Below are 192,967 nucleotides of genomic sequence, written 5' to 3' on the forward strand. Positions count from 1 at the left end.
AGAAGTGGAGGCGTCAAGCACCCCCACGATATGCCGCCTTTCCGATTCCCGCCGTCACCAACTTTCAGCGATAGCTCGCGGTGTTCATGGGCTACCGGCTGCCGCCGTTCATCGCGCTGAACGAACCCGAGACCAGCCTGCATCCGTCGCTGCTGGCGCCACTGGCCCGGCTCATCGCCAAGGCATCACGCCGCGCCGACATCTGGATCGTCACCCATTCGGAACAGCTGATGGACGCACTGCGAAGCGAGAGTTCGGTCCCGCTTCGCCGGGTGATCAAGTCGAAAGGCGCCACGGCCATCGAAGGCCTGACCATTGGCGGTGAATATCGCGAGGAGGAGGACGACGAGGACGACGATTCTTGAACGTCGTAGATCGAGCCGTCGAGCTGCCGCCCCCTACTTCCGCAAGATCTTCACCAATTCCCCGTGCACGAACTCATTCCCGCACACGACATTGCCCGTCACCAGCGCATCGCCGGGGGTGTCGATGTCGGTGACCGTGCCGCCCGCTTCGCGCAGCATGATTATGCCGGCGGCGACGTCCCAGGATTGCAAATTGCGTTCCCAGTAGCCGTCGAGGCGGCCGGCGGCGACGAAGGCGAGGTCGAGGGAGGCGGCGCCGAAGCGGCGCAGGCCGGCGACGCGCTCCTGCATCGCGGTCATCTCGCGGCGGAATTCCTCATGGTCGCCGCGGCCGATATGGGGCAGACCGCAGGCCACCACGCATTCGTTGAGCTGGCGGCGGCCGGCCACGCGCAGGCGCTGGTCGTTGAGGAATGCGCCCTTGCCGCGCTCGGCAATGTAGAGCTCGTCATTGGCGGGGTTGTAGATCACGCCGGCGATGATCGTGCCCTCGCGCGACAGCCCGATCGAGATCGCGAATTGCGGGATGCCGTGCAGGAAGTTGGTGGTGCCGTCGAGCGGATCGACGATCCAGGTGTGGCTCTTGTCGGAGCCCTCGCGCGTGCCGCCTTCCTCGCCGATGAAGCCGTAGCCGGGCCGCGCCTTGGCGAGGTCCTGGTAGAGGATCTCCTCGGCGCGCTTGTCGGCCAGCGAGACGAAATTCGCCGGTCCCTTCAGCGAGACCTGGAGATGCTCGATCTCGCCGAGATCGCGCTTGAGGCTGCGGCCGGCGCGGCGCGCGGCCTTGACCATGACGTTGATAGTTGCGGAATACAGCATGAGCTTCCGGTCTTGATCGGGGGAAATGGCGCGAAATCGCGCCTGTTTGAGGGATGGGGTGCCCTGCGGGGGCCTCAACGTCAAGTCATTTGGCCCCGAGCCATTTCCTGGCGGCGGCCTCGGCCTTGGCCCGGTCCTCGGCCGGCAAATCGGACAATTGCTTGTCCAGCTCCGGATCGCCCTTGCCGGCGGTCTTGGCCACCAGATGCCATTTGAAGCCCTCGACCTTGTCCACGGCCGTGCCCATGCCGTTGATCAGCACCCAGGCCAGCCGGTTCTGCGCGATCGCGCTGCCCTGGCGGGACGCCTTGCGGAGCAGGGCGACGGCCGCAGGCTGGTTCTTCGGCGTGCCGGTGCCGTTGAACAGCGCAATGGCGTATTCGACCTCGGCATCGACATTGTCGGTCAGCGTGGCGACCTGGAGCAGACGCACCGCCCGTTCCAGGTCCTTCGGCACGCCAGTGCCTTCCTTGTAGAAGGTCGCGAGCGCGTATTGCGCCTCGGGCAGGCCGGCATCAGCCGCCTGGCGCAGCAGCTCGGCGGAGCGCTTGACGTCCTGCGGCAGGGTCTGTCCGTCGAGATAGAGCAGCGCGAGGTTATAGGCCGCCTTGGGCTCGCCGAGCTTGGCGGCGGACGCCATCAGCTTGACCGCCTCGTTCTTGTCGACCGGGCCGCCGCGGCCGGACATCCTGAGCATGGCGAGCGCGAACATCGCCTCGCGGTCGCCGGCATCAGACGCGCGCTTGTACCATTGCAGCGCCTTGGCGTAGTCGCGCCGGATGCCCATGGCGTTGGAATAGAGCTCACCCAGCATGGTCATCGCCTTGGCATCGCCGGTCTCGGCACGAGCGGTGGCGAGTTCGAAGGCGGTCTTGTATTGACCGCGCTGATAGGCGCCGAACACCAGATCGACGTTGGGATTGTCGGTCGGAGGCGCCGGGATCACGGTCGCAGCCGGAGCAGGCTTTGAGGACGCTGAAGGTTTGGGGGAGGCTGACGGTTTTGGTGCCGGCGCCGCTTCCTTCTTCTTGGTGATGGTGTGCGGCGTGGCCTTCGGCTTGTCCTTGCTTTTCTCGGCCGAAGGGTTCGGCGTTGCCACGGGCGGCGTGATCTGGAGCTGCGCGGCCGCGGGCACTGTGAGCAGCAGCGTGGCCAGGATGGTGATGCGCGGGAGCTTCATGACGGGCGCTAGCCGTGCTCCTGTTCTGCAAGCGCAGTCGCATGAGCCTTCTTGATCGCAGCGTCGGCCTCAATCAGCGCCGCCTTGGGTCCGCGCGGATCGGTCCAGATGAAGTCGCCCACCAGCACGAAATCGGCCCCGCTGGCGGCGAATTCGTGGGCCTCTTCCAGCGACATGGCAAAGCCGACGCAGGGCGGCTCGAACAGCTCGGCCCACCAGTCCAGCCGCTCGGCGATCGCTTGCGACGACGGCCGCTGGCCCTTTGCGTCGGGCTCGCCGAACAGAACGTAATCCGCTCCGATCTCGCCCGCATCCATGGAATGGTGCCGCGTCGTCAGCCCGCCGACCCCGGCGATGCGATCGGGCTTCAGCGATGGCAGCGCCTCTTTCAGCGCGGCGATGCCGGGCAGGTGCGCGCCGTCGGCACCGCCGCGTGCGACGAGCTCAGGATGGCCGTCGACGAGCAGCGCGGCGCTCGCTTTCTGGACCGGCGGCGCCAAAACCTTGATCCGCGAGATCATGGTGCGCTGATCGGTCACCTTCAGCCGCAACAGCACGGCCGCGACGTCGGCGGCGGCGAGCAGGCCGGGCAACTCGGCCAGAAGCGAAGCGGGATCATCGACGACGGGCGTCGCGAGATAAAGGCGCGGCGCCGGGCGCGGCGGAGGAGATTTGTTCGACAAGATCTAGGCTGCTTTCTGTTCCAGGCCGCTTTGCCATTCGCCCTTGGAGGCGAGGCCATTCATGCGCGCGCGATGACTGAATGCGTTTTGTCCGGCTGCGACGTTCTCGGCCTTGCCCGACCAGGCCTTCTGCGGCGCGGCCTGGAGGGCGCGACCGTAGGAGAAAGTCAGGCCCCAGGGCAGCGGGCCGAGCTTGTGCATAGCGTTGAGATGCGCCGTTGCCTCTTCATCCGACTGGCCGCCGGAGAGGAACGCGATGCCGGGCACCGCCGCGGGCACGCACGCCCTAAGCAGCCGTATCGTCTTCTCCGCGACCTCCTCGACGGAAGCCTGCTTGGCGGATTTCTTGCCGGAGATGGCCATGTTCGGCTTCAGCACCATGCCCTCGAGCGCGACGCGCTGCACGCGCAATTCCTGGAAGGTCTTGTTGAGCACACGGCTCGTCACCTCATAGCAGCGATCGATGTCGTGATCGCCGTCCATCAGCACTTCGGGCTCGACGATCGGCACGATCTGCGCGGCCTGGCACAGCGCTGCATAACGCGCCAGTGCGTGGGCGTTGACGCTGATCGCGGTCATCGAGGGAATACCGCTGCCGATGTCGATCACCGCGCGCCATTTGGCGAAGCGCGCGCCGCGCTCGTAATATTTCTTCAAGCGCTCGGCGAGCTTGTCGAGCCCGACGGTGACGAGCTCTCCCGGGCACATCGGCAGGGGTTGCGTGCCCTCGTCGACCTTGATGCCGGGAATGGCGCCGCTACTCTCGATCAGCTTGACCAGGGGCGTGCCATCCTTTGCGTTCTGCCAGATCGTCTCGTCATAGAGGATGACGCCGGAGATGTGCTGGTTCATCGCGTCCTTCGAGCGGAACAGCATCTCGCGATAGTCGCGGCGGTTCTCCTCGGTCGATTCCACGCCGATCGCGTCGAAACGCTTCTTGATGGTGCCGGAGGATTCGTCGGCGGCAAGGATGCCCTTGCCGGGCGCGACCAGAGCGGTCGCGATCCTGTTCAGCTCAGTCAGATTCATCGAGATGTCCTCCCAAAACGATTCTGCCCTTGCCGGTGAAAATAGACCGTTCTCGGGCAAATGCCGAGTTAACGTTCGTCGCAGGGTAAGGGGGGAGGGCTTGTTCACCTCGCCCCGCTTGCTGGGAGAGGTCGGATCGCCCTTGCGATCCGGGTGAGGGGGTACAGGTCCCGCAGTCATCTCATCTGCGGAGAGAGCCCCTCACCCCAACCCTCTCCCCGCGAAGGGCAGGGAGAGGGGGAGGATAGAGCAGCTTCACGCCACCTTCGGGGCGAGCTCGCCCTTGGCGTAGCGCTTGGCCATCTCGGCCGTGGTCAGCACCTTCTTGATCTTGGAGGCTTGGCCTGCGGTATTGAATTCCTGGAGCCGCTGCTTGCACAGCTTGGTCATCGCTTCCATTGCGGGCTTCAGGTACTTGCGCGGGTCGAACTCTTCCGGATTGTCCTTGAGCACTTTCCGGATCTGGCCGGTCATCGCCATGCGGTTGTCGGTGTCGATGTTGATCTTGCGCACGCCGTTCTTGATGCCGCGCTGGATCTCGGCCACCGGCACGCCCCAGGTCGGCTTCATCTTGCCGCCATAGGCGTTGATGATGTCCTGGAGGTCCTGCGGCACCGACGAGGAACCGTGCATGACGAGATGCATGTTCGGCAGCTTGCGGTGGATCTCCTCGATCACGTTCATGGCGAGGATGTCGCCGTCGGGCTTGCGGGTGAATTTGTAGGCGCCGTGCGACGTCCCCATCGCGATCGCGAGCGCGTCGACCTGGGTCTCCTGGACGAACTTCACGGCCTCGTCCGGATTGGTGAGGAGCTGGTCGTGGCTGAGCTTGCCCTCGGCGCCGTGGCCGTCTTCCTTGTCGCCCATGCCGGTCTCGAGCGAGCCGAGCACGCCGAGCTCGCCCTCGACCGAGATGCCGCCGAGATGGGCCATGTCGGTCACGGTCTTGGTGACGCCGACATTGTAGCCCCAATCGCCGGGGGTCTTGCCGTCAGCCTTGAGCGAGCCGTCCATCATGACCGAGGTGAAGCCGGTCTGGATCGCGGTCATGCAGGTCGCCGGCTCGTTGCCGTGGTCGAGATGCACGCAGACCGGAATGTGCGGATAGATCTCGGTCACCGCGTCCATCATGTGCTTGAGCATGATGTCGTTGGCGTAGGAGCGCGCACCGCGCGAGGCCTGGATGATGACGGGCGCGTCGACCTGGTTGGCCGCGTCCATAATCGCCAGCGCCTGCTCCATGTTGTTGATGTTGAAGGCCGGGACGCCGTAATCGTTCTCCGCCGCATGGTCGAGCAATTGACGCAACGTGATCCGAGCCATCTGTGTTTTTCTCCCGTTTGGGCCTGCAAGGCCACTGCTTGAAGGCGGCTGACGACTTGCCGACCGATTACTTGATGCGCAGAACTTCGACGCCGGGCAGGGGCTTGCCTTCCATCCATTCAAGAAATGCGCCACCGGCGGTCGAGACATAGGTGAACTGACCGGCCACATGGGCCTGGTTGAGGGCCGCCACGGTGTCGCCGCCGCCCGCGATCGAGACCAGCTTCTTGGCCTTGGTGCGCTCGGCGGCGTGCTTGGCGGCGGACATCGTGCCGCGGTCGAACGGCTGCATCTCGAACGCACCGAGCGGTCCGTTCCAGACCAGCGTCGCCGCATCGTCGATCGCGGCATGAACACGCGCGATCGACTGCGGACCGACGTCGAGGATCATGCCGTCGGCCGGAATCGCGTCCAGCCCATAGGCGTGCGACGGCGCGTTGGCCGCGAAATGATAGGCGACGGTGGCGTCGACCGGCAGGATGATGGCGCAGTTGGCGGCTTCCGCCTTTTCCATGATGCGCAGCGCGGTCGCGGCGAGATCCTTCTCGGCCAGCGACTTGCCGATGCCGACGCCCTGGGCGTGCAGGAAGGTGTTGGCCATGCCGCCGCCGATCACGAGCGCGTCGACCTTGGTCACGAGGTTTTCGAGCAGGTCGATCTTGGTCGAGACCTTGGCGCCGCCGATGATCGCGATGACGGGCTTGGTCGGTGAGCCCAGCGCCTTCTCCAGCGCGACCAGTTCGGCCTGCATGGTGCGGCCGGCATAGGCGGGCAGCTTGTGGCCGAGGCCTTCGGTCGAGGCGTGGGCGCGGTGCGCGGCCGAGAACGCGTCATTGACCCAGATGTCGCCGAGTTTTGCGAGCTCCGCGACAAAGGCCGGATCGTTCTTCTCTTCCTCTTTGTGGAAGCGGGTGTTTTCCAGACAGAGGATGTCACCGTCGTTCAGCGCCGCCACGGCCTTGGCCGCGGGCTCGCCGATGCAGTCGTCGGCAAACGCGACGGGCTTCTTCACGACCTTCGACAATGCCTCGGCAACAGGCTTGAGCGAGTCCTTGCCATCGCGTCCTTTCGGCCGGCCGAAATGCGCGAGCAGGATGACCTTGCCGCCCTTGTCCGAGATTTCGGTGATGGTCGGCGCGACGCGCTCGAGCCGGGTCGCGTCGCTAACGCGCCCGTTCTCCATGGGCACGTTGAGATCGACGCGCAGCAGGACACGTTTGCCCTTCACATCGACGTCGTCGAGGGTGCGGAATTTGTTGGTCACGAGGGATCCCCTGAACCACCTTGAGTAATGTTGGGCCAGTCCTCGATCTTCCGATTCGGATCGGGCTTGATCTTCGAGCCCGATCGCAAGAACAGGAACAACAGGCCGCCCATCAACGCCAAGAGGAGCGCGAGGGCGACGAGTTGCGAGGTCATGGCGTTCTCCGGCTGTGCCGTGACGCGTCTTGGTTAGATCACCTTCGACATCGCAACGGCGGTGTCCGCCATGCGATTCGAGAAGCCCCACTCGTTGTCGTACCAGGACATCACACGCACCAGCGTGCCGTTCTGCACCTTGGTCTGGTCCTCGTGGAACGTCGAGGAGTGCGGGTCGTGGTTGAAGTCGATCGAGACGTTCGGCGCGCTGGTGTAGCCGAGGATGCCCTTGAGCTGCTGCTCGGAGGCGCGCTTCATCGCCGCGTTGATTTCCTTGACCTCGGTGGCGCGCTTGGCGACGATCTTGAGGTCGACGACCGAGACGTTCGGGGTCGGCACGCGGATCGCGACGCCGTCGAGCTTGCCCTTCAGTTCGGGCAGGACCAGGCCGATCGCCTTGGCGGCGCCGGTCGAGGTCGGGATCATCGACATCGCAGCCGCGCGGCCGCGATAGAGATCCTTGTGCATGGTGTCGAGCGTCGGCTGGTCGCCGGTATAGGCGTGGATCGTGGTCATGAAGCCGGTCTCGATGCCGACGAGGTCGTTCAGCACCTTGGCGATCGGCGCAAGACAGTTGGTGGTGCAGGAGCCGTTGGAGACGACCAGATGTTCCCGGGTCAGCGTGTCGTGGTTGACGCCGTAGACGACGGTGGCGTCGGCGCCGTCGGCGGGCGCAGAAACCAGAACGCGCTTGGCGCCGGCGGTCAGATGCGCGGAGGCCTTGTCCTTCGAGGTGAAGATGCCGGTGCATTCCATCGCGATGTCGATGCCCAGATCCTTCCAGGGCAGCTTCGAGGGATCGCGCTCGGCGGTCACCTTGATCTTGTTGCCGCCGAGGCTGATCGTGTCGCCATCGACGGTCACGGTGCCGGGGAAACGGCCATGGACGCTGTCGAAGCGAAGCAGATGCGCGTTGGTCTCGACCGGGCCGAGGTCGTTGATGCCGACGACCTCGATGTCCTTGCGGCCGGACTCGGCGATGGCCCGCAGGATGTTGCGGCCGATGCGGCCAAAACCGTTGATTCCGACGCGGACTGCCATGTTTCGTCTCCTTCAATGACCGTTGTCATCCCGCACAACGCGCTAGCGCGCCTGCGAGGGTTTTTTTAGGGCGGACGCCCGGTTCGGCCGGGCGGGGCTTGATCATATGAGAGTTAGGTAGTCCTTTTTTTCGGCAATCTCAACTCTCAGGAAACGCGTTTCAGAACGGCGTTAACCGCGGCCTCGGCGGTAATGCCAAAGTGCTGGAATACCTTGTTGAGAGGGGCGCTGGCGCCGAAGGAGTGCATGCCGATAAATTCGCCATCCTGGCCGATCACGGCGTCCCAGCCCCAGCGCACGGCGGCCTCGATCGCGACCTTGACCGGGGCGTTGCCGATGATCTCGTCGCGGCGTTCCTTTGGTTGCGCTAGCAGGAGCTCGAGCGAGGGAACCGAGACCACCCGGGTCGGAATGCCGCGCTCGGCGAGCTGCTTCTGGGCGGCTACCGCCATCTCCACTTCGGAGCCCGAGGCGAACAGCGTCGCCTTGGCTTCGCCCTGGGCGGCTACCAGCTCGTAGGCACCGAACCGGCACGGGCTCTCGTTCGGCGCGGTGGTGCGCAGCTGTGGCAGGTTCTGCCGGGTCAGCGCCAGCACCGTCGGGCCGTCGATGCGGTTGAGCGCGAGCTCCCAGCACTCGGCAACCTCGATGGAATCGCACGGGCGGAACACGCGCATGTTGGGAATGGCGCGAAGTGCCGAGAGATGCTCGACCGGCTGGTGGGTCGGGCCGTCTTCGCCGAGGCCGATGGAATCATGGGTCATCACATAAACGACCCCGGTCCCCATCAACGCGGCGAGCCGCATCGCGGGCCGCGCATAATCCGTGAACACCAGGAATGTCGCGCCGTTCGGCGCAAAGCCGCCGTGCAGGAAGATGCCGTTCATCGCCGCGCACATGCCGTGCTCGCGGATGCCGTAATGGATGAAGCGGCCCTTCGGCGTCTTGGCCGAGAACGCAGTCGCCGACTTCGCCTTGTTGTTGTTGGAGCCGGTGAGGTCGGCCGAGCCCGCCAAAAATTCCATCGGCATCGCGCCGGCAATGACTTCGATCACGGCTTCGGAGGATTTGCGGGTCGCCGCATTCATCGGCTTTTCCAAGAGCTCCTTCTTGTAGCCCTTGAACGCCTTTGCCAGCGCTGCTGGCCGTTCGTGACGGAGCCGACGCTCGAATTCGGCGCGCTTGCGGCTGCCGAGTTCGCCGAGCCTTGCTTCCCATTCCTGTCGTGCCGCCGCGCCGCGGCTGCCGGCCGCGCGCCAGGCTTTCAGCACGTCGTCGGGCACCGAGAACGGCTCCAGCGAAATGCCGAGATTTTCCTTGGCGGCCTTGAGCTCGTCGGCGCCGAGCGCTTCGCCGTGCACTTTGTTGGTGCCGGCCTTGTGCGGGGCGCCGAAGCCGATGGTGGTGCGGCACGCAATCAGCGTCGGCTTGTTTGATTTCTGCGCGCGCGTGATCGCGGCCGATATCGCGGCCTGGTCGTGGCCGTCGATCTTTTCGGCGGCCCAGCCGCACGCCTTGAACCGCTTCACCTGGTCCACGGAGTCGGAGATCGAGGTCGGGCCGTCGATCGAGATGCCGTTGTCGTCGTAGAGCACGATCAGCTTGTTGAGCTTCCAGTGCCCGGCCATCGCGATCGCTTCCTGCGAAACGCCTTCCATCAAATCGCCGTCGGAAGCGATCACATAGGTGTGGTGATCGACGATCTTCTTGCCGAACTCGGCCGCGAGCATCTTCTCGGCGAGCGCCATGCCGACGGCGGTGGAAATGCCCTGGCCGAGTGGACCGGTGGTGGTCTCGATGCCCTTGGTGTGGCCGTGCTCGGGATGGCCGGGGGTCAGCGACCCCAACTGGCGAAAGTCCTTGAGCTGGTCGATCGTCATCTCGGGACTGCCGATCAGATACAGCAGCGAATAGATCAGCATCGAGCCGTGCCCGGCCGAGAGCACGAAGCGGTCCCGGTCCGGCCAGTCCAGCGCGGCGACGTCGAATTTCAGGAATTGCGTGAACAGCACGGTCGCCATGTCGGCGGCGCCCATCGGCAGGCCCGGATGACCCGATTTCGCCTTCTCGACGCCGTCCATGGCAAGGCCGCGGATCGCATTGGCCATACGGTTGTGATCGACCTGCGTCATGTCTGAAAATCCGTCTGAAATGAGGCGCTTGTGGCTGGATTTGCCGCGCCGGAAGGAGCCTTTCGGCCGCTGGGGTCGCGGCTGGGATAGCATCTCGGTTCCGGCAGGCCAAGGCAATCAAACGCCGGTTTGGCCGTAAAAGTTGCTTACGGCATGATCCGGAAAAGTGGAGGCCGGTTTTCCGGCCAGATCATGCCCGGCAGGGACTGATAGATCGGGATGAAGCCCATCCCGATCTATCAGTGCATAGTTTCGTGGCGGCGTTGCGCTCCGCTAGCTTGCCACGTAAATTTCTGCTTCTAACCGCTTGCCGAACCGAGTCTTTTGCCGGACGGCAAGCCCCCCGGGGATAGGCCACAGGTTCCGCCGCTGACTGCATGAACGATCGCGTATCCAACAGCTCTGCCATGACCGAGTCCTCGGCCGTCGAGATCGAGATCGCGACCCGCAGGCTCATGGCGGCGCTCGACTCGCTCGAAAGCGCGGTGGAGCGGCGGCGCGATGCCGATCGCGACGAGAACGAGCTCGCGGCGCGGATTCAGGCGCTGGGCGCGGACCGCTCGCGCCTTGCCGACGAACTCGACGGCGCGCTGGTGAAGGCGCGCAAGCTCGAGCGCTCCAGCCGCGAGATCTCCGATCGGCTGGATTCCGCGATCGTCACGATTCGCTCGGTGCTCGATACCGGAGAGGACGGATGAGCCACATCAACGTCACCATCAACGGCCGGCAATACCGCATGGCCTGCGAGGAAGGCCAGGAGGTGCGGCTGCTCAAGCTCGCCGAAAGCCTGGAGACGCGGATCCAGTCGCTGCGCGGAAAGTTCGGCGAGATCGGTGATGCCAGGCTCACCGTGATGGCGGCGCTGACCGTCTGCGACGAATTGGTCGACGCCGGCAACCGCATCCGGACCATGGAGCAGGAGCTGACCGAGCTACGGGATTTCCGCAACGCCGCTGTGGAGCGCGCTCGGCTGACCCAGACCGCGGTCGTGAACGCACTGAACTCTGCGGCCGAGCGCATCGAGAAGTCGACCCAGGTCCTGAACCGCACCGTCGGCAACGGGATCGCCATCGGCTGACCCTTCACCGGGCTGGCGATTCGTCAGCATCGTTGTTACATTGCCCGAGCGGGGCTGCGACGCGCGTCAGGAGCCATTATCCCCGGGGCCTTATCGATCCTTTAGGGAACTGTCCCTGGCCGGGCCCGTGGGCTCGGACATATGGTGCCCACCTACTTTCGTAGGGAACTCCGGGATCGAGTGCTTCAACGGCGTTCGCGGCTTCGCACTTTTGTTTGCTTGCTTTGTGCTTGTTGGAGCGATTGCGGCCGGTTCAACAGGTCATGCCCCGGCTTGACCGGGGCATCGAGTACGCCGCGGCTTTTGTGTGAATCACCACGGCCTCTGGAATACTGGATCACCCGCCCCAGTGCGCAAGGCGCACAAGGCGGGTGATGACGGCGGAGCAAGCGCGCATGACCAACACCAAAGCCGAACTCCGCGCCAAAGCCCTCGCGGCGCGCGATGCGCTGAGCGACAAGAAACGCACCGCCGCCGCCGCCAAGCTCGCCAAGCGCGGGCTGCCATTCTCGCTGCTGCCGGGCAGCATCGTCTCCGGCTATTCGCCGATCCGCAGCGAGATCGATCCGATGCCGCTGCTGAAGACGCTGGCCGAGCAGGGCGCCAGGCTCGCGCTGCCTTGCGTCACCGCGCGCGGCCAGTCGCTGATCTTCCGCATCTTCCATCCGAACGATCGCCTGATGCTCGGCCCGCTCGGCATTCCCGAGCCGTCGCCTGGGGCCGCTGAAGTCATTCCCGACATCATGCTGACGCCGCTCGCGGCCTTCGATCGTCTCGGCCATCGCATCGGCTATGGCGCGGGGCATTACGACCACACCTTCGCGCATCTGCGAAAAGCCAAGAATATCGTCGGCATCGGGCTCGCTTTTGCAGCGCAGGAGATCAAGGCGGTTCCGGCACTAGCCCACGACGTGGCGCTGGATTATGTGCTAACGGAATCCGACGTATTCGATTTCCGGAGTTCTGAAGTTGCGCATTCTGTTCGTGGGTGATGTCGTCGGCCGTGCCGGGCGCAATGCCATCGCCGAATATCTGCCCGGCATGGTCAAGGACTGGTCGCTCGATTTCGTCGTCGTCAACGGCGAGAATTCCGCCGGTGGCTTCGGCATCACGGAAGCCATCTATCAGGAGTTTCTCGACGCCGGCGCCGACGCGGTGACGCTCGGCAATCACTCCTGGGACCAGCGCGAAGCACTCGTGTTCATCGAGCGCGCCGAGCGCCTGGTGCGGCCGGCGAACTATCCGCGCGGCACGCCCGGCCGCGGCGCCGCATTGGTCGAGACCAAGAACGGCAAGCATGCGCTCGTCGTCAACGCGCTCGGCCGCGTCTTCATGACCCCGTTCGACGATCCCTTCGCAGCGCTGGAGCGCGAGCTCGGCGCCTGCCCGCTCGGCATTGCCGCGGACGCCATCGTCGTCGACTTCCATTGCGAGGCGACCAGCGAGAAGCAGGGCATCGGCTTCTTCTGCGACGGCCGCGCCAGCCTCGTCGTCGGCACCCACACCCATGTGCCGACCGCCGACCACCAGATCCTGTCAGGCGGCACCGCCTACATGACCGATGCCGGCATGACCGGCGACTACGATTCCATCATCGGCATGCAGAAGGAGGAGCCGCTGCGGAGGTTCACCTCCGGGATACCCTCAGGCCGCTTCGAGCCGGCGGCGGGCGCAGCGACGCTCAGCGGCGTCGCCGTGGAGACCGATGACGCGACAGGGCTCGCATTGCGGATTGCACCGGTGCGCGCGGGCGGCCGGCTGGAGCCGACGACGCCGAAATTCTGGTTGAGCTGAGTTTTCGCGTAGCTCGCCACACACTCAGTGTCGTCCTGGCGAAAGCCAGGACCCATTACCACCGGCCGCGGTAACGGGCAGGCTCGTGGTCGAGGGTGTCGCGCCAAACAGGCAGTTGGGGTAATGGGTCCTGGCTTTCGCCAGGACGACATTGCTTCTGATTTGCGTCGTCTGCGCTACTCCGCCGTCTGCTCCCGCAACTCCGCCACATCCTTCGCGGTCAGCTTCGACCCCTTCGCTCCGAACCGCGCCGTGACGTAATTCGCGACCGCCGCGATCTCGTCGTCGCTATAGGCGTTGCCGAACGCGGGCATCGACAGCGCGCCGTCGGGCGTGTGGCGCTTGGTGCCCGAGATCACGATCTGCGCGACGTTGGTGGCGGCGGGGTCGTTGACGGCCCAGGTGCCGGTCAGCGTCGCCATCGGCGAGACCGGGCTCTCGCCGCTCCAGCCGTGGCAGCTGGCGCAGGCGCTGGCGAACATCTTCTTGCCGCGTGCGTCCGCCGTGATGCCGTCCTTGTGCGAGGTGGGCGCAACGGGCGCGGTGGTTGCGGGCAGGTCGGGCGAGGGCTGCGGCGGCACGCTGCGCAGATACGCGACGATGCTGCTTATGTCCTCAGGCGCGAACTGGCTGAAACTGTGGTCGACCGCTTCACCCATCGGACCCGAGGCCGAGCCGTGGCCCGGCGCGTGGCCGAGCGAGAGATACGAGATAAGGTCCTCGTCACGCCAGCTGCCGAGGCCGGTGGCCTTGTCGGAGGAGATGTTGAAGGCGCGCCAGCCCGCCGTGATCGCGCCTGCAAATTTCTTGCGGTTGTCCAGCGCAAAGCCGAGATTGCGCGGCGTGTGGCATTCGCCGCAATGCGCCAACGCTTCAACAAGATACGCGCCGCGATTCCATTGCGGGCTCTTGGAGGTGTCGGGCGCAAAGCGCGTGTCGGGATTGAACACGGCCGACCAGACAATCATGGCCCAGCGCTGGTTGAACGGGAACGACAGCGTGTTCTCCGGCGGCTTCGCGCGCACCGCAGGCAGGCTGAACAGATAGGCCTTCACCGCCAGCACGTCCTCGTCGGTCATGTAAGTGTAGGACGTGTAGGGCATCGCCGGATAGAGCCGGGCGCCGTCATGGCGCTTGCCGCGCTGGACCGCGTTGAGAAAATCCTGGTCGCTGTAATTGCCGATGCCGGTGTCCTTGTCCGGCGTGATGTTGGTGGAATAGAGCGTGCCGAACGGCAGCTTGAAGCCGAGCCCGCCGGAATAGTCCTTCTCACCCGGCTTGGTGTGGCAGACCATGCAGTCGGCCGCCTTCGCGAGGTATTCGCCGCGTTCGACCAGGCTCGCCTTCTCCAGCCTGGCCGGCACGCCGGCCGGCTTGCCGGCGCGGTAATCCGCCAGCGCCACCTTGGGGCCGCCGGCGAAGTCGAGCGGGCCGGGCCCGCGGATGAACCAGACGCCTGAAACCACCGCGACGATGGCGATCACGACGATGCCGGTGAGGATACGCATCTTGCCGCTCATGCCTTTTTCCCCGCAGCCAGCAGTTTCCGATCGATCGGCAGGCGCCGCAGCGCGACGCCGGTTGCCGCGTAAATGGCGTTGCGCAGCGCCGGCGGGCCGGCATTGACGCCGGCCTCACCGATGCCGCCGGGCGCCTCGCCGCTCTTGACCACGATCACCTCGATCTTCGGCATCTCGTTGATGCGCATCATCCGGTAGTCGTGGAAATTCGATTGCTGCACGCGGCCCTTCTCGATGGTGATCTCGCCATAGAGCGCGGCGGTGAGGCCGAACACCAGGCCGCCCTCGATCTGCGCCTTCACCGTATCGGGGTTGACCGCGATGCCGGTGTCGACCACCGAGGTGATGCGGCGGAGCACGATCTCGCCGATATCGTCGATCTCCGCTTCGACCACGGTGGCGAGGAAGCTTGCGAACGACGGCTGGACGCAGACGCCGCGACCGACGCGCGGTGGCAGCGGTTGGCCCCAGCCGGATTTCTCGGCGGCGAGATTGAGCACCGCGAGCATGCGCGGATTCTTGGTCAGCATGGAGCGGCGGAATTCGACCGGGTCCTTGCCGGCCTTGCGCGCGAGCTCGTCCATCGCGCATTCGACCGCGAACACGTTGTTGTTCGGACCAACGCCGCGCCAGAATCCTGTCGGCACCCCCGGCGGTTCGGCGCGGACATATTCGACATGGAAGTTGGCGAAGTCGTAGGGCGCATCCACGGCGGCATCGACCGCGTCGATATCGATACCTTTCTGGAACGCCGGCGGCAGCCAGCGCGCCAGCACGGCGGAGCCGGCGACCTTGTACTTCCAGGCCGCAACCTTGCCGTCGACCAGCGTTGCCGTCACCTGGTCGCGATAGACCGGCCGGTAGACATCGTGCTGGATGTCCTCCTCACGCGTCCATATCACCTTGACGGGATAGTCGACCTGCTTTGCGATCTTCACGGCGGCGACCACCATGTCCGGCTCGAGCTTGCGGCCGAAGCCGCCGCCGAGCAGATGCTGGTTGACGATCACCTTGTCGACCGGGAGGCCCGCGGCCTTCGCCGCCTCCGACTGCACGCGCGTCATGATCTGCGTGCCGGTCCAGATCTCGCAGGCATCAGGCCTGACGTGGACGGTGGCGTTGATCGGCTCCATCGAGGCGTGTGCAAGGAACGGCAGTTCGAAGCTCGCCTCGAACCTGTCGCCGCTGGCGAGCCCCTTGGCGATGTCCCCGACCGATTTCGCGACCACGCCGTCCTTCGCGCTGGCGGCGCGCAGATGCTGCCAGATATCCTCCGTGCTGAGCTTCGCGTTCGGGCCCTCGTTCCACTCGATCTCGAGCGCATCGAGGCCCTTCTTCGCGGCCCACATGTGGTCGCCGATCACGGCGACCGTGTCCTCGAGCACCACGATCTTGCGCACGCCCGAAATTTTGACCGCCGCGCTGTCGTCGACCTTGCCGACCTTGCCGCCAAAGACCGGGCAATTGGCTATCGCGGCGATCTTCATGCCGGGCAGGATCGCGTCGATGCCGTACACGGCCTTGCCATTGACCTTGTCCGGCGTGTCGAGCCGCTTCAGCGGCTGGCCGATGATGACGAAATCCTTGGGGTCCTTGACCGAAACGTCCTTCGGCGGCGCCTGGCCCTGTGCGGCCAGTGCCAGTTCGCCATAGCCGAGCTTGCGGCCGCTTGCGGCGTGCACGACCTCGCCTTTCGACGCGGTGCAGCTTGCAGGCTCGACCTGCCATTGCACTGCTGCGGCCTGCACCAGCATCGCGCGCGCACTGGCGCCGGCTGCGCGCAACGGTTTCCACCAGGCGCGGATCGAGGTCGAGCCACCCGTGGCCTGCAGGCCGAAGGCGGGGTTGGCGTAGAGCTTGTCGTTGGGCGGCGCATGCAGCACGGCGACCTTTGCCCAATCGGCGTCCAGCTCTTCGGCCAGGATCATCGCAATCGAAGTATAGACCCCCTGGCCCATCTCGACTTGCGGCATCAGGAGCACGGTGCGGCCGGTCTCGTCGATGCGGATGAAGGCGTTGGGCGCGAACTTGCCGTCGGTCGTGTCCTTCGGCTGCTCCGGCTCGTTGACGGCGGCGCGCAGCGGCAGGTGGAAGGCGAGCAGGAAGCCGGTGGCGAGAACACCAGTCAGCAGCGCACGGCGGGAGACGTCAGGAAGAGTCTTGTCGGTGATCATGGCGGACCTCACGACTGACGGCCGGCGGCGGCCTGCTTGATGGCCTCGCGGATGCGCACATAGGTGCCGCAGCGACAGATGTTGCCAGCCATCGCGGCGTCGATGTCGGAATCGTCAGGGCTGGGCGTTGCTGCCAGCAACGCCGCGGCCGCCATGATCTGGCCGGACTGGCAATAGCCGCACTGGACCACTTCGGCATCGAGCCAGGCCTTCTGCACCTTCGCGCCCGTCGGCGTGCTGCCGACCTGCTCGATCGTGGTGATGGCGCGGTTCGCGACCGCGCCGACCGGCAAGACGCAGGAGCGCACCGCCTTGCCATCGACGTGCACGGTGCAGGCGCCGCACTGCGCGATGCCGCAGCCGAACTTGGTGCCGGTCATCCCGAGGACGTCGCGCAGGACCCACAGCAGCGGCATGTCAGGTGGCGCGTCGAACGATTTCGTTTCGCCGTTGATGGTGAGAACAGTTGCCATATGCATCCCCTTGCTCGCTCGATCGCTTGCGGCGATCTAGTCAGCGAATTTGCACGCACAATAATCATATCGATGCGAAACGATGAAGCATCGACATTTCCGGCAATGCATATTTGCGCGGCGAGCGCGTCAGGCCATGACGTTCACGAATTTGTGCGGCGATCGCTGCGGTGATTTTGGGCTAATTGATATGATAAGCGTCATTTTCTGACGCTTTTTCTTCACATGCGCCGATCATCGCCGCAGATGATCGTGCGAATGCGCAAAATCATGCGATGACGAAAGTCGTGCGATTGTGGAAGTCAGACGGCGACGCGATCAATTGCGGCGACTCATTGTTGTGCCCCCTCCCCTTGTGGGAGAGGGCAGCGACGCCGATAGACGCAGCCTCACTCGGGTGAGGGGTCTGTCTCCGCGTATGGGCGCCGTTTTGGATCAACCGACAAAGGGAAGCCTGATCGTGAACGAGGCACCGCCGCGCTCCCGATTACTCGCTGATATGACCCCGTTGTGCGCTTCGATAATGGTGCGCGCAATGGATAGGCCCATGCCCATGCCTTCCGCCTTGCTGGTGTAAAACGGCTCGAAGACCTGTTTCAATTTGTCTTCTGGAATGCCGGGGCCGCGATCTGACACGGATAGCTCGGCAAATTGATCCACGCGCGCAGTCCGGATGCTGATAGAGCGGCTTTCGTCAGACGTGTCCTTCATAGCCTCGACCCCGTTCAGCACAAGATTCGAAATGACTTGTTGAAGCTGAATGCGATCGCCGAGGATCGGTAGCGCGTCGGACGTGATCACGTTGGCCATTTCGAATTTTCGGCTAACGGTTAGCGCGGAAAGAAATCTGACCGTCTCTTGCACAACCTCATTGAGGTCCAGTTGCTTCAATTCGAACGGCGCCTTTTTCAGGAGGCTGCGCATCCTGCGAATGACCTCGGTGGCACGGCGGTCATCCTGTAAAATATCGTTCACGATCTCCCTGAGTTCAACAACATCGGAAAGTGCGGCGATATCGGGACGCTGCGATTGCAGGATCGCGGCTGCGGTTTCGGCGTTCGTCAGAATAGACCCGAGCGGCTGGTTGATCTCGTGAGCAATCGAGGCGGTCAGTTCGCCAGCGGTCGCGAAGCGATTGACGTGGGCCAGTTCAGTCATGCGCTGCCGCGACTGTACTTCGGCGAATTGACGCCGACGATGCTCAAATAACAAAAGCGCGATCAGTCCCGCTTGCGCGAGGACAAGCGCGATAGTGAACGTGATTTGCCACCAATATCGCTCCCACAAATTGGGCTCCCGGAAGTAAACCGTGCTGTCAGGCGGCAGTCTGCTTTGGGGAATTCCCCAGCGCTGCAGTTGTCGCCAGTCAAACATAGGCGCGGCCAGCGGGACAAAGGTCGGCTTGATGTCGGCGACATTTTCGCCGTTGAGGATGCGAAGCGCGACTTCCGCCGCCTGCTTGCTTTGTCTGGCGACGACCTGCATTGGCCCACCGACGATGCCCTCTCCAAAAAAACTTTCATCGTGAAAAAAGATGGGCGCATTGGCTACGCTGTAAAATCGGTTAAACGCAGTGTTGCCCTCATGCGCCACTCCCGCCGCATCGACATTCAATCCAATCCAGAAAATAGCACTGTGCGGCGGTAGGTTGGCCGCATCCTTGAGCATGTCTTCGAACGAGAGCTCGTTGTACCATCGAAAATGGACACGATCCGCGAACCGCGCGGTGGACTTGGCGACCTCGTTACGCCACCAGGTTTCGCTCGGCGAAGCACCGACTACGATGGCAATCGTAGTTGTTTGAGGTAGGACCTGCAGGATATTTTCAAAGAAAACACGATCGTCGTTCGTGATTGCCACGACGGCGTCGTACTTGGTCAATTTATCGAAGTCGACGCGGCGTCGCTCTACCAGAGTGTACAGCATCGGCGTAGTTGGAAAGAGGTCTTTGCGATGGGCCTGCACGAAATTGGCAGCAGGCGCACCGATCGCGACGATCAAGTCGGGCGGCTGGTCTAGATTGAGGGAACGAAGATACTCGACAAAGGGGGCGTCTGACTTGTCGCTGCTTCGCCGGGCATTCAGCAGCGATTGGTCTTGAAATTCAATGGATGCCCGTCGGCTCAGCTCGGCGCGAAGGGCTTCCGAATAATCAGTCCAAGGTCTGAACCTGAGGCCGAACGAATGCAGCATCAGAACACGTTTCGGCCCTGGATCAGCTGCCGGACTTTGGCCTGTCGTCGCGATCAACAATGCGATTGTCAACGCAGCGGTGAGGCTCCGCACGCGACAGGTTCGCCATGAGCGAGGCAGCCAGAAAAGCATCGCACCCCGAGCCCCGATCCAAGTGGAGTACCGTATCTGCTCGATCAGATTATCAACAAGTGGAGACAAGGGGAAACTACGGGGCGATTCTGACACAAACAGGTCCGCAAGAGTTCATAGCGAGGCGTCGCGCGGTCCCCGCGATAGGCCACGTGGCCCAGAGTACCTGCAGACCGAGGACGCTGGGGCGGCGCCATCGTCGGACGGTCACCGCCAGCGCTTGCTTGCGTGCACAGAGGGCCAAGCCGCGCTATCGCGCGTTGCCACGGATTAATAGGCGCAAATATAGTTTCCGTAAGCATCGTAGCAACTGCGGCGGTACGCAGCAGTGCCAACGGCAGCCGCGCCGACCGCTGCTGCTCCTACACCGTAGCCCCGATAGCCATAGCCGCGATAGCCGCCACGGTAGCCGTAGCCCCGGTAGCCTGCGCCGCGCACTGCGACAGCGCCGCCGCCCCGCGGTCCTCGAACTGCGACCGCACCGCCGCGGTAACCGCCGCCACCCCGATAGGCACCTCCGCCGCGCCGAGCCTCGGCATCATCGGGGATCAAGCAGGCGGTGAGCAAAACGAAAGCGGCAAGAGAAGCGAGAATATAGCGGAGCATGACGGAACCCTTCCATGAATTCACTAGGCCCCGCTCGCGAGATTGCGGCTCACTCCGCGCGCGAGCTTGATGTAGATCAATCGAACCCGCGCACTGCGACGCCTACGCTATGTCCAGCCGCACCTGAGGCGGCTTCCGTCACTTTCGGTGACGCAAGTGCGAAAAGGGAGGTCCGCCATGCATTCGAGAAAGCTTCTTTCGATCAAGTCAGCGACGGTCGCGGGCATCGCCGCCAGCGGCCTGCTTGGGCTTGCAACGCTGTCGCTTAGTCCAACCCCAGCCAAGGCGGTGATTTACTGCCAGTACGTAGAATATCCGGCGGGTTGCGTTGCCCGGGCAGGCGTCGTGCTCAGGCCGCGCCCGGTGGCGCGCGCCGCAGTCCGCCACAACGCCGGTGGCAATGCGAATGGTGGCGTCAATCGCGTTGGAGCCGGGCGGTAAAGGCCGGTTTCGCAAGCCAGCAAGAAGCCGTCATCGTTTCGTCCCGGTGGCGGCTTTTCTTGGTCTGGCAGGGATAGGCACTAGTACCGCCGGGGCGGCATTAGGGCATGAAACACACTTGGTACGTCACTTTTGAAGTGCCGCCGGACGGCACACTGTCAAGGCGGCGACATCCGCGTCTAACGAACACGTTTGAAAGCGAAGCGGCAGCTAAGGATTTTGCGCGAACCAAATTTAACGACGGACTGATCGTCACTGCAGGGACTATCATCCCTCACTTTCCGAGAGTGGCGATCCCATCGACCGAAATCCCAACGTGGCTTGAAGCACCGAACCAAGTTGATCCAGATCAATAAGGAGGCCACCGACGCTGGTGACATGCTCTGACGGGGCAGCAACCGGGAGCCTGAACATGAATGTACGTTCGGAGCCGAAACAGGTCTGTCGTCGCAACGCACTCACCTTCCTTGGATACGCAGGGGTGTTTGGGCTTGTGGCTTCGTCCTCAATTTTTGCGACCTCAGCGGCTGTTGCTCAAACCACCGCGCCAGCCGCCGCGCCTGCCACGCCGCCAGCAGACGCGCCTAAGTCGGGTACGGAACGCCGCCAGGAGCGGCGCAGCGGGCGAACAGAGCGGCGGCAGGAGCGCCGCGCCGGCCGCACGGAGCGGCGGCAAGCACGGCGTACAGGACGCGACGAGCGACGGGACGCTCGCGACGGCACCCCGGCCGCCACGACGACCAACGAGCAAAAGAAGTAGTCCGTTCATTGCCAAGCACAGCTACCGGGCCACCTCAGCGTAGGCCCGGAAAGCCGTACGGCGCGCGGCAGCGCCGTCCACGAAAGCGGGGCGGGGCTATCGAAATCGGCTTCTCTCGTAAGGGGAGAAGAGGAGGCGATGGAGGATTTCGGAATAATAGCATACTACGCCTGTTTTGCCCGACGGCGCAAGCGCTTCAGAGGCGCCTGAATCGACCGATCATCAGGCGCTTAAGCCATTGATTCCGCTCGCCCCGGCTACTGTGCATGGGGTTGTTTTCGAGGTTTTTGATTCAGGCGGCCATGCGTCGCCGCCGCAAGCGCGTTGCGACGACCGTCAGCTCTGCCGAAAGCCCATCCGGAAGGCGCCCCAGTGCTTGCCGCGGATCATGATCGGCGAGGACAGGTCCTTCATCAGCACGAACTGCCCGCCGCCCATGTCGCGGCGATAGGTCTGGAGCAGGAACGGCTTGGTGTTGGCCGCGACCTTCTGCACCGCGCGATCGGTGAACAGGCGGCGGTTGCGGCAATTGGCGTTATTCCAGACCGGGTCCTTGCCCTGCGGCAGGCGGTAGTTCGGGTTGTGGGTCGGCAGATAGCCGCCCTTGGCCCAGGCGACGCAGAACACGATGCGGGGATCGGACTTCTGAATCGGATCCTGGATCGCGGGCAGCACGCGGTCGGTGAAGTCGACATAGTCAGTGTTGTATTGTTTGGGATCGGTGCCGGGGATTTCCCGGTAGTTCTGGTCCATGAACTGGTCGAGCGTGATCTCGCCGCGGCCGATGGCGGCTTCGAACTCGTCGGAGATCCGCTTGGCGGTCTCGACGACGGCGCGGATCAGCGGCGCATCGGATGTCTCGACGCCGCTGTCGGCGATCAATGCGATCAGGCCTTCGGAGGTGTCGAGCAATTTGGTCACGCGCTGATCGGCGTTCTTGAGATCGCGCGAGGAGAGATCGACGCCCCTGGCGAGCTCGTTGAGCTCGCTGATGACGGTGTCGCAATGTCCGAGATTGGAAGTCGCCGCGCGCGTGACGCTGCCGATCTCCGCTTCCACCGAGGCGAAGCCCCGCTGGACCCGCGAGATGATGCCGGAGATCCGCTGGGCGCCTTCGCCGGCCGTCTTCGCGCGCTGCGAGGCATCGCTGCTCTCCCCGATCAGGCCTTCGATCTGGCCGTCGAGATCGCGCACGGTGTCGGAGATCTGGTGTGTGGCCTGGCGGGTGGCTTCCGCGAGGTTCTTGACCTCGCTTGCCACCACCGCGAAGCCGCGGCCGGCGTTACCGGCGCGCGCCGCCTCGATGGTGGCGTTGAGCGCGAGCAGGTTGGTCTGCTTCGCGATCGCCTCGATCGAGCCGGACACTTTTGCGACTTGCGCCAGCGCGGAGCCGACGGCGCTGAGCCGCGCCTCGATCCGCTCCACCGCTGCAACGAGTTCGGAGATGTGGCTCACCGCGGCATCGACTGCGCCGCGCGACTGCGCGATCTCGCCGACCGCCGCTGACGTGGTCGTTTGCACCGCCTGCGACGCATTGGCGATGTCGTGGTTGGCCGACACCATGGTCTCGGCGGTTTCCTGGAGGTGATGAAACCGTTCCGATTGGTTCGCGACGCGGCTGGCGACTTCCTGGACGTTGCCGGCGATGTCAGCGAGTTCCACGCCGAGGCCGCCGATGCGGTCGGCGAGCTGATCGATCAGCCGTTCGGCAAGCGTTCGGTTGGAGCCGGTGTCCAGTACTGCAAGTTGTACGACGGACATGTCTTGAGAGTCCTCCAGTCAGAGCCGTTCGCCGGCTCTCCGCGGCATTCCCATTCCAATTCCGGTCTTAAGAGGTGATTCGCGCGTTGGCGTCTTGCCTGAGCGCGCACTAGAGCTTGTAGGCCGTCCTGAATCCGCCCCAGTGCCGGCCCTGCACGCGGATCGGAACGTCGATCTCGCGCATCATCACCGTATTGCCGTTGCCCATGTCGCGCGCATAGCTCTGGACCAGATACGAGCGCAGGTTGCGCGCGGCGGCCAACCCCGCCGGATCGTTGAACATCCGCCGGTTGCGGCTGTTGGCCGTGTTCCAGGCGGCATCGCCCGGCCGCTGCGGATGCGAATAGATCCTGTTGTGCACCGGCAGGAAGCCGTTGCGATCGACCATGGCGCAGAACGCCAAGCGCGGGTCCTTTGCCAGAAAGGCCTCCTGGAACGCCGGCAGCGCGCGGTCGGCCCAGTCCAGATATTTGGTGCGGTACTGCTGCGGATTGGTTCCGGCGATTTCGGCATAGTCAGTGTCGAAGAGGTCGTCGATCTTCACCTCGCCGCGGGCAACCGCCTGCTCGAAGATCGCGGTCAGCGCGTTACCCGCCTCCATGGCACGGGTGACGAATTCCGTGTTCTCTTCGTGGATCGACCAGAGCCGGTCCTCGATCTTCTCGCGGAGCGCGGCATCGGGATTGACGAAGTGCGCGCGCGCGCCGGCCTTGGATTGCTCGACCACGCGCAGGCGGCAGGCGCCGACGCCTTCGAGGGTGCCTTCGATCATGGCTTGCGATGCCAGGCGACCCGAATCCGCGCCGCCGATCAGCACGCCGTCCATCGATATCTCGTAGACCGGCAGCACGCCGCGGGCGGTTTCGAGCTTGAGATGGCAGGGCAGCCGCTCGGTCTTGCGGCGGTCGTCGTGCTCGCTCTGGCGCAGCAGCACGGCACAGCGCGATTTCAGTTTCTGTGCGAAGGCGGTCACGGCCTTGCCGGCGCTCGCGACGTTCTCGCCGTGGCTCTCGGCCGCCTTGGTCGCGGCATCGATCTCGGCTGCACTTTCGCCGACCGAGATGATGAACTGCGACGCGCTTGTCGCGTTGCCGGAGACTTCGCTGGTCGTGGCGTTCTGTTCGGCGACCGCGCCGTTGACGGTCTCGAAGACCGGACGGATGGCCTCGATCGCCTGCGAGATGCGGTGCACCGCATCCGCGGAGCCGGCGGCGTCGCGCTGCAGCGCGTCGATCTTTTTGGTGATCTCCTCCGTCGCGCCCTGGGTCTGCACCGCGAGTGCCTTGACCTCGGTGGCGACGACCGCAAAGCCTCTTCCCGCAGCGCCCGCGCGCGCGGCCTCGATGGTCGAGTTGAGCGCGAGCAGCGTCGTCTGCCGCGCGATCTGTGCGATCAGGTTGACCACGTTGCCGATGGCGGCCGAGGATTCGCGCAAGCGATCGACGTTGGCGCGGGCTTCCTGCGCCGCGGCGCTGGCCTCGTCGGCGAGCTTGCCGGCCTCGCGAACCTGCGCCCCGATGCCCAGCGCCGACTGGGTGAACTTGTCGGCGGCATGGGCGAAGGTGGAGGCGTTCGATTGCGCGGCGTTAGTCCGGTCGGTGAGGGCGTCGGTGCGGTCACGAATGGCGGCAAGCGTCGTCGCAGTCGCCTCGGCGCCGCCGGCCACCGAATTGGCGGCGCGCTCGAGCTGGCGAATCATGGCGCCCAGCTCGAGTTCCAGCAGTTCCAGGATTTCCTTGGCCGAATCGCTTTCGACGGCCGCGTCAGGCTCGGAATGGGCCGCCGGCTGTGCAGCCTGCGGGGCAGCCGCAGTTGCAGCCATGTCCGGCAGACGCTTCCGAAATAGTCCGAACGCCATCAGGTCTCTCTTGTCGGGGGACGGTCAGACGCTATTTTCGCAGCCTGGAATGAAATCAGGGTTAACGATGCCTGACATCTAGGCACGGTCCCATACGGTGTTACCTTAAAGTCGTAGAGCCTCTTTCTTTCCAGGGGAGTGGCGGCCTATAAGGCCGCGCTTCCCACGCTCACCTTGGCGCACGATTCCCCTAGAGAAGATCACGCATGGCCGGACATTCCCAATTCAAGAACATCATGCACCGCAAGGGGCGGCAGGATGCCCAGAAGTCGAAACTGTTCGGCAAGCTGGCGCGGGAAATCACCGTCGCGGCCAAGCTGGGGACGCCCGACCCCAACATGAACCCGCGCCTGCGTGCGGCCATCACCGCGGCGCGCCAGGAGAACATGCCGAAGGACAATATCGAGCGCGCCGTCAAGAAGGCGCTCGGCAGCGACGGCGAGAATTATGACGAGATCCGCTACGAGGGTTACGGACCCGGCGGCGTTGCCGTCATCGTCGAGGCGCTGACCGACAACCGCAACCGCGCGGCTTCCGACATCCGCTCCTTCTTCACCAAATCCGGCGGCAATCTTGGCGAAACCGGCTCGGTGTCCTTCATGTTCGACCGCACCGGCATCGTCGAATACGACCGCAGCGTCGCCTCCGACGATGCGGTGCTGGATGCCGCGATCGAGGCCGGCGCCGACGACGTGATCTCGAGCGAAGGCGGCCACGAGATCTACGCCTCGACCGAAGGCTATCGCGACGTCGCCAAGGCGCTGGAAGCCAAGTTCGGCGAGCCGCGCAAGGCCGCGCTGATCTGGAAGCCGCAGAACACGGTCGCGGTGGACGACGAGACCGGCGAGAAGTTGTTGAAGCTGATGGACCTGCTCAACGAGCACGACGACGTCCAGCACGTCTACGCCAATTTCGAGGTCTCGGACGCGCTGCTGGCGAAGATGGGCGGGTAGGGGCCACTTCCCCTGTTACTTCCGTTCTGTTTCTGTTTCCCCCACGGCGGCCAGCCGCTATCACTGGCCCATGACGACGCTCCCGATTCGTGGCCCCGTTCGCATCATCGGCATCGACCCTGGCCTGCGCCGCACCGGCTGGGGCGTGATCGAGGCCGAGGGCAACCGCCTGATCTACATCGCCTGTGGCTCGGTGGAGCCGCCGGACGATTTGCCGCTGGCGAGCCGGCTGCTCGCGATCCATGAGGGGCTGGCCGCTGTCCTGTCCGGTCACAAGCCGATGGAAGCCGCGGTCGAACAGACTTTCGTCAACAAGGACGGCGTCGCGACGCTGAAGCTCGGCCAAGCCCGCGGCGTCGCCATGCTCGCGCCCGCGATGTTCGGCATCAGCGTTGCCGAATACGCGCCGAACCAGGTGAAGAAGACGGTGGTCGGCGCCGGCCACGCCGACAAGCAGCAGATCGCGATGATGCTCAAGATCTTGCTGCCCAAGGCCGATCCGCCGTCCGCCGACGCCGCCGACGCGCTCGCCATCGCCATCACCCATGCCCATCATCGCCAGAGCACCGCGCTCCGGCTGAAGGTGGCAGGCTTATGATCGGCAAGCTCAAGGGCCTGATCGATTCCTACGGCGAGGATTTCGTCATCCTCGACGTCGGCGGTGTCGGTTATCAGGTGCATTGCTCGACGCGCACGCTGCAGCATCTGCCCTCGCCGGGCGAGGCCGCCGTGCTGTCGATCGAGACCTATGTTCGCGAGGACCAGATCAAACTGTTCGGCTTCCGCAGCGACCAGGAGCGCGAATGGTTTCGCCTGCTCCAGACCGTGCAGGGCGTCGGCGCCAAGGTCGCGCTCGCAGTGCTCGGCACGCTGCAGCCGTCCGACCTCGCCAACGCCATCGCGTTGCGCGACAAGGCTGCGGTGGCGCGCACGCCCGGTGTCGGCCCCAAGGTCGCGGAGCGCATCGTCACCGAATTGAAGGACAAGGCACCGGCCTTCGCCAATGTCGACCCGGCGGTCGTGCACCTCGCCGGTGCCGTCGACGACCAGCGCGCGCCGCGACCCGTGGCGGACGCGATCTCCGCGCTGGTCAATCTCGGCTACGGCCAGCCGCAGGCGGCGGCGGCGATCGCATCGGCCTCGCGCAGCGCGGGCGAGAGCGCCGAGACCGCGCAGCTCATCCGGCTGGGCCTGAAGGAGCTGTCGAAGTGAGTGCGGCCCGCGCCAATCCCGTCGCCGTTCTTTTTCGTCGCCTTTCGCGCGTGGCCGGTATCGTCGTGATCTTCTCCGTTGTGGGGCCGCTGACGGTCGCCGCGCTGGTTTCGGTGATGGTGACGACGCTCGGTGCCGCGGTGCTGCAGATGTTTCTCGCGCTCCTCGAGCTGGAGGCACTGCGCACCCTGATTTCGATCGCGATCGTGCTGCTGGCCATCGCCACGATTCTCGCCTCGTTCCTTCCCGCAGTCGCAGCCGGCTTGATCTTCGCGCTGGCCGCGGTCTACGCCGACCTCAACATGATCTGGATGGCGTGGCTCGCCGCGGCCGTGGCCGCCGCCGGCTTCGTCGGGTTTGGCATGTTCGTTGTGCCCGCCGAAACCTCCGCAGTGATATTGCCAAGTGTTAGTTCCGCGCCTGAGGCGCTGAAGCTTTCCGCCATGCTCGCCATCGTTGCTGTCATCCCGGCCAGCCTGTGCTGGTGGCTCGCGAAACCGCTGCACCGTGTTATCCTGCCCGCATGAGCACGCCCCCCCGCATGGTCACCCCGGAGCGCCGCAGCGATGATGTCGGCGACACTGCGCTGCGCCCGCAATCGCTGTCGGACTTCGTCGGCCAGCAGCAGGCGCGCAAGAATCTGTCCATCTTCATCGAGGCGGCGCGCAAGCGCGGCGAGGCGCTGGATCACGTGCTGTTCGTCGGTCCGCCCGGCCTCGGCAAGACCACGCTGGCGCAGATCGTGGCCAAGGAGCTCGGCGTCGGCTTTCGCGCCACGTCAGGCCCGGTGATCGCCAAGGCCGGCGATCTCGCGGCACTCCTCACCAATCTCGAAGAGCGCGACGTGCTGTTCATCGACGAGATCCATCGCCTGAGCCCGGCGGTGGAAGAGGTGCTCTATCCCGCGATGGAGGACTTCCAGCTCGACCTCATCATCGGCGAAGGCCCGGCGGCGCGTTCGGTCAAGATCGAGCTGTCGAAATTCACCCTTGTCGGCGCCACCACGCGGGCCGGCCTTCTCACCAATCCGTTACGCGATCGTTTCGGCATTCCGATCCGGTTGAATTTCTACACGATCGAAGAGCTTGAGAGCATCGTCACCCGTGGCGCACGCGTGCTCAACGTCGGCATGAGCGCGGATGGCGCCAACGAGATCGCGCGACGCGCCCGTGGGACGCCGCGTATCGCCGGCCGGCTGTTGCGCCGCGTGCGCGATTTTGCTTCGGCGGCCGATGCCGACAGGATCGATCGCAAGATTGCCGATCACGCGCTGAGCGCGCTCGAGGTCGACGCCGCCGGCCTCGACGCGATGGACCGCCGCTACCTCACGACCATCGCGCAGAACTATGGCGGCGGCCCGGTCGGCGTCGAGACGATGGCCGCTGCATTGTCGGAGCCGCGCGATGCGATCGAAGACATCATCGAGCCCTATCTGATCCAATGCGGCTATCTGCAGCGGACCCCGCGCGGCCGCCTGCTCACCTCGCACGCCTTTCGCCATCTCGGCATCAGCGAGCCCTCGCGCGATGCGGCGGCACAGTTCGGCCTGTTCGGGACCGACGAGAGCGACGACTGATCTGCGCAAGTGCAGCCTGCTTGCGCCGTCATGAATTTCCGGTGATCTCGTGCAGAGGGTCTGCACAAACGCACCCCATTTCCGCTCCAATAGGGTCGGATCAAGAAGCTGCATCACGATCGGGCTGCCATGATCACGCGTCGTCATTTCTTCCGTTCCATTGGCGGCCTGTCCGCCCTCGGCGTCTCGACCGCGGCCTATGGCGTCGGAGTCGAGCCGATGCTGCGGCTTCGGGTCACCCGCTATCATCCAACCCCGCGGCAATGGCCGGCGGATTTCCCGCTGAAGATCGCCGTGATCGCCGACATCCATGCCTGCGATCCCTGGATGTCGCTGGAGCGGATCGAGGCCATCGTCGATCGCACCAATGCGCTGAACGCGGATATCATCGTGCTGCTCGGCGACTATGTCGCCGGCCTGCACCAGGTCACGCGCATCATTCCTGCGAGCGAATGGGCCAAGGTGCTGGCCGGCCTGAAAGCGCCGCTCGGCGTCCATGCCGTCATGGGCAATCATGATTATTGGGCGGACAGGACCGTGCAGCAGGCTGGCCACGGGCCGACGGTTGCGCATCGCGCGCTGGAGGCGGCCGGCATTCCTGTTTACGAGAACGACGTCGTGCGGCTCACCAAGGACGGCCGCTCGTTCTGGCTCGCCGGCCTCGGCGATCAGCTCGCCTTTCTGCCGGCGCGGCGCTTCCGGAGCACGGGACGCTTCGGCGCCGACGATCTCAACGTGACGCTCGCCAAGGTCACCGACGATGCGCCGATCATCCTGCTCGCGCATGAGCCCAATATCGCGCCGCGCGTGCCCGCCCGCGTCGCGCTGCAACTGTCCGGCCACACCCATGGCGGCCAGGTCCGCCTGCTCGGCTGGTCGCCAGCGGTTCCGCCGCAGCACGGCATCCGGCTCGCCTATGGCCATGTCCGGCTGAAATGCGACGTCATCATCTCCGGCGGCCTCGGTTGCAGCATCATGCCGGTCCGCGTCGGCGTGCCGCCGGAGATCGTCGAAGTGATGCTGGGGCGGGGGCCGGTGGTCGTCTAGCCACGCTTGCGCAGCCGGCCGTTTTTGCGCAAAACGGGCTGGCTACCGAAATGCGAAGAGGCTCGTGACGTGACAGCTCATCTCGACGGCGAGATCCGCGACGGCCGCCACCATATGCAGGTTCGCGTCTACTACGAGGACACGGATTTCCCTGACTTGCCATTGTCGTAGTATGCAAACGTGCTTATCTCTCGCTCCTTGCTGCGGTTTTCGGAAAAAAGGTTCTTTCCGCAAAGCGCGGAGCTGTTCAGGTAGGGCGTATATTCGTAGGGCATCCGCTTGCGAACCGGATGCACTACTATGCATTCAATCAAGTTGCGGAAGGCAATGCGAGTTTCGATCGCCTTCGGATTGATTTTGAGCGCGGTGATAAGCCTTCTAACCTCCGAGGAGTATCGGTCACTGAATTTCGGGCGATCGAAGCCAACTATATTTTCGCCGCCACCGCCGAGCAGCCGCAAGCGCTCTTCAACGCTTTCCCGCTCCAGGTCGCACTCATCGATCCGCTTGAGCAATTCGTCCGGCTTGCGGCGGCTATTTGCGATGGCATAAGAGAGGCGTTCGATCTCGGTAGTCAATACGCGGCGTCGACGCTCTAGCTTATTGTGTTCGCTACCATTGTTCCGATCGTTTTTGCGCTCCTCCTTCCAAGTACGCATCGCCTCTTCAATGGCTTTCGGCGAAAGCAATTTCACCTGGATTTTTTCGGAAGCATCCTCGAGCAGAACGTCCATATCAAAGCTACGGGTGTGCTCGCAGGTGCCCCGCTGATGCGCGCTCGCGCATGCCGCGCGCGGCGCACCGTTACGCGAGGATTGAGCGATTCGCATATGGCCATTGCAGACGCCACACCGGAGCACACCGGCAAGCGGGTGCTCATTGTTGCGCGGACTCACGGCGCGACGCCGCGGCTGGCCAGTCGGTCCGAACATAGACACCGCGCGCACCCTACGAACCTTCTGCGCTAGATCCCAGAGCCCTTGCGGAACGATCCGCAGCTCTGGCTTTTTGACGATAATGTGGCGTTCAGCTGGATTGCGGCGCTTCTGTTTCTTCTGCGTCTCTGGGTTAAGAATTGTCGAGCGAACGTTCCAATGTATCTCGCCGATGTAGAGTTCGTTGCCGATAATGCCGCGACCATGCCGACCGCCTGTGATGCACTGATGGTTCCAGGTGGTGCGACCCGCCTTGTTCTTGTGACGAGTTGCCCCTGGTGAGGGCACACCTTCGCGGGTGAGGTCAGCGGCGATAGTTCGGGTCGAGCGGCCCGCTGCATATTCTTTGAAGATGCGGAGCACAATCTTTGCTTCGTTCTCATCGATTACGCGCTCGCCGGGCGCGCCCGGCCTTGGCCGATAACCATAGGCGTATGAGCCCGGAATTCTTCCGTTCGCAACAGCGTTGTCATGGCCGCGCCGAACCTTTTCGGCGAGCTGCGGCTTGTAAATCGTGTTGTACAGACTTGCGATGCTAATGTCAGTGGCGGTCGCGTAGACTCCTTTCTGATCCATCAGCTCAACGCCGTTGAACTCGAAAACCTGCTTGAGACGCTGGATGGTTGCGGGATCGCGCGACAAGCGGTCGAAATGCTCAACGACGACTACGTCAAACTGCCGGCTTCGCACACCGCTGAGCAAGCGCTGATAGCCGTCCCGCGCACCTTCGGTAAGACCAGATTTTGCGGCATCCACAAACTCGCCGACGACATCGAGGTTGTTGCGCAATGCGACCTTGCGGCAGAGTAACAGCTGACCGTCAATCGAGCTCGCCTTTTGCATGTCGCTCGAATAGCGCGCGTATATTACGGCCGTTTTCTTCGATGACGGTGTCGTCATGCCGGTCCTCTATCGGCTGCCCCGAGCCATGATTTTCATCCCGTGCGATCTGACGGCCGATGGCGCGCGCCAACTCAAACCAGATTTCCTCATTGTCCGGATTATCCCAGCTCTGAGGATGGGAGGGGGCAAGCGGTCGAATGGTCGCTCGTTGTCTTCGGAAAGATCGGATGCGGGTAGGCATTTGCAAACTCGCGAGCGGAAGCTAGCGTAAATTTCCGCGCTGCGCTACGGCCAAGCCGCAGCGATTACTCGCAACGCGTCCCTCATGCTGGCTTCGGCAGCGTCGAATGAAAATGAAATTCGTCAAGTGCCGCAGCGTGCGTGAGGGCATTCCTGGCGATGAGGCGCGTAGTCCAGAGCAGAAATGCTAAGCAAAGCGGAGTAAAAATACTGGCGGCGGCGTAAGTTTGTTATCGGGTGCGGGTGCGGGTGCGGGTGCCCGGTGCGTAGGAGCCGTCCTCGGTTCCCCACATATTGTAGTGGCTGCCGCAGAGCCCCGGCGAACTGTAACGTTCAGCCCAGACGCGGTGGTCCGACCCCAAGGACCCTTCGATGATTGGGTCTTTTCTTATTCCGCTTGTTCGATCTTGCGTCGAGGCTCCAAGAGCCAGCAATCGCGTCTTCGTGAGCTCCGCAGTAGGGCGCGAAAAGCACTGTCAGAAATACTCGTGTTCCTCAGCATGCTGTAACTGGCGCTCGGGCAACCGGTTGGCCGGCAAGAGGGCCGGGCCGGTCAGCTGGCGGCCGGAAGGCTGACGCTCGAATCATCGCTCAAAGGCGCGATGATTTCTAGCGTCATGTAACGGGCGCGCTGGACGGCCCATTGTCGTTCTGTTCGAGCAGGACCACTCCAATGAGGCGAACCATGGCCTCCTCGTTGGGGAACATGCCGACCATATGTCCAAACCGGTTCACAGCCTTGCTGCACCACATCGAGAAAGACGCTCTGCTTCGGGCGTTTCGACGACAAAAGCCCGCAGGCCGGCGCGGAGGTCGATGGGATAAGGGAGGCAAAGTACGAAGAGGGGCTCACGGACCAATCCGCGATCTCTGCGCACGGGTCCACACTGTCCCTACCGGCTACAGCCGGTGCGGCGCGTCTACATCCCCAACCCGACGGGGGTAGGCGGCCTCTCGGTGTGCCGGCCGCTAGAGGACAAGATCGTCCAAAGCGCGGTGGCCGAGGTGTTGAGCGCCGCCTATGAGCTCGAATTCCTCGGGTTCTCCTACGGCTCCCGGCCGGGGCGGGATCCTCAGATGGAGCTTGATGCCCTCGATCCGGCTATCATGACATATCCAGTGTCTTCGATTCGGTCGACCACGAGTGGCTGCTGCGGATGGTGGCGCACAGGATTGCCGATCCTCGTATCCTGCAGCTCATCGAGATGCGGCTGCGAGCTGGCGTTCGTGAGAGCGGCGAGAAGCAAGACACACGCCGCAAAGGGCAGGATCAGTCCGCTCCTTTCCAACATCTTCCTGCATTACCTCCTCGATCGCTGGGTCGACCACTGGAGCGGTCGCCATGCAGCGCGGTCGCGTTGTGACCGTGCGCTTTGCGCACGACTTCGTCATCGGCTTCGAGAGCAAGGCAGATGCCCAGGAAATGCTCTTGGCCCTCAATGCGCGACTGGCCGGCGCTCCATGCGGACAAAACCCGTTGATCGAGTTTGGCGCGGTTCGCGGCCCTCCCGCGTCAGCCGCGCAGCGAGCGGTGGCCGAGACCTTCGCCTTCCTGGGATTCACTTACTTACGGGCGGACCCGAGATGGCCGGTTCATCGTGAAGCACAAGACCGAAGGGAAACGCCTGTGCTCTCGAGCAACATCACAAGTCTCGCGCGGCTCATGCGGGCGTCGCTCGTCGACAAACGTTGGTATAGGTTATGCAACCCGTTCTATATCCCCCGCTTACCTCTGTAGAGTTGAGCTGCCCGTCGGCTTGTCTGTAGTTTCAGCGTCGAAGCTGGACCGTCCGAAGGGTGGGGCGGCGCGAAATCCTAAGCTGAGTTGATAAGTGTGCTGCAAGGCATTGCTGCCATTGAGGCGTGGGACGAGGTTAAATGGAAATACGTCAGCCCACTTCCGCGTTGGAGGTCCATCAGCACATTGTGTGCTCCCTCCAGAAGCAAGACCCAGTGATCTTGGACATCGGCTGCTACGACGGAGCTGACTCTTTACATTGTCTGCGGCTTTGCCCAGAGGCTCAGCTCTACTGGTTCGAGCCGGCCCCCCGGGGCGGTTGCTAGCTTAAGAGAAACATGGGGCTATACCCTGAGAAGGTGCCCCTAGCCACAGTCGCCGCGTTGATGACTGTTGCTGTAGCCTGGCTTACTGGCGAATTTCCGTCAGTCTCTTGAATGCGAGCATCGCGATGGCATTTACCGAGCTCTTCATCAAACGTCCTATATTGTCTATCGTCGTCAGTCTCCTGATCCTGCTGACCGGCATTGGTGCGGCCACCGTTTTGCCAATCCGGCAGTATCCTAAGCTGACCAACACGGTCGTCAATATCACTACCTCTTATCCTGGCGCCTCCGCCGACATGATCCAGGGGTTCATCACCACGCCCCTTGAGCAAGCGCTCGCTTCGGCCGAAGGCGTTGATTACATTACGTCCTCCTCGGTGCTCGGTGCCTCGACGATCCAGGTCTATATCAAGCTCAATTTCGAGCCCAACGAGGCGCTCACTGAAGTGCTCTCCAAGGTCAACTCGGTCAAATATTTAATCCCAAAGGAATCGAACGATCCGGTCGTCACCAAATCTGCCGGTCAGACCACAGCTGTCATGTATATCGCCTTCTCCAGCGAAGAACTGACGGCCAGCGCGATCTCCGACTATCTCTCGCGCGTGGTGCAACCGATTATGTCAACTGTAGACGGCGTCGCAGCGGCAGACATCCTCGGCGGCCAGAGTTTTGCGATGCGGTTATGGCTCGATCCCGCGAGAATGGCGGGCCACGGCGTGTCGCCAGCTGATGTTTCTGCTGCAATCGCGGCCAACAACTTCCAGGCTGCGGCCGGCCAGACTAAGGGCTATTTCACTCTCTCCGACGTCACGGTCAACACTGATCTGCGGAGTGTTGATGAATTCAAGCGCATGATCGTCAAAGCCAATGACGGCGGCTTTGTGCGCATGGAGGACATCGCGACAGTCGAGCTTGCGGCGCAGAGCACAAACGCCAGCGTCGCGATGAACGGCGAACACGCTATCTTCGTCGCCGTGCAGGCGAGCCCAGAAGGTAATCCACTGAACATAGCGCGAGGCGTTCGGGCACTGCTTCCAGAAATGAAGCGCAGCCTGCCGCCATCGCTGAAGATGGAAGTGGCCTACGACTCCACCAAGTTCATCCAATCATCGATAGACGAGGTGGAGAAGACGCTCCTTGAGGCGGTCGCGATCGTGGTGTTGGTGATCTTCCTGTTCCTGGCCTCCTTGCGGTCTGTCATCATTCCGGTCGTCACCATTCCGCTGTCCATTATTGGCGTCTGCAGTATGATGCTGGCGCTGGGGTTCTCATTCAATCTGCTGACCCTCCTTGCGATGGTGCTTGCGATCGGTCTTGTGGTTGATGACGCAATTGTCGTGGTGGAGAACGTTCATCGCCATATGGAAGAAGGTGCGTCGCCCGCGCAGGCCGCTACGAACGGCGCGGGCGAGATCGTCGGCCCCGTCCTCTCCATGACGATTACGTTGGCCGCCGTGTACGCGCCCATCGGCTTTCTCGGCGGCCTCACCGGCGCGCTGTTCCGCGAATTCGCGTTTACACTGGCGGGTTCGGTGATCGTGTCGGGCGTGATCGCGTTGACGCTGTCGCCCATGATGTGCGCGGTCTTCCTGAAGAGCGCTGAAGAGGGGCGGTTTGCAAAGTTTGTGAATCGTGTGTTCAGCGCCATGACGCGCTGGTACGGCCGCAAGCTCGACCGCTCGCTCGACTATCGCCCGATTACCGGGCTGTTTGCGCTGACCATGCTGGGCCTCGTCGCCTTTCTGTATATGCACACTTCCAAGGAACTCGCACCCGAGGAGGATCAGGGCATCGTATTCGCACTGACAAAAGCGCCGAAATACGCCAATATTGATTACCTGGATTATTACGGCGCCAAGCTCGACAAGGCACTCCAGAAGTTTCCCGAGACGGATTTTCGCTTCGTGCTCAACGGCATCAGCGGTCCGCAGGGCGGCATGGCCGGGATGTTGCTTAAGCCTTGGGCCGAGCGCAAGCGCTCATCGATCGCGCTGAAATCGCTGGTCCAGGCCGAGCTGTCCAAACTGGAAGGCATCAACGCATTTGCCTTTAGCTTGCCGCCGCTTCCGGGCGGTTCGGGCGGCTTACCAGTGCAGATGGTGATCAAGTCGACGCTCGGTTTCCAGTACATCTACGAGCAGATGTCGGAGCTGAAGGATGCCGCGCGCAAGAGCGGTCTGTTCATAGTCAGCGACTCTGACCTTGAGTTCAACCAGCCGGGGGTGCGAATCAAGGTCGATCGATCCAAGGCGAGCGACCTTGGCATCACCATGCAGAACGTCGGTAGCGCGCTCGCGACCCTCCTTGGCGGAAACTACGTCAATCGCTTCAACCTGCAGGGCCGCTCCTACGAAGTGATCCCGCAGGTGCCGCGCGAGAAACGCCTGACGCCGGAATCACTTGGGAGCTATTATGTCAAGACAGCGGCGGGCTCGATGCTGCCGCTATCGACCGTGGTCTCCATCGAGACTGCGACCAATCCGAACGCACTCACCCACTACAACCAGCTCAACTCCGCGACCTTCCAAGCCGTACCGATGCCCGGCGTCACGATCGGTCAGGCTGTGGACTTCCTCGACGTCGAGGCAATGAAACTGCCCGCAGAGTTCAGTCACGACTTCCTCGGGGACGCCCGTCAATATGTGCAGGAGGGTAACAAACTAGTCATCACCTTTGCGTTTGCACTCATCGTCATTTTCTTGGTGCTTGCGGCGCAGTTCGAAAGTCTGCGCGATCCCCTCATCATTATGTTCAGCGTTCCCATGGCAATCGCCGGCGCCTTAATCCCGCTATTCTTTGGCTTGGCGACGATGAACATCTACACCCAAATCGGACTGTTGACATTGGCTGGGCTGATATCCAAGCACGGTATTCTGATGGTCCAGTTCGCCAATCAGCTGCAGCTCAAGGAGAGACTCGATTCCCGCTCGGCCATCGAGATGGCGGCGCGCGTCCGCCTCCGCCCAATCTTGATGACCACTGCGGCGATGGTCACGGGCCTCTTACCTTTGTTGACCGCAACGGGTGCTGGCGCCGCGAGCCGCTTCTCGATCGGGCTCGTGGTCGTCGCGGGCATGTCCATCGGCACGCTGTTCACGCTTTTCGTGCTGCCGGCGCTCTATGTCGCGATCGCGTCGGATCACCGCGCCGACGCGAGTTCCGATCACGTCCAGAACGCCGCCGAGCTCGCCTTCATCGGAGCATCCGATGCCCACCTGGCCAAGCGATGATCCTAACGATCAACTCGGGTTTGCTCGATCGCGCCGCTAGCGTAGCGGCGCTGCTCGCCGACCGCGGTAACTTGATCGCACTGGGTGCCTGCAGTTCATGGCGGCGGACAGGAAGGATGATCCGCGGCTGCTGCGCTTCGTCTCAATCTACTGCTTGCCCGAGGTGAAGGACTACATCGCGACCAAATACGGCCGCTTCATTGTGCAGATGTGGTGAGCGACGGATGCCTGGGAGGGTTTCACGGTCCCTTGCGCGTCCGGAGCTTCAAACCGGTGGTGCGAAGCTTGGGGGAATCATGTGTTCGGCGAAGAGCGCGTCGCGGATCCGTTTCTGCTCCGACAGGCGGATGCTGTTGTTACCTGACCGAGCAGGCCACCGCCACGTGAGTTGCCGGACATCACGGCAGCATAACTCGCAGGATTGACGTCGCCCGGGACAGGGACAGAATCCATGTTCCCCGAATGGGTGGCGTACCCATTTTTCAATTGGTTCTTGGTGGAGAATTATTCACTTCCTGACCGCGCTGCAATTGCTGTCTGAAAAGAGACCGCTGATTTGCTGCAGGCTTAGGATAGTTGCCAAGAAATTCAATCCCCGCCAATTTTGGGCGCGAAACGAGCCGGCCAAGACGCGATAGTCCGGCGATTACTCGAGCGCGGCCGCCATTTCGGCTAAGGTTTTGGGGATCGGAGGCTCCCGGGATGAACCCGCGGTCGGTGCGGGCCTGACTGCACTCTATCGGATGCGGCGGGGCGAGGCATCGGTTCCTGTGGACAGCTGTTCGCCCGGTTTACGTCCGCAGCTATTGGTTGGGTGGAAATAACCAGTCGGCCAAGGGATGCATCCGTGACCAGTCAGCGCGGACGCTCGAGTCCGGCACCTCGCCAGCTTCAATTGAGGCTTCGCCCGTCGAAGTGTCGAACGGGGGGTATTGGCGGCGATGTCTATGGCACGCTCGCGCACATGCGGGCTTGCGCGATCTTGCATCAACCCGTGCTCCTCGCATTGGCGGCTAGCGCCGACCTGCTGCAGCACCAAGTCGCCCAGCCGCAGCGTCCGGAATGGCGGGTCGTCTCGCCGGTACAATCAGCATCGAATTCGCTCCTGAGGACGAATCGCTCTGATCGTTCCGCGGTTAGCACAACGCGAGATTCCGAATCGTTTGGCCGGAAGCTTTTCGAATGCGGTCACGTGATGGGTGTCCTCATAGCCAAACCGGGCGCTCCGGTCGGATCCAAGGGCTCTTCTGTGAGCGCGGAAATCTGGCCGCGGGCGTGGCGGATGAAGAGCCGAATCGCAGATCGAGCAAGTCCGCTTCTGAGCCGAAGAACGACAGGCGCGCCGCATCGACACAGTCCCAAATCAGCGCTGAATTCAGCGATCGGGCCCGTCATATTCCGCCCAACTATCCGTCGTCTCGTACACCCTCACGCTCGAGAGTTGGGCGAGGCGCGGTTTCGCGTGCTCCCAGATCCAGATGGCGATATTTTCCGCCGTCGGATTTTCCAGTCCCGGGACGTCGTTCAGGCAATGGTGATCGAGCTTCTTTATAAGAAGGCCAAACGCTTCCTCCATGTTGAAGAAATCCATTACGAATCCGGTGTGCGGATCGACGGCCCCGTTCAGCACGACCTCGACGCGATAGGAATGACCATGCACCCGATGACAGCGATGTGTCTGCGGGACGTTTGGAAGTCGGTGCGCTGCCTCGAACTTAAATGCTTGGGATATCTTCATGTGATGCCGAGTGTTTGTGGGACTGCACGCTGAGCCGCCATTTCGGCTGAGCCAGGCAGTCCGAGATAGCCCGCCGCTCGACGGCGTCAGGGCGGTCTTTCGATCGAAGCAGAAATTGTTCAAGCCACGCTCATCGAACCGGTCAGGCAGGCTGCCGGTTGCGGCCACACGAATTTTCAGTTCGTGTCCGCGAGTGACGGCCAGCGCGGCGCGATTTACTGACGCAAATCCAGTCACCACGCTGGCCGGGGCCGGCAGCCTGCCGTTCGTCTCGATCGCGCTGAGGAACCCGATATCGTGTAAAGATTGCAGGACATCATCGAACCACCACAGTGGTTCTGAGCACGTTCATTGCTTGTGCCATGCAGATGATGGAGCGTCTACTACAAGATCCGGTAGATGCCAAAACCAACTTGAGGCTCTAGGGTCTGGCCGCGTTTCCCCGCCGATCATCATCCCGAGAAGTGAACGCAACCGGCACGATGCTCAACCAAAGGGCGGAACGGCACAATATGACTAGCAGAACCTGGGGGCTACCCTCGAACACCTCAGTCAGTATTCGCTACAACTGACGGGAGGCGTATGCCCAGGCAAAAATCAGCTTTGAAAACGTCAACCTATCCAGGCGATCACGGCGTGCCAGAGCAGATCCAGAGAGGATTGCGCTGAGTACGCCATCGTCGAATTTGGAAAAATTCACTCGTCCGTGAATGGACCGAATACAGAATTCGCCCTCGACAGCAAGCGTAATGTGATGCCAAAGAAAAAACAGCACGTCAATCTATCGGACCAGAATCTCTTGAGTCTTATCCTGCGGCTCGCCATTCCGTCTGTTGTTGGATTATCGATCCATGCGCTGCAGCAGGTCGTCAACGCGATCTTTGTTGGCGCCCTAGGCGCGCAGGCGATCGCAGCTGTTAGCATGACCTTGCCGATCGTGGTCCTGCTCGCCGCAGCCGGACAGGGGATCGGTGTTGGAGCAGCGTCGTTCATATCTCGTCATCTGGGCGCTCGTGAGTACCTAGAAGCGAGTCGAGGCGCAAGCACGGCACTCGCGCTCGCCGCTCCGATCGGTATCATAGTCACCCTCACTCTGCTTCCAAATCTGCCAGGGATATTTGCAACGCTCGGAGCAACCCCAACCATCATGCCCGTGGCGCTCGACTACGCGGGAACGGTTTTGTTGGGGTGCACCCCGATGCTACTAAATACCGTCAGCGGGTTCATTGTAAGAGCCGAAGGCTATACACGATTTAGCATGTGGGTGATGATGACCGCGTTTATCCTGAACGCTGTGCTTGATCCCGTCTTCATATTTTCACTTGACCTTGGCGTGCGAGGCGCAGCCCTCGCAACGCTGGTGTCTCAGATCTCTGCTGTCGGACTGTATATCGCGTATTTTACGAAGCTTGGCGGGACGGTTCTCGTCAGGATATCTCACATATCATTGCGAGCAGACCGCATCAGACAGCTCGCGTTGGTAGGCGCGCCGGCGACAATGACGAGTATCTTATCTGCTCTTGCCGTTATGCTCTTGTACGGAGCTGCTGCGCCGTTCGGCGACGATTCCATCGCCGCGGTTGGAATAGCTGTGCGTATCTTGATGGTCGGCGCACTGCCTATCACCGGGTTCTGTATTGGCGCTCAAGCTATCCTGGGTTTCGGTTGGGGCGCACGCGACTATGCTCATATATTGAGGGCTGCGAAGTTCATGCTCTTCGTGACGATCGCATTCTCGGTGCTGTATTCTGCGGCCGTTGTGATTTTTGCAAGGCCTTTAGTGAGCCTATTTAGCGATAACGAGTACGTCACCGAAATTGCCGTCTCGACCTGCATCGTGTTCCATCTCTTCTTTGGACTGTTTGGGGTGCAGAGTTTCGTGACGGCAATGCTTCAGTCATTTGGGAGAGCGCGCCTCAGTGCAATTGTGTCCTTGGCCAGGCAGGGGTATCTCTTCATACCGGCCGTACTGTTATTCCCGCTGGTAGCGGGTTTTAACGGACTGTTAGCCAGTCAAGCGCTCGCAGAGCTTGGCGCCGGAATAATCGCTCTCATCGTCATGTTCAACCAGTTCGGCGAGCTCAGACGAGCGCTCCGCCACGGTCCTCAAGAGCGATCGGGATAGCGGCTTGAGCTGAGAAAGGATATGATCGAGGCACAGATCATTGGGCGCTAGCCTCCTGGGAGGCTCGCCGTTAAAGCGTGATGGGACTAGCTTCGATAGCCTGAGTTTTTGAGGTAGTTGGCGCATTCTTCGGGTGTAAATGCATAAAGGAGTTCGCCGATGGCGGCGCAGACCGCATCGACGGTTCGTGCGGCTGCCTTGCGGAGCAGATGCTTGAGTTTGGCAAAGACTCGTTCGATGGGGTTCAGGTCGGGTGAGTATTTTGGCAGGAAGAAGAGCTTTGCTCCGGCGAAGCGGATGAGCTGGCGCACGGCTTTGCTTTTGTGGCTGCCGAGATTGTCCGGGACGACGATGTCGCCGGGCCGAAGGGTCGGCAGGAGAACCTTCTCCACATAGATCCGGAAGCTCACGCCATGATTGGTCCCTCGATGAACCATGGCGCATCGATCCGGTCATGGCGCAGGGCCGCCAGAAAGGTAATGGTTTTCCAACCCATCTGGCCCCGAGCAACGCTGCCGGTCTCATCGACCCGCTTCATCCAGCCGATCGCCGTGCTGATCGCCACTCCAAACTGCTTGGCGGCCCGATTGCGCGCCCTAACGGCCAAATTAAGGGCGTCAGCTCTTACGGCATTGATATCGGCGAAAGGCTGGAAGTCGAAGCGCCCCAAGGCAGTGGCAATGTGGTCGGCCGTGAAGCGGGGGTGATCTCAATCGAGAGCTGACTATCACACCAGTAACATGCGGTGTTTCCGAATTGGTGAATGGAAATGCGAACCCCCTTTGCGCTTTGCTACTCTATGGCAAGCAGCTAAATGCAATGGCGCCAATACAAAAGGTGATGCTAACTTTTGCTACAAACCAGGTAAACACTGGCACGGTCATCGACAAGGCCTACAGCCAGAGCATCTTGATTGACCTTACCTTATACTCAAACCGAATGTCGCATACGACATAAACAACGTCTAGGAGTGGGGAAACTTCAGCTGGGCCCAGTCGATACGACGGATGAGATTCTGACGCGCGCAGCTGCCTCTCGGCATCGGATGGATTTCGCGTGCCTCAGTGCCGTCTTGAATACGGCAGCGAACGAACGAAAAAATGTTGGGCCAGTGTTCGAACCTGCGGGACTCGATCACGCCTCGTGAATGTATCATCAGGTGAATCAGGCCGTAACCAGCTATCGGAGAACTTGCACATCTTGATCGGGCTACCGGCCGAACAGGATGTGAAGATTGGCGGAGGCCAGGACGGCCCCACGCGAATAGTTAGAATACGTTATCGACGATGTCTTACGTGTTTGCTGACTTTGCCGATCACTGCCCCTGGCACTACGGCCAGGCGCGTCCGTATAAGCACGACTTGAAGAGAGGCCGGAGCACTGACCTATGGACAAGCGGCCTCTCGATCGCGGCGCATCGTCTCATCCGCCGCATCGGGTTGGAGACAGGGCGATGGCGAGTTGGCTGTGGCATGACCTTCGTAGGTTGATCCTCTGGCGTTGTGCATCGACTCGCGGCATGCTCGTGAGCCCTTCGCGTACAAGGGCAAGTGCAGAATCGCGGCTCATGCGGCATTCTCGCGATAACGGGTGCTCTCGTGCAGCATCTGCAAAACCGCGCTACGGTTCAGAAGTCCGCGGTCGATCGCGATTTCGATGAAGGGCCGCATTTGCTCAGCGGCTGTAAGCACAAGTGTCGATACCTGTTCATAACCAAGGCGCGGTACGAACACGGTCGCAAGAGCCGAAGATTGCATCAAGTTGCTGAGCGACCGTTCCCGGTCTGCCCGGATCCCCGAGATGCATTGGTCGGCAAATATTCTGGCCGATCGCGTCAAAAGCTCGATCGAATCGAAGAGGCGCGAGGCGATGACTGGCTCGAAGTGATTGATTTCGAGTTGGCCGCTCAACGCTGAGAGAGATACTGCGGCGTCGTTGCCCACGATAGCGAACGCAACTTGCTGGATCATCATCGGCAGGACTGGATTGAGTTTACCTGGCATGATCGAAGAACCGGGCTGGAGAGCGGGCAACCGCAATTCGCCAAGCCCCGTATTTGGCCCAGAGGAAAGGATGATCAGGTCAGAGGCGATTTTCGCCATTACCTCTGCTGCGATGCGGATTTCCGACGACACGCGTGCGAAGGCGTCGGCGTTCTGCATGGCATCGAACATGTCGTCGCCTGGGCGTACCGCGTGGCCCAAGATCGCCGCAAGATGTCCATAAACGGCACGGCGATAGCCCGGCACTGCTCCGAGCCCGGTGCCAATCGCAGTGCCTCCGAGGGGAAGCACCATCAATTCCTGGCGCGCCACGGACAGCTTCAAGGAGAGCCGCTTGATCGCTGATGCGTAACCGCCGAACGCCTGACCGAGCGTCATCGGCTGGGCGGCCTGCATGCATGTGCGGCCGACGCGCAATACGTCAGCGAATACAATGGCCCGCTCCGAAAGAGCGGCCGCCACCTGGTCCAGCGCACCCACCAGATCGCCGGACTTTTCGTGCGCCGCCAACTTGAGCGCCGAGGGCAGCACATCGTTCGTCGACTGGCATAGGTTCACGTGATCATTTGGATGGATCACGTCGTACCGACCGGGCTTTTCACCGACAATTTGCAGGGCCCGGTTCGCCAGAACCTCGTTCATGTTCATGTTGATCGATGTACCGCCGGAGCCTTCGAGCAAATCGATGATAAACTGCCCATCGTGTTTACCAGCAATGACCTCGTCCGCAGCTGCGATTAGTGCTCCTGCTACTTTGGCGTCGAGGGCTCCGAGCTCACGGTTCGCCGCCGCGGCAGCGCGCTTGATGCGCGCTAGTGCCCGAAGAAGTGCCGGCTGATCACCGAGCTTCTGGAGTGAGATGTCGAAGTTCTCGCTTCCACGCAGGGAGGCCAAGCCGTACAGGGCGCGCAGCGGCAGCTCGCGCGTTCCTAGACTGTCTATTTCGGTGCGAGTCGCTGACATCTCTGATCCCGGGGTCGGACGCTACGCAAACAACTCTCTCCGAAGACGGGTGAGAGTTAAAGCTAAGATCGGAGATGTTATGAAGGCTAATAAGTATGATTAATTAGGGTTATACTGTTCGTCGAGAGTCCGGGTGGAGCCACCCGCAACGCACCGGCAGGCGGCGTCCTCGTGAGCGAGCGGATCCAACACGATGCTGCCGACGGAACGAGCCATCCAGGGAATTTGAGCCGCGATCTGGGGCAAGGTCCAGTTCCGCAGGAGCACACAAGTATCATCCGCTATTCGCGCAGCCAACGTGCCTAATCCGCCTTGCTTAGTCACCAACGCGATCGTGCGCGAGAGGCCGGTCGCCGGCAATGGCATGACTTCGAGCGCCGGTCGATGGACGGCAGCCTGCAATATGCACAGGGGTGTTGTAATCGCCACGCCTATGCCATTGGCGACCATCGAGAGCAGCGAGTCCGACGTGTCGAACGACATCGTCTGCGGATGCTCTATCCTTAGACGCCGGAGATGACGTTCAATTTGCGTTCCCATGTGCGAACGCGCGGTGTAGCGGATAAGTCGGTGCTCGAGGAGTAGGTCGTCCAGTGGACGATCGCGAAGAGTATCCGCCCAGGCAATCGGTGCTACCAGGAGGAATGGCTCGCGCAATAGGGGTAAGCGGGTAACTTCGTCAACGCCCTCCATTGGATCCGATGTGACAGCTGCATCGATCTCGTTGCGCATCAATGCCTCGGCGTGCGCGGGTACCAGCCCCGAATACGCGCTCACGCGAAGCGCGATTGAACCCGCCATGAGGCTGCGGACCAACAGTGCTCCCACTGTGGACGCGAACGTGTCGATCATCCCGAGCCGAAGGTCCTCGCGTTCGGGACGCGCTGCGGCGGCCCGCATTTCCTCGACAGCTCGTCCGACGCGCAGGGTTATCTCACGCATGTGGGTGAGCAGAGCTTGCCCCGCCTCCGTGGGCCCAAGGGGACGACGATCGCGACGGACGAGGGATGCGCCAATATGCGCCTCCGCGCGCTTCATCGCTTGTGAAACGGCCGATTGAGTGATGCCAAGTCTGAGGCCGGCCGCGCTCATGCTGCCCTCTTCGATGACGACGGCCGCGACTTCCAGTACACGCAAATCAGGCAAACTAAACATAGGAAGCCTACGCTAATGGATTTTTATCGGGTGTGCCACTAGTCCGTTTTCTCAGTTGCGGCGAGTCAATCTACTCGACAGGTTGGCGCACCGGAAACTCGCGCTTACTGCGCAAACAGCCGATTCCAAAGCCGCAGCGGTGGAACTGTTCGATGACACTTCATTTATCGACATTTCCAACCGCTCCAATTTCGGCGCAGAGTTCGATCCGGTGTGTCTGGAGAGTCCGCGCCAAATGACAACATTTCCGGGTGGCGGATCGGCGGCCCTGGCCAGGTCGCCACCCAATTGTGCAAGTTCGGTCAAGTAGAATGCGGGGTTCCAAGGCGACCTCGTCGAATGCCGACGTCCTTGATGAGTTCATCGGGCAATACGATCTCGGTGTCCGTGGAGGCGATCTTCGGTGATGCGTCCGGGCCGTACGATTGAGCATGATGAGCCAGAGGACGCGCCAGCTGAGAGGGCAGACGACCGCCATCAAACTAGCGAGCCGCTCTGCGGTCCGCAGTTTTGAGTCCTCCGCCCTGCAGCCCGATTTTAGGAGCTTCTGGAACAGCTCGATTTTCGTGCACGCACCTATTGGATCATGGACGTAGCCGCGCCTCTCTCTTGTCAACGATGAGTGCGCCGCCTTTGTCCACGAGGTCAGAAGTTGACGCGATGGCCGCCGCGCATGAGCTCCCTCTTGAGCCTTTTGGCCGACGCGGGCATCGATGTGTAGGTGCCTGCGAGTTCGCGGATATGGGTATCCGCAGACACGTCCGACCACCGGCCGATGATCCAATGCGACGGCTATCCCGAAAGGAGTGAAGCCACCTGCCACAATGCGCTCAAGAGCGTAAAGTTGATCTAGAGGCCGCGCCGATCTTGCGTCTCGTCTTCGGCACCATCATGCGAGTTCATTGACAGTAAGCCCAGTTCTAGACCATGGCTTTGAGATCCCAGTGGGTCTAAGGACGCAATTGATCGAAGTCGCTGGTTGGAGTGCCATTGTGATGCTGGTGAGCGCTCAATCAGGAAAGCACGCAAGTAGACGTCATCAGCTTGCTCTTCCGCGCAGGAAGGCGATGATGGCTCAGCTGCTCGGCAGCGCCTCGGAAGAGCCAGCAAAGAGCGCCTTCGGTTGAGCGCGATAGGACCGATCATCGAGAAGCGCGTCACACGCCAGCGTGAGGACGCTCACGGGATGAAGAAGGCGAGCTTGCCCGTCTGTCGGGTAGCGCCAATTATGATGCTAGAATGCCGGGTAATCTCAGGACAGAGACATTGTTGTGTGGAAAGAATGCAAAAGTGTTCCGCAGTGCGGTAGACCGCTCGACCGAATGCTCCTCGCAATGCCGCAACGGCGCAATCGCCCGAGATGTTCGCGTACATCGCCAGAAACCTCGATGCCGAGTTCCTCAACGAGTTCTCGGGCAAGGCCTGGCGTGGTGTTTCACCCCCTTCGACCGGTCCGCTTGGCTGCACGAACATTTTGGTCCAACGCTCGCGTACCAGCGGAAGGTTTCGTGCGACATTCGTGGTAGGGCACGCGGCGATCCGCGCGGTGCGCACGGCTGCGGCGTTATCCATCAAGCAACGCCCCCTTTTTTAGATCACCCTCTGGGGCTGCTTGCGGGAGAACTATCAGCAGAGGGATGATGACGACCATACCAGCTGCCAGCATCACTCCTGATGGGCCGGCTACAGTCAACATCTGGGCGCCAAGGACGGCTCCGAAGCCGATGGCCGAATTGATGACCGCCGAGTGCATCGCGGCAGCAGTCATCACTGTCGAACCGGCGGCGCGCAGGATCCAGGTCTGGAGTCCCGCGAACAGCGCCGCGACGGCAGCGCCCCAGATGACCAGCAAGACAAGGACCCGGCCTGTCCCCAAGTGGGGACCAAACCATCCAAGGCCAACGAGCGCCAGACACAGAGCAAGCAGCCCCGCAGTGATGATGGGCTTCATGAAGCGGTCGATGAGGACGCCCGCCAGGATGTTCCCCAGGAATCCTGCTCCGCCAAAGCCGAACAACAGCGCGCCGATCATGACTTGGGCAACGTTTGGAATCTCGCTGAGGAATGGTTCTATAAATGTGTACGCCCCGAAATGCGCCGCCGCCATGAATGTCGTTACGGCATAGATCCCCAACAGGTCATGCCTGCGGCAGACTGATCCAAGCTCTCTCCATCCCGCTGGCGTCCCGGCCTGCATTTTCGGAAGAACTGCCACCATCAGGGCTGAGGTGATCAGTCCGATGGCGCCAATTAATCTGAACGCTGCACGCCATCCGCTCACCTGACCGACGAAGTTCGCGAGCGGCACGCCAACAACGGTCGCCATCGAGATCCCGCCGAATACGATTGCCATCGCAACACCCATACTGCGGGACGGCGCAATCTTAGACGCAACCGCAGCCGCCATGGCCCAATAGAAACCGTGAACGACAGCGCCCACCGTGCGTGCCAGCAACAACCCTTCGAAAGTGTGAGACATCGTCGCCGCAAACGTTGTTGCGGAAAGGATAAGAGTCAAGGCGATGAGTAGCGGCTTGCGAGGAAACTTCTGAAGCAGAACGGGTGACAACAGACCGCTGGCAGCACCGATCCAGGCATAGAGGGCCACCGTGAGCCCGACCCCTGCCTGATCTCGTCCGAGGTCGCGAGCGATCTGAGACAACAGCCCGATAGGTGCTATCTCTGCCAAGACGATGTGAAACGAGGCGATGCCTAGCACGATGACAGCGAGCCAGATGCGGAGCGAAGATTCTGTGCCGTCACTCGTCATTATTAAACATCACTGTACGAAGGATCCGCCCGTTTGATTTGTCGATGATCAGCCGCTGCTTGTACGCATTTTTCATCCATCGACGTGGCGCCGCATGGCACGGGCGTCTCTCCGGATGTTAATCGACCTGCACCGGTGGTATCCGATCGTTACGGTTGCATGGGTCGTTCTCTCCATCAACTGCGAGAGTTGATAGTTGACACACGACAAACGGCACTCGGTGTCCTCGACTGGCGTCCTGAGTGGGACTGTCGTTCCGGCCGGCGTCGTGAAAGAGGGCCTGACCTTACTCGAAGAGCTGCGTCGCTCGCCACCAGGCGCTGCGCTTCGCCAACCCCGCCAAACGAACGGTGCAATAGCATCGTGATGCCTTTCGTGCGTTCGGACGGCCTGCAGATTGCCGAGCTGCCAACACCGAGGAGGAGGTCTCACTCACGATGTCCCGGCACTGCTTCGGCAGCTTTAGCAGGGCGCTCGCGGATCATGATCTCCGGGGAGCCGCGATTGCCTCGCCTGCGTACGCGCGCGCTGGGTGTCAATCGGCCCTTTAATTGCGGTTTGTTGTCAAACTTACATTTCTGAACTCGCCCACGGCACGGTGGTAGTGCTCGCGCCGTCGGAGCTGGTCCGGATTGCGGAGACGGCGCGGGCCGGCTGATACGTGCATTGGATCGCCGGGGCTGGTTGAGGTCTTCGCTGGGATCATGGTCCTTTCCAAGTCGCGCAGCGCCTCATGATGATGTCGGGGTCGGGCGCCTCAACGTTTGCAGCGGAGTGCGGACGAGCCGCCACCGCCTGATTAACCGAGGCCGCCACAGCACCGTCCCAGCGAGACATCGCCAGTCCGGCAGACCGGACCAGGAACTCTACAAGATCGGATCAGGCTTCCTTCCCCTGGCCCCAGTCGAACGATGTGCCGTAGACCCAGATACAGTGAAGAAGGATGGCGAGTTTGCGCGCGATGGCGACCTTTGCCTTTCGCATGCCAATCCGCTTAGCGAGCTTCATGCCCCAAGCCCTAAGAGAGGACCATTTCTTCGTTCGATGAAGCAGGACGATCGCCGCCTCGTACAGGTAGGTTGGGAGAAGACGGTCGCCCCATCGTGATATCTTGCCCAGTTTCGCCAGAGTGGTTGCGTCGAGGCGTAAGACCCAGATAGGCGCCGACGCTTGATGCCGATCGGAAGCGCGATGTTTCAAGGTGCCGTCGCATGCGCTGGTTCATTAGGAGGACGGATCGAGCTTTAGCACTGATGCTAGCAGCCGCTCCGGCTTTGAATCCTCAAGTGGGCTTCAACGCGCGATGCCAACGGGCCGTATGTTGGTCCGTGCGAAGCCCTAATGATGGACGGAAGCGTTCCGCGGTTACATAAATTAGACTACGAGGGGCGCGGATCGGTGGTGGACGCCCGAAATGTCCCGGCTCAGCAAAATCCCCTTGGAATTCCGATAGGTGAGTTCGGCATTGCCTTCGTGCATCTCAAAATTCGATTTTCAGTTCTAGCCGGTTCGCTGCGCCAAGAGGATTGCCAACCTCCACGACGAGAGGCTCTAGGGCGGAGAGCGATCCCATAATGGCGTGGCGACTCGACGAGCACTCAACCAAAGATGGCCCCGCCCAATTAAGGTAAATTCAATCCAGCCCTGCCCCGACACTTATTGATGTGAAGGTAAACGATCATCGCCGCTGCGTATCATTTCTCGGCGAGATCATCCAGCACTTGAAGGGCGACTACGCGGTTGCAGCTTCAGCGTACGCGCCAGGCGTGTGGCTGAGCAAAGAACGCGGCGACCGCATGCACAACCGCGGCCGCAGGTGCGGCGTCGTGCTCCCCGAGATCCCCGAAGGCTCCTGATGGAGGGCGTTGAGGAGCCTGCCCACAATCTACGAATTGCCTGCTTGTGAGCCCTCGAGGCTGGCGACCTTGACCGGATCCAACGTCCGGCGAAGGGAGCTCGCGCAGCAATAGCCTGATATCGTAGCCCTCTCGAACGCTCGAGAGTCCTTGCTTAGGTTTCCCATCCCTTCGTTGGTCCACACTGTTGAACTCGCGCCGCAGCACGGTATCGGGTTTGATCAGCGCCGGCGCCACCACCTCCGGTCCAGGATGATCGGCGAGGATGACCTTCCGACCAATAAGCCGCTCGCGAGCGCCTTCAAATCGCGCTATGACGAGCGGGCGGACTGACTGTTACCCGTCTACCAAACGGGACAAAGAGGCGATGCGCTAGCGAGCATCGCTAGCTACGTTCTTTTGTATTCGGACCCGCGAAACGTCGAAAATTGGCGAGAAATGAAACGACCCCAGTGCTTAAAGAGGCTGGGGTCGTTCCGAGGTAAGCGCCAGACTTGGGCGGGGGGCTGAGGCCAGACGCCTACGACATGAAATCAGACACGCAGATTTTCCGCACTGCTTTTACCGCGCCTCGGGTCGACTTTAAGCTCGTAAGAGACTGCCTGCCCTTCCCGCAGGTCAGAGAGGCCAGCGCGCTCCAGGGCGCTTATGTGTACAAAAACATCTTGGCCGCCCCCATCCGGCTGAATGAAGCCGAAACCCTTCGTCGCGTTAAACCATTTCACAACACCCCTCGCCACTCCCATCTCCCATTTGAGCAATACTGTAGAGTAGTTCTGGTCGGACCATTCGGGCGGCACCGATTCGCGCATTGACGCACAATCTCCGCTGCTTCGGCGTCAGCGTAGTTCGCTTGAGGAGTTCGAGTATGGTGAGCCTGGGCGATCATGCTTTCATGCCAGAGACCAGGCACAGCCGACGGGTTTGACCCAGGTCGCATCGTTCTGATCTTCCAGGCTGTTGCGTCACTTGGGTGACGAAGGTCACGTGGGTGGGTTCTCCTAGCAGGGAAGCCGCGAATTTCATCGGCCCAAATGGCTCATCGGCCACTATTTTGCGGACAAGCAGCGGCCTCGCAACTACCAAAAGGGGTAGCTGGACGAGCGTACCGCACCAAATTAGCATGCTCCCATGACTGTTCGGAGAACATGGAAGATGAACTGGAAGAAGGAACTGGAGGCGCTGGTTCAACAATCCGCGGCACTCAACAATCCGCGGCACTCGTAGAACGCGCACGGAGCGTAGCGCCTATTCCAAAGCTGGTAGCACCCATCGCGCCAATCGCAAAAGCTTCCCCGCCCGATTCTCCCCGGCGGTTGAGCTGGGACACCTCCGAGCGAGAGCACATCAGCAAACGAGTTGCGAATTTCAGAGCGCATCAAGAGCGCGTGCGCCGCGAGCGCGACGAATATTTTTCCCGCACGATGCAACGGACACGAGATCTCGCGAGAGGCCACGGCTCCGACGAACAGATGTAGGCGGTCGGACAGTCGCGCAACTTTGCTAACAATCCGCCAAATCGCGCCAGAAGAGTCGACTGCGGCCGACCACCGGCTGGGAACGGCGAGTAGCCGTGAGAGTCGTACGAGTCTCCAAAAGACGCCCGTCACAGCCCATCTGAGGATTGCCGCGCGCTGAGGATTGCCGCGTGGTGTCCTCACGCCATAGGTTGCCGTCGTACTGGATGCGCTGGGGGGCAACCACGCGATCTTCGTAGTGGCGCCGCCGACGCCCACACGAATCTGGCGCATGGATTTTGCACCGCCGAGGAAGGCGTGGGTGTTGACCCTGCCCCTCGGGCTTAATCCAGTTTGAAGTTCGTTCTGGCCGAAGACGAGGACCAGAGCATGCAGCACGTTCGAGATCGGAAGGCCCGATCTGCTGGCTCGGCGCGTGAGGCAGAGACACGAGATGTGCGCGTCGGGGAAGAGTTGAGATCAGACGCGCTTCACTGGAGATCGCGATAGGCATTTTGCTGCATGGGACCGTTGTTGTCGCGCAGTGTGAAAGCACGGAGTCGACATCGTTCGCGATGATCGAGACGCTGGGAGCGAAATGACGAATGATGATCGTCGTGCACGGCATGACTTGGCTCACGATGTGTCGCATCGAAACGGTGATGTTCGAGGGCTGGAGCGTCTGAAGCTGTGTCGAAAGCGCTCAATGATGCGCATGACGCCACCACAATCCGGACAGGCAGGAACTTCGGCCCAGGTTTGCGCTTCCGAATCCACAGGCGGCGGTTGGCTTTCGTTTGGGGTTGTCTCATGATCGAGAAGTTCGCGGCAAAGGGCGAGCTTGGCAGCGCGATTGGTTGGCCATGAAGCCGAAGTGGCGGATGCGATGGAAACCGTCGGGCAGCGTATGAAGCAGGAAGCGGCGAATGAACTCGTCGGGCTTGAGCTTCATGATCTTTGTCGCGCCGTCCTGGCGGTAATCCTTCCATGTGAAGGCAACATGATCGTTGTCGGGTGCGACGAGCCGGCTGTTGGCGATCGCGACGAGATGGGTATAGCGGCCGAGATAGGCCAGCACCTGTGCGGGTCCGCCGAAGGGCCGCTTGGCGTAAGCAACCCAGTTGACGCGCTGCATGGCTTTGATGCGACCAGCGAAAGCGTCGAGTTCGGCAAGAGGAGCAAGATCGCCGAAGAAGCGCAAGGCGCCGGCGTTGAAGGCCCCGATCAGGCGTTTGAGAAAAAGCCAGCGAAAGAGCCGGGACAGCGGTTTGACAGCAACGAAGAAGTTCGGTCGGCTGGCGATCCAGCGTGTTCCATCAGGTGACGGGCCGCCGCCCGGCACGACACAGTGAATGTGGGGATGATGCGTTAGCGCTTTTCCACAGGGTGTGCAGGACCGCGACGCCGCCGATCTCCGCGCCGAGCCGGCGCGGATTGGCAGCAAGCGTCGGTGATCGCCTCGGCGGCGGCCTTAAACAGGATGGCATAGACGACCGCCTTGTTTTGGAAAGCAATCGCGGCGATCGGTGCAGGAAGCGTAAAGACGACGTTGAAGTAGGGAACCGGCAGCAGGTCGGCTTCTCGCGCGGCACGGCACGCGGCTCGGGCTGGCCCCTGACACCTCGGACAATGCCGATTCCGGCAGGAATTATAGGCGATCCGCGTCATGCCGCAGTCATAGCGGGCCTCGACGTGGCCGCCGAGCGCGTCGGTTCGGCACCCAACAATGGCGCTCACCACCCGCCGCTCGACGCGACCGTGATGACCGGCATGGTCACGACGATAGGCGTCGCCATGCCGGCGCAAGGTATCGGCAATGTCGATGGCGGGTCGGTGCGGGCGGACGTCGGGGGGGTCATAAGCCGGATCCCGGAGCCGTTGTCATGCCGGTGGCGTCACCTCCAGTGATAGGCGGTCGAGCGGGCTCTGGGGCGGCCGGATCGTATGGGTGGCGACCTGCGTGTAGCGCGCCCTCGACGACGGATTATTGTGCCCGAGCAGAACCTGGATGATCCGGATGTCGATTCCGTTCTCCAGAAGATGTGTCGCGAAGCTGTGGCGTAGCGTGTGCAGCGTGACGCGCTTGGTCAGGCCCGCGGCCTTGACCGCCGAGCGGCAGGCGGCATGCAACACGGTCGGATCAATCGGGTGACCTTCGTCACGCCCAGGGAACAGATAAAGCCGCGGCCGGGCGAGCCGCCAGTAGGTGCGCAGGATGCCGAGCAGTCGGGACGACAGCATCACGTTGCGATCCTTCGCGCCTTTGCCGTGGCGCACCTGGATGACACCGCGGGTGCTGTCGATGTCCTCGATCCGCAGTCCCGCGACCTCGGAGGCCCTGGGGCCGGCCGCATAGGCGGTGGTGAGCGCGGCGCGGCTCTTCAGGCTCGACACCGCCTCGAGGAACTGCACCACTTCGTCGGCGCTGAGAACGACCGGCAGCTTGCGGGGCTCTCGCGCATAGGGAATGCGCTTCGGGATGAGCGCCTCGCCGAGCGTGACGCCGTAGAAAAACCGTAGCGCACAGACGATGATCTGGTTCAGCGCCGGCCATGAGATGTCGGTCGAGACCAGATGCACCTGGAAGGCCCGGACGTCTTCCAGCTCCAACCGCTCAGGCGATCGGCCGAAATAGCGGCTGAACTTCGAAACCGCGCTGATGTAGGATCGCTGCGTCGCCGGCGACAGATTGCGGACTGTCATATCCTCGATCATGCGGCGGCGAAGAGGGCTCAAATCGGCCATCTCAATACCCTGTCTGAGGGGGGCTCCAACACCCACATCCTCTCAGCCAGGAGGCGATCTACGCCACCTCGCCACGCACGCTGCGACAGCGGCTTCGTTCAATCCCAGATCGATTCGGTCTAACCCCATCCGGCTTTAGGCCGCACAATCCGCGAAACGTCCTAACCGCGCTTGCATCGATGTCGGCGCGCCGCAGCTTGGCCGTCACGCCATGACGGCTCCAGAACACGCGCACCAGCACACATCACACGAGCAGCGTAATAGCCTTGAAGAAGCCTCCCTCCTGATGTCCGTGTAGGGATGGGTGGCGTCGAGATCGAGGATGATCTGCAGGCCTCAACAATGCGAGAAATGCGCGCTACGCTCAGGAGAGGCCATTGCGGCACCCGCTGAGCTGTGCGTTATAAACAGAACGCTGCCATTGTAGCTCAGCGCTCAGTTGCAGGCAGCAAACCAATCAGCGCTTTAGCCTCGGACTTCAGCACTTCAACGGCAGATTTCCGAGCATCTGCATCAAAGCGAGTGCGAATGGCGGAGACTGAGAGCGCGCCCCGCAATTTGCCGTAGACATCGATTACGGGCACCGCTGCGGCCGCAACCTCAGGATCACGCTCGCCGATCGAGACGTAGAAGCCACGATCTCTGATCTTCTTTCCACCAGCTAATGCAAAATCGCGGTAAGCGGTAAGAACGCGGCCCGCAGCGCCGCGATCAATCGGCAATCGTTGTCCTTCTTCGAGGTGATGCCGGACGGAACGCGGAGAATTAACGCGATAAAGGCAAATGCGCTCGTCGCCCTCCGCGATGTAGAAGGATGCGGTCTCTCCGGTTGCTTCGACCAGACGATGGAGCGAGGGTCTGATCAGGTCACCGAGGTCCAGCCCACGCTGATAGAGCGCCCCAAGGCGCCATAGCTCCGGTCCGGGTCGAAATAGCCGGTCGGTCCCCCGCACCAGGAATCCGTCCGCTTCCAGGGATGCGGCAAGGCGAAGGACCGTGCTCTTGTAGAAGTCGGTCGCCTCGGCAATCTCGGTCAGCGTCATGGCTGCGCGCTCAGCGCCGAAGGCCTTGAGGATCGCCAGGGCGCGCCCGACCGCATCAACCCCTGTCTTTGCCATTGATACAGTCCTCATGTTCTGGCGTGCAGAACAGATATCCAGAATGGATAGAAAGTCCAGTATTCAATGCTCATCTGGGTTCTATATTGCAGAATGCAATTGACTCCGGATGTAGCGCCAGTTACCTGTTTTGAGGCTTAGAACAGGTTCTGCGGAGCGAAACAATGGAAGGGCAGCCGGCACTTGCCGTCGACCTGCGCGACGTGATGATTCGCTTCGGCGACTTCACCGCCGTGAAAAGCATGAACCTCCAGGTCGGCGAAACCGAATTCGTTGCAGTGGTCGGGCCGACCGGCTGCGGAAAATCGACCATTCTCAATACTGTCACCGGACTGCTGAAGCCGGCCGCCGGCGAGGTTTGCATTTTCGGCAAATCGCTTAGGGGCCTGAACGGTCAGTCCGGCTACATGCTGCAACAGGAAGGGCTGCTGCCCTGGAAAACCGCCCAGGACAATGTCGGCCTCGGGCTCGTGTTTCAGGGAAGCTCGATCTCAAAGGCGCGCGAGCAGGCGCGGCCCTGGCTCGCCAAGGTCGGCTTGAAAGGGTTCGAGGAGCGCTATCCGCATCAATTATCCGGAGGCCAGCGCAAGCGCGTTGCCATGGCCCAGACCCTGATCATGGAGCCGAAGATCGTCCTGATGGATGAGCCTTTCTCCGCGCTGGACGTTCACACGCGCCGCCTCATGCATCGCATCCTGCTCGAGCTATGGCAGGCGGACCGGCGCTCCCTCGTCTTTATCACCCATGATCTCGATGAGGCGATCACGCTGGCGGACCGCGTCGTTGTGATGTCTGCCGGTCCTGCCAGCCGCATGGTTGGCGATGTCAGGATCACGCTGTCCCGTCCACGCGACGTCTTGGCACTCCAGACCACGGATGAATTCGTCGCGCTCTATCGTGAAATCTGGTCGCTGCTCGGCGCCGAAGTGGAGAAAAGCTATGCGCAGGGGTAAGGGTAAGGTTGCTCTCACGCAGTTCGCCATCGTCCTCGGTGTGATCCTGATCTGGGAACTGGGTGTGAGGGTCGGGCTGATCGATCCTTTCTTCTTTCCGGCACCATCGACGCTTGTCGCAAGAATAGGCGAGTGGATGTCAACATCGGACTTCTGGACCGATGTTGGGACAACACTGCTGGAGACGGTCCTGTCTTTCCTGGCTGGGATCGGGATCGGCACCGCGCTTGGTATCTGGCTCGGCTTAAGCCCGTTTGCGGCCGAGGTGGTCCAGCCCTTTATCAAGATGTTCAACGCGATCCCCCGCATCTTGCTGGGACCCATCTTCGTCATCTGGTTCGGATTGGGGCTCACCTCCAAGGTCGCGCTCGGGGTAACGCTGGTCCTCTTTGTCGCATTCTTCAACACGTTTCAGGGGGTCCGCGAGGTCAATCCGGTCGTGCTCGCGAATGCCCGCCTGCTGCGTGCATCGAAGTCCTCGCTGCTGCGCCACGTCTACCTGCCGTCCGCCACCACGTGGATCCTGTCGAGTCTGCGGGTATCTGTCGGCATGGCCGTGATGGGAGCGGTGGTCGCCGAATATCTCGGTTCGTCCGCAGGATTGGGGCACCTGATTGCGCAGGCCGAGGGTGTCCTTGATGCCACCGGTGTCTTCGCAGGGATCATCGTCCTCTCCGCCTTCGTCATCGCGCTCGATGCCATCGTCGACCGGGTGGAAAAGCGGCTGCTGGTCTGGCGGCCGGCACCTGCCCACGAAGTTTGATCGTAGCGCTCCCATTCTCACGGAGGTTCCCATGCACGCTTTTCCGAGACTGATGGTGGTTATCGCGGCAGCCGTATTGCCGCTCATTTCAGCGCATGCCGCCGAGCCCGAGAAGACAAAATTGAAGATCGCAGTGGGATCACAGATCCTCAACTATATGCCTCTCGAGCTTGGTGTGAAGCTCGGTTCGTTTAAGGACCAGGGCCTTGAGGTGACCGTCGAAAACTTCCAGGCCGGTGGTTCGAAGGCTTTGCAGGCGCTGGTCGGCGGTTCGGTGGACGGGACAGTCGGCTTTTACGATCACACCATTCAGATGCATGCGCAGGGCAAACAGATTTCCTGCGTGTTCCTGCTCAATGACATTCCCGGCGTGTTGCTCGGTGTCCGCAGCGGCCTCGCTGACAAGGTCAAGTCCGGTGCCGACCTGAAGGGCCTCAAGCTCGGGATCACGGCGCCGGGGTCATCGACCGACACCATGGCGCGCTACTACATCAAGAAATCTGGGTTGGGTCCGCGCGACGTGAACATTATCGCGGTCGGCAGCGGGGCGCCCGGTATGGTGGCACTCGAGGCCAGGAATATCGACGCGCTCGTCTATTTCGACCCGATTGCGACCCTTCTCGCGCGCAAAAAGAGTGCGACGCCGCTGTTCGACGCGCGCACACTCGAAGGCTCAAAACAAGCCTTTGGCGGAATCTATCCGACCGCCTGTCTCTACCTGCAGCAGACTTTCATCGACAAAAATCCAGAAACGGTCCAGCGCCTCGTCAACGCCTTGCTCAAAACCCACCGCTGGATCAACACGGCGTCGACGGAGCAACTCGTCGACGCGATGCCTCCTGCATACAAGACCGACAATCGCGAGGTGAACATCGAGATCATGAACGCGTCGAAAGCGCTGTTCTCGCCAACAGGTCAGATGGACATCGAGGCGGCCAAGATCCCGCTGGCTGTCCTAGGCGACTTTGATCCGAAGATCGCAGCCGCAAAGATCGACCTGATCAAGACCTTCACGAATCGATTCGCGGAACGTGCTGCGCAGCAACTGAAATAAGTTGCGTACTAAGCGCTCGCTATCGGATCACCTACAAGAAGGCTCTTCAGATGTCTCTGCCGCTAACCGGTATCCGCGTTCTCGACCTGTCAAACGTGTTGGCGGGTCCGTTCTGCGGTTACCATCTTGCGCGCCTTGGCGCGGAGGTCATTAAGGTGGAAAATCCGAACGGCGGCGACCTGGCGCGGCGCCTCGGCGCGGATCCGCAAAGAGCGGAGCGCCTGCAGGGACTCTCGTTTGTCGCTGTGAACGCCGGCAAGCAATCGATTGCACTGGACCTGAAATCGGAAGCGGGCCGCGAGGTGTTCTTGCGACTGGTCAAGGAAGCCGACGTGGTGCTCGAAAACTTCCGCCCGAAGGTGATGGAACGCCTTGGCATCGGCTTTGATGTGCTTGTCAGGCTGAACCCGCGTCTGGTCTACTGCGCGATCTCCGGCTTTGGGCAGAGCGGACCGTGGTCCGCCCGTCCGGCCTATGACCAGATCGTCCAGGGTCTCTCCGGAGCCATGAGCGTCACCGGCGATATAGCCTCGGCTCCCCTGCGCACGGGCTTTCCGATCTCGGACACGATTGCGGGACTGACTGCTGCGTTTGCTATCGCCGCGGCTCTGGTCGACCAGCGGCATAGGCAACGGGGTCGGTTCATCGACGTGTCCCTGCTCGAGGCCACCATTGCGGCGATGGGATGGGTCGTCTCCAACCACCTGAACGCCGGGATCGAGCCGCAGCCCATCGGCAACGAGAACTTTACCGCGGCTCCCTCCGGCACGTTCCGCACCGCAACGGGCCCGCTGAACATTTCCGCCAACGAGCAGAAGCAGTACCAAGCCCTATGCGACCTGATCGATCGACCGGACCTGAAGACGGATCCACGCTTTGCTGGACGCGAGATGCGCAAGATGAACCGCGCTGCGCTGAGCGCGGAGTTGAACAAGGCGTTGAGTTGCAAGCCCGCTGAGGAATGGGAGGCCCAAATGAACTTGGCTGGTGTCCCTGCCGGCCGTGTGCTGACGGTCTCGCAAGTGTTGCAGCAGCCACAGGTCGTTGAGCGCGGATTCATCGAGACTTTGGCGCCAGAACAAGACGATGCGCAGCCGTTACGAATCACGCGGCCGGGGTTCCGGCTGGATGAGGAGTTTTCGGAGCCTTCACCACCTGCGACGCTCGGAGCAGACACTGAGCGATGGCTGCAGCGGCTCGGCTATTCGTATGCGGAGGTTGAGCAACTAGTCTCAAGCCGAGCCGTCGGGAGGCCAAAGCAAGGAGAGGCTGATTTCCTGCCCGTCCGCGCAGCCACGGACGGACCGATATCATGACATCCGACGGCTTGCGTCGGTTGGCAATCGGCAGGTTGAAAGGACGGAAGCGGAAATGAGCGAAGAAGAACTGAGACAGCAAGCGGCCAGTTGGTGGCGAACCTCCATTTGCGATATCGCGCCAGGTCGCATCGCCTATCGGGGTTATCCAATTGAAGATTTGATAGGCCGCGTTTCTTTTCCCGCCATGATTTGGCTGATGTTACGTGGCAATCTGCCGACGCCAGCACAGGAGCAGCTGCTGCAAGCTGCGCTGGTTGGATCCGTTGACCACGGTCCGCACGCGCCCTCCATTGCAATTGCCCAAATGGCGGTGAGCTGCGGCCTGCCCCTGAATGGCGCAATGGCCTCGGCAATCAACACGCTCGATGACGTGCATGGCGGAGCAGGGGAGCAGGCTATCGAACTCTACGACGATGTGCTGCGACGGCGCCAAGGGCGAGAGATCGAGCAGGCCGCTGGCGCTGCAATCGACCATTTCACCGCAACCCGCAGCAAATATCTGCCGGGCTTTGGCCATCGGTTTCATCCAGTCGACCCGCGCGCGGCCCCGCTATTGGCGCTGGTGGATGCCGCAGCTGACGAGGGCAGTGTCGGCGGCGATTATGCCAAGGCCGCTCGCGCGATCGAGCGGGTGATGCAACAGCGCAAGAGCAAGCTCATTCCGATGAACATCGATGGCGCGACCGCGGTCATTTACGGCGAACTGGGCTTCGCCTCTCCGCTCGCGCGGGGGGTCTTCTGCTTGTCGCGCGCGGTCGGAATCCTGGCTCACGCCTGGGAGCAAACTGGGCGCAACGATCGCAACAAGGGCCCGATGCCCAAGCAGTTCGGCTACAAATACGAGGGCCAGCCGCGTCGCAGGCTCGAAGGCGCATCATGAGCATCTCGAAAACCCGCCCAAGCTGATGGAGGTTAGCGTGTTCTCGTCGATGCCGGCGGAGTTTCGTCGCCCGGCTGTTTCTTCGGAATGGGCAGACGCGAACCGCGGGGCATACCCAGTAGATTGTTTCATCGAGGGACCGTCGTTCGACCAGTCCGGGAATCTCTATGTCGTCGACATCCCCTTCGGCTGCATTTTCGGATTTCACCGGAGGGCGTCTGGTCTTTGATCATCGAATACGACGGCTGGCCGAACGTCTGAAGGTTGCTCCGGACGGCCGGGTGCTCGTGTCCGACTATATCAACGGTCTCCTGGAGCTCGATCCACAGAGAGGGACCATCCGACCGTTGCTGGGCCACCGCAATTCCGAGTCCTTCAGAGGCTGCAACGACCTACATATCGCGACCAAAGGCGACATCTATTTCACCGATCAGGGCCTGACTGGATTGCACGATCGGACCGGCCGGGTATTTCGACTGTGCCCTGACGGCCGGATCATTGCTTGATTTCTAATGGCCCGGGCCCGAATGGCCTGGTGCTCAGTCCGGACGAGACCGTATTGTTCGTTGCAATGACGCGCGACAATAGCATCTGGCACGTACCGCTGATGCGTGATGGCGTGGGGAAAGTCGGACGATTCAGCTGGTTCTTCGCGACGAGCGGTCCTGACGGACTGACGGTCGATCAAAAAAGAGCGGCTCTTTGTCGCGCATGATTCCCTCGGCCCACGTTTTCGCATTGGCGCCAAACGGCGAAGCGGTCCGCTTGCATCCAGTCCTGCGCATGGGGGAGCTGCACGAATGTGGTATTGGACGCGGCACTCGGCACATTGCTCATTACGGAATCCTCTACCGGATCAGTGTGATGGCTGATCTCGCGCACCTTCCTCGAAATTCGCCAGCAGGAGTGGCAAGGTGGTGCGGAATCCTTTCACGCGCCGGTCCGCCCCACCAAGATGCAGGAAATGAGTCTGGTAGACGACTGGCTGGCCAGTTGCCGAGAGAATGTAATTGGTGACGAATGGATGGCGTTTGTGTGGGTGATCTCAAACCAGAGCCAGTAAATCGCACTGCATGGGAAGCGCAAACGAACGATTCGTAAGGCTGGGTCGCGCTTCGCCCGCGACGGGCCGCCGCCGACCTGTCGCCTTTTGGTCGGGCGGGTCGCGGTATCGCTTCCCACGATGCAGAATGATTGATCGCTGATATTTTCGAACGTTCTCGCCAAGAAGGCCGAAGAGGTAACCGCTCGCGGTGGGAGTCAGCACCGCATCAGCGTCAAAGGTTCTCGATCATGCTGGGCCGCGACGCACGCGTGAAGCGTTCGTTTTGAGAAGCAACAAGCCCAGGATTGACTGCGTGAAGGACTTTACCGATAGCACGCTAGCCCAGGAGCGCTTTAAGTGTGTGGCGCAGAGGTCGTACCACTGTCAGAGCCTCTTGCGCGCGCGCAATCCTCCAACCCGATATCCCCTCTCCTCGTAGAAGTGGCGTACCCGTTCTAGGGCCGGATAGCCATCCGGAGGCAACGCAACCTCAATCATCTGCCAGCCGCGTCGCTTCGCCTCCGAATCTACCGCCTCGAGCAGATGCCGACCGCAGTCAGAGCTGCGGAAGTCACGAGAAATCCATAGCTCCTGAAGCACGCCGTACGCTCCGGCTGCTCTCACGGCCTGTACGGCCGAGATGCTAGCTACCCCTACAATCTGCCCGGTGCCTTGTTCCTCGACGACAAAAATGAAGCCCTGTTCGGGATCCTGAATCAGGCGCAACGCCGCCTGCTTCGCGCCGTGAAGGCTGAACTCCGGTCCGAGGCCACCTAACTCGGAAAGTAGCTCTTCGACCGCTTTTGCGACCGCGTTCTCATCTCCTGGCACGCTCTTGCGCAAAACCGTGCCCGCGCTGGACGTGCCTTGCCCTTCAGCGCCAACACGAACACCTGACCGAGCCCTCTGGAGGAAATTCATGCTCAGGAGGATACAGAAAACGCAATTGAGAGCAACTATCTGGCTCGGTAGGAAGCAGCACGTCCACACTCGCTATAAGCAACAGAGCTGAGGTAATCGCAAGCCATTGCCGTTCTCAGAATCGACTCCGGTTTGAGCAGCTGCGAACTCATGATGGGCTGCCTTCGATTGGAAAACAATCACCAAACGGCACACGCCGGTCATGTCGATCAAACGTTCGTAAGAGTGATTGCCGATCGTCGCTCACGAACTACTCTATTCAATAAATCGTGCGCCACGATGATCGCAGCGCCATAGAGCGTCAGCTCGGTCCGTCCGAAGGAGAGATTCCCACCTCGCGTACGACATCGTACAAACTTGCGCGAAGCGCGACAGGTATCATACGCGTGCGCCCGATAAAATCGTCTGAGCAAGATCGCGAAAGATTTTGCACACTAATGCACTATCTTAAGCTTATCTCGAACAATCGAAAGATATCGGGAAGCACAGCTTGTTTGGACCTTCGCTCCTCGTTTAAGGCACCGTCACGGAACGGGAGTGGTTGCGATGGAACATGGGCAGGCCGAAATGGTCGGAGGGAAACCTGTAATCTTCGGGCAACGTAAGGTGCGACCGCGGGCATGCCTGGCCGTCGGCAAGCGGCATCTGCGCGCCTTTCTACGGGATGTGCTGGAGGATATGGGATTTGTTATCAGCGAATGCAGGACTGCTGACGAGTTGCCGCATGTACTCCGCACGGAGTTCCCTGATCTGATCCTGCTCGGCATTGGCTCGGACCGCATCGAGCCTGGACGATTGCTCGAGATACTGGTACGCGAAGAATTTGCAGGCCGAGTGCTGGCGTTCGGAGCGCGCGAGTCGATCATCATGGCGGCAGTGCAGCAGGTCGGCAGTGAATATGGACTTGCTATGCTGCCGCCGCTCAGGGCGCCGTTTGCAGCCGAGACGTTGCGCGATCGGATCGGCATACTCTTGCCAAAAGAGCCGGCGCCCCGTCCCGCGGTCCATGTCGGAGAAGCCTTACACGCTGGCTGGCTTGAGCTCTGGTATGAGCCGAAGTTTGACGCGTGTACCCTTAGCCGCCGCGGCGCCGAGGCGCATGTGCGAATGCGGCACCCGACCTGGGGCGTTGTTCCACCGGCCTATTTCATCCCGGAATCTCACGATCCGCATTTTAGGAACTTGTCGCAGTTCGTGATCGACCGCGCGATCAAGGATTGGCAGTATCTTCTGGAGCAGCAAACTTCGATCGATCTCTCCATCAATCTCCCGGCAGCATTCCTGATTGACCCGCAGGCGGTACGAGATCTCTGTGGGCGCATGCCGTCGCACGCCGCTTTCGGCGGTTTGACGATTGAAATCGAGAGCGTGGAAGCGATCGAGAACCTAGATCTCCTGGTCGAGGTTGCGCGTGAGGTTCGCTTTCACAACATTGGCCTTGCAATCGACAATGTCGGTGCCAATTGGCCGCAGCTGATGGGGGTGACAAAATTCCCGTTCATGAAATTGAAAGTGGATCGTCAGTTCGTCGGCGGCTGCGCGAATGGGCCCCTCAAGCGAACGGTGTGCCGCCATATCGTCGATCTAGCCAAAGAGTACAATGTGCGCACCGTCGCCGAAGGTGTGGAGAGCCAGGCTGACCTAATCGCTGTGGCCGAACTCGGCTTCGACCTTGCGCAGGGCCATCTGTTCGGAAAAGCCATGCCACTGAAGCAATTTGCACAGTCATCTTTCAACCCTGCTCCAGCTCGTCTAAAATAGTTGCGAGTGGCTGAGTGCGGCCAAGCGACGCTCAGGAGCACCGCCATGCCTACTCGGCACCAGGCATGAGGCTGAGTGCAATTCGGTCTGCAGGGCCAGTGTCGCTCGTCCCGCCGCCACTTCATTTCCCTCCAAAGCTTGTTATACCACATGCCCGTTTTGGCAAGCCTCCAGCGAGTCCTCCGCGCAGCTAGCGTTGCAGCCATGAGCGAGGCTTGCACAAACCTCCAGTCGGGGTGTGTGACCGGAGGTTTGCCGAGATCCGACGTAGACCTGCGTCCGTTGGCGGTTTTTTGTCGCCGCCGGTTGAGGAAGCGTCAGCCTCGCTTGCCCCCGCGCTGACGTGCCAAACAAACCGACGGACGCTTCCAGCGTCAAGTCGCGACTGACTCTCGCAAGAGGGGCCGAGGGCTCGTAGCCTGAAATTGAAGCGACCTGTTGCTATCGCAGATGCAACATGGTCTCAGACCCGGGACAGCCGAATTGGGCAAATTGCCCAACATTGAGCGCGTCTGCGTTTGGCACGGCATTTGAAAGGGATCGCCCATGGCATCGCTCGCCTAAGGAGTCGGAAGGCATGGCTTACAAGATCGTCGCTTCGCAATGCACCGTTTGTGGCGCATGTGAGTTCGAGTGTCCCAACGCGGCGATCAGTCTGAAGCGCGACATTTACGTTATCGATGCCAAAAAATGTACGGAGTGCGAGGGCCATTGCGACACGCCGCAATGCGCGGTGGTCTGTCCGGTCCCTGACACCTGTGTCCCGTCCAAGACAGGATAGGCAGCCCGCGACCAAAAGGCCTCATCGCTCGATTTCGCGAACGAAGTTGTAGATGTGGGACCTTGAGGAGACCACGACCGCATGGGGCGCATCGAGGTCGATTAACATCGTTATGAGCTTAAGACGCTGAGCGACTCCGAGGAACCCCTCACGGGCTCTGTCGGAGGACACCGTCGAAATTGTCACGAACAAGGACAAGGCCCTCGATGCTCAGTGGCCGCGTTAAGGCCTATCATCGCTGGCCGCGAGTCGAGGCGAGGCAGACCGGCGTCGAGCGGCCACGGACGTATCGAAGCCGGCGCAAAAGTCGCTCAGCACGTGAACACCTATTGCACCGAGAAGATCATCTTGGCCAACCTCACGGAGGCGAACGACCTCGTGCCTGGTCGCGGGCCGCCGAACACCAAGGAGCCGACCTGATCATCCGTGCGGTCCTGGAGCAATCCGGCTTTCGAAATGTCTAGGGAGCCTCGTGGGCTGTGACCAAACGGATGCCGGCCGAGGATGATCGCACCTTCCTGACGCGCTGGTTCGAAAAGCTGCTGACGGAAAAGGTCGCTTCCTCGCGATCACACAGATACCGAAAGCGGCCCGGGTTCGTTCCGGTCGTGGAGCTCAACCGTTACGCGAGCAAGGAGCGAATGCATTTCACAAGCGGAGCCTCCACAGATCCGGGCGTGTTCACCAGGCCGCGAGCAAGACCGTCGTGCCCGCCTAGTGCGCTCGTAATCGCTTGGGCAATATCGCAGCGAGAATCGGTAGGTTGACGCATCGATCCTCGTGCGCATAATTCAAGCCGTCGCGGTCTCCGGATTTCGTTTGATCTGGAGCTAAGAGGGAAGCCGGTGCAATGCCGGCGCTGCCCCCGCAACTGTAAGCGGCGAGCCGCTGTCCAACGAAGTCACTGAAGCCATGCGGCTTCGGGAAGGCCGGACAGCAGCGACGACCCGTGAGCCAGGAGACCTGCCTCGACAAGATATCGTCCACGGGCGGGGCGTCCCGGTGTGCGCCAAGCAGTTGTCGCTCACGCGATGTTCGCTGTCTGCGTCCGCCATGGCCTTTGCCCCAACATGGGGTCTAAGCTATGTCAATCCTTTCGCTTCCCGTTGCCACACTGGGGACGTCACGCATCGGCCCACGACGCGAACTCAAATTCGCGCTCGAGAGCTACTGGGCGGGAAAATCCAGCGAAGCCGAGCTCCTCGAGGCGGGGAGTGGACTTCGTGCCGCTAATTGGGCACGGCAGAAATCCCGCGGTGCGACCGTCATTCCTTCGAATGACTTCTCGCTCTACGACCATGTGCTCGATACCAGCCTAATGGTCGGCGCCATTCCCGACGTTTACGGCTGGAACGAAGGTCCTGTGTCGCTCAAAACCTACTTCACCATGGCGCGTGGCGCTCAAGACGGTGGTCACGCTCAGCATGGGCCCGGCGTAGCCGCACAGGAGATGACGAAGTGGTTCGATACGAACTACCACTACATGGTGCCGGAATTTCACCAGGATCAGATCTTTAAGTATGCCTCTCGGAAGCCGATCGAGGAATATGAGGAGGCAAGAAGCCTCGGCTATCAGACGCGGCCCGTCCTAGTGGGTCCAGTCACTTTCCTGAAGCTCGGCAAAAGCGTAAATCCCGCCTTCAATCCGCTGTCGCTGCTTGATCGACTCCTCCCCGTCTATGTCGATGTTCTCCGCGAACTAGCCTCGCGCGGCGCTGAATGGGTTCAGCTCGACGAGCCATGCCTAGTGATGGACGTCGACGAAGCATCTCGGGCCGCTGTCCGCCGGGCCTATGCTCATTTCGCTAAGGCCGTGCCGGCCCTTAAAATCATGCTGGCCACATACTTCGGGGGTGTCGGCGACAATCTTGAAACAGTATTGGCCTTGCCCGTTGCCGGGGTTCATGTCGACCTGGTTCGTGCACCTGACCAGTTGGACGCGATTGTCGCCAGAGCAGGTAGAGATCTCGTGGTCTCGCTCGGTGTCGTTGATGGTCGCAACGTATGGCGCTCTAATCTGCCGGCGCTACTCGACCAACTTGCTCCTATGGTCAAAAAACTGGGCAGGGACCGTGTTCAGATTGCCCCCTCCTGCTCGCTGCTTCATGTTCCGACCGACATTGAACTAGAGATCGATCTCGATCCCAATCTGAAGACGTGGTTGGCGTTCTCAGTGCAGAAGATCAAGGAACTTTCGATATTGGGCAAAGCGCTGGCTGGCTATGCTGCCGACGTGGCCGATGAACTCACGCTCTCAGAGGATGCATCCGTCACCCGCGAAACATCGCCGAAGATCCACAGTGCGAACGTCGCCGGACGAATGGCCGCGATCGATGATAGCATGCGTCGCCGTCGCAGTGCGTTCACCCAGCGCGCCGACGTCCAACGCGTCGCCTTCGCATTGCCGATGTTTCCAACCACAACCATCGGATCCTTCCCGCAAACGGCGGACGTCCGCAATGCGCGTGCAGCTCATGCGCGGGGAGCGCTGAATGACACGCAGTACGAGCAGCTTCTGAAAGCGGAGACAGCCCATACCGTGCATTGGCAGGAAGATATCGGCCTGGACGTGCTCGTACACGGTGAGTTCGAGCGCAATGACATGGTTCAGTACTTTGGCGAGCAGCTGTTGGGTTTCGCATTCACCAAGCACGGCTGGGTTCAGTCTTATGGCTCGCGGTGCGTTCGTCCTCCTATCCTGTTTGGAGATGTCTCCCGCCCGAAGCCCATGACCGTTAAATGGTGGCGACATGCGCAGTCTCTGACCAAAAAACCCGTCAAGGCTATGCTGACCGGACCGGTGACGATCCTGAACTGGTCGTTTGTCCGTGACGACATCCCGCGGAGCGAGACATGCCGACAGATCGCTCTCGCGATCCGAGACGAGGTCATCGACCTTGAGGCGGCTGGAGCGACCATGATCCAGATCGACGAGGCTGCGTTGCGGGAGGGATTGCCACTGCGCAAATCGCAGTGGAAGGACTATCTCGATTGGGCAGTGGACAGTTTCCGTGTTTGCTCCTCCGCTGTCGCTGACGGAACTCAGATCCATACGCACATGTGCTATTCCGAGTTTAACGAAATCATCGATGCGATCGCAGCAATGGATGCCGACGTCATTTCAATCGAGGCGTCGCGCTCCAAAATGGAATTGCTCGACGCTTTCAAGAGCTACAAATATCCTAATGAAATTGGGCCGGGCGTCTATGACATTCATTCACCGCGCATTCCCGCAGCAGCCGAGATCAAGCAGCTGATTGTGTTGGCTCGGCAGCGGGTTTCCGATCGGCAGCTCTGGATCAATCCCGACTGCGGACTGAAAACTCGAAGATGGGAGGAGGTGCGTCCCGCGCTCGTCAATATGGTGGCCGCCGCACGCGAGTTGCGGGCCGAGGCATGATCGTACTGAGCGTGTCGCCAACGTATCTGTGAATAAGATGCCGCGCTTTGGGAGCTCGCGATATCCTTGCGAGCTTCCAAAGTGTCCAGCGCCTACGAATGCCGGTTTGCCCCGGCGGAGGCGATCGCATACAGCGGCGACAAGCTCGAATCCGGCGGACGACCGCATGCCGGCCATACCGATTAGGTGACATATTCCAAGTCACTTACGCTCGACGCGAACCACGGCCCTATCGCTTCATTTATCCATCCCATGGATGCGTCCCATCACAACAATCTATTTTACCGCCCTTGCGGAATTTCATACCTAATTTGCGCCTTCGCGCGGTCTTCGGGAAGATTTGCTGGTATTCGGCGGTGCCAAAATACTGGCGCGTGACGGCAAACTGACGGTTGAGTTTCAGGGCTCGGCAGTCAAACCGCCTGCGCGATGGATCCCAGCTCCATCAAGGCGCTGCCCGTGCCAACCGGACAGCTGGCAAGTGGTGAGCAAGTCCTGAAGTTTACGACAGGAGCGGAAGGCAAGCGGCTCGCTAAGTTGTGCAGAGCGATATCCGCTTCTCCTTGTTTGACGGCGAATGCCCTCGTCGTAAGTCGATCGCCGGTAGTTCTCCCTACCGACGAAAGCTGGAACGATGCGGAAAGCAGCGTCGCTCCCGCGTGACTTTCGCCCGGCCTCGCATTGAGGCCGGGCGGCTTTTTATGTGCCTGCTTATCAGTGACAGCAGGGGATCATTCATTTTGGCGTCATTGCGGGACCCCGGGTTCTTGGAGCGCTTCTGTTGCTGTTCGGCAGGGAATGAGGCCGGTGCTGCTAAGGCTATCTGTCTATTGAAGGCTTTGGTGTCGTGTTGGTGCGCGTCGGCAATATCGGATATTCGATCTTAGGCAGCCGACCGGTCAGCGAATTCAGAAATGCGACAATGTCGTTTTCCTCCCTATCGCTAAGCTTGGCGCCGAGCTGGATGTCACTCATTAGGGCAACAGCTTGCTTCAGGCTCCAAACCTGGCCCGAATGGAAGTAAGGGGCTCGCAACGCGACGTTCCGCAATGGCGCCGCGCGGAAGACATATTCGTCGCCAGCCGCCCTGGTAACCGCGAATCGGCCCTTATCGGCGTCCGGAAGCACGCTTGCGTCCGGCTTTTTCATCACGCCGAACGGGAAGTAGGCCTGTCCACCGAGATTGATTCCATTGTGGCAAGAGGAACATCCCTTCGCCATAAACAGTGCCAACCCTGTCTTCTGCTGATCATCGAGAGCACGTGTATTGCCCTCCAGATACTGGTCGAACGGAGCCGCAGGTGTAATGAGAGTCGCTTCAAAAGCCTCGATCGCCTTCGCAAAATTTTCAAAGGTGACCGGTCTCGCTTCGTTCGGAAACGCGTTGTTGAACAGGACGACGTAGCTGGGCATTGAGTTCAAGATACCGAGCACATGATCCGGAGTCGCATTCATTTCGGCACTCGCCTGCACCGGGCCGGTGGCTTGCGCCTTGAGGTCCGCGGCGCGTCCGTCCCAGAATTGCGCCACATTGAACACTGCGTTGTAGACGGTTGGCGCCCGACGCAGGCCGACCTTCCAGCCGTGACCAACGGAGGTCGGACCGGCATCGACTCCGCCGGTGCCGAGATTGTGGCACGTATTGCAGCTAATGATCCCGCTCGCCGATAGCCGCGGATCGAAGAACAGCATCTTGCCAAGCTCGACCTTTCCATGCGTCACCGGATTGTTTTTTACCGCAGGAATGACCGAGGGGATCGGATGGAAGATCTGCTTGGCGTTTCTCATCAGATCATCGTCGGCGTTAGCTCCTGACGACATCAACAGCCCAATAGCGAAAATAGATGCTTCAGCGACAAGCCGAAGCTCCGGGATCGACATGTTCATACACCGCCTCATTAGTTCTGATTGTTAAACAAGGAAACAGTCGAAAGCGATGCCACGCGTTCCTCGACGGTCCGGCGCAGCATGCAGCGGATCCTCAAGCGAGGCTGCATCAAAATGTACGACTTTGAGGAGCCCGCCGCGGCGTTCACGCAAGGGCTTGAGGGACTCATGTGATTCGCGAGTTCGCTTTGAGCGTAGATCGAGGCCTCTGTTGGTCGATCAGACTAGCGGCTCAAGCGGCCTGATGGTCGGTCTGACAACAACAAGTGTGCCGCAAGCAGTAAGCTGTCCGGTGGCCGCATCGGTGCTCCATCGAGCGATTGGGTGGCCAATACGCTCCGCAAAGTTGATGTATCCGTCTTACACCAAGCGCTCACGGTGTCATTGGACAATTAGCAACTGCGGTGCCAGTTGCGTCCGAGATGCAAGTTGCTGATTTAGTTGTAGAACGGGTGCGGACGAACAAACAAACTAGGATGTCTTGGTTTGATCACTACATTCAGTGTCACAGATGCCACAAGTGCCAGCCCCGGCTAGAGTGATCGCAGATACCTTTGTGGTGAGGTTCGCTTGCCAGCCGCACGCGGGAACGGCGGTAACAAGACCTACGCAGCTGGGCGAGACACTGAGCCGAGGCGCCTGGCGGTGCGCATCGTTCGCGATTTCGCCGAGCCCTGCCGACTGAAGCCTCTCCGACTCATATCCGGGCCGCTCTGGCGCGCCGCCGCCGCGAAGCCCGGCTCGTTCGTAAAGGACGAGCCTCCGAACCGAACATGGCTTGATTCAATTCCACCTGAGGTTCGCTGGCATGGCAATTGCCGTGCTGAAGTCTGAAAGGCGCGGCTGCCCAGAGTTTGACGGTGCGACCGTCCGATTGATCGCTACTCCAATTCGACAGGTGACCAGCCTGACCCTGATCCGGCGGGTGTTGGTTGGACTACCAAGTCGGCCCACTCACGGGCTGCTGCTCGCTTTTGAAATCCTGCGCGCTGGGGCAAAATAAGCTGAACTTCTGCAGGAGCAACCGCTACTTCGTGCTCTTGCGTTGAATGATGCCGATACGAGAGGACACGCTGGGAGGAGATCGTGACATCAGTCCGCAGATGGCCCAAGTCCTGAGATTTATCGGCGTGTTAGCGAGGAAGAACGTGATTGAGCACTTGTCCATGGCTGGTTCAAGTTGGATACGGTATGCGTAATGACTTCGATTGACGAGCGCTTGAATGAGATCAGATCCGTACGGAATGACATTTGGCGTTGTCGCAGAAGGCTTCAAAGCGAGCTAGATGATCTCCAGCGTAAAATGCTCGAAGAGCGTCTGCTTGAGCGGCAGTCTGCCTTTGAACGGCTCGTCTCGGCCACGTTTCCTTTTACATTGAGATTGTGAAGCAAAATTTCGGGACCTGTGCCGCGGGAGCATTCCGCGTTAAATAGCGTCCGCTCACAGAGCGCCTGCGCCTGGGTCAGGAATGTAGCGCTCCGGCGCCGCGGGCCGTCGCGGCCCCTCATGGCCGCCGCCGACCTGAAAAGCTCGGCCCATCGCCTTGGTTCACCGAGGTGCTGCCCGCTGCGCACCGATAATGAAATCGGTCCGGCCCCGTCCAAGGGCACTGCCGGGGGATACCGCTCGCCTCGCTTCTGCGACACCGCAGTCACCTGAGTAACGCTGATCCGGCAGAGCGATCGAAGGAGCTTGAATCGCCCGTAGCGTCAGATTGTACAGAGCAGGGAACGATATTTCAGATCAGGTGCAGTCGAATGATAAGAGCCGCTCTCACTTTTGTACTATGTTCCGCTCTCGAGTGGATCGGGCTAGGCATGGGGGCGGTTGCGGAAACAAGGCGGTACGCGTGCACGATCACTGCCGCCGATCGAGAGCCGGCCGGAGTTCGGAATGAGCGGGTTATTCTCACCGTTCAATATGGCTGCCGGATCGCAGGTGGTCTCTTGACCGACGCGGGGATCACAGCAGTGTCGGTCAGCGAGTGGGCTGCTGACAAAAGGACATACTTGGCCTCCATGGAATTTCACCACGCGCTGGAGGGAGTTGCACTTGGGCAACTCTCCGAGGCGACCGACTTCTCTAGCATGGAAGGCGAGCAAGGCATTGGGGTCGCAACTTCCGGCACGACAGTTTTCACATTCGCATCTGGTTCATTGGCCGACCTTTCAGGGAAGACCCTTAAATTCACGACAAAACCCACCGGCCTACGTAGCTTCGAGTTGGAGTTCACAGACTGGCCAGAATCTCTTCTATGGAAGTGACGCGTGTCTTACGCTGAATTCCGCAGGCGCGCGCACAGGAATACTGTCCATACTCTTAAGCACACACATATGTGCTCACCGGCCAATATATGCCGTCTCCCAAGACGAGCACACCCGCAACAGGTTAAGCCAAAACTCCGAAGGCACTCGAGCGCGGTAGAGCGTTCAAATGACCTTCACGCGGTCCGATCAGCAGCTCTTTTGGCTGCCGATCCGCATATGGGACGATCTGGCCTCGCATGGCAGCGCCTGCGCGACACGGAAGCTATCAACACGGAATAAATGCAGCCCAACCGCCTCCCGAACGCGGACGAGTACCAACTCAAGGCAGCCCTCATTGTACACTGAAGCGGTTGATGGCGGAGCGGGAGATCACTCAGACCGAAGCCGCGAAGCTCGTCGGCGTGAAGCAGCCCAACATCTCCAAGCTGCTTCAAGGGCAGTTCAAGTTGGTTTCCGTGGAAAAGCTGCTGCGCATGCTGGCGGCGTTCGATCAGGACGTCGAAACAAAGATAAAGCCACATCGGAAGCGTGGCGAAGGGGGCCGGATCACGTTTATTCGGGCCTAAGAGCTGCCGAAACGGAGGGTTCATGACATCTAACCCGACGGCGGCAAAAGGGCCCATGAACTCACCCTGCAGTGCCCGATCTGCAATCGAGATTCGGCTGACTGAATCCTTCGCCCCCGCTGTTCTCGCCGAGGCCCGCCAGCGTTTCCAGGAACAACTGGGCGAAGGACGCGAGGTCGCCCGAGAGACCGAAGCGCTTCAGCAGGAGCGCGAGAAGCTCAAAAGGGAAGATTAACGGGTCTAACGCTAGGTCGTGAACCGACGCGGCGGCTTAGTGCAGCAGCCAACTCGTCCCTACAGAAGCGAAAGGCGCGCGAGTACCGCCGGAACAGTGGTGATGCACCAATTTACGAACGTTGCAATGCGTGAAATCCGCACCTGAGCACTTCGGTCCGAGGTCTTGGCCCTTTTTACCATAATTACCTGGGCAAGAAAAATACCGTTCAAGTGGACCATCGGCGCGCTGTTCTGCAAAAAGGCTGGCGGAGCGCGTTAGCAAAACTGGTTTCAATGGCGATTGATACGCCACGCAACGGAGGTAAGCGTAAGGAATTTCGATCCTGTCCTGGAACGAGAAAGGATAAATCGACCAGTGGTCCGCATCCCACCTGCCTTATCTCGACTGCCGACACTTGCGAAGCTGCCGGCCTTTCCGTGAATTCGCTCAAACCGTCTGACGCGTCAGAATCCGATGTTCCCCTTTGTCGAACTACGCCGAACGCAAAAGCTGCAGATTGTTTGATGCGGAAGCGCCCTGTGTCGTAGCCGGCAAATTCAAATCCGGGCAAGCCCAGGGTGACCGTTTGCGGAGTTTAAGTTACCGCGCTGCTTGGGAATTGATCAGCTTACGTGCTCTCCACGGCGTCAGCTGTTCGCCCCTCCGAGCGCGCCTCTCCGCAGTATCAAATAAAAGAACGCCGGAGCGAGAGACCATGCGGAAGTGGAAGAGGACTGCTGCTGGGCAACTGAGTTCTTGTGGAGACATCTGCAGCAGGTGGTGGAGCGCTCGATGCGATTCTTGCTGGGGGTGGGATCGCGAGCACGATGGACACATCTAACCGCGCTGAAATCCGCTTCGAACGGATGGTGTTTGCGATCGCTGGATCGGCGCGTACGAAGCAAGGCTGCGCATTGGAGTGACGTCGGCGCGGCCAGACTCCAGCCACGCCGCTGGTGGAGAGCGTAACCGATTGTTTTGTTTCAGACAGGGCGTTGCGGCTACGCTTGTTGGTGGCAGACAGGGTCAGGTTTATAACAATCCGCATCCGGCAGCTATCTAGCTCTATAAACGTTGCTTTTTTATTCAACCGGCGCTGGCACACTCGTTGCAGACCCCTGCGCAGGAGGCGGCTGTTAGTCCTTTGCATCCCATGCACAGGGACATGCCCCGTGATCGCACGCGAGTGAATAAAGAAGCCGATATGACCAACCGCTGGAGAGCAGGCATGACTTCACCGAGAAGCGTCTTGGTCATCGATAGGCAGCGTCACACATGGCGCTCCTAACCGCTCAGCCGAGATGAGCTACATGATCGTGAACGACCGCTGCGGCATGAACGTCGCGAAGTTGCGATCGGTAGGACCGCCCACGCAGATTGCACGCTTACCTGAACGCCGGATCGGAAATCCGTCGGTCTACCGCAAAAGCGTCGCTTCTTGTTGAGACCACAAGCGAAAAGGAAACCTGTATGAGCCGAACACCTACCCAAGGCGTTGCAGAGATCAAGGCGCGCAACAAGCAGCTAATCGATGAGGTGTTGACGGTCTACCCCGAGAAGACTGCCAAAAGGCGCGCCAAGCATCTCAGTGTTCACGAGGCGGGGAAGTCGGATTGTGGCGTCAAGTCGAATATCAAGTCCATTCCGGGCGTGATGACCATCCGCGGCTGCGCCTATGCGGGCTCCAAGGGCGTGGTCTGGGGACCCATCAAGGACATGATCCACATCAGCCACGGTCCGGTCGGCTGCGGTCAGTACTCCTGGGGCTCGCGGCGCAACTACTACGTCGGGACGACCGGCATCGACACGTTCGTGACACTGCAGTTCACCTCCGATTTTCAGGAGAAGGACATCGTGTTCGGCGGCGATAAAAAGGTCACGAAACTCATCGATGAGCTCCAGGAGCTATTTCCTCTCAGCAGGGGCATCACCATTCAGTCCGAATGTCCGATTGGCTTGATCGGTGACGATATCGAGGCGGTCTCCCGAGAAAAGTCGAAGGAATATGGCGGCAAAACCATCGTGCCCGTGCGGTGCGAGGGCTTCCGTGGCGTGTCGCAATCGCTCGGCCATCACATCGCGAACGACGCCGTTCGGGATTGGATCTTTGACAAGAGCGCCCCAGAGACCAGCCCTAAATTTGAACCGACGCCATATGATGTTGCGATCATCGGCGACTACAACATCGGTGGCGACGCATGGTCGTCACGAATCCTGCTGGAAGAAATGGGCCTACGCGTCATCGCCCAGTGGTCGGGGGATGGATCTCTCGCTGAATTGGAGGCGACGCCGAAGGCGAAGCTCAACATACTGCATTGCTATCGCTCGATGAACTACATCTCACGGCACATGGAGGAAAAATTCGGGATTCCCTGGTGCGAGTACAACTTCTTCGGTCCTTCCAAAATCGCGGAGTCGCTGCGAAAAATTGCAAGCTTCTTCGATGACAAGATCAAGCAAGGCGCCGAACGCGTCATCGCGAAGTATCAACCGCTTGTCGATGCTGTGACCGCGAAATACCGGCCGCGGCTTGAAGGCAAGACGGTAATGCTGTTCGTCGGCGGCTTACGTCCTCGCCACGTCATCGGCGCCTATGAGGACCTCGGCATGGATGTTGTCGGCACGGGCTATGAGTTCGGGCATAACGATGACTACCAACGCACCGCCCAGCACTACGTCAAAGATGGCACGCTGATCTACGACGATGTCACCGGCTACGAATTCGAGCGCTTCGTCGAAAAGATCCGGCCAGACCTGGTCGGCTCCGGTATCAAGGAAAAATACGTCTTCCAAAAAATGGGTGTGCCGTTCCGCCAAATGCATTCCTGGGACTACTCGGGTCCTTACCACGGCTATGACGGCTTCGCGATCTTCGCCCGCGACATGGACATGGCGATTAACTCCCCGATCTGGGGGAAGACCACGGCACCTTGGAAGGACGCTCCGCAGCCGAGCCTCATGGCAGCGGAATAGGAAGCCGACCCCGGGCCGTTTCTTTCCGCAGAGGAGGGGAAGGGCAGGAGAACGAACGCAAGAACCCAAAGAGTGCTATGATGACACAGAACGCCGAACACATACTCGACCACTCCGAGCTTTTCCGGGGAGACGAATACCAGCAGATGCTGGCCAAGAAGAAGGCGCTATTTGAGAATCCGCATGATCCCGCCGAAGTCGATCGCATCAAAGAATGGTCGAAGACATCCGAGTACCGCGAGAAGAACTTCGCCCGCGAGGCGCTAACCGTTAATCCGGCGAAGGCTTGCCAGCCGCTCGGTGCGGTGTTCGCCGCCCTCGGGTTCGAGCGCACACTGCCGTTCGTCCACGGCTCACAGGGCTGCGTCGCGTATTATCGCAGCCATCTGTCACGGCACTTCAAGGAGCCGACCTCGTGCGTCTCCTCGTCCATGACGGAAGACGCGGCCGTGTTCGGGGGGCTTAACAATCTCACGGACGGGCTTGCCAACAGCTATAGCATGTACAAGCCGAAGATGATCGCGGTCGCCACGACCTGCATGGCGGAAGTTATCGGCGACGACCTCAATGCCTTCATCAAAACATCAAAGGAAAAAGGTTCAGTCCCAGCGGACTACGACGTACCATTCGCTCACACTCCTGCGTTCGTCGGCAGCCACGTTACTGGCTACGACAATACGCTCAAGGGCATCCTCGAGCATTTCTGGGATGGCAAAGCCGGCACGGCCCCAAAACTCGAGCGTAAAGCGAACAACACGATCAACTTCATCGGTGGCTTCGACGGCTACACTGTCGGAAACATCCGTGAGATAAGGCGTATCTTCGAGCTGATGGGGATCGGCTACACCATCCTCGCGGATAATAGTGACGTGTTTGATACCCCCACGGACGGCGAGTTCCGCATGTATGATGGGGGCACTACACTAAAGGATGCCGCGAACGCTGTCCACGCCAAGGCAACCATTTCCATGCAGCAATATTGCACGGAGAAGACGTTGTCCTTCATCAAAGGGCACGATCAGGAGGTCGTCGCTTTCAATCACCCGCTGGGCATCAGCGCCACGGACGATTTCCTGATGACACTGTCGCGTATCACCAACAAGGCAATTCCAAATGCGCTGGAGCAGGAGCGCGGGCGCCTGATAGACGCAATGGCTGATTCTAGCGCGCATGTTCACGGCAAGAAGTTCGCGATCTACGGCGATCCAGACCTCTGCTATGGTCTGGCCGCATTCCTGCTGGAGCTCGGTGCTGAGCCGACCCACGTGCTGTCGACGAACGCGAGTAAGGCCTGGGAGCAGAGGATGCAGGCGCTGTTCGCGAGCTCGCCCTTCGGTAAAAACTGCCGCGCCTTCCCGGGCAAGGATCTCTGGCACATGCGCTCGCTCCTGTTCACAGAGCCGGTCGATTTCCTGATCGGTAACACCTACGGCAAGTATCTCGAGCGTGACACCGGAACGCCGCTAATCCGCATCGGCTTTCCCATCTTCGATCGCCATCATCACCATCGTTATCCAGTGTGGGGCTATCAGGGGAGCATGAATGTGCTGGTCAAGATTCTCGACAAGATCTTTGATGAGATCGATCGAAAGACCAGCTCGGTTGGCAAGACAGACTACAGCTTCGACATCATACGCTAAGGCGAGCTCCCCGCCTCATCGTCCGCAGAAACAGCGGCGCTGCGGCGGGGATCACAGGTTCTCCGCCGGTCATCCTTGTGGTCTGCGGTGTGTTAACATCCCCGAGAGAGACACCATGACTTCGCTTCCCACGACCATACAGGACGTCTTTAACGAACCGGGCTGCGCCAGGAACGCGAGCAAGTCGAAGGTCGAGCGTAAGAATGGTTGCACCAAGCAGCTCAAGCCGGGCGGCGCCGCCGGCGGATGTGCCTTCGATGGCGCCAAAGTCGCGCTGCAGCCCTTCACCGATGTCGCCCATCTTGTGCATGGTCCAATCGCCTGTGAGGGCAATTCCTGGGACAATCGTGGTTCGGTCTCGTCCGGCTCCGATCTGTGGCGCAGAAGCTTCACCACAGATATGAGCGAGACCGATATCGTCTTCGGCGGCGAGAAGCGGCTGTACAGGGCAGTCAAGGAGATCACAGAGAAATACGACCCGCAGGCCATCTTCGTCTACCAGACATGCGTGCCCGCAATGATCGGTGACGACATCGATATGGTCTGCAAGGCGGCCTCCGCCAAATTCGGCAAGCCGGTCATTCCCATCAATTCACCGGGATTTGTCGGGTCGAAGAACCTTGGTAACAAGCTTGCTGGCGAAGCACTGCTGGAGCACGTCATCGGTACCGGAGAGCCGGATTACACGACATCGTATGATATCAACATCATCGGTGAATACAATCTGTCCGGCGAGCTTTGGCAGATCAAGCCCCTGCTCGATGAGCTCGGAATCCGGATCCTGTCCTGCATCTCGGGGGACGGCAAGTATCGCGAGGTCGCTTATTCGCACCGGGCCAAAGCCGCGATGATGGTTTGCTCAAGGGCAATGATCAACGTCGCACGCAAGATGAGGCAGCGCTACGGCATCCCGTTTTTTGAAGGCTCCTTCTACGGTATCGAGGATACCAGCGATTCACTCCGCCAGATCGCGCGCATGCTGATCGAAAGTGGCGCGCCGGCTGAGCTGATGGAACGCACGCAAGCCCTGATCGCACGCGAAGAGACCAAGGCCTGGGCTGCGATTGAACGTTTCAAGCCGCGCTTTGCCGGCAAGAGGGTTGTTCTCATCACCGGCGGTGTGAAATCCTGGTCGATGGTGGCCGCCTTGCAGGAGGCCGGGCTCGAGATCGTCGGCACGTCCGTGAAGAAATCGACCAAGAAGGACAAGGAACGTATCAAGGAATTAATGGGCCAGGACGCCCATATGATCGAGGACATGTCGCCTCGCGAGATCTACAAGATGCTCAAGGACGCAAAAGCCGATATCATGCTCTCGGGCGGCAAGTCGCAATTCGTCGCACTAAAGGCGGCGATGCCGTGGCTCGATATCAACCAGGAGCGCTGCCACGCCTATATGGGCTATGTCGGGATTCTCAAGCTCATGGAGGAGATCGAGAAGGCGCTCTACAATCCGATATGGGATCAGCTCCGCCAAGCCGCGCCATGGGATGAGTTCGACCGGAATCTTCAGGCAAGGACGGCTGCCCAGATGCATGCGCAAGCCGCGGATCCAGTTCGGGACCCGAGCAGGAACGGCGTCAGGACGATAAGTTTTTCCAATCAAGCTGAGGCCAGCGAGGGTGAGAGCGCGATTGCGGCGCATGGCCCGAAGCTCGCCGAGCCCAACAAGCCGTGCACCAGTTCCAGCGGGCGGTGCATTGCTTGTAAGGACATTCCGTCCGATCTCCAGCCGCCGGCATTGCAGGCGGCGGAGTAGGGGACATGGCGATCGTCACTACCTCGAAGAAAGCCTGTTCGGTCAATCCGCTCAAGATGAGTCAGCCGATCGGCGGCGCGTTTGCCTTCATGGGGTTGCGCGGCGCGATGCCGCTTTTGCACGGCCCGCAAGGTTGCGCCTCCTTTGGGCTGACGCTGTTCGTGCGCCATTTCAATGAAGCCGTGCCGATGCAGACAACTGCTATGAGCGAGGTTGCGACCGTGCTCGGCGGCCACGAGAATCTCGAACAGGCAATCCTCAACATCTACAATCGCATCGAGCCCGAGATCATTGGCATCAATTCAACTGGGGTCACTGAAACCAACGGCGATGACGTCGAAGCCTTCATCCGGTTGATCCGACAGAAGCACCCGCAGCTCGAAAAGCTCCCCCTTGTCTACGTCTCGACTCCGGATTTCAAGGATGCCTTGCAGGATGGCTGGGGCAAGACGGTGGCGCGGATGATCGAGGTGCTTGTGACTCCGTTCGACCCAGCGAGACCGCGCGATGCGTCCCGCGTTAACGTGCTACCTGGGTGCCACCTCACGCCCGGCGACCTCGACGAGCTTCGCACGATCTTTGAGGATTTCGGTCTCAAGCCCTCCTTCCTGCCGGACCTTGCAGGTTCGCTGGACGGCCACATCCCCGACGAATTCACGCCGACTACGATCGGGGGGATTGGAGTGGACGAAATTGCGACTATGGGGCAGGTGGCCTGGACGATCGCGATCGGCGCGCAAATGCGCCGTGCGGCCGAGACCATGCAGGTGCGGACAGGCGCGCCGTTCCGTCTATTCGAGCGGCTCTGTGGCCTTATCCCAAACGACGAATTTATGGCGTTCTTGAGCCAGATCACCGGCCGGTCAGTACCCTCGAAGTATCGCCGGCAGCGTGGACAGCTGGCAGACGCCATGCTGGATGCTCATTTCCATATCGGCGGCCGCAAGCTCGCGATCGGCGCCGAGCCGGACTTGCTATTTGATCTCTCCAGCTCCCTCCATGAGATGGGGGCGCAGGTCACTGCTGCGGTGACGACGACGAACTCACCGGTGCTGCAGCGAGTCAGGACCGAGGACGTCCTGATCGGCGATCTGGAGGACCTTGAAGAGCTTGCCAGGACGCGTGACTGCGACCTCTTGATGTCCCATTCACATGGTCGCCAGGCGGCTTCGCGACTCAATGTTCCATTCTTCCGGGTGGGCTTTCCCATGTTCGATCGCCTTGGCGCTGCGCACCTCACAATGGTTGGTTATCGCGGCACGCGCGACCTGATCTTTGACATCGCCAATCTCATTATCACCGACCGAGAGATCAACCGTCGGCCGACGCCTGACAGCTGGCGATTCACCAACTCTGGCCTGCAGGTCGTTTCGCCTCGGTTGCATTGAGCAGGGAGAGAAAACAACACGGATGAAAGTTGCATTTGCCACTCAGGACTTGAAGCATGTCGATGCGCACTTCGGCTGGGCCAAGAACATCGCGATCTACGAGGTCGGCCCGGAGGGGCATCGGTTTATTGAGGCGATCCAGTTCGGTGGTGACCTCACGGAAGACGGCAATGAGGATAAGCTAGCGCCCAAGATCGAGGCGATCAGGGACTGCGCAATCCTCTATGTTGCGGCGATCGGCGGCTCGGGTGCTGCACGAGTCGTCGCGAGCAAGATCCATCCGATGAAGGTGCTGCAACCAGAGCCCATCGATGAACTTTGCGTCAAACTCGAAACCGTGCTGAAGGGCTCGCCGCCGCCCTGGCTCCGAAAGCTGCTCGCCAAAGACCCGGAACGTACAGTGGATTTCGAAACCTGAAGGAACGAGGATGGGAGATACGTCCGAAGTCACTCCAGCCCCCGCGGCGGCGGAGCCGCCATTTCTGAAAGAGCTCGTCAAGATCTGGCGCGCCCAGGACTCCCACGGTGCCTGGGAGGGCAAGGAGGATCTCGATTTGCTCGAACCCTACGTTCTCGACAAGCACAAGCGCCGTGCGCTGCCTATTGTCGGCAATCCCGACCCCGAGACGACATGGCGGCTGGAGCTGTTCTTTCACGCGGTTGCGCTCTCGATCGAGAAGGCGACCGGAGTGATGATCTCCCCAATGCTGAAGATGCACAACGAAGGGTTCGGTCGGATCGTCTTGATCGGCGGCCGGCTCGTTGTCGTGAGCAAGCAGCTGCGCGACGTACATCGCTTTGGTTTCGACCATTTCTCTGATCTCGCTGATCAAGGCGACAAATTCGTCAATAGTGGCGTTGAGATGATCCGTAAGTTCCCGGAAGTGGCGAATTATTGAGGCAAGCATGAGCGATGTTGAAGCGCTGAAAGCGGAAATAAAGAAGCTGTCGGCGAAGGCGACCCAAGCCAAGATGGACCTCCACGACCTCTCCGAGGAGCTGCCGGTCAACTGGTGCTCGATCCTGAGTGTGGCGCAGAAGGCCCACGCTGCCTTCAGCGAGCTCGAAAGCAAGCGCCAAAATCTCCAAGCGCTAGACAAAGCATAGCGGATCTCAAGCCATGTCATTTAGGACCCGAGACGGCCGCAGTTGGGAGCCGGATTACCTGGTTTCTATCGATCTCAAGAAGTGCATCGGCTGCGGCCGCTGCTACAAGGTTTGCGGCCGCGAGGTCATGACGCTGAAGGGCCTAAGCGAGGCTGGCCAAATCATCGATCTCGATGAGGAGGACGATGAGCTCGAAAAAAAAATCATGGTGCTGAATGACGAAGGCGCTTGCATCGGCTGCAGCGCCTGCGCGCGGGTGTGTCCAACAAACTGTCAGACGCACGCGCCACGGGGTTGAAGCGACTTTCTTCGCTATCAACCCAGCTTTCCTGAGCTGACCGTGCCCGAACATGGACTATTGGCTGTCCTTCGGGGGGATCGGTCAAATGATCAAATGACACGACCGCGCCGTCTCGTGCTCGCGGACCACAGTAACCACGGCGCAAGGAGTTGATGGGCTAGGTGACTTTGGTTGCGAATTCTGCATGGTTTCAGTGCGGCAGAAATGCTCGTGAGTAGCCTGTCGGCTGGCTAGCATCGCCTTGTTCAGGGCTGCGCGCGCAGTCTCCGCCTTTGCGCCAGATCAACAGACACTCGGCAGGCGATGTGAGCGGCCTTGGGCACCCCGGCTAGATCGCGCGGCAGTTAAGGGGTGATCCTTAACTCGCTCAGCGCCCTGAGCCCGCCGCCGAGCGTTACGGCGAAGCCTACGTCGCGGCTCGGGGATGCGCATTCGCGTTTTGGTGACCGGAAGGGCGCGATGCGTGCCCGAAATCTAACGCTCACGCAAAGCATGTCAGTCTACAGTGGACCTATTGGGCGTGTGGATGTTTCTCAAAGCTTTTTCATGTGCTTAGTGCGCGCGGAGCGCCTGGCACGGTGATTGCTAACTCAGTGTAAAGACAAGCTCTCGCAACAACTGACTTTGGAGAAGAAATGATGGTGCTGTGCATGGCGACCCCGGCTCCTTCGCTCAAAGTCGAGAACTGGCTGCGTGGCGCCCCCCTTACGAAGTTCCAGCCAGGGGGAGTGTACATCGTCGAATTTTGGGCAAGTTGGTGCGGTCCATGTGAGGAGGCGATGCCCCATCTCATTGAGCTGCAAGCAAAATACAAAGACGAGGGGCTTGAGGTCGTCGGAGTCGCAGCTAGCGAACAAGCACCAACGGCGGATGAGGCTCGTACCAAGCTGGACGTATGGTTGACTGAGAAGTTCTCAAATTTGAACTATCGAATCGGGTTCGACAGTACGGGCGAAATGAACAAGCTTTGGATGGATGCCAGCTCATCTGTTGGGATTCCGACATCGTTCGTCGTCGATCGCGACGGCCACATTGCCTATATCGGTCATCCGATCACACTCGACGACGTCTTACCGAAAATAATAAACGGCACTTGGCGCAGCAGCTATCAAGCTAAATTCGCTGATGCGAAACGGATTGCGGAAGGCCAGCGCCTAGCGCGCGAACGCTCAATGCACCGGAGAATTGGAGCGGCGATGGAAGCAAAGGACTGGCCGACAGCGCTATTAGCCGTCGAAGAGGGCATTGCCGCGACGCCGGACAATCTCCACTTCCGGGAGATTCATGCGCATCTGTTGCTTCACAAAATGCGCGACACGGCGACTGGTTTCCAGGTCTTACGCCAACTGGTTCGAGATGCGATTGAGACACAGTCAGAGGCTTTGAGTGCGCTGGTTGGCGCGATGAGGCAACTCTTTGATGCGGAGAACGACAACACGCACCTCCCGCGTGCGGAACGCTTTGCGATCGGCAGGGATGTTTCGGAACATATCCTCAATCCTGGGCAGGCCTTCGGCGGCCTCAACTGCTCTTCCTATATGGTGGTCGCTCAGTACTACCACGAGAGTGGTGACAAGCAACATGCGATCGAGCTGATCGAGCGGGCGATGACGTGGCTAGACGATCCGAAAGCTATGCCGGAATTGCCAGGGGAGCGTGCGAAGAAGTATTATATGCCACGGCTGCTCCAAGCCTTGGCCAACTACAGGGACGAGAAGGTTTCTTGCGGCGGATCTTGTTCGGTTCCGCGAGAGAAGTCTCCTGGGGCTCCCAACGTCCAGCCGCAGGAGGAGACATGAAGAGAAATGTTAATCAGAAGACGCACCATCGGGCCCAATTAGCGCCTTCGAATCGCTCGCCACCAGCAGAATCATTCAGGGCGATTGCGACACGCACGCCACAAGGAAAACCTAGCCGACAACGAGCGATGCCACGCCCTGCGGCTCTTCGTTGCTGGGTGTCTCGTTAGTGCTTGTATTCAAGGGATGCCGGCTCCGCCGTTTTTACATACTCAGGTTTGTAGCTCGACACTATCGATCTGCTACTCACATCGAGCATTACTCACGCAGTAATGTTTGCCGTTTCCGGCACAAACCGCCCCTTCGAAGAACTTAAATGCAGCATCGAGGTTCGATCTGGCAGTCTCCTACCGGTTGCGCCGCCCCAGACGTCGATCCCATGTTCTATTGGGCTAGCATAATGAACAGAACGTGTTGTTCTTAAAAAAAGGAGGTGGTCGGTTCAGAAAATGCTGAAGGCGACTTGAGAGTGTCGGATCTCGAATGCTTCAAACCATCGATCAGTAACTCTTCAACATCAATTCTTGCGAAGCATACCGCACAAGTAGCGGTCATGCTCACGATCACCAAACGCGCGACCAAGACCACCACGGCCTTCGGGGCCCGGAGAGGCATGCGCGCCTACTCGTCCACTGAACGCACCAGCTCTACCGAAGCCCCGCCGCCATTGGTCCCGCACTTTTTTGTTGTCTGCACAGGCTGATCCGGAAGAGTGGAATCCGAGTTTCCGACCAGATCGGCTCAAACGGAAATGGAGGAAAATGTGAGTGACGATCCCGTGCTCGCGATTGTCGGCGGTCACCGGCGGCGGGGGGGCGCCGAATTCTCGCCTCCACGGACAGCCGCGGCTTTCGCTTTGGCAGGCTGAAGCGCTGGCCAGCTCCCGCTCGCCCGGCAAGACGATGTCGTTCTGGAGCAAGGGCGTCGTGATCGAGGAGCTGACGACATCGCCCTGTTCTCGGACGGCAACGGCATCTCCAAAACGGACGCGCCGATCGCGGTCAGGGCAGGCGCTGTCGTGGTCGACAACTCCTCCGCTTTCCGAATGGATCCGAACCTGCCGCTGGTGATCCTCGAGATCAATGCGGGCCGCGTCCGCGACCGCAAGGGCATCATCGCACCAGAAGAAATCGCATCAAGCGCGTGATAAGCGCAACTTAGCGGGTCACCAGCGGGGCCGGCGCCGCTGCGAAGGAAAAGGTTCCTGAAATTCACGCGTGTCAATCTCAATTGCCAACTTTCAAGATCTTCTCGGACGGGATAATCGTGACTGGTGTGACCTGCATCCGCGTACCCGTGCTGCGCGCCCATCAACTTCGAATGCGAGAAGCCGATCAGCGAGGAGCATGTGCGCCCAATCATGGCGCAAGCGCCCGGCGTGAAGGTCGTCCGACCGCACCAAAAACGAGGTCCGATACCAATCGCCGCCGCTGGCCAGGGTGATGTTCTGGTCGGCCGCATCCACAAGGACCTCAGCGATCCCTCAGGGCATCCGACCTCGATGTTCGTTGCGGCGGATCAACTGCTCAAAGGCCGCGGCGTTGCACGCCATGCAGATCGCAAGGGCTGTTGCTGGGCCTGTAATCAGGCGCACGCCCGAGACGATAGGTCTAAGCCTGCGTGGCCGAAGCCGAGGCTGACGGGAAGTCCACCCGCCTGCTCGACCTGCGGGTGCTGCTGATTACCGCGACGGGTACTCGGGCAGTCCTACACATTGCCAGCACCTCCACCCCTTTGGCGACCACTCCGTCCTCCACACTCCCTGCGGCGGATTCTGTCAGGCGATTTCGCACGTACGCTACCGCGCATCCGGGTCGGCGCGAGTTCTGCATCCACCCGTGGTCGCTGCAGTCGCGGATGCCCCCGGCTTCCGCAGCACGGACATCGCGCACCCCCGGAATGTCCGGATCACCGCCGGCCCTTCCGTGAACCATCAGCATAGTGATCGCTCCTCGCGCGACATCTCAGCGCCGCTCAGGCCGGCAAAGGCCTGGAGCACAACGCCAAAGCCAATCCACACACCGTCGATCGGCCTTTGAAGTGTGACCGCGACCATGAACCGGTCAGACTTAGAATGTCCTGATCACGATAGACCCGCTCAGTCGGACCGTCGCGGTGAGCCGGCCACAGCGTGATGACGACAGTGCTCTTGGCCAACACACGACCAGCAGAGTGGGCATGTCATCTGCCCGAAAAGCTGGGCCGGAAGTGCATCGCCAAGGTTTGAAAGAGCCCGCCGCAGGCGAAGCGTTTGCAGTGAATCTCTTTGCGGCGGACTGTCGAGCTGGCGAGAAAGGGATCTGAGGCGATGCCTCAGACTGGGCGGTTTTCGCTTCTGTTCTTCACCGGCTCCATTTTGGCTAGGCCGTCCTCGTATGAGATCTCCGTGTATGATCCATCGAGTTCCTTGGCTGCATCGAGCAAGTAGTCGAGCCTTGCGGCGGTACCGAGCTTCTTGAGGTCGTTCTTGTCGATGCCGGCGAGGTCCATCATCTCCTTCCATACGGTTGATTCGTTGCAAGGCAGAATGCGGAAGGTGATGTCGCCTATTTTTGTGCGGTACTTCGCGAGCAGATCAATGTTGTTGCAGAAGATGAAATAGCTGCCGTTGGGGCTCAGCCTGCCATCCAGCACCTTCGCGGCCTCGGGTAGATAAGCGAAGGAATGCAGATATCCGGCAAGGACTGGGATGGCTGGTTCGCCTTCTTGTGCAATTGCAAGAACTTGTTCGATGGAATAATCCGGCGGTCGTTTTTCGTCGGCGAGCTGGGCTTGGAACTTCAGCGCGATGTCGCCTCGAAACCCAAATCGCCCGGACTTCGTTGTTTCACTCTTAAGCACCGCATTCAGCAATCGCCCCTCCTTGTCCAGCGGGCCAAGAGCGGTGTTGTCGATTGAGGTCATGGAAGTCTCCTCATCAATTTGTGGTGTGCACGGGTCGCCCAATGCGACGTGCCCCTACCTTCCTGCAAGTTGTTTGCCGTCCGCGATGTCTGCAGCGACGTAGAGCGTAAACGGCGGCTTGGCGCGATTTGCGGGGATACCTGCTGTCACCATCACGAGGCCTCGCACGCATGACATCCTGCTGCCGGAAAACCGCCTGTCGCGAACCCGACAGGTCGCAAATCGAATGGTGGGCCTCTGCAATAGAAGCTGGTTTCATCTGCATCTCGACTGGCATGGGATTTGCCATTTGTGCTTTGCGAGAGAACTGAGAACGAGCCAGAGATGATCAACCTAACGAATAGCGCCATCAACGCACTGAAGGCCGCAATCTCCTCGACAGCGCAGCCGGCAACCGGTTTGCGGATCATGATCGAAGGCGGCGGCTGCCAGGGATTCACATATAAAATGGGTCTTGCTCATGAGCCAAGCTCCGATGAGACCGTGTTCGAGCAAGGCGGGATTAAAGTCTTTGTCGACAACGCGAGCCGGGCGCATCTCAACGGCACCACGATCGATTTCGTGGTGTCGCTCGAAGGATCAGGATTCCGCTTCGATAACCCAAATGCCAAATCGAGCTGTTCATGCGGCAAATCGTTCAGCTGAGTCGCCTTGGTACGCTTGGCAATGGAATGAGCATCGAACATGGGCCTGAAGGCTGAACCTACGAAGCAGTCTCGGACTATCGAGCCTTCCGATCGCGAGCGGATTGTCCGCGCCGTGCTCGATGAGAGTCGGCCAAGCCTCAGGCGCGATCGGGGACATTGTGAGCTCGTCGCAATAGACGGCGACAAGATCATGGTCGGGCTAACCGGCGCTTGCAGGGTATGCAAGCTTGCGGGCACGACGCTCGCGGCTATTCAGGCGCGCCTGATCGAGCGGCTCGGAAAGTTTGCCCGCCTGATCCCGTTCCCCGGAGCTGCCAAAGTGAGGGCTTAAATGCAGAGCGAACTCTCCGTGCGTCCGATTTACCTGGACAATAACGCCACGACCCCTGCACATCCTTTGGTGGTCGCCGCGATGCTGCCGTTCTTCTCTGGGCAATTCGGCAATGCGTCGTCCGGGCATGCATTCGGCATTGAGGTTGCACCCGCATTGACGCAGGCGCGCCGAAATGTGCAGGCTCTCATTGGCGCGGCATTCGATCACGAAATCGTTTTCACCTCCGGCGCGACGGAATCTGACAACACTGCGATCCTGTCCGCGCTCGCCGTGCAGGAAGGACGCGACGAGATCGTCACAACCGCCGTTGAGCATTCGGCCGTGCTGTCTCTTGCCGAGGAGCTGGGCCGACGAGGAATCAAGATCCATGTCATTCCGGTCGATGCAAGCGGTCGATTGGACATCGAGAGTTATGGCAATGCCTTGTCGGAGCGTACGTCAGTCGCCTCGATCATGTGGGCGAATAATGAGACCGGTACGATCTTTCCGGTGAAGTCCCTCGCCAAGATGGCGCGCTCAGTCGGCGCGCTCTTTCACACCGATGCAGTCCAGGCCGTCGGGCGGATTCCCATTGACCTGAAGACGACGGACATCGATATGCTGTCGCTCTCCGGCCACAAGCTCCATGGTCCGAAGGGCATCGGCGCGCTGTATGTCCGCAAGGACATTAAGTTCCGGCCGCTGATCTTCGGCGGCGTGCAAGAGCGGCGTCGCCGCGCTGGCACCGAAAACGTCCCAGGCATTGTTGGGCTCGGCAAGGCGGCGGAACTCGCGGCGGCACACCTCATACAAGATCAGATCCAGATTTGCGCCCTTCGCGACCGGCTGGAGCGCGGCATTCTCGCGCTCGGCGGTTGCATCGTGCTTGGTGATATCAAAAACCGCCTGCCAAATACCTCTAACATTGCCTTCGAGCGTCTCGAAGCGGAGGCCATCGTCCACCACCTGAATCGTGACGGAATTGCCACCTCACTCGGTTCAGCCTGCGCGTGCGGCTCGATGGAGCCGTCCCATGTCCTGCGCGCGATGAGAGTAGCGCCGGCGTTTTTGCGCGGTGCGGTTCGCTTCTCGCTCTCGCGAGAGACGGCGCTGGATGAGATCGATCGTGTGCTGCAAGTCCTGGCGCACATTACTTCCGAACAGAGAGCCCTGTTGCGTGCGTGTCAGGAGCGTGCGGGCGAGAGTTCGCAACCTGCAGAGCCCCTATGAAGGTCATGATTCGTCGTTCGCCTGAGACAGGCCTTTCGATTTATGTACCCAAGAAAGATCTTGAGGAGCCGATCGTCGGCTGGGAGCACGAGACGCTGTGGGGTGGTTGGATTAAAATCGCAAACGGCTGGGTGCTCGACCTACCGGCGATGGCGAGCGACACCACCCTACCAATCACCATAAACGCCAAGAAGCGCGGCGGCGAAGCAACCGAAAAATGAAACTCCGTGTCTATGGACGTCGTCCAACTGGGATGTCCAGGGAAGTCTTGGCGGGCGCGGTGAGCGCGTACCGGTCAACGCGACAGCCCATGCAGCCTTGTTCGGAACCAAGATCGTGCTGCCGCGCGCTGCCAAAGGCAGTATCTTGGCCGGGGCGCAGCATCGAGGCATCCGGCCAGCGGGATGGCGTTGGTGGGGAGGCCTTCGCGACCTCCCCTTTTCGGCGGCCGCCAGGCCGCTCGTTGCATTCCGCGCGTCTTAACAGCGTCAGGCCAATGGCTGGACTCCATAAGGTTCAGCTTTGAATGGTTGAGTCGCGCGCCGGCCCAGATCGCAGGCTCAGAAGTATCAACCTTCGTGATGATCCCTGACCCTGGCGAGCGGGCGTTTCTCTTCACCTGGTTGACAATGCCCTTCCGGAGCATCACGCAGGGGTCCGCGTGATCTTCCATGGCATAGGTCAGTCACAGGACTGCTTTCTCTGCTTCTAGGCTCGCCTTATCAACCTGTCCTTCAAAGCGCCCCGGACGTCTTTTGCGGATTGTGCTTTGCCTAGGCGTCACGTTCTGACGGAAGATCAACTTTCAAGCGACGCCACCCGCCTGCCGTTTGCCGAAGCCATAGCTGACGCTGCCTGCCGGGCCTCAAAACAATGGTGTCAGCGCTGTTGTGATCGCAACCCTTGTCAGCTTTCCAACATGAATTGATAAAGCTAACAATCGACCAGGGCTTAGCTAAGTACTTGAAAGCGAAATCTTAAATTCATCCTGCAGGAATGGCACGCCAGTTGCTCTTGGCTTTCCAGAAAGACTCTGGGGATGCTTGCCGAAAGGGTTCGGCTTGCGAAGAGAATTGGAACAATGAGTACTTCAGCGCAACACCAGGTATCCTGCGGCGGCGAGATCAGCGAGACCATGCAAGTCATGGCGACGCACAAGGGCTGCGGTACGATCGGTGGCAGCGGTAAGGCAAGCTGCGGATCTCAGGCTGGCATCGCCAATCTGCCAATTGAGATCTGGGAAAAGGTGAAGAACCATCCGTGTTACAGCGAGGAGGCGCACCACCATTATGCCCGCATGCATGTCGCCGTCGCACCCGCCTGCAATATCCAATGCAATTACTGCAATCGTAAGTACGATTGCGCTAACGAATCGCGTCCTGGCATTGTCAGTGAAAAGTTGACGCCGGTGCAGGCCGCCAAGAAGGTGCTGGCGGTCGCTTCCGCGATCCCTCAGATGAGCGTGGTCGGCGTTGCCGGTCCTGGCGATCCGCTCGCGAACCCGGACAAGACATTCAGGACATTCGAGCTCGTCAATAGGATCGCGCCAGATCTCAAGCTGTGCCTCTCGACGAACGGCCTTGCGCTACCCGATCATGTCGACACAATCGCGAGACTCAAGGTCGACCACGTGACGATCACGATCAACATGATCGACCCCGAAATTGGTGCAAAGATCCATCCGTGGATCTTTTACGGCCACAAGCGCTGCACCGGCATTGAAGCCGCAAGAATACTCAGCAATCGACAGCTCCAAGGGCTGGAGATGCTCACCGCGCGCGGCGTCCTGTGCAAGGTCAACTCGGTGATGATCCCGGGGATTAACGATCAGCATCTGGTCGAGGTTAACAAGGCCGTGAAGTCGCGCGGCGCCTTCCTGCATAACGTGATGCCGCTGATATCGTCGCCGGAGCATGGGACCGTCTTCGGCCTCAGGGGGCAACGCGGCCCGACTGCACAGGAAGTGGTAGCATTGCAGGATAGCTGCGAAAGCGAGATGAGCATGATGCGTCACTGTCGCCAGTGCCGGGCCGACGCTGTCGGACTGCTCGGGGAGGACCGCGGCGCGGAGTTCACCATGGAAAAAATCATGGCGATGGACATCAAATACGACGAGCAGGCCCGGAAGGAGTATCAGGCTAAGGTTGAGAAGGCGCGCACCGCGAACCTTGTGGCCAAGCAGGAGGCGCTTGCGCGGCTCGCCAGCGCGTCCAGCGAAATCAAGGTGCTGGTGGCGGTTGCAACCAAGGGCTCGGGATTGATCAACCAGCACTTCGGTCATGCCAAGGAGTTCCAGGTCTACGAGCTCTCGACTTCAGGCGCAAAATACGTTGGTCATCGAGCAATACATTCCTATTGCCAAGGTGGTCATGGCGAGGACAGCAAGCTCGAAATGGCCATCGGCGCCATCAAGGATTGCCACGCCATATTCGTGTCAAAGATCGGCGGCTGCCCGAAGGCCGAATTGATCAAGGCCGGCATAGAGCCGGTCGATCGGTACGCCTGCGAGTTCATCGATGGCTCGGTCACCGCCTGGTTCAAACTCTATCTCGATAAAGTCAATGAGGGGAAGATCCAACACGTTGAAAGGGTCGATGCAGCGGCCCGCTCCAACGCGCTGACTTCCGCCGCCTGAGGATGGGTTCAAGTAATGCCGTTCAAGATCATCGCGTCGCAATGCACGGGCTGTTCGGCGTGCGAAACGCAATGCCAGAACCTCGCTATTTCCGAGCGAGCCGGCGTTTTCCTGATTGATCCTGAGAAATGCACCGAGTGCGCCGGCTACTTTGACGAGCCACAATGCGTGGCGGTTTGCCCCGTTGACAATACATGCGTGCTCGACGCGGCGCTGCCGCGTCACCAGGAGCCTGCTTGAGGGCCACGATGGATGTCATGACAACACTAGCGGTTCAGAAACTCGGGCGGTTGATGCTCCGCATTGACGGGCGGCGGCCGCGGCTGTGCGAGACGTTGTATCGAACTGTGGAACGGGGACGACAGCATGAGCAACATCGCCCGCGATAGTGAGATCGTCGAGCTGACGGACGCCCCCTTGTTTGACTATGGCGACAAGGTGCGGGCCAACCGCACCATCCGCAACGACGGCACTTATGTGGGCAAGGAGATTGGTGAGGTTCTGGTCAAGAAAGGTGAGCTTGGCTATGTCGTCTCGATCGGCACGTTCCTACAACAATTTTATATCTATGGGGTCGAATTCCTCGGCTCCGGCTATCGCGTCGGCATGAAAGGCAAGGAGCTCGATCTAGTCAGGCGAAGCCGCGAAGGCGAGGAGCCTTCCTTGCCAGGAGCGGCATCCCGATGATCGAACCAAGACTGCCAAGATACCAGTCAGGCCAACGTGTCAAGGCGGCGATAGATCTGCTCAACGACGGTTCCTTTCCCGACGCGTCGCCGGAAGAGTGTCTGGTCAGCGTCGGGCACGTTGGTGAGATCGTCCAGATCGGTCGCCATACGGAAGCGAACCTATTCATTTATATGGTCGATTTCGGCAAGCAGTTGGTGGTTGGCTGCATCGAGGCAGAAATCTCTGCACTCTAGGAGATTGCGCAATGAACGCGGCAATCATCAGGAGACATCATGCCGGCTTGCCTGCCCATCCCAACGAGCTCGACCGGTGGCGAATCGTGCGCGCACTCACGAAGCGCGAGCGCTACCGATATGTCTCGCCAGAGGTGACTGCGGTTCCTGGCGGCTATCTAGTCGAGAGCCCGTGTTGCTCAGGCAATATCAATGCGGAGGGTGGCCTCGTCGAGATCGCGCTGCTGCGCCACGACAGGACGGGGGCGGCATGGCAGCTGTTCCGCAAAGATCACGGTAAGGACGTCTGGGAGTGGCATTCGACCCATCAACGGCTTGGCTTGGCGACAACGGTTCTGAATGCCGATCCTGAACGTTTATTCTGGCGATGAGGATTTGTGGATGGTGCGCCAAGGCGAATTGACCATGATCGAGCAGACGCTCGCCGCTATTGACACAGGCTCTGAGCCCTGCCTGACGCTCCGGCAGAAATTTCCACATCTTGCCTGGATTTGTTGCGACGCCTCCGACATGACGCACACTCCGTTCCGCCGGTTTGGCCAGTTCGACCTGCATTTACTCGACTGCGGAGATCAATGTGCACAGATCACGAATGATCCGCGGCGCGCCAGCGGCATTGTGCTGGCCAAGCGCTCTGCCATGTCATGATCAAGCAATCGCCTGCCGGTGCCAGGCTCACAGGGCGCTAGGCCCGCGGGTTGTTTGCCATGCCGTCGTGCCCGGCCTGGCGAAACATCACGATCAGGTCGCTCGCTCGTTCATCGGGTCCATGACATGGGGCAGGCGATGGTTTCGCATCTTGTTCGCTGGGGATGGAATTTCCTGGCTATCTCTACGTGGCCCCTTCGATCAAGAATACTGCGGCGGTCAAATGAGGAAGAGCAAGCCGTGCTCGATCTGCTGACGAAGAAAACCTCAGCCGTCGCAGGATTCGCATTTGTGACTACTCGACCTAGTTCCGCAGAACCCCAGCAGGTATGAGAGGACGTTCGTTCTTCGCGCGGTAACGCCATACACTCGTGAAGGCCGGTTTATCATGCGCGGGAGCACAACGATCGTCCTGGCCGATCCAGCGCTACTCCGCGCCTGAATATTGCTCTGCGAAACGTCTTCTTGAGTGAAGTTGATGTATTTAAGCAAGAAGCGCTTTTGAGTTGTTTTTTGAAGGACCGAAACGATCATCCCTGTCTCGATAGCGTGCTTCCATGTTGAACCACCTGGCGTGCGTCGGGAATCGGGTTTGTCACGCGGACAAAGATACAGAAGGACAGAGAACAAATTCGCGTGTAGTTCATGTTCTTATCTGGAAGATAAAAGCCAGCTTGAATAGTCGCCGATGGTCATTGATATGGTAATGGGAAGCAGTTGCGGCGTTTTTCAAAAACAAGGCGCTGCAGATAGATGTGCAAAGCGAAATCGGAGAACATAACGTGGCGAAAAGCACCAAGCGCAAAGAATATAGTAAGGACGAGGTCAAGCTGCTCAAGGCGCACTCAAGGGCCCGCACCCCTGTAGCTAGGGTTTCAAAGCTTATGAAGCGATCCGAAGGCTCCCTAAGGCAGAAAGCGTCTACCTTGGGGATTGGCTTGGGCCACCAGCGCTGAGATGGGATTCAGCTTCGGAAATCGACCGGCGTGATGATCGAGATCGTCAGGCGGCGTGCGGTTGCCGGCCAGTTGGTCGTCTCAGGCTCGGCGCCGACGGTTAGGTCGTGCGGCGAACGAGCTGACCGGTTTCTCCGTCGATCCGGTTACTTGACCTAAACCCGACCGATTGTCGTGTTCAATCAGCGACTCAAGCGAATCGCTCGTCGCAACGTGCTGCTTAGGCTCTGAATATAGATTTGCCGGGCCCGGAAAATACGGTGTGCGAGCGCGTCGATCGACGGCAGGCACGCCTCGTTCGCCGCTAAGCCATCTGCCGCTGCGTCCACCCTGCTCAAGGCGCGGCGACCGAAACCTAGAATGCCCCAAGAGGAGAGATTGGTACCCTCTTTCCGACCCGTGGGCGCTGGATCGACCCCTTGAAGTTGCATGCCGGTAAGCCGCAGACAAAAGAGAACCGCGGTCCGGCCTACGACGAAGTATAAGGAAATCCGGCGGGAGATGTGCGTCCGGCAGGCGCAGAAGCGTACAAGCGTTTGTATGTTCATGGGGAGCCGCGCTGGCATCCGCTTGTGTTCGAGATGATGTGAGGTGAGCGAAGCGGCCGTGAACGCTGTTCATCGTCGTGATCGAGACGTGGATATCGCCGCCGCGACGGCCGCGCGAATATCGCGGCGGCGGCGTCGGAGTTCATGACCGGTAAAGAGACCTGAATTGCGGGTCGCACGCGCTAGCAGTGTTTGCGGCAGCATCGTCTCACCTGACATCATCGAAGAACGATTGCGTCTGACGTCCCGCGGCCGGAACGCTCGTCCAACTGCACGATCGATATGTTGCCTCAGGCAATTTTAAGCGTGTCGCCGCCGATTTCGCGGTTGCAAGGGCAGAGCTCATCAGTTTGTATCGCATCCAGAACGCGTAACGTGTCGGTGGGGCTGCGGCCGACATTGAGGCTAGTCGCATAGACATGCTGGATCGTGTTCTCAGGATCGACGATGAAGGTATAGCGATGTGCGATGCCATCACGCGAGCGCACTCCAAGGCCATCGACCAGTGCGCCCTTGGTGTCGGCAAACTGCCAGATGGATAGACGGTGCAGGTCCTTATGGTCACGCCGCCAGGCGAGCTTGCAAAACTCGTTATCGGTCGACCCACCAAGCACGATTGCGTCGCGATCGGCGAAATCCTTCGTCAGGCGGGCAAACTCGGCGATTTCGGTCGGGCAGACGAATGTGAAATCCTTCGGGTAAAAGAAGATGACTTTCCATTTGCCGGGGAAACTTCTCTCAGTCAGCGTCTCGAAAGCGCTTTGCCCGTCCTCCTCCTGCAGGTGAAAGCCGGGCTTCACGCCTATGATGTCGAACGGCGGCAACTTACTTCCAATTCCAAGCATATTGTCCTCACAACATCGGGTCTCACGGAACAGCCTTCAGCGACTGAGCAAGCAATATGCCACCCGATCTGGCGGCAAGTGCCTGCCATGCCCTCGTGGAACATTCGCCTTTGATGTTGGCGACATCCTCGAGCCCGATCTGCAACATGTCGTCTCCTCAATTGTCTCGGGCGTAAGGCGCGGGATTTCCCGTTTGTGCTCCTTGGCCGGCGCTCGCAGTGGAATCCGAGCGCCGAGGCTTTGTCGGGTTTCTGTCAGAGCCCTTGCAGCTGTCCGGTCCGCCACAGCACGCTGGCGTCCGAGGCCACGCTGTTAGTCGAGGGTGATCAGAGGCTTAATGCAGGTGCGAAGGAAATGGCACGCCAGTTGCTAACTGGATGGAGCAACAACGAGCGAGGGCTGAGGGCACGCCGACGCTGATGGCGAGCGATGGCCTCCTTCCCGAAATTCGTGTGCCCATGATTTCTACGAGAGAAACAGGCTCGCGCATTCGGCGCGAGAAATTAGCAATCGGTTGATGGAGAGCAACATGTCTTCGCTGAGACAAATCGCGTTTTATGGCAAGGGTGGCATCGGCAAATCGACGACGTCGCAAAATACGCTGGCGGCCCTTGCTGAGCTGGGCCAAAGGATTCTGATCGTCGGCTGCGATCCCAAAGCGGACTCGACTCGCCTCATCCTGCACGCCAAAGCGCAAGACACCATTCTGAGCCTGGCGGCGAATGCCGGCAGCGTCGAGGACCTCGAAATCGAGGACGTCATCAAGCTCGGCTACAGGGACATTCGATGCGTCGAGTCCGGTGGTCCGGAGCCGGGGGTCGGCTGCGCCGGACGGGGCGTGATCACGTCCATCAACTTTCTGGAAGAGAATGGCGCTTATGAGGACATTGACTACGTCTCTTACGACGTGCTCGGCGACGTCGTCTGCGGCGGCTTCGCGATGCCTATCCGTGAGAATAAGGCACAGGAAATCTACATCGTGATGTCCGGCGAGATGATGGCGATGTATGCCGCCAACAACATCTCGAAGGGTATTCTGAAGTATGCGAATTCCGGCGGCGTGCGTCTCGGCGGCCTGATCTGCAACGAGCGGCAGACCGACAAGGAGCTGGAGCTTGCCGATGCTCTTGCCAAGAAGCTCGGCAGCCGGCTGATCTACTTCGTGCCGCGCGACAATGTCGTGCAGCACGCGGAGCTGCGCCGAATGACCGTGCTGGAATACGCGCCGGACTCCAAGCAGGCGGATCACTATCGCAATCTCGCGACCAAGATCCACAATAATGCCGGACAAGGCGCTATCCCGACGCCAATCAGCATGGACGAGCTCGAAGATATGCTCATGGAGCACGGCATCATCAAGCCCGTCGACGAGAGCCAGGTCGGCAAGACCGCTGCCGAGCTTGCCGCTATTTCGGCATAGTTCATGTTGTCGGCCTTCTCGATCCGGGAAGGCCGACATCGTCCACTCAGAAGCTGTGCGAAAGTTATGATCGGCACACAAGGAAAAACGGCCGACACGATCTCATCTCGCGTATCGGTAGCTCACGCCGCCGAGCAGCGCGACGCGAGTGAGCTCTACCAGCTTCTGACCGGGCGCCATCCGGCAGAAGTCGACATCAGCGACAATGATGACTTCGATCACCATGTGCTCGCTTGCATTCTGGCCACATCAGCCATGGATGGCGGCCAACTTCCCGAGCGGGCTGGCTTGACCAACCAGGAGCTCAATGCGCTGTTGGTGCAATACTTCCCATCCACCCCGGTCAGGAGCTATACCTGGCGCGATCAGTCCGCCTTACCGGCGCCTGACGAGACAGTTATGGTACGCGACCTCCTGCTTGCGCAACGTTCCACTCGTGGCGAGGTTGGCGGCTGGCTCGCGACGATGATCGCGCGGCGCGCCATGGAGCCTAATCACTTGTGGGAAGATCTCGGCCTGCAGAAGCGGGATGAATTGTCCCGTGTCCTCATGCGCCATTTCGGGCCGCTGGCGGCTCGCAATAGGAAGAACATGCGCTGGAAGCGCTTCTTCTATCGCATGCTATGCGAAGATGACGGCCTGGTGATGTGTACCACGCCGGTCTGCACGGAATGCAATGATTTTGATCTTTGCTTCGGCGAAGAGAGCGGGGAGAGCCGGATGGCCGGACGTCGGCGGGATCATCTGCGCCGCCTTGATGACGCCGTCCAAGCCGTCCCAAGCTTGAAAGGCTGAGTTCATTATTGATACCCCTCTTTGGCGCCATTGCGGGTATATCCTACGAGCTTTCGGCCACCTGTCGCATGGCGGGTGAAAACAGGTCGGGGCAAACGATTGCGCGCACCCGACCTAGGGTCGAGGCGGCGTCTGATGATCGTGGGTTGATAGCTCGAGGAGCCGACAATGCGCCGCTGAAGGAAGTTGCCGTCGCACTCAGACAGCTCCGTTGCGGTGATACCGGCGTGCTGCTATCCGAACTGGAAAAAACCGCGGTCGTCGGTACAGCCCCTGCGTCCCGTACCGTGCCGCTTAACAAGGCGATTGTCGACGAGCATGTCTTTACCAATGAATCCGGCATCCACGTCCACGGGCTGTTAAAGGACCCGGCGCAGCTACGAAGGGCTCGACTCGGGGCCGCCCGAGCGCTCCCTCCGGATTGTAATCGGCAAGCATTCAGGGTTCGCCGCGATCACCTTGCTGCTGTCGTGCAACTTTCTTTCGGCGCCGAGCAAAGCGAAACCATCTCCGCGCCCGTCCGCAAGCATGCCATCGAGCACCAAGGTCTGGTTGCGCAGGAAACGGTGGTGGCGATCTGGCGCGACATTCACGAGAGCTCGCTCGTCACCAGCGAATCAGCCACGCGCGTCGCGCGATCGGGTTGAAACATTCCAGCCTGGTCGTTTCTGGGCGCGGATCGAGATGGAGGTTGAGAATGACGACGGATGGGATCCTTGCGCGATTGAACAAGGCCTCTGCGGCAGAGGATTTTTTTGCACTGCTCGGCGTCGAGTACGATGCGAAAATCGTCGATGTGGCGCGGCTTCATATCCTGCGCCGCATGGGCCAATATCTCGCAGGCGAGGAGTTGACCGGTGCATCTGATCCTGAGATCGCCGCGCGTTGCAGGGCCACGCTTGAGCGCGCCTATGCCGACTTCGTCACGTCCTCGCCGATCGAACAGCGCGTATTCAAGGTGCTAAAGGATGCGACCGCACCACAAGCGAACAAGCATCCCGCATTGATCCAGCTCGATTTGTTGGAGTGAATTGAAGCTTATATGTCGTGCTCTGGACCGTGAAGGTCCCAAGAGCCTCACAGCAAGCCATGGCTTCGAATTCAAGCGGAAAGTTGCAGTTGCGCCTCGCGGATCCGCAGTTCATCACCACGGCTCCTTAGGGGCCAATCACGACTCACCGCCGACATTTCCATCCTTTCGAGCTGGTACGCAGGTGTACCTATCTCCTGCAATCATGTGCCGGCAGCGGGACCGCACATGTTGCGCGGAAAACTCAGCAATGTTCAGATGAGTGTCTTCTGTCGCATTCCGGACACGGGTCAGTACGATCTCGAATGTTTCGACCTCGTGAGAGGCCGCCAATCCGACTTCGTTCTTCAGTAAGTTTGTGAAATAGCGGTCAATTTTCATCGCCTGCGCAATTGGTACGACAATTGCTGACATATGCTCAGCTAGTCTGGAGCAGCGCATGCACGTCTTGGTCCGCATCGATTGTATTTTTGACGCCGCGCAGGTTCGCGCGCGCTGCCTGCCGGCACCATAATGCGTCGCGACGCCAAAGCGATGGTCGCATACCTGGCTCAGCTGAAAGGTGCGTTTGATTCGTGCGCCCCCATTGGCCGATCCTTGGCCGAGGTTTCGCGGGGAGGGCCGTTGCTCAACAACGCCGGCCGTGCGGCGCTGTTGACCGGGCGCCTTGAGCGCCGCCCCTCCTGTCCTCGCCAGGAGTTGCGGGCCTGTCGCTATGATCGGCAAGAAACAAGCGCACTCGGAGCAATGAGATCGCGCTTCCACCGGCAACGACGCGGCCGACAATCGTACCAGCCGAGCCCCTCGCAGGTCCTCGATCTGTTGCACCTCGGTTGCATCTCTAAAATGAGGAGGACCAATCGATCGGCACGCGTGACCGGCCCGGTCGGTGCCTTAGCAGTGCCGGGAACCAAACCGTCGTCCCAGAATGCCGCATCCGGAACGAACCGGAAGCGCATGCTTCCGGGCTCGTCGTCAAGATCCAGCAACGGCTGTGTCGGCCCCGCGCTGCTGCCACGCGGTGCTGTCGCGATGCCGGCCGGCATCCGGCCCGACGCTTAACTGAAGAAATCTTCAAGCGCAAATTCCAACCTGGAGGCGGAGCATGCGCCGCTGGCGAGCCGCTACTGAATGCGAATGGGAGTACAGATGATGAGCACCGCACCGAAAAGTGCAGCTCCGGCCGCGGGTGGTGGTCGCGCGGCGACCAAGAGGGAACTGCCCGAGCGATTTAAGCCGTATAAGCACGTCTGGGTTTTCATCGAGCAGGAACGCGGGGTTGTGCACCCCGTCTCATGGGAGCTGATGGGGGCGGGCCGCCGGCTCGCCGACAAGCTCAATGTTGACCTCGCCGCGGTTGTCATCGGCCCGGTCGGGGAGACAACGCAGCAGGCGGTCGCCGAATCCTTCTGCTACGGCGCCGACCTCGCCTATATCGTCGCGGACAATCTCTTGGCCGATTATCGCAACCAGTCCTATACGAAGGCCCTGTCAGAGCTGGTCAACACTTATAAGCCGGAAATCCTACTCCTAGGGGCAACAACACTCGGCCGTGATCTCGCCGGCTCAGTGGCCACCACACTGCTCACCGGCCTAACTGCCGACTGCACCGAGCTCGATGTCGATGCCGACGGCTCGCTTGCGGCGACCCGGCCGACGTTTGGCGGCTCACTGTTGTGCACGATCTACACACTCAACTATCGTCCACAGATGGCAACCGTCCGTCCGCGCGTGATGCCGATGCCCGAGCGCGTGGAAGGCGCCGTCTCGCGCGTCATCTCGCATCCGCTCGGGCTTGTAGAAGAAGATATCGTCACAAAGGTCCTGTCATTCCTGCCAGACCGCCATTCTACAAAGTCCAACCTTGCCTATGCCGACGTGGTCGTCGCTGGAGGGCTCGGTCTGGGATCGCCTGAAAATTTCCAACTGGTACACCAGCTCGCGGACGTGCTTGGCGCCGAATATGGCTGCTCGCGGCCGCTGGTCCAGAAGGGCTGGGCCACCTCGGACCGACAAATCGGCCAGACCGGGAAAACCATCCGGCCAAAGCTCTATATCGCGGCCGGCATTTCCGGCGCTATCCAGCATCGCGTCGGCGTGGAGGGCGGCGACCTCATCGTTGCCATCAACACTGACAAGAACGCTCCGATCTTCGACTTCGCCCATATCGGCATCGTCACCGACGCTATTCGACTGTTGCCGGCGTTGACCTCTGCATTCCGCGCGCAGCTATCGCCGCACTCGCACGACCGCATCGCTGGCTAGGGGAGCTTGTTATGATTCAGGAAAGATTCGACGCCATCGTCGTCGGTGCTGGCATGGGCGGGAACGCGGCGGCGCTTACAATGGCCGAGCGGGGGCTGAAAGTGCTGCAGCTGGAACGCGGCGAGTATTCCGGGTCGAAGAACGTGCAAGGGGCCATCCTTTATGCCGACATGCTGGAGAAGCTGATCCCGAACTTCCGAGAAGATGCGCCGCTTGAGCGGCATCTAGTCGAGCAACGCTTCTGGATCCTGGACGAGCGTTCGCACACCGGGATTCACTATCGATCCGATGATTTCAACGAGGAGAAGCCGAACCGCTACACCATCATCCGCGCCCAGTTCGATAAATGGTTGTCGCAGAAGGTCCGCGACGCCGGCGCTACAGTGCTGTGCGAGACCACGGTGACCGAGCTCCTCCAGGATTCCTATGGCAGGGTCGTCGGGGTGCGCACAGACCGCGATGGGGGTGAAATCCATGCAGATGTTGTCGTGCTGGCCGAGGGGGTGAACGGAGTGCTCGGGACGGGCGCGGGCTTAAGAGGGCGGCCGAAACCGGACAAGGTCGCACTCGCGGTTAAGGAGATGCATTTTTTGTCACGCGAGACAATCGACGCTCGCTTCAATCTCAAAGGCGACGAGGGGCTCGTCATCGAAGCGGTCGGAACCATCTCCCGCGGCATGACCGGTATGGGCTTCATCTATTCCAATAAGGAATGCATCTCGCTCGGTATTGGCTGTCTTGTTGCCGACTTCCAGCGTACCGGCGAGACGCCTTACGGCCTGCTCGAGGGTTTCAAGCGTCACCCCTCCGTCGCGCCGCTCATCGAAGGTTCGGAAGTCAAGGAATATTCTGCGCACTTGATACCCGAAGGAGGGTACAGGGCGATCCCGCAGCTTTGCGGGGAGGGCTGGGTGGTCGTCGGAGACGCCGCCCAGCTTAACAACGCGATCCATCGCGAGGGGTCCAATTTGGCGATGACGTCGGGCCGTATCGCGGCGGAAGCGATCTGCCTTATCAGATCGCGAAAAGATCCGATGACGGCCAAAAATCTTTCACTTTACAAGAAAATGCTAACTGATTCTTTCGTGATCAAGGACCTGAAAAAGTACAAGGATATGCCGGCACTCATGCATACCCACTCGCAGAACTTCTTTCTCACATATCCGCAGCTCTTCTCCAGGGCGATGCAGGATTACGTGCGCGTCGACGGCACACCAAAACTCGAGAAAGAGAAGCTGATGCTGAGCTCATTCATCAAGGCGCGGTCTTGGAGTGGGCTGTTTAGCGATGCCCTGCGCATTGCCCGGGCCTGGCGGTGATCCAAACCTAAGACAACGACGAACGACGGAGCCAGAAACAATGCCGAGCGAGCCATCCCAACGTGTCGAGGATAAACTATTCTACAACCGTTATCTTGTCGATTCCGGCCGTGCCCATATCAAGGTGCGTCCGCACACCACGCCATCCTCGCGGCTCTTGTCGATGTTGAAGGCCTGTCCTGCACGGTGCTACGAGCTCAGCGATAAAGGTCATGTTGAGGTGACAGTCGACGGGTGTATCGAATGCGGCACCTGCAGGGTGATCTGCGAAGAAAGTGGTGATATCGAGTGGAGTTACCCACGCGGCGGTTACGGTGTCCTATTCAAGTTCGGTTAAAACTTCGGGTGAGAGCCCTGCCACGGCGGCTACGTCGTTCTCGCGATGCAACTAAATCACGCGTGGAATCGGCGTTAACCCGGTCACGTTCAACCGGTGTCCCAATCTTTCCATCTACCCGGCGGGCCCTTGCATGTGGACAAACGCAGTTTTCGGTTTCCGCTATAATATTCCCGAAGATAGCCAAAGCGAGCGGATCCGAAGCAAGGGTGCAAACGCAACGTCGTCCGTCTCGGATCTGGTCCACGGTCTGGTTGTCTTCCGGAATATCTGGCCGGTTTCGTCCTCCCTGGAAGGTTGGCGGTGATCCGCCCGCCGCCACCGGCTCGCTGCCTATCACCTACTGACGGAATGTTGGAAGCAGGCCTTCGCTCGCCGTAGCCACGACCCGACAACATGCCATCCCGCGCCTTGTAGACTAGAAAAGCACGAGCGCATCACGAAAATAGCGCATTCTGAGTCCTTCGCGCGACCGCCGGTTCCGCGTTCGTCAGGCGGACTGCGCGCATGCACCACACAACTTTGCACTTCCATTCCGCTGTATCGCCGGGATATATCGTCCGCCGGAGAGCATGACGATGGTTCGGGTACAAAAGAGCAGGGCAGGAGCTAACGCGTGGCGAGCAGATGCAGGGCGTGAGAGTTCGATTGGCGACATCCAGGCTCGCATAGTCGAACTGAGAAGCTTGCCGCGCGAGAAGCGGACAAGCTCAGTGGCGGTCCGCCGCAAACTGACAAAGGGTCTTCTCGGGTCACGCTGGATCGTCGGGGTGAACGCTCTGCCGCGCGTCTGCCATACACTCATGATCGTTGATCGATTTCCGGAGAATTGCGCCGGAAGTCGCCTCGCCTATTTGCTGGGTCGCGAGCCGCACCGGAATTTCGTCGAACCTCGCGTGCACGAGCACGGCGAAGGCTTGGCCAAAACACGCCGCCGCGTGCGCCGAACAGCGTGGTCCGCGCAACTACCGGGCCTGATACGTTAGTAGGCCCGCTCAGACGCCAGGAAAGCGCCTCGCGTGCTGTGACCAGCCGCACTTCACTGAGCTGCTGCAATAGTCTGACCGCATCCGATCGCAACTTCCATCGCGATCAGCACGACTATAACCCTCCAGACGCAGCGAGCGCCGTGTCTCGATGATGCCCGTCGGCGCGTTGGCCGTTCCGGAGATGGCCCGCAGTTTGCGCTGGAGCATCTCAAGCCGCTCCTTCAATTCGTATCCGTCTTTCAGGCGCGAATAGAGCCGCTCCAGCGCCGGCTTGCCCCAGAGTGCGTCGGGCTTCTCGGCAATGGCTGCGCGGCCCGCCACACGCTGCTGGACCAGGAGCGCATCGCCGATCAGCTGGAGAATGCCCTTGGGTCCTCGCGCGGTCGGCCGCGCTCGGCTAGTTCGCGTGCAAAGGGTGTCTTCGCGCCGGCGCCCGAAGGATTTCCGATTCAAGGAGGGAGGTAGAACGATTGTTCGAAACGGCACAGGTTGAGCAAAGACGGGGCACCCATGTGTGTCCAATTTCATCCAGAGTATGTCAGCTAACTCACGCGGCGAGCCTTGCGGGGACGGAACGTTTCAATGCGCAATCAGAGGCTTAAGCGCGGTGGCGGTGGTGGCATAGCTGTTGCTATCGAAGTCCCGCAGACCGAGCGGAGGCTATGTCCACACCCGGTCCGACATGGCGGAAGCAGGACGTTAGCGGTCGACCCAGGTGCGGAAACTGAAATGCCGTTTCGAGCGGTCTCCACACAAGGCCCGAGTAAAAAGGCAAGAGGGACCTGGACCATGCATATCGAACCGGGAATAGTAACAGGCGCCAAGCTTGTGTTGAGCTACGCCATAGGCCTTGCGACGTGCTGCGTCGCCGCCAAGCTTCTGGTCGAGGCTATGCGCGAGCGGGGCGCTCTGTCATTTGCCCTGCAAGCCATCGCCGCGACGCTTGTGTTCATGTTCTTCGAGATCCTGCCGCACTTTGCGGTTGGCGTCTCCGAGGTGCGCTTCGTCCACGGCTCGATGCTGTTTCTGTTGTTCGGCGCGGCGGCGGCTGCGTTTGGTCTTGCGCTCGGCCTGTTGCTGGAAAACATACTCTTTGTTCCGGCCGACCTGCCGCAATTTGGTATGAATGCCACGACGCTTCTGGTGCCGTTGTTTGCGATGCAGGCGCTCGCCAGTCGGCTCATCCCGTCCAACACCGCGCATCGCGATCTGCAGTACAGCAAGGCGCTTGCCCTCTCGACGGCGTATCAGTCTGGTATCGTTGTCTGCGTCACGTTTTGGGCCCTCTACGGCGCGGGCTTCGGCGCCGCCAATCTCTATAACATCGCATGGTTCGGGGGTTGCTACGCACTTATGTCCCTGGTCCAGCTAGAGGTTGAGATGGCTGTGCTGGCGCTCGCGAAACAAGTTGGGCGGCGTGACTGCGGGCGGAGTTGTCGCCAACCGCCTGTAGAAGGCATGTTGCCGTTGATAACAACGATGGCCGTCGGAGCGCCCGTTTTGCTCAAGCGATGCATACGCTTTCCCTTACAGTTGCCGTGAGCAGCGACCGCGGACGGCGCGTGCTTGCTGCTATCGGTGCCAGAAAGGCGGCCGAGCTTATGCTCATTTCGGACAAGGCCACCGGGAAATCTTATCACGCCGACTTGCGGCCGGCCGTCTGCACCTGCCTCGTCGCTAATCAGCGGACGCGCACGACGGAGTGCGTCCTGCCGGTGCGCGATGCAGCCGAGGCGGACTGCCGCAATGACGTGGAGCACGGGCCCGATTCGCTCAGCGCAGCAGCCGGGTCGCACAGCATCGCGGGCGAGGTTGGAGGTGAGGGGAGGGGTGCGCTGCTGATTCAGGAGGAATCATCTGTCGAGCGATCTTACCTACGGAACATTAGCACTGCTGCGATCGAGCGCCTTTGGCCACTTGGCAGCGCTCTGCTGCGCTCGTCGGGAATGGTTGCGGTCCGACAAAGAAAATCGCCATGCCAGGCTTGATCGTGGTGTTGACCATGCTCGCACTGTTCAGCATCGTCCTGGCCGGCGGGCTGACGGGGCCGGCAAAGGTCATCAGCACCGACACCCTTGAAATCAACAGAACACGCGTTCGACTCTGGGGCATTGACGCGCCGGATGAGACCCAAATGTGCCGAGATATCAAGGGCAATCCATATCAATGTGGCCTCAGGGCCGCGCGCGATCTTGAAAGCTTCGTTGAAGATCGCGAAGTCAGTTGCGTGCCAGTCCTGGAGGATGAGTGTGGACGGACGATAGCGACCTGTTCAGCTGGTGGCACCGATATTGGAGAATGGTTGGTGCGTAACGGTCTCGTGCTCGATTGGAAGCAATACTCCAGGGGACGATACTATGCTGCGCAACGCGCGGCCGATCGTGCCGGGCTGGGCTTATGGGCGGGCAGCTTTGCCGTACCTTGGTTATATCGAGCCTGCATTCGGTTGGGTGGTCGACCAGCCAGCTGTTCTGACGACGCGAACGCACATCCTTGATGGCTACCCCTACACCAGAATACGCGGTTGCTCCGCGTGAGGTGACAGTCACGGGCGAGCTGGCTCGATCGGGAGTGAGTCAAGCTCACCACTGCCGCCCAACCATGCTCAACGAGTAGGATGGTCTCGTACTCTTGGGCGGGATGGTCGGAAGCAATTCGGAGCAAATGAAGACGCTCTGCCGATCATATCGTTCTGTGATGCATCTTCTCCCCTGCAGCTCCGTAGGGCACTCATCGTATGACTCGGGCAAGCGAACTTTCTTAGCCGGCGCCCCGGAGCATCAGCGGCATACCTGGGATCCATTACTGTTCTATTCGTATTCGCGAGTTCGGTGGCGAATTGTTCGTGCCGCTCCGCGTGGTACATCGGGCCAGACGCCATGGCCGTGGGCACGCCGGTTGCCGATGGGCGTATCGTCCTCACCATGGGCGTTCGCGTTGCGACACTGAGGCTAGCGGTCAACGGGTCTCGGCCCAGAGGGCCTGCATCGGCATCTGGCACGGCGACTTTCTTCGGCCACGGTATCACCGGGGCCGTTGTCGGCGCAGCGCCCTCGGCGGTGCGCTGGAACGCGCCCAGCTCAATTGTCCATGCCGGACAATCACGGCGGCAAGTCTCCGATCCTTGCGGCGTTGACCTAGTGGGGTCAATGCTTTCGACGTTTTCGTCAGGACACGAGCTTCAGCCCGACAATGCCGGCCACGATCAGTCCGATGCTGGCAAAGCGAAACGCGGCGGCCGGCTCCCCGAACAGGATGATGCCGAGCGCCGCGGTGCCGACCGCGCCGATGCCGGTCCAGACCGCATAGGCAGTTCCAATGGGCAGCGTCTTCAGAGCGAGGCCGAGCAGGATCACGCTGCCAGCCATGGCCACGAGCGTGAGCACGGACGGAACGAGCTTGGTAAAGCCCTCGGTGTATTTGAGGCCAATTGCCCAGGCGACTTCCAGGAGGCCGGCGACCAACAAAATGCTCCAGGCCATGCCGACCTCCGTTCATGGCGGGGTCGTCCCCGCGGCTGATGTGATGATGAGCGGCAAGGCCGTCCTCGCCTGGGCTCCCGTTTCGTTTCGATCAGTCAGGGTCAACTGCTCTCAAGGATGAGCATTCCGACCTCAGTGGCTCGGCGAATTCACATGTTCGACAAAGCAGAAAACCGTCCGCGCCGTTCATGCGACTGGCAATCTTGCCAAATGTCGCCCCTTCGAAGAGATCCTTGTGTCTGTCGCGGAGAAGGTTGCCCAGAACGTGCCGTCGCTCAAAATCCATGCAGCAGAAAGTAACGTCGCCGTTTGGGAGAAGAACATTCCGATATTGCCGTTCGTCAGGACATGTCAGCACTCCAACGATTGGCTGTCTTGCTTCAACCATCCTAAGCTCGCCGCTCGCAGGCCTGCTGCGCGGGGGACGCGAGCGAACGAGCGCTTCGTCAGGTATTATGTCGACTAGTTCGGGATGCACCTCGCCCATGACTATGAAGAGCAGTGACGAAATGCCGGCATCAACAAGTTGACGCATCAAATCGACATAGCTGCGCCTGACGAGACCACTGTCCATATGCGTGCCGTCGTCAAAAACGTGCACCAGGAAACCGCGGAACTGCAACGCACGCAAGCGTCTTAGATCCCGCCCATTCATTCCTACGAGGGTTGTGAAAATCCGGATTCCATGGCCGCACGCGTAGGCATGCTCAACCATTTCGGTGCAAGCCGGATTGAGCCAAGGCTCCGAATACCCGGAAAAGCTGATGTCCACAGTTGCTGGTACGCGCGCCAGGCATCGCTTGAAATCTTGCAAAGAAAGATGCTTCACGTCGGATATAGCTCTTTGCCGTTCGGCGAACTTGTCCTGCGGGCAATAAGAACATCCGACGACACAGCCCGTTGTCGTGGTTACCTCCAAGACCCTGCCGCCACTAATTGCAGAGCGCAGCTCCTGTGCAGTCATCGATTGTATATTATCCACGTCCGCGCTCCGCCATTGGGAACAAAGAGATCTTGAGGGGGCACCCTCGCATTGCATCCCTCATGTCGGTTCGCTCATGCATCATCCTCGGTTCGTCGCCCATCACCGCAACACTTCACCGTCGCAAGCCGCGGCCGCGATCGATGAAGACAGCGCCGACGGCTCACTCACCCTAGCGCCCCCAGTCCAGCAGGATCCGGTGGCTGCCGAGTGCACATGCATCGACGGCATCGATCTAACCTCTCGCTTGTTCCAACAAGCATCACTCATGCCATTGCCGGTATTGTCCATAAGCCGACACATCCGCGATAACTGTCTTCGCAATGGCACATCGGAGGCGCAACTGCGATCGAAAGCGTACAATATGACGCTATGTACGATTTAAGCTCTCTCGAAATGAGTTGAATCGCAGCCTTCCTATGAAATGTGAGGCCGTTGCCGCCGCCCCAAGGGCCAAGTCATCATCATCGACGTGCATCGGGATCGGCCGCGCGAAGTGCCGACTGGGAATGCACTTTGCCGCAGTCAACAGTGCGAATTCTTTACCACCACTTCATGCACCAAGTCGTGAATCTCAATAGTTGGAAACGCTATACGAGGGAACGGCGTCGTCATGCTCTTCGTATGCTCGGGAGGGCGGCTGGATAAATATCCGGGCGCCAGGGCTACGGTCGGACTTGCGAGGCGTCTTCTCGATGATGGGTCCAGAACAGGAGTGGGGCCGCGCTGGCCTTGCGTACGAATGTTCCGCCCTACGGGCTTCCGACTTTTCTAAACCGCTGGAGCAAGTCGGCGGCGCTAGTAGGGCACGGGCGACTTCACCTATATCTACGGTATCGCGATGAGCAGTTTCACGGTTGGCTCGGGCGCGGTTCGCTCATCGTCTTTCACGGGGGATCAGTTCACCGACAACCTCATTGCGGTGTTCATCGGACAAAACTCGAGTGGCACGCGCAATTTCGCTTCGACTCCGAGCATCCTGCCGACCTTGATGCGCTTCTCGCTCGGTGTCGCGTACAACGACATCCTCAACCGACTTCGATATCCTTGGCTTCGCTTAAAAGCCTCTTTGTCTCGCCCAGTCGCTTGAAGTCAGGTTGAGCTGGTCCCGGTTGTCTGAACAGAATCTGCGCATCGATAAGTGGAGCGCGTCTGCCGGGGGTATGCTGCCAGGCGGAGCGGCAGCGAGGTGAAGTAGGCTTGATCGGGCGTGCTGCCGTCAAGACTCGAATGGGGACGTCTACTGTTATAAAAGTCGAGATATCGGCCGATCGAATTGCGCGCCTCGTTGACGCTATCATAGGCCCGTAGGTACACCTCCTCGTATTTGAGGCTGCGCCATGGCCGCTCGACGAACAGGTTGTCCCGCCCTTGCCGTCCATGCTGATCGCGATGCCGTTGTCGGCGAGCACGCCGGTAAAAGCCTGTCCGGTGAACTGGGAGCCCTGATCCGTATTGAAGATGTCCGGCTTGCCGTGACGAGCCAAGGCATCCTCCAGCGTCTCGACGCAGAAGGCTGCTTCCATGGTGATCGACAGCCGCCACGACAGAACCCGGCGTGTTGCCCAGTCCAGCACCACGGCGAGATAGACGAACCCACTCGCCATCGGGATGTAGGTGATGTCCATCGCCCAGACCTGGTTCGGCCGTGTGATCTCCATGCCGCGCAGCAGATACGGATGGATCTTGTGGCCGGGCTCGGGTTTTGTGGTGCGCGGACGGCGATAGAGCGCCTCTATCCCCATCCGCCGCATCAGCGTCTTGACATGCCGGCGGCCGATCTTGCACCCCTCGGCAGCCAGCAGGCCTCTCAACATTCGCGAACCGGCGAAAGGGAACTCCAGATGCAGCCAGTCGAGACGCCGCATGATCGCGAGATCGGCGTCCGGCACCGGACGCGGCAGGTAATAAACGCTGCCGCGGCTGATCTGCAGAATCTCCGCCTGCTTGGTGATCGACAGATCGTGCTCACGGTCGATCATCGCTTTGCGCTCAGCAATCCCGCCTTGGTGAGCGCTTCTTCTAAAAAATCGTTCTCCAGCGTCAGCTCTCCGATCTTGGCGTGCAGCGACTTCACGTCGATCGCAGGCGCGGCAGGCGACATGCTCCCAGAGCCGAAGACCCCGGAAGCGCCACCCTCCAACTGCGCCTTCCACGCCGTAATCTGATGGGGTGGACGTCGAACTGCTCGGCAAGCTGAGCTATCGTCCGGTCGCCCTTGACGGCGGCAAGCGCCACCTTTGCCTTGAAGGCCGGTGTGTGGTTCCGGCGCGATCGTCTGTTCATGGTCTCTCCTGTTCACGGCGATTATCGCCGCGTTTCAGGCAGAAACTCCACTTATCGTCTTGTTCAAATTTGCGGAGCCGGCTCTTTTCGCAGACGTCACAGAAATCCAGGCAAATGGCGACCCCCATCAAAGCACCTTCGGTGGCCAGGACACATACACGGTCACCCGCAGTGATGTTTTCCGTTCCCCAACCATCGTGCGCGTAGGGGCGATCTTGTCGTAGATCAGGCGCTCCTCTCCATAGCCGTTGTAGATCCGGGCTCGGTTCACGATCCCATGGTCGGTTGTCTCGTGCCAGGTCCCTGGAATTAGAATTTCGGGAGCTTCCAGCTCGTCCGTAATGTCGCGATCTCGAACGAGCTTGAGGATGTGCTCGCGCAATTCCGGCGAGACGGTTAACTCGGGCCACACAATCGCGATGCAGTTCTCCTTCAGAGCCTGATCGATCTGCTGAGAAATGGTGTCCTCAGCTGACGGTGCGTTAGTGCCAGAGATGATGAAGCGCTTATCGCACTCTGTTGAACAGCGCTCCGGCTGGAGCTCTAGTGCCTTGAACAGGCAAGCGCCCACCTTCCACTCACTCGCATCCGATGCGGTACTATGCAATGTGCGAGTATCCACGACCTGCACCGGGTAGCCCTTTATCACTGAGGGCAGGATCCGATGAAAGAGCAGGCCCCGTTTCGAGTAGGCTTGCAGCCTTCGAGCCGGACGCAATGCGCTCACGCCCTGCCGCGGAATGAACCAGCATCTAAGCTGCTCGACGTGCCACTCACTCGGCTGATCGGCCAATGAAACCGCCGATCAGCAAGCGCGTGATCAAGTTCCCGTATCAGGCCGCCCATTCTTACGGCTGCCAGTTCAGCCGCCTCATAGGATAGCGACCACGAGAGATGGCCATCTCCTATTGAGCCGGTGAAGCTCTCTCGTGCGTCCTCGATTCGCTTTTCTGTAAGATTTCGGTAGGCCTTGTGCACGCTTCCGGGAGCATTCCGAAACAGCGCGTCGAGCTCAATCAGAGCTTTCCTGAGATCATCCCGACTGGCATTCGTGATTAGCTCCTGTCGTTCGGCAAGCTCCCGCGCCTCTTTCTTCCAGGCATCAAAAAATTCTTCCAGGCATCAAAAACTGACGTTTCGGCTCGGTTGTCCACGCGCCCAGGCAAAATTTTCGTCCCAATCACCACCACCAATATATTCCATCGATAGGCGTGCGCCGACCAATTTGCAATTGGCCCGACCAGTTGCTCACACTTCATCGCCGGTGCCGAGCCGCCACAACCGAGCCGCTTTCGCAGAAGTGTACGGCCGCAGTGAAAACCTGCGCAAAATCCTGCGGGGACAACGAAAAGCTGCATTGTTGTCACGATGCTATTGACGAACCCATGCGGACTGTTTTTCAATGTGCACGGGAGATCCGCGGTGCTCAGGCACGCGGACGGGGGCGTTCATATGGGGATATTCAGCCGAGCCGCGGCTGGCATTGGCATCTGCCTTGCCGTGAGCGGGTGCACCAGCCTGTATCATATTCATGACCCGCAGACAGGTGTGATCACGGCGGGTGAGCTGCCGTATTTTCTCAAGTCGATCAGGTGTGAGGTCGTGACTTTCTACCAGCTCGAACGCGAGAGGCGAAAGGAATACCTGAAGATCTACAAGAGGCGGCCTGAAGAGGCGTTCGATAGGTACGCTCATTTTGACATCGACCCCTTCCTGTACGGCACATTCTTTCTGGAGTTGAAGGTGACCGATACCGGCGGGCTCGGATCCGGTACGGCATTCGACTACAAAAGGATTCTGAGCGTGAGCAGTAATGATGTGACCCATGTGGGCCCCAGTGCTTCAGCCCAGGATACCTATGACCTGATCTGGTCATTTCTGATGAAGCAGAACGCCCAGCTAGCTTCCGATACGGCGCCGGCGCCGGCGGATCCAGCAAGGTATGAGCGTGGCTGCTATCGAGGAGCGCCTGCGGACTTGATCGAACTCGAGGGCCTCGCCGAGCATAAATATCCGGAGCGCGCCGCCTACAAGCGTATCATTGTCGATGCATCCAAGCCGCTCGCAGCTTGGTTACGGGACAACGCGATCCTCATAGCCGCCAACAATCTCACGCCGGCCATGCCTTCGGAGAGCGCGGAGCCGGCGCAAATGACGTACACGTTTTCAGTCCAGGTTACTGGCGGCGTCGAGGCAAAATACTCTCTCACTTCTTCGCGCTGGACGCCTGCCTCAGTCCAGGCGTCGGCCTCCGCTCAGCAGTTCAGTAATCTCGGAATCTACATCAACGGTCCGAATGCCGTCCTTGCTAACGGAGCCAAATCCGGGTCCGCCGGCTATGCGGACAAAACGCCGCCGCTTGGATCAAAGGACAATCCAATTTACACGGCACCCTCGCCGGGAGGAGAAAAGTCGCAGGAATTCCAAGGAGGAGCCGGGTCCACCGGGCGCCGTACGGGCGCTGGGCCTCGGACAAATGGTTTCATTGTGGCGCCAGTTCCTGTGTTCCCGCCGACCCCTACACCGACGCAGTAGGAAAATGTTTCGCCTGTGGCTGCCCAGATTCGTTCTGTTGCTCGTTCTCTTGTTCTGCTGGGCGGCGAACGCTCAACCTGCGCTTCCTTCGGGCGTCTCCGAAATGGAATTGTACGGCACGGTCATCCGCGGCTCGAAATGGGACATCAAAGAGATACCGGTCTGCTGGGAAAACCTGCAGCCGAAGGATCAAAAGTATGCCGATCTTGTTCGAAAAGCGGTTGCGGAAACGTGGGAGACTGCGGCGCAAGGTGGCGTGTGGTTTGCGAAGACTTGGCCGTCCTGTACGGGCGGCGCGCCAGGTGTGCACGTGCGGGTCGCTGATGAAGGCGCCCACACCGACATCATCGGAAAGTATCTCGACGGCAAGCCATCGGGCATGACTCTCAATTTCAGTTTCGATCATTGGAGCAAAGGCTGTCGCCATAGACGCGCGTTCTGCATCCGTGCGGTTGCAGTCCACGAGTTCGGACATGCTCTTGGTTTCACGCATGAACAGAACCGCGACGATGCGCCGGAGCAGTGCCGCAACGAGAAAGCTTCTGGCTCGGTCGGCGATTATAAAGTCACCAAGTACGACCCCAATTCCATAATGAACTATTGTAATCCAGCATGGAACGGAAACGGACAGCTCAGCCCTCTCGATATCGCCGCTGTCAGAACATTCTATCCGTCCTGACACTCGGTCTTTTGGTATCCATGAGCGCTCCCGCGCAGGCGGATCGCGCGGCAGTGCAAATTGCAGCGCGTTACAACGTCAGGACGGTTCACGTCCAGTTCGTTGGCGTGATGTACAACGACAAGCAGGAAGTCGGCGGCGGCTCCGGGCTGCTCATCGGCGACAGCCTCGTGCTGACCAACAGTCATGTGATCGGACGCGAGGGGAACTATAAGAGCTTCGAAGTCAATGCCCGTCTCGGGTCGCGCAATGCGAACCCGATCAAGGTCACTGCGGTTCATCGCGACGATGCCAGAGACTTGGCTCTTCTCGAGCTGTCGCAGCCCGCCGGAAACAGCGGAGGCGCCTCTCGTTGTCCGATGCCCGTGATCGATGACAACCAGCAAGCCCCGATGGGGACTCAGCTTTATCTGCTCGGTTATCCGCTCGATCTGGATCTGAGCATATCGAGCGGTCTGATAAGCAACCAGACTAGCCCGAACGGTCGCTGGCAAACGAACACGATCATGAACGTCGGCAACAGCGGCGGCCCCGCATTCAACGAGTTCGGCGCCCTGCTGGGGATCGCAGTTGGCGGCATCGTCAAGTGGAACGAGGCGGATGTTGTTGGCGTCAACTTCATCATTCCCGCCACCGTGATTGCTGCAAGCCCTCTGTACAGCATGATCGCGGCCATTCCAAAGCCTTCTGTTTGCTGGACCAAGTGGGTCGAGACAACGATCTCTTTTGAGAACTGGACGAAACTGAATTCCACGCATGTGCAGACGCAAGCCAATGCCGGTGTGAAGATCCCCGAAATCCTCTCCGGAGCGATCCATACGCTTCTGCCCGAAGACCGCCGCCTCATCGTGAACATCCCGGTGTCGCAGCTCGTCGACCCGAAGCTGATCGAGCGGGCGTATACGGTAGACAAAACCAAGGACGATCACCCGGTCGTATTTGCGGAGCATTCGGCGGACTATGCCGAGATTTTCCCGGCTGAGCCCGGCTACCGCATCACAGGGTGCACGTGGCACGTTGAGACCGCCAATGGTGCCAGCAATATCGGTTGCGCGATCAACGGCGGCGGGGCGGAGGTTCGCTTCACCTACAGGCTTACCAGCGGACCTGCTGTCGACAGGTATCGCGGATGGCTGGGCGCTACGGTCAACGTTTCCCAAACCCTTGCAAAGTAGGTAGCTGATCGATGGTCATGCTCGTCTTGCCAATTCGAGGTTCGAACCGGTTGCATCGGCTCGGCCAGGCCTTCCAGCAGCTTCGAACAGTGCTCATTGTCTTGTTTTGCGCGCTCGCGACCGGTTGCGCCCACCAGGGTCCGGCCTCGCAGCAGGCCAACCGGCATATACAGAAGGCGCCCCAGAAACATGAGAGCGCGTTCAAAAAATACGGCTATCGCTATGGCCCCGGGTACTACCACCATGTCCGGCACTATCATGCCTACCGCCCTTTGCGGCAGACAACCGGTGAGGCGAGCGAGGAAGCGCCTCCCGACAAACGCAGCACCGGAGCCGAGGTGGTGGTCAATAGACCGGTGATTAAGGGGTTGGTACCCGTCTACTTCGCCACCAATCGCGTGGTGACGGGTGGGTCCGGTCTGGAATTGACCCAGATCTCCTATAGTCGTGCGGCCACCAACACATTTGGCCGCGTGACGGTTAGCATTCCCATCGTTCACAAGATGGGAGAAGTCGAAACGCCGAAGACAAGCTGGTTCGGGATGCGCAAGGAGGCGGAGGCCGATGGAAAGCATTTCCGAATCCAGAAGCTCGATCGTCTTTCCCGTGAGGAGTTTGCTTCCGCTATCGCAAATCCGGCCGACAGCCTGATGCTCTTTGTGCACGGCTACAACGTTGCCTTTTCCGACGCAGCCTTCAAGGCGGCTCAAATTGCTTTCGACGCGAACTACAAAGGCCGTGTCATGATGTACTCCTGGCCGTCCAAGGGCGGAGTGAAGGACTATGACTACGATCGGGAGAGTGCTTTGTACGCTCCGGATGGCTTGTTCGATCTCCTCCAGCTCATTAAATCGGCGGGCAAAGTCTCACGGATTATCGTGATTGCCCATAGTCTGGGCAGCGAGGTTGTTTTGGGCGCCTTGCAGCAAGCCGCGCTGAGCCAGACGGCGCTCGGGATTGCTGAATTGATTTTTGCGGCCCCGGACGTGGATCGCGACATTTATCTTCAGCGCGCGAGCCAAATCAAGGCAGCGGCGGGCGCGGTGACGTTATACGCGTCCTCGACGGATCTCGCGTTGCTCGCCTCCATGGAGAAAGCGCAATCCACGTCGCGAATGGGGTTCGTAACCAAGAGCGGGCCAACTCTCGTGCCCGGTATCGAAACGGTCGATGTTTCTGCTGTGGGAAGCGAAATGTTTGCTCTAAATCACAGTACGTACTCAACCAGCCGCGCGGTTCTCGATGACATAGGCCGGATCATCTCGTCTTCGACGCATCTTAAACCCCCGCAGCGGACCCCGACCCTGCGATCGATGCCCGACGATTCGAATACGACTTATTGGATGTATCCATATTAAGAATCGCTCTTCGGCTGTTTGCAGAGTTGTGGGCCACAAACCTGGCAGATGTGTGCGCGTTCAACGCGAAAAATAGAACGCACGGAGGCGAAAACTGATCGATTGAGGGCGGATGTGGTTTCTCAATCAGCGGGTCCCAGGTTCGAGTCTGGTGCGCCCATCAAAATAACGGGCGGCAGTTACTGGCGCGCCATTGGCTCGAGTCACGTCTGAGTTCGGCGTGTCGAATAATTTGCCTTGCGGAAAGCGGCAACCAAACTCGTAGGTCTCTTTTCCGATATGTGCCAAAACTGGGTCGGCTGCTCCAGCTAGAGATTTTCGCCAAGATCGCCGAGCTCGGCAGCCTGTCCAAGGGCTGCGGACATTCGGCGGATGTCGAACGCGGCCGCGAGCCGACACCTGAGCGGACTTGAGGAGCGGTTCGCGGTGCGGCTGATCGAGCGCAACATGCGCCGGCAATGGCTGACCGAGGCAGGGCAGGATTTGTTGCAGCGTTGCAGCCCGCTCCTGAACGACGCCAAAGCCGAGGATGGCGTGAGGGACCGCACGCCGTCGCCCAAGCGCATGCTGCGCGTTACGAGTTCGCTGTCGTTTGCGATGATCTACATGGCGCCGATGCTGCCCGCATTTCGCAAGCTCTACCCTAAGCTCGACGTCCAGATCATCGCGGCCAACCGCTGTCCCGATTTCATCGAGCCCCGGGTCTCCCTCCGGCGAGGGCCGCCTTGTTGAATTAGTCCAATTGGCGCGTAGCAGTCCTTATGGACAGCCATAAGCCAGTACTCAGCTTGGGAAGCTGGACGGTATCAAGCTAAATCAATCTCTTACGCGCGAAACTGCCCTTAACTGCCATGAGCGGCATCAATGGGGTGCGGCCACAAAACAAAACGATGATGGGCCACCCGACCCCTACAAAATGCGAAGCCCCGCCATCCTGGCAGATGACGAGGCCAAATCTTCGCAGAGCAGTTCCACGATCAACAATTCTACATCTGCTGCTGATCTCCCGCAAGCAGCGGTCGAAACGCTGGGTGTCGAGGCTTCTGGCCTCTATGCTCAATTCGCATCATGCGAGAGTGCGAAACAGCTAGACGCCAACCCCCGGCTGATCTGGGAGCGGTATGGCGCCGGCAAGCTCTCCGACCGCGAAGCATCGCACCCTGCCGCCTGCATCGAGGGCCGCAGGCCGCACCGACGGTTCTCCGCGGCGAAGCCAGTCGGTGCTGGCGGTCAACGGCGCCTAAGCCGGTTCTTGCCCCGACGCCCGCAGCGGTCTCCGGATCGCAAGGCATCGCGCGAGCGACGGAGAATGCTCGGTGGCTCCAGCGCGCTGCCGGAGAACCTGCGGCACCACTTCACCGAGGGGCAGCGGTCCGTCTTGTGCATTCTCGCGGGCGAGATCAAGCGCCATGGCTTCTGCGACCTCCCGATCGACAAGCTTGCCGCATTGGCAGGTGTTTGTCGCACCACTGTGCAGACCGCCTTCCACGAAGCGCGACGGCTAGGATTAATCCGGATTTCAGAGCGACCGCGACCAGGCCGAAAGAACCTTCCGAATATTGTCGAGATCGTCTCCCGCGAGTGGCGGACTGGATCCAGCGCGCCGGCATCAGCCAGCCGGATAGGGTCCAAACCGGTGAAAACGGGGGGCCCCACGAAGAGCACAGATCAAGAAAGGAAGCTGCTCGGCGATGAACTGAGCGTTCGGCAAGGCCATCCTGCGCCGAGAATGGCGACGTCGCCGCATTGATGCCAAAAACAATGTGCGGTTTGTCTCCTATCCGCTCGGTGGGGCGCTGGCAACACAGCCAAGCAGGTTATAGGCTTCGTGGCGCTTGTTGCGGTGGCGGCGTTCGCCGGTCGATTGGGCCTCGCAATTGGCGGCTCGCGGCCGGTCAGTGCCGTACGGACTGTCAATTTTCAGTTCAAGGATTTTTATAGTGTCGGCAGCTAACCTTATCGTCGCCTCTGATGGCGCGCATCTCGTCTCGGACGGGCTTGTCTGGAACACAGCAGATCAAGCAATCACTGCGATTTGCAACAAGGCTGTCCTGTTGCCCCAGTTCAAAGCAGCCGCAACGGTCCGCGCTGAGCAATTTGTTGTTTTCCAGGCCGTGTCGCTCGCTTTGTCGACGATGGCGGCTAGCGGCTTTGACGACTTCAAGCAGGCAATCGGTCCCACGCTTATGGAGCTGAATGCCAGGATGGCCGCAATGGGTGCTGCGAGTCCACTTGAAGTTTCGGTCGCAGGAATCTCAGAACAGCACGGCCCGGCCGGTTTCCGGATGACGACGCTGCAGGCCGGCGGCGAGCACCTCGAACCATGGCGCGTGATCGATTTTCCGCGGGGCTTCAACCCATGTCCGTGCAACAGCGAGGCGGACGAGCGAGAGATCCGTGCGGCAATAGAGAAGGCGCCGGCAACGCTGGAAGCGCACGCAATTGCGGCGCTGAAAACACAGCGTGACATCGCTAGCCGAGACTACGCTGAGGGCCGGACGCCATGTTGGGTGGGCGGCTTCGCTCAGATCACTACCATTTCGGCAGAGACTATTGCCACGCGCATCATCCATCGTTGGAACGATGATGTTGTCCCGGCGAAGTTGGCAGCGTGAAGCTCGCCCGCAGGGGCCGAGCCGAGGGAGTGCGCGCGTCCAGACGATTGCCTTGCTTTTGTCTGAGTTCCGGTACTAGTTTTCGTTTCTGCAAAATGGAGAAGTTGAAGTGGCTATGGGGACTGTGAAGTGGTTCAACCCGACGAAGGGTTACGGGTTCATTCAACCTGACAGCGGCGGCAAGGACGTCTTCGTCCATATCTCAGCGGTTGAGAAGGCTGGTTACACCTCCTTGGCAGAGGGAGCTAAGGTTAGCTTCGATGTCGTGAACAACCGCGGAAAAGACTCGGCGGAAAATCTGCGAGTCGGGTGAGGCGCCCGAGATCCGGTCCAGCGCGGACTTAAAGCGTTTCGGCAGGCAAGGAGCGCGAGTGCTCAATGTACTCCGCTGGCCGTGCCTTTTGAGATCGCACGCGTCACAGCCTCAAGACGGGCTGCGATGCCGCTCATCCGGCGTGCCGTATCTTGAAGCGCAGCTACATCGGTCCGCCCCGTGCCGGTCGCGAGACTGAGGTCCTTCTGCAGGTGCTCGAATTCTGCCTTGCACCGGTCCAACTCCGCGAGAAGCATTGCGAATTCGTCCATTAGCGTTCTCTCTAGTCAAGATGGACGGGTACCGGACGAACCCTTACCGCTCGTAGGTCCGGCCGCCAGTGCTAATGCCATAAAGTGTCGCTGAGTAAGGAAGCCGAGCCAGAATTGTCGCGTTCTTCGCTATCGCTCCTGCTGTGATGCCGCGGCACAGCAGCGTAACACCTCCGCTGTTTCGTGCGCAGAACGCGTCTGGGCTATCGATGAATGCCAGCCCTTTTGCGCTGGTCCAGGGTTTGCGCATCAAAATGACCGTGCGGCCTTCCGGAAGGGCGCCGATCGGTTGAATGACAAAGATCGATATGAATTGTGCGCCGATGATCAGCGCAACGATCGCAGCCAGAACACATAGCCATGCTTTCATGATGTCGCCCCAAAATGCGTCAACAAGCTCATTTGCTCGGCTTCATTGAGCTCGACTTAGATGTCGTCCAGCGGCAGGTCACTGCGATCCGATTCCGTGCGGCTGTGACATCATTCAAGAGGAAAGTGCCGTCGCTGAATCTGCCTTGAAAGCCAGTTGCTCTGATGAACAGCTTGCCTTGGTCCGGGAGCAAATTCATAAAGTCTCGAGCGCCGGGAATAAAAATCGCCCTTCCGTTCGTGCTGCCGACACCAGCCACACTTGCGGGTGAATCTCCGTTGATCCGGATTAGAAGGTCGTAGCGGTTTGCGGTGCCAGAAATAACGAGATCGGGCGGGATAAAGACGGCCTCCGATTTGTTCTCCCAGCATCTGAGGATCAGCAACGATTCACCGGCTTCGCCCTGGAGCATTGCGACGAGCTGATCGCTGTCATCGATCGGGGATTTGCTCTCTCGGAACGTCCACTTACCTCTGACCGGAGTGGGCTCGGTGCTTGAGTCTTCATCCTCGCCTTTTTTCCCGATGGCATCGAAGCACTTCAATCTGTCTGCGTCGCCCGGGATCTTCTTGCAGACGGCGAATGCCAACAGTTCGAACTGAGCTTCAGCCGTCGGCGCCGAACTAGCCAATAGCAAGAGTGCCATCACGCCGGCTGCAATTATCGACCTCATTCTGATTCCCCCATCACCGGCCCGAATTCAATCGCAACCGGAGCGCGAACGCAAGCCGCAGTGCGTCGGCTTGACCCGGGGCTCAAATCGAGGGATTCCCTTCCTCCACAAATCGCGTATGGTCATGTGATGGCACAGAACAGATCTCACGCTGTCATGGCGCAGCGTACCGAAGCCTCAGATAGTCGGGACGATTTTCCGACCCCGCCGTGGGCAACGCGGGCGCTCCTTGCTCATGTGCTGAAAGACTTCGGGCCCTTTAACCAGCAGTCTGTTTTGGAGCCCGCGTGCGGAGTTGGCTACATGGCGCGACCGTTGGCTGAAAGCTTCGGGCAGGTATTAGCCTCGGACATTCATGCCTATGGGTTCGGGGCGGTGCGGGACTATTTAGCGGTCCCATATGAAGCGAACGCAGTAGATTGGGTCATAACAAATCCACCGTTTCGGCTTGCGGAGGAGTTCGTCCTGCGGTCGCTAATCGTGGCAAGGAAGGGGGTAGCGATCCTTGCAAGGACGGTATTCATCGAGAGCGTCGGCCGCTATCGTAATCTCTTTGTCCAACATCCGCCCTGCAGATTTGCGCAATTCTCGGAACGCGTGCCGATGATTAAGGGCAGAGTGGACCGGTTGGCTTCCACCGCAACCGGCTACGCATGGCTTGTCTGGTCGAAAGAAATGCAGGCTGAAAATCCGGCGCTCGTCTGGATCCCACCTTGCCGCAAGGCTCTTGAGCGCGACAGCGACTATTCTGATCGATCGTAGCGATCCAGACCGTCTTTCAGGCTCTGGAGAGCGGAAGCATTATCGCTCGCCTCAAGTGCTTTTATTGCCTTTTCGACAAAGGCGTGCAGGCGGCGCCCCTTGATGCCGGGTGGACCTTTAGGTGGCAATTCGGCAGCTGGCGCCGCTTCGTTCGTGCCGAACTTTCCTTGAGATGCCTCGACAATGCGCGCTTGGTTTTCTCCGAACCAAGCTGCTACGTCGTGTTGATTATCTCCGCGGGCCAACATCCCGATCGCGATTTTTGCATCGTGGATTGTCATTGCCATGAGTAGTTCCCCCCAGCCTTTCCTTGAGCTAAGCGCAACCAGGGCGATAGCGCAAGAGGCAGCGCAACAATATGAGCTTGGCGGTGTGGCCGTGAGGGTGCAGTCTAGTCCCCTACCGGGTGGCGGGAGGTATAAGTGTCATTCAAGGTTATCGACGGCGACGGGCCGGGCAGGGAAGAGAGCGATCGTAAGCAGGATCAGCAGTTTTCCCGCGACGAATTTTCGTGGGCGATCCGAGATTGTGCTGCCAACATGCTTCGTATCATCCGGGGCGCAGGAAAGCCTTACGAGCTCATGAGACAGATGCAGATGGCGCTCAGTACTTCTGCAAAGTTTTAGGAGGTCCACGGCTATTGGCCGCAGGAGGTCATTGTGAATGATCTCCGGATCGAGGACGAGGCCGGCGAATGGTTTAGCAAAGCTCGAGAAGGCGTCCTCGATCAAGACTCAGTCGATCGTTGGCACGAAGACGGTACTTTCGATAGGATGGCAGCTGAACACACAATGTTTTGCGGAGCGCTGCAGCTCATAGCGTCCGAAATGATCGGACAAAGCACGCAGAAGGCTGCCGGCAGCCGCGAATTTCACGACGGACTTCGCGAATACCAACAGGTGCGCGAGCACAGCTTGAAAAGCGCCGTCGGGAGGAGAAGGCTCGTCCGTCATCTAAGAGACCCAAGGTCAAAAAGAAAATCGTTCTGTAGAAAGGATCTGAGATCCATGCCAGCCTACCTCGTCCGCCTAATAAAGAATCAGGATATCGTCGGTTTCTTCTCCGCCGCCGACTTAGAGGAGCTCGCCGAGGCGGTCGACGAGTGCACCGACGTTCCTTATTGCGAATACCTGGAGCTGCCCTCAGGCGGCATCATGTGGACAAGTCCGGCCACCGCCCTTCCGCTGAAACGCGGCAATGAGGATGAGGGGAAAGAAGCTGAGCAGATCCCTTGGGTATCTGCAGAGTTGTCTGAAGGCTGGTGGGATGGGGTTTACGGCTATCGTGAGGAGGACTGGATAGCTTTTGATCCACACTTCACCGAGCAGCCGGATCCGCCGTTTGTGGGTCGACAAATGGGACCTGGGAATGTGATCCCTTTGAAGGGTCGAAAGCGCGGACAATCTTAGAAGCCGAACTCTCGCTCTCGCTTTTCTAGCACCTTCAGCAACTCCAGCATAGCAACCGGCCATCTACCAGCCGCCAGCTGTCGATTGATCTCGACGATTGCTTTTCCCTTGTCGGACATGCTTCGTACCTTACCACGCTGAGCTGACGAAATATCAGCCCGAACTGGTTAAGAGCACCAGCAGGTTAGCGAGCTATGAACTAGCGGGCTGCCATCACCCACTGATGGATAAAACCTTCGCGCTGATCAGGTTTATTCCAGTCGACGATCTCCGAAGCATGCATGCGAGCGATCGCCAAAGCCTCATCGATTCTCGCCTTGGGTCCCTTTGCCCGGTATGCGAAAACTCGCTGCTCTGCCTGTATTTCCTGCTGCGCGACGTCGAGTGTTATAACCCGCTCGAAGAGTGCCGGAGGGGGCGGTCCATCCTCGATCAAGTCGAGGTTGACCAGTTCACAGCCGCGCATCACACTATTGCGGAGCGCCAAATCAGCTCGAATGCTGGGCGGCTCGGTATGGGCCATTCCGGAGCGATCTTATGCTCAGAGATGGCTCCAACGTCGCCGATAGCGGCGAGCACCTTCTCGTTGCGGAAAACTTTCGAACTTCCGTCGCCAAGCGTGACGGGCCTTTTGCTCTTACAATCGCCGAGCGCGGTGCAACAACGAACGTTGCCAACAGCATGTCTATTTGGGATTGGTAGCTCTCGGGCTTTTCGTCATTGACGGTAAACGATCCGAGATCCCCAAGGCTGAATGCTCCAACGCTTGAGAGCGCGCTGTGTCGCTCCCGAGACGAGAGGGCAACACTACCCAGCCGGCTTAGAATTCCCACCGCGCTTTCAAGATCAGTGTCGGTGATCTCTGGAAACAGCATACGGGCTCGGGTGAGAACTTTCCCCAGGCGAACGTCTATCTCGCCATCTCGAAATACGACCACACCCAAGTTGACACTCTCGCCGCGCGCGTTATCCGGGACGAGGCGGAGAACGGCAAAGTCAAATGTATGTGCCATTTTTCAAGCCCTGCAAAAGCAACTTAGCCCGCGCGTCACGACCACCATCTCGCCATCAGACAACGATTCCGTCTCGGTCGGCTGGTGACAGCCAATCCAGCGGTATCGAGGTTAATATGGCCTCAATTTCGGCGACCGGTAGCTTTGCCAGACGATCAACTGTTTCCGCGGCAGATGCCACGTCTTGTCTGAATGGGGCAACGACAGTCTTAAACCACACTCGCGTGGCAGAGTTGAGAAGAATTAGCGGGTCAAGGCCCGGGATCGCGCGTCCTTGGCCGGTGCGGCCGTGTTGGCACGTGTCCTATGTGCCTATGTTGGCACGGAGAGCCACTCCGGCAACAAGAATTGGGGTGTGACGATCCTGGGCAAGCCGCTTGCGGAGACCGTCGCTCGCCTCGCATAAAGCACTGCCCGCCGGTGACGAACCGGCGGCACTTCCCAATAAGGGAGAACCGATGACCCTGCCGGCAACGATTGATGAAGAACAGGCAGTCCAACACGTCGTGGACTGGCTTGCGTGGGCTCGATCGAACAAGGTCGACATTTTCGACGTGAGCATCGGCTTCGCGAGTGAAGGCGGCGGACGGCGCTTTGCGAAAGAGCAAATGAAGCGTTTCGCAGCGGCTCACGTCGATCACCGCCTTGTAATGATGACGGCCGCCATGGAGGGCGATGGGCTCGCCCAGGACGCTTTGCTGGAGCTCTGGCGAGAGATGGAAAGCAGGCGAGCTGCTGACGAAGCACGCCGCTCAGATTTCGATTGCGCCCCCGCGCCGCAAAAGCCGGTGATAGCCAGCAGACCTATCTCTTCCGCGATATCGCCATTGTCGCCCTTGTGGACGCGCTCTGTAAACCGCCCTTCAACCTTAAGTCGACACGTGGGGCGGCGGTGCGAGCCAAGGGAGGTCCTGCCAGCGCCTGCTCCATCGTTGCAGGCCAATTTGGGCTTGGCGAGGACTCGGTCTGGAAGCGCCTTAAGTCCCATCTCTAACTGTAGGTAAAAGTTCGCCCCCGAAGAATTCCTATGACTGCCCGCGCCTCCGCAGGCATGTTCCGAGCAAATGCAGCGGAAAGGGACTTTTGATGCCTCGCGCCCCGAGCACGTTCAGAAAGAACGACGTCAAGCGAGCGATCGTGGCGGCAACGGCGGCCGGCATGCAGATCGGCTCCGTCATGATCGACAAGAGCGGAAGGATCGTCATACAGCCGGCCGGCACGGCGTCAGGCCTAGATGATCTCGACAAACAGCTAGCGGAGTTCGAGGCGCGACATGGTGCGGGTTGATCTCAAGGTCGCGAGGGCCGTCATCGAACTGATGGCGCATGACCTCCTGCTCCAGCGCGTTCAGCGTGTTATCGACGAGGCAAAGCTGGCTCGCCTGAATGCCTAGGCGCTCGGTCCATTTCACGAGCCGCCGCGTCGGTAAGCATGAAGGTTGGGCAAGCGGGATCGCCGCAGCAGAAAGGCCGGATTTCGCCAGAGGAAAGTAGCGCCTTGAACCGGCGTCGGAGCTGATCCAGTTCACGGACCGTTAGTTCCAGGGCGGTGCGGATGCCGGCATCGCGGATGTGGTGAAGCGAGGGAAGTCGGTGGATTCGGCACCCTCTCGCGTTTGCCATATCCCCGTGCTGAGCACCCGGATTGTGTCGTCGATGGCCTGTTGGAATGCGCGGAGATTGCTCTCTTGTTGAAACGGCATCCGAAACGCCGGTTGATCGACGGCGCGGACGAACATCGACAGGGCCTAGTCGTCATCGACGTCCTGCAACTTATCGACGAAACTGCGCAGCTCGACCTCGCTATCAGGAAATGGAACGCCCTCGACTAGGCGCCGTAGGAGAAATTCGGCTCGAAGCCGCAGATGCTCCTCGAACTCCGCGCCGGACCAGATCACCAGCCCAGTTTCGCGGCTGCCGAGCGAACCTCGTCGCGACGCTGGGCCGAGATACAGCTGCGGCATACAACTTGAAAGCGTCAGGTTTGCCCGTCGCGGCGTTGACCGCTGCCGTCATATCCTTCTCAGCCTTCGCTTGGGTCAGGCTGCCTCGATTGACGCATTGAATCACTGTGCGCTCGCCCGGTTGGTCGTCGAACGGACGTGCACCGATGATGTCGCGCCCTTGGTCGCTTCCCGTCTGGCCGAACCAAGCAAGATCAGTCCAGCCGTCGCAAAGGTGGTAGGCGAACACAAGGCGCTCGAACTCGCTGCCGCCGAAATCCTTGAAATGAATCGGCCGGACCGTTCGAGCTATCGTCACCTGCCTGCCTCCTGGCCTCCAAAGCTACGGAGCGGGTTGATGATCTGAACGCCCTCGAAGTCCTTTTCATTGTCGGTCACGACAACGCAGTCGTTAGCTTCGGCTACGGCGGCAATGATTGTGTCTAGGACGCTTCGCGAACGGCCTTTGGCTTTGCCATTGACCATCAGCCGCGCCCAGACGAGGCCAGCTTTCTCGTCGAACGATAGGACGCGGCCGGCGAACAGGGCTTGCGGGCCTTCGGGGCCGGCGAACCAAGTTTCAAGGCTGCTCCGCTTCTTGCCCTTCGGCTTCTCCAAGATACCTCGACAGATTTCGGCGACGGTAAGCGAAGCAATGAAGAGGTCGTTGTCCTTCTGCGCGCCCATCCAAGCCAGCAGCGAGCCCGACGGCTCCGGCTTTATGACGTTGCTGATGATATTTGTGTCAAGGAGATAGCGGGTCACAGATCGACCTTACGTCCCTCTTCTCGCGGCCGGCCGAGGTCGAGATCCGCGCCAACCAGAGGTGAGCGACGCAAAGCGGCGAGAATCCCGCCCGCTTTCGCAGGCTCGCCCGCCACTGCCTGCTGTATGGTGCGGCGAAGCTGCCCGGCTTCCGGACCTTCCTCCGTCAATTTCCGGGCAAGGGATCGGAGTAGATCGCGGTCGGCGTCGAGCGCCTGGATCTCGAACCGCGCGATGCCGCGCTCAGTCAGACGAGACCGGTAATTCTCGAGGGCTCTCTTCTGCGCACTGTTGCTCATCGCCTGCCTCCGTGCTATATCCAGATATATAGCCACGTTTTCCTTGGAGTGCAAGGCTGGTGGAATTGTTATCGGTGCCGGCAAAGACGGCCTCTCCAAGGTGCTGGGGAGTGCCATCATAGCAAGACGTCCCCCTTTCAAGGGAGGCGATCACAAAATATGATCGCTACGACGGACGGTCGACCCGTGCCTCGCCGCTACGCTGCCACCCTCCAGCATTCGCTCCGTTTCCATTCAAGTCATTGATTTACAAGATCTTTCTATCTTGCCAACGCGCTATCAGTTGGCATCATTGTCACGAAGCGGAGTGTTCCGCACGAGGACAAGGACGCGATCGTGGCGCGACCGAGACGTACAACAGCCGAAAAGCTTCGTGTGGTCGCCGATGCGTCCCACGAACCGCCTGTGCTTGCGTCATCGAAGCCCGATCCACGCCTCGGCCAATCTGGTCCGACTGCTGGCGCCACAGGCCGCGCGGGACTTCGTTCAAGCCGAAGCAGACAGCCGGACGCGAGACCGCCTCTCGGAGTAAGGAGGTCGCCTCATGAAGGTCGCGCTCTATGCCCGCTACTCATCGGACAATCAACGAGACGCCTCGATGGAGGATCAGTTGCGGCTCTGCCGCCTGCATGCCGAGAAGCAAGGCTGGACTGTCGTTGACAGCTGTACCGACCGGGCGATCTCCAGCGCGTCGCTCTTGCGCCCCGGTATTCAAGAGCTGATCGGTGACCAGCTGCGCAATGTAGTCGTGAGCCGCTTCGAACGCCATCTTGCGGATGATCCACTGTCCGTCATGATTGTAGACCTGATCGATTCCGCTTGGTTTTTGCCCAACACACAGCCGCTGAATTTCGTTGTCGTAGCCACAGCGTGACATGATGGTGCGCAAGCTGCGCCTTAAGTCATGCATGGTGAACTTGGCGACGCTCGCTTCCTTGACCAGTCGGTCGACCATCTTGGTGAAGCCGGACATCTGGCCGCCTGTCTTTGGTGACGGGAAGACATAGTCCGAGGTTGCCCGCTCGAAGTGTTTCGCGGCGGTAAGCACCTCGTCAACAAGATGGGTGCGCGGCACGTCGTGGTGTAGGCCCATTTTGGTCCATGCCGCATCGAAGGTGATGCGATCATCCATGATGTGCTTTTGCCACTCGATCATGGTTGGTTCGCTGCGACGCGGGCCACCGAGTAGGCACATGCGTGCCAGGAGCCCAAAAGCCCCGAGTTTGCCGGATGCATGCCAAACCTTGATGATTTCCTCATCGGTCAGCGCGCGACCCTTCGTTCGGCGTCCGACCCTTTGCGCGCGCGTTTCCTTGGGCGCGCGATAGCCAGCGAGTACGTTGTGCTCGACGTACCCTTCGCCCACGCACCATTCGAGGAAGGTATGCACGTGCTTGCGCAAGTCCTTGGCTGCGCCGCGCTTGCCGGTCTTGGCGATCTTGTCGACCGCAGCCATAATCTGCCGTCGCGCCCCCACGCCGCTCTCGGCGTGATCCTTCAGCCCGCGCCGAAGCGCCGACATTGCCGGCCTCCAGTTGACGACTTGACGTTCGGTCAAGGACGTCTGGTAGGGACCATCTTCGACAATGAGCGTCGCGAGCGTGGTGCGCTGTTTCTCGGCTGCCTGTTGCCGCCTCGCCTCGCGCTTCGCGTCGTTCGGGTCCAAGCCCTTGACTACCTCGCCTGCGGCGATGGTAGCGGCCTTGCGCGCGGCCTTTTCATTATATTTGGGCCATGCGCCGAGGGTCTTGCGCGGGGTCCCCCTCACCCCCGGCTTGGTGAAGAGGTAGACCCAGGTCCGGCCGCCGGTGGCGCGCATGCGTAAGGCGAGGCCGGGCAGCTTGTCGTCGTGGAGATAATGCTGCGCCTTACCCGGCGGCAGCGTTGCGTTGCGGATCACCGTATCGGTGAGTGTCAGCTGGTTGGCCGGCTCCGTCATGATTCCTTCACTCTCTCTGCGCCCGGTGTGCCACGCAAGAAGGGCGATCAGCCCTCGATCTCAACTATGGCTGGAATTGGTTAGCTAGGGTCTACGGATTGTGGTTCTTGCTGGGGATGCCTACGATCTTATTGCCTCAGACCGATCACGGTTCGGGGCCGAGGCCATGGGCAGCAAGGAAGAAAAGACTTAAATCGAGGCATTTGGATCGCTAGGTAGTAGGAAAATGCCGCGCGCCACGAAGCGCCATCGCAAGAGCCGTGGCATGCCGCCGCCCGCGACATTCAACATCGACAAGCTGCCGGGCAGCTCCAACTTGACCGCATTAGAGGCGGCCACGGTCATCCGGCGCACGCCCGGTGCACTCGAGCCGGCGCGACCCGAACCAACCGCTGAAATGGCGCTACGTCGATGGCCGGCCACTCTATCGAACAGATGCAGTGCGTGACTATCTGGCCAAGTGCGACAAAACCACTAAGGCCCCTCAGCCGCATAATGCTCACAGAGACGCCCGAGGAGCTCGGCCTTGATCGGCCAATCGGTTCGTCCGCTGCAGGAAACCGCCGACTGCCTGCGCAAGGATGGGGACACGCTGCTGGCTTTCTACGACCTCCTGGCCGAGCATTGGAAACACCTACGCACGACGGATGAGATGGACAAGCGATTTGTTCATGACCGAGATGACGATTGCAGAAATCGCGTACGTCCATTCTTTTGTTCGGCTGCGCCGCGGCCATTCTTCCGTCCCGGCCATCGATCTCGCAGCCGCCGCGCGCAGGGGCGGTCAAGGCTGGCCGCGTTTGCGGCCACCGCAAGGCTTGGCCTTGACGGCCCGAGCACGGCGGCATGCTGGCGTGGAACGGGAATACATTCCTGCCTGGCACTTGCCGTCAGACGGGATTACCCTCGGCGGGCGCGGGCGACCTCGTGGCGAAGCGTGGCGCATCGGCTGCAAGCGCCACCAGGCTGCCCTATTTTGTCTTGCCGACCTGAGGCGCCCGCGCGCCGGTTTTTGGCCGTGGTTTCCATTGCGTCACCAAGCGCTCGTAGCTTTGCTCCGCCTGTGCGGCAATCAACATCTCGCGGTCGCGCAATGCCTTGATGTTGTAGGCATACGCTGGCCCACGTCGGCTGCCTTTCTGTTGCGGATGTCCGGCTTGAAGCTGCATCGCGCGGGTCTTGATGGCGACCAGTGCCGGGCGCGCCCACAGGTAATCCTCGCGCTTCGTCAACAAATGCCAGCAAAGCACGGTGAGCTTCCGGGCCACGGCCACCGCGGCGATCTGATGGCCGCGCCGGGCTCGGATGCGCACGAAAAACGCATGCAGCGGACCGGGCGACTTGGCCGCTGCCCAGGCCGCCTCGACCAGCATGGCGCGCGCGTGACTGCGGCCGATCTTGCTGATGCGGCCGTGATGAGCGGCGCCCAGTCCGGATTGCCGCACCCGCGGGTTCAGCCCAAAATAGCTCACCAGCTTCTGCGGGCTGTTGAACCAGCTTATGTCGCCGATCGCCGCCATGATGCCGGCAGCGACCGCCAAGTTGACGCCGGTGATCGTCATCAATCTGTTGACCGCGGAATCGTCTATGGCGTCCTGCGCGATCTCGCGGTCGAGCAGGGCCAGATCTTCCGCCAGCCGGTCAAGCTCACGCACGTGCCGATCGATCGCTGCGCGCTCATCGTCCGGCAACGGTTGGGCGGCCAACCACGTCCGGCCGCGGCCGTTGAAAAGATCGGCATGCGGGCACTTCGGGATCAGGTGCGCGTGCAGGATCGAATGGACCTCGTTTTTGAGCCGCGTGCGATGCCGCACGACCTGGTAGCGCCGCGCCACCAGCCGACGCTTGCGTTCCGTCTCCGCGTCAGGCGTCCAGATCTGCGGCAGGTACCCGGCCGCCTGCAGACTGGCGAGCGTGCCGGCATCAATCTTGTCGGTCTTGACGTGAGCCTGGGCGATCGCCTTCACTTGCAGCGGATTGGCGATAATCACCCGTGCCACGAACGGAGCCAGAACCCGGGATACCGCCATGCTGTTGCCGGTCGCTTCGACCACCACCTCATCACTGGCAGGGTCTTGCCAAATCCTTCCAATGCAGTCCGCGTCATATCAATGCGGCATGTCGGAGCCTGCCATCCTCCCAAACCACCACCTCCCCGAAAGTTCGGTGGACGTCGATGCCAATCACCCGTCGCATTCGCATCTCCTGCCAATCAGACCACAGAACGGGAGCTACGGGCGACACGACAACTACGGATTCGCGCTCTCAGTGCAACCGGGCGAGTCGCAGAGGCGGCCAGCTACTAACTCGAGCTCGCGGCTCATCGAATGCATCGGCCTGCCCGCACCTTTCGTGCTCCCGGTGCCTCTGTCCCGATGGTCGCACCATACGCTACGATCCTGAATATCGCAGCGGAACATCGGCACCGAGAAACTCTCATACCGGTTACCAACCCCATCGAAAGTACCTTCTCCACTATGTGCCACCGCACCATCCGATCGAAGGGCTGCCTAGCCAACAAGACCGCGCTTGCGATGGTCTTCAAACTGGTCGCGGGCGCACAGAGAAGCTGGCGCCGCCTCGACGGTCATAATCAGTTCTCAGAACCCGTTCTCGGTGTGACATTCAACGACGGGATCGAGGTCATCGACAAGTCACCGACCGTCAGCCCACAACCGCCGCCGCCTAACCGGCTCAGGCCGTCACCGAAATTTGGCGATAGCTCTCTCCCAAGCACAGCGTCGTCGACCTCTACAGCGGTGTTCTCAAGGACGTTTGCTTTGATGACAACGATAGCCCACGCGCGCTGCAACGTCTCGACCTAACCATGTGATCGGAACCGATGTCGTAGTTCGTAAACTGATGGACTGTGATCTTCGCTACAGGGTTATCCCGCGGCCTGATCCTGGGGTTTTAGTCACGAGAGTTCGCCATGAATGACCATCACCCCGATCGGGCGATCCTGGCTACTACGCCTGAATCATGCGTGATCTAAATGATGCTCATAAGGGAACGTCAAGCCGGCTCGCTTCGAAATCGACAGCTTAAGGGGAAATCATTGATCTGTGTGGCACTTTCGACTAAAACAAATGTCTCAACCGGATGGTCGCCTGCTCCCAATCAGGATTGAACGGTACGGCTTTGTTGGCCCGCGGCATTCGTCAGCGATTTAGGCTGAGCTCGCACATTTATTTTAACTGCGCGTGTAGCGAAACATTATCGAGTTCGCCTTCCCACCAGGACACAAACACCGCGGCAATACCGTTCCCGATGACGTTGGTCAGCGCACGCACCTCGCTCATGAACTTATCGATCGAGAATACGATCGCAATGCCAGGGACAAGTTCAGGACTGACCACAGTCAAGGTCGCGGCCAGGGTGACAAAGCCGGCACCGGTAACACCGCTTGCGCCTTTCGAGGTGAGCATCGCCACAATGAGTATCGTGAGCTGCTGGCCGAAATTGAGATCGATCCCGAGCGCTTGCGCGATGAACAAGGTCGCCAACGTCATGTAAATGTTCGTCCCGTCCAAATTGAAAGAATATCCTGTCGGCACCACCAGGCCAACGACCGCCTTCGAACAGCCGAGCCGTTCCAGTTTTTCCATCAACTGCGGCAGCGCGCTTTCGGACGACGATGTTCCGAGCACGATCAGCAGCTCATCCTTGATGTACCTGATGAACTTTAGAATAGAAAAGCCTACCAAGCGCGCGATCAGGCCAAGCACAATGATCACGAAGAGCCCGGCTGTCACATAAAACAGGGCAACCAATCCGAGGAGTTTACCGAGCGCGGACGGTCCGAATTCGCCGATAGTGTAGGCCATGGCGCCGAACGCTCCGATTGGCGCTGCCTTCATTACGATCCTAATGACTCCAAACACCGCTTGTGCGGCATCGTCAACCAGACCGCGCATCCGCTCACCCCCCTCCCCAAGCGCCATCAGCGAGAACCCGAATAGGACGGCAAACAGTAGCACCTGGAGCACGTCACCTCGGGCCAAGGCGCCAACTACACTATCCGGAATGATATTGAGGAGGAAATCGACCGTCTTCTGCGCTTCCGCCGTCTTGACGTAGGTGGCTACGGCCGCGGCATCCCCCTTGGGAGCGAGCCCACGACCGACCTGAGCGAGATTGCCCATCAAAAGACCCAGGATGAGCGCGAAGGTTGACACGATCTCGAAATAAAGTAGCGCCTTGACGCCGACTCGGCCGACCTTTCGTGCATCCTGAACATGCGAAATTCCGGACACAACAGTGCAGAAGATGATCGGCGCGATCACCATCTTGATCAGCTTGATGAAGCCATCACCAAGCGCTTTGACCCAGCTACTCGTCCCGACAGCGGGCCATAGCCAGCCAACGAGAATGCCAATCAGGATCGCTATGAGCACCTGGACATAAAGAACTTTGTACCAGGGCCCAGATTGCCGGAACAGGGCGGCCGGTTTGACAGAGCGGCGCTCGCGCTGATTGTACATCATGCTCGCCCCGGCGCCGTGCTCGCAAAGAGGGCGCTCAATGAAGGTACAACTTCGCTCAGTGTTCCTTCACGGGCGGGCGCAGGGGAATCTGACGGCTCCGAACAGCACAGTCCAGAGCCACGGACTGGCGCCTCTCCCGAATCGGCTTGCCGTCCACGCGGAACGAAGTTCTGAACCGCTTCCGAGAGCAGCGATAGAACGTTGAGAAAGCTTGCTTGAGAGCTGGAAAGCATCAGCGTCACCACCCTTTTCTATCTTTTTCTTTATTCGAAGATGCCATCCAGCATCTTCTAGGACGCCAATCTTAGCAGCCGCCGACCACTCTTCACTTTAGCAGGCACTCTCGCCGCCATCGCGTCGGAGCGATCAACCTTGAGGAAACACTCGCCATAAGAACTCATGGTGGTGCGGCCTCGCCTGCGTCCACCGGCTCGCGCCTCCTGTCCTCACTTCATGTGAATGCCCCGACATTCCCAAGAGGCTTCGATTTCGATCGCAAAACCACGAGGCCGAAAAGACATGCCAAGCAGCATTGCTCACGCTGCCTCCCTTGGCGATCTCGGTTCCGGTTTTTCGAGAGCCGTGTTTTGCGGGCCTGAACAGCATTCCTGAGAGAGCTTCTCACGCCTGTAGCTCGCCAACGCCTGGACAGAGCACTGCACGACGTCCCGTTTCGCTAGATCCGAGGCAGGCGCTGCATCGAGCCACTTCAGCGCCAGCTCGACCAATTCGACCGCGCGGTCCCTCTTACCGGTCTCGTAATAGTACTGAGCGACCGCCCCGTACGACAGGAACTTCGCGCCCTCGCTGCCTCGGGGCGGATTCGCAGCCAGGATGTGTTCGGAGAGCTCCTTGCCCATGGCAAACCGCTCCGCATGTGGAAAATCGGAGTAGTCTTTCGCGGGGTCGAACAGTTGGCGAATCGCGACGCTCATCCAAACCACGGAGTTCTTCTCGATCGCGTCGCGAACTAATTGGCGCAACACCGGTAGGCCAGCCCCCAGGTCGCGTATCTTGTGAAGCAACAATTCCGCGTGAAGCCCACGGAAGGTGACCTCGTCCGGCATCGCCGCGAGGGCCTCCTCGATAGCTGAAAGGGCTGCCGGCCAATCCTTTCTCTTCATGGCGGGCTCAAGTCTGGCAAGGATCGGCTCCACCAGAGCTCTCTTCTGCGATAGTTCACGCTTTCTGCGTCGGCCCGTGTTTATGCTTTCCGCATCCAGCGCTTTGGCGTCATCGCTCATTGCCCAGGATCCGTTCAGAACTTTGGGGAAGGCATGATCGAGCTGCGTCGGATGGCCAATAAAGGCGATGCGGCGGTCACGGTCAACGACGAATGACGTGGGAATCCCGACAGAAAAGCTTGGATCCAGCCAAAGCTTGTTCATTTCGCCGGCGTAGTCGAATGCAATCGCGTAGTTCAGATTTGACAAGCTCTTTGTCAACCAGGCGTCCAAGCTGGCTCGCGCTTCATTTTCCGTCGAAGCTAGTTCGTGAGCCGCGATGCCCACCACCTCAACTCCGTTGTTCCTGTACTTATCTTGCAGGACCACCAGATTTAGCATCGAGGCGATACATGGCCCGCACCACGTCGCCCAAAATTCGAGGATATATACTTTCCCACGTTCGAACTTTCTAACGGGCTGGCCGCGTAGCCAGTTCTCCACTTTGATCGAGGGGGCCCGCGAACCGACGCTCAGCAGGTTCGCCGCACCGACTTGACTTGCGCTCTCAGTCAGACTGGTCATTGCTCAAATTCGCTTTACCTGGCTCTGCGGAGAAAATAGCAAGTCGCATGCCAGCCAGCGCTCATTGCAATTACGCTTTTTTTGTATCATTCCTGTCGTGCTTGCGACGCATGTCGCATATCCGACCAGCTGCTTGGAGCTTCTCAGGCAATCAGTCGGTCGGAGAGGCGGGAAGTCAGGCAGCGCAAGGTCGAGTTCACCACTCCACGTCCTGATCGGCTTCCAGGATGACCATTTCGGCGCTCGGGATCGCGACGTGAACTGACCTGCTTTGGCCCGTCGACTTGCGCTTGAGTGCAATCTGAGACTTCCAATTTAACTCTTTAGCCAAGGGGGATTGAGGGATAGTGTCCTTCCTTTGCCGGCCATTGCTCGAGATTCACCCCGTCCCGCAATGGACGAGGAAAGCCCACCCGAAATGCAGAAGTTGAGCACCTGCTCATTCCGATCGATGGCGGTGTAAACAAAAGCATCCCTAGGCGGCCCGATCTAGGAAGCGCACAAGAGCCGCCTGGGCGACGACCCTCTCGCGCATCCCCGGGCGGTCAGTCGCGGCTTCAAGTCGCTGGAAAATGCTGTCTGAAAGTTGAATCGTTATCTTTCTGGTCCGCTGAGCTTCGCTTGGGCTCAGCTGCGCGTCCACCTCAGCTTCATCGACTTGAGCTCGGTGTTTTCCGGCGCTCGCTGCTAATCTGCATACTCCAGCTTGCTTCTCTCTGCGACTGCACATCGCCCGCACTTGCTCGCGTGGTCGGGATGTCCGGTCGAAACGGCCCTGCTATGCCGCATGACAAACGGGACGAAGAACCGCATGCCGCGTCAACCGCGGGGACATCCTGTGTCGCAGTCTGGCGTACCGAACGAAAGAAACGGCGGACTTCACCGCGCCAGACCTCTCGTAGTCGCGTGCCCCTCTAGACAGTCAGGTCGCCGCAGACGAGCGATTTCGCGGATGGTGCCTGCACCCTTGCTTGAAATCGACAAAGTTGCCGGCCCAGAAACAGGCGCAGGCGCAATCTAGATGGCGCGCTCGCGCCGTGATCGCGCGAACGGGACGCACCGGCGTTGTTCCTGTGGGAGTGATGCGCGTCATACTAAGCGCACCAGCTCATGCGCGCGACCGAATACACCGCGCCTCGCCGAGGTCCGGCATACAACCCCAACGTGCGACAGGACTTACAACGGGTCGCGTGCCGCGCCGTTGAAACGTATCTGCTGGCCCGGTGCGACCACTCACTCATCGGGAACCTCCGCGTGGGAAGATCGCGCTGTTGGGCGCGCTCTCGCCGATGTGGATCTATGCCGCCTACGTTATTGCGGACGTGGCGTCAGCGCTGCGAAGAGGTTATCAAGCTCGCCGAGAATGCGGGAATCGATCTCAAGGCTGCCCATCTCGACCGAGACTTGGGATATCGCCAGTACGATCGCGAACTGCGCGCCCCAATTGCGAGATGCCCAGGAGCGGCCCGAACTTGTCGAGCAGATGCGCATCGACCTGCGGCGGACGGAGATGGGCTTCACCACGCTTGAGTTCATCCGGGTGGCGCTCGCGAAGCACGAGGTGAGCAAGAAGGGCAACAAGAAGCCCATTGCGTTCGCGCCGGGCCTTGCCCGTCCCAACCGCTGGTGCGGCTCGATGGAGTACGAAGCTGAGCAATGGTGGCGCGATCATCAGCTACGTCACGCGTCGCGACATCGCCGAGACCATCCGGTGCATTCCCGAGGCCGAGAATCCGAGCGACGAGGATCTGGCCGGTTTCCGAGCCTATATGAACCCGCCTGACTGTCGAGGCTCCGGCCGGGTGATGGGATCATGAGCGAGAAGCCACCACCAGAAGTCCCGGTTCATTGCTGCGATCGGTGTTGAGATTGACGAGCGAGATCGAAAGAAGATGGTTGAGGATCGTCTTGAAGAAGTCCTCCGCGTGCTTGTTGAGGTCGGTTAGGCCAAGGCGACCGCGGGTCGAGACCTAGTCCGCAACGTCGCTCAGGGCGTCTACGATCTCGCCAATGAAATACCCCCGTGTGAGCATGTGTAGTCCCGCTCTCGATCTCAGCTTCGTCGTGAATCAATATGAGCGCTTAGCGCTCTCAGGCTCGGATCGCGATGGACGACAGGGAAGAGGGAAAGCAATGTCATGCGGTCAGCTCGACAGGGCAGGCTGTGCCGAGTGCGTCGTGCCCTCTGACGGGGGCAGCCATGTCGATCCAGAGGTGATGAAGTTGTATATCTGGAAGGCCTCCGTTTCGCTGGTGCATAGATTCCAGCAGCGCTCACCTTGCCGCCGTATCGCGCTTAGTGATGCGGAGCTCATCATTCAGACTCCACCCATCGACCGGAGTTGCGACCAACCCCTGAAGCCAGGCGCGAATCTGCGTCCCAGAAGTCAATTCACGAGACTGGATGTATCCAATCATGGCGCCGATCGCGTGAGCGGCACCGTGATGGGCAGCTTTGAAACGTTGAACGCCACCAGTCGAGGAATGAGCGCTATAAAGGTACTCGCGGTCATCGCGGGTTGCGCTGGCGGGGATGGGCAGGCGCTTGCATTCGATAGGAACGAGAGACGAATACTGCGAGTATTCGCGGCCTTCGATCCAGATCGTCGCTGCGCTGGGGGCCGGAACCAAGGACCTTTCGCCTACCGACGATTTCGTCAGGCTCCTCGATATGAAACTGGAGAAAATCCCATCCACCAGACTTCCTCGTTGCGCTATTCATATGAGCGCAGAGCCGGGACGTCAGCGATGTCTCGGCGGTTTCGATCGGCCGCTTGGGATCATCACGCCATTTTGGCAGCTCGTCGGCGAATCAAAAGCGGTTCGCGCCTCAGTTTACCCCAGTGAACCACATCATGACATGTCAGCGGATGGTTCGCGGGGAGGGCGGCGACGACGCGTTCGCTCCAGAGCAACAATGACTTGCCGCTCCATCTTGGAGCGGACTCGGCCGCGAAGGCGACGTCAATAGCGGAACTGGCGAGATCCGAGATCAGATGGTCGCTCGCTCCGTCGACCAATTGTCTCTCGACATGGGGAAAGCGCTGCCGATGCTCGAGGAGAGTGGCCCGGAGATTGCCAGCTGAGAGGGAGGTGTGAATGCCGATGATCAACCGACCACTCTCGCCACGCGAGCGGATCTTGAGGCGAGCGGTCATTGCGTCAGTTGCGCCTACGATGCGCCGGGCATCCTCGATGAATTCCTCACCCTCAATGGTTGGTTGCGTGCCGCCGTTCGTGCGCTGGAAGATCTTGCTGCCCAAGGCGTGCTCGAGATTTCGAAGAGAGCGACTAAGCGTCGGCTGCTTGATTCTGAGTGTCTCTGCCGCCTGGCGAAGGCTGCGATGCTGGGATGCGACGATCGCCCAGCGCAGAGCTCGAAATTCCACTGGCACGTCGAACCCTACGGGGGTTGCCTCTGACTAAGAGTTCTCTTGAAAGGAGCCTTGCTTGCACTGCTTCAGCGCCTCCTCGTCCGCGATACTATTCCGATGGCCCCGACGGGGCGGATCAATTGGCAAACCTGCTGCTTGCTGGGATTCCCCGCTCGTCCATGATGGCATAATTTCCACGCGATGATGATGCGTCCGTTGGGAGCCTCGCCTTCTCGTGGCTCGCTCCTTTGGCGCAGAACTATTCGTAACGCTCTAGTCCGAGATCCTCAGCTTCGATGTCGGGTTTTCTTCCCGAGACAAGGTCCGCTATGACCCGAGAGGAGCCGCAGCTCATCGTCCAACCGAGAGTGCCATGCCCGGTGTTCAAGAAGAGATTTCTGATCCTGGTCCCGCCGATGATTGGTGTGCCGTCTGGGGTCATGGGTCGAAGGCCTGACCAGAAGGATGCGCTCTTGGGATCTCCGCCAGGGAACAGATCCATCACGGAACACTCCAGGGTCCGTCGACGCGCTTCGACGAGGTCATTGGTGTAGCCCGAGATTTCAGCCATCCCGCCGACACGAATTCGATCTCCCAGACGGGTAATTGCAATCTTGTATGTCTCATCCATGACCGTCGATTCGGGGGCACGGGAAACGTCGGTGATTGTAATTGTCAGCGAGTATCCTTTGACAGGATAGACTGGCAGCTTGATTCCGATCTTCTTGAGGAGAAGAGGTGAATAGCTCCCTAATGCGACAACTACTGCGTCCGAGCGAATAGTCCCGCGATCGGTGATCACACCACGCACCTGGCCGGCATCGATGTCCAGTCCATTGATGATATGTCCGTAACGGAAGTCAACGCCCAATGCTGAGGCTCTTTGCTCCAGCGCATTGGTGAACTTGAAGCAGTCGCCGGTCTCGTCTTTCGGAGTCAGAAGTCCTCCCACTATGCGGTCGCGAACGTAGCGTAACGCGGGTTCAGCCCGAACACAACCATCGCGATCCAGTACCTGGAAAGGGATGCCGTCTGCCGCAAGAGCCTTCACGTCCTTAGTTGATGCATCGAGCTGCTGCTGAGTTCGGAACAGCTGCAGGGTTCCCTGCATGCGCTCGTCATAGTTCAGGGAGGCCTCCCCTCTCACCTCGGCAAGCGCCATGCGACTGTAGTCGGCTAGGCGCAGCATCCTTCCCTTGTTGAGCGCATATCGGCTCGCCGTGCAGTTGGACAACATGCGGAGGAGCCAGGAGAGCATGGCCGCATCAAGCTTTGGCCGAAGGATTAATGGTGCATGCCGCATGAGCATCCACTTGATGGCCTTCGTTGGGATTCCGGGGGCAGCCCAGGGCGAACAGTAGCCGAAGGAAACCTCCCCCGCGTTCGCGAAACTCGTTTCCAGCGCTGGACCCGGCTGTCTGTCAAGAACAACCACTTCGTGCCCGAACTTTCCAAGTTGAAATGCGGTTGTGACGCCGATAACGCCCGCGCCTAAAACGGTGACTTTCATATCTGCTCCAATGTTCTGCCAGATGATGCTGTTTGACTGGGGACAAGTTCAGCAATGGCTTCTTTGGAAGCGATGACCGAGGCCGGTGAGGATCTCGTAGGAGATCGTGCCGGCGTCAGTCGCCAGCATTTCGAGCGTCTGATGAGGACCGATCACTTCGACCAAGCTTCCGAAATCGAGCGCGCCATCCCGCAAATCGGAGATGTCGACGGTCATGCTGTCCATCGAGACTCGCCCCACGATGGGCAGACGTTGACCGCCGAAGTAGACAGCTCCGCGACCGCTCAAGCTGCGTGGGAGCCCGTCGGCATAGCCGGCGCAAAGTGTGGCAAGCCGGGTGCAGTCGTGGGTTACGTGCGTTCCACTATAGCCGACCATGGCACCACCCGGAACCGTGCGGGTCTGCGCAACTGCGATAGAGAGGCTCACGACGGGCTCCATCGGATTTACAGCGTTTACCTGCGGCGCACCGCCATAGAGCGCGATCCCTGGGCGAACGAGAGAGCCGTGATAGTCCTTTCCCATCAGCACGCCAGCGGAGTTGGCGAAGCAGGACGGTATCGGCCCGAATTCCTTTATCACGATCTGCATCTCTGCGAGCTGCGCGGCGTTTTGCGCTTTGGTAGGCTCATCTGCGGAGGCGAGATGGCTCATGACGTAGAGAATCTCGAGCTCCGGCGATTGCGCTATTTCCATGCGCACCGCAGCGCGCTCGGCGGGCGCCAATCCGAGCCGTGACATGCCAGTGTCGAACTGCAGAACGGCAGGAAGACGCCTACGCTCCATGCGGGCCTGAGCGCGCCATCCGTGAAGCTGGCTTAAGGAGTTGATCACCGGTATGACAGCGGCAGACGCGCAAGCAGCCTCTGCGCCGGGCAATAGACCGTTCAGCACGAAGAGCTGCACGTCCCCCGGAAGATGAGGTCGCAACACAATAGCTTCCGCCGCATGTGCCACGAAGAAGTGCTTGCAGCCGGCTGCAAGCAAAGACCTCGCCACTTGGATGGCACCCAGGCCGTAGGCATCGGCTTTCACCACTCCCGCCACGCGAGCTGGATTCGCGATCGATGCAATGAGCTGAAAATTGCGGCGCAATGCGGCCAAATCGACGGTCATGTAGCCCGGAAGGCCCTGCGCTTTCCCGTCCAACACCGCCCTCGAAGCAGTCCGGCCCAATGTCTCCTGGCTTTCCATGAGGAAAGGGTTAGCGCAATATTCGAGCAAGTGCCGGGCGTTCCTTGCTTGATTATTCGAGGAATGCTACAAATTCAAACAATCTACTAACTTCTCGAATAAATCGTACAGCGCGATGGATAGCATAGATCGCAATATCTTGCGCGCGCTCCGCGTGAACGCCCGGGCGAGCAATGTCAATCTGGCGGAGGAAGTTGGGCTTTCTCCTTCGGCGTGTCTGAGACGGATCAAGCTGCTCGAGAAGGCAGGCGTCATCCGCGGGTACACGGCACTCGTCGAGACGGGTGCCGACTCGCAAGGTCTTGCCGTTCTGATCAACATTACGTTGGAACGGCAGACAGTAGAGTATCTCAATAAATTTGAGGCTGCGGTACGCAAATATCCGGAGATACAAGAGTGCTACCTCATGACCGGGGGAGCGGATTACTTCCTGCGGGTGGAAGCGGCCAATGCTGTCGAGTTTGAGCGGATTCACAAGGAGATCCTCTCGACGCTTCCAGGCATCTCACGTATTCATTCCAGCTTTTCGATTAGAAACGTACTTGCGAACCGGCCAAAGGGCCGACGCTGACATGTGCTTTGCGCGGTAAGGCCGCAATCTTGGCAGCTCCCAATGGCCCAGAAACGGTCGCTCTGTTGCTTTCCGTTCGAGCTTCGTCTTCGGCCATTTGGCGGTAGACTTTTCCGAATGATCTTATCAGTCGTCGTGATCGGCATCTGATCAATGAACCGTACGACCCGGGCACGATCCTCCGACAGGCCGGCATCGACTAATGGCAGAGGTATCGTCCTATGCCTTTGGCACTCCGCGGGATTCCCGGGCGAATGCCTCGTGCAGATGCAGTACTTCTTTTCCCTTGCGTCGAGGCAGGTAAGACGTGGGATATAAGTATTCTGTCGGGGCCAGATTCGTGTGAGTCCCCTCATATGCCTAAAAGGACGCGGGAGTAAAATCGGGTCCGACTTTATCTGTTGGCTTTGACTCTGGGGAAGTTCGTGACCCAATTTCACTCGCAGCCTGCTTTGCTGTTTGGCACTTGCTCTCGCTGCTGCAAATTTAGTCGCACGATCCTTCCACGCAGTCGGAGTGATCCTCCGCGCCCCCTCGATTAGGCGATTTACGGTTCGGCGGCAGTATTGAACTCGAGTTCGGGCGACATTTCGATGACGCCCTCAGAATGCCCGCTCTTTAGCACGAATTTGATGGCTTGGGCGCGGTCCACAAACAGGCCGCCGAACGCGCCGTTCTTCTCTCGAACGACCCAGTTACCTTGCTGATTCCTACCAACAAAGACGATAGACGCGGTAGAGCGACACAGGGGATCGACGAATTCACTCATCACATACCTCTCCTGATGTTGGCAACAGATCGGGTGGGGTGCATGTTCCGGAGCTGCTGGTTGATCACCGCTCTTGGGCTCAAGAACCTGAACGAAAGCTGGGAGTCTCCCGCCTGGATGATGTAGTTGCACGCCCCCCGTTTGATGGGGAAGAAATACGCGGAGACGAACTGTGAAGTCGCGTATGGGTCAAAGTACGAGCGCAACGAACGCCTCGTCGCACCTGAGGCGGCACGCATTCGCGTTGCACGTGGTCCAACATAACAGCCTCTCCTGAATAGCTGAGAGTCCGAATCCACGAACCTATCAACGCTAGTAGTCGCCTGTGCGCGTGACTTGCCTTCGTGGGTCTCGGTTCGGTGCCTCCTCTCCAAAAGTGTGCGCGAGAACGAAAAGCAATCGCGACGGTTAGATCAATTCTCTAACTCTCATCGATCGCCGGGAAGCGCCTATTTCTCAAGTCATGTGCTCGGATTCGGGCCTAGTGGTCCGCGGCCGGAGGTAGAGCGCCTCTATCCCCATCCGCCGCATCAGCGTTGTGGCATGCCGGCGGCCGATCTTGCACCGTTCGGCAGCCAGCAGTTCTCGCAACATTCGCGAACCGGCGAAAGGACATCCAAATGCAGCCGGTCGACGTTGCATGATCGCGAGGTCGGCGGGCGATACCGGACGTGGTAGATAATCGACACTGCCACGGCTGATCTTCAGAACTTCCGCCTGTTTCGTGATTGGCAGGTCGTGCTCACGGCGATCATCGCTTGGCGCTCAGCAAGCTTTGCTGCGGGCGCCTTCTAAAAATCGTACTCCAGCGTCAGCTCCCCAATCTTGCCGTGCCGCGTTGTCACGTCTACGGCAGGCTCGGTCGTTCTGTTGCCTCCTGCAGGGCCAAATACCGCGGCCGCCGCTTCCTGAAGCTGGGGACTTTCACTGCGCGATCTGGTTCGGGTGCACGTCGATGCTCTGCCAGCTGGGCCAGCGTCACGGCTAACACCACGTCGGCCTTGAATGCCGGTGCGTCGTGCCGGCGGGCTCGTTTGCTCATCGTCTCTCCTGATTCGTGGGACAATCCTGCCCGCCGTCAGGCAGAAACTCGACTTATCGCCCTGTCCAGATTTCCGGAGCCAGCTCTAACATCATTCCCGGCTTGGTCGTCTTTTTAGCTGCCTCGATGCACGCCAGACGCGATCCGCGTCCCCATCAACTACTTTGCGAGGGTACCGCTCTGCATTCCTCCTCGAAGGCACTTATTGGTCGGTGCCTCTGACTAAAATGCGCCACCGATCTCCTTAATTAGGGCTTCTGTGGAGACCAAGCGGCTATAAGTTGCACTGACTCGCAAACTGTTCTCGTGGCGCTGCTGGCTGTAAGTGGCACACGCATCTGGCACGAGAGTGACGAGGTAGCCGCGATCGCAGGCATCTCGCGCCGCAGACTCGACACACTCGTCAGTAACGACCCCCGCCAGCACGAGTTGCCTAACCCCTAGATTGCGCAGCAAATAGTCGATTTGAGTGGACACGAACGCACTCGATGACGTTTTCGGCAGTATGATTTCATCATCGCCGGGGGCGATCTGATCAATAACTTTCCCGTCCCATGCTCCCTTCGGCACGTGAAAGCCTAAGATCTTGTAGTTCAGCCCACGATCTCGACCGTCTTTGGTCAAATTTTCGATAGTTGTGTAGAGCACTTCTATGCCCGTTCTACGAAATGCCGCCTGCAACCGCTGCATGTTGGGTACCGCAATGGTACTCAGACGATCGAAATAATAGCCATACTTGGCTGCAAGCTCCGTGTCAGACACATTCTTGAACTCACCGCCATCACGGTGCACGCAAAAGTTTTGCACGTCGATGAACAGTAGCGCAGACTTCCTCGGATCGAGTGGAATCTCTCGCGTGGCCGGGCATTGTGTTTTTGACATACTTCTCATCCTCGCAGTGGTCAAATAGCAGAGATCAAGGTTATCTATTACGCTGTGGCAACGCCGGGAAAGAACCATCGAAACACCCGACAAGTCGTATGTTGGTCCAGCAGACGCCGAGAGCGTGATGGAGCAGATTTGATGCTCGCAAGCGGCAATCGCGCCGGTCCCTTAGCAACTGCATCGCGCGTAGCAGAGGCAAGCCAACAGCGGCTTGACTACAACCCTAACCCCAGATCGGCTTTCTCTTCGGAGACTATGCGGCTTCTCAGCTCGTCGCCGGTGAGCCAAACCAGCCAATCGTCGTCGACAATTCCCTCTTCCACGAGCTGTAGTGCTGAGCCGCCTCTCTCTTGATGCGTATATCCGTATCGTGAGACCACGCCCTTATAGATCGCCCAGTGCGCCACGAGTGCACACACGAAATCAGGAGCCCATATAGCAAAAGACACGCCAAAAGCGAGTCCTGCTAAAATACTTGTCATACCAGCCCCTCGGTAGTCTCTGCGCACCCACACATCTCCGTGGTAGGCGACTTTCCCGGTCATTCTCTTTGCACCTTCTGCAATAGATACGCATTTCGTGAGGATGCGCATGTTGGGTTGGCGACGCGTAAAACGCCTTAAGAGATTCAAGGTGTTCTGCAAGGTTACTGCTTGAAAGGTCGTAAAGCCGAACTGCCTGCAAAACCGCAACTTCGTTGCCCTTGTCACGACCAACGACCCAAAATCCTTCCCCGGATTCAATTGGAGAGCGGTCAGGCCGAAAAACTGGAGATGTAGGCCCCTTGGTCGGAGTCGATTGAGTGATCGAGACGTATTCTCTAAAGTCATCCCCCAGCGAAAGCTTTATGCCTCTTTGGGACGCGGCAACATCATAATGCCGAATGACCCTAGCGACGTGTAGTAGGTCAACCGCGTTCTTCGTTGCATTGCTACGCGCTGTTGCGTTTAACACCGGAGCACCTTTCAGTCGCATGTTGCTAAAGCATTGTTCAGGATCGTTACACTACCTATTTCGATAGGTGGCTCAGCGCGAGGATTGGTGAATTGGCTCTCCTCGAGCTCATCGAGAAAGGCGAGAACGAGGTCCGGATCGAGATTCTTGAAGGGCGAACGTCGCGGGTTTCTTCCGCAAACGGAGGGCGGCAAAGAGGCGCGAAGCGCGCTGCGGTCGCGCATCTGCAGTCCCTCTATAGCCTGTCGGAACGGCGGGCGTGCTCGATCGTGGGCGCGGATCGGAAGATGATCCGCTATCGCTCCATCTGTCCTTCGGACGTGGCTCTCCGTGGCCGGCTGCGTGACCTCGCCAACGAGCAGCTACGTTTTGGCTACCGCCGGCTGTTCATGCTGCTGGGACGGGAGGCCGGAGGACGCGCCGTCGGGGATCAATCAGATCCGGCTATGCGGCGGGCTCGCCGCAGGGCCGGGGAGGCTCGCGCTCCGATCCTGGGTGGAGGCCAAGCCCAACGCACGCTGGTGCTGGACTTTGTTCACACCAGTTCGCCGAGGGCCAGCGCATTCGCATCCTCAGCGTTGTCGACGACGTCACTAAGGAATGCCCGGGCGCCGTTCCGGCGACGTCGATCCCAGGGCGGCGCGTGGACCCGCGAACTGAGGGCAATTGCACAGCAACGCGGCAAGCCGGGAATGATCGAGTCGGACCGTGGCACCGAGTTCACCTCTAACGGCATGCCCCCCGTGCAAGGAGGTAGCCGAGAGTTTCAACCGCCGGATGCGCGACGAAATGCTCAACGAGACCCTGTTCTCCGATCTCAACGACGCCCCCGCCTGGCAATCGCGAGATCGTCGGTGCGATCCCTTCCCCTCCTTTTGCAGCGCGAATTGCTTTCCCCAATGCCGCCTCGCACCAGGCCGCTATGAAAGTGATATTCCGTTCCAGTACCAGCGACGGAGAAGGGCACGGCTGTGAGGCGCGTTTCGATAGTTCTTAAAAAGGACCGCTGTCTGGTTCTCGATCAACTGACAAACACAGCATTGACTGCATCCACCATGCTCTCGACGATGATATCGGCTTCGTGCCTTGTTAAGCACAACGGTGGCGCGAGCCCGAGAATGTCGCCCTGCGGCAAGGCGCGGCCGATGACGCCGCGCTCAAGCAGCGCGGCAGCGACCTGCTCCCCCACTTTTTTGGACGGATCGAAGAAGATGCGGTTATCCCTATCCTCGACAAATTCCACCGCCGCCATGAGCCCGTCGCCGCGCACCTCGCCGACGTTTCGATGATTGCCCAGCGTCTCAGCCAATGCAGACCGGAGATAGGCTCCAGTATCGCGGGCATTCGCGATCAGGCCCATTTCATCGATTAGCTCGAGATTAGCAATGGCAGCCGCTGCGCAGATAGGATGAGCGGAACAAGTCCAGCCATGGCCGATAGTACCGAGTTGGTCGGAGCCTTTCACGACAACTTGCCAAACTTTGTCCGAAACGATGACGCCGGAGAGAGGCGCGTACGCGGAGGTCAGGCCTTTTGAAATTGTGATCAGGTCCGGTCTGATATCGTAGTGATCGGAGCCAAACATCCTCCCTAGGCGGCCGAATCCGGAGACGACTTCATCCGCGATGAGTAGAATGTCGTATTTTTTCAACACGGACTGCACCTTCGACCAGTAGCCGGTGGGCGGCGGAATTATGCCGCCAGCACCTTGGATCGGCTCCCCGATGAACGCCGCGATTGTATTGGCACCCTCGGCTACAATCATGTCCTCAAGCTTGTCGACACAGGCCTGGGCGAACTGCTCCTCGTTCATAGTCGTATCAGCGCGACGAAAATAGTACGGGGCTTCAGTGTGGAGAATCGGCGCGCGCGGTAGATCAAAGGCGTTGTGGTACAGTTCAAGGCCTGTCAGCGAGCCCGTCATGACCGTTGAGCCGTGATAGCCGCGCCAGCGGGAGATAATCTTCTTCTTCTCCGACCGGCCAAGCACATTATTGTAGTACCACGCCAGTTTGATATTTGTCTCGTTCGCGTCCGAGCCTGATAGACCGAAAAAAACGCGACTCATGCCCGCCGGCGCGCGATCGATGATCATCTTGGATAGTGTGATCGGGGCTTCTGTGCCGTGGTCGACAAATGCGTGGTAATAGGCGAGTTCGTTCGCCTGCTTTGCAATCGCTTCCGCGATCTTCCGGCGGCCATATCCGACATTCACACAAAAAAGACCCGCAAAGGCGTCAAGGCTGGTTCTGCCAGACTTATCTGTGATGTAGACTCCTTTACCCCCGGTGATCACGCGCGTTTGGATTTCACCTCGCGCATGGGCGCCAGCTTGCGTAGCTGGGTGGAAGAGGTGATCGCGGTCCCAGGCGCCGAGTTCGTTCGATCTGTCGAACATTCTGTTTCCTCTGCTACTTTGCATGAAAAGGCGTCGAGGCACATTCTATGGCGATAAGTGCCCCACCTGTGGCTCTATGGTGGGCTGCTTGCTGCCGCCGAAAGTTCGGATTCTTGTTGGGCGTTACGTTCGACAATAACGAACTCTGATGTTGCGAAAAGAGGCCCATCCCAGCCAGGGTTGGTAGTTGCGCCACAACGATGGCGCGGTACTCAGCTGAGAGCACGTCGAGCTCGGAGACCCGGCAGCAAACGTGAACGTGCTCGGGCAGGCTGCTCGGCTACACGCTCACTTCTTCTCCCAAGGGCTGGGCAAGGTACGGAGCCGTCTCGTCCAGCAGCCCAAGGGTCGGCACGGGAAAGCTTTCGACCGGTAGCTGCGCGCAAAGCTTGCGGTGATCAGCCAAAAGGGCAAGCTGGTGATGCCCATCCGTTACGCGCTCTCACGCTGGGAGGGGCTGACGCGCTTTATCGGTGCTGGCCACATCGAGCTCGATAGCAACGCAGTCGCGCGCTCAATCCGCCCCGATCACGCTCAACCGGAAGAATACAGTCCTCGCAGGCTCTGACTGCGGCGTCCCGCATCAGCTCTGCCGCCAAGCAGTTCCAGCGCGCGAGCTGTCGCAAAATTGTGGTGACGGCCTGGCTGGTCGGGCTGCGGCGGTTATGAGCTGACGGTCAGTCGGTTTGTCGATGACCTCGATCCCGTCGTTGAATGTCACCCGAGAACGAGTTTTGGAAATTGGTTGTGGCCATCGAGACGGCGCCAGCTTTTCTGCGCGGCTTCAGGCAGTTTGAAGACCATCACGAGCGCCGTCCTGTTGGACAGGCAGTCCCTTCGATCGGATCGTGCGGTGTCGCAGGTAGCGAAGGTGCTTTCAATGGGATTGGTAACCGGTATGAGATTTCTCGGTGGCATCGTTCCGCTGCGGTATTCGACATCGTGGCGTATGGTGCGTGCGACCATCGGGACAGAGGCACCGCAGCACGATGTGCGGGCAGGCCGATACACACGATGAGCCGAGAGCTCAAGTTAGTAGCTGTCCGCCTCTGCGGCTCGCCCGGTTGGGCCGAGAGCGCGAATCCGTAGTTGTCGTGTCGCCCGCCGCTCACGCGTCTGGCAGGAGGTGCAATTGCAAAGGGGTAAGTTGGATTGATGTCTACCGAACCTTCGAGGAGGTGGTATCTTGGGAGAACGGCTGGCTCCGCCATGCCGGCCGAGTTGATATGACGCGGACCGCGCTGAGGGATTTGGCAAGACGCCTGCTGCTGGCCAGTGAAGAGATAGTGCGCGAATGCGACCGGCAACATCATTGCGGTCTCGCGAGTGCTGGCGCCGTTCGTGGCGCGGCTGATTATCCAATCCGTTGCAGCTGAAGGCGATCGCCCAGGCTCACGTCCAGACCGATAAGATCGATGCTGGCACGCTCGCCAGTCTGCAGGCGGCGAGATACCTACGGCAGATATGGACAGACGCGGAGACCGAACGCAAGCGCAGGCTGGTGGCGCGGCGCTACCAGAACGTGCGGCATTACGCGGCTCAAGAACGAGGTGTGTTCGATCCTGCACGCACACCTGATCCCAAAGTTCCCACATGCCGATCCTTTCTACGCTCGCGGCCGGGCGTGGTTGGCTGCTCAACAGCTGCCGGACGATGAGCGAGCGGCCATCGATCGGCACGTCCGCGAGCGGTTGACTGGCTGGCGGAAGGCCTATGCTACTCGACCGGCAGATCGCGCAGGACGCAATCGAGGATTCCGCGGTCAATAGATTGATCACGATAACCGGGTGAATCTGGCGGTCGCTGCCGGCATCCTGGCGGCGATCAGCGACGTCTGCCGCTCCAACAGCCCGCAGAAGCTGGTGAGCTATTGCGGGCTGAACCCGCGGGTGCGGTAGTCCGGGCTGGGAGCGGCCCACCACGGCCGTATCAGCAAGATCGGGCGTAGTCATGCGCGCGCCACGCTGGTCGAGGCGGCCTGGGCGGCGGCCAACGCGCCCGGTTCTCTGCATGCTTTTTTCGTGTGCATCCGCGCCCGGCGGGGCCGTCAGATCGCCGCGGTCGCCGTGGCTCGCAAGCCCACTGTGCTCATTACCTATGGGCGCGCCCAGCGCTGGTCGCCGACAAGACCTGCGTGGTGCAACTTCGAGCCGGAAATCCACAACAAAAAGGTAGCCGTCCCGGCCCAGCCTATGCCTACAACATCAAGGCGCTGCGCGACCGCGACATGTTGATTGCTGCCCAGGCGGAGCAAAGCTACGAGAGACGCCAAAAACCGGCACGCGGGCGCCTCAATCCGGCGGGAGAAAATAGGCAGTCCGGTGACGCTTGCAGCGGACGCGTTACGCTTCGCCATGAGGTCGCTCACGCCGGAGAACCATAATCGCGGCTGACGGCAAGGTCGAGCCACGCCTGGAATGCAGTCCCGTTCCACGCCCGCGTGCCGTCGTGCTCTGGCCGGTCAAGGCCAAGCCCGTGCGGTGGCCGCAAGTGCGATCAGCCTTCACCGCCTGCCCGCGGCGGCTGCGAGATCGGTCGCCGGGACGGAAGAATGGCCCGCAGCGCGACCGAACAAAAGAATGGACTAGCAGCGACTTTCGCAGTCCTCGGCTCGGCAGAGAAATCGCTTGTCCATCTCATCCGTCGTCCGCAGGTGTTTCCGGTGCTCGGCCGGGAAGTCGTAGAACGCCAGTAGCGTGTGCCGATCCTTGCTTAGGCAGTCGGCCGCCTTCTCGTATTTCGGCGTGTAGCTCTCGATGAACGCGTCGAACGCCAGCTCGGCCGCGGCCTTAATCTTGGCCATCCAGATCTCCTGCAACGCGCGTTTGGCCTTCGGTTGCTGGCTCGTCGGCAACGTGGCGATCGCATTCGCGGTCTTGTCTACCCAGCAACGCTGCTCGCACGTTTTTCGGCCAGAAATGTACTCATCTGATTCCGCACCAGTCGATTATTCCGGCGGCCAGAGTTTTCGTTGTCTCCTCCAACGAGGCGATGACTACGTACTCGTCACTACTGTGAAGACCGTCGCCAGAGGCGCCGTAGATCATGCTGTCCACCCCCGCGCCGGCGTAATGCGCGCAGTCGGCGACAGCGATGAATCCGGTGATCTTCGGCTTGCCGCCGAGTTGGGCTCGGCGCCTGAGAAGCGACTGTGCAATCGGATGATCGGATGGCGTATTCATCGGCGGGAAATGCAGGCCGCTGAGTTCCCACTGGACCTTGATCGGGTTATGCTGGAGCCAGAGGTCCTGCTGACAGAAGTGGTGCACAAAAGCTTCAAACTCGGACCGCACATCTTCCTTCGTTTGGTTTGGAAGAAATTTGTAGTCGAGGTCGATGACCGCGACGTCCGGGATAATTGCAGGATTCGTCATGACGAGCGGCAACCCATCCAGCCCGAGGCCCGCACCGGCGCGCATCGCGCCTACGTTTATTGTGTTCATGCCCGGCGGCAATAGCGGATGCTGGCGATAGCGACATCGCGAGCTTTCGAAGTGTCTAAGAGCGTCCAGAAATCGTGCAGCAATATCGATCGCATTTACAGCTCGCGCCGACCGATCAGGCTCGTCGCGCTGCGGCCAAATTTCATTGTAGCGCCAAGCGGAATGGCCTTGTCGACCCATAATGGTAACGCGGATCCATTCTAAGCCACCCTCACAAATCAGGATATTGCCCCAGCTTGGCTCGGTAATGATGGCTGCTTTGGCAAGATGACCCCGCTCCACCGCATCAATGGCGCCGAAGCCGCCAGCTTCCTCATCGATGACGGAATGGATGGAAACGCGACCATCAAGTTCGATACCGGCGGCCTTGATGCCTCGGACCGCGGCTATGGCGGCTGCTACACCGCTCTTCATGTCAATGGCGCCGCGGCCGTAAAGTCTACCGTCTTTAATTTCGCCCCCGAACGGATCCATCGTCCATGCGCTTCGCTCGCCGATCGGCACCACGTCGATGTGGCCGCATAAGAGTAGGCTGCGCTCCTCAGAGCCGGCTAGCTGACCAACGACATTCGGTCTGCCCGCGAACACGTCCCATCGGTCGATCGCCATTCCAAGTGACTTTAGCGTCGATTCGATCAAGTCTTGAGCCGCGTCCTCGCGATTCTGGATCGGGTCCTTCAGAAACTTTGGATTCACCGATGGAATCCGAACAAGCTTTCGAGTGAGTTCCGTCACATAACTCCGCTCACGATCGATCGCCGCCCAGGCAGCTGTGACTGCAGCTTCGAGAGTTTCCATAGGGCCTTGTTTCTCAGCGTTGCGGTTGATAGCGACCTCAGGGTGATCAGGCTAATGCTACGCGCCCGGATAAGTCCCCGCCGGTCATGCGCCGAGCTCTCGGGCGGCAGAGCTTAACGCGCGGTACCCGATCCCAGAGCCTTCAAGGAAGTGCCACGCCGGTCAGCCTGGCAAACTCTGCGATCATCCGCTCCTGGAATTCCGGACGGGTCGCCTCGTTGGCAGGCGCTTCTTGCCTAAGTCGGTGCCAATAGCCGCCGCTGACCTTGGCTGCTGGCTCGTCGCTCACGGCGAGCCAGCTCTGTGTGCGCTGACCGGTGTCGACGTCTACCGGGGCGGCGAGGCCGCCCATCTTCGTGCGCGCCCAGCCCGGATCGACGGCATGGCTCAACACCTGTGGCCACCGTCGCGACAGCGCGAGGGCGAGCGCGACGACGTGAAGCTTGCTTTCCGCGTAGGCTCTCGCCCAATCCCAAGGTCGCTTGGTCCAGTTGAGATCGCCGAGTGAACCTTCGCCGCCATGATGCAAACCGCTGCTGAGGTAAACCAGCCGAGCCGGGCGCTCGATCAAAGCCGTCAGCATGTATGGCGCCAGGGAATTGACGGCAAGCGTGTTCGGATGCCCCTCAGGGGTCGAGCCACGGGTTCGTTCGGTGTAGACGCCGGCATTATGAATAACTGCATCCATGCGACCGATCGCGTTCACTTGATCGGCGATGCTTTTGACCTCTCGCGCGCTGCAGAGATCGCCAACCGCAAAACCCGCGGCGCGCGAAGCAAAGTCGCCCATGGCAGGAATGCGGTCCTTTAACCTGGCATGGAGCAACACTCTGTGCCCTTCGCTCAGCAAGGTCTCGGCCGCCGCGCGTCCAAGACCGTCTGCACTTCCCGTAATGAAAACAATAGCCACTCGCTCATCCTCTCCGATCCTAACGGCGCAAACACATATCTCGGTCTGGCTTAAGTGAGACCCCGAGCTCTACAGCCAGCCCGCACCGCCCGTGTTTAGTGTTTACCCCGGGCTCGCCGAATGAGATTGTGCAACTGGCGCGCATAGAGATCGCCCTCCGGGTGGTACGAGATATGAAAGATACCATTCTTCTCCGCCGCGAAGATGCGGATGCCCGGTTCGTCGAACCAGCCGAGATCAACCGGATGAGCGGCAAACGGGTTGGTGAAGAGACGAAGCCTATCGGCCAGGCTCTCTTTGTCTTTCTTTTGCGCCAGAGTGCGGGTCGATCCTGCCGAAAATTTGGGTATGTGGGCCTTTAGTAGGCGCCGCGCGTGCGATATCGATGTAGTCATCGAAATTGATTGCTATCGAGAGCCGTAAGCCTTTTTCCAAGGCGTCGACGTCATACGACTGAAGGAAACGCGATACATGCAAGGGATTAAAGAGGCCAGTCATTGCTACACCCTCGTCCTGTCGCGATGAGGAACATCATCTGCTGCGAGACAACTTTCCGGTACAACATGGAAGGACGACTGAGACACTACTAGTCTTGGTGGGTCGCTGGCCGGGTGATAATTGATCGGTACCGCGGAGGAGAGAACATTCCGGAACAAGGACGACATCATTTCGGTTTCAGGGAGCGACTAATCACCACCATCGGACCGTCGCATGGGTCCAAATGGCCTTATGTCGCCTTAGGCCTTGCAATCGGTTCGAGCCGAAGATGTCGGCAATTGAAAGCTTCCCGGAGGGGTACCGTTTACCGACGACACCATTACCAGGATCATCAACAGCCACCCAGGTAGCAGCATCGGCGAGCTAGGTCGCCAGCCTATTGCCCTCATGACTCAAGACGTTGGTTAAAAAAGACGCATCGGTCGCTTTCAAATTTCAAGCTGCCGCACAGGAGCTGCGGACTCAGAAGTTGTAGCCATCTAAAATGTCTCTTTTAATGGCGATAGCAGCGCTCTTTGGATCGTGCACGACAATCGCGTCATAAACTTCCTTGTGCCGTCGGGCAGCGCTTTGGAATAACGCTTCGTTCGGGACGGACTGCCTGATGGAGGGGCCGATGTGCATCCAAAGCGGTTCCAGAAGGGTACGGACGAACGCGAGCCGGCTCATATCGGCAACTAGCATGTGAAAGTGGTAATTCGCCTCTAAGAAGAGATCGATGCTGTTTGTTTCCGCTGAGCGGTCAATGTCCCTGACGAATACGGCGAGTGACGCTAGTTCATCGTCCGATCGCAGCATAGCTGCACGCTCCGCCGTGGTCGTCTCCAGGACGATACGTAGCGTGCAGATATCCTGAAGCTGCTTAGGGCTGAATTGAGGGACTGCCATCGTCCGATTGGCTGTTGAAACGACGCAGCCGGTACTTTCGAGACGCTGCAGTGCGTCCCGAACGGGCATCAGGCTTGTTCCTAAACTCTTCGCGAGCGTTCTCAGCGGTAGCTTCTGTCCAGGCGTGAACCGGCCCATCATCAGATTCCGCTTCAGACGGTCGTAGATTTGCTCGTGAAGCATGTCCCGCGAGACCGGAGTGAGGACCGGCCCCTGTACAGCTTCAGGAAGGAGGTCGTTTTCTGGGCGCATTGCTCAACTCCGTTTAGATTTTTTTGTTATAACACTAGACAATCCTGTTGACATCAAAATTTAGGAAGCGCAGATTTCATTCTGTTATAACACTAGACGGATTATGGGATGAGCGTCACGCTGAACTGCGATATGGGGGAAGGCTACGGAAATTGGCGCTTTGGGAACGATGCCGGCATCATGCCCTTCATCGATTGCGCCAATATCGCGTGCGGTTTTCACGCCGGCGACCCCATGACCATGATGCGGGCGGTCGAGCTGGCCGCTTGCGAGGGAAAAAGGATTGGGGCCCATCCCTCACTGCCAGATCGTGAAGGCTTTGGTCGGCGTGAGCTGCGCTTGTCCCCCGAGGAATTGCGCGCAGCATTCATCTATCAGATTGGTGCTCTTGCTGGTGTTGCTCGCGCCGTCGGGAAAAGCCTGAACCATGTGAAACCACACGGCATCATCTACGGTATGGCCGCGCGCGACATGGCGCTTGCCACCGCAATGGCGGAGGCCGCGAAGACATTCGACCTTCCGCTCTTCGGAATGGCAGGCACTTTTCACGAGAGCGCGGCCAGGGCGGTGGGGACGCATTTCGTAGCGGAGTTTTTCGCTGATCTTTCCTACGGCGCGGCCGGCGAACTGATCATTCCGCGGACCCAGTCGGCGGTCGATATCGAAAAGACGGCCGCTCGTCTCGAGCGGGCGGTGCGAGAGGGGAAAGTCGAAGCGGTCGACGGTACTCTCCTCGACGTCTCGTTCCAAACTGTCTGCATTCACTCGGACCCGCCCAATGCGCGGGACGTCGCGGCTGCCATGCGCCGCGTGCTCGATACCGCTCAGCGGTAAAACAATCGGGCGGAAGACCCGAACAACAACAGAACGCACTCTTTCAGGAAGAAATGAACATGAGAGGACTGATGAGGACGAGCGTGCTTGCGGCTTTGGCCAGCTGCGCCTTTGTGGGAAGCGCGCAAAGCCAGCAGCCGGTTACGAGCTTCCCTGTGCAGCTTGTTGACGGGGATAAGAAGACCGATGCCGACTGGAAGCTCTTGGGCGGGGAGGAAGTGACGAAGCCCTGGAACATCTGTGTACTCTTTCCGCATCTCAAGGACAGCTATTGGGTTGCCGCGAACTATGGCGTCGCGGCTGAGATTCATCGTGCTGGAAGCGCAATGACGCTTTACGAGGCCGGAGGGTATACGAACCTTTCAACCCAGCTCAGCCAGATGGACAACTGCATCGCGCAGAAATTCGACGGCATCATTCTGGGTGCGATCAGCGCTGACGGTGTTGGGCCTCTGGTCAAGAAGGCGACGGATGCTGGCATTCCGGTGATCGATTTCGTCAATGGCGTCAAAGAGCCGAGCGTTTCCGGTCACGCCCTCGTCAGCTTCTACGACCTCGCCTACCAGACCGGAAAATACATCGTCGAGCAGTCTGGCGGAAAGTCCACGGTAGTTGGCTTCTTTCCGGGCCCGCAGGGAGCGGGCTGGTCCGATGACGCGGTGCGCGGCTTCAACGACGCAATCAACGAATCGAAGGTCGAGATTGCGGTGACGCGGCGCGGCGATACCGGCCTGAATGTTCAGCTCGACATGATCAACAACGCGCTACAGACGTACGACAAGCTCAATTGGCTGGTCGGCGTCGACATTGCCGCGCAGGCCGCTGCGGTTGCAGTTCGCAACGCCAATTTAGGAGGGAAGGTCAGCGTCGCAGCGTTCGATATTATCCCGCCGGTGTACGACGATATCGCCGCTGGAGCCACGAAAGCTTCGCCCACCGACTTTACTGTTCTTCAAGGGCGCCTCGCTGTGGACATGGTTCTGCGACTGCTGCAGGGCCAGAAGTTGCTGGCCAAGCGTGCGGGGCCGAAGCCCCAGATGGTGACCGCGGATACGATCAAATCGGTTAGCAAGACCGACATGTTTGCACCAGCGGGATACAAGGTCGAATTTTCGGTCGAAGCGACCAAGAAATGACCATCGTTAGCGACTTTCAGGAGGGCGAAGTATTTGCCTCGCTCTCCGGCGTATCCAAATTCTATGGGAGTTTCGCCGCATTGAAGGACGTGAGCATTACGCTTCGGTGCGGCGAGGTTCATATGCTTCTTGGAGAGAATGGGGCGGGCAAGTCAACGCTTGTTTCGTTACTTATTGGAGCAAATAGGCCCAATGAAGGCGCCCGCATTCTGTGCGGGCGCGCCTGCCCGGATCTTACTCCGTTGGAAGCGCGCGAGAGTGGAGTCAACGCCGTTCTGCAAGACTTTGGCCTGGCGCCCTCGATGACGGCGGTGGAAAATTACGCTCTTGGCCGAGAAAAAACACGAGGCGGGATTCTAGACAAGGCCGCAATGCGCGCCGGGATGATGAGGTCGATGGAGAAACTCGGCGTCGCCATCGACCCCGACGCACGCGTCGACACTCTAACGCGCGCTGAACAACAGCTCCTGGAAATCGTACGTGCACTTGGCGGAAAACCAGGTGCGTTGATCCTGGATGAGCCAACCGCAACCCTCAGCCACGACGAATCCGAGCATTTGTTTTCCACCGTGGAGGTGTTGAAAAAAGAGGGGTGGGCGATCCTCTACATCAGCCATCGTATGGAGGAGATCCAGCGCCTCGGCGACGTTGTGACAATCCTGCGAGATGGATGCTTTGTGAGCTTTCATCGGCTGGCAGACGTGACGAACGAGCAGATGATCGCTGAGATGGTCGGCCGGGAGATAGCGAATTTCTATCCCCAGATTCCGCATACTCCTCGCCATGCTGTCTTGGAGGTGAAAGGGCTTTGCTCCGGGCACAAGATCAAGAACGTCTCATTTGAGGTCAGGGCCGGCGAGATTGTCGGGCTTGGCGGGCTCGTTGGTTGCGGTAAGGCGGAGGTCGCCCGCGCGATCTTCGGATTGCAGGCGATTGACGCAGGGGAAATTGTGCTCGTCGGCGAGAGCATCAAGGCTCATTCGCCGACCGCCATGCTCAAACGCGGGTTGGTTTACCTGCCGCAGGACCGCCGGGGTGAGGCGCTCGCGCTGAACCGTCCGATAGCAGAAAACATCGCAATTGAGGTGCTCGGGGAAGCTGGGTCGGCGTACGCCGGCTTCGTGCGAACGACTGTCCTCGCGAAGATTGTGAACGGTCTGCTCGCAAGGCTGAAAGTTCAACCCGCTGAGCCCAATAAAGCAGTTCAGGAGCTTTCAGGCGGCAATCAGCAAAAGGTGGTGCTCGGCCGAGCGCTGAGCCGAAAGCGGAACCTCTATATGTTCGATGAGCCGACGGCTGGCATCGATGTTGGTGCCCGCCTTGACTTCTACCATCAACTCCAACGGCTGTGCGCCGAAGGTGCTGCAATCCTCCTCATCACTTCCGACCTCCAGGAATTGGTTCATCTTTCTCATCGTGTCCACGTCATGCATGAGGGCTCGTGCACGGCGAGCTTGGAAGGAGACGGGATCAACGAGGAAGCCGTCATCGCGTACGCCTTTGGCGATACGCCACAAAAGGATCTTCAATGACTCTGATACGCTCCCAGGCGGGTATCAAGCCTTCAGCAAGCGTCAATGCCGTATCGACACTCTTGACGTTCGGTGCGCTGCCGGTCGTCTTGGTTGTCTGCGTCGTCGTGTTCCAGTTTGGAAATCCGCGCTTTCTCAGCTCGGCCAATATGCTCAACATACTGCAGCAAGGCGTGTTCCTGATGCTGATCGCATTCGGGCAGATGCTCGTTCTGCTCGCTGGCGGATTCGATCTGTCGGTAGGATCAGTCGTTGCGCTGACTTCCATCATATCGGCGCAGGTCATGGTTGCCGTTTCGCTGGCCTATCCCGAAGCGCCCAGTCTTGCTATTGGCGCAGGTTTCCTCGCGACTGTCATCGTGGGTTTGATTTGCGGGCTAGTAAACGGGCTTGGTGTCGCGGTGCTGAAGGTGAACGCCTTCATTGTGACACTGGCGACGGCCTCGATCTTCCGCGGCGTGACGCTTGTTATCTCGCAGGGCCTGCAGGTAAGCGGCCTGCCGCGTGAATTCGTCTATGGCATCGGATCTGGTTTCTTCCTCGGCCTGCCTGTCTCGTTCTTCTTCGCACTTCCAGCACTGCTCGCCGTCTTTCTACTGGTCCGGCAAATGCGCTTCGGCCGCTACATCTATGCCATCGGCTCCAACATCCGCTCTGCTATGGTGGCTGGCGTCCACATCAACCGCTATCTTATCGCTTGCTATATGCTGTGTGCGACGATCACCGCCTTCGCAGGCTGGCTTTTGACCGCACGGGTGTCCTCAGGCGAGCCATTGCTCGGCGGTGAATTTCCACTCAACTCGATCGCAGCAGCGGTCATCGGCGGATGCTCCCTTCGTGGCGGTGAGGGCTCGCCGACGGGTGTCTTTTTGGGCGTGATCTTCATCACCGTGCTGGCGAATGGTATGGACCTTCTACGGATAGGATCGAACTATCAGATGATCGTGCTGGGGGTCGTGCTCGTTGGTGCGGTCGTGCTGGATCGCTATCGGCTCGCGGATGCAACGAAGCGCTGACGAATGCCGGGAGCAGTCTGTTTTGATGCGCCGCTTCCGTTATAACGAAACACCACCCGTAGGGTTTTTATATCCGAGGTCCGCGACATGCGCGATCTCGGGATGCCCATAGTAAGGACTACATGATGCTCAAACAGCTTTCGAATTCCCTCGCTCATACCGACGTCTCCACAACGTTACACCCCTATACCGATGCGCGGGCCCATGAGCGGGAAGGCCCGGTCATCATCGATCGCGGTAAAGGGATCTACGTCTACGACGATGCTGGCAAGGAATATATCGAGGGTCTTGCAGGTCTGTGGTCCGTGGCTGTCGGGTTTGATGAACCTCGCCTTGTGCAAGTCGCGAGTGCGCAGATGGCCAAGCTTCCCTACTACCACACGTTCAGCCACAAGGCTCAGGAGCCTTCGATCCGGTTGGCTGAAAAACTTGTCGGAATGACGCCCGCTCCCCTGAACCGCGTCTTCTTCACGAGCTCGGGCTCCGAAGCAAACGACACCATGATTAAAATGGTGTGGTACATGAACAATGCATCGGGGCGACCCAAAAAAAAGAAGTTCCTTGCGCGCAATCGCGCCTATCACGGTGTTACCGTGGCTTCGGGCAGTTTGACCGGTCTGACTAATAACCACACCGATTTTGACCTGCCGGTCATTCCGGTCCGTCACCTAACTTGCCCGCATTTTTATCGTTTCGCTCAACCCGACGAAACAGAAACTGGATTTGCTGCGCGCTTGGTCGCGGAGGCCGAAGCGGTGATTCTACAGGAAGGCCCAGAAACGGTCGCGGCTTTCGTTGGTGAGCCGCTGATGGCTGCCGGCGGTGTGATGCCGCCTCCTGCCGGGTACTGGAAGGGAATTGAAGCACTGTGCCGCAAGTATGACATCCTTCTGGTCGCCGACGAGGTGATTTGTGGCTTCGGACGGCTGGGTGCGACGTTTGGCTGCGAAGTTTACGATTTTACGCCCGATATCATGATTGTCTCGAAACAACTCACTTCATCTTACATGCCGCTTGCTGCGGTGATCTTTTCGCAAAAGGTGTACGACGCCATCGCCGACAACACGGCGAAGATCGGTACCTTCGGTCACGGATTTACTGCATCGGGCCATCCTGTCGCGACCAGAGTAGCTTTGGAAAACCTCAAAATCATCGAAGAGCGCGATCTCGTCGGAAACGCCGCGCGTATGGGGCGGATCCTTCAGGCTCGCCTTGGCGAGCTTGCCGATCATTCGCTTGTCGGCGAGGTGCGAGGAGCGGGGCTAATTGCCGGGATTGAACTTGTCTCCGACAAGGAAACACGTCGTCCCTTTGCGGCCGCGAGCAAGGTTGGAGCAGCGGCTTTTGCTGCGGCCCAAAAGCACGGTCTCATCGTGCGCGCGATCGGCGATACGATCGCCCTGTGCCCTCCGCTCATCATCAATGAGGATCAAGTGCACGACTTGGTTGCCCGTCTGAGCGATGCGCTCGACGATGTAGCCCAATGGCGATCCGCCGAGAACCTTAGTTGACGTCAGCGAGGAGGCGTATGTGATTTACGAACAGCCAAAGTTCTTGCCTGCTGGCGACCGATATCTGCTGATTGAGTTTGGGAACGAGATGAATCTCGATCTCAACTTCACGGCACAGGGCCTGGCGTCAGCGGCTGCGGAGGCAAACGTACACGGCGTCATCGAGACGGCGCCTTGCTTTGCTTCGCTGCTCGTTCACTACGAGCCGACGCTGATCGGCTATGATGATGTGGTCCGCGAGTTCTCTCGGCTTTCGGACTCTCTGGGCTCGTCGGAGGATATCGAACTGGAAAGCCGGCTGTTCTACCTGCCGACGCTTTACCTCGATCCATGGACGAAGGCTTGTGTCGAAGACTACTGCGCGAAGATCGCGAGGAAGGTGCCAGATCCCGAGCTGTTGGTGCAGCAAAATGGCCTTGAGGATGTCAACCATCTAGTTCGGCTTCACTCGTCCTCGGAGTATTGGGTTGCGTCCCTGGGCTTCTGGCCGGGGCTGCCCTTCTTGATGGCGCTCGACCCGCGGGCGCGTCTGACCGCGCCCAAATACAACCCTCCGCGGACGGACACGCCGGAGGGGGCAGTTGGGTTGGGCGGCGCCGCAAACTCCATCTATCCTGTCGCCACGCCCGGCGGCTACCAAATCTTTGCCCGCACGCCAGTGCCAATTTGGGATCCAACTGGCAAACGCCCGGCTTTCGAGGGAAGTCTGTGTCTCTTTCGTCCAGGAGATCGCATCAAGTTCGTTCCAGTCACGCGCGAGGAATATGACGACGCGGAGCTAGCGGTGAAGGAGGAGCGCTACGACTACACGATCGTGGAGTACCAGAAGTTCGCGGTCCGCAACTACAACAACTGGGTCTCGAAAGTGAGCGGGGCCAACAAGGCGCATGTACCGACATGATCAAGGTATTGAAAGCCGGACTTGAAACATCGATCCAAGACTACCCGGGGCGCATCGGATATTGGAATCAGGGCTTTCCGCCCTCTGGCCCCATGGATAGCTGGTCATTCCGCTTGGCGAACGTACTCGTCGGTAATCAGCCAGGTGCTGCGGGGCTCGAATGCCAGTTCCTGGGGCCTACACTTTCCTTCGATGCTGACACGGTAGTCGCCGTTACTGGTGCAGACATGCGCCCGGCGCTTGACGGCGAGCCATTCCCCATGTGGCAGTCGCTCGCCGTAAGAGCCGGCCAAACACTAGCCCTAGGGGCAGCTCGTGTCGGTGGTCGTGCTTACATCGCGGTCGCTGGTGCGTTCGCGAATGAGGAGCGGCTTGGTTCGCGCTCCACCTTTAACAAAGCCGGTGTCGGCGGCATGGACGGCCATTCCATCAAGGCCGGCCAGGATTTGCCTGTTGGGGAAGCGAGAGCGACCCCCGGCCTCCTGGTGCCCAATAACCATAGGCCTGACATCCGCACAGACCGGACGTGGACCATCGAGGTCTGCGCGGGTCCAAACGATGACTGGATCGACGAGGCCGCCAAGGAAAGATTTCTGAGCTCCGCGTGGACACTTTCCGCTAAGTCGGATCGCACCGGCTTCCGGCTGCAAGGCCCCGAATGGACGTTCACGGAAAAGGCTTACAACAAGCCGAAAGAACATGGATCGTTACCGTCGAACATTATCGATCACGGTTATCCCATGGGAGCGATTAATCTCGCCGGCCAGACGCCGATCATTCTGGTGAATGACGGTCCCTCGATGGGAGGCTTCATCAACCCCTATACGGTTCCCTCAGCTGCATTCTGGAAATTGGGCCAAGCAAAGCCCGGGGAGCACCTGCACTTCCGGCTCGTCAGCGTTGCGGAAGCTCAAGGCATGGCTAGGCAAATCGCAGAACGTTGCGTGCGCGAGATTCTTGTAAACGCCTGATCGAGAGAAGAGGAAATGTCCGACATGGTCAAACAAATTTTGGCGCCCCTACCGGGCCTTTTCTATCGCAAATCTTCCCCGGACGACGCTCCGTTCAAGCAAGAAGGTGATCCCGTCGTGGCCGGCGAAACGATCGGGCTAATCGAAGCCATGAAATCCTTCTTCCCCGTTGAGGCGGGAGTTGCCGGCACGCTCGCTCGGTTTCTGGTGCAGGATGGCGAGACCGTCGACGCCGATCAAGCCATTGCAGAATTGGAGTAGGTGGGAATGGCTATCAAGTCGCTCTTCATCGCCAATCGCGGCGAAATTGCCGTGCGAATTAATAAAGCGGCAAAGGCGTTGGGTATTCGGACCATTCAGGCCGCCAGCCAGGCCGACACGGATTCGCTCGCCTGTCGTATGGCCGACGAGGTGGTTGTGATCGGTCCACCGCAAGCCGCAAAGTCTTACCTGGACGTGCAGGCGATCGTTCAGGCAATCAAGGCAAGTGGCTCCGACGCGGTGCATCCGGGCTACGGCTTCCTGTCCGAGAACCCGCGGTTCGTCTCAGCTGTAGAGGCGGCGGGGATCGCATTTGTCGGTCCGGACGCGGCAACGATCGCGAAGATGGGCGATAAAGCAATGGCGCGCGCTGAGGCGGTGGCAGCTGGGGTTCCCGTCGTTCCAGGCAGTGAAGGCCGGATCGGTGACCTCGACGATGCGCGCCGACAAGCCGCCCGCATCGGCTATCCTGTAATGATCAAAGCCAGCGCGGGAGGAGGCGGGCGCGGCATCCGTGTCGTGGAGGACGAGGCAAGCCTGGAAAGGCTGGTGCCGCAGGCCATGGCGGAAGCGCGTGCTTCCTTCGGCGATGACGGTTTGTACATGGAGCGGTACATCCAGCATGCGCGTCATATCGAGGTGCAGGTGCTGGGGGACGGGACCGACGTCGTGCATCTGTTCGAGCGGGAATGCTCGCTTCAGCGCAAGCGCCAGAAGGTGTGGGAGGAGGCACCTGCGGCCATGCTTTCGAAAGCGGTCCGCGATGCCCTTTGTGATTCAGCTGTTTCACTGGCAAGGCGGGTGAACTACCGCAATGCCGGTACGCTCGAATACCTCTATGACAGCAAGACTCAGGAATTCTTCTTCATCGAAATGAACACGCGGATCCAGGTGGAACACCCGGTGACTGAGGCAATTACGGGAATTGATGTTGTGCAGGCGCAGCTCAGGATCGCCGGGGGTGAACGATTGTGGTTCGCGCAGCGCGACATCACTCAAACCGGTCACGCGATTGAAGTGCGTATCAACGCCGAGAATCCGGCCAAGATGTTCATGCCATCGCCTGGTTTGGTGACAACATATAGTTCACCGGAAGGCGACAATATCCGCTTCGATACGCTGCTGTTCGAAGGCTATCGGATAGTGCCCTATTACGACTCTCTTGTAGGTAAGCTGATTGTTTGGGCACCCGATCGTCGCGCCGCGATCGTCACCCTGCAGACCGCGTTGAACAGCCTGAAAGTGGAAGGGATCCACACGACAGTGCCACTGCATCGGGCGCTTGCCACGGATATTGAAGTGGGTGAGGGAGCTTTCCACACAGCTTGGCTGGAGAGCTGGATGGCCGCCCGTGAGCTGGAGGCGAGCCGCGCGTAAAGCATTCGAATGCAAGCTTTTTCGGTTTGCGCGACGGATCGAATTCGAAAGCGCGACAGCTCAGAGCATCGGCGGCGTTCCTGGAAAAGACAGACGAACTTCATCACTGCCGCGGTACTTGCGGCCCTCCAATAAGACGACCGGAGTTATGGACATGAAGCATAAAAGTTATGGCAATCTGTTCGTTCAGGCTGCCCTGATTGACGGTAAGTGGGTCGGCGCAGTTACAGGAAACACGATTGCGGTCATGAATCCGGCCACTCGGGAGGCCGTCGGTACCGTCCCAGATATGGCTCGCGCTGAAACGCGGTCTGCGATCGAAGCCGCCGAACGAGCCTTCGGACCGTGGAAGAGGAAAACACATGCCGAGCGCGCGGGCCTGCTGGACTCCTGGCACAGGCTCATGATCGAGAATCTGGAGGATCTCGCGCACCTTCTCACTTTGGAGCAAGGCAAGCCGCTGGACGAAGCACGGAGCGAAATCCGCTACGGTGCCTCCTTTGTGAAATGGTTCGCGGAAGAGGCTCGGCGCATTGGAGGTCATACGATTCCGTCTCCGACAGCCGATCGCCGTATTGTGGTGCTGAAGGAGCCGATCGGGGTTTGCGGCATCATCACTCCGTGGAATTTTCCAAACGCCATGATCACGAGAAAGGTTGCCCCCGCGCTGGCAGCAGGCTGTACTGTCGTCATCAAGCCGTCTGAATTCACTCCCTACTCCGCAATCGCGCTTGGTTTATTGGCGGAGCGAGCCGGAATACCAGCGGGCGTCGTCAACATTGTCACAGGCATGCCGACGGAAATTGGTAACGAGCTGCTGCAGAACGAGACGGTTCGTAAGATCTCGTTCACCGGATCGACACGCGTCGGATCCGTACTGATGCGGGGTGCAGCCGATAGTGTGAAGCGGCTCTCTCTCGAGCTCGGCGGCAATGCACCCTTCATCGTATTCGATGACGCCGATCTCGAGGCGGCGGTTGAGGGAGCCATCGTTTCCAAATTTCGCAATGGTGGTCAAACCTGCGTGTGCGCGAACCGCATTCTGGTCCAGGCCGGCATCTATGATGCGTTCGCGGAAAAGTTGAGCGCCCGCGTAGACATGATGACAGTCGGTGACGGCACACAGCCTGGCGTCTCGATCGGTCCAATGATCAACGAAGCGGCCGTGCTCAAGATCAATCGGCATCTTCAAGATGCATTCGCGAAGGGCGCGAAAGTCATCACGAAGCGGCACGTTCTGCCGCCGGGCACGCAATATGTCGCACCTGTCGTCTTGACCAGCGCAACAACGCAGATGCAACTTGCAAGTGAGGAAACCTTCGGTCCGGTCGCACCGCTCTTTCGTTTCGAGACGGAAGATGAAGCAATCGCCATTGCCAATGGAACGCCTTTCGGATTGGCCGCCTATTTTTATACCGAGAGCCTCAAGCGCGCTTGGCGCGTCGGCGAGGCGCTCGAATTCGGCATGATCGGCCTGAACACGGGGCTGATCTCGACGGAAGTCGCACCCTTCGGCGGAGTAAAGCAGTCCGGGCTTGGTCGAGAGGGGGGCCAGGTCGGAATCGAGGAATATCTTGAAATGAAGAGCTTCCATATCGGGGGACTCAACTGAAGCGGCCTCTTCGATGCGTCATTTCTCGGATTTCGATCTGGGCAGCTACATTGCAGTACTCGTGCCGGCGCGGCATCAGATTTCGAAAAACCGACTCGCAATCTCGTGTCGCAATGAGCAGCCGTAACCGGTATCTCAGCGATGAAGACCGAGGGCGGGCCATCGCCATCCGGTCGTGGAGTGCCCGCTGTAAGGCCGCTACGCCGCCCCGCAGCACTGTGCGTGGTGGCCTATGTCGGTTCGACGAGGCTTATCGACAACGTGCTACTTCAGCCAACTCCGTAGGGCGACAGGGGAGAAGGAATCGTCTTGATTGAAGCTGCCCGACGCGAAGCGCCTCCCGCAAGCCGTCTTCACCCTTGCGGGGCGGCTGAAGAGATCATCTTCGAACAAGTGCAGCTTCGGCGCGCGCACCGTCAGGTCCTTGTCATTCCCGGGCTTTGCTTGGCTGAGCGCCGGATCGGCCTGATTGGTGACAATGGTTCGGGCAAGAGCACGATGCTGCGGCTTATGAACGGGTTGCTTCCGCCAACACGTGGCCGCGTCGAGGTGGCGGGGCTCGATACCGTACGGCATCGCAAAGACCTTCCGGCCAAGGTCGGCTTTCTGTTTCAGAACCCCGACCACCAGCTCATCTTCCCCACGGTTGTTGAGGAGGTCGCTTTTGGGCCTGCGGAGCGGGGAAAGCCAGCGCCACAGGCGCGCCAACAGGCGATGGCACTGCTGGAGCGGCACGGCTGCGCGCAATGGGCGGAACGCAACGTCAATGAGCTATCCGGCGGTCAGAAGCAGCTTGTCTGCATCCTGGCGCTGCTCGCAACGGAGCCGTCGATCCTGCTAATGGACGAGCCGTTCTCCAGTCTCGACTTGCCGACACGATTGTTGTTGTACGGCAGGATCATGGCGCTGCCGGAGCAGGTGGTGATGGCGTCTCATGATTTTGAGCTGCTCGCCGCGTTCGATCGCGTGATCTGGCTGGATGAGGGCCGCATCCGTCTCGACGGCCGACCTGTCGAAGTCCTGGCTGCCTACCGGGCCCATGCAACGATCGTTGGTCAGGGGACGCCCTAACGTCATGATGACCGGCGGCCTCGCCCCACAGACCTGGTTGCACCGCGTACCGGCTGGCATCAAGCTTGCGGGGCTCGCTCTCCTCAGCGTACTTCTGCTGCCGGTCGGCGACTGGCGAATTCTGGCGGGCACCTTGGCGATGATTGCCGGGGTCTATGCTGGCTTCGGCCGCGTCGGCATGGCGCGCATCAGCTTGCTGCGGCCATTGCTGCCGTTGCTTGTGGTCGTTGGCGGCGTGCAGACCGCATCGGTTGGTTGGAATGCCGGCGCCGTCGTCACCATGCGGCTCCTAGCGATGCTTCTGCTTGCCGATCTCGTCAGCATGACCACCACGATGAGCGCGTTGATGGATGTGCTGACGCCGGTGCTCCGCTTGCTGCGCCCGCTTGGGGTCAATCCTCGCAAGATGGCGCTCGCAGTCGCTCTTGTCCTGCGTTTCGTGCCCGTCCTGATGACGCGGTGGCGCGCGCGCGAGGAGGCCTGGAAGGCACGCACGTGCCGGCGAGTTCCGCTGCGACTGGTGGCCGCTTTCGTCGCCGACATTCTGCAACTGGCCGACCGCGTCGCGGAAGCACTCGATGCCCGCGGTTTCGACCGGTCGACCGTCGATCGTCAGTCAGCCCCGTTGTAGGAGAAAATCCCGTGGAGTCGCGCGCCATCGTTCGTATCGCCTTGCTAGCCGCCGTCATCGCAGCGCTTGGCATGGTGCCCAGCATCGTCTTACCGATCGCCGTGGGGGTGCCGATCACGGCCCAGACGCTCGGCGTCATGCTGGCCGGGATCGTCCTCGGCCCTCGCCATGGCGCGCTGGCGGTGCTGCTGTTTTTGTTCGTGGTGCTTCTCGGAGCGCCGCTGCTGTCCGGCGGACGCGGTGGGCTCGGCGTGCTGTTCGGACCCTCCGTCGGCTTCCTGCTGGGTTGGGCTCCCGCGGCCTTCGTGTCGGGTCTCGTGATGGCCCGGCTGAGGACTGTGCCGGTGCTCGCGGCGGCGCTCGTTGCCGCGACGATGGGCGGTATCGTCGTGGAGTATGCCTGCGGCATTCTCGGCCTAATGGGGATGGCAAGGATGAGCTTGCCGCAGGCCTTGGTTGCAATCGCGGTGTTCGTGCCGGGCGATCTCTTGAAGGCGCTGGCGTCGGGCTTCGTCGCGGAGGCGGCGCACCGGAGCTATCCGGCCGCAATCGTCAGCCGTTCATGATCGCGGCCGCCACCATCACTGCAACGCTATCGCGGCATGCGCGCAAAACGCCGGACCGACCGGCCGTCGTTTGTGACAATTTTGCAGTGAGTTGGAAAGACCTCGATCAGGCGGTGAATCGTCTAGCCGGACATCTGGCGAAGGTGGTGCCGGCCGGCCGCGGCGTCGCCTTGCACCTACCGAACGGGCCGGCATTCGTGTTGCTGTTTTTCGCAGCCTGCCGCGCAGGTCGGGAAGCGCAAATTCTCGATCCGTCCTGGCCGACGGAGACGGCGCGGCTTGCGATCACGGCGCTGGCGCCTGGGATCGTCGTCAGTGGCGATGCAGGATTGGCCAGAGACACAGAGGTGTTTGCGGTTGTCGATCCTCACGGCCCGTTCGAGTCCGTCGCGGATGCCATTGGCGCCGGTCCGTCGCCCGCGGCAATTGCCGAGCCAGATCCGCTGACGCCGTTCTATGTCGGCTTTACCTCGGGATCGACTGGAATGCCGAAAGGATATCGCCGCCACCATCAATCGTGGATCGAGAGTTTTCGGGCGGGGGACCGCGAGTTCGATATCGGCGCCGGCGACATCGTTCTCGCACCGGGCGCGCTGACGCATTCGCTATTTCTCTACGGTCTTGCGCATGGGCTCTATGTCGGGGCAACCGTCATTCTGTGCCGCCAGTTCCGGCCAAATCTCGTCAACCGCCTGATCGCGGCCCACCAGGTCAGCGTGATTTACGGCGTGCCGACCCAGCTCGAAATGATGATTGAGGCCGCCATGCGTGACGGCCTGCCGCCGTTCCCAAACGTGCGGTGGATGCTGTCGTCAGGTGCCAAATGGCAAGGTCGCGCGCTGGTCGAACTGCGACGGCAATTTCCCGCGACGGGGTTTTCCGAGTTCTACGGCGCCTCCGAGTTGAGCTTTGTGACCGTGGCGAAGGACGACGAGGACGTCCCATCGGACTCCGTCGGGCGTTCGTTCGCAGCCGTCAGTCTCACCATTCGCGACCATCTCGGGCGATGCCTTCCACCCGGGGAGCCCGGTCAAGTGTTCGTGGCAAGTCCTTTCCTCTTCATGGAGTATGCCTGCGGAAGCGAAACGGTGCTGCCACGTCATGGCGACGCGGTGTCGGTCGGTGACATCGGCATGCTGGACGAGCGTGGTTTCCTGCGACTCGCTGGCCGTGCCAGCCGCATGATCATCACTGCCGGCAAGAACGTCCATCCAGAGGAGATCGAGCATGTACTCGAAGGACATCCCGCCGTGGCCGCGGCGGGGGTTCTTGGCGCCGTCGACCAACTTCGGGGCGAGCGGCTGGTGGCTTTGCTGAGACTGAGTCTGGATGGGCGCGTAGCGTCTTCCGATCTGATCAGCCATGCGCGCCTGAGCCTGCCGCTCTACAAGGTCCCGCGCCGGTTTGCCGTGCCACCGCACTGGCCCATGACCTCGTCCGGCAAGACTGATTTCCATGCGCTGCGGCGACTGTGGGAATCCGGCGCCTGCGAGGTGCTGCGATGAGCGCCGCCTATCTCGTCGCCGCACGGCGGACGGCGGTCGCTCCTCGAGGCGGCGCGTTCAAGGCGGTGGAGGTCGACGAACTCGGCGCGGCGCCAATTCGGGCCGTGCTGGCCGACACCGGCATCGCGCCGGAGGCGATCGACGACGTCATCTTCGGCAATGCATTATGCGGCGGCGGAAACCCGGCACGGCTCGCCGCGCTCCGAGCAGGTCTTCCGGATCACGTCCCGGCCTTGACCATCGATAGCCAATGCTGCGGAGGCCTCGACGCGATCATGCTAGCCGCCGAGCGTATCGGGAGCGGACGAGCAGACGCCGTCATGGCCGGCGGTGTCGAGAGCTTCAGCCGTGCGCCGTTGCGCGCGGTGCGGCCGCGCCATGCGGACGAGGCGCCGCAGCCCTACGAACGTCCTCCGTTCGCGCCATGGCCGGAGCGGGACCCTGACATGATTGCCGCCGCCGCGACGCTGGCTGAAAGATACGGCATTTCGCGTGCACGGCAGGATGAATTCGCCGTCGCAAGCCATCGCAAAGCGCTGCAAAATCCACTCGGCGCGGCCGAGATCACGCCGCTTGCCGACCTGTCGCACGATCCCTTTCCCCGTGCCCTGACGGGGGCGACCTGCACACGCCTTGCACCACTTGCGGGCGACACTGAATTCGGCGTGACGCGCGCGACGGTGGCGGTCGAAGCTGACGCGGCAGCAGCCCTGCTGGTGGTCTCCCAGACGATGGCCCGACGACTCAACGCGAGGCGGCCCTTGCGGATCATATCGGCGACCCGCCGCGGCGGCGACCCGGCCATGCCCGGTACGGCGCCGATTGCGGCGGCTGAGCGCCTCCTTGCAGCGGAACGGATCGCGCCTGCTCGGATTGCCGTGGCCGAGATCATGGAGGCCTTTGCGGCCCAAGTGATTGCCTGTATCGACGGCATCGGGGTGTTGGAGTCTTCGCTCAATCGCTGCGGCGGCGGACTAGCGCGGGGGCATCCGATCGGTGCATCCGGCGCGATCCTAGCCGTACGCCTCTGGCACGAGATGCAATCGGAATCATCCGGTGCGATCGGGCTGGCGGCGATCGCGGCTGCGGGCGGGCTCGGCAGCGCTCTGCTTGCGACAGTTTGAAGAAGGACGGGCCGCGATGATTCAAATGCCACCACGCTCCGAACCACCGACACACGCGGGCGCACTTCGCGTTGCGCGCGCGGTCGATCTTGCAGCCTTTGTGGGCACCGAGCTTGCTCCCGGCCGCTGGCGATCGGTGACGCAGGATGAGGTCGATCGTTTCGTCGCGCTGACGGATGATCGGAACTGGCTTCATTCCGATGCGGAGCGTGCCAGGCGCGAACTGGACGGAGGTACGACAATCGTGCCGGGCCAGTTGCTGCTGGCGCTCGTTCCAGCTCTTTTGCAGGAGGCGTATGTGGTCACCGGTGCCGCGCAAGGCCGAGCGGTGAGCCTCCGTGCGGTTCGGTTTCGCCATCCGGTATGTCCCGGCGCTGTGTTCCGGCTACAGGCGCGATTGACGCTCGTGAAGCACCGGCCGCGTTTCGTGCAAGTCGACGCATCGTGCGACCTCGAGCTGGCCTCCGGACAGCGGGCTCTAACCTCACACCGCACTGATGTCTTTTTCGACTGAGGCACGCACGCGACCCGAGAAATCAACAGCTACAGGATGATTTTCGCTTCGGAACGCTGCATGCAGGAGTGGTTCGACGCCGGAGCTTGCGACGGCTTCATGTTGCAGGTGCCATTAGGTGCTGGTCGACGAGTTGGTGCCCGAGCTGCAGCGTCGCGGCTTATTCCGCACGGAGTATGACGGCTCGACCTTGCGGGATTCGCTTCAGCTGGCCCGCCCGGCCGGCTAAGGGGCGCCCTCGGCCGATTCGACGTTCTGCTCTTCAGCATCGTCATGGCGCCCTTTTCATCCTCATGCTGTTCCCGCTGAGCACTCTTTGGCGCCGGTACGAACGCAAGGAGGCGGCCTAATGACCGCAACATCCACCGATAGGAAGCTGATTGGCTTCGTGGACTCGGAGATCAAGAGCTACGGCTTGTCAGTGCTTGTGACGGTCCATCTCACTAAGGAGCGCATGGAGAAAGTCGCTGGCATGGTCATAGTGTGCCCTGCCGTTGGTGAGCTGCCGGGTGCAGGGGCCGATTATGTCGCCCACGATCTCCGGCCCGAGCACCTCAGTGCGATCCGACCAAAGCTCAAGCAAATTGTCGGGAATGTCTTGGCTCGAGCCGAACAGCTTCAACAGAGATCGTTCCCCGTCGGGCTCTTTGTCGTGGTGAGCCTTGGCCGCGTAAAAGGCAAACAGCCCACGGAATGCGTCGCGAGTAACAGCGGGCTTCGCCATCACCACTTCCTCGTAATAATTGAATTTCCAATGCGAGGAAGTCTGAAGCTCCCGTTTAGGAAAAGCCAGCAAAAAGTGAGACTACTGCGCTCTGGAAAAGAGACAGCAAAACTCACCAATTCATCGGGGCACCACGCAAAAAAAGGCTAAGCCATCAAACGTTGCGTTCGTCATAGCACGCCTGAGGAGCTTTATTCCTCATGCTGCAAGCCATTCTCATATTGCTGACGTCAGGGACCCTTCTGCTGATCGCGTTCTGGGGATTGCACAAACACGTCTGAGCTGATTTGCGCCCAGCCGCTACCGAGTATCCAGGACGGCCGGGCGATCTGATTGAAGTTTGTTTCGAAGAGCGTTGGCTAATCTCTCGAGCTCTGATCGCTCTTCGCTCAAGCGCTTTTCGATAAACTTGCGCTCAAATTCGGTCAGGCGGGTTCGCAACAAACGGCGGTATCGTTGGATGTTGTTGTGACAAGCTTGTGTTCGAGCCGATTGCTCTGCTTCCATCATCGGCATCTCACACTGGCCTCTTTCATGCACTTCGAAGGCTCAATGCTGCCCCATGCCTCACCGGATCAGTGGCCTCGCCGCAAACGATCTGGTCACAAACTTGCGCCGCCCGGCTCGAAATACGGCGTCCTAGCGGCGTTTATTTCAGCCGGGCCCCTGAAATCCCCGGCAGAGTGAGCCTAGCAGGCCAACGGTGACGGAGGTGTGAAGCAGTTCACAAAGCGCCGAGACAACGATTAAGGTCCGCTATCGCGGGTGCTTCAGCTTGATTCAATGCTTCTGACGCGCGCCACGGCTGGGGCCGATCGCGATGTTTGACACAATCCCCGCCAGCGGGTCCGGCAGGCGGATGCGTCAGGACTCCTCCGTCCCTGGGGCAGCCTTTTTGTTTCGTCGTTTTCCATAGCTATGGTGTACCTTTTTCTCAGAACGTCCAGGTGCCGCTGACATGAAAAAGGCCCCAGGATCTGAGTGGATCCTGCGGCCTGTCCGGGAAAATTGATTGTTTACGGAATGAGCACTTCCAGCCCGGTTACCAGTGATGATTCCAGAACTTGGTTCGGGGGGTGAGTCCAAAAGCAACTGTTCCGAGGCGGAACATGAAGAGCTGTTGCGCAAGTGCAACGTCTTTACGTCACAGGCGAATAGGAACCCAATTTTTCTCGCAACATCGATTCAGAGCCCCGCCGGATGGAGCATGGTCAGGTGGGGAAGCGTAAATCCTTGCATGTTTGAATGTTGATGGTCCACCGGCAACTCAATATATCCGAGCGTCTATCCGTCACCAAGGACGTGTTCGCTAGGACCGACAAGCATATTGAGCAAGGTGACGCGCTCGGCGCCATTAGGCCCGCCGACTTCGAGCGGCGGTCCTATCGGATCAGCGCGCAAAGGCGGCGCCTCGATCTGGTCCCTTGTCACACGATCCGATGCCGGGAATGGTGACGATGTCCGACCAGAACAAATCGACATGAAGATCATCGATTGAATTTGCGTCGAACAACGGGCGAGCATAAGAAATCGGCGTGTTCCTCGGTGAGGTCTTCGTTGACGAGGAAACGACGCTCGATTGGTTGAGCAATATTACGGAACGGTGTGCGGCACGATCTGATTGCCCGGTGGGCCGCGCGCGCATTGGCCGGCGCGAAGTCGGGCTCGTGGTGTCTGCCACCGCATCGGCCACTTTCGACTGAACGCGCCGAATCATACGTCTGCGGCGCGGGTTAAAGCGTGCAGGTTGCTCCCTCACTCATCGCGAGCCCACGCGCACCTCACCCCGCTCCCACCTTGACCTCCGTGAGCGGCCCCACCGGCATCGGCATTGTCACATAATCCTTCGGCAGATTCACCGGGCGATATTTCGGCTCCACCGCCATCCGCTTCAGCACGCTCTCATGCACATGCGCGCCTTCGGGAATGAATCGGGGTTCGCAATCGGGGATGTAGAAGCCGAGCACCACCTTCCGGTACGGCCATTCCTTGTAGCTCGCGCTCTTCGGCAGAAATTCCAGCACGCGCCAGGCCGCACTCATGGAATCGTGCAGCTCGCCCGTCTTGCCGGTGAAGGCGGGCGCGACATAACTGAACGGGCTGTTCTTGCGCTGGATGCCCCAGGCGAGCTGATTCACCGTGCGCGGGTTGAAATTGAGGCCGGCCTTGGTCGCCTCCTCGATCATCCAGAGCAGCGGATATTTCGAGTCCCCGCTCTCGGCCTCCGGATAGCCGCCCCCGACGTCGCAATGCACGCCGGCGAACCACACCTGGAGAATGTCCTGCGGCACCTTTTTTTCGTCGGGCACGTAGCGGTGGCTCCAGAACTCCTGCGGCTCCTCATACGCTTTCAGGCGGAACATGCAGCGCCGCTCGTCGATCGCGATCGCCTGCCGGAAGATGTTGACGCTGGGATTGCGCAGCGTGAAGGCGAGCTCCTCCAGGCTGAACAGATAGAAGAGATTGTCACGCCGCGGCAGGATCAGGCTCGCCACCGTGTCCCAGACGCCGATGAAATGGATGGTCGGCCAGCGCGTCGAGGTGATGCGCGCGAATTGCGCGGCGAGGTCGAACTGGTCCTTCGGCAGCGGCCCGGATCGTAGAACACCTTCTGCGTCGGGTGGGTGTTGTCCGTCTTGCGCAGGCAGCGATAGACCTTGAGGACGTTGGAAATGTTCTCGGAGATCTCGTTGCCGGTGCCGTCACAGCAGATAACGAGGTTGTTGCCGTAACCGTTCATGTCGCCTCACGGACAGCTTTCGCGCCAGAACCGCTATTTGCCGCCATCGTGCTTCTTCCAGACGTCGCGAGCGATGCCGATCGAGTCGATCTTGTCATTGAACACGCGATAGTACACGTCCTCGCCTTCCTCGAGATCCTGGAAACCCTGATCGCCGCCTTTGACGGAGCCGGCTGTGAAAATGATCCGCTCCCCATTTTCCTTCTTGATGACCCCAATACCCAGCTGACGGTAGATCGCCTCGACGGTGCCATATCCGTTCATGAGGCTTCTCCTGCATGTTCCGGCGACGAGAGCGTTGCTTGATTGTGATCCCTCAGCCGCCAGCGACGTCCATCCCGGAACCGGGCAGCATGATCTCCTCATGGGAGAAATGCGCCTTGCGGCCCTCGAGAACCTGCTCCAGCCGTCGCTCGACCTTGCCGTCCGGAACGAGCCTGTGACCCAGCACGAAATACTCGAAGTCTCCTTTCACCACCACGTCGACTTTAGCCTTGTGCACAATCCAGGGAGCCGAGAAGGTAAAGTGGGGGAGTGACGACGGCACGACGGAATCGTATCGCATTCTCAGCGTCACCATAGTGCCGATCTTGGCCGCGAGCCCTGCGGGAAGACGGAATCTCCGCAGCAGCCAGGGGGCTGATGTCCTGGTGGTCGTCGGCCAATTGAACTCGTCTCCTTGCAGCACGACGTTATCGATGCTGATTGAAAGCCGGGGAAAGAACGTCGACCAGACCGCCTCATCGTCCTCATTCCTGAGGGTGGAGTCGATGGATTGCCGGAGCGCAGTCTGCTCGGCTTGCGGCAGCAGATCCAGTCCGACCTGGTGAATGTAGACCGGCGCCGGCTGGCGGGCCCAGAGCTCGGCGGAGGCGGCAAACGAGATGCCGAAGTCGATGAAGTCGCTGCCGAGGATGAAGGGGTATTCGCAGATCGTGGTACACGTTCCGTAGGCTGCCAGCGCACCGCTCCTCGGAGTGCTCTTGCGCGAATCGATCTTCGTGAAGAACACGAGATCCTTACTGACGCGGCCAAATCGACTGGCCCAGGTGTCCTGGCTTGCCCTCCAGACACGATCCAGCACGTCGGGGTCCGTTCGGCGCGCGATCTGCAGAAAGCTCTTGGCCTCCAAGTATCGCCTATCGTTGGCGGCCGCAGGCTTGACCAGTTGGATGTGATCGTATTGCAGGGGCTTCCAATCGATCTCACCATAGACCCCCTTGCCCGAGGCCTCGCTCACCGCGATATCGTTGTTGCCGGTCACGACCCGAACGGCAAGCCACATGCGCTGGTCGCCGGCCTCTTCGTGACCGCCATTGACGACCCGCAGCGCCCATTGATCGAAAAGGCGCGTGAGAAACTCACTCCCGGTCTCAAGGTCCACGAACTGTTGCTGGCTTTTCCGGAACAGGTCAATGGCATGACCGATGACTGGAATCTTCAGGCCGACTCCATAACCAACCAGCCTTGCGACCTTGAGGAGATCGCTGCCTGTGGTCGGCGTTCCGTACAACGGAGCCCGCTGATCGGAGGAGGCCCGTCCGGGCGCTGCAGCCTGTCAATGATATATTGCATGCACACCAGACCACCCATGCTGTGCGCAATGAAGACGATGCTGTCGTAGTGCCTTGGCAGGCTCGACACCGCGCTGTCGAGGTCCTTGGCGGCGTGGTCGATCGGCGGCCCGCGGTATTTTTTGGTGTAATATCCGAACGCATAGACGTCGTAGTCCTGCAGCGCGACATCGGCGAGGATGAGCTCGACAAAGCCGGCCTTGAGCTCCTTGCTTTGCCAGGTCTTGACGATATCGCCGGTCACGCCATGGACGAATATAACGCATCGTGTATTGTTGTCGTGCCCTACGCGTGGGTACCAGATGAGTTGATCCTGCACGATATGAGTGCCGATGATCTCGGCAGGCTTTGTCTCAAGGGGCATAATCACAACCCTTTTCTGTACAAGGCGGCCGACTCAGGCTGTCGGCGACAGTATGCTCGCTATAACTTTAGATTATATCAATCCTAGATAGCATACCTGTTTGGAGATGTCAGCACGACGGGGCGGCCATAATGGATGAGCACCCGAGCTGCGCGTGTTGTGACTGCGTCGGCGTAGCGGTGCTGGCATGATGGGCACAAATCTCCACGGCTGCGGGTTTTTTTTGCGCAGCAGCTTATACCTTTCAGCTGAATTGCGGCGGGCCAGGGACCCCCGCCCGGGCTGGCTTGGATACACGGGACATATGATCCGATCGATGAGGTTGATCGAGCAGCGCTCCTCGTCGAGTTGGCGCATGCGAAACCTAGGGAAGACCTTAAGGTCGGCTTGTTATCTGCCTCGCCTAGACGGTGCAAACGGACCTGGGGGGCGGCGAATTGCGTCGGTTCGCCGCGAGCACTCAGCTGGCGCCACTGGTGCTCAGCAGCTCATTTCCGCCGACGGTGATTCAATGCGCGGTCGCCGTGTCGTCTTGCTGCGTTCAAAGCTTTGACCGGCTCGAATTGCGATCGTTAGCGGTTGCGATTTGAGAGTGAATCCACTAACAGTCGTATCGTATATTTGTCGTTTGATTCAGGTCTCACACGGTGGCGCTTAGCCAAGCCTCCAAGGATAGTGTTGAATTCGGTGCATGGAAGGAGCGTGCACGCGCGCTTGCGACAACGCATGCCACCGTTAACGATTTCAGCGCCGAGAACCTTCGGCGCGTTCTTGTCCAACTGAATGGACTGTTTCTGAGTTCGACGGGGCCCGTCCTCAAGGCTTATCGTGCCATGGCTGACGGAAGGATCGCGGGCCGGGAGAGGAAATTCTCGGATGCTCTCGCGACGGGATCGATTGCTTGGACGCTGCCCGACGGGCTGGAAGAGATCGCGGAGACGATCGGTGGTTTGATCCGAGCGGTCGATTGGACACTGGCCCAGTACCGCTCTCAATGGCCGAAGGAGCCGTCGCAATGGATCGTGGATAACTGTTACGTCATCCCGCGAGACAGCGTAAGCACGGCGAGGTCGCTATCACAAACGCAACCATATCAACGGCGTGGCTTGGTCTTCCATCGCATCATCCCCAAGGAGATCGATGGATACGCCGTTGAGGTTTTCAATGGCCGAACCCTACATCTTTCTGCGGCGGATAAAAGCAACTGGAAGATGGGCGCGTGCCTTTTCGAGGAGTTGAAGCTCGATCCAGACTTCTCTGAACATCTCGGAGAGAAACGCTTCGTCGTAAGGGGCGCGAATTCTCCTTATGCGGATGCGGTCGTCGAAGATCAGATCACGAAGTGTTTGGACGAAGAGTGCGTTGCCGTGGTCTGGCCTGAACTGGCTGTACCTCCAAAGCTACGCGGTCGGATTAAGGCTCTTCTTCAAGATCGTGACGTGGCCGATGATCGGTTGCCACCCGAAGTCGTAGTTGCGGGGACCTGGCACGAAAGCACGAAAGAGGGGGTCGTCAATCGCGCGCTCGTTTTCGACGGCTACGGGATCGAGCGGCTGGTTTACGATAAGATTGCTCCCTTCTCGGGTGGGGGCTGGGGCAAGGAAGACATCACGCCGGGTACCAAGTTGTGCATTCTCGCCACGGAGGCCGCAATAATCGGCTTCGCGATCTGTTTGGACTTCTGCGACGCAGATGCCGAGACGAACCCGTTCACCAAAATGGATATCGACCTGATGCTCATTCCCTCGATGGGGAACGATCAAACCATGGAGGGACATCAGACGACTGCGGTCCAAATGGGAGTGAAGTTCGGCACCCGAACCTTCGTCGTTCAACACATGACGGACACCGAGTTCAAAGACGGGCGCATAGGTGCTATATTACCTATGCCCAAGCGCCCCAATAAGGTTCCCGTTGAGCAACTGGGTCAAAAAACCGTTTGGAAGTCTTATCGCTGGCCTCAGACCACCTAGATTCAAGAGGCAAAATCACGGTAAAGCGTACTAAAGCGTTATTAACCGTTATGATGTATGGACATGGTCATGGATGCCGCGCTCGAAAGAATCGAATTAGGCGACGCTTCGGCTTCGGAAGCTAGGCTTGCCGTGTCTGCGCTCCTGAAGGAGGGGTCCGAGGCAAGTTACGGACGCCTGTATTCTGCGCTTGGCGCTTGGCTCTGGAAGGCGCTTGACGGAAGGCGCCGCGACGACGAGTTGCGTCAGTGGTTTGATATCTTTCGCCGTTCGAGCGCCGCCCTCTTGACGAAGAACGCGGCCTATGCGGAGCGTTTGCGTGCGTTCTACGATCTATTGGAGATGTCGATTGCGACATCCAAAGTCGCGAACGTCAGCGAAATTCTCAGTCGGCAACACGTCCTAGCGATACTAAGGCTTCTTCGCTCCGCTGACGGGAAGCCTCTGGAAAAGGCCGCGATCGCTCGAAAACTCGGACTCAAACCGGCCAATCTGAGCCGGATACTGCACATGATGGCGAATGCCCGTCTTGTGGAGCGGACGACTTATGGGAAAGAAGCTCATTTTTGCATGACGCGAGATGGCGCGATTGCGCTTTCAAAAAAGGAAGCTTCTGCCGCGCGTCCTGCACGACCCATTAACGCTGCGCAACCCGCTCGCGCTGTGCAATCCCCGCGCGCCGTGCAGCCAGCTCGTCCGGCGCTGTTCGGCCGTCATGTGCAGCCTCTTCTCCCGCATGCACCGGCCCAGATCGCTGCGGACGCCGGAGAACTGTATCTCAACCTTCTCAGAAAGGCAGTTCATGATCCGGTATTGAAGTCAGATTATGATCACCTGGTGCAGATCGGAGGCTTGCCGTTCAATAGACCTCCCCGACTAAACATGTTTGACGTGCTGCAAATGCTGGCAAATCATGAGCCGCCGACGATGGCGCCACCCGCGCCCGTGCCGGCGCAAGCGCATCATGTGAAGGTAGTAGGGAAGCGCTCCTATCGAGGTGCCCAGGTGGTAACGGCAAACGAAAAGAAGTCGGAAGCGCAAAGAACGCACATGCTCGTCGAGCCGGTGCAGCCAAAAGTGTCGCACTTTATAATGCACGCCTACAACGAGGAAAGCGAAAATCATGTCGACTGAGGATCAGTCTGCTCTAACGCCGACCGAAGGCCTCACCGAGGAAACGCTCGTTCTCTATAGCCAATCGGTAGTCGATCGTGTCATCTATGTTCCCTCTACCTACACCACATTGCTCACTTGCATGGGCAAAGTAAGTCAGGACGCGCCCGATGTGCTTGTCCCTTTGGTAGACGTGAGGCTAAATGGTCCGCTTGTGGAAGATGCAGCAGTTTCAAGCCCACTATTCTATCAATTGATGACGCTTGAGAACCTGACGTTTGTCCTGGAAGACATGACAAGCGACTTGGTCAAGGTTTGTCAGCATTTGGGCGCTGCCAGTTCTGGACGAGCCAAGCCGGATGTCGGTCAACTTTCTTCCATGAGGTCCTATCTCTCTCAAGCAAAGGCCAATCTGGAAAAGTGCCTTTCTGAGCTGGAGCCGATCGCGTAGTCGCTGAAGACGGCTCGTGAACCGTCGCTCCGGACGCAAAGTCTGAGGAGCAGCAAGTCGTAGGCTACTTCCTTGCTAGACAATGAGGATTAATCAGCGGGCTTCTGCGCGACAGGATACTCGATCTGATGGATCACCGCACATTTTGCGCGACCTCCGAGGAAGAACCCTGCGGCTTCCGCCCACTTCCGGGCGGCGGGATCGCAGCGGATCGCCCTCGCAGACCAGGCAGATGTAGCGCGACCGGCCGGGCCCGACGTCGTCGAGCACGGCCGTCATCGGCTTACTGTACTTCGGGCACAGCTTCCGGCTGAGCGAGAGCCGAGTCATGTTGTTTGCCTGCTGGGAGCAGCTTAGTTCCCCTCGTGCCGCGAGCCCAAGTAAGTCGCCGAAAATTGTTCTCATGTACCAGGCCGCTTGATCGGAGCAATTTTATAGGGGCTTCGCGCACAGCGGGCGCGCGATCTGGCGGAGAACGCGGACCCGTTCACCAAGCGGCGGCTACTCGAGCTAGCCCAACGATACGATCTCAAGAGCAGACCGGGAGCCCCGGGCGGTCGGACCCTCCCGCCTCCGCGCGCGGCGCCACCGACGGTGCTGTTTTGCGGCTCCGGCGAAGCTTAAGAGTAGCCGGAGCGACGGCCCGGTCGTCGGTTTTCTATGTGTTCATCGACCGGTCTGGGTGTCGCCGCGCGCGGTCGTGGTGCTCGCGTTAGTACAAGCTGGCTTTACGGCACTGAACCGCGCTGACTGCGGCGCGAGGAGTCATCGCCTGCGCCGCGCGATCTCGTCAGCGATCATGCCCTCCGCCCGCACCAGCCGTTCATGCAGAGTCTCGAACATATCGAGGACGCATCATTGGGTTCATTCTTGCCCTGCTCGATGGATTCGGCGAGGAGCTCATCGAGGGGCGTCTCCTTCAATTGGCTTTTGAGTGGGATGGTGCGAACAACCCAACGACTTAGCTTTGTTTGCTTCTCGTCAGCCTCGCCGTTGTCCGCACTTCCAATTGCAGGGAGCTCAGTGCCGGCATGGGCTTGGCGATTTCAGCGAGCAAACGAGCGGTGGCTGAGGATCCCTCCGGATGGCCGTGGCAGAACGAAAGGAATTTGGCCTTGCCTACCTGAGAAGTGAATGTCACACTCTACCTGTAGTTTAGGCATTTGACCTTGCACCGAGGATGTTTACCGTGGTTGGCCGGCCGGCGTCCGCTGGGCGGATTCCCCCCGTCCCTTCGATCTGACCTGAGTTTTTTAGGAGCATCCCTTGGATTACGAATTGCCCACCGATTTGTATTCTTCCGAAGATCTTCTGCGCGGCTACGATCCAAGTTCGAAGATGGGACTGGCGGAGGCGTGGGATTTCCGGCTCTTCCGGCAATATGTCGCTGACGGCGCTGACAACCCGGCGACTCTGGACGTGCGGAGGAAGCAGGCCGACCACGATGCCAACATCTCTGACGCGCTCAGACGGTTCCTGACGCAGGAGACGCCAAAGCTCGTCGGCATTATGGGTGGGCACGAGCTGTCGAGGGCGGAACCGGCCTATGCGACGCTAGCAAGGCTGGCGCGTCAACTGACTGAACAGGGCTTTATGATCGTTACGGGCGGCGGCCCCGGTGCGATGGAGGCCGCTCACGTCGGCGCAACTTTCGCGGGCGCCGACGATGCGGCCTTCTCGGCGGCGCTGTTCATCCTCGGGAAGGAGCCCCTGCTTCCTGTGCTGGATCAGCTCGTGACCAGCGACGGAGGGGTCGCGCCGGGCCACGAGACCCAATTCGACGACGCGAGGCGCTGGATCAACGCCGCTCTGGACGCCAGGACGCGTGCACCGGCCAAGCCGAGCCTCAGCCTCGGTGTGCCCACCTGGCTCTATGGTCAGGAGCCGACCACGCCCTTTGCGACGCATTACGCTAAGTTCTTCCTCAATAGCATTCGCGAGGAGACACTCATCACCAACTCGCGCGCCGGCATCGTCTACGCCCGGGGTAGCGGCGGCACGATGCGCGAAATCTTCGAAGACGCCGAGCGAAACTGCTACGTCCCTGACGCAAAATCGTTCACGCCAATGATTTTCTTCGACGAAGACCGCTACTGGCAACGCGATGCCGAATACGATGCGAATGGTGATCCCATTCCGTCGAAGAAGGGCGTCAAGGTCGACGACACCGTCCGCAACCTGTTCACCTTGGCGAGAGCTCGCAAGAAAGATGGCGCGGCCTGTCTGCTCAAGGTCAGATTCACGGTAGACGCGAAGGAGATAGGCGATGTGCTGCGGCTTCATTCTGGCATAGCGCTGCAGAACTTGATGTTTGCGCTGGCCGACGAGCCGATGAAGGTGTCGACCAGCTTCCTGAGCCGAGCCTGACGGACAAAGGGTCACATGCCCATCGAGGGGAGGAGGCATCGCCATGCCGGTTGCGGTTTCGAATACGGTCAATGGAACTCAGATACGAGCAACTGCCTATCATGATTGCGACGATGTCCAGCTCTTTTGGCGCGTCTCCAGCGGTGGTGCTTCGGACGTACCGATCCCCGGATGCCTGGGCTTCATGATTGAGCGCCAGCGCCAGGTGGGTGGGAATTGGTCGCCCACGGAGATCCTGCGCAATCGCGTGGGCTTTACCGATCAGCCGGCCGCTGATGGCGCTGATGACACAAATAGCTCAAGGCCGTCGAATGTATGGCCTTTCCAAAGATACGAATGGACGGATCACGGCGCCAACAACGGCCAGACGGTCCGCTATCGGATCAATGCGGTAGGATCGTCCGGGGAGGGCATTGTCGGAGAAAGCACGCTGGTGTCCTTGGCGGATTCCGGCTGGACCGAAGCCATCGACGTGAATGGCCAAGCCGGCAACGGCATAGAGGCGTATTTTAATCGCGGCTTCGTCATGTCTCAATTCGTCGCACGCATCGCGCGTGAGAAGAACTGGAAGCCGCGCGACATCAAGGATCACATAGCCGACCTCGAAGAGCCTTTGAGGCGATTTCTCTCGGGTGAACTTCGGTTGGCGCTCCTGCGCTTGCTCGATGAAGTCATCGGGGATCCCAGGCTGGAGCTTTATCTGGCGATTTACGAGCTCTCGGATGAGGAACTGATCGCGCGGCTGAAGCTTTTGAAGCGTCGCGCGCACCTGGTGCTCTCGAATGGCTCCGACAAGGGGGGCGACGGCAACGCGGATGCCCGCGAGGAGCTGAAGGCGGCCGGCGTTGACGTCCACGACAGGATCCTCGGCTCAAAGGGCCTGGGTCACAACAAGTTCGTCGTCGTTGTGTCCACCAAAGGCGACGTCGCAACGAAGGTGTGGACCGGAAGCACGAATTGGGCGCCGACCGGCCTCTGCACGCAGGCCAACAATGGAATTCTGTTTGTCGACCCAAAGATCGCCGGATTGTATTTCGAGCAGTGGGGCCGCCTGAGAGATGCTGGCAGCGACTTCACGCCGGATCTCGTGGGCGACAACGCCAAATCGCCGCGTCCGGCGAACGGGACAGACGTCTGGTTCACCCGGGTCCGAAGCAAGTCGAAGAAGAACGTCGGGAAAGGTATCGACATCGAGGCGCTCATTGAGCTCGTGACGGGCGCCAAGGACATGATCCTCTATGTGATGTTCCAGCCCGGTCCCGATCCACTCGCTGATATTGTCGCAAGGGCCTCAGAGATCTACGTCAGGGGTGTCGTCAGCACCGTCACGTCGGATAACCGCGAAAAATTCTCGCTGAGAGGTGTAGATACGGAGTCCCATGAGTTTGAGACGGCTCTGGTGCAGCCCGAAGGCGTCGTGAAGTCCTTTTCGGACTGGATTGGGGAAGTGACGCGCAGCCAGTTTCTGTTTCCCAACCAGAACCCGGGCATCGGCCATGCGATCACGCACTCAAAGATGATCGTGATCGACCCCTTTTCAGACGACTGCAAGGTGGTCACCGGATCCCACAATTTTTCCGGCTCCGCCAGCGAGCAGAACGACGACAATTTTGTCGTGGTGCACGGCAATCGATCTCTGGCGGAGGCGTACAGTGTCGCCTGTCTTGCCACCTATGAGCACTATTCCTGGCGTGCCTACGTCAAGCGGCAGTTCGATCAGGGCAAGGTACCGTGGTCGCACTTGTCGGACGATCCCGCGTGGCAGGGCCGCTATCTATCCGCTTCGCGCAAGAAGCACTTGGCAGTATGGTGTCCACAGTAGCGTTCAATAAGGCACTGCGACGGTGAGTGGTGCGATATCCTTTCACTAGCGAATGGTTTCACGAATGGAATTGGATGCAAAGCCGCCCGTCGAAGGCAGGAATTTCCGTTTCACGATCCTGGGTGGCATCGGCGTGACCCGCATTACCGTCCGGCTGAGCGGGAAGGTGGTGCACGAGAGCGATTGTCCCGACCCGCCGTGTCACGAAGAAATGCGGATGCCGCAGGGCGCGGGCGGCGCGGAATTGGTCGTGATCGCCAAGGATTCGACCGGAAAGGTCCTGGAACGGAAATTCATTGTCGGCAGAACGGAAGGTCAGGCGGGCGGAGCCATGTCAGCCTGAGATCCTCTCCATGAGCGCGCTTCAAGAGTTTTTTCAAGAGCTGTCCAAGCTGCAGCCAACTACGTTGACGGCCGTAACAGCCGTCGTAGGTGCGACCGGCGCCGTGATCGTTGGCGTCATTACAGGGGTGATCACCAAGTTCGTCATAGGCGCGCGCGACAGGCAAGATAGAGAAGTCGAATGGCGTAAGCATGCAATCGAGCTCACCAAGCTCGACCTTGACCGGAAGCTCAAAACTCGCGCGCCGGCAGACACACGGCCACTGAGGCCGAGCATCCTGGATTTCTTGGCCAACTATCGCGATCTGCAGGATCTCGATAAGGCCTCGCCGCGTGATCTTTATGCGACTATCCTGGCGATGCGGATCAAGAAGCAATATGCAACAGCGCCCGAATCGTCGCCCAAAGAGCCGCCCGCGGCTACCGAGTACGAAGATTGATGCATCGTTCCCGCGCAAGTAACTTTCTGACTAAGGCCAAAGGTGGTTCACGATCTCGGCGAGACGGGCTCCCGCCTTGGCAAGCTGCTGCCGCTTGATAGTATCCGCCGACTGAAGGTACGCGGCTCGATCCGAGAAGGAGATCGTCCACTTCCTGGGACCTATCTTGGTGTAGGTCACATTCGACATCGCCTGTTTCGCGACCGCGATCGTGTCCGTGGCCCAAATTGCTGACCAGTTCTCGATGCGGTCCGTATCGGCCGGAACGGCCTTTGCGACGTTCACCAAAGCCAGCGGGGCGGTGTCTCCCAGTCCCAGGCATGATGGAACGCGTCGTTTCCGACCGTGATGGCTTTATCGTGGATCCAGTTGCCGCCCGCGGTTTCGGTCGACGGATCAATCGTGTGCGTGACGTCCGGATCGGCCAGGCTTCCGTTGGGATCGAGGTACGGCGCAGTGACGTGAAGGGGCTGTGCCATGTCGCCCACCAGATGAGCGACTATCAACAGAGCCTCCTTCTTGTCTTTGATGTCGAAGGGTGGCGGCGCCGGCCTGCCAAGCAGCACGGCGATCGCGGCGTTGGTAGCTGCGACCAGATCATGATCATTGGTACCCGCATCGTTTCGATCGAACTTGTCGCGCTGAACGGCCACGTCGTCGAAGTGGTACGTATTGTGACAGCCAAGATTGGCGGTCGCACTCGCTCCTTCCGGATAGACGCAATCGATCCAGTTTCGGCCGGCGTAATCGACCATAGCCTTGCGGTCGTTCGCGAAGGGGGTGCATGGAGGTTCGTATTGAGGATCCACAACGTAGGCGAGGCTGCCATCGTTTTGCCTGTGCACGCTCTTCACGCAATCGAGCCATGGCCCGGCTTGCCGTAGATCGACGCCCAGCAAGGTCTTCACCTGCTGCTTGGCATTCGGGGTCAGGAGCTGGTCAGCAATGGACCCGACCAAGCGGTGTCCGTCGGGTCCCCAAGCGGATGCGGGCTTTGCCAAGAAGAGGCTCAAGAGCACAACTGCGCTGGCGGTAATTTTAGCCATGACGGATCCTCGGGTGGGGAAAAGTTCAACACTTCGTTCCATTCATGAGCCCACGGTCGCGGCGATCGCGATCGTGTTGGCGAGCGCCTCTGCCATCCGGCGGGCGCTCCAGTCACTGTGGTGGAGGCGGTCGGGATCGGTGGGATCGACCATCCGGTCAAAGGAGATCCGTTCTGCCTCATGCCACTGCTTCATCAATGCGAAGCGGCGGAACACGTTGACCGGGAAGCCGGCCCGGCTGGCTGCCGTCTCAATCAATGCCACCATCCGGTGTGCTCGCTCCTCCATTGCCGGAGTGAGCACGGCCGGCACGTACTGAAGATCCATGAGCACGACGTCCATCAATTCATTTGCGAACATCGCGAGACCGCGCTGGATCGCGCCGGCGGTGGCGTCGAGATCCTGGCTCTTCCAAACCGCGTTGGTACCAACCTGCCAGACCACGACCGATGGCCTCTCGCCGAGTACGTCGCCTTGAATCCTTCGTAGCTCGTCTGGAGCTTCTTCACCGCCGACGCCGCGGTTGAGAATATCGAAGTTCCTGCCCGGAAAGCTTGCGCGCAGCGCCCGCTCGAGACGCTGCGGATAGGGCACGATGTCGCCTTCACCCGCCGTGGTGGACGAGCCGATCGCGACGATCTTGATCGCTCCGGCGCCGGCCAAGCGTCCCGACAGCCACCGCATGTGGTGCTGAAACCGCATCGGTTGGGCCGGAATGGCGCTCTGATCGACTGCGGGCATGAGGTTCACCTACGCGCTCGAGAGTTTCGATGGAGTTTGGTGCCGAAATGTGACAGGGCGATTACGCTATCGCAGTTGCATTCGACTATTATCAAGCCGTGTTGGATCTCGATCGCGGATACGCGGCTAGTAGAAATCTTAACCACTCAAATTTACGGCGGCTTTGCCGGAGGCGGCGGAACTGGTACTGGGCTGGGCGCGACGCTTGTAACGGGGCTCGAAGGTGACGGCATTACATCGTGCAGAGTGTGGACACCGGCGGCAACGAGAGCTCCGATCAACAGTCCATAGACCACAAGCAGTACGCCGCGGGTCTCCCGATAGTTCTTCATCGCTTGTTCGATCGGCGTTTCAGCGATTTCTTCCCGCTCGCGAACGGAGATGTAACTAAAAAGACTTTGCATCCAGCTCCGTCGGGACGAGGCTTGGCTTTGGAAGAACGCGCCATTGATCCGCCACTGCAACGCGAACGACAGACCGATGAATACGGCGGCCGCAAAGTAGAATAAGGAAGAGATGAGAGGACCCGGTGTCTTGGCCGCATCTCCCAGGATCTTCAGTATAAAAGGCGCAGCCGAGACGGCCAGGTCGCGCCAGAGCGTAGCCGCAAGATCCTGCGCCCGTTGCGCTACCTTCTGAGTTTCATCAATCACGGTCTTGCGGAGATCGGCGAGCGCCTTCAGAGTCTCGCGGCTCGATGATTGGACGTGAGCTTCATAGGCAGCTTTGGCCGCCTCAAGCGCCTGCTCCAATGTCGTGGCGAGATCTTGCTGAGGACGGCTCGCCCGAGCCAACTCACCGGAAAAGAGCAGGTGGCGTGCCTCGACATCTGTCCCCGAAAGAAAAACCCAGTTGGCGGATTCAGTCAATCGAGAACGAGCGCCGGGCAGGGCAGGATCATCGGCTCTAATGCGATAGATCGGAGGCGTCGCCGCCGCTTGCAGCCAGACCTGGCCATCCTCGAGCCAGGCGCGGGAGACGAGACCGCCCAACAGTCTGCGGGCAGAAACCGTTTCCCAAGCTTGATACGCCGGCGATGAAACCGCTGGCGCGGCCAATAATAGCCAGGGATTGAGATCGGTAACGATTTCACGGTCGGGGACGAAGTCACGAACATAGCGAGTGGGGTCGATAGACCCAAGCAAAGGCTCGGGTCGCGGTGGCGTTTGCGCGAAATCCCATGAAGCGAACTCCAATCCTCGTGCGCGAAATGCCTGAGTGGAATTGAAGTCGGCGATCGCAAGGCGCGGAAGAACAGTTCGCTGCGCCAAATATTGTGGGATGTCGGACTGGAAGATAAAGAAGGCGCAGCCGTCGGCAGTTGGCTTTCCGAGCGTGATCACGATCTCGCGGGTCGAATCAAAGATATCAGCCCCAACGAGATCACCACCCAGACCCGGATTATAGACTTGCAAGGACGAGAACGGCGGTGGGACGTCGTCGACGAAGCCGAGCCAGGCGACCTGCGCATCGACCGACGGTAGCCGGCCTCGCAACACGAGGGCGTCAATACGTTCGTCCGCCACGGCGCCGTTCGCGACAAGCTCACGTACGCGTTCGACCAGATGTGTTGATCTCGAAGTCATCGAGTGTGATCTTGTCCCTGATGATAATCTCGCCCCTGTCGCGGTTCACCGAAATGACTGAAGACATCAAACCGACAGGGAAGGTCAATTTGACCCCGCTTGCCGTCTCAACGCGACGGTTCTTGGGAGCCTGAATTGCGTTCTTTTGGAGCACGAACGATTCGCCCGCCATTCCTTCCCGCTTCAGCTTTGCTTTGAAGTCGGTCAGCACGGGGCTATCATCAGGCAGCGGCCCGAAAATGCTCTTCAGCCAATTTTCAGCACTTTCGCCGTCGACAGAACCGCCTGACTGGCTGGCGTCGTAGAGGCGTTGCGCCAGATTTTTCATCGTGTCCTGCGGAAGTATGTCTTTGTGCTTGTGCGCAATGTTGCGCGTGACCTCGACGATTGTCCTTGTCAGCTCCTCTTCCGTTCGCTGGCGTCGCACGAGCAAGAACTGTTCGAAATAGGCCGCAGGCCGTTGCGGATTTTGACGATCGACAACGCAGATTTCGTCGCGCTCTTTGCCCAGCTTGATGAGCGCGGCCTTCTGTAGGGCGTTGCGGTTCTGGACAAAAGTCCGTTCAATCTCGCCGAAGGTCGGCTTCGGCTTGCCCGAACGCCCGCGGCTGACGTCGTAGTCGTAGCTGAGAACCTTTTCGTCCTCGAATTTCAGAAGTGCATATAACCGGCCACCTGAACAAGACAGCGAGAAGATCAAGAAGGCACCGACAGCCGTGCTGCCTCCGTGAGCCTCATTGAACGCTGTCGCGAGTTTCTCGCTTTCCTCCTGGAAAGTTGCCCTATCCCGGCTGATCCGCGCCAGTTGCGCCCTCACCGGCGCGTCCGCGAGAAACTCGTATCGGTTTCCGCTGTTGACCGATCGGACGCGGCCCAGGAAAAAAGCTGCGTGTCGACCGGCATCGAACGCAGCCAGTAGCTGAAAATGTTCCTCTCCCGGGCCGACAATATGAAAAACGCTCTGATCGATGCGCAGGCTTTCGAGTTCCTGCTCAGTAAGGAAGGCCATTTATCACCATAGAACAAAAAGAGAACGAGCGCAATCGCGCCGCTCTTTTATTCCAAAATTTGCGTCGTGTTCCGTTAAGAATCTTGCATCTTGTTAAGAATTCCACCCCCAACGAGTGGCCACGCGCCGGTCTGTTGAACAGTGAACGAGGCCGCCACGCGCCGCTAAATGCCTTGCTGGTTCTCTCAAAAGCATTCCTTGGGTGGGACCGAGGGAGAACTCCAACGTCTTCGCGAGGACATTTCACATTTACCGTGTTGTGTGAGTGTTTTTCACGGTGTAAAAGGTTTTTGCGGCTCGAAGGCCGAGTTGAGAGTGAAATTCACGATCGAGAACGTTTTTCACGGATCTGGGACAATGCAGACAAAGTTTTCAGGACCAGTGTCTGTTATTCATGACCGGCGGCTGCCGGAGATCGCAACTCCTGTTGGCTATGCTGCGCTGGTTGACGCCTACAGCCTATCCGTCCCGGTCCCGCGCGTGCTTTCCGCAATCGGAACAAAGCACCGGATCATTGAGCAGGAGGGGTGGCGCATCTACACGCCGCGCCATGCGCCGGACGCGACGCTTGAGGGGCATCTCACCTTCGCTCTCAAGAATGAAGGACTAGACCTTGCAATCCTGAAACGGCTTTTCCTCACTGTGAACGAGGATGAGATTGCGGATCTTGTGAGACAGAAGCCGACCGGTCTGTATACGCGTCGTATCTGGTTTCTGCATGAATGGCTGTTGGGCCGCCAATTCAACCTGCCTGCGGCAGATAAAGTCTCTTACGTCGACGCCGTCGATACCGAGCTTCAACATGCGACCTCCGGGCAGAATTCGGCACGACACCGCGTCCGGAACAATTTGCCAGGAACGCCGGAATTTTGTCCGCTTGTTTTCAAGACTGCAGCGCTGAGCGAATTTATTGCGCAGGATCTCAAGGAGCGCGCCCGTGTCGTGGTGAGCCAGGTTCCGAAGGATCTGCTGGCGCGAACCGCCGCCTTCCTTCTTCTCAAGGATTCAAGGTCAAGCTACGTCATTGAAGGAGAGAGACCGCCACAGGACCGTATCCAGCGATGGGGCCGGGTCATCGGTGAAGCGGGACGGGCACCGCTCGACGAGGCGGAGTTTCTACGCCTGCAGCGCATCGTGATCGGCGATGAGCGCTTCGTGAAACTTGGCTTCCGTAACGAAGGTGGTTTCGTCGGCGAGCATGACCGCGAGACGCAGCGACCTATCCCGGATCATATCAGCGCGCGTCACGAAGATATCCCCTCCCTCGTGCGCGGACTGATCGCGTTCGATCATGCGGCGGAAAACGAGCTTGATCCCGTCGTCGCTGCCGCCGTGCTCGCCTTCGGGTTCGTTTATATCCACCCGTTCGAGGACGGCAACGGACGCATTCACAGATACCTGATGCACCATGTTCTGGCACGGCGCGGATTCAATCCCGCCGGGATCCACTTTCCGGTTTCCGCCGCGATTCTCGAGAAGATCAGCGAATACAAGACCGTTTTGGAAAGCTATTCGACTAGATTGTTTCCATGTGTTGAATGGGAGTCGACCCCACAGGGTAACGTCAAGGTCTTGAACGATACCGGTGATTTTTATCGTTTCTTCGACGCGACGCCCCACGCCGAGTTTCTGTACGAATGCGTGCAGAGGACCATCGAACAAGATCTTCCAAAGGAAACGCAGTTTTTGCGGAGCTTTGATACCTTCCGCGCGGGCATCGAGAACATGATCGAAATGCCGGAGCGGACGCTCAATAAGCTCTTCGGATTCCTGCAACAGAATGGAGGACAACTCTCAAAGCGTGCCCGCGATAACGAATTCTCCGAACTAACGCCGGATGAAGTCACGAGGATTGAGGAGCTTTATCAAGCGTCCTTCTCGAAAGACTCTGGAAGCGCGAGTTGAGTATGTCCGTGCGGCCGGCACTTCGATGGCTCGCGATCGATGGCGAAGTTCATTTTGCGTAATTTGCCGCATTGCGACGGACGGTCTGCAAGCAACATGGACGCCAGGTCAGACAGCATTGCATCACCTGTGTCGGCCCGACCAACGGTCAAAAGAAGTATCACCGAGCGCGAACGTCATATCTGGAGAGCCCCTTTAGGTGTGGGCGACGGTTCGGCTGAACTCGGGGGCCTTGATTGCGACTGCATCACAAGACGAGTCACAAAGCCTAGGCCTGTTGCTCCAATTCGGGCTCCAACGTGGTTGTCTTGATTCTCTCGACAATGAATTCGAGATCAAGCGGGCGTACGGCGTGGTCGGCTTCGACGAACTCCTTGTCTTTATCGACAATTTTACCTCAGCTTGCCCTCATTTGGGAGGCAGCGAGCCAAAACTCGCGCGCGTTGCATATTTACAACCCGCGCTGCCATTCGAGATACTAAGTTCCTTCATCGAGCCGACCAGAATATATTTCATGCGTCTTCAATATGATCGCGGGGGCGAAATGTATGATGTCTATCGCAGCAGCAAGCGCGACTTGCTCGTTCTGAGTACAGGCTCTGCCGTACCCCTGCTTTACTCTGCACACAAGTGGCGCAAGAGAAGAGCAAGAGTTCTCAAGGTCAGCGACGAAATCAAATCAGCCGTTCGGGCACAAGGGTACTACGTGCGCAGTCTGCACGCGAATCCGAACCGCGTTTTCTTCCCACATTCCGGGGAGAAGGCTCTAGACATTCATCTCCAGCCTAGCCGCGTAGAGGATCTGCACACCAAGATGGGAAGGAGATGATCCGCTTAGGACCGAAGCGGCGATAAGTGTAGTTCCCAAGAAGTTCTTAGCCATCGCTTCTCGGTACGGAGCGCCAGTTCACAAAATCATATTCGTCCCGCCACCGGTGCACGTTGGTTTTGCAGAATGCGCACCTGAAGTGACCAGGCTCTCGGACTTCCCGGCGGATTTGGTCAGCTACGAAGGCACCTGCGCATTTAGGGCACAAGAAAATAACTTTGGTCACAATTCACATCGATTCTTTAGTCGTCCGTTAAGAAGCCGAATTGAGCGGGAGCGGACAGGCAAGCGTATGCGATAGCTGGATCGGGAAGAGGCACAAGAGTTCTCTGAGCCAGGCGAGGATACGGCGGAAGTTGTGTCCGACTGCTGAGAGCACGACGTTGGCGGCGTCGCCGGCGCGGCCTTTGAGGTAGCAGCGACCGAGGTGACCTTCGGCCTTCAGATGTCCGATGATGGGCTCGATGGCGGAGCGGCGGCGCAGCTCGCGCTTGATGACGCCGAAGACGCCGCGCTTTTGGCCGGAGATGAAGACGCGACGTGGATTTTGAGCATCGTGGCCGCGGTATCCCTTGTCGACATAGGCCCGCTCGATCGGACATCCGGTGAGCGTCTCGGTCCGGTCGATGACGTTCCGCAAGGTGTGACCGTCGTAGGGATTTTCGGGCAGCGAGCTGGCATGCAGTACGAACAGGCCGCCGGGAGCTCGGCGATTGTTGGTGACGATGGAGGCCTTCACGCCGAACTCGTAAGGGGCTGAGGCCTTGCCTTTGCCGATGCACTCCACCTCTGGGGCATGAAAGGAATAGAGCTTCCAGCCGCGCTGGCGCTGCTGCTGGGAGCGGATCTGGCTGGCTCGGCCAAGCGGAAGGGCGAATGCCTCCTCGAGGGCTGGCTGGCCCTCGATCTTGCGACGGATGTCGCGGATGATCCGGCCCAGCCGGCTGCGCAGGATACGCAACTGCCTTGCCGCCCGAACTGTTTGGCATGGGCGTAGCGGCCCGCCATCATCGCAGCGGCCTTGGCCACGCGAGAATAGGATTGCCGGAGCCTGACGCTGTGCCTTCTCGCCAGGCGGTTGAGGCCCTGGATGGCCGCATGAAGCAGCTTGGCGTCGGTCGGGAAGGTGATGGCCTTCGGCTGCACCGTGGTGTCGACCGTGACGCGCTTGAGGTCCTGGCTGCGTAAGGCGCCGGCTTCGTGCGCCACCCGCAGGCTCTCGGCCAGCAGCAGCTCCAGCTTGTCGCCGAGCCGCTTGCGCCAATGGCTCAGGTCCGAGCGTTCGTGCGGGAAAGCGTGCCGGAAAAACTCTTCGCCGGTGAAGAACTGGAAATACGGGTCGTGAACCCAGCGCTCGCAAACGCCCTCATCGGACAGCCCGTAAGTGTGCTT

At 59.8% G+C, this 192,967-nt stretch carries 160 protein-coding genes, 1 other RNA gene, 27 pseudogenes and 1 riboswitch; of the genes and pseudogenes, 107 read left to right on the plus strand and 81 right to left on the minus strand.

The annotated features are described in order from the left end of the window. Positions 1 to 74 precede the first annotated feature (74 nt). A pseudogene (locus tag AC0L20_RS21315) lies at positions 75 to 365 on the plus strand (AAA family ATPase); the annotation flags it as partial. Between the two features lie 33 nt (positions 366 to 398). On the opposite strand, the gene AC0L20_RS21320 reads toward AC0L20_RS21315, so the two are convergent. The 9 genes from AC0L20_RS21320 to tkt form a co-directional block, all read right to left on the minus strand. After that, positions 399 to 1,184 carry an inositol monophosphatase family protein gene (locus AC0L20_RS21320; RefSeq protein ID WP_473291837.1) on the minus strand — a complete coding sequence of 262 codons (786 nt, stop codon included), beginning with the start codon at positions 1,182 to 1,184 and terminating at the stop codon, positions 399 to 401. A gap of 85 nt (positions 1,185 to 1,269) precedes the next feature. Further along, positions 1,270 to 2,364, minus strand: a complete 1,095-nt coding sequence (locus AC0L20_RS21325; protein ID WP_473291839.1) for a tetratricopeptide repeat protein — start codon at positions 2,362 to 2,364, stop codon at positions 1,270 to 1,272. 8 nt (positions 2,365 to 2,372) lie between these two features. Then, positions 2,373 to 3,047 carry a thiamine phosphate synthase gene (locus tag AC0L20_RS21330; protein WP_473291841.1) on the minus strand — a complete coding sequence of 225 codons (675 nt, stop codon included), beginning with the start codon at positions 3,045 to 3,047 and terminating at the stop codon, positions 2,373 to 2,375. A gap of 3 nt (positions 3,048 to 3,050) precedes the next feature. Beyond that, positions 3,051 to 4,076 (minus strand): class I fructose-bisphosphate aldolase, encoded by a 1,026-nt coding sequence (locus AC0L20_RS21335; protein WP_473291843.1) that lies wholly within the window; start codon positions 4,074 to 4,076, stop codon positions 3,051 to 3,053. A gap of 255 nt (positions 4,077 to 4,331) precedes the next feature. Further along, entirely contained in the window at positions 4,332 to 5,399 is a 1,068-nt protein-coding gene (fba, locus tag AC0L20_RS21340; protein WP_456766272.1) for a class II fructose-bisphosphate aldolase, read from the minus strand. A 67-nt stretch (positions 5,400 to 5,466) separates the two neighbouring features. Continuing rightward, positions 5,467 to 6,663, minus strand: coding sequence for a phosphoglycerate kinase (locus AC0L20_RS21345; protein WP_473291845.1), 1,197 nt, complete (start codon positions 6,661 to 6,663; stop codon positions 5,467 to 5,469). Then, positions 6,660 to 6,818, minus strand: coding sequence for a hypothetical protein (locus tag AC0L20_RS21350; RefSeq protein ID WP_473291847.1), 159 nt, complete (start codon positions 6,816 to 6,818; stop codon positions 6,660 to 6,662). Before AC0L20_RS21350 ends, AC0L20_RS21345 begins: the two co-directional genes overlap by 4 nt. A gap of 33 nt (positions 6,819 to 6,851) precedes the next feature. Then, entirely contained in the window at positions 6,852 to 7,859 is a 1,008-nt protein-coding gene (gene gap / locus AC0L20_RS21355; RefSeq protein ID WP_473291849.1) for a type I glyceraldehyde-3-phosphate dehydrogenase, read from the minus strand. Between the two features lie 146 nt (positions 7,860 to 8,005). Continuing rightward, positions 8,006 to 9,991 (minus strand): transketolase, encoded by a 1,986-nt coding sequence (gene tkt, locus AC0L20_RS21360; RefSeq protein WP_473291851.1) that lies wholly within the window; start codon positions 9,989 to 9,991, stop codon positions 8,006 to 8,008. 377 nt (positions 9,992 to 10,368) lie between these two features. On the opposite strand from tkt, the gene AC0L20_RS21365 reads away from it, so the two are divergent. The 5 genes from AC0L20_RS21365 (at position 10,369) to AC0L20_RS21385 (ending at position 12,863) form a co-directional block, all read left to right on the plus strand. After that, positions 10,369 to 10,689, plus strand: a complete 321-nt coding sequence (locus AC0L20_RS21365; protein WP_026232773.1) for a DUF4164 domain-containing protein — start codon at positions 10,369 to 10,371, stop codon at positions 10,687 to 10,689. Further along, the gene (locus AC0L20_RS21370; RefSeq protein ID WP_007599950.1) at positions 10,686 to 11,069 is read left to right on the plus strand and encodes a cell division protein ZapA; all 384 of its coding nucleotides are present in this window, start codon (positions 10,686 to 10,688) and stop codon (positions 11,067 to 11,069) included. Before AC0L20_RS21365 ends, AC0L20_RS21370 begins: the two co-directional genes overlap by 4 nt. A 48-nt stretch (positions 11,070 to 11,117) precedes the next feature. Next, positions 11,118 to 11,277, plus strand: a non-coding RNA gene (gene ssrS / locus AC0L20_RS21375) — 6S RNA. 187 nt (positions 11,278 to 11,464) lie between these two features. Then, positions 11,465 to 12,061 carry a 5-formyltetrahydrofolate cyclo-ligase gene (locus AC0L20_RS21380; RefSeq protein WP_473291853.1) on the plus strand — a complete coding sequence of 199 codons (597 nt, stop codon included), beginning with the start codon at positions 11,465 to 11,467 and terminating at the stop codon, positions 12,059 to 12,061. Then, complete coding sequence (locus AC0L20_RS21385) at positions 12,039 to 12,863, plus strand: TIGR00282 family metallophosphoesterase (RefSeq protein ID WP_166517682.1); 825 nt, start codon at positions 12,039 to 12,041, stop codon at positions 12,861 to 12,863. Before AC0L20_RS21380 ends, AC0L20_RS21385 begins: the two co-directional genes overlap by 23 nt. Before the next feature lie 176 nt (positions 12,864 to 13,039). Here the strand turns inward: AC0L20_RS21385 and AC0L20_RS21390 are convergent, their stop codons facing one another. The 5 genes from AC0L20_RS21390 to AC0L20_RS21410 all read right to left on the minus strand — a co-directional run bounded on the left by AC0L20_RS21390 (position 13,040) and on the right by AC0L20_RS21410 (position 19,961). Next, complete coding sequence (locus AC0L20_RS21390; protein ID WP_473291857.1) at positions 13,040 to 14,383, minus strand: c-type cytochrome; 1,344 nt, start codon at positions 14,381 to 14,383, stop codon at positions 13,040 to 13,042. Then, a complete protein-coding gene (locus AC0L20_RS21395; protein ID WP_473291861.1) occupies positions 14,380 to 16,557 on the minus strand; it encodes a xanthine dehydrogenase family protein molybdopterin-binding subunit in 2,178 nt (725 codons plus the stop codon). The genes AC0L20_RS21390 and AC0L20_RS21395 overlap by 4 nt, the downstream gene beginning before the upstream one ends. A gap of 8 nt (positions 16,558 to 16,565) precedes the next feature. Next, positions 16,566 to 17,030, minus strand: coding sequence for a (2Fe-2S)-binding protein (locus tag AC0L20_RS21400; RefSeq protein ID WP_473291863.1), 465 nt, complete (start codon positions 17,028 to 17,030; stop codon positions 16,566 to 16,568). Between the two features lie 435 nt (positions 17,031 to 17,465). Then, on the minus strand, positions 17,466 to 19,355 hold the full coding sequence (locus tag AC0L20_RS21405; protein WP_473291865.1) for a sensor histidine kinase: 1,890 nt from the start codon (positions 19,353 to 19,355) through the stop codon (positions 17,466 to 17,468). Between the two features lie 270 nt (positions 19,356 to 19,625). After that, positions 19,626 to 19,961 (minus strand): hypothetical protein, encoded by a 336-nt coding sequence (locus tag AC0L20_RS21410; RefSeq protein WP_473291867.1) that lies wholly within the window; start codon positions 19,959 to 19,961, stop codon positions 19,626 to 19,628. 177 nt (positions 19,962 to 20,138) lie between these two features. Here AC0L20_RS21410 and AC0L20_RS21415 point away from each other — a divergent pair, with 177 nt between their 5' ends. Continuing rightward, positions 20,139 to 20,402: a hypothetical protein gene (locus tag AC0L20_RS21415; RefSeq protein WP_473291869.1), complete on the plus strand. Its 264-nt coding sequence runs from the start codon at positions 20,139 to 20,141 to the stop codon at positions 20,400 to 20,402. A gap of 1,096 nt (positions 20,403 to 21,498) precedes the next feature. On the opposite strand, the gene AC0L20_RS21420 is transcribed toward AC0L20_RS21415, so the two are convergent. Continuing rightward, positions 21,499 to 22,923, minus strand: coding sequence for a methyl-accepting chemotaxis protein (locus AC0L20_RS21420; protein WP_473291871.1), 1,425 nt, complete (start codon positions 22,921 to 22,923; stop codon positions 21,499 to 21,501). A gap of 109 nt (positions 22,924 to 23,032) precedes the next feature. After that, on the minus strand, positions 23,033 to 24,781 hold the full coding sequence (locus AC0L20_RS21425) for a methyl-accepting chemotaxis protein (protein ID WP_473291874.1): 1,749 nt from the start codon (positions 24,779 to 24,781) through the stop codon (positions 23,033 to 23,035). 206 nt (positions 24,782 to 24,987) lie between these two features. On the opposite strand from AC0L20_RS21425, the gene AC0L20_RS21430 reads away from it, so the two are divergent. From AC0L20_RS21430 to AC0L20_RS21460, 7 genes and pseudogenes are all read left to right on the plus strand, one after another. Beyond that, positions 24,988 to 25,734 (plus strand): YebC/PmpR family DNA-binding transcriptional regulator, encoded by a 747-nt coding sequence (locus tag AC0L20_RS21430; protein WP_473291877.1) that lies wholly within the window; start codon positions 24,988 to 24,990, stop codon positions 25,732 to 25,734. 70 nt (positions 25,735 to 25,804) lie between these two features. Then, a complete protein-coding gene (gene ruvC / locus AC0L20_RS21435; protein WP_473291880.1) occupies positions 25,805 to 26,332 on the plus strand; it encodes a crossover junction endodeoxyribonuclease RuvC in 528 nt (175 codons plus the stop codon). Continuing rightward, positions 26,329 to 26,946 carry a Holliday junction branch migration protein RuvA gene (ruvA, locus tag AC0L20_RS21440; RefSeq protein ID WP_027515524.1) on the plus strand — a complete coding sequence of 206 codons (618 nt, stop codon included), beginning with the start codon at positions 26,329 to 26,331 and terminating at the stop codon, positions 26,944 to 26,946. Before ruvC ends, ruvA begins: the two co-directional genes overlap by 4 nt. Beyond that, complete coding sequence (locus tag AC0L20_RS21445) at positions 26,943 to 27,473, plus strand: hypothetical protein (RefSeq protein WP_473291882.1); 531 nt, start codon at positions 26,943 to 26,945, stop codon at positions 27,471 to 27,473. The genes ruvA and AC0L20_RS21445 overlap by 4 nt, the downstream gene beginning before the upstream one ends. Continuing rightward, positions 27,470 to 28,522, plus strand: a complete 1,053-nt coding sequence (gene ruvB / locus AC0L20_RS21450; protein ID WP_354063120.1) for a Holliday junction branch migration DNA helicase RuvB — start codon at positions 27,470 to 27,472, stop codon at positions 28,520 to 28,522. Before AC0L20_RS21445 ends, ruvB begins: the two co-directional genes overlap by 4 nt. 129 nt (positions 28,523 to 28,651) lie before the next feature. Further along, positions 28,652 to 29,569 (plus strand): metallophosphoesterase, encoded by a 918-nt coding sequence (locus tag AC0L20_RS21455; protein ID WP_473291885.1) that lies wholly within the window; start codon positions 28,652 to 28,654, stop codon positions 29,567 to 29,569. Between the two features lie 69 nt (positions 29,570 to 29,638). Continuing rightward, positions 29,639 to 29,719 (plus strand): annotated as a pseudogene (locus AC0L20_RS21460) (acyl-CoA thioester hydrolase); the annotation flags it as partial. On the opposite strand, the gene AC0L20_RS21465 reads toward AC0L20_RS21460, so the two are convergent. Together AC0L20_RS21465 and AC0L20_RS21470 are read right to left on the minus strand one after the other, a co-directional pair. Further along, positions 29,701 to 31,404 carry a recombinase family protein gene (locus tag AC0L20_RS21465; RefSeq protein WP_473291887.1) on the minus strand — a complete coding sequence of 568 codons (1,704 nt, stop codon included), beginning with the start codon at positions 31,402 to 31,404 and terminating at the stop codon, positions 29,701 to 29,703. The pseudogene AC0L20_RS21460 and the gene AC0L20_RS21465 overlap by 19 nt on opposite strands. A 736-nt stretch (positions 31,405 to 32,140) precedes the next feature. After that, a pseudogene (locus AC0L20_RS21470) lies at positions 32,141 to 32,301 on the minus strand (IS256 family transposase); the annotation flags it as partial. A gap of 628 nt (positions 32,302 to 32,929) precedes the next feature. Between AC0L20_RS21470 and AC0L20_RS21475 the strand changes: the two are divergent. Together AC0L20_RS21475 and AC0L20_RS21480 are read left to right on the plus strand one after the other, a co-directional pair. Further along, positions 32,930 to 33,325, plus strand: coding sequence for a hypothetical protein (locus AC0L20_RS21475; protein WP_473291891.1), 396 nt, complete (start codon positions 32,930 to 32,932; stop codon positions 33,323 to 33,325). Positions 33,326 to 33,776: 451 nt separating this feature from the next. After that, positions 33,777 to 36,881 (plus strand): efflux RND transporter permease subunit, encoded by a 3,105-nt coding sequence (locus AC0L20_RS21480; protein WP_473291893.1) that lies wholly within the window; start codon positions 33,777 to 33,779, stop codon positions 36,879 to 36,881. A gap of 1,375 nt (positions 36,882 to 38,256) precedes the next feature. Here AC0L20_RS21480 and queD read toward each other — a convergent pair. Continuing rightward, the gene (gene queD, locus AC0L20_RS21485; protein WP_085361592.1) at positions 38,257 to 38,619 is read right to left on the minus strand and encodes a 6-carboxytetrahydropterin synthase QueD; all 363 of its coding nucleotides are present in this window, start codon (positions 38,617 to 38,619) and stop codon (positions 38,257 to 38,259) included. Positions 38,620 to 39,373: 754 nt separating this feature from the next. On the opposite strand from queD, the gene AC0L20_RS21490 reads away from it, so the two are divergent. Next, positions 39,374 to 40,744, plus strand: coding sequence for an MATE family efflux transporter (locus AC0L20_RS21490; RefSeq protein ID WP_473291896.1), 1,371 nt, complete (start codon positions 39,374 to 39,376; stop codon positions 40,742 to 40,744). An 86-nt stretch (positions 40,745 to 40,830) separates the two neighbouring features. Here the strand turns inward: AC0L20_RS21490 and AC0L20_RS21495 are convergent. Further along, positions 40,831 to 41,234, minus strand: a pseudogene (locus AC0L20_RS21495) (IS630 family transposase); the annotation flags it as partial. Between AC0L20_RS21495 and AC0L20_RS21500 the strand changes: the two are divergent. After that, positions 41,199 to 41,468: a hypothetical protein gene (locus AC0L20_RS21500; protein WP_438743030.1), complete on the plus strand. Its 270-nt coding sequence runs from the start codon at positions 41,199 to 41,201 to the stop codon at positions 41,466 to 41,468. The pseudogene AC0L20_RS21495 and the gene AC0L20_RS21500 sit on opposite strands and share 36 nt — an antisense overlap. A gap of 841 nt (positions 41,469 to 42,309) precedes the next feature. On the opposite strand, the gene AC0L20_RS21505 is transcribed toward AC0L20_RS21500, so the two are convergent. The 8 genes and pseudogenes from AC0L20_RS21505 to AC0L20_RS21540 form a co-directional block, all read right to left on the minus strand. After that, entirely contained in the window at positions 42,310 to 43,710 is a 1,401-nt protein-coding gene (locus AC0L20_RS21505; protein ID WP_317245406.1) for an aspartate ammonia-lyase, read from the minus strand. A 99-nt stretch (positions 43,711 to 43,809) separates the two neighbouring features. Beyond that, on the minus strand, positions 43,810 to 44,865 hold the full coding sequence (locus AC0L20_RS21510) for a LysR family transcriptional regulator (protein ID WP_473291904.1): 1,056 nt from the start codon (positions 44,863 to 44,865) through the stop codon (positions 43,810 to 43,812). 1,564 nt (positions 44,866 to 46,429) lie between these two features. Then, positions 46,430 to 47,635 carry an MFS transporter gene (locus tag AC0L20_RS21515; protein ID WP_438742974.1) on the minus strand — a complete coding sequence of 402 codons (1,206 nt, stop codon included), beginning with the start codon at positions 47,633 to 47,635 and terminating at the stop codon, positions 46,430 to 46,432. Positions 47,636 to 48,514: 879 nt separating this feature from the next. Continuing rightward, a pseudogene (locus AC0L20_RS21520) lies at positions 48,515 to 48,824 on the minus strand (transposase); the annotation flags it as partial. 1,200 nt (positions 48,825 to 50,024) lie between these two features. Further along, positions 50,025 to 50,231 carry a cold-shock protein gene (locus tag AC0L20_RS21525; RefSeq protein WP_219682983.1) on the minus strand — a complete coding sequence of 69 codons (207 nt, stop codon included), beginning with the start codon at positions 50,229 to 50,231 and terminating at the stop codon, positions 50,025 to 50,027. Between the two features lie 1,353 nt (positions 50,232 to 51,584). Further along, positions 51,585 to 52,772: pseudogene (locus AC0L20_RS21530) on the minus strand (IS91 family transposase). A gap of 57 nt (positions 52,773 to 52,829) precedes the next feature. Continuing rightward, complete coding sequence (locus AC0L20_RS21535) at positions 52,830 to 53,693, minus strand: site-specific integrase (protein WP_473291909.1); 864 nt, start codon at positions 53,691 to 53,693, stop codon at positions 52,830 to 52,832. A gap of 428 nt (positions 53,694 to 54,121) precedes the next feature. Then, entirely contained in the window at positions 54,122 to 54,811 is a 690-nt protein-coding gene (locus AC0L20_RS21540; RefSeq protein WP_456766250.1) for an IclR family transcriptional regulator, read from the minus strand. A gap of 164 nt (positions 54,812 to 54,975) precedes the next feature. On the opposite strand from AC0L20_RS21540, the gene AC0L20_RS21545 reads away from it, so the two are divergent. The 7 genes from AC0L20_RS21545 (at position 54,976) to AC0L20_RS21575 (ending at position 60,495) form a co-directional block, all read left to right on the plus strand. Then, positions 54,976 to 55,764 (plus strand): ABC transporter ATP-binding protein, encoded by a 789-nt coding sequence (locus tag AC0L20_RS21545; RefSeq protein ID WP_473291912.1) that lies wholly within the window; start codon positions 54,976 to 54,978, stop codon positions 55,762 to 55,764. Beyond that, positions 55,751 to 56,527 (plus strand): ABC transporter permease, encoded by a 777-nt coding sequence (locus tag AC0L20_RS21550; protein WP_317246487.1) that lies wholly within the window; start codon positions 55,751 to 55,753, stop codon positions 56,525 to 56,527. Before AC0L20_RS21545 ends, AC0L20_RS21550 begins: the two co-directional genes overlap by 14 nt. 31 nt (positions 56,528 to 56,558) lie before the next feature. Continuing rightward, complete coding sequence (locus AC0L20_RS21555) at positions 56,559 to 57,581, plus strand: ABC transporter substrate-binding protein (RefSeq protein WP_438742979.1); 1,023 nt, start codon at positions 56,559 to 56,561, stop codon at positions 57,579 to 57,581. A 50-nt stretch (positions 57,582 to 57,631) separates the two neighbouring features. Beyond that, positions 57,632 to 58,897 (plus strand): CaiB/BaiF CoA transferase family protein, encoded by a 1,266-nt coding sequence (locus AC0L20_RS21560; protein ID WP_473291915.1) that lies wholly within the window; start codon positions 57,632 to 57,634, stop codon positions 58,895 to 58,897. 55 nt (positions 58,898 to 58,952) lie between these two features. Next, positions 58,953 to 59,780, plus strand: coding sequence for a citryl-CoA lyase (locus AC0L20_RS21565; protein ID WP_473291918.1), 828 nt, complete (start codon positions 58,953 to 58,955; stop codon positions 59,778 to 59,780). Positions 59,781 to 59,947: 167 nt separating this feature from the next. Beyond that, positions 59,948 to 60,286 carry an SMP-30/gluconolactonase/LRE family protein gene (locus AC0L20_RS21570; protein ID WP_473291921.1) on the plus strand — a complete coding sequence of 113 codons (339 nt, stop codon included), beginning with the start codon at positions 59,948 to 59,950 and terminating at the stop codon, positions 60,284 to 60,286. Positions 60,287 to 60,351: 65 nt separating this feature from the next. Next, entirely contained in the window at positions 60,352 to 60,495 is a 144-nt protein-coding gene (locus tag AC0L20_RS21575; RefSeq protein ID WP_456769734.1) for a hypothetical protein, read from the plus strand. Between the two features lie 714 nt (positions 60,496 to 61,209). On the opposite strand, the gene AC0L20_RS21580 is transcribed toward AC0L20_RS21575, so the two are convergent. Beyond that, positions 61,210 to 61,668: a GNAT family N-acetyltransferase gene (locus tag AC0L20_RS21580; RefSeq protein WP_473291923.1), complete on the minus strand. Its 459-nt coding sequence runs from the start codon at positions 61,666 to 61,668 to the stop codon at positions 61,210 to 61,212. A 624-nt stretch (positions 61,669 to 62,292) separates the two neighbouring features. On the opposite strand from AC0L20_RS21580, the gene AC0L20_RS21585 reads away from it, so the two are divergent. The 3 genes from AC0L20_RS21585 (at position 62,293) to metE (ending at position 67,688) form a co-directional block, all read left to right on the plus strand. Beyond that, the gene (locus AC0L20_RS21585) at positions 62,293 to 63,507 is read left to right on the plus strand and encodes an EAL domain-containing response regulator (protein WP_473291925.1); all 1,215 of its coding nucleotides are present in this window, start codon (positions 62,293 to 62,295) and stop codon (positions 63,505 to 63,507) included. Positions 63,508 to 64,084: 577 nt separating this feature from the next. Next, positions 64,085 to 64,288 (plus strand): 4Fe-4S binding protein, encoded by a 204-nt coding sequence (locus AC0L20_RS21590; RefSeq protein ID WP_007600001.1) that lies wholly within the window; start codon positions 64,085 to 64,087, stop codon positions 64,286 to 64,288. 785 nt (positions 64,289 to 65,073) lie between these two features. Continuing rightward, a riboswitch (cobalamin riboswitch) is annotated at positions 65,074 to 65,273 on the plus strand. 99 nt (positions 65,274 to 65,372) lie between these two features. Further along, positions 65,373 to 67,688 carry a 5-methyltetrahydropteroyltriglutamate--homocysteine S-methyltransferase gene (metE, locus tag AC0L20_RS21595; protein ID WP_473291927.1) on the plus strand — a complete coding sequence of 772 codons (2,316 nt, stop codon included), beginning with the start codon at positions 65,373 to 65,375 and terminating at the stop codon, positions 67,686 to 67,688. A gap of 819 nt (positions 67,689 to 68,507) precedes the next feature. Here the strand turns inward: metE and AC0L20_RS21600 are convergent. Then, complete coding sequence (locus tag AC0L20_RS21600) at positions 68,508 to 69,575, minus strand: cytochrome-c peroxidase (RefSeq protein ID WP_438742982.1); 1,068 nt, start codon at positions 69,573 to 69,575, stop codon at positions 68,508 to 68,510. Positions 69,576 to 71,522: 1,947 nt separating this feature from the next. Between AC0L20_RS21600 and AC0L20_RS21605 the strand changes: the two genes are divergently transcribed. From AC0L20_RS21605 to AC0L20_RS21665, 13 genes and pseudogenes are all read left to right on the plus strand, one after another. After that, a complete protein-coding gene (locus AC0L20_RS21605; protein ID WP_240544085.1) occupies positions 71,523 to 71,840 on the plus strand; it encodes a hypothetical protein in 318 nt (105 codons plus the stop codon). Positions 71,841 to 72,196: 356 nt separating this feature from the next. Then, positions 72,197 to 72,409 carry a helix-turn-helix domain-containing protein gene (locus AC0L20_RS21610; RefSeq protein WP_317245392.1) on the plus strand — a complete coding sequence of 71 codons (213 nt, stop codon included), beginning with the start codon at positions 72,197 to 72,199 and terminating at the stop codon, positions 72,407 to 72,409. A gap of 22 nt (positions 72,410 to 72,431) precedes the next feature. Then, the gene (locus tag AC0L20_RS21615) at positions 72,432 to 72,644 is read left to right on the plus strand and encodes a hypothetical protein (RefSeq protein WP_143275372.1); all 213 of its coding nucleotides are present in this window, start codon (positions 72,432 to 72,434) and stop codon (positions 72,642 to 72,644) included. Between the two features lie 1,452 nt (positions 72,645 to 74,096). Next, positions 74,097 to 75,599: a nitrogenase molybdenum-iron protein alpha chain gene (gene nifD, locus AC0L20_RS21620; RefSeq protein ID WP_085394601.1), complete on the plus strand. Its 1,503-nt coding sequence runs from the start codon at positions 74,097 to 74,099 to the stop codon at positions 75,597 to 75,599. Between the two features lie 80 nt (positions 75,600 to 75,679). Then, positions 75,680 to 77,239 (plus strand): nitrogenase molybdenum-iron protein subunit beta, encoded by a 1,560-nt coding sequence (gene nifK / locus AC0L20_RS21625; RefSeq protein WP_473291933.1) that lies wholly within the window; start codon positions 75,680 to 75,682, stop codon positions 77,237 to 77,239. A 115-nt stretch (positions 77,240 to 77,354) separates the two neighbouring features. Then, entirely contained in the window at positions 77,355 to 78,998 is a 1,644-nt protein-coding gene (gene nifE / locus AC0L20_RS21630) for a nitrogenase iron-molybdenum cofactor biosynthesis protein NifE (RefSeq protein ID WP_085394602.1), read from the plus strand. A 5-nt stretch (positions 78,999 to 79,003) separates the two neighbouring features. After that, positions 79,004 to 80,386, plus strand: a complete 1,383-nt coding sequence (gene nifN, locus AC0L20_RS21635) for a nitrogenase iron-molybdenum cofactor biosynthesis protein NifN (protein ID WP_473291939.1) — start codon at positions 79,004 to 79,006, stop codon at positions 80,384 to 80,386. A gap of 22 nt (positions 80,387 to 80,408) precedes the next feature. Continuing rightward, a complete protein-coding gene (gene nifX, locus AC0L20_RS21640) occupies positions 80,409 to 80,804 on the plus strand; it encodes a nitrogen fixation protein NifX (protein ID WP_085394603.1) in 396 nt (131 codons plus the stop codon). Between the two features lie 10 nt (positions 80,805 to 80,814). Beyond that, on the plus strand, positions 80,815 to 81,285 hold the full coding sequence (locus AC0L20_RS21645) for a NifX-associated nitrogen fixation protein (protein WP_473291943.1): 471 nt from the start codon (positions 80,815 to 80,817) through the stop codon (positions 81,283 to 81,285). 7 nt (positions 81,286 to 81,292) lie between these two features. After that, a complete protein-coding gene (locus tag AC0L20_RS21650) occupies positions 81,293 to 81,493 on the plus strand; it encodes a CCE_0567 family metalloprotein (protein WP_007600023.1) in 201 nt (66 codons plus the stop codon). Between the two features lie 13 nt (positions 81,494 to 81,506). Next, the gene (gene fdxB / locus AC0L20_RS21655; protein WP_085394605.1) at positions 81,507 to 81,791 is read left to right on the plus strand and encodes a ferredoxin III, nif-specific; all 285 of its coding nucleotides are present in this window, start codon (positions 81,507 to 81,509) and stop codon (positions 81,789 to 81,791) included. A gap of 641 nt (positions 81,792 to 82,432) precedes the next feature. Further along, complete coding sequence (locus AC0L20_RS21660; RefSeq protein WP_473292084.1) at positions 82,433 to 83,593, plus strand: TlpA disulfide reductase family protein; 1,161 nt, start codon at positions 82,433 to 82,435, stop codon at positions 83,591 to 83,593. A 751-nt stretch (positions 83,594 to 84,344) separates the two neighbouring features. Next, a pseudogene (locus AC0L20_RS21665) lies at positions 84,345 to 85,233 on the plus strand (aspartate-semialdehyde dehydrogenase). Between the two features lie 673 nt (positions 85,234 to 85,906). On the opposite strand, the gene AC0L20_RS21670 reads toward AC0L20_RS21665, so the two are convergent. Further along, positions 85,907 to 86,497, minus strand: coding sequence for a hypothetical protein (locus AC0L20_RS21670; protein ID WP_085394607.1), 591 nt, complete (start codon positions 86,495 to 86,497; stop codon positions 85,907 to 85,909). 324 nt (positions 86,498 to 86,821) lie between these two features. On the opposite strand from AC0L20_RS21670, the gene AC0L20_RS21675 reads away from it, so the two are divergent. The 10 genes from AC0L20_RS21675 (at position 86,822) to AC0L20_RS21720 (ending at position 92,893) form a co-directional block, all read left to right on the plus strand. Continuing rightward, on the plus strand, positions 86,822 to 87,142 hold the full coding sequence (locus AC0L20_RS21675; protein ID WP_007600027.1) for an iron-sulfur cluster assembly accessory protein: 321 nt from the start codon (positions 86,822 to 86,824) through the stop codon (positions 87,140 to 87,142). Between the two features lie 39 nt (positions 87,143 to 87,181). Continuing rightward, positions 87,182 to 87,475: a NifU family protein gene (locus AC0L20_RS21680; RefSeq protein WP_438742988.1), complete on the plus strand. Its 294-nt coding sequence runs from the start codon at positions 87,182 to 87,184 to the stop codon at positions 87,473 to 87,475. Then, complete coding sequence (gene nifS, locus AC0L20_RS21685) at positions 87,476 to 88,687, plus strand: cysteine desulfurase NifS (protein WP_007600029.1); 1,212 nt, start codon at positions 87,476 to 87,478, stop codon at positions 88,685 to 88,687. Further along, positions 88,684 to 88,908, plus strand: a complete 225-nt coding sequence (gene nifT / locus AC0L20_RS21690) for a putative nitrogen fixation protein NifT (RefSeq protein ID WP_007600030.1) — start codon at positions 88,684 to 88,686, stop codon at positions 88,906 to 88,908. The genes nifS and nifT overlap by 4 nt, the downstream gene beginning before the upstream one ends. Positions 88,909 to 89,768: 860 nt before the next feature. Further along, positions 89,769 to 91,322: a nitrogenase cofactor biosynthesis protein NifB gene (nifB, locus tag AC0L20_RS21695; RefSeq protein ID WP_473291946.1), complete on the plus strand. Its 1,554-nt coding sequence runs from the start codon at positions 89,769 to 89,771 to the stop codon at positions 91,320 to 91,322. Positions 91,323 to 91,337: 15 nt separating this feature from the next. After that, positions 91,338 to 91,562, plus strand: coding sequence for a 4Fe-4S binding protein (locus AC0L20_RS21700; RefSeq protein WP_473291948.1), 225 nt, complete (start codon positions 91,338 to 91,340; stop codon positions 91,560 to 91,562). Positions 91,563 to 91,688: 126 nt separating this feature from the next. Further along, positions 91,689 to 92,009: a nitrogen fixation protein NifZ gene (locus AC0L20_RS21705; RefSeq protein ID WP_007600033.1), complete on the plus strand. Its 321-nt coding sequence runs from the start codon at positions 91,689 to 91,691 to the stop codon at positions 92,007 to 92,009. Beyond that, the gene (locus tag AC0L20_RS21710) at positions 92,006 to 92,245 is read left to right on the plus strand and encodes a nitrogen fixation protein NifZ (RefSeq protein ID WP_007600034.1); all 240 of its coding nucleotides are present in this window, start codon (positions 92,006 to 92,008) and stop codon (positions 92,243 to 92,245) included. The genes AC0L20_RS21705 and AC0L20_RS21710 overlap by 4 nt, the downstream gene beginning before the upstream one ends. 11 nt (positions 92,246 to 92,256) lie before the next feature. After that, entirely contained in the window at positions 92,257 to 92,616 is a 360-nt protein-coding gene (locus AC0L20_RS21715; protein ID WP_007600036.1) for a DUF3024 domain-containing protein, read from the plus strand. Between the two features lie 10 nt (positions 92,617 to 92,626). Next, positions 92,627 to 92,893: a hypothetical protein gene (locus AC0L20_RS21720; RefSeq protein WP_085394612.1), complete on the plus strand. Its 267-nt coding sequence runs from the start codon at positions 92,627 to 92,629 to the stop codon at positions 92,891 to 92,893. A gap of 1,794 nt (positions 92,894 to 94,687) precedes the next feature. Here AC0L20_RS21720 and AC0L20_RS21725 read toward each other — a convergent pair. Together AC0L20_RS21725 and AC0L20_RS21730 are read right to left on the minus strand one after the other, a co-directional pair. Beyond that, entirely contained in the window at positions 94,688 to 95,242 is a 555-nt protein-coding gene (locus AC0L20_RS21725) for a peroxiredoxin (RefSeq protein ID WP_317245385.1), read from the minus strand. Between the two features lie 22 nt (positions 95,243 to 95,264). After that, positions 95,265 to 95,390 (minus strand): hypothetical protein, encoded by a 126-nt coding sequence (locus AC0L20_RS21730; RefSeq protein ID WP_473291955.1) that lies wholly within the window; start codon positions 95,388 to 95,390, stop codon positions 95,265 to 95,267. 381 nt (positions 95,391 to 95,771) lie between these two features. Here AC0L20_RS21730 and nifH point away from each other — a divergent pair, with 381 nt between their 5' ends. The 7 genes from nifH (at position 95,772) to AC0L20_RS21765 (ending at position 102,408) form a co-directional block, all read left to right on the plus strand. Further along, on the plus strand, positions 95,772 to 96,662 hold the full coding sequence (gene nifH, locus AC0L20_RS21735) for a nitrogenase iron protein (RefSeq protein ID WP_007600043.1): 891 nt from the start codon (positions 95,772 to 95,774) through the stop codon (positions 96,660 to 96,662). Positions 96,663 to 96,728: 66 nt separating this feature from the next. Next, entirely contained in the window at positions 96,729 to 97,457 is a 729-nt protein-coding gene (locus AC0L20_RS21740; protein WP_473291957.1) for a nitrogen fixation protein NifQ, read from the plus strand. 68 nt (positions 97,458 to 97,525) lie between these two features. Continuing rightward, entirely contained in the window at positions 97,526 to 98,104 is a 579-nt protein-coding gene (locus tag AC0L20_RS21745) for a hypothetical protein (protein ID WP_473291959.1), read from the plus strand. 50 nt (positions 98,105 to 98,154) lie between these two features. Continuing rightward, positions 98,155 to 98,487, plus strand: a complete 333-nt coding sequence (gene nifW / locus AC0L20_RS21750; protein WP_473292087.1) for a nitrogenase stabilizing/protective protein NifW — start codon at positions 98,155 to 98,157, stop codon at positions 98,485 to 98,487. A 1,149-nt stretch (positions 98,488 to 99,636) separates the two neighbouring features. Beyond that, entirely contained in the window at positions 99,637 to 100,752 is a 1,116-nt protein-coding gene (locus tag AC0L20_RS21755; RefSeq protein WP_473291961.1) for an electron transfer flavoprotein subunit alpha/FixB family protein, read from the plus strand. Between the two features lie 11 nt (positions 100,753 to 100,763). Then, on the plus strand, positions 100,764 to 102,071 hold the full coding sequence (locus AC0L20_RS21760; protein ID WP_473250695.1) for an FAD-binding protein: 1,308 nt from the start codon (positions 100,764 to 100,766) through the stop codon (positions 102,069 to 102,071). 40 nt (positions 102,072 to 102,111) lie between these two features. Then, positions 102,112 to 102,408: a ferredoxin family protein gene (locus tag AC0L20_RS21765; RefSeq protein WP_007600062.1), complete on the plus strand. Its 297-nt coding sequence runs from the start codon at positions 102,112 to 102,114 to the stop codon at positions 102,406 to 102,408. 1,039 nt (positions 102,409 to 103,447) lie between these two features. Here AC0L20_RS21765 and AC0L20_RS21770 read toward each other — a convergent pair. Then, positions 103,448 to 103,813 (minus strand): annotated as a pseudogene (locus AC0L20_RS21770) (RMD1 family protein); the annotation flags it as partial. A gap of 373 nt (positions 103,814 to 104,186) precedes the next feature. Here AC0L20_RS21770 and AC0L20_RS21775 point away from each other — a divergent pair. Together AC0L20_RS21775 and AC0L20_RS21780 are read left to right on the plus strand one after the other, a co-directional pair. Then, positions 104,187 to 104,939 carry an energy-coupling factor ABC transporter permease gene (locus AC0L20_RS21775; protein ID WP_473291965.1) on the plus strand — a complete coding sequence of 251 codons (753 nt, stop codon included), beginning with the start codon at positions 104,187 to 104,189 and terminating at the stop codon, positions 104,937 to 104,939. Positions 104,940 to 105,372: 433 nt separating this feature from the next. Beyond that, complete coding sequence (locus AC0L20_RS21780) at positions 105,373 to 105,894, plus strand: thermonuclease family protein (RefSeq protein ID WP_007605661.1); 522 nt, start codon at positions 105,373 to 105,375, stop codon at positions 105,892 to 105,894. 670 nt (positions 105,895 to 106,564) lie between these two features. Here AC0L20_RS21780 and sugE read toward each other — a convergent pair. Continuing rightward, on the minus strand, positions 106,565 to 106,879 hold the full coding sequence (gene sugE / locus AC0L20_RS21785) for a quaternary ammonium compound efflux SMR transporter SugE (protein WP_007600067.1): 315 nt from the start codon (positions 106,877 to 106,879) through the stop codon (positions 106,565 to 106,567). A 91-nt stretch (positions 106,880 to 106,970) separates the two neighbouring features. Further along, a complete protein-coding gene (locus AC0L20_RS21790) occupies positions 106,971 to 107,843 on the minus strand; it encodes a radical SAM/SPASM domain-containing protein (RefSeq protein WP_473291969.1) in 873 nt (290 codons plus the stop codon). Between the two features lie 859 nt (positions 107,844 to 108,702). Here AC0L20_RS21790 and AC0L20_RS21795 point away from each other — a divergent pair. Further along, complete coding sequence (locus tag AC0L20_RS21795) at positions 108,703 to 108,951, plus strand: hypothetical protein (protein ID WP_317245378.1); 249 nt, start codon at positions 108,703 to 108,705, stop codon at positions 108,949 to 108,951. A 74-nt stretch (positions 108,952 to 109,025) separates the two neighbouring features. Here AC0L20_RS21795 and AC0L20_RS21800 read toward each other — a convergent pair. Together AC0L20_RS21800 and AC0L20_RS21805 are read right to left on the minus strand one after the other, a co-directional pair. After that, positions 109,026 to 110,147 (minus strand): annotated as a pseudogene (locus AC0L20_RS21800) (IS3 family transposase); the annotation flags it as partial. Between the two features lie 127 nt (positions 110,148 to 110,274). Then, positions 110,275 to 110,940, minus strand: a complete 666-nt coding sequence (locus AC0L20_RS21805; protein ID WP_473291976.1) for a hypothetical protein — start codon at positions 110,938 to 110,940, stop codon at positions 110,275 to 110,277. Positions 110,941 to 111,599: 659 nt separating this feature from the next. On the opposite strand from AC0L20_RS21805, the gene AC0L20_RS21810 reads away from it, so the two are divergent. The 7 genes from AC0L20_RS21810 (at position 111,600) to AC0L20_RS21840 (ending at position 118,822) form a co-directional block, all read left to right on the plus strand. Next, positions 111,600 to 112,682, plus strand: coding sequence for a hypothetical protein (locus tag AC0L20_RS21810; protein WP_473291979.1), 1,083 nt, complete (start codon positions 111,600 to 111,602; stop codon positions 112,680 to 112,682). Positions 112,683 to 112,686: 4 nt separating this feature from the next. Beyond that, the gene (locus tag AC0L20_RS21815) at positions 112,687 to 113,361 is read left to right on the plus strand and encodes a M12 family metallopeptidase (RefSeq protein ID WP_473291982.1); all 675 of its coding nucleotides are present in this window, start codon (positions 112,687 to 112,689) and stop codon (positions 113,359 to 113,361) included. A 20-nt stretch (positions 113,362 to 113,381) separates the two neighbouring features. Continuing rightward, positions 113,382 to 114,536, plus strand: coding sequence for a S1 family peptidase (locus AC0L20_RS21820; protein ID WP_317245374.1), 1,155 nt, complete (start codon positions 113,382 to 113,384; stop codon positions 114,534 to 114,536). A gap of 11 nt (positions 114,537 to 114,547) precedes the next feature. Then, on the plus strand, positions 114,548 to 115,894 hold the full coding sequence (locus AC0L20_RS21825) for an alpha/beta hydrolase (protein ID WP_473291989.1): 1,347 nt from the start codon (positions 114,548 to 114,550) through the stop codon (positions 115,892 to 115,894). Between the two features lie 372 nt (positions 115,895 to 116,266). Next, positions 116,267 to 116,626, plus strand: a complete 360-nt coding sequence (locus AC0L20_RS21830; protein WP_317245372.1) for a LysR family transcriptional regulator — start codon at positions 116,267 to 116,269, stop codon at positions 116,624 to 116,626. 1,208 nt (positions 116,627 to 117,834) lie between these two features. Next, entirely contained in the window at positions 117,835 to 118,509 is a 675-nt protein-coding gene (locus AC0L20_RS21835) for a hypothetical protein (RefSeq protein WP_317245371.1), read from the plus strand. A 109-nt stretch (positions 118,510 to 118,618) separates the two neighbouring features. Next, entirely contained in the window at positions 118,619 to 118,822 is a 204-nt protein-coding gene (locus AC0L20_RS21840; RefSeq protein ID WP_317245370.1) for a cold-shock protein, read from the plus strand. A gap of 62 nt (positions 118,823 to 118,884) precedes the next feature. Here AC0L20_RS21840 and AC0L20_RS21845 read toward each other — a convergent pair whose 3' ends face one another. The 3 genes from AC0L20_RS21845 to AC0L20_RS21855 are packed head-to-tail and all read right to left on the minus strand — an operon-like array spanning position 118,885 to position 120,137. Then, positions 118,885 to 119,094 carry a hypothetical protein gene (locus AC0L20_RS21845; RefSeq protein ID WP_317245369.1) on the minus strand — a complete coding sequence of 70 codons (210 nt, stop codon included), beginning with the start codon at positions 119,092 to 119,094 and terminating at the stop codon, positions 118,885 to 118,887. Positions 119,095 to 119,137: 43 nt separating this feature from the next. Then, positions 119,138 to 119,464: a hypothetical protein gene (locus tag AC0L20_RS21850; RefSeq protein ID WP_438742996.1), complete on the minus strand. Its 327-nt coding sequence runs from the start codon at positions 119,462 to 119,464 to the stop codon at positions 119,138 to 119,140. Positions 119,465 to 119,492: 28 nt separating this feature from the next. Further along, positions 119,493 to 120,137 carry a hypothetical protein gene (locus AC0L20_RS21855; protein WP_438742997.1) on the minus strand — a complete coding sequence of 215 codons (645 nt, stop codon included), beginning with the start codon at positions 120,135 to 120,137 and terminating at the stop codon, positions 119,493 to 119,495. 303 nt (positions 120,138 to 120,440) lie between these two features. On the opposite strand from AC0L20_RS21855, the gene AC0L20_RS21860 reads away from it, so the two are divergent. Then, positions 120,441 to 120,899 (plus strand): SAM-dependent methyltransferase, encoded by a 459-nt coding sequence (locus AC0L20_RS21860; RefSeq protein WP_473292001.1) that lies wholly within the window; start codon positions 120,441 to 120,443, stop codon positions 120,897 to 120,899. Here the strand turns inward: AC0L20_RS21860 and AC0L20_RS21865 are convergent. After that, positions 120,881 to 121,186, minus strand: coding sequence for a hypothetical protein (locus AC0L20_RS21865; RefSeq protein ID WP_317245366.1), 306 nt, complete (start codon positions 121,184 to 121,186; stop codon positions 120,881 to 120,883). The two genes, AC0L20_RS21860 and AC0L20_RS21865, sit on opposite strands and share 19 nt — an antisense overlap. A gap of 135 nt (positions 121,187 to 121,321) precedes the next feature. Between AC0L20_RS21865 and AC0L20_RS21870 the strand changes: the two genes are divergently transcribed. Together AC0L20_RS21870 and AC0L20_RS21875 are read left to right on the plus strand one after the other, a co-directional pair. Then, complete coding sequence (locus tag AC0L20_RS21870) at positions 121,322 to 121,525, plus strand: hypothetical protein (RefSeq protein WP_438742998.1); 204 nt, start codon at positions 121,322 to 121,324, stop codon at positions 121,523 to 121,525. Positions 121,526 to 121,558: 33 nt separating this feature from the next. Beyond that, positions 121,559 to 122,308 (plus strand): hypothetical protein, encoded by a 750-nt coding sequence (locus tag AC0L20_RS21875; RefSeq protein WP_317245364.1) that lies wholly within the window; start codon positions 121,559 to 121,561, stop codon positions 122,306 to 122,308. Here AC0L20_RS21875 and AC0L20_RS21880 read toward each other — a convergent pair. The 3 genes from AC0L20_RS21880 to AC0L20_RS21890 form a co-directional block, all read right to left on the minus strand. Then, the gene (locus AC0L20_RS21880) at positions 122,305 to 122,427 is read right to left on the minus strand and encodes a hypothetical protein (RefSeq protein WP_317245363.1); all 123 of its coding nucleotides are present in this window, start codon (positions 122,425 to 122,427) and stop codon (positions 122,305 to 122,307) included. The genes AC0L20_RS21875 and AC0L20_RS21880 overlap by 4 nt on opposite strands. 80 nt (positions 122,428 to 122,507) lie before the next feature. After that, positions 122,508 to 122,831 carry a hypothetical protein gene (locus AC0L20_RS21885; RefSeq protein ID WP_473292006.1) on the minus strand — a complete coding sequence of 108 codons (324 nt, stop codon included), beginning with the start codon at positions 122,829 to 122,831 and terminating at the stop codon, positions 122,508 to 122,510. Then, a complete protein-coding gene (locus AC0L20_RS21890) occupies positions 122,797 to 123,321 on the minus strand; it encodes a DUF3037 domain-containing protein (RefSeq protein ID WP_473292009.1) in 525 nt (174 codons plus the stop codon). Before AC0L20_RS21890 ends, AC0L20_RS21885 begins: the two co-directional genes overlap by 35 nt. A 1,086-nt stretch (positions 123,322 to 124,407) precedes the next feature. Here AC0L20_RS21890 and AC0L20_RS21895 point away from each other — a divergent pair. Further along, on the plus strand, positions 124,408 to 124,608 hold the full coding sequence (locus tag AC0L20_RS21895; protein WP_473255613.1) for a hypothetical protein: 201 nt from the start codon (positions 124,408 to 124,410) through the stop codon (positions 124,606 to 124,608). A gap of 518 nt (positions 124,609 to 125,126) precedes the next feature. Here AC0L20_RS21895 and AC0L20_RS21900 read toward each other — a convergent pair. From AC0L20_RS21900 to AC0L20_RS21910, 3 genes are read right to left on the minus strand one after another with little or no spacing between them, the layout of a single operon-like run. After that, entirely contained in the window at positions 125,127 to 125,582 is a 456-nt protein-coding gene (locus tag AC0L20_RS21900) for a hypothetical protein (RefSeq protein ID WP_473292012.1), read from the minus strand. Continuing rightward, positions 125,579 to 126,028: a type II toxin-antitoxin system VapC family toxin gene (locus AC0L20_RS21905; protein ID WP_317245360.1), complete on the minus strand. Its 450-nt coding sequence runs from the start codon at positions 126,026 to 126,028 to the stop codon at positions 125,579 to 125,581. The genes AC0L20_RS21900 and AC0L20_RS21905 overlap by 4 nt, the downstream gene beginning before the upstream one ends. Beyond that, positions 126,025 to 126,327 carry a hypothetical protein gene (locus AC0L20_RS21910; RefSeq protein WP_317245359.1) on the minus strand — a complete coding sequence of 101 codons (303 nt, stop codon included), beginning with the start codon at positions 126,325 to 126,327 and terminating at the stop codon, positions 126,025 to 126,027. Before AC0L20_RS21910 ends, AC0L20_RS21905 begins: the two co-directional genes overlap by 4 nt. 598 nt (positions 126,328 to 126,925) lie before the next feature. On the opposite strand from AC0L20_RS21910, the pseudogene AC0L20_RS21915 reads away from it, so the two are divergent. Next, positions 126,926 to 127,033, plus strand: a pseudogene (locus tag AC0L20_RS21915) (hypothetical protein); the annotation flags it as partial. A 21-nt stretch (positions 127,034 to 127,054) separates the two neighbouring features. Here the strand turns inward: AC0L20_RS21915 and AC0L20_RS21920 are convergent. Together AC0L20_RS21920 and AC0L20_RS21925 are read right to left on the minus strand one after the other, a co-directional pair. Next, positions 127,055 to 128,266 (minus strand): annotated as a pseudogene (locus AC0L20_RS21920) (tyrosine-type recombinase/integrase); the annotation flags it as partial. Positions 128,267 to 129,237: 971 nt separating this feature from the next. Continuing rightward, positions 129,238 to 130,444, minus strand: a pseudogene (locus tag AC0L20_RS21925) (IS110 family RNA-guided transposase). Between the two features lie 233 nt (positions 130,445 to 130,677). On the opposite strand from AC0L20_RS21925, the pseudogene AC0L20_RS21930 reads away from it, so the two are divergent. Further along, positions 130,678 to 130,955: pseudogene (locus tag AC0L20_RS21930) on the plus strand (IS256 family transposase); the annotation flags it as partial. Between the two features lie 499 nt (positions 130,956 to 131,454). On the opposite strand, the gene dctA reads toward AC0L20_RS21930, so the two are convergent. Both dctA and AC0L20_RS21940 read right to left on the minus strand, forming a co-directional pair. Then, positions 131,455 to 132,750, minus strand: a complete 1,296-nt coding sequence (gene dctA, locus AC0L20_RS21935) for a C4-dicarboxylate transporter DctA (RefSeq protein WP_473292090.1) — start codon at positions 132,748 to 132,750, stop codon at positions 131,455 to 131,457. 539 nt (positions 132,751 to 133,289) lie between these two features. Continuing rightward, complete coding sequence (locus AC0L20_RS21940; protein WP_473292014.1) at positions 133,290 to 134,501, minus strand: TlpA disulfide reductase family protein; 1,212 nt, start codon at positions 134,499 to 134,501, stop codon at positions 133,290 to 133,292. A gap of 1,483 nt (positions 134,502 to 135,984) precedes the next feature. Here AC0L20_RS21940 and AC0L20_RS21945 point away from each other — a divergent pair. Beyond that, positions 135,985 to 136,284 (plus strand): hypothetical protein, encoded by a 300-nt coding sequence (locus AC0L20_RS21945; protein ID WP_438745932.1) that lies wholly within the window; start codon positions 135,985 to 135,987, stop codon positions 136,282 to 136,284. A 28-nt stretch (positions 136,285 to 136,312) separates the two neighbouring features. On the opposite strand, the pseudogene AC0L20_RS21950 reads toward AC0L20_RS21945, so the two are convergent. The 6 genes and pseudogenes from AC0L20_RS21950 to alr all read right to left on the minus strand — a co-directional run. Beyond that, positions 136,313 to 136,459 (minus strand): annotated as a pseudogene (locus AC0L20_RS21950) (SMEK domain-containing protein); the annotation flags it as partial. A gap of 316 nt (positions 136,460 to 136,775) precedes the next feature. Next, positions 136,776 to 137,198 carry a hypothetical protein gene (locus tag AC0L20_RS21955; RefSeq protein WP_473292017.1) on the minus strand — a complete coding sequence of 141 codons (423 nt, stop codon included), beginning with the start codon at positions 137,196 to 137,198 and terminating at the stop codon, positions 136,776 to 136,778. 86 nt (positions 137,199 to 137,284) lie between these two features. After that, a complete protein-coding gene (locus AC0L20_RS21960) occupies positions 137,285 to 137,764 on the minus strand; it encodes a LysR family transcriptional regulator (RefSeq protein ID WP_473292093.1) in 480 nt (159 codons plus the stop codon). Next, positions 137,765 to 137,896 (minus strand): annotated as a pseudogene (locus AC0L20_RS21965) (helix-turn-helix domain-containing protein); the annotation flags it as partial. 238 nt (positions 137,897 to 138,134) lie between these two features. After that, positions 138,135 to 139,385: a D-amino acid dehydrogenase gene (locus AC0L20_RS21970; protein ID WP_317245351.1), complete on the minus strand. Its 1,251-nt coding sequence runs from the start codon at positions 139,383 to 139,385 to the stop codon at positions 138,135 to 138,137. 48 nt (positions 139,386 to 139,433) lie between these two features. Beyond that, on the minus strand, positions 139,434 to 140,579 hold the full coding sequence (gene alr, locus AC0L20_RS21975) for an alanine racemase (RefSeq protein WP_438746154.1): 1,146 nt from the start codon (positions 140,577 to 140,579) through the stop codon (positions 139,434 to 139,436). Positions 140,580 to 140,694: 115 nt separating this feature from the next. Between alr and AC0L20_RS21980 the strand changes: the two genes are divergently transcribed. Continuing rightward, the gene (locus AC0L20_RS21980; protein WP_317245350.1) at positions 140,695 to 141,150 is read left to right on the plus strand and encodes an Lrp/AsnC family transcriptional regulator; all 456 of its coding nucleotides are present in this window, start codon (positions 140,695 to 140,697) and stop codon (positions 141,148 to 141,150) included. Positions 141,151 to 141,697: 547 nt separating this feature from the next. Here AC0L20_RS21980 and AC0L20_RS21985 read toward each other — a convergent pair. The 4 genes and pseudogenes from AC0L20_RS21985 to AC0L20_RS22000 form a co-directional block, all read right to left on the minus strand. After that, the gene (locus AC0L20_RS21985) at positions 141,698 to 141,919 is read right to left on the minus strand and encodes a hypothetical protein (RefSeq protein WP_438745935.1); all 222 of its coding nucleotides are present in this window, start codon (positions 141,917 to 141,919) and stop codon (positions 141,698 to 141,700) included. A 465-nt stretch (positions 141,920 to 142,384) separates the two neighbouring features. Beyond that, positions 142,385 to 142,961 (minus strand): annotated as a pseudogene (locus tag AC0L20_RS21990) (transposase family protein); the annotation flags it as partial. 222 nt (positions 142,962 to 143,183) lie between these two features. Continuing rightward, on the minus strand, positions 143,184 to 143,843 hold the full coding sequence (locus AC0L20_RS21995; protein ID WP_438745937.1) for a cysteine hydrolase family protein: 660 nt from the start codon (positions 143,841 to 143,843) through the stop codon (positions 143,184 to 143,186). Positions 143,844 to 144,061: 218 nt separating this feature from the next. Further along, on the minus strand, positions 144,062 to 144,490 hold the full coding sequence (locus tag AC0L20_RS22000; protein ID WP_473292024.1) for a hypothetical protein: 429 nt from the start codon (positions 144,488 to 144,490) through the stop codon (positions 144,062 to 144,064). A gap of 510 nt (positions 144,491 to 145,000) precedes the next feature. Here AC0L20_RS22000 and AC0L20_RS22005 point away from each other — a divergent pair. Beyond that, positions 145,001 to 145,628, plus strand: a pseudogene (locus tag AC0L20_RS22005) (DDE-type integrase/transposase/recombinase); the annotation flags it as partial. A gap of 193 nt (positions 145,629 to 145,821) precedes the next feature. Here the strand turns inward: AC0L20_RS22005 and AC0L20_RS22010 are convergent. Then, positions 145,822 to 147,198, minus strand: a complete 1,377-nt coding sequence (locus AC0L20_RS22010) for an aspartate aminotransferase family protein (RefSeq protein ID WP_317245345.1) — start codon at positions 147,196 to 147,198, stop codon at positions 145,822 to 145,824. 376 nt (positions 147,199 to 147,574) lie between these two features. On the opposite strand from AC0L20_RS22010, the pseudogene AC0L20_RS22015 reads away from it, so the two are divergent. Beyond that, positions 147,575 to 147,782, plus strand: a pseudogene (locus AC0L20_RS22015) (IS66 family transposase); the annotation flags it as partial. A 68-nt stretch (positions 147,783 to 147,850) separates the two neighbouring features. Here AC0L20_RS22015 and AC0L20_RS22020 read toward each other — a convergent pair. Then, positions 147,851 to 148,089 (minus strand): annotated as a pseudogene (locus tag AC0L20_RS22020) (IS256 family transposase); the annotation flags it as partial. An 896-nt stretch (positions 148,090 to 148,985) separates the two neighbouring features. On the opposite strand from AC0L20_RS22020, the pseudogene AC0L20_RS22025 reads away from it, so the two are divergent. Next, positions 148,986 to 149,432 (plus strand): annotated as a pseudogene (locus tag AC0L20_RS22025) (transposase). Positions 149,433 to 149,818: 386 nt separating this feature from the next. On the opposite strand, the pseudogene AC0L20_RS22030 reads toward AC0L20_RS22025, so the two are convergent. The 5 genes and pseudogenes from AC0L20_RS22030 to AC0L20_RS22050 form a co-directional block, all read right to left on the minus strand. Continuing rightward, positions 149,819 to 150,106: pseudogene (locus tag AC0L20_RS22030) on the minus strand (transposase); the annotation flags it as partial. 16 nt (positions 150,107 to 150,122) lie between these two features. Next, positions 150,123 to 151,439: a M20 family metallopeptidase gene (locus AC0L20_RS22035; RefSeq protein WP_317245344.1), complete on the minus strand. Its 1,317-nt coding sequence runs from the start codon at positions 151,437 to 151,439 to the stop codon at positions 150,123 to 150,125. 142 nt (positions 151,440 to 151,581) lie between these two features. After that, positions 151,582 to 152,349 (minus strand): SDR family NAD(P)-dependent oxidoreductase, encoded by a 768-nt coding sequence (locus AC0L20_RS22040; protein WP_438745941.1) that lies wholly within the window; start codon positions 152,347 to 152,349, stop codon positions 151,582 to 151,584. 95 nt (positions 152,350 to 152,444) lie between these two features. Next, complete coding sequence (locus tag AC0L20_RS22045) at positions 152,445 to 152,744, minus strand: hypothetical protein (protein ID WP_473292033.1); 300 nt, start codon at positions 152,742 to 152,744, stop codon at positions 152,445 to 152,447. A gap of 565 nt (positions 152,745 to 153,309) precedes the next feature. Further along, complete coding sequence (locus AC0L20_RS22050) at positions 153,310 to 153,987, minus strand: GntR family transcriptional regulator (RefSeq protein ID WP_438745942.1); 678 nt, start codon at positions 153,985 to 153,987, stop codon at positions 153,310 to 153,312. A 108-nt stretch (positions 153,988 to 154,095) separates the two neighbouring features. Between AC0L20_RS22050 and pxpA the strand changes: the two genes are divergently transcribed. The 18 genes and pseudogenes from pxpA to AC0L20_RS22140 form a co-directional block, all read left to right on the plus strand. Next, on the plus strand, positions 154,096 to 154,821 hold the full coding sequence (pxpA, locus tag AC0L20_RS22055; protein WP_317245340.1) for a 5-oxoprolinase subunit PxpA: 726 nt from the start codon (positions 154,096 to 154,098) through the stop codon (positions 154,819 to 154,821). A gap of 71 nt (positions 154,822 to 154,892) precedes the next feature. Then, positions 154,893 to 155,957, plus strand: a complete 1,065-nt coding sequence (gene torT, locus AC0L20_RS22060; protein WP_473292038.1) for a TMAO reductase system periplasmic protein TorT — start codon at positions 154,893 to 154,895, stop codon at positions 155,955 to 155,957. Then, on the plus strand, positions 155,954 to 157,489 hold the full coding sequence (locus tag AC0L20_RS22065; RefSeq protein ID WP_317245338.1) for a sugar ABC transporter ATP-binding protein: 1,536 nt from the start codon (positions 155,954 to 155,956) through the stop codon (positions 157,487 to 157,489). The genes torT and AC0L20_RS22065 overlap by 4 nt, the downstream gene beginning before the upstream one ends. Continuing rightward, entirely contained in the window at positions 157,486 to 158,505 is a 1,020-nt protein-coding gene (locus tag AC0L20_RS22070) for an ABC transporter permease (protein WP_317245337.1), read from the plus strand. The genes AC0L20_RS22065 and AC0L20_RS22070 overlap by 4 nt, the downstream gene beginning before the upstream one ends. Before the next feature lie 122 nt (positions 158,506 to 158,627). After that, positions 158,628 to 160,016: an aspartate aminotransferase family protein gene (locus tag AC0L20_RS22075; protein ID WP_473292042.1), complete on the plus strand. Its 1,389-nt coding sequence runs from the start codon at positions 158,628 to 158,630 to the stop codon at positions 160,014 to 160,016. Between the two features lie 19 nt (positions 160,017 to 160,035). Then, entirely contained in the window at positions 160,036 to 160,917 is an 882-nt protein-coding gene (locus AC0L20_RS22080; protein WP_317245335.1) for a 5-oxoprolinase subunit B family protein, read from the plus strand. Further along, the gene (locus tag AC0L20_RS22085) at positions 160,914 to 161,888 is read left to right on the plus strand and encodes a 5-oxoprolinase subunit C family protein (RefSeq protein WP_438745950.1); all 975 of its coding nucleotides are present in this window, start codon (positions 160,914 to 160,916) and stop codon (positions 161,886 to 161,888) included. Before AC0L20_RS22080 ends, AC0L20_RS22085 begins: the two co-directional genes overlap by 4 nt. A gap of 15 nt (positions 161,889 to 161,903) precedes the next feature. Next, positions 161,904 to 162,149 (plus strand): acetyl-CoA carboxylase, encoded by a 246-nt coding sequence (locus AC0L20_RS22090; RefSeq protein ID WP_410706211.1) that lies wholly within the window; start codon positions 161,904 to 161,906, stop codon positions 162,147 to 162,149. A gap of 6 nt (positions 162,150 to 162,155) precedes the next feature. After that, a complete protein-coding gene (locus AC0L20_RS22095) occupies positions 162,156 to 163,526 on the plus strand; it encodes an acetyl-CoA carboxylase biotin carboxylase subunit (protein ID WP_473292044.1) in 1,371 nt (456 codons plus the stop codon). A gap of 154 nt (positions 163,527 to 163,680) precedes the next feature. After that, positions 163,681 to 165,138 carry an NAD-dependent succinate-semialdehyde dehydrogenase gene (locus tag AC0L20_RS22100; RefSeq protein ID WP_317245332.1) on the plus strand — a complete coding sequence of 486 codons (1,458 nt, stop codon included), beginning with the start codon at positions 163,681 to 163,683 and terminating at the stop codon, positions 165,136 to 165,138. Between the two features lie 107 nt (positions 165,139 to 165,245). Next, positions 165,246 to 165,423 (plus strand): annotated as a pseudogene (locus AC0L20_RS22105) (pantoate--beta-alanine ligase); the annotation flags it as partial. 24 nt (positions 165,424 to 165,447) lie between these two features. Next, complete coding sequence (locus AC0L20_RS22110; RefSeq protein WP_317245331.1) at positions 165,448 to 166,209, plus strand: energy-coupling factor ABC transporter ATP-binding protein; 762 nt, start codon at positions 165,448 to 165,450, stop codon at positions 166,207 to 166,209. A 4-nt stretch (positions 166,210 to 166,213) separates the two neighbouring features. Beyond that, positions 166,214 to 166,840 (plus strand): CbiQ family ECF transporter T component, encoded by a 627-nt coding sequence (locus tag AC0L20_RS22115; RefSeq protein WP_438745955.1) that lies wholly within the window; start codon positions 166,214 to 166,216, stop codon positions 166,838 to 166,840. 11 nt (positions 166,841 to 166,851) lie between these two features. Then, complete coding sequence (locus AC0L20_RS22120) at positions 166,852 to 167,406, plus strand: biotin transporter BioY (RefSeq protein WP_438745956.1); 555 nt, start codon at positions 166,852 to 166,854, stop codon at positions 167,404 to 167,406. Further along, positions 167,403 to 168,911 carry an AMP-binding protein gene (locus tag AC0L20_RS22125; RefSeq protein ID WP_438745958.1) on the plus strand — a complete coding sequence of 503 codons (1,509 nt, stop codon included), beginning with the start codon at positions 167,403 to 167,405 and terminating at the stop codon, positions 168,909 to 168,911. The genes AC0L20_RS22120 and AC0L20_RS22125 overlap by 4 nt, the downstream gene beginning before the upstream one ends. Beyond that, positions 168,908 to 170,035 (plus strand): thiolase family protein, encoded by a 1,128-nt coding sequence (locus AC0L20_RS22130; protein WP_317245327.1) that lies wholly within the window; start codon positions 168,908 to 168,910, stop codon positions 170,033 to 170,035. Before AC0L20_RS22125 ends, AC0L20_RS22130 begins: the two co-directional genes overlap by 4 nt. A gap of 16 nt (positions 170,036 to 170,051) precedes the next feature. Further along, positions 170,052 to 170,549 carry a MaoC/PaaZ C-terminal domain-containing protein gene (locus tag AC0L20_RS22135; RefSeq protein WP_438745960.1) on the plus strand — a complete coding sequence of 166 codons (498 nt, stop codon included), beginning with the start codon at positions 170,052 to 170,054 and terminating at the stop codon, positions 170,547 to 170,549. Positions 170,550 to 170,609: 60 nt separating this feature from the next. After that, positions 170,610 to 170,778, plus strand: a pseudogene (locus tag AC0L20_RS22140) (nitrilotriacetate monooxygenase); the annotation flags it as partial. Between the two features lie 189 nt (positions 170,779 to 170,967). Here AC0L20_RS22140 and AC0L20_RS22145 read toward each other — a convergent pair. From AC0L20_RS22145 to AC0L20_RS22170, 6 genes and pseudogenes are all read right to left on the minus strand, one after another. Then, the gene (locus AC0L20_RS22145; RefSeq protein WP_473292052.1) at positions 170,968 to 171,273 is read right to left on the minus strand and encodes a hypothetical protein; all 306 of its coding nucleotides are present in this window, start codon (positions 171,271 to 171,273) and stop codon (positions 170,968 to 170,970) included. A 1,781-nt stretch (positions 171,274 to 173,054) separates the two neighbouring features. Continuing rightward, positions 173,055 to 173,885 (minus strand): annotated as a pseudogene (locus tag AC0L20_RS22150) (phospholipase effector Tle1 domain-containing protein); the annotation flags it as partial. Between the two features lie 14 nt (positions 173,886 to 173,899). Next, positions 173,900 to 174,013, minus strand: a pseudogene (locus AC0L20_RS22155) (phospholipase effector Tle1 domain-containing protein); the annotation flags it as partial. 33 nt (positions 174,014 to 174,046) lie between these two features. Continuing rightward, on the minus strand, positions 174,047 to 174,277 hold the full coding sequence (locus AC0L20_RS22160) for a hypothetical protein (RefSeq protein ID WP_456766202.1): 231 nt from the start codon (positions 174,275 to 174,277) through the stop codon (positions 174,047 to 174,049). Positions 174,278 to 174,329: 52 nt separating this feature from the next. Continuing rightward, positions 174,330 to 175,277 (minus strand): hypothetical protein, encoded by a 948-nt coding sequence (locus AC0L20_RS22165; protein ID WP_473292055.1) that lies wholly within the window; start codon positions 175,275 to 175,277, stop codon positions 174,330 to 174,332. A 176-nt stretch (positions 175,278 to 175,453) separates the two neighbouring features. Beyond that, positions 175,454 to 175,951 (minus strand): esterase/lipase family protein, encoded by a 498-nt coding sequence (locus tag AC0L20_RS22170; RefSeq protein WP_473292057.1) that lies wholly within the window; start codon positions 175,949 to 175,951, stop codon positions 175,454 to 175,456. A 647-nt stretch (positions 175,952 to 176,598) separates the two neighbouring features. Here AC0L20_RS22170 and AC0L20_RS22175 point away from each other — a divergent pair. The 8 genes and pseudogenes from AC0L20_RS22175 to AC0L20_RS22210 all read left to right on the plus strand — a co-directional run bounded on the left by AC0L20_RS22175 (position 176,599) and on the right by AC0L20_RS22210 (position 184,459). Further along, on the plus strand, positions 176,599 to 177,924 hold the full coding sequence (locus AC0L20_RS22175) for a hypothetical protein (protein ID WP_473292062.1): 1,326 nt from the start codon (positions 176,599 to 176,601) through the stop codon (positions 177,922 to 177,924). A gap of 69 nt (positions 177,925 to 177,993) precedes the next feature. Then, the gene (locus tag AC0L20_RS22180; RefSeq protein ID WP_438745967.1) at positions 177,994 to 179,058 is read left to right on the plus strand and encodes a helix-turn-helix transcriptional regulator; all 1,065 of its coding nucleotides are present in this window, start codon (positions 177,994 to 177,996) and stop codon (positions 179,056 to 179,058) included. Beyond that, entirely contained in the window at positions 179,048 to 179,488 is a 441-nt protein-coding gene (locus AC0L20_RS22185; RefSeq protein ID WP_438745969.1) for a hypothetical protein, read from the plus strand. The genes AC0L20_RS22180 and AC0L20_RS22185 overlap by 11 nt, the downstream gene beginning before the upstream one ends. A 424-nt stretch (positions 179,489 to 179,912) precedes the next feature. Then, positions 179,913 to 180,112: pseudogene (locus AC0L20_RS22190) on the plus strand (hypothetical protein); the annotation flags it as partial. A 642-nt stretch (positions 180,113 to 180,754) separates the two neighbouring features. Beyond that, positions 180,755 to 181,855 carry an SLOG cluster 4 domain-containing protein gene (locus AC0L20_RS22195; protein WP_473292065.1) on the plus strand — a complete coding sequence of 367 codons (1,101 nt, stop codon included), beginning with the start codon at positions 180,755 to 180,757 and terminating at the stop codon, positions 181,853 to 181,855. Between the two features lie 43 nt (positions 181,856 to 181,898). After that, a complete protein-coding gene (locus AC0L20_RS22200; protein WP_473292067.1) occupies positions 181,899 to 183,677 on the plus strand; it encodes a phospholipase D-like domain-containing protein in 1,779 nt (592 codons plus the stop codon). A 70-nt stretch (positions 183,678 to 183,747) separates the two neighbouring features. Continuing rightward, positions 183,748 to 184,020 carry a hypothetical protein gene (locus AC0L20_RS22205; RefSeq protein ID WP_473292069.1) on the plus strand — a complete coding sequence of 91 codons (273 nt, stop codon included), beginning with the start codon at positions 183,748 to 183,750 and terminating at the stop codon, positions 184,018 to 184,020. Between the two features lie 10 nt (positions 184,021 to 184,030). Next, positions 184,031 to 184,459 (plus strand): hypothetical protein, encoded by a 429-nt coding sequence (locus tag AC0L20_RS22210; RefSeq protein WP_438745975.1) that lies wholly within the window; start codon positions 184,031 to 184,033, stop codon positions 184,457 to 184,459. Positions 184,460 to 184,489: 30 nt separating this feature from the next. Here the strand turns inward: AC0L20_RS22210 and AC0L20_RS22215 are convergent, their stop codons facing one another. The 5 genes from AC0L20_RS22215 to AC0L20_RS22235 all read right to left on the minus strand — a co-directional run bounded on the left by AC0L20_RS22215 (position 184,490) and on the right by AC0L20_RS22235 (position 188,841). Continuing rightward, complete coding sequence (locus tag AC0L20_RS22215; RefSeq protein WP_473292073.1) at positions 184,490 to 184,744, minus strand: hypothetical protein; 255 nt, start codon at positions 184,742 to 184,744, stop codon at positions 184,490 to 184,492. Further along, the gene (locus AC0L20_RS22220) at positions 184,741 to 185,505 is read right to left on the minus strand and encodes a S1/P1 nuclease (RefSeq protein WP_473292075.1); all 765 of its coding nucleotides are present in this window, start codon (positions 185,503 to 185,505) and stop codon (positions 184,741 to 184,743) included. Before AC0L20_RS22220 ends, AC0L20_RS22215 begins: the two co-directional genes overlap by 4 nt. A gap of 42 nt (positions 185,506 to 185,547) precedes the next feature. Then, the gene (locus AC0L20_RS22225; RefSeq protein ID WP_438745978.1) at positions 185,548 to 186,246 is read right to left on the minus strand and encodes an SGNH/GDSL hydrolase family protein; all 699 of its coding nucleotides are present in this window, start codon (positions 186,244 to 186,246) and stop codon (positions 185,548 to 185,550) included. A gap of 152 nt (positions 186,247 to 186,398) precedes the next feature. Next, positions 186,399 to 187,832, minus strand: coding sequence for a hypothetical protein (locus AC0L20_RS22230; RefSeq protein WP_473292078.1), 1,434 nt, complete (start codon positions 187,830 to 187,832; stop codon positions 186,399 to 186,401). Then, a complete protein-coding gene (locus AC0L20_RS22235) occupies positions 187,792 to 188,841 on the minus strand; it encodes a nucleoid-associated protein (protein WP_473292081.1) in 1,050 nt (349 codons plus the stop codon). Before AC0L20_RS22235 ends, AC0L20_RS22230 begins: the two co-directional genes overlap by 41 nt. 357 nt (positions 188,842 to 189,198) lie before the next feature. On the opposite strand from AC0L20_RS22235, the gene AC0L20_RS22240 reads away from it, so the two are divergent. Together AC0L20_RS22240 and AC0L20_RS22245 are read left to right on the plus strand one after the other, a co-directional pair. Continuing rightward, complete coding sequence (locus tag AC0L20_RS22240) at positions 189,199 to 190,746, plus strand: Fic family protein (protein WP_473292096.1); 1,548 nt, start codon at positions 189,199 to 189,201, stop codon at positions 190,744 to 190,746. Between the two features lie 544 nt (positions 190,747 to 191,290). Beyond that, positions 191,291 to 191,575 carry a hypothetical protein gene (locus AC0L20_RS22245; protein WP_473292099.1) on the plus strand — a complete coding sequence of 95 codons (285 nt, stop codon included), beginning with the start codon at positions 191,291 to 191,293 and terminating at the stop codon, positions 191,573 to 191,575. A 253-nt stretch (positions 191,576 to 191,828) separates the two neighbouring features. On the opposite strand, the pseudogene AC0L20_RS22250 reads toward AC0L20_RS22245, so the two are convergent. Then, a pseudogene (locus AC0L20_RS22250) lies at positions 191,829 to 192,967 on the minus strand (IS5 family transposase); the annotation flags it as partial.

Source organism: Bradyrhizobium sp. Kon58 (assembly GCF_055807455.1).

Excerpts from the sequence above, each read along its gene's own strand:
- AC0L20_RS21320 (WP_473291837.1), bottom strand. The coding sequence starts at position 1,184 with ATGCTGTATTCCGCAACTATCAACGTCATGGTCAAGGCCGCGCGCCGC.
- AC0L20_RS21325 (WP_473291839.1), bottom strand. The coding sequence starts at position 2,364 with ATGAAGCTCCCGCGCATCACCATCCTGGCCACGCTGCTGCTCACAGTG.
- AC0L20_RS21335 (WP_473291843.1), bottom strand. The coding sequence starts at position 4,076 with ATGAATCTGACTGAGCTGAACAGGATCGCGACCGCTCTGGTCGCGCCC.
- fba (WP_456766272.1), bottom strand. The coding sequence starts at position 5,399 with ATGGCTCGGATCACGTTGCGTCAATTGCTCGACCATGCGGCGGAGAAC.
- AC0L20_RS21350 (WP_473291847.1), bottom strand. The coding sequence starts at position 6,818 with ATGACCTCGCAACTCGTCGCCCTCGCGCTCCTCTTGGCGTTGATGGGC.
- gap (WP_473291849.1), bottom strand. The coding sequence starts at position 7,859 with ATGGCAGTCCGCGTCGGAATCAACGGTTTTGGCCGCATCGGCCGCAAC.
- tkt (WP_473291851.1), bottom strand. The coding sequence starts at position 9,991 with ATGACGCAGGTCGATCACAACCGTATGGCCAATGCGATCCGCGGCCTT.
- AC0L20_RS21365 (WP_026232773.1), top strand. The coding sequence starts at position 10,369 with ATGAACGATCGCGTATCCAACAGCTCTGCCATGACCGAGTCCTCGGCC.
- AC0L20_RS21370 (WP_007599950.1), top strand. The coding sequence starts at position 10,686 with ATGAGCCACATCAACGTCACCATCAACGGCCGGCAATACCGCATGGCC.
- AC0L20_RS21380 (WP_473291853.1), top strand. The coding sequence starts at position 11,465 with ATGACCAACACCAAAGCCGAACTCCGCGCCAAAGCCCTCGCGGCGCGC.
- AC0L20_RS21390 (WP_473291857.1), bottom strand. The coding sequence starts at position 14,383 with ATGAGCGGCAAGATGCGTATCCTCACCGGCATCGTCGTGATCGCCATC.
- AC0L20_RS21395 (WP_473291861.1), bottom strand. The coding sequence starts at position 16,557 with ATGATCACCGACAAGACTCTTCCTGACGTCTCCCGCCGTGCGCTGCTG.
- AC0L20_RS21400 (WP_473291863.1), bottom strand. The coding sequence starts at position 17,030 with ATGGCAACTGTTCTCACCATCAACGGCGAAACGAAATCGTTCGACGCG.
- AC0L20_RS21405 (WP_473291865.1), bottom strand. The coding sequence starts at position 19,355 with ATGCTTTTCTGGCTGCCTCGCTCATGGCGAACCTGTCGCGTGCGGAGC.
- AC0L20_RS21410 (WP_473291867.1), bottom strand. The coding sequence starts at position 19,961 with ATGCTCCGCTATATTCTCGCTTCTCTTGCCGCTTTCGTTTTGCTCACC.
- AC0L20_RS21415 (WP_473291869.1), top strand. The coding sequence starts at position 20,139 with ATGCATTCGAGAAAGCTTCTTTCGATCAAGTCAGCGACGGTCGCGGGC.
- AC0L20_RS21420 (WP_473291871.1), bottom strand. The coding sequence starts at position 22,923 with ATGTCCGTCGTACAACTTGCAGTACTGGACACCGGCTCCAACCGAACG.
- AC0L20_RS21425 (WP_473291874.1), bottom strand. The coding sequence starts at position 24,781 with ATGGCGTTCGGACTATTTCGGAAGCGTCTGCCGGACATGGCTGCAACT.
- AC0L20_RS21430 (WP_473291877.1), top strand. The coding sequence starts at position 24,988 with ATGGCCGGACATTCCCAATTCAAGAACATCATGCACCGCAAGGGGCGG.
- ruvC (WP_473291880.1), top strand. The coding sequence starts at position 25,805 with ATGACGACGCTCCCGATTCGTGGCCCCGTTCGCATCATCGGCATCGAC.
- ruvA (WP_027515524.1), top strand. The coding sequence starts at position 26,329 with ATGATCGGCAAGCTCAAGGGCCTGATCGATTCCTACGGCGAGGATTTC.
- ruvB (WP_354063120.1), top strand. The coding sequence starts at position 27,470 with ATGAGCACGCCCCCCCGCATGGTCACCCCGGAGCGCCGCAGCGATGAT.
- AC0L20_RS21455 (WP_473291885.1), top strand. The coding sequence starts at position 28,652 with ATGATCACGCGTCGTCATTTCTTCCGTTCCATTGGCGGCCTGTCCGCC.
- AC0L20_RS21465 (WP_473291887.1), bottom strand. The coding sequence starts at position 31,404 with ATGACGACACCGTCATCGAAGAAAACGGCCGTAATATACGCGCGCTAT.
- AC0L20_RS21475 (WP_473291891.1), top strand. The coding sequence starts at position 32,930 with ATGCAGCGCGGTCGCGTTGTGACCGTGCGCTTTGCGCACGACTTCGTC.
- AC0L20_RS21480 (WP_473291893.1), top strand. The coding sequence starts at position 33,777 with ATGGCATTTACCGAGCTCTTCATCAAACGTCCTATATTGTCTATCGTC.
- queD (WP_085361592.1), bottom strand. The coding sequence starts at position 38,619 with ATGAAGATATCCCAAGCATTTAAGTTCGAGGCAGCGCACCGACTTCCA.
- AC0L20_RS21490 (WP_473291896.1), top strand. The coding sequence starts at position 39,374 with ATGCCAAAGAAAAAACAGCACGTCAATCTATCGGACCAGAATCTCTTG.
- AC0L20_RS21500 (WP_438743030.1), top strand. The coding sequence starts at position 41,199 with ATGGCGCAGGGCCGCCAGAAAGGTAATGGTTTTCCAACCCATCTGGCC.
- AC0L20_RS21505 (WP_317245406.1), bottom strand. The coding sequence starts at position 43,710 with ATGTCAGCGACTCGCACCGAAATAGACAGTCTAGGAACGCGCGAGCTG.
- AC0L20_RS21510 (WP_473291904.1), bottom strand. The coding sequence starts at position 44,865 with ATGTTTAGTTTGCCTGATTTGCGTGTACTGGAAGTCGCGGCCGTCGTC.
- AC0L20_RS21515 (WP_438742974.1), bottom strand. The coding sequence starts at position 47,635 with ATGACGAGTGACGGCACAGAATCTTCGCTCCGCATCTGGCTCGCTGTC.
- AC0L20_RS21535 (WP_473291909.1), bottom strand. The coding sequence starts at position 53,693 with ATGGCCGATTTGAGCCCTCTTCGCCGCCGCATGATCGAGGATATGACA.
- AC0L20_RS21540 (WP_456766250.1), bottom strand. The coding sequence starts at position 54,811 with ATGGCAAAGACAGGGGTTGATGCGGTCGGGCGCGCCCTGGCGATCCTC.
- AC0L20_RS21545 (WP_473291912.1), top strand. The coding sequence starts at position 54,976 with ATGGAAGGGCAGCCGGCACTTGCCGTCGACCTGCGCGACGTGATGATT.
- AC0L20_RS21550 (WP_317246487.1), top strand. The coding sequence starts at position 55,751 with ATGCGCAGGGGTAAGGGTAAGGTTGCTCTCACGCAGTTCGCCATCGTC.
- AC0L20_RS21555 (WP_438742979.1), top strand. The coding sequence starts at position 56,559 with ATGCACGCTTTTCCGAGACTGATGGTGGTTATCGCGGCAGCCGTATTG.
- AC0L20_RS21560 (WP_473291915.1), top strand. The coding sequence starts at position 57,632 with ATGTCTCTGCCGCTAACCGGTATCCGCGTTCTCGACCTGTCAAACGTG.
- AC0L20_RS21565 (WP_473291918.1), top strand. The coding sequence starts at position 58,953 with ATGAGCGAAGAAGAACTGAGACAGCAAGCGGCCAGTTGGTGGCGAACC.
- AC0L20_RS21570 (WP_473291921.1), top strand. The coding sequence starts at position 59,948 with ATGTCGTCGACATCCCCTTCGGCTGCATTTTCGGATTTCACCGGAGGG.
- AC0L20_RS21575 (WP_456769734.1), top strand. The coding sequence starts at position 60,352 with ATGACGCGCGACAATAGCATCTGGCACGTACCGCTGATGCGTGATGGC.
- AC0L20_RS21585 (WP_473291925.1), top strand. The coding sequence starts at position 62,293 with ATGGAACATGGGCAGGCCGAAATGGTCGGAGGGAAACCTGTAATCTTC.
- AC0L20_RS21590 (WP_007600001.1), top strand. The coding sequence starts at position 64,085 with ATGGCTTACAAGATCGTCGCTTCGCAATGCACCGTTTGTGGCGCATGT.
- metE (WP_473291927.1), top strand. The coding sequence starts at position 65,373 with ATGTCAATCCTTTCGCTTCCCGTTGCCACACTGGGGACGTCACGCATC.
- AC0L20_RS21600 (WP_438742982.1), bottom strand. The coding sequence starts at position 69,575 with ATGAACATGTCGATCCCGGAGCTTCGGCTTGTCGCTGAAGCATCTATT.
- AC0L20_RS21610 (WP_317245392.1), top strand. The coding sequence starts at position 72,197 with ATGGCGGAGCGGGAGATCACTCAGACCGAAGCCGCGAAGCTCGTCGGC.
- AC0L20_RS21615 (WP_143275372.1), top strand. The coding sequence starts at position 72,432 with ATGACATCTAACCCGACGGCGGCAAAAGGGCCCATGAACTCACCCTGC.
- nifD (WP_085394601.1), top strand. The coding sequence starts at position 74,097 with ATGAGCCGAACACCTACCCAAGGCGTTGCAGAGATCAAGGCGCGCAAC.
- nifK (WP_473291933.1), top strand. The coding sequence starts at position 75,680 with ATGACACAGAACGCCGAACACATACTCGACCACTCCGAGCTTTTCCGG.
- nifE (WP_085394602.1), top strand. The coding sequence starts at position 77,355 with ATGACTTCGCTTCCCACGACCATACAGGACGTCTTTAACGAACCGGGC.
- nifN (WP_473291939.1), top strand. The coding sequence starts at position 79,004 with ATGGCGATCGTCACTACCTCGAAGAAAGCCTGTTCGGTCAATCCGCTC.
- nifX (WP_085394603.1), top strand. The coding sequence starts at position 80,409 with ATGAAAGTTGCATTTGCCACTCAGGACTTGAAGCATGTCGATGCGCAC.
- AC0L20_RS21645 (WP_473291943.1), top strand. The coding sequence starts at position 80,815 with ATGGGAGATACGTCCGAAGTCACTCCAGCCCCCGCGGCGGCGGAGCCG.
- AC0L20_RS21650 (WP_007600023.1), top strand. The coding sequence starts at position 81,293 with ATGAGCGATGTTGAAGCGCTGAAAGCGGAAATAAAGAAGCTGTCGGCG.
- fdxB (WP_085394605.1), top strand. The coding sequence starts at position 81,507 with ATGTCATTTAGGACCCGAGACGGCCGCAGTTGGGAGCCGGATTACCTG.
- AC0L20_RS21660 (WP_473292084.1), top strand. The coding sequence starts at position 82,433 with ATGGTGCTGTGCATGGCGACCCCGGCTCCTTCGCTCAAAGTCGAGAAC.
- AC0L20_RS21670 (WP_085394607.1), bottom strand. The coding sequence starts at position 86,497 with ATGACCTCAATCGACAACACCGCTCTTGGCCCGCTGGACAAGGAGGGG.
- AC0L20_RS21675 (WP_007600027.1), top strand. The coding sequence starts at position 86,822 with ATGATCAACCTAACGAATAGCGCCATCAACGCACTGAAGGCCGCAATC.
- AC0L20_RS21680 (WP_438742988.1), top strand. The coding sequence starts at position 87,182 with ATGGGCCTGAAGGCTGAACCTACGAAGCAGTCTCGGACTATCGAGCCT.
- nifS (WP_007600029.1), top strand. The coding sequence starts at position 87,476 with ATGCAGAGCGAACTCTCCGTGCGTCCGATTTACCTGGACAATAACGCC.
- nifT (WP_007600030.1), top strand. The coding sequence starts at position 88,684 with ATGAAGGTCATGATTCGTCGTTCGCCTGAGACAGGCCTTTCGATTTAT.
- nifB (WP_473291946.1), top strand. The coding sequence starts at position 89,769 with ATGAGTACTTCAGCGCAACACCAGGTATCCTGCGGCGGCGAGATCAGC.
- AC0L20_RS21700 (WP_473291948.1), top strand. The coding sequence starts at position 91,338 with ATGCCGTTCAAGATCATCGCGTCGCAATGCACGGGCTGTTCGGCGTGC.
- AC0L20_RS21705 (WP_007600033.1), top strand. The coding sequence starts at position 91,689 with ATGAGCAACATCGCCCGCGATAGTGAGATCGTCGAGCTGACGGACGCC.
- AC0L20_RS21710 (WP_007600034.1), top strand. The coding sequence starts at position 92,006 with ATGATCGAACCAAGACTGCCAAGATACCAGTCAGGCCAACGTGTCAAG.
- AC0L20_RS21715 (WP_007600036.1), top strand. The coding sequence starts at position 92,257 with ATGAACGCGGCAATCATCAGGAGACATCATGCCGGCTTGCCTGCCCAT.
- AC0L20_RS21720 (WP_085394612.1), top strand. The coding sequence starts at position 92,627 with ATGGTGCGCCAAGGCGAATTGACCATGATCGAGCAGACGCTCGCCGCT.
- AC0L20_RS21725 (WP_317245385.1), bottom strand. The coding sequence starts at position 95,242 with ATGCTTGGAATTGGAAGTAAGTTGCCGCCGTTCGACATCATAGGCGTG.
- AC0L20_RS21730 (WP_473291955.1), bottom strand. The coding sequence starts at position 95,390 with ATGTTGCAGATCGGGCTCGAGGATGTCGCCAACATCAAAGGCGAATGT.
- nifH (WP_007600043.1), top strand. The coding sequence starts at position 95,772 with ATGTCTTCGCTGAGACAAATCGCGTTTTATGGCAAGGGTGGCATCGGC.
- AC0L20_RS21740 (WP_473291957.1), top strand. The coding sequence starts at position 96,729 with ATGATCGGCACACAAGGAAAAACGGCCGACACGATCTCATCTCGCGTA.
- AC0L20_RS21745 (WP_473291959.1), top strand. The coding sequence starts at position 97,526 with ATGGCGGGTGAAAACAGGTCGGGGCAAACGATTGCGCGCACCCGACCT.
- nifW (WP_473292087.1), top strand. The coding sequence starts at position 98,155 with ATGACGACGGATGGGATCCTTGCGCGATTGAACAAGGCCTCTGCGGCA.
- AC0L20_RS21755 (WP_473291961.1), top strand. The coding sequence starts at position 99,637 with ATGATGAGCACCGCACCGAAAAGTGCAGCTCCGGCCGCGGGTGGTGGT.
- AC0L20_RS21760 (WP_473250695.1), top strand. The coding sequence starts at position 100,764 with ATGATTCAGGAAAGATTCGACGCCATCGTCGTCGGTGCTGGCATGGGC.
- AC0L20_RS21765 (WP_007600062.1), top strand. The coding sequence starts at position 102,112 with ATGCCGAGCGAGCCATCCCAACGTGTCGAGGATAAACTATTCTACAAC.
- AC0L20_RS21775 (WP_473291965.1), top strand. The coding sequence starts at position 104,187 with ATGCATATCGAACCGGGAATAGTAACAGGCGCCAAGCTTGTGTTGAGC.
- AC0L20_RS21780 (WP_007605661.1), top strand. The coding sequence starts at position 105,373 with ATGCCAGGCTTGATCGTGGTGTTGACCATGCTCGCACTGTTCAGCATC.
- sugE (WP_007600067.1), bottom strand. The coding sequence starts at position 106,879 with ATGGCCTGGAGCATTTTGTTGGTCGCCGGCCTCCTGGAAGTCGCCTGG.
- AC0L20_RS21790 (WP_473291969.1), bottom strand. The coding sequence starts at position 107,843 with ATGACTGCACAGGAGCTGCGCTCTGCAATTAGTGGCGGCAGGGTCTTG.
- AC0L20_RS21795 (WP_317245378.1), top strand. The coding sequence starts at position 108,703 with ATGAGCAGTTTCACGGTTGGCTCGGGCGCGGTTCGCTCATCGTCTTTC.
- AC0L20_RS21810 (WP_473291979.1), top strand. The coding sequence starts at position 111,600 with ATGGGGATATTCAGCCGAGCCGCGGCTGGCATTGGCATCTGCCTTGCC.
- AC0L20_RS21815 (WP_473291982.1), top strand. The coding sequence starts at position 112,687 with ATGTTTCGCCTGTGGCTGCCCAGATTCGTTCTGTTGCTCGTTCTCTTG.
- AC0L20_RS21820 (WP_317245374.1), top strand. The coding sequence starts at position 113,382 with ATGAGCGCTCCCGCGCAGGCGGATCGCGCGGCAGTGCAAATTGCAGCG.
- AC0L20_RS21825 (WP_473291989.1), top strand. The coding sequence starts at position 114,548 with ATGGTCATGCTCGTCTTGCCAATTCGAGGTTCGAACCGGTTGCATCGG.
- AC0L20_RS21830 (WP_317245372.1), top strand. The coding sequence starts at position 116,267 with ATGTCGAACGCGGCCGCGAGCCGACACCTGAGCGGACTTGAGGAGCGG.
- AC0L20_RS21845 (WP_317245369.1), bottom strand. The coding sequence starts at position 119,094 with ATGGACGAATTCGCAATGCTTCTCGCGGAGTTGGACCGGTGCAAGGCA.
- AC0L20_RS21850 (WP_438742996.1), bottom strand. The coding sequence starts at position 119,464 with ATGAAAGCATGGCTATGTGTTCTGGCTGCGATCGTTGCGCTGATCATC.
- AC0L20_RS21855 (WP_438742997.1), bottom strand. The coding sequence starts at position 120,137 with ATGAGGTCGATAATTGCAGCCGGCGTGATGGCACTCTTGCTATTGGCT.
- AC0L20_RS21860 (WP_473292001.1), top strand. The coding sequence starts at position 120,441 with ATGGCGCGACCGTTGGCTGAAAGCTTCGGGCAGGTATTAGCCTCGGAC.
- AC0L20_RS21865 (WP_317245366.1), bottom strand. The coding sequence starts at position 121,186 with ATGGCAATGACAATCCACGATGCAAAAATCGCGATCGGGATGTTGGCC.
- AC0L20_RS21880 (WP_317245363.1), bottom strand. The coding sequence starts at position 122,427 with ATGTCCGACAAGGGAAAAGCAATCGTCGAGATCAATCGACAGCTGGCG.
- AC0L20_RS21885 (WP_473292006.1), bottom strand. The coding sequence starts at position 122,831 with ATGGCCCATACCGAGCCGCCCAGCATTCGAGCTGATTTGGCGCTCCGC.
- AC0L20_RS21890 (WP_473292009.1), bottom strand. The coding sequence starts at position 123,321 with ATGGCACATACATTTGACTTTGCCGTTCTCCGCCTCGTCCCGGATAAC.
- AC0L20_RS21895 (WP_473255613.1), top strand. The coding sequence starts at position 124,408 with ATGCCTCGCGCCCCGAGCACGTTCAGAAAGAACGACGTCAAGCGAGCG.
- AC0L20_RS21910 (WP_317245359.1), bottom strand. The coding sequence starts at position 126,327 with ATGAGCAACAGTGCGCAGAAGAGAGCCCTCGAGAATTACCGGTCTCGT.
- dctA (WP_473292090.1), bottom strand. The coding sequence starts at position 132,750 with ATGTACAATCAGCGCGAGCGCCGCTCTGTCAAACCGGCCGCCCTGTTC.
- AC0L20_RS21940 (WP_473292014.1), bottom strand. The coding sequence starts at position 134,501 with ATGACCAGTCTGACTGAGAGCGCAAGTCAAGTCGGTGCGGCGAACCTG.
- AC0L20_RS21945 (WP_438745932.1), top strand. The coding sequence starts at position 135,985 with ATGCGCATCGACCTGCGGCGGACGGAGATGGGCTTCACCACGCTTGAG.
- AC0L20_RS21970 (WP_317245351.1), bottom strand. The coding sequence starts at position 139,385 with ATGAAAGTCACCGTTTTAGGCGCGGGCGTTATCGGCGTCACAACCGCA.
- alr (WP_438746154.1), bottom strand. The coding sequence starts at position 140,579 with ATGGAAAGCCAGGAGACATTGGGCCGGACTGCTTCGAGGGCGGTGTTG.
- AC0L20_RS21980 (WP_317245350.1), top strand. The coding sequence starts at position 140,695 with ATGGATAGCATAGATCGCAATATCTTGCGCGCGCTCCGCGTGAACGCC.
- AC0L20_RS21985 (WP_438745935.1), bottom strand. The coding sequence starts at position 141,919 with ATGAGTGAATTCGTCGATCCCCTGTGTCGCTCTACCGCGTCTATCGTC.
- AC0L20_RS21995 (WP_438745937.1), bottom strand. The coding sequence starts at position 143,843 with ATGTCAAAAACACAATGCCCGGCCACGCGAGAGATTCCACTCGATCCG.
- AC0L20_RS22010 (WP_317245345.1), bottom strand. The coding sequence starts at position 147,198 with ATGTTCGACAGATCGAACGAACTCGGCGCCTGGGACCGCGATCACCTC.
- AC0L20_RS22035 (WP_317245344.1), bottom strand. The coding sequence starts at position 151,439 with ATGGAAACTCTCGAAGCTGCAGTCACAGCTGCCTGGGCGGCGATCGAT.
- AC0L20_RS22045 (WP_473292033.1), bottom strand. The coding sequence starts at position 152,744 with ATGACTACATCGATATCGCACGCGCGGCGCCTACTAAAGGCCCACATA.
- AC0L20_RS22050 (WP_438745942.1), bottom strand. The coding sequence starts at position 153,987 with ATGCGCCCAGAAAACGACCTCCTTCCTGAAGCTGTACAGGGGCCGGTC.
- pxpA (WP_317245340.1), top strand. The coding sequence starts at position 154,096 with ATGAGCGTCACGCTGAACTGCGATATGGGGGAAGGCTACGGAAATTGG.
- torT (WP_473292038.1), top strand. The coding sequence starts at position 154,893 with ATGAGGACGAGCGTGCTTGCGGCTTTGGCCAGCTGCGCCTTTGTGGGA.
- AC0L20_RS22065 (WP_317245338.1), top strand. The coding sequence starts at position 155,954 with ATGACCATCGTTAGCGACTTTCAGGAGGGCGAAGTATTTGCCTCGCTC.
- AC0L20_RS22070 (WP_317245337.1), top strand. The coding sequence starts at position 157,486 with ATGACTCTGATACGCTCCCAGGCGGGTATCAAGCCTTCAGCAAGCGTC.
- AC0L20_RS22075 (WP_473292042.1), top strand. The coding sequence starts at position 158,628 with ATGATGCTCAAACAGCTTTCGAATTCCCTCGCTCATACCGACGTCTCC.
- AC0L20_RS22085 (WP_438745950.1), top strand. The coding sequence starts at position 160,914 with ATGATCAAGGTATTGAAAGCCGGACTTGAAACATCGATCCAAGACTAC.
- AC0L20_RS22090 (WP_410706211.1), top strand. The coding sequence starts at position 161,904 with ATGTCCGACATGGTCAAACAAATTTTGGCGCCCCTACCGGGCCTTTTC.
- AC0L20_RS22095 (WP_473292044.1), top strand. The coding sequence starts at position 162,156 with ATGGCTATCAAGTCGCTCTTCATCGCCAATCGCGGCGAAATTGCCGTG.
- AC0L20_RS22100 (WP_317245332.1), top strand. The coding sequence starts at position 163,681 with ATGAAGCATAAAAGTTATGGCAATCTGTTCGTTCAGGCTGCCCTGATT.
- AC0L20_RS22115 (WP_438745955.1), top strand. The coding sequence starts at position 166,214 with ATGATGACCGGCGGCCTCGCCCCACAGACCTGGTTGCACCGCGTACCG.
- AC0L20_RS22125 (WP_438745958.1), top strand. The coding sequence starts at position 167,403 with ATGATCGCGGCCGCCACCATCACTGCAACGCTATCGCGGCATGCGCGC.
- AC0L20_RS22130 (WP_317245327.1), top strand. The coding sequence starts at position 168,908 with ATGAGCGCCGCCTATCTCGTCGCCGCACGGCGGACGGCGGTCGCTCCT.
- AC0L20_RS22135 (WP_438745960.1), top strand. The coding sequence starts at position 170,052 with ATGATTCAAATGCCACCACGCTCCGAACCACCGACACACGCGGGCGCA.
- AC0L20_RS22145 (WP_473292052.1), bottom strand. The coding sequence starts at position 171,273 with ATGGCGAAGCCCGCTGTTACTCGCGACGCATTCCGTGGGCTGTTTGCC.
- AC0L20_RS22160 (WP_456766202.1), bottom strand. The coding sequence starts at position 174,277 with ATGAACGGATATGGCACCGTCGAGGCGATCTACCGTCAGCTGGGTATT.
- AC0L20_RS22170 (WP_473292057.1), bottom strand. The coding sequence starts at position 175,951 with ATGCCCCTTGAGACAAAGCCTGCCGAGATCATCGGCACTCATATCGTG.
- AC0L20_RS22180 (WP_438745967.1), top strand. The coding sequence starts at position 177,994 with ATGGATGCCGCGCTCGAAAGAATCGAATTAGGCGACGCTTCGGCTTCG.
- AC0L20_RS22185 (WP_438745969.1), top strand. The coding sequence starts at position 179,048 with ATGTCGACTGAGGATCAGTCTGCTCTAACGCCGACCGAAGGCCTCACC.
- AC0L20_RS22200 (WP_473292067.1), top strand. The coding sequence starts at position 181,899 with ATGCCGGTTGCGGTTTCGAATACGGTCAATGGAACTCAGATACGAGCA.
- AC0L20_RS22210 (WP_438745975.1), top strand. The coding sequence starts at position 184,031 with ATGAGCGCGCTTCAAGAGTTTTTTCAAGAGCTGTCCAAGCTGCAGCCA.
- AC0L20_RS22220 (WP_473292075.1), bottom strand. The coding sequence starts at position 185,505 with ATGGCTAAAATTACCGCCAGCGCAGTTGTGCTCTTGAGCCTCTTCTTG.
- AC0L20_RS22225 (WP_438745978.1), bottom strand. The coding sequence starts at position 186,246 with ATGCCCGCAGTCGATCAGAGCGCCATTCCGGCCCAACCGATGCGGTTT.
- AC0L20_RS22230 (WP_473292078.1), bottom strand. The coding sequence starts at position 187,832 with ATGACTTCGAGATCAACACATCTGGTCGAACGCGTACGTGAGCTTGTC.
- AC0L20_RS22235 (WP_473292081.1), bottom strand. The coding sequence starts at position 188,841 with ATGGCCTTCCTTACTGAGCAGGAACTCGAAAGCCTGCGCATCGATCAG.
- AC0L20_RS22240 (WP_473292096.1), top strand. The coding sequence starts at position 189,199 with ATGCAGACAAAGTTTTCAGGACCAGTGTCTGTTATTCATGACCGGCGG.
- AC0L20_RS22245 (WP_473292099.1), top strand. The coding sequence starts at position 191,291 with ATGTATGATGTCTATCGCAGCAGCAAGCGCGACTTGCTCGTTCTGAGT.